This is a genomic window from Brevundimonas sp. FV1ye29L (assembly GCF_058681095.1).
Genome location: NZ_CM178730.1, coordinates 1,232,430 through 1,455,489, shown reverse-complemented (window position 1 = coordinate 1,455,489; position 223,060 = coordinate 1,232,430). Strand labels below are relative to the sequence as shown.

General features: G+C 68.4%; 220 protein-coding genes and 1 tRNA gene (2 of these 221 only partly in view). 100 read left to right on the top strand and 121 right to left on the bottom strand.

Going from position 1 to position 223,060, the window contains the following annotated elements; translation table 11 throughout:
* Positions 1-595, bottom strand: the 5' portion of a protein-coding gene (locus ACW17W_RS07165; RefSeq protein ID WP_492080067.1) for a transglycosylase SLT domain-containing protein. The gene continues 200 nt to the left of window position 1, outside the view; 595 of the gene's 795 nt are visible here — the first part of the coding sequence; the start codon lies at positions 593-595; its stop codon lies beyond the left edge, outside the window.
* 166 nt (positions 596-761) lie between these two features.
* Here ACW17W_RS07165 and ACW17W_RS07160 point away from each other — a divergent pair, with 166 nt between their 5' ends.
* Entirely contained in the window at positions 762-1,490 is a 729-nt protein-coding gene (locus tag ACW17W_RS07160; RefSeq protein WP_492080066.1) for a TonB family protein, read from the top strand.
* Between the two features lie 22 nt (positions 1,491-1,512).
* Here the strand turns inward: ACW17W_RS07160 and ACW17W_RS07155 are convergent, their stop codons facing one another.
* Positions 1,513-2,562, bottom strand: a complete 1,050-nt coding sequence (locus tag ACW17W_RS07155; protein WP_492080065.1) for an NAD(P)/FAD-dependent oxidoreductase — start codon at positions 2,560-2,562, stop codon at positions 1,513-1,515.
* Positions 2,563-2,633: 71 nt separating this feature from the next.
* Positions 2,634-4,481, bottom strand: a complete 1,848-nt coding sequence (locus tag ACW17W_RS07150; RefSeq protein ID WP_492080064.1) for a phosphoenolpyruvate carboxykinase (GTP) — start codon at positions 4,479-4,481, stop codon at positions 2,634-2,636.
* Between the two features lie 220 nt (positions 4,482-4,701).
* On the opposite strand from ACW17W_RS07150, the gene ACW17W_RS07145 reads away from it, so the two are divergent.
* The 7 genes from ACW17W_RS07145 to ACW17W_RS07115 all read left to right on the top strand — a co-directional run bounded on the left by ACW17W_RS07145 (position 4,702) and on the right by ACW17W_RS07115 (position 10,718).
* Positions 4,702-5,316, top strand: coding sequence for a DUF938 domain-containing protein (locus ACW17W_RS07145; RefSeq protein ID WP_492080063.1), 615 nt, complete (start codon positions 4,702-4,704; stop codon positions 5,314-5,316).
* A gap of 130 nt (positions 5,317-5,446) precedes the next feature.
* On the top strand, positions 5,447-5,830 hold the full coding sequence (locus ACW17W_RS07140) for a hypothetical protein (protein ID WP_492080062.1): 384 nt from the start codon (positions 5,447-5,449) through the stop codon (positions 5,828-5,830).
* Between the two features lie 75 nt (positions 5,831-5,905).
* On the top strand, positions 5,906-6,664 hold the full coding sequence (locus ACW17W_RS07135; protein ID WP_492080061.1) for a pseudouridine synthase: 759 nt from the start codon (positions 5,906-5,908) through the stop codon (positions 6,662-6,664).
* Positions 6,665-6,716: 52 nt separating this feature from the next.
* Entirely contained in the window at positions 6,717-8,579 is a 1,863-nt protein-coding gene (gene mutL / locus ACW17W_RS07130) for a DNA mismatch repair endonuclease MutL (RefSeq protein ID WP_492080060.1), read from the top strand.
* Between the two features lie 56 nt (positions 8,580-8,635).
* Entirely contained in the window at positions 8,636-9,445 is an 810-nt protein-coding gene (locus ACW17W_RS07125; RefSeq protein WP_492080059.1) for a glycoside hydrolase family 16 protein, read from the top strand.
* Positions 9,446-9,471: 26 nt separating this feature from the next.
* On the top strand, positions 9,472-9,972 hold the full coding sequence (locus tag ACW17W_RS07120; protein WP_492080058.1) for a low molecular weight protein-tyrosine-phosphatase: 501 nt from the start codon (positions 9,472-9,474) through the stop codon (positions 9,970-9,972).
* A 158-nt stretch (positions 9,973-10,130) separates the two neighbouring features.
* A complete protein-coding gene (locus ACW17W_RS07115) occupies positions 10,131-10,718 on the top strand; it encodes a hypothetical protein (RefSeq protein ID WP_492080057.1) in 588 nt (195 codons plus the stop codon).
* Here ACW17W_RS07115 and ACW17W_RS07110 read toward each other — a convergent pair.
* Together ACW17W_RS07110 and rsmD are read right to left on the bottom strand one after the other, a co-directional pair.
* Entirely contained in the window at positions 10,696-11,310 is a 615-nt protein-coding gene (locus ACW17W_RS07110; protein ID WP_492080056.1) for an SOUL family heme-binding protein, read from the bottom strand. The two genes, ACW17W_RS07115 and ACW17W_RS07110, sit on opposite strands and share 23 nt — an antisense overlap.
* Before the next feature lie 158 nt (positions 11,311-11,468).
* Positions 11,469-12,032, bottom strand: a complete 564-nt coding sequence (gene rsmD / locus ACW17W_RS07105; RefSeq protein WP_492080055.1) for a 16S rRNA (guanine(966)-N(2))-methyltransferase RsmD — start codon at positions 12,030-12,032, stop codon at positions 11,469-11,471.
* Positions 12,033-12,079: 47 nt separating this feature from the next.
* Here rsmD and ACW17W_RS07100 point away from each other — a divergent pair, with 47 nt between their 5' ends.
* Positions 12,080-13,042 carry a CPBP family intramembrane glutamic endopeptidase gene (locus ACW17W_RS07100; protein WP_492080054.1) on the top strand — a complete coding sequence of 321 codons (963 nt, stop codon included), beginning with the start codon at positions 12,080-12,082 and terminating at the stop codon, positions 13,040-13,042.
* A 3-nt stretch (positions 13,043-13,045) separates the two neighbouring features.
* On the opposite strand, the gene ACW17W_RS07095 is transcribed toward ACW17W_RS07100, so the two are convergent.
* Positions 13,046-14,518, bottom strand: coding sequence for a pseudouridine synthase (locus ACW17W_RS07095; RefSeq protein ID WP_492080053.1), 1,473 nt, complete (start codon positions 14,516-14,518; stop codon positions 13,046-13,048).
* 12 nt (positions 14,519-14,530) lie between these two features.
* Here ACW17W_RS07095 and tadA point away from each other — a divergent pair, with 12 nt between their 5' ends.
* Positions 14,531-14,989: a tRNA adenosine(34) deaminase TadA gene (gene tadA / locus ACW17W_RS07090; RefSeq protein WP_492080052.1), complete on the top strand. Its 459-nt coding sequence runs from the start codon at positions 14,531-14,533 to the stop codon at positions 14,987-14,989.
* A gap of 57 nt (positions 14,990-15,046) precedes the next feature.
* Positions 15,047-15,466: an MliC family protein gene (locus tag ACW17W_RS07085; RefSeq protein WP_492080051.1), complete on the top strand. Its 420-nt coding sequence runs from the start codon at positions 15,047-15,049 to the stop codon at positions 15,464-15,466.
* Positions 15,467-15,472: 6 nt separating this feature from the next.
* Here ACW17W_RS07085 and aroB read toward each other — a convergent pair whose 3' ends face one another.
* Both aroB and ACW17W_RS07075 read right to left on the bottom strand, forming a co-directional pair.
* Positions 15,473-16,576: a 3-dehydroquinate synthase gene (gene aroB, locus ACW17W_RS07080; protein WP_492080050.1), complete on the bottom strand. Its 1,104-nt coding sequence runs from the start codon at positions 16,574-16,576 to the stop codon at positions 15,473-15,475.
* Positions 16,573-17,148, bottom strand: a complete 576-nt coding sequence (locus ACW17W_RS07075; protein WP_492080049.1) for a shikimate kinase — start codon at positions 17,146-17,148, stop codon at positions 16,573-16,575. The genes aroB and ACW17W_RS07075 overlap by 4 nt, the downstream gene beginning before the upstream one ends.
* Before the next feature lie 143 nt (positions 17,149-17,291).
* On the opposite strand from ACW17W_RS07075, the gene ACW17W_RS07070 reads away from it, so the two are divergent.
* The 6 genes from ACW17W_RS07070 to ACW17W_RS07045 all read left to right on the top strand — a co-directional run bounded on the left by ACW17W_RS07070 (position 17,292) and on the right by ACW17W_RS07045 (position 20,922).
* Complete coding sequence (locus ACW17W_RS07070) at positions 17,292-18,176, top strand: tyrosine recombinase (RefSeq protein WP_492080281.1); 885 nt, start codon at positions 17,292-17,294, stop codon at positions 18,174-18,176.
* Between the two features lie 17 nt (positions 18,177-18,193).
* Positions 18,194-18,418, top strand: a complete 225-nt coding sequence (locus ACW17W_RS07065) for a DUF1902 domain-containing protein (protein WP_492080048.1) — start codon at positions 18,194-18,196, stop codon at positions 18,416-18,418.
* A gap of 79 nt (positions 18,419-18,497) precedes the next feature.
* A complete protein-coding gene (locus ACW17W_RS07060) occupies positions 18,498-18,692 on the top strand; it encodes a type II toxin-antitoxin system HicA family toxin (RefSeq protein WP_492080047.1) in 195 nt (64 codons plus the stop codon).
* A gap of 85 nt (positions 18,693-18,777) precedes the next feature.
* Entirely contained in the window at positions 18,778-19,728 is a 951-nt protein-coding gene (locus ACW17W_RS07055) for an acetyl-CoA carboxylase carboxyltransferase subunit alpha (protein ID WP_492080046.1), read from the top strand.
* 91 nt (positions 19,729-19,819) lie between these two features.
* Positions 19,820-20,452, top strand: a complete 633-nt coding sequence (locus tag ACW17W_RS07050; RefSeq protein ID WP_492080045.1) for a response regulator — start codon at positions 19,820-19,822, stop codon at positions 20,450-20,452.
* Positions 20,452-20,922 carry a chemotaxis protein CheE gene (locus tag ACW17W_RS07045; protein WP_492080044.1) on the top strand — a complete coding sequence of 157 codons (471 nt, stop codon included), beginning with the start codon at positions 20,452-20,454 and terminating at the stop codon, positions 20,920-20,922. Before ACW17W_RS07050 ends, ACW17W_RS07045 begins: the two co-directional genes overlap by 1 nt.
* Here ACW17W_RS07045 and ACW17W_RS07040 read toward each other — a convergent pair.
* From ACW17W_RS07040 to ACW17W_RS07010, 7 genes are all read right to left on the bottom strand, one after another.
* Positions 20,907-22,751, bottom strand: a complete 1,845-nt coding sequence (locus ACW17W_RS07040; RefSeq protein WP_492080043.1) for an ABCB family ABC transporter ATP-binding protein/permease — start codon at positions 22,749-22,751, stop codon at positions 20,907-20,909. The genes ACW17W_RS07045 and ACW17W_RS07040 overlap by 16 nt on opposite strands.
* Before the next feature lie 80 nt (positions 22,752-22,831).
* Complete coding sequence (locus ACW17W_RS07035; RefSeq protein ID WP_492080042.1) at positions 22,832-23,215, bottom strand: hypothetical protein; 384 nt, start codon at positions 23,213-23,215, stop codon at positions 22,832-22,834.
* Positions 23,216-23,266: 51 nt separating this feature from the next.
* On the bottom strand, positions 23,267-24,283 hold the full coding sequence (locus ACW17W_RS07030; protein WP_492080041.1) for a threonine aldolase family protein: 1,017 nt from the start codon (positions 24,281-24,283) through the stop codon (positions 23,267-23,269).
* 2 nt (positions 24,284-24,285) lie between these two features.
* Complete coding sequence (locus ACW17W_RS07025; RefSeq protein ID WP_492080040.1) at positions 24,286-25,278, bottom strand: mechanosensitive ion channel family protein; 993 nt, start codon at positions 25,276-25,278, stop codon at positions 24,286-24,288.
* Positions 25,279-25,404: 126 nt separating this feature from the next.
* Positions 25,405-27,138 (bottom strand): cisplatin damage response ATP-dependent DNA ligase, encoded by a 1,734-nt coding sequence (locus ACW17W_RS07020; protein WP_492080039.1) that lies wholly within the window; start codon positions 27,136-27,138, stop codon positions 25,405-25,407.
* 91 nt (positions 27,139-27,229) lie between these two features.
* On the bottom strand, positions 27,230-29,044 hold the full coding sequence (locus tag ACW17W_RS07015) for an ATP-binding protein (RefSeq protein ID WP_492080038.1): 1,815 nt from the start codon (positions 29,042-29,044) through the stop codon (positions 27,230-27,232).
* Between the two features lie 73 nt (positions 29,045-29,117).
* Positions 29,118-29,423: a BolA family protein gene (locus ACW17W_RS07010; protein ID WP_492080037.1), complete on the bottom strand. Its 306-nt coding sequence runs from the start codon at positions 29,421-29,423 to the stop codon at positions 29,118-29,120.
* 46 nt (positions 29,424-29,469) lie between these two features.
* On the opposite strand from ACW17W_RS07010, the gene ACW17W_RS07005 reads away from it, so the two are divergent.
* Positions 29,470-30,156: a J domain-containing protein gene (locus ACW17W_RS07005; RefSeq protein WP_492080036.1), complete on the top strand. Its 687-nt coding sequence runs from the start codon at positions 29,470-29,472 to the stop codon at positions 30,154-30,156.
* On the opposite strand, the gene ACW17W_RS07000 is transcribed toward ACW17W_RS07005, so the two are convergent.
* On the bottom strand, positions 30,153-30,617 hold the full coding sequence (locus ACW17W_RS07000) for a MarR family winged helix-turn-helix transcriptional regulator (protein ID WP_492080035.1): 465 nt from the start codon (positions 30,615-30,617) through the stop codon (positions 30,153-30,155). The genes ACW17W_RS07005 and ACW17W_RS07000 overlap by 4 nt on opposite strands.
* A 132-nt stretch (positions 30,618-30,749) precedes the next feature.
* Between ACW17W_RS07000 and ACW17W_RS06995 the strand changes: the two genes are divergently transcribed.
* Both ACW17W_RS06995 and cobS read left to right on the top strand, forming a co-directional pair.
* A complete protein-coding gene (locus tag ACW17W_RS06995; protein WP_492080034.1) occupies positions 30,750-31,175 on the top strand; it encodes an organic hydroperoxide resistance protein in 426 nt (141 codons plus the stop codon).
* 235 nt (positions 31,176-31,410) lie between these two features.
* Positions 31,411-32,415, top strand: coding sequence for a cobaltochelatase subunit CobS (gene cobS / locus ACW17W_RS06990; protein ID WP_492080033.1), 1,005 nt, complete (start codon positions 31,411-31,413; stop codon positions 32,413-32,415).
* Here the strand turns inward: cobS and ACW17W_RS06985 are convergent.
* Both ACW17W_RS06985 and ACW17W_RS06980 read right to left on the bottom strand, forming a co-directional pair.
* Positions 32,412-32,969, bottom strand: a complete 558-nt coding sequence (locus tag ACW17W_RS06985; protein ID WP_492080032.1) for a DUF2239 family protein — start codon at positions 32,967-32,969, stop codon at positions 32,412-32,414. The two genes, cobS and ACW17W_RS06985, sit on opposite strands and share 4 nt — an antisense overlap.
* A 269-nt stretch (positions 32,970-33,238) precedes the next feature.
* Positions 33,239-33,595, bottom strand: a complete 357-nt coding sequence (locus ACW17W_RS06980) for a phage holin family protein (RefSeq protein ID WP_492080031.1) — start codon at positions 33,593-33,595, stop codon at positions 33,239-33,241.
* Between the two features lie 171 nt (positions 33,596-33,766).
* Here ACW17W_RS06980 and ACW17W_RS06975 point away from each other — a divergent pair, with 171 nt between their 5' ends.
* The gene (locus ACW17W_RS06975) at positions 33,767-34,075 is read left to right on the top strand and encodes a CsbD family protein (protein WP_492080030.1); all 309 of its coding nucleotides are present in this window, start codon (positions 33,767-33,769) and stop codon (positions 34,073-34,075) included.
* Between the two features lie 15 nt (positions 34,076-34,090).
* Here the strand turns inward: ACW17W_RS06975 and ACW17W_RS06970 are convergent, their stop codons facing one another.
* The 3 genes from ACW17W_RS06970 to clpS all read right to left on the bottom strand — a co-directional run bounded on the left by ACW17W_RS06970 (position 34,091) and on the right by clpS (position 37,599).
* On the bottom strand, positions 34,091-34,816 hold the full coding sequence (locus tag ACW17W_RS06970; protein ID WP_492080029.1) for a hypothetical protein: 726 nt from the start codon (positions 34,814-34,816) through the stop codon (positions 34,091-34,093).
* Between the two features lie 127 nt (positions 34,817-34,943).
* Positions 34,944-37,256: an ATP-dependent Clp protease ATP-binding subunit ClpA gene (gene clpA, locus ACW17W_RS06965; RefSeq protein ID WP_492080028.1), complete on the bottom strand. Its 2,313-nt coding sequence runs from the start codon at positions 37,254-37,256 to the stop codon at positions 34,944-34,946.
* Between the two features lie 13 nt (positions 37,257-37,269).
* On the bottom strand, positions 37,270-37,599 hold the full coding sequence (clpS, locus tag ACW17W_RS06960) for an ATP-dependent Clp protease adapter ClpS (RefSeq protein WP_492080027.1): 330 nt from the start codon (positions 37,597-37,599) through the stop codon (positions 37,270-37,272).
* A 169-nt stretch (positions 37,600-37,768) separates the two neighbouring features.
* Here clpS and ACW17W_RS06955 point away from each other — a divergent pair, with 169 nt between their 5' ends.
* Positions 37,769-38,140, top strand: coding sequence for a hypothetical protein (locus ACW17W_RS06955; RefSeq protein ID WP_492080026.1), 372 nt, complete (start codon positions 37,769-37,771; stop codon positions 38,138-38,140).
* Positions 38,141-38,211: 71 nt separating this feature from the next.
* Here the strand turns inward: ACW17W_RS06955 and ACW17W_RS06950 are convergent, their stop codons facing one another.
* Positions 38,212-38,682, bottom strand: a complete 471-nt coding sequence (locus ACW17W_RS06950) for a phasin family protein (RefSeq protein ID WP_492080025.1) — start codon at positions 38,680-38,682, stop codon at positions 38,212-38,214.
* A 318-nt stretch (positions 38,683-39,000) separates the two neighbouring features.
* Between ACW17W_RS06950 and ACW17W_RS06945 the strand changes: the two genes are divergently transcribed.
* Positions 39,001-40,443 (top strand): SPOR domain-containing protein, encoded by a 1,443-nt coding sequence (locus ACW17W_RS06945; protein ID WP_492080024.1) that lies wholly within the window; start codon positions 39,001-39,003, stop codon positions 40,441-40,443.
* A gap of 6 nt (positions 40,444-40,449) precedes the next feature.
* Here the strand turns inward: ACW17W_RS06945 and ACW17W_RS06940 are convergent, their stop codons facing one another.
* The 3 genes from ACW17W_RS06940 to ACW17W_RS06930 all read right to left on the bottom strand — a co-directional run bounded on the left by ACW17W_RS06940 (position 40,450) and on the right by ACW17W_RS06930 (position 42,547).
* On the bottom strand, positions 40,450-40,884 hold the full coding sequence (locus tag ACW17W_RS06940) for a DnaJ domain-containing protein (RefSeq protein ID WP_492080023.1): 435 nt from the start codon (positions 40,882-40,884) through the stop codon (positions 40,450-40,452).
* Between the two features lie 25 nt (positions 40,885-40,909).
* Positions 40,910-41,761 carry a division plane positioning ATPase MipZ gene (locus tag ACW17W_RS06935; RefSeq protein ID WP_492080022.1) on the bottom strand — a complete coding sequence of 284 codons (852 nt, stop codon included), beginning with the start codon at positions 41,759-41,761 and terminating at the stop codon, positions 40,910-40,912.
* A gap of 147 nt (positions 41,762-41,908) precedes the next feature.
* Complete coding sequence (locus ACW17W_RS06930) at positions 41,909-42,547, bottom strand: SPOR domain-containing protein (protein ID WP_492080021.1); 639 nt, start codon at positions 42,545-42,547, stop codon at positions 41,909-41,911.
* Between the two features lie 74 nt (positions 42,548-42,621).
* Between ACW17W_RS06930 and panC the strand changes: the two genes are divergently transcribed.
* Positions 42,622-43,512, top strand: coding sequence for a pantoate--beta-alanine ligase (panC, locus tag ACW17W_RS06925; RefSeq protein ID WP_492080020.1), 891 nt, complete (start codon positions 42,622-42,624; stop codon positions 43,510-43,512).
* Between the two features lie 167 nt (positions 43,513-43,679).
* Here the strand turns inward: panC and ACW17W_RS06920 are convergent, their stop codons facing one another.
* Both ACW17W_RS06920 and ACW17W_RS06915 read right to left on the bottom strand, forming a co-directional pair.
* A complete protein-coding gene (locus ACW17W_RS06920; protein WP_492080019.1) occupies positions 43,680-44,468 on the bottom strand; it encodes a chorismate mutase in 789 nt (262 codons plus the stop codon).
* Between the two features lie 290 nt (positions 44,469-44,758).
* Entirely contained in the window at positions 44,759-45,343 is a 585-nt protein-coding gene (locus tag ACW17W_RS06915) for a prephenate dehydratase domain-containing protein (RefSeq protein ID WP_492080018.1), read from the bottom strand.
* Between the two features lie 131 nt (positions 45,344-45,474).
* On the opposite strand from ACW17W_RS06915, the gene ACW17W_RS06910 reads away from it, so the two are divergent.
* Positions 45,475-46,707 (top strand): FAD-dependent oxidoreductase, encoded by a 1,233-nt coding sequence (locus ACW17W_RS06910; protein WP_492080017.1) that lies wholly within the window; start codon positions 45,475-45,477, stop codon positions 46,705-46,707.
* On the opposite strand, the gene ACW17W_RS06905 is transcribed toward ACW17W_RS06910, so the two are convergent.
* The 5 genes from ACW17W_RS06905 to ACW17W_RS06885 form a co-directional block, all read right to left on the bottom strand.
* Positions 46,685-48,055, bottom strand: a complete 1,371-nt coding sequence (locus ACW17W_RS06905; protein ID WP_492080016.1) for a class II 3-deoxy-7-phosphoheptulonate synthase — start codon at positions 48,053-48,055, stop codon at positions 46,685-46,687. The two genes, ACW17W_RS06910 and ACW17W_RS06905, sit on opposite strands and share 23 nt — an antisense overlap.
* 79 nt (positions 48,056-48,134) lie before the next feature.
* The gene (gene gor / locus ACW17W_RS06900) at positions 48,135-49,529 is read right to left on the bottom strand and encodes a glutathione-disulfide reductase (RefSeq protein WP_492080015.1); all 1,395 of its coding nucleotides are present in this window, start codon (positions 49,527-49,529) and stop codon (positions 48,135-48,137) included.
* A 204-nt stretch (positions 49,530-49,733) separates the two neighbouring features.
* Positions 49,734-50,417, bottom strand: coding sequence for a ribose-5-phosphate isomerase RpiA (gene rpiA / locus ACW17W_RS06895; protein ID WP_492080014.1), 684 nt, complete (start codon positions 50,415-50,417; stop codon positions 49,734-49,736).
* Positions 50,414-51,757, bottom strand: a complete 1,344-nt coding sequence (gene glmU / locus ACW17W_RS06890; protein ID WP_492080013.1) for a bifunctional UDP-N-acetylglucosamine diphosphorylase/glucosamine-1-phosphate N-acetyltransferase GlmU — start codon at positions 51,755-51,757, stop codon at positions 50,414-50,416. Before glmU ends, rpiA begins: the two co-directional genes overlap by 4 nt.
* 64 nt (positions 51,758-51,821) lie before the next feature.
* Positions 51,822-52,760, bottom strand: coding sequence for a hypothetical protein (locus ACW17W_RS06885; protein ID WP_492080012.1), 939 nt, complete (start codon positions 52,758-52,760; stop codon positions 51,822-51,824).
* Positions 52,761-52,932: 172 nt separating this feature from the next.
* On the opposite strand from ACW17W_RS06885, the gene ACW17W_RS06880 reads away from it, so the two are divergent.
* Positions 52,933-53,649 (top strand): HAD-IA family hydrolase, encoded by a 717-nt coding sequence (locus tag ACW17W_RS06880; RefSeq protein ID WP_492080011.1) that lies wholly within the window; start codon positions 52,933-52,935, stop codon positions 53,647-53,649.
* Between the two features lie 4 nt (positions 53,650-53,653).
* Here ACW17W_RS06880 and ACW17W_RS06875 read toward each other — a convergent pair whose 3' ends face one another.
* The gene (locus ACW17W_RS06875; protein ID WP_492080010.1) at positions 53,654-54,763 is read right to left on the bottom strand and encodes an oxidoreductase; all 1,110 of its coding nucleotides are present in this window, start codon (positions 54,761-54,763) and stop codon (positions 53,654-53,656) included.
* A gap of 114 nt (positions 54,764-54,877) precedes the next feature.
* Between ACW17W_RS06875 and ACW17W_RS06870 the strand changes: the two genes are divergently transcribed.
* The gene (locus ACW17W_RS06870; protein ID WP_492080009.1) at positions 54,878-55,201 is read left to right on the top strand and encodes a winged helix-turn-helix transcriptional regulator; all 324 of its coding nucleotides are present in this window, start codon (positions 54,878-54,880) and stop codon (positions 55,199-55,201) included.
* A 9-nt stretch (positions 55,202-55,210) separates the two neighbouring features.
* Here the strand turns inward: ACW17W_RS06870 and ACW17W_RS06865 are convergent, their stop codons facing one another.
* Entirely contained in the window at positions 55,211-55,609 is a 399-nt protein-coding gene (locus tag ACW17W_RS06865) for a winged helix-turn-helix transcriptional regulator (RefSeq protein ID WP_492080008.1), read from the bottom strand.
* A 106-nt stretch (positions 55,610-55,715) separates the two neighbouring features.
* On the opposite strand from ACW17W_RS06865, the gene ACW17W_RS06860 reads away from it, so the two are divergent.
* The 3 genes from ACW17W_RS06860 to ACW17W_RS06850 all read left to right on the top strand — a co-directional run bounded on the left by ACW17W_RS06860 (position 55,716) and on the right by ACW17W_RS06850 (position 58,426).
* Complete coding sequence (locus tag ACW17W_RS06860) at positions 55,716-56,462, top strand: SDR family oxidoreductase (RefSeq protein WP_492080007.1); 747 nt, start codon at positions 55,716-55,718, stop codon at positions 56,460-56,462.
* Between the two features lie 228 nt (positions 56,463-56,690).
* Positions 56,691-56,765, top strand: a tRNA-Val gene (locus ACW17W_RS06855).
* A 293-nt stretch (positions 56,766-57,058) separates the two neighbouring features.
* A complete protein-coding gene (locus tag ACW17W_RS06850; protein WP_492080006.1) occupies positions 57,059-58,426 on the top strand; it encodes a hypothetical protein in 1,368 nt (455 codons plus the stop codon).
* Between the two features lie 73 nt (positions 58,427-58,499).
* Here ACW17W_RS06850 and ACW17W_RS06845 read toward each other — a convergent pair whose 3' ends face one another.
* The gene (locus tag ACW17W_RS06845) at positions 58,500-60,893 is read right to left on the bottom strand and encodes a pre-peptidase C-terminal domain-containing protein (RefSeq protein ID WP_492080005.1); all 2,394 of its coding nucleotides are present in this window, start codon (positions 60,891-60,893) and stop codon (positions 58,500-58,502) included.
* 208 nt (positions 60,894-61,101) lie between these two features.
* Between ACW17W_RS06845 and ACW17W_RS06840 the strand changes: the two genes are divergently transcribed.
* Together ACW17W_RS06840 and ACW17W_RS06835 are read left to right on the top strand one after the other, a co-directional pair.
* Positions 61,102-63,240, top strand: a complete 2,139-nt coding sequence (locus ACW17W_RS06840) for a DEAD/DEAH box helicase (protein WP_492080004.1) — start codon at positions 61,102-61,104, stop codon at positions 63,238-63,240.
* 298 nt (positions 63,241-63,538) lie between these two features.
* Complete coding sequence (locus ACW17W_RS06835) at positions 63,539-64,618, top strand: ABC transporter ATP-binding protein (RefSeq protein WP_492080003.1); 1,080 nt, start codon at positions 63,539-63,541, stop codon at positions 64,616-64,618.
* Between the two features lie 188 nt (positions 64,619-64,806).
* Here ACW17W_RS06835 and ACW17W_RS06830 read toward each other — a convergent pair whose 3' ends face one another.
* The 10 genes from ACW17W_RS06830 to ACW17W_RS06785 all read right to left on the bottom strand — a co-directional run bounded on the left by ACW17W_RS06830 (position 64,807) and on the right by ACW17W_RS06785 (position 79,416).
* The gene (locus tag ACW17W_RS06830; RefSeq protein ID WP_492080002.1) at positions 64,807-65,061 is read right to left on the bottom strand and encodes a hypothetical protein; all 255 of its coding nucleotides are present in this window, start codon (positions 65,059-65,061) and stop codon (positions 64,807-64,809) included.
* Between the two features lie 24 nt (positions 65,062-65,085).
* Positions 65,086-65,520 carry a hypothetical protein gene (locus ACW17W_RS06825; protein WP_492080001.1) on the bottom strand — a complete coding sequence of 145 codons (435 nt, stop codon included), beginning with the start codon at positions 65,518-65,520 and terminating at the stop codon, positions 65,086-65,088.
* A gap of 38 nt (positions 65,521-65,558) precedes the next feature.
* Positions 65,559-68,831 carry a discoidin domain-containing protein gene (locus ACW17W_RS06820; RefSeq protein WP_492080000.1) on the bottom strand — a complete coding sequence of 1,091 codons (3,273 nt, stop codon included), beginning with the start codon at positions 68,829-68,831 and terminating at the stop codon, positions 65,559-65,561.
* Between the two features lie 159 nt (positions 68,832-68,990).
* Positions 68,991-69,821 (bottom strand): carbohydrate ABC transporter permease, encoded by an 831-nt coding sequence (locus ACW17W_RS06815; RefSeq protein WP_492079999.1) that lies wholly within the window; start codon positions 69,819-69,821, stop codon positions 68,991-68,993.
* Positions 69,818-70,726: a carbohydrate ABC transporter permease gene (locus ACW17W_RS06810; RefSeq protein ID WP_492079998.1), complete on the bottom strand. Its 909-nt coding sequence runs from the start codon at positions 70,724-70,726 to the stop codon at positions 69,818-69,820. Before ACW17W_RS06810 ends, ACW17W_RS06815 begins: the two co-directional genes overlap by 4 nt.
* Complete coding sequence (locus tag ACW17W_RS06805; RefSeq protein WP_492079997.1) at positions 70,723-71,994, bottom strand: extracellular solute-binding protein; 1,272 nt, start codon at positions 71,992-71,994, stop codon at positions 70,723-70,725. Before ACW17W_RS06805 ends, ACW17W_RS06810 begins: the two co-directional genes overlap by 4 nt.
* Positions 71,991-73,463, bottom strand: a complete 1,473-nt coding sequence (locus ACW17W_RS06800; RefSeq protein WP_492079996.1) for a glucoamylase family protein — start codon at positions 73,461-73,463, stop codon at positions 71,991-71,993. Before ACW17W_RS06800 ends, ACW17W_RS06805 begins: the two co-directional genes overlap by 4 nt.
* Positions 73,464-73,553: 90 nt before the next feature.
* Entirely contained in the window at positions 73,554-76,571 is a 3,018-nt protein-coding gene (locus tag ACW17W_RS06795) for a TonB-dependent receptor (protein ID WP_492079995.1), read from the bottom strand.
* A 12-nt stretch (positions 76,572-76,583) separates the two neighbouring features.
* A complete protein-coding gene (locus ACW17W_RS06790) occupies positions 76,584-77,645 on the bottom strand; it encodes a LacI family DNA-binding transcriptional regulator (protein WP_492079994.1) in 1,062 nt (353 codons plus the stop codon).
* Between the two features lie 226 nt (positions 77,646-77,871).
* Positions 77,872-79,416 carry a carboxylesterase/lipase family protein gene (locus ACW17W_RS06785; RefSeq protein ID WP_492079993.1) on the bottom strand — a complete coding sequence of 515 codons (1,545 nt, stop codon included), beginning with the start codon at positions 79,414-79,416 and terminating at the stop codon, positions 77,872-77,874.
* A gap of 29 nt (positions 79,417-79,445) precedes the next feature.
* On the opposite strand from ACW17W_RS06785, the gene ACW17W_RS06780 reads away from it, so the two are divergent.
* The gene (locus ACW17W_RS06780; protein WP_492079992.1) at positions 79,446-81,101 is read left to right on the top strand and encodes an HWE histidine kinase domain-containing protein; all 1,656 of its coding nucleotides are present in this window, start codon (positions 79,446-79,448) and stop codon (positions 81,099-81,101) included.
* A 1-nt stretch (position 81,102) separates the two neighbouring features.
* Positions 81,103-81,468 (top strand): response regulator, encoded by a 366-nt coding sequence (locus ACW17W_RS06775; protein ID WP_492080280.1) that lies wholly within the window; start codon positions 81,103-81,105, stop codon positions 81,466-81,468.
* Between the two features lie 6 nt (positions 81,469-81,474).
* Here the strand turns inward: ACW17W_RS06775 and ACW17W_RS06770 are convergent, their stop codons facing one another.
* From ACW17W_RS06770 to ACW17W_RS06750, 5 genes are all read right to left on the bottom strand, one after another.
* Positions 81,475-83,073, bottom strand: a complete 1,599-nt coding sequence (locus ACW17W_RS06770; protein ID WP_492079991.1) for a phytoene desaturase family protein — start codon at positions 83,071-83,073, stop codon at positions 81,475-81,477.
* A 61-nt stretch (positions 83,074-83,134) separates the two neighbouring features.
* Positions 83,135-83,302: a hypothetical protein gene (locus ACW17W_RS06765; RefSeq protein WP_492079990.1), complete on the bottom strand. Its 168-nt coding sequence runs from the start codon at positions 83,300-83,302 to the stop codon at positions 83,135-83,137.
* A gap of 48 nt (positions 83,303-83,350) precedes the next feature.
* On the bottom strand, positions 83,351-84,571 hold the full coding sequence (hutI, locus tag ACW17W_RS06760; protein ID WP_492079989.1) for an imidazolonepropionase: 1,221 nt from the start codon (positions 84,569-84,571) through the stop codon (positions 83,351-83,353).
* Positions 84,568-85,287, bottom strand: a complete 720-nt coding sequence (gene hutC, locus ACW17W_RS06755) for a histidine utilization transcriptional repressor HutC (protein ID WP_492079988.1) — start codon at positions 85,285-85,287, stop codon at positions 84,568-84,570. Before hutC ends, hutI begins: the two co-directional genes overlap by 4 nt.
* A complete protein-coding gene (locus ACW17W_RS06750; RefSeq protein ID WP_492079987.1) occupies positions 85,284-86,678 on the bottom strand; it encodes a formimidoylglutamate deiminase in 1,395 nt (464 codons plus the stop codon). The genes hutC and ACW17W_RS06750 overlap by 4 nt, the downstream gene beginning before the upstream one ends.
* Before the next feature lie 52 nt (positions 86,679-86,730).
* Between ACW17W_RS06750 and hutG the strand changes: the two genes are divergently transcribed.
* The 3 genes from hutG (at position 86,731) to hutH (ending at position 90,996) form a co-directional block, all read left to right on the top strand.
* A complete protein-coding gene (hutG, locus tag ACW17W_RS06745) occupies positions 86,731-87,600 on the top strand; it encodes an N-formylglutamate deformylase (RefSeq protein ID WP_492079986.1) in 870 nt (289 codons plus the stop codon).
* Complete coding sequence (hutU, locus tag ACW17W_RS06740; protein WP_492079985.1) at positions 87,597-89,264, top strand: urocanate hydratase; 1,668 nt, start codon at positions 87,597-87,599, stop codon at positions 89,262-89,264. Before hutG ends, hutU begins: the two co-directional genes overlap by 4 nt.
* A gap of 202 nt (positions 89,265-89,466) precedes the next feature.
* Entirely contained in the window at positions 89,467-90,996 is a 1,530-nt protein-coding gene (gene hutH / locus ACW17W_RS06735) for a histidine ammonia-lyase (protein WP_492079984.1), read from the top strand.
* 37 nt (positions 90,997-91,033) lie between these two features.
* Here hutH and ACW17W_RS06730 read toward each other — a convergent pair whose 3' ends face one another.
* Entirely contained in the window at positions 91,034-92,899 is a 1,866-nt protein-coding gene (locus ACW17W_RS06730) for a PPC domain-containing protein (protein WP_492079983.1), read from the bottom strand.
* Positions 92,900-93,010: 111 nt separating this feature from the next.
* Between ACW17W_RS06730 and folD the strand changes: the two genes are divergently transcribed.
* The 5 genes from folD (at position 93,011) to ACW17W_RS06705 (ending at position 97,054) form a co-directional block, all read left to right on the top strand.
* The gene (gene folD / locus ACW17W_RS06725; RefSeq protein ID WP_492079982.1) at positions 93,011-93,934 is read left to right on the top strand and encodes a bifunctional methylenetetrahydrofolate dehydrogenase/methenyltetrahydrofolate cyclohydrolase FolD; all 924 of its coding nucleotides are present in this window, start codon (positions 93,011-93,013) and stop codon (positions 93,932-93,934) included.
* 91 nt (positions 93,935-94,025) lie between these two features.
* Positions 94,026-94,700, top strand: a complete 675-nt coding sequence (locus ACW17W_RS06720; RefSeq protein ID WP_492079981.1) for a LemA family protein — start codon at positions 94,026-94,028, stop codon at positions 94,698-94,700.
* Positions 94,697-95,539 carry a TPM domain-containing protein gene (locus ACW17W_RS06715; protein WP_492079980.1) on the top strand — a complete coding sequence of 281 codons (843 nt, stop codon included), beginning with the start codon at positions 94,697-94,699 and terminating at the stop codon, positions 95,537-95,539. The genes ACW17W_RS06720 and ACW17W_RS06715 overlap by 4 nt, the downstream gene beginning before the upstream one ends.
* The gene (locus ACW17W_RS06710) at positions 95,533-96,243 is read left to right on the top strand and encodes a TPM domain-containing protein (RefSeq protein ID WP_492079979.1); all 711 of its coding nucleotides are present in this window, start codon (positions 95,533-95,535) and stop codon (positions 96,241-96,243) included. Before ACW17W_RS06715 ends, ACW17W_RS06710 begins: the two co-directional genes overlap by 7 nt.
* 76 nt (positions 96,244-96,319) lie before the next feature.
* Positions 96,320-97,054: an endonuclease/exonuclease/phosphatase family protein gene (locus tag ACW17W_RS06705; protein WP_492079978.1), complete on the top strand. Its 735-nt coding sequence runs from the start codon at positions 96,320-96,322 to the stop codon at positions 97,052-97,054.
* Between the two features lie 24 nt (positions 97,055-97,078).
* Here the strand turns inward: ACW17W_RS06705 and ACW17W_RS06700 are convergent, their stop codons facing one another.
* Positions 97,079-98,569: a phospholipase D-like domain-containing protein gene (locus tag ACW17W_RS06700; protein WP_492079977.1), complete on the bottom strand. Its 1,491-nt coding sequence runs from the start codon at positions 98,567-98,569 to the stop codon at positions 97,079-97,081.
* 163 nt (positions 98,570-98,732) lie between these two features.
* Here ACW17W_RS06700 and ACW17W_RS06695 point away from each other — a divergent pair, with 163 nt between their 5' ends.
* From ACW17W_RS06695 to ACW17W_RS06685, 3 genes are all read left to right on the top strand, one after another.
* The gene (locus ACW17W_RS06695) at positions 98,733-98,915 is read left to right on the top strand and encodes a hypothetical protein (protein ID WP_492079976.1); all 183 of its coding nucleotides are present in this window, start codon (positions 98,733-98,735) and stop codon (positions 98,913-98,915) included.
* 145 nt (positions 98,916-99,060) lie between these two features.
* On the top strand, positions 99,061-101,670 hold the full coding sequence (locus ACW17W_RS06690; RefSeq protein ID WP_492079975.1) for a tipN: 2,610 nt from the start codon (positions 99,061-99,063) through the stop codon (positions 101,668-101,670).
* 107 nt (positions 101,671-101,777) lie between these two features.
* Entirely contained in the window at positions 101,778-102,374 is a 597-nt protein-coding gene (locus tag ACW17W_RS06685; protein WP_492079974.1) for a hypothetical protein, read from the top strand.
* Here ACW17W_RS06685 and ACW17W_RS06680 read toward each other — a convergent pair.
* Positions 102,361-103,512: an MFS transporter gene (locus tag ACW17W_RS06680; RefSeq protein WP_492079973.1), complete on the bottom strand. Its 1,152-nt coding sequence runs from the start codon at positions 103,510-103,512 to the stop codon at positions 102,361-102,363. The genes ACW17W_RS06685 and ACW17W_RS06680 overlap by 14 nt on opposite strands.
* 65 nt (positions 103,513-103,577) lie before the next feature.
* Between ACW17W_RS06680 and ACW17W_RS06675 the strand changes: the two genes are divergently transcribed.
* Together ACW17W_RS06675 and pip are read left to right on the top strand one after the other, a co-directional pair.
* On the top strand, positions 103,578-103,949 hold the full coding sequence (locus ACW17W_RS06675; protein ID WP_492080279.1) for a DUF423 domain-containing protein: 372 nt from the start codon (positions 103,578-103,580) through the stop codon (positions 103,947-103,949).
* Positions 103,950-103,977: 28 nt separating this feature from the next.
* A complete protein-coding gene (pip, locus tag ACW17W_RS06670; protein ID WP_492079972.1) occupies positions 103,978-104,961 on the top strand; it encodes a prolyl aminopeptidase in 984 nt (327 codons plus the stop codon).
* A 290-nt stretch (positions 104,962-105,251) separates the two neighbouring features.
* On the opposite strand, the gene rodA is transcribed toward pip, so the two are convergent.
* The 7 genes from rodA to ACW17W_RS06635 all read right to left on the bottom strand — a co-directional run bounded on the left by rodA (position 105,252) and on the right by ACW17W_RS06635 (position 113,135).
* Positions 105,252-106,415, bottom strand: coding sequence for a rod shape-determining protein RodA (gene rodA / locus ACW17W_RS06665; protein ID WP_492079971.1), 1,164 nt, complete (start codon positions 106,413-106,415; stop codon positions 105,252-105,254).
* Positions 106,412-108,409, bottom strand: coding sequence for a penicillin-binding protein 2 (gene mrdA, locus ACW17W_RS06660; RefSeq protein WP_492079970.1), 1,998 nt, complete (start codon positions 108,407-108,409; stop codon positions 106,412-106,414). Before mrdA ends, rodA begins: the two co-directional genes overlap by 4 nt.
* Entirely contained in the window at positions 108,406-108,924 is a 519-nt protein-coding gene (locus ACW17W_RS06655; protein ID WP_492079969.1) for a hypothetical protein, read from the bottom strand. The genes mrdA and ACW17W_RS06655 overlap by 4 nt, the downstream gene beginning before the upstream one ends.
* Positions 108,921-109,970, bottom strand: a complete 1,050-nt coding sequence (gene mreC / locus ACW17W_RS06650; protein WP_492079968.1) for a rod shape-determining protein MreC — start codon at positions 109,968-109,970, stop codon at positions 108,921-108,923. The genes ACW17W_RS06655 and mreC overlap by 4 nt, the downstream gene beginning before the upstream one ends.
* Before the next feature lie 146 nt (positions 109,971-110,116).
* Complete coding sequence (locus ACW17W_RS06645) at positions 110,117-111,157, bottom strand: rod shape-determining protein (protein WP_492079967.1); 1,041 nt, start codon at positions 111,155-111,157, stop codon at positions 110,117-110,119.
* Positions 111,158-111,368: 211 nt separating this feature from the next.
* Positions 111,369-112,085, bottom strand: coding sequence for a TVP38/TMEM64 family protein (locus tag ACW17W_RS06640; RefSeq protein ID WP_492079966.1), 717 nt, complete (start codon positions 112,083-112,085; stop codon positions 111,369-111,371).
* Between the two features lie 3 nt (positions 112,086-112,088).
* Complete coding sequence (locus ACW17W_RS06635; RefSeq protein WP_492079965.1) at positions 112,089-113,135, bottom strand: hypothetical protein; 1,047 nt, start codon at positions 113,133-113,135, stop codon at positions 112,089-112,091.
* Between the two features lie 86 nt (positions 113,136-113,221).
* Between ACW17W_RS06635 and ACW17W_RS06630 the strand changes: the two genes are divergently transcribed.
* From ACW17W_RS06630 to ACW17W_RS06620, 3 genes are all read left to right on the top strand, one after another.
* Positions 113,222-114,424 (top strand): pyridoxal phosphate-dependent aminotransferase, encoded by a 1,203-nt coding sequence (locus tag ACW17W_RS06630; RefSeq protein WP_492079964.1) that lies wholly within the window; start codon positions 113,222-113,224, stop codon positions 114,422-114,424.
* Between the two features lie 89 nt (positions 114,425-114,513).
* Complete coding sequence (locus tag ACW17W_RS06625; RefSeq protein ID WP_492079963.1) at positions 114,514-114,930, top strand: DUF7662 domain-containing protein; 417 nt, start codon at positions 114,514-114,516, stop codon at positions 114,928-114,930.
* Entirely contained in the window at positions 114,930-115,343 is a 414-nt protein-coding gene (locus ACW17W_RS06620; protein WP_492079962.1) for a type II toxin-antitoxin system VapC family toxin, read from the top strand. The genes ACW17W_RS06625 and ACW17W_RS06620 overlap by 1 nt, the downstream gene beginning before the upstream one ends.
* Here the strand turns inward: ACW17W_RS06620 and ACW17W_RS06615 are convergent, their stop codons facing one another.
* Positions 115,344-116,354, bottom strand: a complete 1,011-nt coding sequence (locus ACW17W_RS06615) for a polyprenyl synthetase family protein (RefSeq protein WP_492079961.1) — start codon at positions 116,352-116,354, stop codon at positions 115,344-115,346.
* Positions 116,355-116,470: 116 nt separating this feature from the next.
* On the opposite strand from ACW17W_RS06615, the gene ACW17W_RS06610 reads away from it, so the two are divergent.
* Positions 116,471-117,238, top strand: coding sequence for a tRNA1(Val) (adenine(37)-N6)-methyltransferase (locus tag ACW17W_RS06610; protein WP_492079960.1), 768 nt, complete (start codon positions 116,471-116,473; stop codon positions 117,236-117,238).
* A 227-nt stretch (positions 117,239-117,465) separates the two neighbouring features.
* Here the strand turns inward: ACW17W_RS06610 and ACW17W_RS06605 are convergent, their stop codons facing one another.
* Together ACW17W_RS06605 and ACW17W_RS06600 are read right to left on the bottom strand one after the other, a co-directional pair.
* Positions 117,466-117,864, bottom strand: a complete 399-nt coding sequence (locus ACW17W_RS06605; RefSeq protein WP_492079959.1) for a DUF1489 family protein — start codon at positions 117,862-117,864, stop codon at positions 117,466-117,468.
* A gap of 10 nt (positions 117,865-117,874) precedes the next feature.
* On the bottom strand, positions 117,875-118,744 hold the full coding sequence (locus ACW17W_RS06600; protein WP_492079958.1) for a 50S ribosomal protein L11 methyltransferase: 870 nt from the start codon (positions 118,742-118,744) through the stop codon (positions 117,875-117,877).
* A gap of 85 nt (positions 118,745-118,829) precedes the next feature.
* On the opposite strand from ACW17W_RS06600, the gene ACW17W_RS06595 reads away from it, so the two are divergent.
* Positions 118,830-119,498, top strand: a complete 669-nt coding sequence (locus tag ACW17W_RS06595; RefSeq protein ID WP_492079957.1) for a hypothetical protein — start codon at positions 118,830-118,832, stop codon at positions 119,496-119,498.
* An 81-nt stretch (positions 119,499-119,579) separates the two neighbouring features.
* Here ACW17W_RS06595 and ACW17W_RS06590 read toward each other — a convergent pair whose 3' ends face one another.
* The 3 genes from ACW17W_RS06590 to ACW17W_RS06580 form a co-directional block, all read right to left on the bottom strand.
* Positions 119,580-119,792 carry a DUF3126 family protein gene (locus ACW17W_RS06590; protein WP_492079956.1) on the bottom strand — a complete coding sequence of 71 codons (213 nt, stop codon included), beginning with the start codon at positions 119,790-119,792 and terminating at the stop codon, positions 119,580-119,582.
* A gap of 235 nt (positions 119,793-120,027) precedes the next feature.
* Entirely contained in the window at positions 120,028-120,885 is an 858-nt protein-coding gene (cysE, locus tag ACW17W_RS06585; RefSeq protein ID WP_492079955.1) for a serine O-acetyltransferase, read from the bottom strand.
* 26 nt (positions 120,886-120,911) lie between these two features.
* Complete coding sequence (locus ACW17W_RS06580) at positions 120,912-121,502, bottom strand: NUDIX domain-containing protein (RefSeq protein ID WP_492079954.1); 591 nt, start codon at positions 121,500-121,502, stop codon at positions 120,912-120,914.
* A gap of 138 nt (positions 121,503-121,640) precedes the next feature.
* Between ACW17W_RS06580 and ACW17W_RS06575 the strand changes: the two genes are divergently transcribed.
* Entirely contained in the window at positions 121,641-122,270 is a 630-nt protein-coding gene (locus ACW17W_RS06575) for a nitroreductase family protein (protein WP_492079953.1), read from the top strand.
* Positions 122,271-122,273: 3 nt separating this feature from the next.
* On the opposite strand, the gene ACW17W_RS06570 is transcribed toward ACW17W_RS06575, so the two are convergent.
* The 3 genes from ACW17W_RS06570 to queF all read right to left on the bottom strand — a co-directional run bounded on the left by ACW17W_RS06570 (position 122,274) and on the right by queF (position 124,304).
* A complete protein-coding gene (locus ACW17W_RS06570) occupies positions 122,274-123,101 on the bottom strand; it encodes a DUF817 domain-containing protein (protein WP_492080278.1) in 828 nt (275 codons plus the stop codon).
* Positions 123,102-123,179: 78 nt separating this feature from the next.
* A complete protein-coding gene (locus tag ACW17W_RS06565; protein WP_492079952.1) occupies positions 123,180-123,770 on the bottom strand; it encodes a hypothetical protein in 591 nt (196 codons plus the stop codon).
* A gap of 72 nt (positions 123,771-123,842) precedes the next feature.
* Complete coding sequence (gene queF / locus ACW17W_RS06560) at positions 123,843-124,304, bottom strand: preQ(1) synthase (RefSeq protein ID WP_492079951.1); 462 nt, start codon at positions 124,302-124,304, stop codon at positions 123,843-123,845.
* A gap of 307 nt (positions 124,305-124,611) precedes the next feature.
* Between queF and ACW17W_RS06555 the strand changes: the two genes are divergently transcribed.
* The 3 genes from ACW17W_RS06555 (at position 124,612) to ACW17W_RS06545 (ending at position 128,896) form a co-directional block, all read left to right on the top strand.
* Entirely contained in the window at positions 124,612-125,544 is a 933-nt protein-coding gene (locus ACW17W_RS06555) for an NAD(P)H-dependent flavin oxidoreductase (RefSeq protein WP_492079950.1), read from the top strand.
* Positions 125,545-125,571: 27 nt separating this feature from the next.
* A complete protein-coding gene (locus tag ACW17W_RS06550; RefSeq protein ID WP_492079949.1) occupies positions 125,572-126,279 on the top strand; it encodes a TorF family putative porin in 708 nt (235 codons plus the stop codon).
* 76 nt (positions 126,280-126,355) lie between these two features.
* On the top strand, positions 126,356-128,896 hold the full coding sequence (locus ACW17W_RS06545; RefSeq protein ID WP_492079948.1) for a hybrid sensor histidine kinase/response regulator: 2,541 nt from the start codon (positions 126,356-126,358) through the stop codon (positions 128,894-128,896).
* Positions 128,897-128,919: 23 nt separating this feature from the next.
* On the opposite strand, the gene ACW17W_RS06540 is transcribed toward ACW17W_RS06545, so the two are convergent.
* The 5 genes from ACW17W_RS06540 to ACW17W_RS06520 form a co-directional block, all read right to left on the bottom strand.
* Positions 128,920-130,083, bottom strand: coding sequence for a cystathionine gamma-synthase (locus tag ACW17W_RS06540; RefSeq protein WP_492079947.1), 1,164 nt, complete (start codon positions 130,081-130,083; stop codon positions 128,920-128,922).
* Positions 130,084-130,095: 12 nt separating this feature from the next.
* Positions 130,096-130,830: a dienelactone hydrolase family protein gene (locus ACW17W_RS06535; RefSeq protein ID WP_492079946.1), complete on the bottom strand. Its 735-nt coding sequence runs from the start codon at positions 130,828-130,830 to the stop codon at positions 130,096-130,098.
* Entirely contained in the window at positions 130,827-131,594 is a 768-nt protein-coding gene (locus ACW17W_RS06530; RefSeq protein ID WP_492079945.1) for a dienelactone hydrolase family protein, read from the bottom strand. The genes ACW17W_RS06535 and ACW17W_RS06530 overlap by 4 nt, the downstream gene beginning before the upstream one ends.
* 4 nt (positions 131,595-131,598) lie before the next feature.
* Positions 131,599-133,017, bottom strand: a complete 1,419-nt coding sequence (locus ACW17W_RS06525) for a pyridoxal-phosphate dependent enzyme (protein ID WP_492079944.1) — start codon at positions 133,015-133,017, stop codon at positions 131,599-131,601.
* A gap of 109 nt (positions 133,018-133,126) precedes the next feature.
* Positions 133,127-133,729, bottom strand: a complete 603-nt coding sequence (locus ACW17W_RS06520) for a diguanylate cyclase (RefSeq protein ID WP_492079942.1) — start codon at positions 133,727-133,729, stop codon at positions 133,127-133,129.
* A 134-nt stretch (positions 133,730-133,863) separates the two neighbouring features.
* Between ACW17W_RS06520 and purE the strand changes: the two genes are divergently transcribed.
* The 4 genes from purE (at position 133,864) to ACW17W_RS06500 (ending at position 136,276) form a co-directional block, all read left to right on the top strand.
* Positions 133,864-134,355 (top strand): 5-(carboxyamino)imidazole ribonucleotide mutase, encoded by a 492-nt coding sequence (purE, locus tag ACW17W_RS06515; RefSeq protein WP_492079941.1) that lies wholly within the window; start codon positions 133,864-133,866, stop codon positions 134,353-134,355.
* Between the two features lie 81 nt (positions 134,356-134,436).
* Entirely contained in the window at positions 134,437-135,453 is a 1,017-nt protein-coding gene (locus ACW17W_RS06510; protein ID WP_492080277.1) for a 5-(carboxyamino)imidazole ribonucleotide synthase, read from the top strand.
* 32 nt (positions 135,454-135,485) lie between these two features.
* On the top strand, positions 135,486-135,779 hold the full coding sequence (locus ACW17W_RS06505; RefSeq protein WP_492079939.1) for a hypothetical protein: 294 nt from the start codon (positions 135,486-135,488) through the stop codon (positions 135,777-135,779).
* Positions 135,779-136,276 (top strand): hypothetical protein, encoded by a 498-nt coding sequence (locus tag ACW17W_RS06500; RefSeq protein ID WP_492079938.1) that lies wholly within the window; start codon positions 135,779-135,781, stop codon positions 136,274-136,276. Before ACW17W_RS06505 ends, ACW17W_RS06500 begins: the two co-directional genes overlap by 1 nt.
* A 1-nt stretch (position 136,277) precedes the next feature.
* Here ACW17W_RS06500 and ACW17W_RS06495 read toward each other — a convergent pair whose 3' ends face one another.
* Complete coding sequence (locus ACW17W_RS06495; protein ID WP_492079936.1) at positions 136,278-136,946, bottom strand: COQ9 family protein; 669 nt, start codon at positions 136,944-136,946, stop codon at positions 136,278-136,280.
* Between the two features lie 186 nt (positions 136,947-137,132).
* Between ACW17W_RS06495 and rpsU the strand changes: the two genes are divergently transcribed.
* Positions 137,133-137,387, top strand: coding sequence for a 30S ribosomal protein S21 (gene rpsU, locus ACW17W_RS06490; protein WP_492080276.1), 255 nt, complete (start codon positions 137,133-137,135; stop codon positions 137,385-137,387).
* Positions 137,388-137,543: 156 nt separating this feature from the next.
* On the opposite strand, the gene ACW17W_RS06485 is transcribed toward rpsU, so the two are convergent.
* The 6 genes from ACW17W_RS06485 to ACW17W_RS06460 all read right to left on the bottom strand — a co-directional run bounded on the left by ACW17W_RS06485 (position 137,544) and on the right by ACW17W_RS06460 (position 145,173).
* On the bottom strand, positions 137,544-138,929 hold the full coding sequence (locus ACW17W_RS06485; RefSeq protein WP_492079935.1) for an ABC transporter permease: 1,386 nt from the start codon (positions 138,927-138,929) through the stop codon (positions 137,544-137,546).
* Entirely contained in the window at positions 138,926-139,897 is a 972-nt protein-coding gene (locus ACW17W_RS06480) for an ABC transporter ATP-binding protein (protein ID WP_492079933.1), read from the bottom strand. The genes ACW17W_RS06485 and ACW17W_RS06480 overlap by 4 nt, the downstream gene beginning before the upstream one ends.
* A gap of 60 nt (positions 139,898-139,957) precedes the next feature.
* Complete coding sequence (locus ACW17W_RS06475; RefSeq protein ID WP_492079932.1) at positions 139,958-140,581, bottom strand: M23 family metallopeptidase; 624 nt, start codon at positions 140,579-140,581, stop codon at positions 139,958-139,960.
* A 191-nt stretch (positions 140,582-140,772) separates the two neighbouring features.
* Positions 140,773-142,584 carry an autotransporter domain-containing protein gene (locus tag ACW17W_RS06470; RefSeq protein WP_492079930.1) on the bottom strand — a complete coding sequence of 604 codons (1,812 nt, stop codon included), beginning with the start codon at positions 142,582-142,584 and terminating at the stop codon, positions 140,773-140,775.
* A gap of 97 nt (positions 142,585-142,681) precedes the next feature.
* Positions 142,682-144,574, bottom strand: coding sequence for a phosphoglycerate dehydrogenase (gene serA / locus ACW17W_RS06465; protein WP_492079928.1), 1,893 nt, complete (start codon positions 144,572-144,574; stop codon positions 142,682-142,684).
* Positions 144,575-144,627: 53 nt separating this feature from the next.
* Positions 144,628-145,173 (bottom strand): hypothetical protein, encoded by a 546-nt coding sequence (locus tag ACW17W_RS06460; protein ID WP_492079927.1) that lies wholly within the window; start codon positions 145,171-145,173, stop codon positions 144,628-144,630.
* A 259-nt stretch (positions 145,174-145,432) separates the two neighbouring features.
* Between ACW17W_RS06460 and ACW17W_RS06455 the strand changes: the two genes are divergently transcribed.
* On the top strand, positions 145,433-146,323 hold the full coding sequence (locus tag ACW17W_RS06455; RefSeq protein ID WP_492080275.1) for an Hsp33 family molecular chaperone: 891 nt from the start codon (positions 145,433-145,435) through the stop codon (positions 146,321-146,323).
* A gap of 76 nt (positions 146,324-146,399) precedes the next feature.
* A complete protein-coding gene (locus tag ACW17W_RS06450; RefSeq protein WP_492079925.1) occupies positions 146,400-147,413 on the top strand; it encodes a hypothetical protein in 1,014 nt (337 codons plus the stop codon).
* Here the strand turns inward: ACW17W_RS06450 and ACW17W_RS06445 are convergent.
* From ACW17W_RS06445 to ACW17W_RS06410, 8 genes are all read right to left on the bottom strand, one after another.
* Positions 147,407-149,251 carry a gamma-glutamyltransferase family protein gene (locus tag ACW17W_RS06445; protein WP_492079924.1) on the bottom strand — a complete coding sequence of 615 codons (1,845 nt, stop codon included), beginning with the start codon at positions 149,249-149,251 and terminating at the stop codon, positions 147,407-147,409. The two genes, ACW17W_RS06450 and ACW17W_RS06445, sit on opposite strands and share 7 nt — an antisense overlap.
* A gap of 110 nt (positions 149,252-149,361) precedes the next feature.
* The gene (gene phoB / locus ACW17W_RS06440; RefSeq protein ID WP_492079923.1) at positions 149,362-150,051 is read right to left on the bottom strand and encodes a phosphate regulon transcriptional regulator PhoB; all 690 of its coding nucleotides are present in this window, start codon (positions 150,049-150,051) and stop codon (positions 149,362-149,364) included.
* A 26-nt stretch (positions 150,052-150,077) separates the two neighbouring features.
* Entirely contained in the window at positions 150,078-150,809 is a 732-nt protein-coding gene (phoU, locus tag ACW17W_RS06435) for a phosphate signaling complex protein PhoU (protein ID WP_492079922.1), read from the bottom strand.
* A complete protein-coding gene (gene pstB, locus ACW17W_RS06430; protein WP_492080274.1) occupies positions 150,806-151,603 on the bottom strand; it encodes a phosphate ABC transporter ATP-binding protein PstB in 798 nt (265 codons plus the stop codon). The genes phoU and pstB overlap by 4 nt, the downstream gene beginning before the upstream one ends.
* A 167-nt stretch (positions 151,604-151,770) precedes the next feature.
* Positions 151,771-153,096: a phosphate ABC transporter permease PstA gene (pstA, locus tag ACW17W_RS06425; protein ID WP_492079921.1), complete on the bottom strand. Its 1,326-nt coding sequence runs from the start codon at positions 153,094-153,096 to the stop codon at positions 151,771-151,773.
* Positions 153,089-154,525, bottom strand: a complete 1,437-nt coding sequence (gene pstC / locus ACW17W_RS06420) for a phosphate ABC transporter permease subunit PstC (protein ID WP_492079920.1) — start codon at positions 154,523-154,525, stop codon at positions 153,089-153,091. Before pstC ends, pstA begins: the two co-directional genes overlap by 8 nt.
* 139 nt (positions 154,526-154,664) lie before the next feature.
* Positions 154,665-156,077, bottom strand: coding sequence for an ATP-binding protein (locus tag ACW17W_RS06415; protein ID WP_492079919.1), 1,413 nt, complete (start codon positions 156,075-156,077; stop codon positions 154,665-154,667).
* A gap of 101 nt (positions 156,078-156,178) precedes the next feature.
* A complete protein-coding gene (locus ACW17W_RS06410) occupies positions 156,179-156,388 on the bottom strand; it encodes a hypothetical protein (protein WP_492079918.1) in 210 nt (69 codons plus the stop codon).
* A gap of 155 nt (positions 156,389-156,543) precedes the next feature.
* Here ACW17W_RS06410 and ACW17W_RS06405 point away from each other — a divergent pair, with 155 nt between their 5' ends.
* Positions 156,544-158,004: a helix-turn-helix domain-containing protein gene (locus ACW17W_RS06405; RefSeq protein WP_492079917.1), complete on the top strand. Its 1,461-nt coding sequence runs from the start codon at positions 156,544-156,546 to the stop codon at positions 158,002-158,004.
* A 129-nt stretch (positions 158,005-158,133) separates the two neighbouring features.
* Here ACW17W_RS06405 and ACW17W_RS06400 read toward each other — a convergent pair whose 3' ends face one another.
* Together ACW17W_RS06400 and ACW17W_RS06395 are read right to left on the bottom strand one after the other, a co-directional pair.
* Positions 158,134-158,967, bottom strand: coding sequence for a universal stress protein (locus ACW17W_RS06400; RefSeq protein WP_492079916.1), 834 nt, complete (start codon positions 158,965-158,967; stop codon positions 158,134-158,136).
* Between the two features lie 65 nt (positions 158,968-159,032).
* Positions 159,033-160,475, bottom strand: coding sequence for a hypothetical protein (locus ACW17W_RS06395; RefSeq protein ID WP_492079915.1), 1,443 nt, complete (start codon positions 160,473-160,475; stop codon positions 159,033-159,035).
* 209 nt (positions 160,476-160,684) lie between these two features.
* Between ACW17W_RS06395 and ACW17W_RS06390 the strand changes: the two genes are divergently transcribed.
* Together ACW17W_RS06390 and ACW17W_RS06385 are read left to right on the top strand one after the other, a co-directional pair.
* Positions 160,685-160,978, top strand: a complete 294-nt coding sequence (locus tag ACW17W_RS06390) for a hypothetical protein (protein ID WP_492079914.1) — start codon at positions 160,685-160,687, stop codon at positions 160,976-160,978.
* Positions 160,975-161,271, top strand: coding sequence for a type II toxin-antitoxin system RelE/ParE family toxin (locus tag ACW17W_RS06385; protein WP_492079913.1), 297 nt, complete (start codon positions 160,975-160,977; stop codon positions 161,269-161,271). Before ACW17W_RS06390 ends, ACW17W_RS06385 begins: the two co-directional genes overlap by 4 nt.
* Here ACW17W_RS06385 and ACW17W_RS06380 read toward each other — a convergent pair whose 3' ends face one another.
* The gene (locus tag ACW17W_RS06380) at positions 161,272-162,258 is read right to left on the bottom strand and encodes a helix-turn-helix transcriptional regulator (RefSeq protein ID WP_492079911.1); all 987 of its coding nucleotides are present in this window, start codon (positions 162,256-162,258) and stop codon (positions 161,272-161,274) included.
* 120 nt (positions 162,259-162,378) lie between these two features.
* Here ACW17W_RS06380 and ACW17W_RS06375 point away from each other — a divergent pair, with 120 nt between their 5' ends.
* Positions 162,379-162,621 carry a hypothetical protein gene (locus tag ACW17W_RS06375; protein WP_492079910.1) on the top strand — a complete coding sequence of 81 codons (243 nt, stop codon included), beginning with the start codon at positions 162,379-162,381 and terminating at the stop codon, positions 162,619-162,621.
* Positions 162,622-162,737: 116 nt separating this feature from the next.
* Here the strand turns inward: ACW17W_RS06375 and ACW17W_RS06370 are convergent, their stop codons facing one another.
* From ACW17W_RS06370 to ACW17W_RS06355, 4 genes are all read right to left on the bottom strand, one after another.
* The gene (locus tag ACW17W_RS06370) at positions 162,738-163,850 is read right to left on the bottom strand and encodes an acyltransferase family protein (RefSeq protein WP_492079909.1); all 1,113 of its coding nucleotides are present in this window, start codon (positions 163,848-163,850) and stop codon (positions 162,738-162,740) included.
* A gap of 41 nt (positions 163,851-163,891) precedes the next feature.
* Complete coding sequence (locus ACW17W_RS06365) at positions 163,892-164,320, bottom strand: DUF1801 domain-containing protein (RefSeq protein ID WP_492079908.1); 429 nt, start codon at positions 164,318-164,320, stop codon at positions 163,892-163,894.
* A 12-nt stretch (positions 164,321-164,332) separates the two neighbouring features.
* Complete coding sequence (locus tag ACW17W_RS06360) at positions 164,333-165,058, bottom strand: alternative oxidase (RefSeq protein WP_492079907.1); 726 nt, start codon at positions 165,056-165,058, stop codon at positions 164,333-164,335.
* 125 nt (positions 165,059-165,183) lie between these two features.
* Positions 165,184-165,609 (bottom strand): cupin domain-containing protein, encoded by a 426-nt coding sequence (locus ACW17W_RS06355; protein ID WP_492079906.1) that lies wholly within the window; start codon positions 165,607-165,609, stop codon positions 165,184-165,186.
* 49 nt (positions 165,610-165,658) lie between these two features.
* On the opposite strand from ACW17W_RS06355, the gene ACW17W_RS06350 reads away from it, so the two are divergent.
* Both ACW17W_RS06350 and ACW17W_RS06345 read left to right on the top strand, forming a co-directional pair.
* Positions 165,659-165,919 (top strand): DUF4160 domain-containing protein, encoded by a 261-nt coding sequence (locus ACW17W_RS06350; RefSeq protein WP_492079905.1) that lies wholly within the window; start codon positions 165,659-165,661, stop codon positions 165,917-165,919.
* The gene (locus ACW17W_RS06345; protein WP_492079904.1) at positions 165,916-166,194 is read left to right on the top strand and encodes a DUF2442 domain-containing protein; all 279 of its coding nucleotides are present in this window, start codon (positions 165,916-165,918) and stop codon (positions 166,192-166,194) included. The genes ACW17W_RS06350 and ACW17W_RS06345 overlap by 4 nt, the downstream gene beginning before the upstream one ends.
* Here the strand turns inward: ACW17W_RS06345 and ACW17W_RS06340 are convergent.
* From ACW17W_RS06340 to ACW17W_RS06295, 10 genes are all read right to left on the bottom strand, one after another.
* Entirely contained in the window at positions 166,191-166,679 is a 489-nt protein-coding gene (locus ACW17W_RS06340) for a hypothetical protein (protein ID WP_492079903.1), read from the bottom strand. The genes ACW17W_RS06345 and ACW17W_RS06340 overlap by 4 nt on opposite strands.
* A gap of 170 nt (positions 166,680-166,849) precedes the next feature.
* Positions 166,850-168,265, bottom strand: coding sequence for an NAD(P)(+) transhydrogenase (Re/Si-specific) subunit beta (locus tag ACW17W_RS06335; protein ID WP_492079902.1), 1,416 nt, complete (start codon positions 168,263-168,265; stop codon positions 166,850-166,852).
* A gap of 22 nt (positions 168,266-168,287) precedes the next feature.
* The gene (locus tag ACW17W_RS06330; RefSeq protein WP_492079901.1) at positions 168,288-168,581 is read right to left on the bottom strand and encodes a hypothetical protein; all 294 of its coding nucleotides are present in this window, start codon (positions 168,579-168,581) and stop codon (positions 168,288-168,290) included.
* Positions 168,578-168,880 (bottom strand): hypothetical protein, encoded by a 303-nt coding sequence (locus ACW17W_RS06325; protein WP_492079899.1) that lies wholly within the window; start codon positions 168,878-168,880, stop codon positions 168,578-168,580. The genes ACW17W_RS06330 and ACW17W_RS06325 overlap by 4 nt, the downstream gene beginning before the upstream one ends.
* Entirely contained in the window at positions 168,877-169,200 is a 324-nt protein-coding gene (locus ACW17W_RS06320; RefSeq protein ID WP_492079898.1) for an NAD(P) transhydrogenase subunit alpha part 2, read from the bottom strand. The genes ACW17W_RS06325 and ACW17W_RS06320 overlap by 4 nt, the downstream gene beginning before the upstream one ends.
* A gap of 3 nt (positions 169,201-169,203) precedes the next feature.
* On the bottom strand, positions 169,204-169,401 hold the full coding sequence (locus tag ACW17W_RS06315; protein WP_492079897.1) for a hypothetical protein: 198 nt from the start codon (positions 169,399-169,401) through the stop codon (positions 169,204-169,206).
* Positions 169,401-170,525, bottom strand: coding sequence for a Re/Si-specific NAD(P)(+) transhydrogenase subunit alpha (locus tag ACW17W_RS06310; RefSeq protein ID WP_492080273.1), 1,125 nt, complete (start codon positions 170,523-170,525; stop codon positions 169,401-169,403). Before ACW17W_RS06310 ends, ACW17W_RS06315 begins: the two co-directional genes overlap by 1 nt.
* A 162-nt stretch (positions 170,526-170,687) precedes the next feature.
* The gene (locus tag ACW17W_RS06305; RefSeq protein ID WP_492079896.1) at positions 170,688-170,933 is read right to left on the bottom strand and encodes an aa3-type cytochrome c oxidase subunit IV; all 246 of its coding nucleotides are present in this window, start codon (positions 170,931-170,933) and stop codon (positions 170,688-170,690) included.
* A gap of 86 nt (positions 170,934-171,019) precedes the next feature.
* Positions 171,020-172,378, bottom strand: coding sequence for a serine hydrolase domain-containing protein (locus tag ACW17W_RS06300; protein WP_492079895.1), 1,359 nt, complete (start codon positions 172,376-172,378; stop codon positions 171,020-171,022).
* A 57-nt stretch (positions 172,379-172,435) separates the two neighbouring features.
* On the bottom strand, positions 172,436-174,241 hold the full coding sequence (locus ACW17W_RS06295; RefSeq protein ID WP_492079893.1) for a M3 family oligoendopeptidase: 1,806 nt from the start codon (positions 174,239-174,241) through the stop codon (positions 172,436-172,438).
* Between the two features lie 105 nt (positions 174,242-174,346).
* Here ACW17W_RS06295 and ACW17W_RS06290 point away from each other — a divergent pair, with 105 nt between their 5' ends.
* The 4 genes from ACW17W_RS06290 to ACW17W_RS06275 all read left to right on the top strand — a co-directional run bounded on the left by ACW17W_RS06290 (position 174,347) and on the right by ACW17W_RS06275 (position 181,303).
* The gene (locus ACW17W_RS06290) at positions 174,347-174,820 is read left to right on the top strand and encodes a DUF1203 domain-containing protein (RefSeq protein WP_492079891.1); all 474 of its coding nucleotides are present in this window, start codon (positions 174,347-174,349) and stop codon (positions 174,818-174,820) included.
* A gap of 68 nt (positions 174,821-174,888) precedes the next feature.
* Positions 174,889-176,742: a DUF4153 domain-containing protein gene (locus ACW17W_RS06285; RefSeq protein ID WP_492079890.1), complete on the top strand. Its 1,854-nt coding sequence runs from the start codon at positions 174,889-174,891 to the stop codon at positions 176,740-176,742.
* Positions 176,743-176,865: 123 nt separating this feature from the next.
* The gene (locus ACW17W_RS06280; protein WP_492079889.1) at positions 176,866-178,329 is read left to right on the top strand and encodes a sigma-54-dependent transcriptional regulator; all 1,464 of its coding nucleotides are present in this window, start codon (positions 176,866-176,868) and stop codon (positions 178,327-178,329) included.
* A 199-nt stretch (positions 178,330-178,528) separates the two neighbouring features.
* Complete coding sequence (locus ACW17W_RS06275) at positions 178,529-181,303, top strand: TonB-dependent receptor (protein ID WP_492079888.1); 2,775 nt, start codon at positions 178,529-178,531, stop codon at positions 181,301-181,303.
* A 13-nt stretch (positions 181,304-181,316) separates the two neighbouring features.
* Here ACW17W_RS06275 and ACW17W_RS06270 read toward each other — a convergent pair whose 3' ends face one another.
* From ACW17W_RS06270 to ykgO, 3 genes are all read right to left on the bottom strand, one after another.
* Positions 181,317-181,661 (bottom strand): hypothetical protein, encoded by a 345-nt coding sequence (locus tag ACW17W_RS06270; protein WP_492079887.1) that lies wholly within the window; start codon positions 181,659-181,661, stop codon positions 181,317-181,319.
* Between the two features lie 49 nt (positions 181,662-181,710).
* On the bottom strand, positions 181,711-181,986 hold the full coding sequence (gene gapR / locus ACW17W_RS06265; RefSeq protein WP_492079886.1) for a nucleoid-associated protein GapR: 276 nt from the start codon (positions 181,984-181,986) through the stop codon (positions 181,711-181,713).
* Between the two features lie 159 nt (positions 181,987-182,145).
* Entirely contained in the window at positions 182,146-182,271 is a 126-nt protein-coding gene (gene ykgO, locus ACW17W_RS06260; protein ID WP_008263184.1) for a type B 50S ribosomal protein L36, read from the bottom strand.
* A 311-nt stretch (positions 182,272-182,582) separates the two neighbouring features.
* Between ykgO and ACW17W_RS06255 the strand changes: the two genes are divergently transcribed.
* The 3 genes from ACW17W_RS06255 to ACW17W_RS06245 all read left to right on the top strand — a co-directional run bounded on the left by ACW17W_RS06255 (position 182,583) and on the right by ACW17W_RS06245 (position 185,150).
* Positions 182,583-183,875, top strand: coding sequence for a lytic murein transglycosylase (locus ACW17W_RS06255; protein WP_492079885.1), 1,293 nt, complete (start codon positions 182,583-182,585; stop codon positions 183,873-183,875).
* 15 nt (positions 183,876-183,890) lie between these two features.
* A complete protein-coding gene (locus ACW17W_RS06250) occupies positions 183,891-184,133 on the top strand; it encodes a hypothetical protein (RefSeq protein ID WP_492079884.1) in 243 nt (80 codons plus the stop codon).
* Between the two features lie 78 nt (positions 184,134-184,211).
* On the top strand, positions 184,212-185,150 hold the full coding sequence (locus ACW17W_RS06245) for an SPFH domain-containing protein (protein WP_492079882.1): 939 nt from the start codon (positions 184,212-184,214) through the stop codon (positions 185,148-185,150).
* A 24-nt stretch (positions 185,151-185,174) separates the two neighbouring features.
* Here the strand turns inward: ACW17W_RS06245 and cysS are convergent, their stop codons facing one another.
* Positions 185,175-186,656, bottom strand: a complete 1,482-nt coding sequence (gene cysS / locus ACW17W_RS06240; RefSeq protein ID WP_492079881.1) for a cysteine--tRNA ligase — start codon at positions 186,654-186,656, stop codon at positions 185,175-185,177.
* A 146-nt stretch (positions 186,657-186,802) separates the two neighbouring features.
* On the opposite strand from cysS, the gene folE reads away from it, so the two are divergent.
* The 6 genes from folE to ACW17W_RS06210 all read left to right on the top strand — a co-directional run bounded on the left by folE (position 186,803) and on the right by ACW17W_RS06210 (position 191,320).
* Positions 186,803-187,411, top strand: coding sequence for a GTP cyclohydrolase I FolE (folE, locus tag ACW17W_RS06235; protein ID WP_492079880.1), 609 nt, complete (start codon positions 186,803-186,805; stop codon positions 187,409-187,411).
* Between the two features lie 182 nt (positions 187,412-187,593).
* Complete coding sequence (locus tag ACW17W_RS06230; protein ID WP_492079879.1) at positions 187,594-188,037, top strand: biopolymer transporter ExbD; 444 nt, start codon at positions 187,594-187,596, stop codon at positions 188,035-188,037.
* An 84-nt stretch (positions 188,038-188,121) separates the two neighbouring features.
* Positions 188,122-188,472 carry an MmcQ/YjbR family DNA-binding protein gene (locus ACW17W_RS06225; RefSeq protein WP_492079878.1) on the top strand — a complete coding sequence of 117 codons (351 nt, stop codon included), beginning with the start codon at positions 188,122-188,124 and terminating at the stop codon, positions 188,470-188,472.
* A 70-nt stretch (positions 188,473-188,542) separates the two neighbouring features.
* Positions 188,543-189,394, top strand: a complete 852-nt coding sequence (locus ACW17W_RS06220) for an aldo/keto reductase (protein ID WP_492079877.1) — start codon at positions 188,543-188,545, stop codon at positions 189,392-189,394.
* Positions 189,395-189,469: 75 nt separating this feature from the next.
* Positions 189,470-189,718 (top strand): helix-turn-helix domain-containing protein, encoded by a 249-nt coding sequence (locus ACW17W_RS06215; RefSeq protein WP_492079876.1) that lies wholly within the window; start codon positions 189,470-189,472, stop codon positions 189,716-189,718.
* Between the two features lie 72 nt (positions 189,719-189,790).
* A complete protein-coding gene (locus ACW17W_RS06210) occupies positions 189,791-191,320 on the top strand; it encodes a UbiD family decarboxylase (RefSeq protein WP_492079875.1) in 1,530 nt (509 codons plus the stop codon).
* Between the two features lie 373 nt (positions 191,321-191,693).
* On the opposite strand, the gene ACW17W_RS06205 is transcribed toward ACW17W_RS06210, so the two are convergent.
* A complete protein-coding gene (locus ACW17W_RS06205) occupies positions 191,694-192,905 on the bottom strand; it encodes a helix-turn-helix transcriptional regulator (protein ID WP_492079874.1) in 1,212 nt (403 codons plus the stop codon).
* An 86-nt stretch (positions 192,906-192,991) separates the two neighbouring features.
* On the opposite strand from ACW17W_RS06205, the gene ACW17W_RS06200 reads away from it, so the two are divergent.
* From ACW17W_RS06200 to ACW17W_RS06155, 10 genes are all read left to right on the top strand, one after another.
* Entirely contained in the window at positions 192,992-193,135 is a 144-nt protein-coding gene (locus ACW17W_RS06200; RefSeq protein ID WP_492079873.1) for a hypothetical protein, read from the top strand.
* 9 nt (positions 193,136-193,144) lie between these two features.
* Positions 193,145-193,486, top strand: coding sequence for a hypothetical protein (locus tag ACW17W_RS06195; protein ID WP_492079872.1), 342 nt, complete (start codon positions 193,145-193,147; stop codon positions 193,484-193,486).
* A 51-nt stretch (positions 193,487-193,537) separates the two neighbouring features.
* Positions 193,538-194,179 carry a hypothetical protein gene (locus ACW17W_RS06190; RefSeq protein ID WP_492079871.1) on the top strand — a complete coding sequence of 214 codons (642 nt, stop codon included), beginning with the start codon at positions 193,538-193,540 and terminating at the stop codon, positions 194,177-194,179.
* Positions 194,180-194,255: 76 nt separating this feature from the next.
* Positions 194,256-196,103, top strand: a complete 1,848-nt coding sequence (locus ACW17W_RS06185) for a M14 family metallopeptidase (protein ID WP_492079870.1) — start codon at positions 194,256-194,258, stop codon at positions 196,101-196,103.
* Entirely contained in the window at positions 196,100-196,522 is a 423-nt protein-coding gene (locus ACW17W_RS06180; RefSeq protein WP_492079869.1) for an MAPEG family protein, read from the top strand. The genes ACW17W_RS06185 and ACW17W_RS06180 overlap by 4 nt, the downstream gene beginning before the upstream one ends.
* A gap of 45 nt (positions 196,523-196,567) precedes the next feature.
* Positions 196,568-197,917, top strand: a complete 1,350-nt coding sequence (locus ACW17W_RS06175; protein WP_492079868.1) for a TldD/PmbA family protein — start codon at positions 196,568-196,570, stop codon at positions 197,915-197,917.
* Positions 197,914-198,714 carry a 3'(2'),5'-bisphosphate nucleotidase CysQ gene (locus ACW17W_RS06170; protein ID WP_492079866.1) on the top strand — a complete coding sequence of 267 codons (801 nt, stop codon included), beginning with the start codon at positions 197,914-197,916 and terminating at the stop codon, positions 198,712-198,714. Before ACW17W_RS06175 ends, ACW17W_RS06170 begins: the two co-directional genes overlap by 4 nt.
* Positions 198,715-198,798: 84 nt before the next feature.
* Positions 198,799-199,050 carry a DUF4170 domain-containing protein gene (locus tag ACW17W_RS06165; protein WP_492079865.1) on the top strand — a complete coding sequence of 84 codons (252 nt, stop codon included), beginning with the start codon at positions 198,799-198,801 and terminating at the stop codon, positions 199,048-199,050.
* 43 nt (positions 199,051-199,093) lie between these two features.
* Entirely contained in the window at positions 199,094-199,336 is a 243-nt protein-coding gene (locus tag ACW17W_RS06160; RefSeq protein WP_492079863.1) for a hypothetical protein, read from the top strand.
* Positions 199,333-199,554, top strand: a complete 222-nt coding sequence (locus ACW17W_RS06155; RefSeq protein WP_492079862.1) for a hypothetical protein — start codon at positions 199,333-199,335, stop codon at positions 199,552-199,554. Before ACW17W_RS06160 ends, ACW17W_RS06155 begins: the two co-directional genes overlap by 4 nt.
* A gap of 45 nt (positions 199,555-199,599) precedes the next feature.
* Here ACW17W_RS06155 and ACW17W_RS06150 read toward each other — a convergent pair whose 3' ends face one another.
* From ACW17W_RS06150 to cysG, 4 genes are read right to left on the bottom strand one after another with little or no spacing between them, the layout of a single operon-like run.
* Complete coding sequence (locus ACW17W_RS06150) at positions 199,600-200,688, bottom strand: phosphoadenylyl-sulfate reductase (protein WP_492079861.1); 1,089 nt, start codon at positions 200,686-200,688, stop codon at positions 199,600-199,602.
* Entirely contained in the window at positions 200,675-202,342 is a 1,668-nt protein-coding gene (locus ACW17W_RS06145) for a nitrite/sulfite reductase (RefSeq protein WP_492079860.1), read from the bottom strand. Before ACW17W_RS06145 ends, ACW17W_RS06150 begins: the two co-directional genes overlap by 14 nt.
* Complete coding sequence (locus tag ACW17W_RS06140) at positions 202,342-202,632, bottom strand: DUF2849 domain-containing protein (protein WP_492079859.1); 291 nt, start codon at positions 202,630-202,632, stop codon at positions 202,342-202,344. The genes ACW17W_RS06145 and ACW17W_RS06140 overlap by 1 nt, the downstream gene beginning before the upstream one ends.
* Positions 202,629-204,014: a siroheme synthase CysG gene (cysG, locus tag ACW17W_RS06135; RefSeq protein ID WP_492079858.1), complete on the bottom strand. Its 1,386-nt coding sequence runs from the start codon at positions 204,012-204,014 to the stop codon at positions 202,629-202,631. Before cysG ends, ACW17W_RS06140 begins: the two co-directional genes overlap by 4 nt.
* Positions 204,015-204,230: 216 nt before the next feature.
* Between cysG and ACW17W_RS06130 the strand changes: the two genes are divergently transcribed.
* The 3 genes from ACW17W_RS06130 to cysC all read left to right on the top strand — a co-directional run bounded on the left by ACW17W_RS06130 (position 204,231) and on the right by cysC (position 208,002).
* Positions 204,231-205,076, top strand: a complete 846-nt coding sequence (locus tag ACW17W_RS06130; protein WP_492079857.1) for a ferredoxin--NADP reductase — start codon at positions 204,231-204,233, stop codon at positions 205,074-205,076.
* Between the two features lie 89 nt (positions 205,077-205,165).
* Complete coding sequence (gene cysD, locus ACW17W_RS06125; RefSeq protein ID WP_492079856.1) at positions 205,166-206,131, top strand: sulfate adenylyltransferase subunit CysD; 966 nt, start codon at positions 205,166-205,168, stop codon at positions 206,129-206,131.
* On the top strand, positions 206,131-208,002 hold the full coding sequence (gene cysC, locus ACW17W_RS06120; protein ID WP_492079855.1) for an adenylyl-sulfate kinase: 1,872 nt from the start codon (positions 206,131-206,133) through the stop codon (positions 208,000-208,002). The genes cysD and cysC overlap by 1 nt, the downstream gene beginning before the upstream one ends.
* Before the next feature lie 12 nt (positions 208,003-208,014).
* Here cysC and ACW17W_RS06115 read toward each other — a convergent pair whose 3' ends face one another.
* The gene (locus tag ACW17W_RS06115; RefSeq protein ID WP_492079854.1) at positions 208,015-209,118 is read right to left on the bottom strand and encodes a DUF2855 family protein; all 1,104 of its coding nucleotides are present in this window, start codon (positions 209,116-209,118) and stop codon (positions 208,015-208,017) included.
* A 206-nt stretch (positions 209,119-209,324) separates the two neighbouring features.
* Here ACW17W_RS06115 and leuA point away from each other — a divergent pair, with 206 nt between their 5' ends.
* Entirely contained in the window at positions 209,325-210,992 is a 1,668-nt protein-coding gene (leuA, locus tag ACW17W_RS06110; protein ID WP_492079853.1) for a 2-isopropylmalate synthase, read from the top strand.
* 52 nt (positions 210,993-211,044) lie between these two features.
* Here the strand turns inward: leuA and ACW17W_RS06105 are convergent, their stop codons facing one another.
* From ACW17W_RS06105 to ACW17W_RS06095, 3 genes are all read right to left on the bottom strand, one after another.
* Entirely contained in the window at positions 211,045-212,436 is a 1,392-nt protein-coding gene (locus tag ACW17W_RS06105; RefSeq protein WP_492079852.1) for a hypothetical protein, read from the bottom strand.
* A gap of 11 nt (positions 212,437-212,447) precedes the next feature.
* Complete coding sequence (locus ACW17W_RS06100) at positions 212,448-215,531, bottom strand: TonB-dependent receptor plug domain-containing protein (RefSeq protein ID WP_492079851.1); 3,084 nt, start codon at positions 215,529-215,531, stop codon at positions 212,448-212,450.
* A gap of 65 nt (positions 215,532-215,596) precedes the next feature.
* On the bottom strand, positions 215,597-216,961 hold the full coding sequence (locus ACW17W_RS06095; RefSeq protein ID WP_492080272.1) for a dicarboxylate/amino acid:cation symporter: 1,365 nt from the start codon (positions 216,959-216,961) through the stop codon (positions 215,597-215,599).
* A gap of 227 nt (positions 216,962-217,188) precedes the next feature.
* On the opposite strand from ACW17W_RS06095, the gene ACW17W_RS06090 reads away from it, so the two are divergent.
* From ACW17W_RS06090 to ACW17W_RS06075, 4 genes are all read left to right on the top strand, one after another.
* Positions 217,189-219,033, top strand: a complete 1,845-nt coding sequence (locus ACW17W_RS06090) for a sensor histidine kinase (RefSeq protein WP_492079850.1) — start codon at positions 217,189-217,191, stop codon at positions 219,031-219,033.
* Entirely contained in the window at positions 219,033-220,382 is a 1,350-nt protein-coding gene (locus tag ACW17W_RS06085) for a sigma-54-dependent transcriptional regulator (protein WP_492079849.1), read from the top strand. Before ACW17W_RS06090 ends, ACW17W_RS06085 begins: the two co-directional genes overlap by 1 nt.
* Before the next feature lie 107 nt (positions 220,383-220,489).
* Positions 220,490-220,879: a BlaI/MecI/CopY family transcriptional regulator gene (locus tag ACW17W_RS06080; protein ID WP_492079848.1), complete on the top strand. Its 390-nt coding sequence runs from the start codon at positions 220,490-220,492 to the stop codon at positions 220,877-220,879.
* Positions 220,876-222,672: a M56 family metallopeptidase gene (locus ACW17W_RS06075; protein ID WP_492079847.1), complete on the top strand. Its 1,797-nt coding sequence runs from the start codon at positions 220,876-220,878 to the stop codon at positions 222,670-222,672. Before ACW17W_RS06080 ends, ACW17W_RS06075 begins: the two co-directional genes overlap by 4 nt.
* A 58-nt stretch (positions 222,673-222,730) precedes the next feature.
* On the opposite strand, the gene ACW17W_RS06070 is transcribed toward ACW17W_RS06075, so the two are convergent.
* Together ACW17W_RS06070 and ACW17W_RS06065 are read right to left on the bottom strand one after the other, a co-directional pair.
* The gene (locus tag ACW17W_RS06070; RefSeq protein WP_492079846.1) at positions 222,731-222,913 is read right to left on the bottom strand and encodes a DUF3606 domain-containing protein; all 183 of its coding nucleotides are present in this window, start codon (positions 222,911-222,913) and stop codon (positions 222,731-222,733) included.
* An 87-nt stretch (positions 222,914-223,000) separates the two neighbouring features.
* Positions 223,001-223,060, bottom strand: partial view of a peptidase S1 gene (locus tag ACW17W_RS06065; RefSeq protein WP_492079845.1) — the final stretch only. It continues 399 nt past the right edge of the window; the window shows 60 of its 459 coding nt (coding positions 400-459); its start codon lies off the right edge, out of view; it ends in the stop codon at positions 223,001-223,003.

Sequence of the window (223,060 nt, the reverse complement as noted above, 5' to 3'; positions counted from 1 at the left end):
CCGAGCGCTGCAGATTGGCGTGAACCTCTGCGACAGTGGCGGGACGCCCGCCGCGATAGAAGATCGAACGATTGGCCGAGGCCGCCTCGGGAAACAGGCCCGGGGCGCTGGCGCCGGGCCGGGCCTGCATCGCCTCCATCAGCTTGGCGGCCCCCGCCGGGCCCAGGAAATGGGCGGCGTAAAGATCACCGGCGCCCGGCTCCCGACCGGTCCGGCCACGCAGATAGGCGGCGTTCGAGGCGGTCAGTTCCGCCGCCATGGTCGAGGCGGCCTGGGGGTCGAATCTCAGGTCCATGACCACATTGCGGGCCGATCCCTCGACACGCCAGCGTCCGTCCCCGCCCCGGTGAATCAGATCGGCGTACTGGCCGTAGCCATGTTTGTGGCCGGCCTGTTTGACCGTGGCGAGCCAGGTCTGTTCAATAAACTGGAACAGCCCCGCCGCAGACGAGGTTCGCGCCTGGGCCGAGGGGTTCATCGCGCTTTCGCGGCGCGCGGTCTTCATCAGGAATTCAAAATCCACGCCGGTCGCCCGCGAGGCGCGCCGAATGGCCGCCTCCACGCCGCCGACAGGGGGAATCGCTCCAGTGGTCATAATGCGTGAACGCTGTGCGATCATGGTTAACAGAACGTAAATCCTGACGCCCGCAATGGGCGAGCTGGTGATCAACGATAAGCTTCACGGCGCCCAAATCCCGCCACAGGCGGCGCGCGCACTGGCGCCCGGGGCGGCTGGGGAGCGGTCACGAGGCAAGACGATCATGATGATACGCACCGCCGGCGGCCCCGGCCTGGTCAGCCCCCTGGACTATGGAGAGCGAAAACGACCCCTGCCCCGCGCGACCTGGATCGCCATCGGGGTGGTGGGCCTGGCCCACATCGGGGTGGGAGCGGCCCTCTACTACCAGCGTTTTGAGATGGACGAACCCGTGGTCGACCTGCCGCCGTCCGTCACCGTGACGATGGAGACGCCCGAGCCGCGGCCCGTGATCCAGCCGGACGTCAAACCACCGGCGCCCAATCCGCCGATCCACAAGCCGGTTCCCAGTCCCTATACGCCGCCCGATCCCCTGATCGCGACCGTGACCGACAATCCCAGGCCCGACCCCGGCCCGGCGATCACCATCGCCAACCCGGTTCCGCCCGAGGCCCCGGTCGGGACAACCCCCACGCCCGCGCCGAACCCTCCCTCGGTCATCACCCGGCCGGACTGGCTCAGCCGGCCCAGCGCGTCCCAGATGTCGCGCGCCTTCCCGGAACGGGCCCTGGCGGATGGCATCGGCGGCGCCGCGATCCTGCGCTGTCAGGTGCAGGCCGGAGGCGGCCTGACCGGATGTGCGGTGACCGGCGAAACCCCCGGCGGCAAGGGCTTCGGCCGCGCCGCCCTCGGCCTGACCCGCTTCTTCCGCATGAGCCCGCGGACGGTGGACGGACAGGCGGTCGACGGCGCTGCGGTGGTGTTCACCGTCCGGTTCGGGGTGACCGACTGAAGCCCGGCCGGTCCGGATTGTTTCAGTCCGGACCGGATTGCGCCTGAAAGACGCGCAGGGGATCGAGGGCGGCGGCGTCGGCCTGCGGCGAGCCCGCCTCTATCGCATCGGCGACGATCCGGGCCACCAGAGGCGCCAGCAGCCAGCCGTTGCGACGCGGGCCAAGAGCCAGAAACAGGCCGGGCGCCTCTGACGCGCCCGCGAGAGGCAGTCCGTCCGGCGTGGCGCCCCTAACGCCGACGCGCCAGTCGACATCGTCCGCCTCGACGGGACGCCCGATAATCCGTCCAAGCGCCGCTGCGAGGGCGCGGCCCGCCCCGGCGTCAGGCGCCAGATCCCGCCGTCCCGCCTCCATGGTCGCGCCGATCAGGCTGTGATGCGGCCCGGTCGCCGCATAGGCGCCGCGCCCGCGCACGACGCCCGGCGGCAGCAGGGCGGCGGTCCGGCCGATCTGGCCGCGGATCGGGGTGATGGCGTTGATCCGGGCCGCCACCGTCTCCGGCAGGCCGGCCGGGGGCGGCGCCGCGCCGGTCGCCAGCACCACATGCCGCGCCGACACCGTTCCCCCGTCGTGAACAACGCGCCAGCGGTCATCCCCGGCTTCGATTCGCAGGGCTCGTCCGGTGATCACCGGTCGCGACAGACGCGCGGTCAGGGCGGCCAGGGCAGGCCCGGCCTCGAGGCGCAGATCCTCCGAGACATGCAGCCGGTCCCCCTCGATCCGGCCCGAAAAGCCCAGGGCGGTCAGGCGGGCCGCCAGGTCATCGACGCCCTCGCCCCGCCACTCGGCGCCGTCCGCAATCAGGGTGATGCCGTTCGCGGCGGCGAATTCCGGCCACATCCCGGCCCCGCGACGCAGCAGGGCGGCGCGATCCGGCGTCACATTGTCGATGGCCGATTCCAGCGCCGGCGCGATCATCCCGGCGGCGACCGAGGACGCATTGGCCTCGCCGGGATCCAGCACAGCCAGATCATGGCCGCGCTGCGTCAATTCCGCCGCCGTGCACAGCCCCAGGGCCCCGGCCCCGACGATCAGGATTTCGACAGACAGGGCGGCGGGGGGAGACGACACGGGCCGCTGTTTCCACCCGTGCGTCACCGATTTCAAGTGCCGGTTTTCAGGCGCCGGTTCTCCGGGGCCGGTCAGTCGGCGGCGGCCTCAAGCCGTTCGACCAGGGCCGCATGTTGACGCCACAGGGCGGGCGGCAGGCGGTCGCCGAACCGGGAATAGAAGGCCGGGATCAGGGCGGCCTCTTCCGCCCAGACGGCCGGGTCGACATCCAGCAGGATCGACAGGTCGGCCTCGCTCAGGTCCAGCCCGTCCAGATCCAGGGCTTCGCGCGTCGGGACGCGCCCCACCGGCGTATCCCGGGCCTCCGCCGCCCCGTCCAGCCGCTCCGAGATCCACTTCAGCACCCGGGCGTTGTCGCCGAAGCCCGGCCAGACGAACCGGCCGTCAGCGCCCTTTCTGAACCAGTTGACGAAGAAGATGCGCGGCAGTTTCGCGGCATCCGCCTTTTCGCCCAGGGCCAGCCAGTGGGCGAAATAGTCGCCCATATTGTAGCCGCAGAAGGGCAGCATGGCGAAGGGGTCGCGGCGCAGTTCCCCGACCGCATTCTCGGCCGCCGCCGTGCCCTCAGACGCCACGGTGGAGCCCATGAACACCCCGTGCTCCCAGTCCAGGGCCTCGGTCACCAGAGGCACGGCCGAGGCGCGGCGGCCGCCGAACAGGATGGCGTCGATCGGCACGCCCTGCGGGTCTTCCCACTCGTCCGCGATGGTCGGGCATTGGGAGGCGGGCGAGGCGAAACGGGCATTGGGATGGGCGGCGGGCTCGCCAGAGGCCGGGTCGTGGGGCTGACCCTTCCAGTTGGTCAGGCCGGCCGGCGCCTCTTTCGTCAGACCCTCCCACCAGACGTCGCCGTCGTCCGTCAGGGCGACATTGGTGAAGACGGTGTTGGTCGCCAGGGTCTCGATGGCGTTGCGGTTGGTGTTGCGGCTCGTGCCGGGGGCGACGCCAAAGAAGCCGGCCTCCGGATTGACGGCATACAGCCGGCCGTCGTCGCCGAACCGCATCCAGGCGATGTCGTCGCCGACCGTCTCGGCCTTCCAGCCCGGCAGGCTGGGCTGGAGCATGGCCAGATTGGTCTTGCCGCAGGCCGAGGGGAAGGCGGCGGCGATATATTTGACCGACCCTTCCGGGCTGGTCAGCTTCAGGATCAGCATGTGCTCGGCCAGCCAGCCCTCGTCGCGGGCCATCACCGAGGCGATGCGCAGGGCGTAGCATTTCTTGCCCAGCAGGGCGTTGCCGCCATAGCCCGAGCCATAGGACCAGATCTCCCGCGTCTCGGGGAAATGCACGATCCATTTCTCGGGGTTGCAGGGCCAGGCCACATCCGACTGGCCCGGATGCAGGGGCGCGCCGAGGGTATGGACGGCCGGCACGAAGGCGCCGTGGTCGCCCAGTTGCTCCAGGGCCGGACGGCCGATCCGCGTCATGATCCCCATCGACACGGCGACATAGCCGCTGTCGGTGATCTCGACGCCCAGGGCGCTGATTCTGGACCCCAGAGGCCCCATGCAGAAGGGCACGACATACATCGTCCGGCCGACCATGCAGCCGTCGAACAGGCCCTCCAGCCGGTCGCGCATCTCGACCGGATCGGCCCAGTTGTTGGTCGGGCCTGCGTCGGCCTCGTCATCAGAACAGATGAAGGTGCGGCTCTCGACGCGGGCCACATCCCGCGGGTCGGAGGCGGCGTAGTAGCTGCCCGGCCGTTTGACCGGATCCAGCGCCTTCAGCGTGCCCTTGTCGATCAGGTCCGCGACAATCCGGGCCTTCTCGGCCTCCGACCCGTCGCACCAATGCACCCGGTCGGGGCGGGTCAGGGCGGCGATCTGCCCGACCCAGGCGATCAGGCCGGCGTGGCGGGTCGGCGCGGGAAAAAGGCCGGGCACGGCGGGGCCGGCCTCGATTTCGACTGCGGACAAGGGAAGACTCCTGAATCGGGACCGGACGATCTGCGTCGCCTTGATCTGCAAGAAACATGACGTGATGTTTCAGTAACAAAAAACATCGCCTGCAGGCCCAGGTCAACTGGCGCACGATTTCACCCGGGCCTGTGTGGCATGCTGCGGGCGGCCTGCGTATTCCGGTCGCGTGACACCGCTGTCAGAGGTATCTCTGCCTCCTGTCTCTTCAGGATTTCCAATGAACCTCTCCTCCCGCCTGGCAGAATCCCCCGCCGCCGAGCGCAATGCCGCGCCGATCCTGACGGTGCTGCGCGTCCACCTCGGGGTGCAGGCCCGGATTCTGGAAATTGCGGCGGGAACGGGTCAGCACGCGACCGCCTTCGCCCGGGCCCTGCCTGAGGTGTCCTGGACGCCGACCGATCCCGGCCCGGAGGCGCTCGCCAGCATCGCGGCCCGCCGGGACGAGGCCGCCCTGCCGAACCTGATGCCGCCGCTGCGTCTCGATGCGGCAGACCCTGCGACATGGCCCGGCGACCGGTTCGACGCGGTGATCTGTATCAACATGGTCCACATCAGCCCCTGGGCCGCGACTGAAGGGCTGATGCAAGGCGCCGCCTCGGTCCTGACGGCCCCCGGCGGATTGCTGGCGCTCTACGGCCCCTATCTGGAGGATGAGGTTCCGCTGGCGCCGTCCAATGCAGCCTTCGACTCTGACCTGAAGGCCCGCAATCCGGCATGGGGTCTGCGCGGCCGGGATGCAGTCGTCGCCGAGGCCCGAACCCATGGGCTGGTCCTGACGCGACGGGTCGAGATGCCCGCCAACAATCTGATGCTGCTGTTCCGACGCGCCTGAAAACAGGCGGCCCCGGATCAGGACATCGCCCTCCATGCCCTGGCCCGCCCCTGAGCGCCGTCAGACTTCGTCACTGGGCGCGCGATCGATCCGGCCCGACACCGTTATCCTGAAAGAGGGAGCGGACGGGATGCGCACGGTTACCGGATGGATGCTGGCGGCGACGCTCGTCAGCACAGGATTCGCAGGGCCGGCGACGGCCCAGTCGATCTTCGACGCCCAGGTCGCAGCCAGTCGCAGCGAGTGTCGGTCCGATGACCTCGTGTGCAGGATCGACGCCCTGGAACGCCGTCTGGCGGCGATGGAGCAGAGAGGCGAAGGCGGCGGCGGAGACGGCCGGGGCCGTCGTGGGCGTTCCGTCAACATGACCGTCGAACAGGACTGCATCTTCGACAGCTGCACAGGCATCGCCACCAAACTCTGCACCAGCGCGGGCTTTGCCCGCGGCGTGCCGATCGAGATGCGCCAGAACGGGGCCTGGCAACGGATCGTGCGGGCGACCTGTCTCGACTGATGGCCGGGACGGAATCGGCGAAGGCCTGTTCCGCTGCGTATTGACGAAGACGGTCGACGCCTGTCACGGACCGCCATGGCCTGGTCGCGAACCTATGACGGCGCAGAGCCGATCCGTCTGAACAAATGGCTGGGGCAGTCCGGCGTCTGTTCCCGGCGCGAGGCGGACGCCCTGATCGCCTCCGGCCTGGTCGCCATCGACGGCGCCGTGGTCACCGATGCCGGCCGCAAGGTCGAGGCCGGCCAGACCGTCGCCCTGACCGAACAGGCCGAGGCCGCCCTGGCCGAGGGCGTCACCATCGTGATGCACAAGCCGATGGGATACGTCTCCGGCCAGCCCGAGCCCGACAAGATCCCGGCTGTCCGCCTGCTGACCGCCGACCGTCTGGTCGGCCCCGGCGAGCCGCCGCCGCGCGACGCCTCCCTGCCCCCCATCGGCCGGCTCGACGAGGACTCGCGCGGCCTGCTGCTGCTGTCGTCGGACGGCGTCGTGGCCAAGGCGGTCATCGGCCCCGACTCCGACCTCGACAAGGAATATCTGGTCCGGGTCACCGGCGACATCACCGAGAAGAAGCTGAAGATCCTGCGCCACGGCCTGATGCTGGACGGCCGCCAGTTGAGGCCGGCCTATGTCAGCCGGATGGAGTCCTTCCGCCTCAAATTCATCCTGCGCGAGGGCCGCAACCGCCAGATCCGCCGGATGTGCGAGATGGTCGATCTGGAGGTCATCGACCTGATCCGCGTCCGCATCGGGCCGCTGAAACTCGACAACCTGCCCGAGGGCCATTGGCGCCTGCTGACGGCCGAGGAACGCACGGCCCTGGTCGGGGCCTGATCCGGTTCGGTCGTGGCGCGACCCGGTCGTTCGCCCTATCTTCCCGACTCAGATGCCCATCCGCCGCCTCCCCCCCGAGACCGTCAATCGCATCGCCGCCGGCGAGGTGGTCGAGCGGCCGTCCAGCGCCATCAAGGAACTGGTCGAGAACGCCCTGGACGCCGGGGCGCGTCGCATCGAGATCCAGGCGGACGGCGGGGGGCTGTCGCGCATCCTGATCGCCGATGACGGCCACGGCATGGCCCCGGACCAGCTGGCCCTGGCCATCGAACGCCACGCGACATCAAAGCTGGAGCCCGACGACGCCGGCGACGTCGACCTGCTTCGCATCTCGACCCTCGGCTTCCGGGGCGAGGCCCTGCCGTCCATCGGCTCGGTCGCCCGCCTGACCATCACCAGCCGGGCCCGCGATGCGTCCGACGCCTGGTCCATCACCGTCGAGGGCGGCGACCAGAAGCCGACCGCCCCCGCCGCCTTCCCCGGCCCGCACGGCGCCCGGGTCGAGGTCCGCGACCTGTTCTACGCCACCCCGGCCCGGCTCAAATTCATGAAGTCCGAGCGGTCCGAGGCCATGGCCATCTCCGAGGAGATCAAGCGTCAGGCCATGGCCCATGAGGGCGTCGCCTTCACCCTCGACCTCGACGGCCGGACCACCCTGCGCCTGCCGGCCGAACACCCCGGCGATGCAGGCCGGCTGAAGCGGCTGTCGGCCCTGCTCGGCCGCGACTTCGAGGCCAATGCCCTGCTGATCGACCAGTCGCGCGACGGCATCCGCCTGTCGGGCTATGCCGCCTTGCCGACCTGGTCGCGCGGCAACGCCCAGCACCAGTATCTGTTCGTCAACGGCCGCCCGGTGCGCGACCGGCTGTTGCAAGGGGCCCTGCGCGGCGCCTATGCCGACTTCCTGGCCCGCGACCGGCATCCGGCGGCGGCCCTGTTCATCGACATCGACCCGCTGTTCGTGGACGTCAACGTCCACCCCGCCAAGGCCGAGGTCCGCTTCCGCGACCCGGCCATGGTGCGCGGCCTGATCGTCGGCGCCCTGCGCCACGCCCTGGCCGCCGCCGGCCACCGCGCCTCGACCACCGTCGCCGCCGATGCCCTCAGCGGCTTCCGCGCCCATGAGGGCGTGGCTGCGCCGGGTGTGGGGAATGGGGTGTGGGGTGTGGGGGCCGGCAGCGCCCAAGGCTACAGCGGCTGGCAGCAATGGGCCGCCCCGGCGACCCAGACCGCACAGTTCATCCCCGGCCTCAACGAGCGCTCCGCCCGTGTGGAGCCGGACTACGCCACCCCCCACACCCCACACCCCATACCCCACACCCCGACCGACATCGACCGCCCCCTCGGCGCCGCCCGGGCCCAGCTGCACGGGACCTATATCGTCGCCCAGACCCGCGACGGCCTGGTCGTCGTCGACCAGCACGCCGCCCACGAACGGCTGGTCTATGAGCGGATGAAGGAACAGATGGCCAAAGGGTCAGTCACCCGTCAGGCCCTGCTGACGCCCGAGGTGGTCGAGCTGGACCCCGCCGAGGCCGAGCGCGTCGTCGCCCGCATCGACGAACTGGCCGAACTGGGCCTGATCGTCGAACCGTTCGGCGGCGGGGCCGTGCTGGTGCGCGAGACCCCCGCCCTGCTGGGCGACACCGATGTTCAGGGCCTGGTCCGCGACATCGCCGACGACCTGGCCGAACACGGCGCGGCCCTGGCCCTGTCCGAACGCCTCGGCGAGGTCTGCGGGACCATGGCCTGCCACGGCAGCGTCCGCGCCGGCCGCGTCCTGTCGGCCCCCGAAATGAACGCCCTGCTGCGCCAGATGGAGGCCACCCCCCACTCCGGCCAGTGCAACCACGGCCGCCCGACCTATGTGGAGCTGAAACTGCACGATCTGGAGAAGCTGTTCGGAAGGCGGTGAGGGGCCGGACCGGCCGCAGGATTCGCATCCCCCGGCCGTTTTGCTATCGTCCCCCGATGCGCGCCCTGCTGATCCCGCTCGTCCTCGCCGCCTTCGCCGCGCCCGCCGCCGCGCAGGACGCCCCCGCCGGCTATCGTCTGGTCTGGGCCGACGAGTTCTCGACCCCCGGCCTGCCCGACCCCGCCAACTGGACCTACGACACCCACGCCAATCGCACCGGCTGGTACAATAATGAGCGCCAGTACTATTCCGCCGACCGGCTGGAGAACGCCCGCGTCGAGGACGGCCGGCTGGTCATCGAGGCCCGGCGCGAAACCCCCGACGCCCCCGACAGCGGCGGTCAGGCCTATACCTCCGCCCGTCTCCTGTCCCGGCAGGGCTGGACCTACGGGATCTACGAGATCCGGGCCAGAATCCCCTGCGCCCGCGGCACCTGGCCCGCCATCTGGATGCTGCCCGTGGCGCTGAAAAGCTGGCCCGAGGACGGCGAGATTGACATCATGGAGCATGTCGGCCACCGCCCCGGCATCGTGCATGGCACCGTCCACACCGGGGCCTACAACCACGTCGCGGGCACCCAGCGCGGTGCCGAGATCGCGGTCCCCGACGCCTGCGACGCCTTCCACCGCTATCAGACCCGCTGGACGCCCGAGGCGGTCGTCTTCGCCATCGACGGCGACGAATTCTACCGGTTCGAAAACGACGGCACCCGGACCAAGGCCACCTGGCCTTTCGACGTGCCCTTCCGGCTGATCCTCAACGTCGCCGTCGGCGGTGACTGGGGCGGTGCCGAGGGCGTGGACGACACCGCCTTCCCGCAGGCGATGGAGATCGACTACGTCCGGGTGTGGCAGCCGCTGCCATGAGCGCCCGCGCGGCCGGACCAATGCCCATGCCCTCCATCCTCTTCGTCTGCCTCGGCAACATCTGTCGCTCACCCCTCGCCGAGGCCGCCCTCCGCGCCGAGGCGGAGCGGCTGCGCCTCGACCTGATCGTCGATTCCGCCGGCACCGGGAACTGGCATGCGGGCGAGCCGCCGGACCTGCGGGCCCAGGCGGCCGCCCGGCGGCAGGGGGTCGATATTTCGGGGCTCCGGGCGCGGCAGGTGACGCCCGCCGACTTCCGCCGCTTCACCCACGTCGTCGCGCTGGACCACGACAATCTGGCGGATCTGCGCCGCCTTCGGCCCGCCGACGCCACCGCCGAACTCAGCCTGCTGCTCGACCACGTGCCGGGCCGCGAGGGCGGATCGGTCGCCGATCCGTATTTCGGCGACGACGACGGCTTCGACGTCACCTGGGCCGAGGTCGCCGCCGCCGCCGCCGGCCTGGTTCAGGCGCTGCGGACCCGCTCGCTCCAGGTCTTCAACCTTGATCCGTCATTCAGGGGCTGAGCGCAGCGAAGAACCCGGAACCCAGGACCACAGCGCGGATGCTTCGCGCCGTCGAGATCGGGATCGCACCCCTGGGTTCCGGGTTCCGCTTCGCGGCCCCGGAACTCCGATCCGGCCGCACGACCCATTCTGACGCAGGCGCGTGCCAGGCTGCGCCCATGACCGACCCCTATCGCATCCGCCCCGCCGAGGTCTGGGTCCAGGCCCGCGACGACTACCTGTCCGGCCTCAGCGCCGAGACGGTCTGTCGCCGCCATGATCTGGGCCTGTCCGCCTTCCGCCGCCGCGCCCGCAAGTTCGGCTGGCGGCGCAGCGACCAGGTCGTCCCCCCGCCCGGCGAGACCGACCTGTCCCTCTATGACGACATCGATCTGGATGAACAGGTCGAGACGGCCCGGCTGCGGTTCGTCCAGGCGCTGGAGATCGGCAAGGCGACCGAGGCCAGCCGGTGGCGACGTCTGTGGCTGGAACTGCGCGACACCGCCGATATTCTGTATACAGAGTTCTATGCTGGCATGAGCCCCTCGGAGATCGCCGACAGTCGGGGCCCCGATACCTCTGACGAAACGGAGGACGAGGCGATGCTGCTGGGCCCGCCCGCGTCCTCGACCGCCCTGCCGTCGGCTCTCCCGCTTCCGGCCTTCCAGGCCGCCGAAATGTGCACCAATGTGCACCCTGAAAAATTACCGGCGCCCGATCCGGCCGGAACCGACCCCTCCGCGATCAGCGCGCCACCGGGGCCATGACCTCATTGCGGCGCATGAACCACAGGGTCCAGGGCGGATCATACTGGGCCAGGGTGATCGGGCCGGTGCGGCGGAGGCCCCGCGTCCGCAACTGGTCCTCAAGTTCTTCCTGCCGGCGGGCGACGTTCCGGCTGTCGGCGATGCCGGAGAAGCGCAGCACCGCCATCCGCTGGGCCGGCTCCCGACGCAGGGTGATGCGCCGGTCATCGGGCACAGGCAGGGTCTCCATCGTATATTCAGACGGCATGGTGAACCGCACCGACCAGGCGCCGCCGGTGGCGGTCTGGCTCACCGGGGCCGTCATGGCGATGGTCTCGCTGCTGCGGTTCTGCGCCACAGGGGCGGTCATGGCGATCGACTGGCGCCGGGTATTGCCGCCGAAAATATAGCCGGCCAGGATCCGGAAGCCCTGACTGGAGGCCCGGTCCTGACTTCCGGACACCGTGACCTCGGCCACCACATTCGGCAGATAGTCGCGAACCTCGAAGGCGCCGTCCTTCAGCACCAGGGTGAATTTGGGTTCCTCGGTAGCCATGGCGGGCGTTCCAACTGCGCAGAGCATCAGTAACAGGGTGAGGATCAGGCGTTTCATCGGCGATTCCATCAGATCTTCATGACCGACCCTCGTCCCGGGGGACACAGCGGGCCCGTGCAATCGCCGTTATGCGATCCTGACAGATACGCCAGCGCCCGGGACCGGATCGGGTTCCGCATCATTTTCCCCGATACCGGCCGGACGAGGCCGGCTCTTCAGGCGATCCTGAGAAACAGCACCCGCGCCGCCCCATAGTCCCGCGCATCCAGCCGCTCATAACCCGGCGTCTCGATCTCCGGCTCGTCGGACCCGCGCTCGAACACCACCAGGGCGCCGGGCTTGAGCCAATTTCCCTCCAGCAGCCGCAGCAGGGCCTGCTCGCCCAGGGCCTTGCCATAGGGGGGATCGAGGAAGGCGATGTCGAACGCCTCCCCGTCCGATCCCGGCCGGACGCCCAGGTCGATGGCGCTGCGGCGATGCACCCGGGTCGCCCCCATGATCCCGTAGGCGTCGGCGTTCTCGCGGATCACGCCGCGCGCCGCCTCGTCGGTCTCGACGAACAGGGCGAAGGCCGCGCCCCGGCTCATGGCCTCGAACCCCAGGGCGCCGGATCCGGCGAACAGGTCCATGACCCGGGCGCCCGGCAAAGGCCTGGCCCAGGCGGCGTGTTCCAGCACATTGAACAGGGCCTGTCGGGCGCGGTCCGAGGTCGGGCGGGTGCCCTGCCCTTCCGGCGCGACGATAGGACGGCCCCTGAGGCTTCCGGCGACGATTCTCATGGCGGATGCTCTGGACCGGAACGCCGCCGTGTTGCAACGGTCCGGATATGGATTCCCCGCCCGAGACCTCGTCCCTCCGCCGCGCCGTGACGCTCGCTGTCGCCGGGGCCGGACGCAGCCCGTTCCTGCGGCACAACCCGACTACCCGGCCCTGGCTGCGACTGGCGGGGACGGTGGCGTTGTCGGCGCTCCTGATGATCGGACTGGTTTCCGCCCTCGGCGCCGTCATCGCCCTGATCGCCGCCGCGGCGCCGGGTCTGGTCTCGGTCGATCTGCTGAGCGAGCCGATTCCCGACACGGCCGACCGCCTTTATCGCGAAAGCGCCTTCCTCATCGTCCTGGCCGCGACCCTGATGATGATGGCCCTGGCGATCCTGGCCGCCGCCGCCATCGTCCATCAGCGGCCGATCGCCGATTTCCAATGGCCGGGCCGAAAGCCCTCATGGCGACTTCTGGCCGGCGGGTTTGTGATCATGGCCCTGGCCAGTCTGGCGCTGTGGCCGGTGGGGTGGCTGATCGAGGGCCGGATCGATCCGGCCCCGGTGCTCAATCCCGGCTATCTGGCCGACAGCCGCCTGATCTATGCGGCCGTGGCCTCGGTCATGATCCTGATTGCGGCGGCGGCCGAGGAGATCGTGTTTCGCGGCGTCCTGCTGCGGATGCTGGGCGGACTGACACGGCGCGTCTGGCTGTTGGTCCTGCTGAACGGCGTGCTGTTTTCGGCGATTCATCTGGACCCCGACCCGGCCGCCTTCGTGGCGCGCGCCCTGTCCGGCGCGGTCTGGAGCTGGGCGGCTCTGCGGCTTGGCGGCATCGAGTTCGCCGTCGGCGCCCACTGGGCCAACAACCTGCTGATCGCCCTGCTGGCCGAGCCGATGTCAGAGGCCGCCTCGGTCGATCAGGCGATCCCGGCGATCTATCTCGTGCCGGAGGTCGTGATCGCGGTAGTCATCGTCGTGGCCGCCGAATGGCTGGCGCGGCGACAGCCCCCGGCGACCGTCGCCGCCTGACGGTCAGCGCCCCCTCGGCGGGCCTTTCGGACCTGAACGCGGGGGCCCCGAACGGGGGCCGTCAGACCGGGGCGGTCCCGACCGGGCCGGGCCGGAGCGCGGTCCCGCCGACCGGGCGGAGCCCCCGCCCGCACCGCCCTTGCGGTCGCCGTCGCGCGCCCAGGTGGGCGACTTCGGCCCGATGATCTTGTCCTCTCGCGGCTTGAAGGCCCGGCGCGGACGGTCGTCGCCCTCCCGCTCCGGAGCCGCGCCTTCCGGCCGGGCGCGGGGTTTGAAATCACGCTTCGGATGCTCAAATTTCGGCTTGGCCTTGGCCCAGCCCGCCGCCTTTTTCGGCGGATTGGCGGCGCGGGCCGTGCCGGCCTCGGCGGCGGCGTCCGCTGCCCGCACCCGGCTGGGCTTGCGCGACGGATCCGACAGGGCAGAGCCGGACTTGCCCTTGAGGATGGCCGGACCGTTCCGCCGGCCGGGAACCGGCGCCGGCGTCTGGACCGTATTGCCCTCGGGCAGGTTCTCCGGACGGATATGTTCGCCCAGCAGTTCGCGGATCACGCGCGGCCCGACCTCTTCCACCGCGCCGAGCGGCAGGGTGCCCAGCTGGAACGGCCCATAGGCCAGCCGGATCAGGCGATTGACGGTCAGGCCGACCGATTCCAGCACCTTGCGGACCTCGCGGTTCTTGCCCTCGGCGATCTGGACGCTGAGCCACAGGTTGGCCGAGCTCTGGTCGCCGGCCTCCCTGGCCTTTTCGATGGTTGCCTCGACCGGACCATAGCGGACTCCGTCGACGGTGCAGCCGTCCTTCAGCACATCCAGCTGGGCCTGGGTGATGCGGCCGCGCGCCCGCGCCCGGTACTGGCGCAGCAGGGCGGTGTTCGGCAGCTCCAGCGCCCGGCTCAGCTCGCCGTCATTGGTCAGCAGCAACAGGCCCTCGGTATTGATGTCCAGACGCCCGACCGAGATGACCCGCGGCAGGCCGTTGGGCAGGTTGTCGAACACCGTCGGACGCCCGCCCGGGTCGTTGTGCGAGGTCAACAGGCCGACCGGCTTGTTATAGCGCCAGACGCGCGTCGCCTGGGCCGCCGCGATCGGCTTGCCGTCCACGGTGATCTTGTCGTCGCGGCTGACCAGGGTCGCCGGGGTGTCGAGGATACGGCCGTTGACCGCCACCTTGCCCAGACCGATCAGCCGCTCGACCTCGCGGCGCGAGGCGATGCCGGCGCGGGCCATGGCCTTGGCGATTCGCTCCATCCGCTTGGGCTCGGCGGGCGTCTTGTCGCCCCCCTTCTTGCCGCCTTGGCCGCCGGGCTTGCCGCCGGGTTTCCCGGCGAACTTCGGCTTGCTGTCGCCATCGGCGGAATAGCGCTTGCCGCTGATGCCGCCCTCAGGTCTCGGACCGCGATCCATGGGTTTACGGGCGCCGGCGTCTTGACGCGGGCGGGGCTTCTTGTCGTTGTCGTCTGTATGGCGGACCATGATGAGCGGTTCATGCGCATGGCATTGGCCCTGGCGCAAGCGGCGGCGCACGAAGGCGAGGTTCCTGTCGGGGCTGTTATCGTCGACGAAACGACCGGCGAGGTGGTGGCGAAGGGGTCGAATCGACCCGTCGCGGGCCATGATCCGACGGCCCATGCCGAGATCGCGGCCCTGCGCGCGGCCGGGCTGGTGCGGGGCAACTACCGGCTGACGGGCCTGACCCTCTATGTGACGCTGGAGCCCTGCGCCATGTGCGCCGGGGCCATCAGCCACGCCCGGATCGGCCGTGTGGTCTGGGGCGCCGACGACGCCAAGGGCGGCGCCGTCATCCACGGGCCACGCCTGTTCGACCAGCCCACCCTGCACTGGAAGCCCCTGACGCAGGGCGGGGTGCTGGCCGAAGACGCCGCCGGCCTTCTGCGCGGCTTCTTTCGCGCGCGGCGTGGCGGCGGCGCCACGGAACCGGGTTGAGCGTGCGGCGTTAGGCTGACCGGGCCCACCGCCCCGCTTGTCCTGAAAGGTCCCTGATTGTCCCGCACCCGCGTTCAGGCCGCCGTCGTCTTCCTCTGCGTGGCGTCTGCGCTTGCCGGCTGCGGGCAGGAACCGCGGGAAGCGCCCACCGACGGCGAATCGGTCAAGCAACGCGCCATTGACGCCCAGACATCACGGCGACGCACCGGAGCCGAGCTTCAGGACCGCGCCCTGAACCGCGTCGTCCGCACGGTCTATCTGTGCCAGAACGGCGAGGGCCTGACCGTGGACTTCGACAATCCCCGCAGCATGGCGACGGCCCGCACCTCCAGCGGCCTGGCCATCGACCTGTATCAAACGCGGGCGGCGGACGGCATCTGGTATCGGGCCGAGGGATATGACCTGCGGGGCAAGGGCATCATCGCGACCTGGACGGCGAAGGACCGACCCCCGACCGAATGCCGCGCCATCGACTGACAGCCTTCAGAGCGCGCCCTGTTCGAACAGGAAGGCCCGCACGTCGGACGCGTCGACAGACTTTTCTACAAAGGCTTCGCCGATGGCATCGGCCAGAACGAGAGTCAGCCGACCGCCCTCGGCCTTCTTGTCTCCCCGCATCCGCGCGATCAGGGCCTCGGCGCTGAACGCGCCGGCCTCAACCAGCCGCGTCGGCAGACCGGCGGCGGCCAGGGTCGCCTCCACCCGGTCTGCATCGGCCCCGGCGCATCGCCCCCGTCGCTCGGAATAGCGGAAGGCCAGGACGCACCCCAGGGCCACGGCCTCGCCATGGGCCAGGGCCGCCTCGTCAAAACCCAGTTCGGCCTCGACCGCATGGCCGAAGGTGTGGCCGAGATTGAGCAGGGCGCGGCGCCCGGCCTCCTTCTCGTCCTCGCCGACGATGGCCGACTTGATCTCGACGGACCGGATCACGGCCCGCTCCAGCGCCGCCGGATCTCCGGCCGCGCCCGCCGCGCCTTCATCCGCCAGCCAGTCAAAGAAGGCGGCGTCACAGATCAGGCCGTGTTTCAGAACCTCGGCCCAGCCGGATCGCAACTGCACGGCCGGCAGGGTCGCCAGCACGTCGATATCCGCCAGCACCAGTCGCGGCTGATGGAAGGCGCCGACCAGATTCTTGCCGCGCGGCGTATCGATCGCCGTCTTCCCGCCCACGGACGAATCGACCTGGGCCAGAAGCGTGGTCGGGATCTGGATGAAGTCGATGCCCCGCATATACAACGCCGCCGCCAGACCGGCGAGGTCGCCGACGACGCCCCCGCCCAGGGCGATGACCACGTCCCTGCGGTCCAGACCCGCCTCAAGAAGCCGGTCCAGCACCCGCTCCAGCTCGGCGAAGGATTTGGAGCCCTCGCCCGGCGGCACGGTCACCATCCCCGCCGCGATCCCGGCGGCAGACAGGGAGGCAAGCAGCGCCGGACCATGCAGGGCGGCCACCGTCTCGTCGCTGATGACGACCGTGCGCCCCTTGACCAGGGGCGCCGCCAGCCCCCCGGCCCGCGCCAGCAGGTTCCGTTCGACCACGACGTCATAGGCCGCAAAGGCGCCGCCGCTCACCGGGATGACGGTCATGTTTCAGGCTCTCCTGCCGGGGATGTGTGGGCTCTCAGGGCCGCAAGGATGGCGTCGACGGCCTGGCCGTGGGCGCCGCCGCCGACGTCCACAACGACATCCGCCTCGCCATAGAGTGGATAGCGGACCTCGGCCATGGCGCTCAGGGTCTGATAGGCGTCCTTGCCGCGCAGAAGCGGTCGGGTGTCGCGCCGCTGGACCCGGGCGGCGATCACCCGGATGTCGGCGCGCAGCCAGACGGTGAGAGCATGACGTTTCAACAGGCCCCGCGTTTCGGCGTTCATCATCGCCCCGCCGCCCGTGGCCAGAACGATCGGCGGCCCCTCCAGCAGGCGCCGCATGACGCGCGCCTCGCCCTCTCGAAAGGCCGCCTCGCCAAAGGCGGCGAAGATATCCGACACGCTCATGCCCGCCGCCTGTTCCACCTCATCGTCGCCATCGGCGAACGGAAGCCCCAGCCGGTTGGCCAGCCGGCGGCCGACGGTCGATTTTCCGGCCCCCATCAGCCCGACCAGGGCTATGGTGCGGCCGACCGGCGCCGGCGAGTCGCGACGGGATGCGGGCCGGCTCATGCGGCGATCAGGGAACGGAGGACGAAAGAGACGATCATGACCGTTTCGTCCTCTACACCATGGGCGGGCGCTGGCCACAGCTTCTGCGGATCGATCCGGTGACGGTCGAGGCCGCCTCGCCCCGGATCGAGGCGTTTCTGGAGATGATGGCCGTCGAACGCGACGCCTCTCCGCATACATTGTCGGCCTATGCGCGCGATCTGTCCGACGCGGAGGCCGCCGTCGGGCCGGGCGGGCTGATGGCGGCAGACGAGACTGCGGTCGAGGCCTGGTTTTCGGGTCTGGCGGCGCGCGGCCTGTCAGCAGCGACGGCGGCGAGGCGGCGTTCGTCGATTCGCCAGTTCTACCGTTTCGCCCTCGGCGAGGGCTGGCGCGCCGACGACCCCTCGCGCCGGCTGGACGCGCCGAAACAGGGGCGCAGCCTGCCAAGGGTGCTGAGTCGCGCCGAGGTCGAGGCCCTGCTGGCCGCCGTGGCCGCGCGCGATACATTCGGCGCGGTGCGAATGCTGGCCCTGGTCGAAATGGCCTATGCCTCCGGCCTGCGGGTGTCCGAACTGCTGGGTCTCAGGCTCGAGGCCGTGCGGCGTGATCCGGCCTGGCTGGTGGTGCGGGGCAAGGGCGGCAAGGAGCGACTGGCGCCCCTGAACGACGCCGCGCGAACCGCGATCAAGGCCTGGCTGGATGTCCGGGAAGCCCGGCGCAAGCCCCTGCCCTCCGGCGCCCTGCCCCCCGACAGCCCGTGGCTGTTCCCGTCGAACGGCGCGACCGGCCATCTGACCCCGCGCCGCTTCGCCCAGGTTCTCGATCAGGCGGCGACGGAGGCGGGCATCGACCCGGCGCGGGTCAGCCCCCACGTCCTGCGCCACGCCTTCGCCACCCATCTGCTGGAGGGCGGCGCTGACCTGCGGGTCGTCCAGACCCTGCTGGGCCACGCCGACATCGCCACCACCCAGATCTACACCCACGTCGCCACCGACCGCCTGACCCAGGTGGTCACTCGGCATCACCCGTTGGCAAAAGGCGAGTAGCGGCGCATATTCCAGCGATGACCGAACCCTTTTACGTCAAGGCGATCTGGGACCCGGAAGCGGGGGTCTGGACCAGCGAATCCAACATCCAGGGTCTGGTTCTGGAGACCGCGACACTGGCCGAGTTCGAGTCCCTGGCCAGGCATTTCGCACCCCAGCTTCTCGCCGAAAATCTCGGGATCGCGGGCGAGGTGCCCGTACGATTTGAAGCTGTCGGCGGTTTCGACGTGATCGCGGCCTGACCGTCGTTGAACCCGACCGTGCGTTGAGTGCGATCTCTGCTTCTTTCAATCGATAGAGACCCGATCAACGGAACTGTCGATGCCCAACGACTTCTACCCCGACCTGACCGCCCTTCTCTTCGCCGCCGGCTGGCGGCGCGCGGAGAACGCCAGGGGCAGTCATGAGAAATGGCGGCATCCCGACAGGTCCTTTGCCATCATCGTCCCTCGTTCCAAAAGCCGGCACACCGCCAACGCCATCCTGAAACAGGCCGGTCTGCCCAAGGCCTTCTGAACCCCCGCTTGCCCGCGCGCGTTGACGGCTCTAGGTTCCGCCGCCTCGCCGGGCGGCTCTCCTCGCCCGTCAATCCGGATGCCCGATGGCCACGCACTATCTCGAATTCGAAAAGCCGATCGCCGAGCTCGAGCACAAGATCGACGAGCTGAGCCAGCTGTCGGCCACTTCCGGCTCGTTCGAGGCCGAGATCGCGGGCCTGCGCAAGAAGGCGGCCCAGCTGCGCAAGAAGACCTATGCCGACCTCGACCCGTGGATGAAGACCCAGGTCGCCCGGCATCCCGAACGCCCCCATCTGACCGACTATCTGGCCGGGCTGTTCACCGATTTCGTCGAGCTGAAGGGCGACCGTCAGTTCGGCGACGACCAGGCCATCATGGGCGGTCTGGCCCGTTTTCGCGGCCAGGCGGTCGTCGTCATGGGCCATGAAAAGGGCAATGACACCGCCAGCCGCCTGACCCACAATTTCGGCATGGCCCTGCCCGAGGGCTATCGCAAGGCCGTCCGGCTGATGGACCTGGCCGAGCGGTTCGGCCTGCCGGTCCTGACCTTTGTCGACACCGCCGGCGCCTATCCGGGGCTCGGCGCCGAGGAGCGCGGCCAGGCCGAGGCCATCGCCCGCTCGACCGAGCGCGGCCTGACCCTGGGCACGCCGATGATCGCCACCGTCACCGGTGAAGGCGGGTCCGGCGGGGCCATCGCCCTGGCCGCCGCCAACCGCGTGCTGATGCTGGAGCATTCGATCTACTCCGTCATCTCGCCCGAGGGGGCGGCCGGCATCCTGTGGCGTGACGGCGCCCGCGCGCGCGACGCCGCCATGGCCATGAAGATCACCGGGCCGGACCTTTTGCAGCTCAAGATCGTCGACCGGGTGATCCCCGAGCCGATGGGCGGCGCCCATGCCGATCCGTTGGCCACCATCGCCGCCGTCGGCGACGTCATCGCCGAGGAACTGAAGGCTCTGGTCCCCCTCTCGGCCGATGCCCTGCGACGACAGCGCGCCGACCGGTTCTACGCCATCGGCCGAGCCGGCTGACCCACCTCGCGCCCGGGACCTGGCCGGCGTTAACCGCTTGTCCACGGCCCCGTGACAACTGTCCGGGAGCAGGATTCACAGCGGCGCGGTCATGACCGGATTCGGCGAGAAGCTTCGCGATAGCGCCGTCGTCAACTTCAGCAGCGCTGTGACCATGGTGGTCGACGATTCGGCCTTCAGCCGCGAACTGACCGCAGAAGCCCTGCGCGGCTTCGGCATCCAGGTCCGCTACGCCTGTTCCAGCGCCGAAGAGGCCATGGCGATCATCCGCGACCATACGATCGATCTGCTGCTGGTCGACTGCGACATGCCCGGCATGGACGGCTGCGAGCTGGTGCGCTGGATTCGGCATTCGGGACATGAGCCCAATGCCTTCGTGCCCACGATCATGACCGCCGGACACGTGCGGCGCGGCAAGGTCGCGGCCGTGCGGGATTGCGGGGCCAATTTCCTCATCACCAAACCCTTCAACGCGGCCGGTCTGCTGGAGCGCCTGGTCTGGGTGGCCCGCGACAACCGTCCCTTTCTCGAGGCCGGAGACTATATGGGCCCGGATCGAAGGCGCGGCCGTTCGAAGCCGCGCAAGGACGGGGAGCGCCGCGCCGACATGGTGGCCCGCGCCAAACGCGAAGCCAGGTTGGGCCTGTCAGGGGACGAAGCCGAGCTGCACGCCCTCACGGCCGAACTGGAGGCTGAGGCGGCGAGAATGGGAGGGGGCGCCTGATGGCCTTCATCAGCCAGCAGAGGACGTCCCGCCTGTCCGCCATGGTGGACACCGCCGGCGGCGTCAGCGTGGGTGTCGCGATGGCCCGGGCGTCAGCGAACCTGGAGGCGATGCAGCCCCGCGGTATGGACATCATCACGACCCGGATCCGCAACCTGGCCGCCATACCGGCCCCGACCGGCCCGGACGAGACCGCCAAGGCGCGCGCCTATGGCCTGTCCGCAGGCATACTGGACGCTGCGGGTCTGTTTCAGATGGCGGATCTCTGCGCAGCGGCTTCGGGGCTCTGTGACCTTCTGGACGCCTCGCCCGAGGGTGAGGCCTTCGACTGGCGCATCGTCACGGTGCACGTCCAGTCGATGCAGTTGATGCAGACGCTGGCGCCGGGCGAAGCGGGCGAGGCGGCCCGGCATCGCGTGCTGGAAGGCCTGCGCGACATTGTCCGCGCCAGACTTCACCCCGGGGGCTGAGCCGCGCCTCGGGTCTGTTTGCGCCACAGGGCGGCATATTCGCCGCCCACATGGGCGACCAGTTCATGGTGCGCTCCGCGCTCGACGATCCGTCCGGCCTTGAGCACCAGAATCTGGTCGGCATCGGCGATGGTCGACAGCCTGTGGGCCACCACCAGGGTTGTACGGCCGGAGCGGGCGCGGCGCAGGGTCTTCTGGATCGCCGCCTCGGTGCGGCTGTCCAGGGCGCTGGTCGCCTCGTCGAGAATCAGGACCGAAGGATCGGCCAGGAGTGCGCGGGCAAGGCCGACCCTCTGGCGCTCCCCGCCCGACAGTTTCAATCCGCGCTCGCCGACCCGCGTCTCAAGACCTTCGGGCAGTCCGCGGATGAAATCCGCCAGCTCCGCCGCCTCGGCGGCGGCCCAGATCGCCGCCTCATCGGCCTCGGGCCGGGCAAAGGCGATATTGACCCCGATGGTGTCGTTGAACAGGGCCACGTCCTGGGGCACCAGGGCGACGACCTGCCGGATCGAGGCCTGGCTCACCGACCGCATGTCGTCGCCATCGATCGTAACCCGCCCGCCCTGGGGGTCGAGCAGGCGCAGCGCCAGTTTGACGATGGTGGACTTGCCCGCGCCTGAGGGTCCGACAATGGCTGTGGTCTTGCCGGGCGCCGCGACGAAGCTGACGTCTTCCAGCCCGGCGGCGCGGGCGTCGTGCCGGAAGGTCACCTGGTCGAAAACGATCTCGCTGCCCCGCACGTCGACCCGGCGCGTCAGGGCATGGGCGTCCGGCGCATCGGCGACCAGCGGGCGCAGCCGCGTCACCTTGAGCATCTCCTCCATATCGATGAAGGACTGGCGAATCTCGCGGTAGGCGAAGCCCAGGATATTGAGCGGGCCGTAAAGGGAAACCAGGATCAGAACCGCCGCCGTGACATCGCCCGGCCCCATCCGGCCGGCGGCCGCCTCGAACCCGGCCATGACCGCCATGACGCCGAGGCCGAGGTTCATCACCAGGGCCTGGACGACATTCAGCATGGCCAGAGAGGCATTGGCCTTGAGCGCCGCGTCATTGTAGACGCCCAGCGCCCGGTCATAGCCTGCGGCCGCCCGTGCCTCGGCCCCGAAAGACTTGACTGTTTCGTAGTTCAGCAGGGCGTCGACGGCCAGACCCGCCGCCTCGCTGTCCGCCGCGTTCATGGCGCGACGCTGCTCGATCCGCCAGTTGGAGATGCCGAAGGTCAGGGCGGTGTAGATGACGACCACCACCACGGCGACAGCGGCGAAACGCCAGTCATACTTGCCGCCCAGCACCCCGGCCGCCAGCACCAGTTCCAGCCCGGTCGGGACAAGGTTGAAGGCCAGCACGCGCAGCAGAAAGTCTACGGCCCGGGAGCCCCGGTCCACGGTTCGGGACAGGGAGCCGGACCGTTTGGTCTGGTGGAAATCGAGCGACAGATTCAGGGCGTGGGCGAAGGTCTCGGCCGCTGTGGTCCGCTGGGCAGCGGCGCGAACGGGCGCGAACACGACATCCGACAACTGGGGCGCAGCGGACGACAGAAAGCGGACGAGGGCCCACCCCACCGCGAACCCGGCAAAGCCCAGACCGATGGCGACGCCGGTGGGCTGGTCACGCGCCAGATGGTTGACCGCCGCCCCCAGCACCAGCGGCGCCAGCACGCCCAGACCCTTTCCCACCAACGTCAGGCCGATGGCCAGCGCCAGTCGCAGGCGCAGGTGCGGCGCCTTTGACCGGCCCACAAGCCGCGCCAGCTCCAGCAGCGCCGTCAGGGTTCCAGGCTCTTCTCCCGCGGCGGCGGGCGCCCCGCCCTGGGCGCGGGTTTCCATCGATCCCCCGCCTCGTCCGCCGCCCCGCTCGCCTCTCGCCATGAGGGGGATATGGACGTCTGCTGGCCGGGTGGGAAGGGTCAGTCTTCAGGACAGCGGTTATGTTGAAGCGACTGGCCCCAATCAGGCGCGTCATCGGTTGTGACGGCCATCTGGAAGCCGCCGTCCTTGACATGACGGACGCGGTATCCGCCCGTGCCGGGAAGCAGGTCGAAGACGACGCCGTCGCCAGCCGTCCTCACCTGAAATTCCACCGTTCGACCCCGGCTGATGCGACGGACACGGCCCGTGCCGGCCCTTTCGATGACGACCAGGGACCGGCCTTCGCAAACAGGGAGATCGGGCACGATCGTGATGAAGTCCTCAATATCGGCAGGGCCGACGGCCCACCGCCCCAAAAAGGGTGTTGCTGGATCTGGCGACGGGGCGGCCTCCAGGGCCAGCAAGGCGAGAAGAGCGATCATGGGCCCTGACTGCCGGCCCGCCGGGTGTAGAGCGACTGATGATTTCTGACCTCAATCCATGCCGGTGATCGTCTCGATCAGTTCATCGACGGCCTCGATCCGCGTCGCCCAGGAACAGACGAACCGCACCGAGCCGTCGTCGAACCGGTAGCAGGCCCAGCCCAGGGCGTTCAGCCGCGCATGGGCCGTCGCAGGCATCCGCACGAAAACAGCATTGGCCTCGACCGGATGGGCCAGGACGAACGGCGAGCCGAGCGCAATCCCCGCCGCCAGTCTTTGCGCCATCCGATTGGCGTGGGCGGCCCCCGCCTCCCAGTCGCCGCTTTCCAGAAGTCCGAGAAACGGCGCCGACAGGAACCGGCCCTTGGACGCCGTCTGGCCGGCCTGTTTCAGCCGGTTGTCGAGACGCCGCGCCAGGGACGTGTCGAACAGAACCAGCGCCTCGGTCGAGGCCAGCCCCGCCTTGGCACCGCCGAACACCAGCACATCGACGCCGAGACGGGCGATCTGCGTCAGGTCGAACCCCGCCGCCGCCGCATTGGCCAGCCGGGCGCCATCCAGATGCACCCCGTATCCGCGGGCCTTCACAGGCTCGATCAGATGCCGCATCTCCTCGGTGGTATAGACTGTGCCGTATTCCGTGGACTGGGTCAGGGACAGGGCCGCGGGCGGCTGGCGATGCCCCACCTCGGGCTCTTCGAGGATCGCCGTCAGCGCCCGGGCATCGATCTTTCCGGACACGCCGGGCAGGCCGATCAGGCCCACGCCCTGACCGAAGAAGCCCGGGGCGCCGGTCTCGTCGGTGCAGACATGGGCGGCGTGATGGGCCAGCACGGCCTCATGCGGAAAAGCCAGCATCGACAGGGCGATGGCGTTGGCCGCCGTGCCGGAGAAGACGAAACGGATCTCGGCGTCGGCGTCGAGCCGGCGGCGGATTTCATCGGCGGCGCGCGCGGTGACATCGTCGGAGCCATAGGCCCGCGCATAGTCGGCATTGGCGTCGGTCAGCGCCGTCAGGGCCGAGGGCGTCATCCCGGCGGTGTTGTCGGAGGCGAAATCATAACGCATCGTCAGCCTCTCCTGTGGGGCTTGACGGACAATGCCTCGGGGCGGCCTTCGCCCGCTCCGGCGTCAGCTCCAGGACTCGCTGTGGTGCGCACCCGCACCACAGGCATGACATCCTCGTCGCCATAGGGGACGGCGACCTGATGCGGGAACGGGATCTCGATGCCGGCCTCGTCCAGCGCCTCCTTGCCGGCCTGCATCAGGTCGGCCTGGGTCTGCCACCAGTCGCCCGGAATGACCCAGGCGTGAAGCGTGACCTGGACCGCGCTGTCCAGAAGGTCGGTCACCCCGGCCCAGGGCGGCGGCTCTTTCAGAACCTTGTCATGCAGGGTCGCTACAGCCAGCAGAACCCGCCGCGCCTCAGCCAGGTTCTCGCCATAGCCGACCGTGAAGAGGATCTCGACCCGGCGGGTCTTCTGCCCCGAAAGATTGATGATGACGTCGCCCAGCACCTTGGAATTGGGCACGACGATCTTGTGGTTGTTGGCGTTGGACATCTGGGTGGTGAACAGGTCCAGCCTCTGGACCGCCCCCGTCGCCCCGCCGATATCGACCACATCCCCGACGCGATAGGGACGCAGCACCAGCAGCATCACCCCGGCCGCCACATTCGACAGCGTCCCCTGCAGGGCGAGACCCACGGCCAGGGAGGCCGCGCCAAGCACAGCGATAATCGAGGTCGTCTGCACCCCCAGTCTCTGCAGGACCGCGATCAGGCCGATGATGATGATCACCACCCTGACCAGCTGAACGGCGAAGGCGACGACGGTCTGGTCGTGACGGAAGGCCCGGGTTCGTCCCAGCATCCGCTTGACGACGGCGGCTCCCCATTTGGCGGCAAACAGGGTGGCCGCAAAGATCAGCACGGCGATGGTCAGGTTGACCGCGAAGGCGCCGGCCATGTCGATCAGCCGGACCGTCAGGGCCTGGTCGAACGCCAGGGCCTGACGACCCGCGTCGACGGCTTGCGAGATCTGGTCGGAAACAGGGACAGTCATCGCGCGGGGTCTAGACCATTATCGGTCGGGATTGAATCGACCCGGACCGGAAAATGAACCTGGCGGCCGGGATTGAACGGAATGTGAGGACAGGGCCATCGTCCGGGGGCGGTCTTGCCCGACCGTTCACCCGGCCCCGGGCGTCCCGCCGGGCTGCGGGTCCCGGGCTGTCGCCGCCACGGTGATCCGGCCGCCGCCGGCCTCGATCGCCGCCAACAACTCCATGACATGGGCCAGGGTGTCGGCTTCGCGCGCAGGCTTGTCCCAGCGGATGCGGGAGATGCGCGGAAACCGCATCGCCACGCCCGACTTGTGCCGGCTCGACCGGTTCAGGCCCTCGAAGGCGATCTCCAGCACCAGGCCGAAATCCCGCGTCGCGGTCACCGACCGCACAGGGCCGAACCGCTCAACCGTGTGGTCGCGCACAAACCTGTCCAGCTGTTTCAGCTCCTCGTCGGTAAAGCCGAAATAGGCCTTGCCCACAGGGCTCAGCGCCCCCGCCTCGTCCCAGACGCCGAAGGTGAAGTCGGAATAGAAGCTGGACCGCTTTCCGTGGCCGCGCTGGGCGTACATCAGCACGGCGTCGATCAGATGCGGGTCGCGCTTCCACTTGAACCAGGGCCCTCTGGGGCGGCCGGCGACATAGACCGAGTCGCGTCGTTTCAGCATCAGCCCCTCGGCGGCGGCCCCCACGGGTGGATGGGCGCGCAGGGCCGCCAGCGCGTCCCATCCGTCATGGTCGACCACCGGTGAAAGCTGCAGCCGGTCGCCTGGATGCGCCGCAACCAGCCGCTCCAGGGCCGCGCGCCGCTCGATCAGGGACAGGGATCGCAGATCCCGCCCCTGCTCCGCCAGCAGGTCATAGGCGATGATGGCCGCCGGATGGGTCGCCAACAGCCGGGCATCGGCCGTCTTGCGATTGAGCCGCTGCTGCAGGTCGCCGAACGGGGCGATCTCGCCGTCCCGCCACACCACCAGTTCGCCGTCCACCGCCCCCTCGAACGCCAGCCCGTCCATCACGTCGGGAAAGGCCGCAGAGATATCGTCCCCGGTGCGCGAGTAGAGGCGCGCCGCATCGCCCTCCCGGACGGCCTGGACCCGGATCCCGTCCCACTTCCATTCCGCCACATAGGCGTCCGGATCCAGCCGCTCGAAGTCCGTCGTTTCGTCCAGCGCCACGGCCAGCATGACCGGCCGGAACCGGCCCGGTGCGTCCCCGCCCGGTCGCTCCTGCCGGCCCTCCAGCCAGGCGAACAGGTCGGCATAGGGCGGCGTCAGGCCGTGCCAGATCTCCTCGATCTCCGCCACATCGACCGGCAAGAGCGGCTCCGCCGGGGGGCCTCCATCCGGGGCCGGCGATGTCTGCGCCGCCCCGGGCCGCATCATCGCCGCAGCCGTGCGCGCCAGCCGCGCAGAGAGGCCCACTCGCAGGCCGCCGGTCACAAGCTTCAGCATCGCCCAGCGACCCTTGGGCGCCAGATCGTCCAGCCAGCCCTCGATCAGCGCCGCCACCTCGGTCCGCTTCGCCACGGTCAGGGCGTCGACGATCTCGGCCAGGGACGGTTCCCGATTTGGCCGGCGCAAGGGGTCGCCCGGCCAGGCCAGGGCGGCCGTCTCGGCCAGGTCGCCGACATAGTCATAGGACCATCCGAACAGGACGGGATCCAGACGGGCCTCTACCACGCGCCGGATCATGGCCGGCTTGGCGGCGCCGAAGCTCAGATCGCCGGTCAGGGCGGCAAGGGCCCAGCCGCGATCCGGATCGGGCGTGACCCTGAGATAGTCGCGAAGGATCACCAGCCGGCTATTGCGTGACCGCGTCAGCGACAGTCTGTCAAGAAGTTCGGCGAAGGCGCGCATGAGACAGGACCGGTGACGCCGCCGTCCGGCGCCGGCGCTCTAACGGATGAGGCCGGTCAGGTTTCCCTCATCCCCGGGCCGTTGCAACCCTTCAGGCGGCCGTCGGCTCGCCGATGGCCTCTTCCAGAATGGTCCTCATGGCGGACCTGCCGCCGGGGGCCAGCACAATCAGCTCGGCCAGGTCGGCGAAATTGATCGGCTTGGTCAGATAGGCGTCGGCCCCGGCCGCCAGACCGGCGCGACAGTCCTCGGAACGGGCCGAGGCCGACAGGACGACGATCGGCGTATCCCTGTTGATGCCGGATTGCCGGATCAGCTGGGTCGCCGTCAGACCGTCCATGACCGGCATGTTCACATCCATCACGATCAGATCGAAGGCCTGTGCCGCCCCCAGATCGACAGCGATCTGACCGTTCTCGGCCGAGACCGTGCAATGTCCGGCCGAGGTCAGCCAGGTGTCCAGGATCATGCGGTTGATCGGGTGGTCCTCCACGATCAGCACATCCAGACTGCGCGCCTGACCGGCATGAAGGACCGGTTCAGCCCGGGCGCCCGTGGAGGTCCACTCCACCACCTCGGCCTCGACGGTGAAGGTGAAGGTCGAGCCCCGGCCCGGCGTTGATGTCACGGTGATATCGCCGTGCATGATGTGGGCCATGCGGCGCGCGATGGTCAGGCCGAGGCCGGTGCCGCCAAAGCGGCGCGTGGACGAGGCATCCAGCTGGGTGAAGGGCTGGAACAGCCGCCCGACATCTTCATCGGAAATACCAGGCCCGCTGTCGCTGACGATGAAGTTGAAGCGCACTCGCCGGTCTGACAGGCGCAGGCTGTGAACCTCATAGTCGATCTGGCCGCGATCGGTGAATTTCACAGCGTTGGACAGCAGGTTCTGCAGCACCTGACCGACCCGCAGCGGGTCGCCGCGGACAACGGACGGAACGTCTCCGGTGAACCGGCAATTCAGGGCAACCCCCTTGGCCTCGGCCAGGGCGATGAAGGGCGAACTGACGCGGTGGTGCAGATCTTCCAGCGAGATGTCGACGGTCTCGAACGTCATCCGGCCGGCCTCGATCTTGGTCATGTCGAGGATGTCGTTCAGCAGCGAAAGCAGGCTGTCGCCCGAGTTGCGGATGATCGACAGATACTCCCGCTGGGTGACGTCCAGACCCGTCGAGCCCAGCAGCTGGGCGGCCCCCAGCACGCCGTTCATCGGGGTGCGCAGTTCATGGGACACGACCCCGAGGAAACTGGACTTGGCCTCGCTGGCGGCGTTGGCCTTGTCGCGGGCGGTCTCCAGCTCGGCGATGAGTCTGGCCTGATCCTCCTGGAAGGCGCGGATGCGCTGGTCCCGCAACATGTTCATCATCACCATGACGAACAGACCGGCCGCCGTGAACGGCAGAACGGCGAGGAAAGACCAGAACAGCGGCGTTCCCCACAGATTGGCCGCGATGACCGCAGCCACGATGCCATAGGGCGAGGAAATCACCAGGGCCTGCCGCGGCGAGCTCCGCAACTGGGCGAAGACCAGCATATAGCCGGAGATCAGCAGGGCGACGGCAAGGGCGCCGCCGAAGGCATTGCCCCAGAACCAGGCCATGACGGGCGCAGCGGCCCAGGCGGCGGTGGTCACTGTGGCGACGGCCGGAAAGACCAGTCCCCATCCCGCACCGACCTTGCCGGCGATGCGTTTCTCGAAATATCCCCTGACGGCGCCGGCGACCACGGTGACGCCGAACCAGACGAGCGCCGAGCGCCAGCCGACAACGCCCAGCAGGCCCACGGCCCAGCTGGCGATAATCAGATAGCGCAGGTACTGGGTCTGCAGCATCGCCGCGAGGGCCTGAGCGGCCTCCCCGGCGTTGAGCGCCTCCAGCCCCTTGCCCATTCCGTCGGATCCGACCACCCGCTGTTCCGGTTTGCAATTTGCCCCGGGGCGACGTTAGGTTGAAGGTTCTAAGACGACATGAACGGCATGATCAGCCCCTCCCAGCATGCTCCAGCGGCGTCAGGGCGCGGATGGACAGGGCATGGACCGGTCCGGCCAGTTCCTCGGCCAGCGCGGCATTGACAGCCCGCTGCCGCGCCAGACGACCCTGGCCCTCGAACGCTGCGGAAACGATCGTCAGGTTGAAATGGCTTTCGCCGCCCGGGCGGGCGTCCATGCCGCCTTCATGATGGTGGCCGGCGTGTCTGGCGCTGTCGTCCTCGACGATCAGAACCTCGGGGGAGAGGCTTGATGTCAGTTTCTCCCGGATAATCGTCGTAATCGGGCCGTCTGACATCGATGCTTCCTTGATGAGGTCCAAATCCCCCTTACAGTTGGAATCGATGGCTGCCGAATTCCAGTACAAACCCCGTTTCAAGGATATGCGGATCAAACCGCCCCGCCCGGAAGAGGAGGCGGCGGCCGCTGACGTCCTGCATCTGAAGCCCGGCGAGAAGCCGTGCGAATGGCCCGACTGCCGTCAGGCCGCGACAGCGCGCGCGCCCAAGTCGCGCGAGCGGCTGAACGACTTCTATGAATTCTGCCAGCGCCACGCCGGCGAGTACAACAAGGGCTGGAACTTCTACGCCGGCATGAACGAGGCCCAGATCCGCGCGGCCAAGGAAAACGAGGCCATGACCGGCGGCCGCCCGACCTGGGAGATGAAGGCCGGCAAGAACAGCCGCGAGGCCGCCGCCTTCGCCGCCAAGATGGGCACGGCCAGGAACCAGGGCCCAAACGCCGAGGCCGGCAACTGGCGCGACAGCTTCGGCCTGTTCGGCCGCCGCACCCAGGAGCAGGCCGGCCCCAACGGCGAGGCCGAACTGCGCATCGGCAAGCTGGAGCGCGCCGCCCTTTCGGATCTCGACCTCGACCTGCGCACTGACAAGACGGCGGTCAAGGCCCGCTATCACGAGTTGCTGAAACGCTTCCACCCCGACCTGAACCAGGGCGACCGGGGCGCCGAGGCCAAGCTCCAGCGCGTCATCAAGGCCTACAAAACGCTGAAAAAGGCCGGGCTGGCGGCCTAGGCGTTCGGGACAGCGCCCGCGATACGAGCGCTGAAGGCCTTCACGCTGGCGTTGAAAGCCTTCACCTCGTCGATGCTCATGCCCGAACGCGCCAGCATGGCCTGGGCCAGACAGGGCGTCTTCGCCATCACCCCCTGCCCCGCCTCGGTCAGGGCGACCTGCACCTGACGCTCATCGGCCTGACCACGTCTGCGCGTCACCAGCCCCGCGACCTCCAGCCGCTTGACCAGAGGCGTGATCGTGCTCGGCTCCAGCGACAGCCGCCCCGCCAGACCGCCGACCGTCAGCGTCCCCGCCTCGCTTAACGCGCTGAGCACGAGGAACTGCGGATAGGTGATGCCCATTTCATCCAGCAGCGGCTTGTACAGCCGCCCCACCGCCATCGAGGCGGAATAAAGGGCGAAACACAGCTGGTCGTCGAGCGTCAGGGGCGCCGGGATCGTGGATGCGGATGGGGTCATGCCCGTTAGATATCACAATAATGAATGCTGCGCCAATATTTCTCTGGACGGCTGGAACCAACCGGCGTAGAGATTGTTTATCGCAATAATTAACCGGCCGTCACGGCGGCCCTCATCCCAAGGAGCCACACCATGGAAGTCCTCTACACCGCCCACGCCACCGCCTCGGGCGGCGGCCGCGACGGCCGCTCGGCCACCGACGACGGCAAGATCGACGTCAGCCTGTCTGTCCCTGCGGCCATGGGCGGCGACGACGGCCCGGGCACCAACCCCGAGCAACTCTTCGCCACCGGATACGCCGCCTGCTACCTCGGCGCCCTGCGTCTGGTCTCGGGCAAGGCCGGCACGCCCGTCGGGCCGAACACAAAAGTCGCCGCCGGCGTCGGCTTCGGCAAGAATACCCGTGGCGAGGGCTTCAACCTCGACGTCTCCCTGACCATCACCGACCACGGTCTGGACCAGGCCGTGATCGACGATCTGATCGAGAAGGCCCACCAGGTCTGCCCCTATTCCAACGCCACGCGCGGCAATGTCGATGTGGCCCTGAAGGCGGAATAGCGCGCCTTCGCTCATCCCGGCGCACGCCGGGAACCGGCATCCGGACGGGGAACGGATTGTAGCGTTCATCACGACGGGCACGACGGGATTCACAACGAACACGACGGCAGCGCAGCCAGCGTCGTCGTGTCCGTCGTGACGCGCCGTGTTCGCTTTGATGAACTCTTGCCAACTTCCGGCTTTCGCGGGGATGAGCGGGGTTTAACAGTCCACGAACGTGCGCTAATCGCAGGCCATGTCCTCTCCCCTCGACGCCTCCCCCGATCCCCTCCTGACGTTCGAACCGCACCGCAAGGCGACTGTGCGCGAGATCTTCGGCGTCGACAGCGACATGCTGGTCCCGGTGTTCGAGCCGGGCGACAGCCATGTGCCGGAAATCGATCCCGCCTACCGCTTTGATCCCCAGACGACCCTGGCCATCTGCGCCGGCTTCGCCTTTGACCGCCGCGTCATGGTCCAGGGCTATCACGGCACCGGAAAGTCGACCCATATCGAACAGGTCGCCGCCCGGCTGAACTGGCCGACCGTGCGGGTGAACCTCGACGCCCACGTCAGCCGCATCGATCTGGTCGGCAAGGACGCCATCGTCCTGAAGGACGGCAAACAGGTCACCGAATTCCGCGAGGGCATGCTCCCCTGGGCCCTGCAACGCCCCATCGCCCTGGTGTTCGACGAATACGACGCCGGCCGCCCCGATGTGATGTTCGTCATCCAGCGCGTGCTGGAGGCCCAGGGCCGCCTGACCCTGCTGGACCAGAACCGCGTCATCCGCCCCAACAAGCATTTCCGCCTGTTCGCCACGACCAACACCATCGGTCTGGGCGACACCTCGGGCCTGTATCACGGCACCCAGCAGATCAATCAGGGCCAGATGGACCGCTGGTCGATCGTCACCACCCTCAACTACCTCGACCACGACGTGGAGGCCGAGATCGTCGCCGCCAAGGTTCCCGAGTGGCAGGACGCGGACGGGCGCCGCAAGATCGCCGCCATGGTCCGCGTCGCCGACATGACCCGCAACGCCTTCATGAACGGCGACATCTCCACCGTCATGTCCCCCCGCACCGTTATCACCTGGGCCCAGAACGCCATCATCTTCGGCGGCGACCTGGCGCTCAGCTTCCGCCTGACCTTCCTCAACAAATGCGACGAACTGGAACGCCCGACCATCGCGGAGTTCTATCAGCGGGCGTTCGGGGAGGACTTGCCGGAGGCGGCGACGCGGGTGAAGGTGGGTTAGGCAGCGGCCAGTTCCACCGCTGTAACCCTCACCCCCTCCGGCCACGCCTCCACCGCCGCCTCCAGCCCCGCCGCAGACCCCGCGAACAGCGCCCGGACGGCGTCCTCATAGCCCGGCCGGTCGCCCGCCATCGTGGTCATGAAGGCGTAGGCGGCGTCGCGGGCCTTGCGGGCGCGGTCGGGGCCCTCGGCGTCGCGCAGGGCGGTCTCGACCAGCTTCCTCAGGGCCACCGACGCCCCGCCGGGCTGGCCGGCCAGCCAGTCCCAGTGGCGCGGCAGAAGCGTGACCTCCCGCGCCGTCACCCCCAACTTCGGCCGCCCCGGTCCCCGTTTCTCCTCCACCGGCGTCGGCGTCAGCCGCGCCAGGACGGCCTCGACATCGCCCCTCAGGTCCAGATCGACGACCCGGCCCGTGGCGGCGTCGAAGGCCAGCACGCCCTCTCCCCCCCCATCCACGGCCGCCTTCACCGCCGCGACCACCTCGGCCGCCGGCCCGTACGCGATCCGTCGGTCGCCCTCGAAGGCGAACATGGGCAGGTCGGCAGGGACGGACATGGCGGGCTCCTCGATGGAGGTCGAGGATTTACCCGGGTGAATTCTGGACGTCAATATCGCCCGGATAATATGATTCCTTCTCCCATTGGGAGAAGGTGGCTCGCGAAGCGAGACGGATGAGGGTCGGGTCTCGCCATCGGCGCAAGCCGTCGCACAAACGGAGACGCGGCTGGCGCCGACTTCCGACGCCAGCCCCTCACCCTTTCGCGCCAGAACGACGGCAACGCCGCCGTGCGCTCAAGCCCTCTCCCGCCGGGAGAGGGTACGCCCTACTCCCGCCCCTTCCCGTCGCCGATGAAGGCGCCCGCCACCCAGCTGACCACGCCGGTGATGATCGCCGCCCCGATGCCCGCCCACAGGCCGTCGACGACGAAACCGTCCAGCAGCACTGCCACCAGACCGATGGTCGCGGCGTTCACCACCAGCAGGAACAGGCCGAAGGTCACCACCGTCAGGGGGAAGGTCAGGAAGACCAGCACGGGCCGCACCAGGGCGTTGACCACCCCCAGCAACAGCGCCGCCCACAGCAGGGAACTCGTCGCCGTGAACCCGACCCCCGGCACGACCTGGGCGGCCAGCCACAGGCCGGCGGCGGTGACAAAAAACTGCAGAATGGCGCGCAACATGGCCGTCTCCCTTTGCCGTGAATCTAGGCCTCCGCGCACCCCGCCGCAATCGGGCCGCGACCTGTTGACAGGGGTGGGAACCGTCGCCGTTCGGGCGCACTATCAGGGGCAGGCGGCCGCCCCCTCCCCCATTTTCCCACACCGGCCGCGTCATCGAGACAGGAACACCCCATGACCGATCAACGCATCGAAGGCGCCGCATCCACCCTGACCGGCAAGACCCAGGAAGGCTTCGGCAAACTGACCGGCGACAGCAAGCTGCAGATGGACGGCAAGCTGAACGAGGTGAAGGGCAAGGCGCTGGACGCCTATGGCCGCGTCATCGACGGCCTGGACGGCATCGCCGACAAGGCCCCCGCCGACATCCGCGAGCCCGCCAAACGCGGTCTGGAGTTCGCCCGCAACAAGCCGCTCCTGACCACCGGCATCCTCGCCGGCGCCGCCATCCTGCTGTCCAGCCTGGGCCGTCGCCGCGGCTAAAATCAGGACGCCCGGTCAGTCGTCTTCGCGAGGGAGGCTGGCCGGGCTTTTATCCCCGACCTCGATCATACGGCGCGTCATGGCGATCCGCGCGGCGAAGTCGTTGCCCTCGCCATCCGGTAGGACGGTCGGCAGGGCGTCCAGCCGGGCGGTCGCGGCGGTGAAATCCCCGGACTGGCGCTGGACATTGGCAAGAATGAGCTGATGGCCCCACCATTCCGTAGGGTCTTCTGCCTTGAGTGAATCGATCGCGACATCCATCGTCGGAACCAGCTCGGCGGCGTAGCGGCCATACTGCTCCGCCGCCTCCCGCACCTGCCAACTGGCCTTTAGCAACAGCCAGGCGGCATCCAGCGGCTTGATGTCCTTCTCCAGACGCGCCGCGACGAAGCCGAACACATAGTAGGACGCCTCGTCCTTGATGGCCGCGTATTCCGGCGTGAGGACGAGCGCCTGGATCGCCACGATCTCTTCCGGCGTAAAGTCGCGATAGACAGGGAATTTGCTGTCAGGGCATTGCGGCAACGGCATCGGGAAGGTCCACGATCCGATCGGCTTGCCGTCCAGCTCCATCCCCCACGTCGAATAGGACGCTGTGCTGGTCCATCTGAACTTCTTGCCGTCCACCGGACAGGTCGCCTCGGCCTGATACGGTGTTCCGGCCGTCGCCGCAGCCGGCAGCACCAGTCCCGTCATTATTCCTGCGGCCATCGCCCAGGCGGCAAGTTCAAAACGGCGCATCGGATTCTCCCTCTCGACGGGTAGAGGCTCATCCGCCTTCATGGCGCATTCGTGGCCGACGTTCGTCGAACAAAAAAGGCCCGGATCCTGCGATCCGGGCCTCTGTTGTTTCAGCCTGCGAACTGGATCACTCGACGATCTCGTCCGCCTTCTGGGCCGCCTTGACCGCCGGTCCGGTCGCCTCGGTGATGTCGAAGGCGATCTTGCCGTCCTTCAGCTCCACCTTGACGTGACCGCCCCTGGTCAGCCGGCCGAACAGGATGTCGTCGGCCAGCGGCTTCTTGATGTTTTCCTGAATGACGCGGCCCAGGGGACGGGCGCCGTACAGTTCGTCGAAGCCGTTCTTGGCCAGCCAGTCGGCGGCGTCGTCGCTCAGTTCGATGGTGATGTTGCGGTCCGCCAGCTGGGCTTCCAGCTGAAGGATGAACTTGGTCACCACCGAGCGGATCGTACCGGCGTCCAGCGACTTGAAGCTGACCACCGCATCCAGACGGTTGCGGAACTCCGGGGCGAACAGGCGCTGGATGGCCTTTTCGTCCTCGCCCTCGACCTTGCCGCGACCGAAGCCGATCGAGGCCCGGGCGTTGTCGGCGGCCCCGGCGTTGGTCGTCATGATCAGGACCACATTGCGGAAGTCGACCTTCTTGCCGATGGCGTCGGTCAGCATGCCGTTGTCCATCACCTGCAGCAGGATGTTGTAGACGTCCGGGTGGGCCTTCTCGATCTCGTCCAGCAGGACCACGGCGTGGGGATGCTGGTCGACGGCGTCGGTCAGCAGGCCGCCCTGGTCATGGCCGACATAGCCCGGAGGGGCGCCGATCAGCCGGCTGACCGTGTGCCGCTCCATATATTCCGACATATCGAAGCGCAGCATCTCGATGCCCAGGGTGGCGGCCAGTTGCTTGGCCACCTCGGTCTTGCCGACCCCGGTCGGGCCGGCGAACAGGAAGGAGCCGATCGGCTTCTGCGGATCGCGCAGACCCGCCCGGGCCAGTTTCATGGCCGAGGCCACCTGTTCGATAGCCGCGTCCTGACCGAAGACGGCCCGGTTCAGGTCGGACTTCAGCTCGCGCAGACCCTCGACGTCGGACTTGGACACCGACTTCGGCGGGATCCGGGCCATCTTGGCGATCACGGCCTCGACCTCCTTCTGGCCGATGACCTTCTTGCGCTTCGATTCCGGCAGCAGCATCTGCGACGCCCCCGCCTCGTCGATCACATCGATCGCCTTGTCCGGCAGTTTGCGGTCGGTCATGTAGCGGGCCGACAGTTCGACCGCCGACCGGATGGCGGCCTCGGTGTAGCGCAGCTTGTGGTGGCCTTCGTAGGCGGTCTTCAGCCCGCGCAGGATCTTGACCGTGTCCTCGACCGTCGGCTCGTTGACGTCGATCTTCTGGAAGCGACGGACCAGGGCCCGGTCCTTCTCGAAATGCTGTCGGTATTCCTTGTAGGTCGTCGATCCCATGCAGCGCAGACTGCCGGAGGCCAGGGCGGGTTTCAGCAGGTTGGAGGCGTCCATGGCGCCGCCCGAGGTGGCGCCCGCCCCGATCACCGTGTGGATCTCGTCGATGAACAGGATGGCGTTCTCGTGGTTCTCCAGCTCCTTGACGACCTGTTTCAGCCGCTCCTCAAAATCGCCGCGATAGCGGGTGCCGGCCAGCAGCGCCCCCATGTCGAGGCTGTAGATGGTCGCGCCTTCCAGCACGGCCGGGACCTCGTGGTTGACGATCTTGCGGGCCAGACCCTCGGCGATCGCCGTCTTGCCGACGCCGGGTTCGCCGACCAGCAGCGGATTGTTCTTGGTCCGGCGGCACAGGATCTGGATGGCCCGCTCGACCTCGGCGTGGCGGCCGATCAGGGGATCGATCTTGCCGTTGCGCGACTTCTCGTTGAGGTCGACGCAATAGGCCTCCAGCGCCTCCCCGCCCGATTTCACGGCCGCCGCATCCTCGGCCTCTTCGGGCGAGGCCCCGCGGGCGGGGCGGTTTTCCGTGGCGCCGGCCTTCTTGGCGATGCCGTGGGCGATGAAGTTGACCGCGTCATACCGCGTCATGTCCTGCTCCTGCAGGAAATAGGCGGCATGGCTCTCGCGCTCCGAGAATATGGCGACCAGAACGTTTGCGCCGGACACCTCCTCGCGACCGGAGGACTGGACGTGGATCACCGCGCGCTGGATCACGCGCTGGAAGCCGGCGGTGGGCTTGGCGTCCTCGCCGTCGCTGGTGGCGAGCGCGGCCAGGTCGGTGTCGACATAGCTGGTCAGGGCCGTCTTCAGCGCGGCCAGGTCGACATTGCAGGCCTTCATGACGCCGGTCGCATCCGGATCGTCGATCAGGGCCAGCAGCAGGTGTTCAAGCGTGGCGTATTCGTGCCGACGCTCATTGGCGTAGTGGACCGCGCGATGCAGGGTCTCTTCGAGAGGACGCGAAAACGAGGGCATGGGGAGGTTCCTCTCAGTCCTTTTCCATCGTGCATTGGAGGGGATGTTGGTGTCGGCGGGCGGTTTCCACCACCTGGGCGACCTTGGTTTCGGCCACCTCATAGGTGAAGACGCCGCAGACGCCGACGCCATGCTGGTGCACATGCAGCATGATGCGGGTCGCGGCCTCGCGGTCCTTCTGGAAGAACCGCTCCAGCACATAGACGACGAATTCCATCGGCGTGTAGTCGTCGTTCAGGATCAGCACCCGATACAGCGAGGGCTTCTGAAGCCTGGGTTTTGTTTCGGTGATGGTGGCCGAGCCTGAGCCCTGCCCCTGTTCACCTGGCCGACGGATGGGCATTCGGTGTCCGGTATTTCGGGGAGTCGAAACGCTAGATAGGGAATGATGGCCTGAATTGAAGCGACGGCAAGTCACAGCTTTCGTGACGGCCGGCCGTGGCCCCCCTTCGACACCTGACGGTGCAGGCCGGACTCGTTGCGGAACGGCGCGAATGCGGGCTTGTAGACCCATGAGCGAGTGGAAGATGTTTCTTCAGGCCTATGTCGGGGCCAAAGACTATGCCGCAGGCTTTCGCGTCGCCGGGCGGCTGATTGACCTGACGACGCCGCTGGCCGCGACCGCTGACTGCCACGTGTCGCCCTACTACAAGTTCGACGACCAATACGGGGTCTGGCTGCTGCTGGAGGCGCGGGACAAGCCCGCGGCCTGGCTGGCCCTGCAAGCGACGCTGGCTGTCGGCTGGCATGTCGGCGGCGACGAGACCGATCGCCACGCCATCTGGGACGTTCGCAATGACGGCCCCTGCCCGATCGCCGAGGTGCGGTGGCTGAACCTCGAACTCTATGCGACGGGCGAACCCGCCACGGATCAGGCAGACTGACTGGCAAACGAAAGGCCCCCCGGATCGCTCCGGGGGGCCTGGCGGTACGCCACTGAAAGGTCAGATCGCTTTTAGCGGGCGGCCTGGAACTTTTCGACGGTCGCGGTGACGCGCTCGTTGATAGGCTTGAAGCTGTCCTTGACCGAGGCGGTCAGGGTCTCGGTCGCCTTGGTCATCTCGGCCATGTAAACTTCCATGGCGGACTTGGTGTAGCTGGTCTGCAGCTCGATCAGTTCCTGGATCGAACGGGCCTTGGCGAGCGACTGGGCGGCGGCGACGCCGGTTTCCCAGCTGGTCTTGCCGTACGACAGGGCCTGGGCCGACAGGGCCTCGGCGCCCTTCTGAGCGGCGGCGGCGGCGGCGGTCATGGCTTCGAGGTTATGCTTGCTCTCTGCGCTCAGCTCGGAGAGCGAGGCGTTAGTGCGGTCCAGACCTTCACGAAAGGCCTGGGCGCCGGCGGCCTGGACTTTTTCAGCCTGGGCGGTGGCGGCGGCAGCGGTCTTTTCAACGGTCTTTTTGACGGTTTCGGCGGTGTCGGCCATGGGTTTCTCTCCTGAAGCGGGATGCGCGGAGGCCCCCGCGCCGGATATTTCTCGCGACGGGCGATTCCGTCTCGACACCGGGTATATGGTGCAGGTGCGAAGAGGGGTCAAGGATTTTGTGCAGTGCAACATATGGACACTGAAAAGGTTCATGATACAGTCATACGGCCGATCAAATCTCTGTTGAGACCTCATTAACCACCGCGAAACCCGGCGCCTGCATGCTAGGACCGATAATGCCGGGCGGGGGGCCGCAACCGGGCCTCGTCCGGACCTCCACCGGGCTGACCCTTTAAATGTGAGGCTATCGCTTTGCCGATGACCGCTCGATTCCGTCGTTTCGCCACCGGCCTTCTGGCCTTGCTGGCCGTCGGCGGCCTGCTGGCGGCGCCGGCGTCCTCGCCGGTCGTGGCCCAGTCCGGCGACAACGCCCGCTACGCGGCGATCGTGGTTGACGCGACCACGGGCGAGACCCTGTTCACCCGCCACGCCGAGGTGACCCGCTACCCTGCGTCCCTGACCAAGATGATGACCCTGTACATGACCTTCGAGGCCCTGGCCGAAGGCCGGGTCAATCTGGGCGACGAGGTCGTGGTCTCTCCCCTCGCCGCGTCCCAGCCGCCGTCCAAGCTCGGTCTCGCTGCGGGTCAACGGATCAGTCTCGATGACGCGATGCGCGCCACGGCCGTCCGTTCGGCCAATGACATGGCCATGGCCATCGCCGAGCATGTGGGGGGGTCACAGGCCCGTTTCGGTTCGATGATGACGCTCAAGGCCCAGCAGCTGGGCATGTCGCGCACCCGCTATGTCAACCCCAATGGCCTGCCGGACAGCCGGCAGGTGACGACCGCCCGCGATCTGGCGATTCTGGCGCGGGCCCTGATGCGGGACTACCCGCAATACTACAGCTATTTCGGCCAGCACGACTGGGCCTACCAGGGGCGCGGCTACCGGAACACCAATGGGCTGCTGTCCTCGGGCATGGGTTATGACGGCATCAAGACCGGCTTCACCAATGCCTCGGGTTACAATCTCGCCGCCTCGGCGGTGCGTGACGGACGTCGTCTGATCGTGGTGGTTCTGGGCGGCCGCTCCAGCGCATCGCGTAACGGCCATGTCGCCGAACTGATGAATACCGGCTTTGAACTGGAAAGCCGGCGAGCGCTGGGCGAACCCCTTCAGGTCGCCCAGGCCTTCTTTGAACAGCGCGGCTTCGGTCTCAGCGCCAGCCCGGCGAATGACGGCGCCGTCGCCTATGCCTCGCTCTCTCGTGAGGACGCCGAGGAAACAGGTCTGGGCTCTCCCGGACCGGCCCCCACGGCTGTCGCCTATACCGCCCTGCCTCCGACCCCTCGCGTCCCCTCACCCATCCATGTGGCGGGGACCGACATGCCGGTCCGGACAGCCCCGGCGAGAACCTCTCCCGGCTTGACGGCCTCGCTGAACGGCGCGGCAACCGCCAGCGCCGCCCGAACCCCGGCGCGGCCCACGCCCGCCCGGCCCACGCCCGCCCGCACCGCTCCGGCCGGACGCTGGTCGGTTCAGGTCGGCGCCTTCAAGGACGAGCGGGTCGCCCGGAACTGGCTGGGCGAGGTCAACCGCCGCTTCCGCAGCCAGTTCGCCAATGCCGAACGCACCGTCCAGACGGCCGGCGAATGGTATCGCTCGCGCTTCACCGGCCTGACCGAAGACGCCGCCCGCAGCGCCTGTTCGGCCCTGTCGGAACGTCGCGTCACCTGCGCCGTGATCCGGCCCGAATAGGGGTCTTCAGCGCTTCAGCAGGCGGTCGCGCGCGGCGTTCAGATGCGCCGCGAGGCCTTCGGCCCCGCCCTGGTCCGGATGCACCCGCGCCATCAGCCGACGCCAGGCCGTCTGGATTTCATCGCTTGAGGCCCCGGCCGGAACACCGAGGATCGACCGGGCCTCGGCCTCGCTGAGACGGGCGGGACCGACGACGCCGCCTTGGCGCGACGGCAGGCGGATCCGCGAACTCAGGATCAGATACAGGCCGGCGGCCGCGACGACCCCGGCCCCCAGCCAGGACCCGTGAGAGGCCGCGACCACGGCCGCCGCCATCAGCACCGCGCCCAGAACCGTCGCTGCAATCCGCCAGTGGCCGCGTCCGGCCCGCTCGCCCAGCCGCCCCAGCCGCACGAGCGCCCACAGGGCGATCGCCGCCAGTATCGGCCAGATCAGACCCATGACGGCGTCCGGCGGCAGGCGGCGGTCAGGCCGCCACGTCCAGACCGCCCACGGCCGTATCCAGGGCGCTGCTTTCCAGCCCCATGGCCTGCATCAGATTGCGCATTTCCTGCCGCGCGGCGACATGGGCCAGCGACACCGCCACCGGCCGGATATCGGCCGACAGGTCCGCGACGGTCAGGCCGAACGGAAACAGCTCGCGATAGATCACCCGATCCCGCAGGCCCGGCCCGACCCGGAAGCCGACGCGTTTGGCCAGGGTGTTCATCCGCTCTTCCAGACGACGCCGGTTGCGCGCCTCGGCCACGGCCAGACGATTGGTGACCACCAGCCAGTCGATGGTCGCCTGACGGCCCTGGGTGATCGCCCTCTGCTTTCTCGCCTCCCAGACGCTTTCGGAATAGATCGAGGGCTTGATCAGATCCAGGGTCACCGGATCGACCTGACCCAGCAGGTCGAAGTCGACGAAACTGTCGTTCATCGGGGTGACGATCTGGTCAGCGCGGGCATGGGCCAGTCGCGACAGGGCCGTATCGCCGCCCGGGGTGTCGATGAGGATCGCCTCGACGCCCTGGGCCTTCGCTTCGGCGAACGCGGCCTCGAAACGGGCGATCTGTTCGCTCTCGTCGGCCCGCGCCAGAGCCTTGCCGTCGCCCAGATCGGGTTCGACCGGCATGGGCAGGCTGTGTCCGTTCGCCGCCGTCCAGGCCGCGCGATTGGAGAAGAAATGCGACATCGAGCGCTGGCGCAGGTCCAGATCGATGACGGCGGCCCGGTGCCCGGCATGCATCAGCCCGACGGCGATATGGATGGCCAGGGTGGACTTGCCGGCCCCGCCCTTTTCATTGCCGACGACGATGACGAGAGGTTGCGTCATGATGCGTGATCCAGTGCAGACGACGGCGCGACTCACCGCGCACGTCATGGCGGCCCAGAATCGGGCGCATCGCCGGCCAGGTCAATGAAAGGTTAAGGCCGGCCGATGTGCGGGTGTGGACAGGCTGCGGTTCTCAGGCCCCGGTTCTCAGGCCCCGCGCAGACACCAGGGGTCCGACACCTCGACCGCGCGACAGAGGGCGGCGGCCCGATCCGCCGGCGCCGGGACGCGCAGCCGGACAAAGGTCTTGCCCTTGAGCCGGACCGTCTCGAATTCCGGATGAAGCCCCCGCAGGGCCGTCCGCGCCGGCCCGGCGCTGGCCTCGCGCCAGGCGGCCTGCGCCGCCTCCGCGCTGGAATAGGCGCCCAGCTGGATGACGGCCTGAGGCGTTTTCGACGGCGTACGGACGGGGCGGTCGACCGGCCGGTCCGCCCGGCCCGCCGCAGCCTCGCGCACCGCGCCCTCGAGGACGGGCGCAGCCGCCGCCAACGGACGGCGCAGTCCGTCGCGGGCGTCCCACAGGTCATGCGGGTCCATCACCTCGACGGTCAGGGCGCCCGGGCGAGAGGGATCGACGGCGAAGGCGGGACGCAGGCCCCTGCGGGCGGAAGAGGCGATCTCGACAGGCGCGGGTGCCGCAGACGGCGTCCCGTCCACCGGAATATCGGCGACCCGGCGAGCCATATCCTCGAACCGTCGCCCGTCCCCCTCGACCACGCTGCAAGACGTGGTCAGGCTGGCGGCGAGAAGGGCGAAGACTGGACGAAGCGTTCTGCTGAGCGTCATAAGCCCTTTATGGCGATCAGGCTTTGAAGTCGCGTTCACGAACACCGTTAAGTCGCGAGGTTAATGCGATAACCATGAGCATCCCCGGTACCGCCCCCTCCCCGCCCTTTGGCGTCGTCCGCAGCGTCGCGGACCTGCGCGCCGCCGTCCGCGGCTGGCGCACCGAGGGTCTCTGCGTGGCTCTTGTCCCGACCATGGGCGCCCTGCATGAGGGCCATCTGGATCTGGTGCGCGAGGCCCTGCGCCGGGCCGACCGCGTGGTGACGAGCGTCTTCGTCAACCCGACCCAGTTCGCCGCCCACGAGGATCTTGGCTCATATCCGCGTCAGCAGGAGCGCGACGCCGAACTGCTGGAACAGGCCGGCTGCGCCCTGATGTTCGCCCCGACGGCGGACGAGATGTACGCCCCCGGCGCCGTCACCCGCATCACCGTCGGCGACGCGGCGACCGGCGGCCCGTCACAGGGGCTGGAGGGCGATTTCCGGCCCCAGATGTTCGGCGGCGTCGCCCTGGTCGTCGCCAAACTGCTCAACCAGGCCCAGGCGGATGTCGCCGTGTTCGGCGAGAAGGACTGGCAACAGCTGATGGTCGTGCGCCGCATGGTGCGCGATCTCGACATTCCGACCGACATCATCGGCCTGCCGACCGTCCGCGACGCCCACGGACTGGCCCTGTCGTCGCGCAACGCCTACCTTTCGCCCGCCGAACTCGAGGTCGCGCGAAAACTCAACGTCTTGCTGGGCGAGGCCGCCGCCCTCGCCGCCGCCGGTCGACCGCTGGCGGGGGTGGAGCGCGACGCCTATGTCGCCATCCTCAGGGCCGGGTTCGATACGGTCGACTATGTCGCCGTGCGCCGGGCCGAGGACCTCGCCGTCTTCCCCGACGGCGTCGCCAACGCCCCCGCCCGCATCCTCACCGCCGTCCGCATCGGCAAGACCCGGCTGATCGACAATATGGCGGTCTGAGGCGGCGTCGATGCCGGGATTAGGGACCAGGGATCAGGGCGAGAATGGCGGTGAAGTCAGGGGCCCTGTTTTCATGTCGTTGTGCCGGACACCAGCTGTTCCGCAGCCAGCAACGACCCTAGTCCCTAATCCCAAGTCCCTAAACCCTGGTCCCTGCTCCCTCTGCTTCAGCCTATCGCGCCGACACAGCCCTCGGCGTCGCCGGGCGACAGATGGTCGGCGTCCGTGAGGGCCAGGGTCCAGCCGTGGTGGGTCGACAGGCCCCAGCGGCGCGCGCCGCCGCCGTCGCCCGCATCGCCGCCGGCGCTGACCACCACCCGGCGGCCCTTCGGCAGGGCCGGGGGATCGATCTTGCCTACAGCGAGTGCGGTCGGCTGACCCCCGCCGAGGCCGAAGCCGTCGAACACCGACAGGCTGGACCAGTCGCGGCGCAGGCCGACCCACCAGTCGTCGTCGTTGTTGATGGCCAGGACGGCCACCCCATGGCCCTCGGCCGCGAAGGCCAGCGCCGCCTGCGGGTCGCGAACCATGCGGATGTCGGCGGCCATGCCGAAGCGCCGGCGGGCGCCGTCGAAGGCCCGGGTCGGGTCTTTGGGCGACCAGACCTGCACCTGAAGCTGGCCCTGACGCGCCAGACCCCAGCCGACGATTTCGCGCCACAGACCGGCGACGGCCTCGGCGTTCTGCGGCTCGGCCTGTTCGAGCATACGGCCCAGAACGGTCTGCTCGCGGTCGGGGCGCAATTTGGTGTGGGGTCCGCTCGGCGCATCCTTGGCCTTGCCGACGGTCGCAGCGATGGCCAGACGGCGCTCGAACAGTTCCAGAAGCTGGTCGTCGATCAGGTCGATCTCGTGACGCAGGGCGGCAAGCGCGGTCTGTTCGGGCGTCATGTCGGCGGGATTCATGTCAGGCCAGACGGAATTGTGGGCGGACTTGAGGGAGGTGGAGACGGTCATGATGGAGCTCTGATGTCAAAGATTTCGATAAGGGGTGCAGGGGTGCGCCGCCGCCCTGGTCCAGAGCGGTCGCCGGCGAGGCTGTCAGGAGCGAAGAGCGCTCGAGGCCTCAGCCGGCGTATCGAAAGCCGAAATAGAGCGAGCCAAAATAAAAGCCGGCAACCGCGCGCGAACGGGTCGAAAGGGTCGAAATCTCAGCGCGCGAGGCAGTCATGGCTTGAACGGTTCTGGCCGGTGAGCGGATCAGGGGCGATCCACGCGCCCTCTAGAGCCGCAAGGATCGTGCGCCGTCAACCCTTGGACGGCGCCAGAAGGACAAATCGTGTCCGGTTATTGGCTGAATCCTGAAGATCGTGGCGCAGGATCGACAATCCATAGACCTCCGCCGCCGCAACGGGGCCCAGGGCCGCCCGCGTCGGATCTCCGGCCTCGGCCACGGCGCAGGCGGCGCCGGCCGTGTCGAAGGCCACGACGGGGCTGAGCCCCATACGCGCCAGGGTCTGTTCACACTGGGCCAGGGCGATCGGGTGGCTCTCCACCGTGCGGATGTCCGACAGCCGCGCGCCGTCGACCGCCATCAGGGCGTGACGGATCGGCCGCCACACATCGATGACGGGCGTCAGTCCGGTCGCCCGCACCAGGGTCGCCGCCGGCTCCACCGGACCGATGGACGAGTTCTCGACCGGGATCAGGGCTCCCTCGCAATCACCCGACTGGATCGCCTCGATCACCTGTTCGAACGTCTCGAACGGCACCGGCTCGTCCCAGGGACGCAAGGCCGTACAGGCCTCGTGGCTGAACGCCCCGGGGGCGCCCTGAAAGGCCAGACGCCCCGGGCGGTCGTCGTTTTCCGGTCTTCCGATATCTTCTGGCATGAGGTTCCTCGGCGTCTGCGCGCATTTGAGGCGCCGGCGTCATGATCACAAGCCGTCCCGACCGGCAATTGCTGGCGACGCCTCCACAGTCAGGCTAGGCTGAAGCGGTCCGATCCGATCTGGAGCCGTCCATGCGCCCCGTTCAGACCCCCAGCCGCCGCGCCCTGCTGACGGGGCTCGGCGGGCTCGGCGCCTCCGGTCTGGTGTCCGCCTGCGCCACGACGGCCGCGCCGGTCGCGGTTCGCCCCGGCTTCGCGCCCCGCCGTATTGCGCCGATCCTGATGCGGCCCGAGCGGATCATTCGCATCACGGTCTGCACCCGCCCCTTCCGCGCTGCCGGGCCGCGCCTGGACATCGAGCGGGTCGCTGACGCCATGGTGGTGCACAACTACGGCCACGGCGGCAGCGGCTGGTCCCTGTCCTGGGGGTCCAGCGGCATCGCGGCGCGCAAGGCCATGGCGCTCGCCGGGTCCACAGCGGGATCGGCCGGTGGCCCGCCGACGATCGCCGTCATCGGTTGCGGCGCCCTTGGCCTGACCTCGGCGCTTCAGTTGCAGCGTCTCGGCGCCCGCGTGGTCGTCTACGCCCGCGAGCGGACGCCCTTCACCCGTTCGATGCGGGCGACCGGGACATGGACTCCGGACAGTCGCATCGCCGATGCGGACAAGGTTGGCGTCGGCTTTCCAGACCTTTGGGAGCGGATGGCGCGCGAGAGCTTCGCCACCCACCAGACCTATCTCGGCACGGAAGGCGATCCGGTCGTCTTCCGCAACCGTTACATCCTGGCCGGGCGGGCGGCGCCGGCGAAGCCCCGCGAGGACAACGCCAGCCCGGAAATCCGCTTCGCCGAATACGGCGAGCGCATCCGCGATATCGTTCCACGCAGCATGGCGATCCCGGTTGAGACGACGCCCTTCCCGGTCGTCTCGGCCCGCTTCGGGTCAGGCCTGCAGTTCAATGTGACCGAACTGGCTCACCGGCTCCTGACCGAGTTCCTGATGCAGGGCGGGCGGATCGAGACGCGAGAATTCCATACGCCCGCGGAAATCGGCGCCCTGCCCGAAAAGGTGGTCGTCAACTGCACCGGCTATGGCGCCCGCGCCCTGTGGAACGACCAGACCATCACCCCGGTGCGCGGCCAGATCGCCTGGCTCGCGCCCCAGCCCGAGGTCGATTACACCCTCTTCTACGGCGGGGTCGCCGTGGTCCCGCGCCCCGACGGCATCGTCATCCAGAGCACGAGGGGCGGCGACATGGTCGGCTACGGGATCGAGGACGAGACCCCCGACCGGGCGGAGGCCGAGGCTGCGATCGCCCGAGTCGCCCCCCTGTTCCCGCCGGCTACGCCGCCTGCGACCGCTTGATCCGTCCGACCTTCAGTCGTTCGGCCACGAGGAAGGCCAGCTCCAGCGCCTGATCGGCGTTCAGGCGCGGGTCGCAATGGGTGTGATAGCGGCTCGACAGGTCGTCCACGGTCACAGCGGTGGCGCCGCCGAGGCACTCGGTCACATTCTGGCCCGTCATCTCCAGATGCACGCCCCCGGGGTGGACCCCCTCGGCCTCGGCCACATCGATGAAGCTGCGGACCTCGCCCATGATCCGGTCGAACGGCCGCGTCTTGTAGCCATTGTCGGCCGTCAGAGTGTTGCCATGCATCGGGTCGATCGACCAGACGACCCGCCTGCCCGCCGCCTTCACGGCCCGCATCAGGCCCGGCAGTCGCTTGCCCACCTTGTCGTGGCCGAAGCGGCCGATCAGCGTCAGGCGACCGGGAATATTCTCGGGGTTCAGCGCGTCGATCAGGGGCAGCAGGTCGTCGGCCTCCATGGTCGGGCCGCACTTGACCCCGATCGGGTTCCTGATTCCGCGCATGAATTCGATGTGGGCGCCGTCCAGCTGACGCGTCCGCTCGCCGATCCACAGCATGTGGGCCGAGGTGTCGAACCACTCGCCCGAGCCGCTGTCGATCCGCGTCAGGGCGGTCTCGACGTTCAGCAAAAGGGCCTCGTGCGAGGTAAAGACCTCGACGCGGGCCAGGTCGGGGTGGGTCGCGGGCGTGACGCCCACGGCCTCCATGAAGGCGAGGGACTCGGTGATCTTCTCGGCCAGTTCGCGATACTGGGTCCCGGCCGAATTGTCGGCGAAGCTCAGGGTCCAGCGATGGATGTTCTGCAGGTCGGCATAGCCCCCGCTGGCGAAGGCGCGCAGCAGGTTCAGGGTGGAGGCCGACTGGTTATAGGCCTTGATCAACCGCTGCGGGTCAGGCGCGCGCTCCTCGGCTGTGAAGCCCATGCCGTTGATGTTGTCGCCGCGATAGGACGGCAGGGCGACCCCGTCGATGGTCTCGACCGGCGAGGAGCGCGGCTTGGCGAACTGGCCCGCGATCCGGCCGACCTTCACCACCGGTTTGCGGCCCTCGAAGGTCAGGACGACCGCCATCTGCAGCAGCAGGCGGAAGGTGTCGCGGATGTTGTCGGCCGAGAACTCGCGGAAGCTCTCCGCGCAGTCCCCGCCCTGCAGCAGGAAGGCCTCGCCCGCCTCGACCTGGGCCAGTTTGGACGTCAGGGCCCGCGCCTCGCCCGCGAAGACCAGCGGCGGCAGGGCGCGCAATTCGTCCTCGGCGGCCTGCAGCGCGCGCAAATCCGGATAGTCGGCCGGCATGTGCAGGCCGGGTTTCGTCTTCCACGATGTGGGGGTCCAACGCGTATTCATGGCGCGCTCCATACTCCGAAGGCCCGCTCAGGACAATGAACGTGCGAACCCCAGGACGATGTCGCGGTCGGCCCCATCCCTAAACCGCCCCGCTCGATGCCGACTGCTTCTCCTTCAACGTCACCAGTTCCTCGGCCATGGTCGGGTGAACCGCACAGGTGGCGTCCCACTGGGCCTTGGTCAGGCCGGCCTTCACGGCGATGGCGGCCAGCTGGATCATCTCCGGGCTCTCCGGCCCGACGATATGGACCCCGACCACGCGCTGGCTCTCTGCATCGACCACCAGCTTCATCAGGACCCGCTCGTCCGAGCCGGTGAAGGCGTATTTCATCGGCCGGAAGCGGGCCACATAGACGTCCACGCCGTTGGAACAGCTGTGTCGCGCCTCCGCCTCGGTCAGGCCGACGATGCCGACGGGCGGCTGGCTGAACACCGCCGTCGCCACGGCCTCATAGTCGAAATGCTGGGGGTTGTTGCGATAGACGGTCTCGTGGAAGGCGACGGCCTCGCGGATGGCGACGGGGGTCAGGTTCATCCGGTCGGTCACGTCGCCGATGGCCCAGATATTGTCCGCCGTCGTCTTTGAATACGGATCGACCTTGATCGCCCCCTCGTCGTTCAGCTCGACGCCCGCGTTCGACAGGCCCAGGTCGGCGACATAGGGAATCCGGCCCGTGGCGAACATCACCACGTCGGTCTCCAGCGTCATGCCGTTTTCGAGATGGTTGACGATGCCGGTGTCCGTCTTCTCCAGTGACCTGTGCTGGCAGCCCAGGATGACCTTGATGCCCCGCTTCTCGATCTCGCCGGCCAGATGCGCCCGCACATCGTCGTCGAAGCCGCGCAGGATGTTGGGCCCGCGATAGATCAGGGTCGTCTCGACCCCCAGCCCGGCGAAGATGCCCGCGAACTCCACCGCAATATAGCCGCCGCCCGCGATCAGGATGCGTTTCGGCAGTTCCGGCAGGTGGAAGGCCTCTTCCGAGGTGATCGCATGCTCGATCCCCGGCAGACTTTCGGGCTTCCATGGACGGCCGCCCGTGGCGATCAGGATCTTTTCGGCGGTGATCTTGCGGCTCTCGGCGCCAGACTTGTCGAGGATGGCGACTGTATGGGCGTCCTTCAGGATCGCCCGTCCGTGCACCAGATCGACCCCGGCCTTGCCGAGATTGGCGGCATAGATGCCCGACAGCCGGGCGATCTCGACATCCTTGGACTCCAGGAATTTCGGCCAGTCGAACTTCGCATTGTCGAACAACCAGCCATAGCCCTCGGCGATCTCCAGCGCGTGGCTGACCTCCGAGGCCATGACCATGAACTTCTTGGGCACGCAGCCGCGAATGACACAGGTGCCCCCGACCCGGAACTCCTCGGCGATCGCCACCCGCTTGCCGCCCAGCGCCGTCAGCCGCGCCGCCCTCACCCCGCCCGAACCGGCGCCGATGACGAAGAGGTCGTAGTCGTAGGTCGTCATGATCGTGCGCTTTCTATTTTTTCTTTCGTCATCCTCCGGCAAGCCGCCACCCGGCGGCGCAGACCGGGGGACCCGGCGGCGCGCGAGAGCGCGAACCTGTCGCGAACACGGGCTGTTCCGCATCGGAAGTGGTCGCCTTCGGCGCCGCTGGGTCCCCCGGTCTCGCTACGCTCGCCGGGGGATGACGAAAGCGGAGGGGTCGAACTACGGAAGTAGGACATCCACGCCGGAATCCAAGCCGATGATCGCCTCGTCCGCCAGATCGAGGAACAATCCGTGCTCGACCACGCCGGTGATCAGCTTCAGGTCGTCGGCCAGCCGCGCCGGGTCGTGGATGGCGAAACAGCGGGCGTCATAGATGACATTGCCGCCGTCGGTGCGGACGATGCCCCGGTCTGCCTGACGCACCCGGGCCGGCATGGCGATGTCGTGGTCCAGCAGGACGTCGGCGATCCGGTTGCCCGTCGTCTTGTGCCCGAAGGCCACGACCTCGATCGGCAGGGGGAAGGCGCCCAGCACCGGCACCACCTTGGCGGCGTCGGCGATGCAGATGCAGCGGGTCGAGGCCTCCCACACCAGTTTCTCGCGCAGCAGGGCGGCCCCGCCGCCCTTGATCAGGGCCAGGCCGGGGCCGATCTCGTCGGCGCCGTCGACGGTCAGATCGAGGCGCGGCGTATCGTCCAGCGTCGACAGGGTCAGGCCCAGTTCGCGCGCCAGATCCGCCGTCTTCTCCGAGGTCGGCACGCAGCGCAGCCCCGGCAGGTTCCGCGCCGCCAGCGCCTTGACGAACCAGGCCGCCGTCGAGCCGGTCCCCAGCCCCACGACCATCCCGGCCTCGACCCGCAGGGCGGCGGCCTCTCCGGCGCGTTGTTTCTGTGCGTCGCTCATTTCGATTTCGCCGCCTTCTTCGCCCGCATGGTCTCCATGAAGCGCGCCGCCCAGCCAGGCTTCGCTGTCTGCACCCCGCGCCCCAGGGCCAGGTCGCCCGGCGCCACATCGCGGGTGATCACCGATCCCGATCCCACCATGGCCCCCGCCCCGATGGTCACCGGCGCCACCAGGGCGCTGTTGGACCCCACGAAGGCCCCCTCGCCCACCGTCGTCCGGTGTTTGAAGAAACCGTCGTAGTTACAGAAGATCGTCCCCGCCCCGATGTTGGCGCCCGCGCCCACCGTGCCGTCGCCCAGATAGGACAGGTGGTTGGCCTTGGCGCCGGCCTCCATCCGGACATTCTTGACCTCGACGAAATTGCCGACCCTGACCCCCTCGCCCAGATCGGCGCCGGGCCTCAGCCGGGCATAGGGACCGACCTCGGCGCCCGAGGCCACCACCGCCCCCTCGATATGGGAAAAGCTGCGGATGCGGGCGCCGCCCGCCACCTTGGCCCCCGGCCCGAAGACCACAAAGGGCTCCACTGTCGCGCCCGCCCCGATCTCGGTGTCCCAGGCGAAATGGACGGTCTCGGGCGCCGGCATGGTCACCCCGACAGCCAGGAAGGCCTCGCGCTGGACCTTCTGGAACAGGGCCTCGGCCTCAGCCAATTCCGCCTGCGCATTGACCCCCATCACCGAGTCCTCCGACGCGAACACCGCCCGGGTCGGCGCCCCGGCCCTGCGCGCCAGTTCGACCACATCGGTCAGATAGTATTCGCCCTTCGCATTCCCGTTCGTCACCTGCGCCAGCAACCCGAACAGCAATCCCGCCGGGGCGGCCATGACGCCGGAGTTGCAGGCGGTGATCGCCAGAACCTCGGCCGAGGCCTCCTTCGCCTCGGTGATAGCGGCCAGGACCTCTCCGTCCATCACCAGCCGGCCATAGGCGCCGGGATCGCGCGCCTCGAAACCGATCACGGTCACACCATCGGTCGCGGCAAACACCGGCTCGATGTCTGCGGCCTTCAACAGGGGCACGTCGCCATAGGTGACCACCACCTGACCGTCGAAGTTCGCCAGAAGCGCCTCGGCCGCCCGCACGGCATGGCCGGTGCCCAGCGGCGGGTCCTGCACGGCGATCGCGTCCTCGCCGAGCCGTTTGACGACATGGGCCCGGACCTCCGGCGAATGGCTTCCCACCACCACCACGATCCGCTCGCAGCCCAGGGCCTCGGCGGCATCAATGGCGTGGTCCAGCATGGCGCGATGGCCGACCCGGTGCAGCACCTTGGGCAACGGCGACTTCATCCGCGTCCCCTGTCCGGCGGCGAGGATGATGGCGGCTCTTCTGGTCATGGCAATCCCGGCGCGGTGGCGATCCCTGCCGATACCGCATGGCCGGACGCCGCGAAAGCCGGCTCTACCTCAGTTCCGGGATCCGGCGGCGGAAGGACTGGACCAGACGCTCCAGCCGGACGACGAACGGACGCCCCGGCGCCTGGCGACGGGTCGGCAGGTCCGGGGACCAGCGCCGCCGCACATGCTCATGCAGATGCTCATGCCGGTCGTACTGATGAACAATCGGGCTGACCCCTCCGTCGGGGTTGAGGATCCGGCCGCTGTGCAGCCTCAACAGCCGCCCGTCGACCAGCCCCACGGTCGCCACCCGCGAGAAGTTCGACCGTCGCACAATGGGCGCCAGATCCAGATGCGCCGCCACATTGAAAGTGGCCTGATCGGCTCCGAAGGCCCCGCCGAGGGCCGACCGGGGGCGTCCCGACAGCATCAGCATGGTACGGCACAACCGGGCCAGATCCCGCACCGGCCCCACCACCGTCCCGACGCACAGGGCGGGCCGGTCCCGGATCAGCTCCGCCATGCCCGGCCCCGCCAGGGCGGTGATATATTTCATGTTGAAGCGGTGGTCGCCACAGGCGCCCGCCTCCTCGAACGCCTCGATCACCGTCGGCGCCGGCGTCAGCGGATCGCCCTGGAACAGCACGTCGCGCACATCGGTCAGCAGGGCGACGGCATCACCGGGCAGGCGTTGCAGCACGGCCTCGAACGCCGCCAGACGCTCTACCGCCGCATGCGGTCGCCAGCCGGGCCGCTTCGGCGGATGCAGGGCCTGGACGTCGTGGGCCGCGAGGAAGGCCAGCATCTCCGCCTCTGGATCGACCACCAGAAAGACCCCGCCGTCGAAATGGGTCCGCAGCGACAGGACGAAAGGCGCGATCTGGGCCACCCCGTATCCGGTCGCATAGCCCAGCACATGGCGCGTCGCCCCTGTCGCGAGGGTCGGTCCATCGCCGGCCTGGGTGCGGAAATGGTCCGCCAGCCATTCGATATAGGCAGTCACGACAGGTCCGGCTCAAGAATTGGCAGGCCTTCCTGGCCCCCGCGGCAGGCTGGATTTACGGCGGCTTTCTGACGGACCTGTGATCAAGACGGCGAAAATACGGCCGCCGCGTCCCGGCTGGACGTCCGCCCGGCCCCGGTCCATAGGTCCGCCCGATGTTCCGGGGACCCGTATGACCGATCGCGACCTTGAGGGCTGGACCCTCGCCTTCGATCTGGACGGCACCCTCGTCCAGACCCATGGCGATCTGGTCGGGACCCTGAACCGGATGCTGGTGAACCACGGCCTGCCCGAGGTTCCGATGGAGGGGGCGTCGGCCCTGATCGGCGGCGGAGCCCGGGCCCTTCTGCAGCATGGCTTCGAACAGGCGGGCGCGCCGGCCGAGGACGCGCGCGACCCCGCCCTGTTTGACGCCTTTATCGCCGACTATATCGATCATATCGCCGACCATTCCCGGCCCTATGAGGGGGTGGTGGAGACGCTGGAGCGGCTGGCCGCGCGCGGCGCCCTGCTGGTCGTGGCCACCAACAAACGCACCGACCTGTCCGAACTCCTGCTGACGAAGATCGATCTCGCCCGCCATTTCGCCGCCATCGTCGGCCCCGACCGGGTCAGCGCCCGCAAGCCCTCGGGCGCCCATCTGAAAGAGGCCGTGCTCAAGGCGGGCGGAGATCCCGCCCGGGCCATTATGGTCGGCGACGCCGCCCCCGACACCGGGGCCGCCCGCGACGCGGGCATGCCCTGTGTCGTCGTCACATACGGCTATACGCCGATCCCGCCCGAGGACCTGGGCGGCGACGTCCTCATCGACCATTTCGAGGATCTGGAAGAGGCGCTCGACGGCCTGCTGTCGGACTTCTACGTCATGCGGGCCCTCGCCGGGCTCTGAGACCCTAGACCGTCGGAACGCTGCCGCCGTCGATCGTATATTCCACGCCGTGGATGGCGGAGGCCCGGTCGCTGGTCAGGAAGGCGACCAGGTCGGCGACCTCCTCGGGGCGGTTCGGCCGACCGATGGGGATGCCGCCCAGCGACTGCATCAGCACCTGGCGCGCCGTGTCGAAATCGGTCCCCTCGGCGGCCGCCAGCCGTTCAATCAGCCGCGTGGCCGAATCGGTCTGGGTAAAGCCCGGCGACACCCGCACCACCCGCACGCCCTGCGGCCCGACCTCGTTGGACAGGGCCTTGCTGTAGGCGCCGAGGGCGGCCTTGGCGGCGGCGTAGGCGGTGGTCGATTCATACAGCGGCAGCAGGCGCTGGATCGAGGTGATATGGACCACCACCCCATAGCCCTGGGACAGCATCGACGGCAGCAGCGCGCGGTCCAGCCGGACCGCCGACATCAGATTGGTCTCCAGAGCCTCGGACCAGGCCGCATCGTCCAGCGCCGCGTGGCCGCCGCCGGGCGCGGTGGAGCCGCCGACATTGTGGATCACCGCATCGACGCCGCCCAGCCGGGCCAGGGCCGCCGCAGCCGCCTTCGCCGCGCCATCCGGCGTCGCAGTGTCGGCGGCGACGAACAGGTCGGGATGCTCCAGCCCGTCAGGCATCGAACGGGCCGTGGTGAAGACCACCGCCCCGGCCTGGCGCAGGCGTTGGACGATGGCGGCGCCGATGCCCTGGCTGCCGCCGGTGACGAGGATCCGCCGACCCAGCAACTCGGCCGAGGCCGGGCGCACCGTGATTTCCAGCGCCGCGATCAGATCCCCCTCAAGGGTGAAGCGGTAGCGCAGATCGGCGGGCGCGCCGGGAAAGTCGCCGGTCAGATGGGCGGTGACGACGCCGCCCGTCGCAGTCGGCTCGAAACTGCGGGGTTCGGCGACGAAGCGGTATTTCACGCGCGCGGCGGCGGCCCAGGCCGCCACGGCGTCGCGGCCGTGGTGGTCGGCGTTCTCGTCCCGCACCGAGGCGTCTGCTGTGAAGCCGGCGGCCACGGCGGACGGGTCGGCGGCATTCGCGGCCTGAAAATAGCGGTCGATCGGGGCGGGCAGTCTGACGGTCATCTCGCATCTCCACTGGCGTGACATCGGAAATGCGCGTAGCCTCCGAACATGGCAAGTACTGACCAAAAAGTAGGGTACTCACCCACAGGTGACCTCGCGGACGTCACCCCCGACATGGCGGCGTCGGGCGTCGAGGCCGCCTTCCGCATGCTGGAGGGGCGCTGGAAGATGGTCATCATCTTCCATCTGTTCGACAAACAGGTGCTGCGCTTCTCGGAACTTGAGCGGGCCATCCCGGGCGTGTCCCAGAAGATGCTGATCCAGCAGCTTCGCGACCTGGAGACCGACGGCATCGTCCAGCGCACCGTCTGGCCCCAGGTGCCGCCCCGGGTGGACTACGCCCTCACCCCCTGGGGCCAGGCCATGTGTCCGGCCCTGGACAAGCTGCTGGAATGGGCGTCGAAAAGGCCAGGTCAGAGGACGCCGTCGGGAACGTGAGGGCGCTCCCTACCCCGCCTTCGCGGCATCAAACCTCGCCCGGGCCGTCTCTATCCGTTCCAGATGCGCCTCGGCCCAGGTCCAGACGCCGCAGAAGGCCTCGGCCAGGCTGAAGCCCATGTCGGTCAGGCGGTATTCGACCCTGGGCGGCACCACCGGGTGCACCGTCCGGATCACCAGCCCGTCGCGCTCCATCTGACGCAGGGTCTGGGTCAGCATCTTCTGGCTGATCCCGCCCGCCAGTTCCCCGACGCGGGTGAAACGCAGCTCGCCGTTCTCGGCCAGCACGTCCAGCACGATCATGGTCCATTTGTCGGCCACCCGGCCGATGACCTCATTGACCAGGGCCTCCACGCGCGGATCGACGGGTGGATAGTCGTGCGGGGGAATGGGCGCAGGCGCGGACATCAGTTTCCTTTCGGTGCGTATGGCACATTCCGGTGCCTACTTTCCATTGGAGAGTGTCGGTTCTAGATCACCCTCCATCGGTTTCCAACACCTGAGGAGAAGACCCATGGACACCCGCAACGACACCATCCTGATCACCGGCGGCGGCTCCGGCATCGGCAAGGCCATGGCCGAGGCCCTGCACGCGCGCGGCGCCCGGGTGATCATCGCCGGCCGGCGTCCGTCGGCGCTCGAGGCCGTCGCCGCCGCCAACCCCGGCATGGCCACCGCCGTTCTGGACGTGGAGAAGGCCGACGACATCACGGCCTTCGCCGCCCGCATCGTCGCCGACCACCCGGACCTGAACGTCGTGATCAACAATGCCGGGATCATGGTTCCGGAGGACCTGACGGCCGACCCCGTCGACCTGTCGATCGCCGAACAGATCATCGCCATCAACCTGCTGGGCCCGATCCGGCTGACGGCGGCCCTGCTGCCGCATCTGAGGTCGAAAGCGTCGGCCACCGTGGTGACCGTGTCGTCGGGCCTGGCCTTCGTGCCCCTGGCCGCCACCCCGACCTACAACGCCACCAAGGCGGCCATCCATTCCTGGAGCCAGTCCCTGCGCCACCAGCTGAAGGACACGTCGGTCCGCGTCATCGAATGGGCGCCCCCCGCCGTCGCCACCGACCTGATGCCCGGTCACGCCGAAAACCCGAACTCCATGCCCCTGGCCGACTTTACCGCAGAGAGCCTCGCCCTGTTCGAGGCGGGACATGACGAGGTGCTGGTCGAACGGGTCAAATTCCTGTCCGGCGCCGAGGCGCGCGGCGAATACGCCCAGGTGTTCGCGGCCCTGAACGGGGAGCACTGACTCCGCCGTCCCATCCTGCGTCAGCGCGGGCGGGCCCGCCCCTGGCCGGCCGGTGTCCCGAATCGGGACATCCGGGCCGGTCGGATCGCGCGGTGTCCCGGGCTCGCAAGCGGGGCCGTGCCGAAAGGGTCCGTGCAACCGGCATCTGACGCTTGCCCTTTGGCGGGCGGCAAGCTATGTCCGCGCCTCCCCGGTCGCTGCCTGAATCAGGTGCGACACGTCTGGTCCGGATGCTTAGCTCAGCGGGAGAGCACCTCGTTCACACCGAGGGGGTCGCAGGTTCAATCCCTGCAGCATCCACCATTTCCCCATCGCCGATATCCCGCAAAGTCCCGCTGCGACTGGACCTGGAGCGGTCGACAGTGGTTCCCATCCGGGTTCAGCAACGCGAGGTTATGGTTAAGTCCCGTGGCGCGCGCGTGGAGCTCGGAACCTTCGCCATAAAGGTTATGTTTGACGCCCCTGCCGGGATTGGGGGTCGAATTCGCTCGCCCCACAGGTGCATCGATATGGTTACTAACCGCGTCCCGGGTGCAAGTGGCACAACCGGTCCGCGTCTTGCTCTACGTCGCTTCACATAGATTGGAGTGGTCGTTGTGAACCGGATCATCATCATTGCTGCGGGCCTGACCCTGGCGGCCGCGGCAGCGGGAAGCGCCCATGCGGGCAACTATGGCGGGAGCGCAGGCGGAGGCTCTCGTGGCGGCTCCGGAGGCGGCGGCTCGACCTGTGGCGGCGGCTGCGGCGGCTCGGGCGGCGGCGGTCATACCGGCGGCGGCGGATGGTCGGGCGGTGGCGGCCATAGCGGCGGCGGATGGTCGGGCGGCGGCGGCCACAGTGGCGGCGGAGGCTGGTCTGGCGGCGGCGGCCACAGCGGCGGCGGTCGGCCGGGTGGCGGCGGCTGGAACAGCAACGTCAACGTCAACGTCAATAACAACGTGAACACCAACTCGAACGCCAACTCCAGCAGCTACGGCGGCGGCGGATACGGCGGCGGGTCGTATTTCAACGCCCGATCCTACAGTGGCTACGGGGCCCAGCGCTTCGGCGGAGGCTCCGGCTATGTCGGCGGCGGCGACTACTATTCGCCCATGGGTCCTGACGGCAACGCCGGGATCCAGCTCTCGGGCGTCGCCGGACCCAGCGCGCCCTTCGGCTATGCCGTCGGCGGCTTCGGCCGCACCTACGGCAATCGCTATTCGACCCGCGTGGTCGACTATTGCGCCACGTCCGGCGGCTATTCGCAAGGCGGCTATTACCAGAGCGGCTACGCCAGCGGCGGCCATGCCCAGGGCGGCTACGTCCAGAACGGCCACGGCTACGGCCAGGGCGGCTATGCCCAGGGCGGATATTCACAGGGTGGCTACGGCCAGGGCGGCTACGGCCAGGGCGGCCATGCGCCATCGGCCTGCGCGCCCGTGGCGCCGCCCGCTCCGGCTCCCTATTACCCGCCGGCGCCTGCCCCCTACTATCCGCCGGCCCCCAAGCCCTATCCGTCCGGCTGCCTGCCCTGCTCGGCCCCGGTCGTCCAGGCGCCCTTCTATTCGGTCAGGCCGTCCGCACCCGTTCACATGCAGGCCCAGGGCGTGCGGATCGTGTCCCCGCCGGTGAATGTGCCGCCGCAGCGCGTCTACATCCAGGGGCCGCCTGTCATCGTCGACGCGCCGCCGGTCAATGTCGCGCCCGCCCAGATCTATCTGGAAGCGCCCAATGTCCGGGTGCGGCCGTCCGAGGTCACGGTGGCCGAGCCGGAGATCCACTTCGTCGAGCCCGATCCCAACCGTCCGCCGCCCGAAGACTGCTGCGACGTGACGAACGGCCCCGCCGCGCCGATCAGCCTGCCGTCAGGCGGCGGTCACGGCGGTCAGGTCCAGGGGGGGTACGCTCAGGGGGGCCGCTCCTATGAACAGGGCGGCACGCGGATCACCTACGGCCAGCCGACCGACGACACCCGGTTCCAGTAGAACAGAAGCCCGAAGGGTCGGCCCTGCCGGCCCCGACAGGGGGCGCCGCATGATGATGCGGCGCCCCCTTTTTCTATGGCCGGCCGGCGGCGGCGGCGTCGAGGGCCGCCAGGCGCAGCACCACGTCGTCCACCTGTACGCCGCCGCGGTCGACCACCAGGTTCTGGTAGCTGCGCTGGCCGTCCACAGTTTCGGACTCCACCCCGTCGACGTCGCGGTTGAACTGGCGGCGCAGATAGGTCGACAGCTCGCCTGCGGTGACCATCCGGTCGCCGTCGCCGTCGGCCTCGCCGCCGAGGCCGGTCCGCAGGAAATGCGCCAGATAGCCGCCCGCCGAGAACTTGTCGGCCACAGCGCTGGTCAGGTCCTCCTCGGAGCTGAACAGGCCCATGACACCCGGCCGGTCGACCACATTGCGGGCGAAACCGCCCGAGAAACAGCTGTCCAGCACCAGCATCGACAACCGGGTCCGCAGGCCGCCGAACAGGGCCGCCATCTCCGTGTCGGATATCTCGCCATCCCGCAGGCTGATGGACTCGCTCCGTCCGTCAGGCTCCGCGGCGCTGGGCGCCCCCGGATCAGACTGGCCGCCGTGGCCCGAGAAGAAGAAGATGAACAGGTCGTCCGGCCCGGCCCGGGCGGCGACCTGCCGGAAGGCGTTGCGGACGCCGTCGACCGTCGCCTCGGCATTGGTCAGGGTGACGCTGGCCGGGTTCAGCACGCCTTCGCGACGCAGGGACTCGGCCAGTTTCAGCGCGTCCTCGTCAGTATAGTCCAGGTTGCTGGCCTGTCCGGCATAGTCGGAAATCCCCACCATCACGGCGAAGACCCGGGGGCCGCCCTGGACCGAGGCCTGACGCGCCGATCCCTGGCTCGGCTGGACGCTGAGACGATAGGAACCGGTCTCGCCGGGCGCAAACGACGTCACCGAGACCGTGTACTCGCCCGCCTCCGACAACACGGTGTCGAGCCGGCTGTCGGTCCCCCCCTCGCCGCCATCGTCGTTGTTGATCGTCTGGCCCGACGGCGAGCGCAGGATCGTATAGGCGTCAAAGGCGGACGAGGTCAGTTCGACCGACACGCGTTGACCCCGCCGACCGGTGAACCGCAGCCGGTCGACGTATTCGCCGGACGTCAGGGTGTCGTCGCCGGCCTGCAGCACCCCGCTGACGGTCTGGCCGATGGACAGGTCCCCCGTAGTCGAGACCGGCTGGACCCCGGGGGTCGGCGCCCCGGGCCGGTAGGCCGCACCGTCCGCCACAGTCAGGCGATAGGCGCCCCGCTCGCCGCCCTCGAAACTGGTCGCCGAGATGGTGTAGCGTCCGTCCGCCGGCAGGGTGACCAGAAGACGGCTGTCGCGACCTCCATCCTCTGAATCATCGTTAAAGCGCGAGAACCCGTCCGGTCCGCTGATCTGGACATAGGGGTCGAACTCGGTCGAGACGAGACGCAGATCCAGCTGCTGCCCCTGACGGCCCTGGAAGATAAAGTCATTGACGTATTCGCCGGAGGTCAGGGTCCGCGCCCCGGGCGCCAGCCGGCCCTCCCGGGTCTCGCCCAGCCTCAGGGCCGGACCGCTGCCGGCCGAAACGGTCGGCGCCGGGCCGGCTTCATCCTCATCCGCCTGCACGGCCAGTTGATAGCCGCCGGTCTCCCCGGAGCGATAGCTGGTGGCCGAGACCGTCACCGGGCCGTCGGCGGCGGCGGTAAAGGTGATCCGGCTGGCGTTCGAGCCGCGCCTCGCGGCGTCATCGTCATTGTCCTCGCTGAGGCCGCCCGGCCCGCGCACCATCAGATAGGGGTCGAAGTCGTCCGAGTTCAGCCGCACCGTCAGGGTCTGGCCGCGCCGGGCGTCCAGCGTCCAGCTGTCGATGAACTCCCCTGTCCCCAGCGTCTCGTCGCCTCGCGTCAGCCGGCCCGAGGCCGTAGCCCCGGGCTGAAGATCGCCGTTGGACGCCGCCCGCCGCGCGCCCGTGTTGGCGGTGCGGCCATTCAGATTGCCGAACTGCCCTCCCTGCGACCGCGCCGGCGGCGTGGCGGCCTCCCCGCGCGGGCGCGCCGGACGGGTGGTCGCACCGCCCGCATTGAAGCTCAGGACATAGTCGCCGGTTTCGCCGGGGGCATAGCTGGTCGCTGAAATCGTGTACTCGCCGGCGGCCGGCAGGCGGACGTCGATCCCGGCGCTGCGGTCCCCGTCCGCCGCATCGTCATTCTCCTCCGAAAATTCGTTAGGACCCTTCAGGATCAGATAGGAATCAAGGTCCGCCGAGGTCATCCGCAGACGGACCTGATCCCCCGCCTGACCCCGGAACCGGTAGGCGTCGCGGAACTCCCCGCTGTTCAGCGTGCCGTCGCCGCGCCGCAACGATCCGGAGACCGTGGAGCCCGGTGAAATGCTCTGCTGGGCCAGCGCCGGCTGGGCCAGAAGGGTCAGGGCCGTGGTGGCGGACAAGAGCGTCTTGAACATGTATGGTCCCCGCGAAGCGCCCGACTCTGGCGCATTCGTCGATTCCTGTCATCTCACCCCTGCCGCCGCGCCTGTCGGTTCCTGATCACCCGGTCACACCCCCGGTTCGTCAAACACCATTCGGCCACGTTCCCGGTGCATGGGGCGCGCCCTCCCTTTCTGACCCAAGCCCAGCGCGCTGACGCACTGCGCGCCATACGGATTCCCGATGCCCTTCCCCGCCAGCCATCCCGCGCTCGACCGCGCCCTCGCCGACCGCGGCTATGCCGAACCGACTCCGGTCCAGTCCGCCGTGCTGGAGGCCGAGCCCGGCCGCGACCTGCTGGTCTCGGCCCAGACCGGTTCGGGCAAGACGGTGGCCTTCGGCCTGGCCCTGGCCGACACCCTGCTGGGCGATCTCGATCGCGTCGAGGACAACGCCGCCCCGATGGCCCTGGTCATCGCCCCGACCCGCGAACTGGCCATGCAGGTGTCGAAGGAGCTGGAGTGGCTCTACGCCTCGGCCGGCGGCCGCATCGCCACCTGCGTCGGCGGCATGGACCCGCGCGCCGAGCGCCGGGTGCTGGAGCGCGGCGCGGCCATCGTCGTCGGCACCCCCGGCCGTCTGAAGGACCATCTGGAGCGCGGCGCCCTGGACCTGTCGGCCTTGCGCGCCGTGGTGCTGGATGAAGCCGACGAGATGCTCGACATGGGCTTCGCCGAGGACCTGACCGTCATTCTCGACGCCGCCCCGGCCGAACGCCGCACCCTGATGTTCTCGGCCACCCTGGCCAAGGACATCGTCGCCCTGGCCCGGACCTACCAGAACGACGCCATCCGCATCGACACCACCTCGAAGAACGCTCCCCACGGCGACATCGAATACAAGGCCATCCGCGTCCATCCGAACGAGATCGAGAACGGCGTCGTCAACGTCCTGCGCTATTTCGAGGCCCCCGGCGCCCTGGTCTTCGCCAATACGCGCGAGCGGGTGAAACACCTGACCGCCTCCCTGCGCGAGCGCGGCTTCTCCGTCGTCGGCCTGTCGGGCGAACTGACCCAGAACCTGCGGTCAGAGGCCCTGGCCGCCCTTCGCAACGGCCACGCCCGCGTCTGCGTCGCCACCGACGTCGCCGCCCGCGGCATCGACCTGCCCGATCTGGGCCTGGTGATTCACGCCGAGGTTCCGGTCAACAAGGCCGGCCTGCTGCACCGGTCTGGCCGTACCGGCCGCGCCGGCAAGAAGGGGGTCTCGGTCCTGATGGTCAGCTATGCCCGTCGCCGCAAGGCCGAGCTGATGCTGCAATCGGCCGGCATCGTCGCCGAATGGTCCGGCCCGCCGACCGCCGAGATGATCGAGGCCAAGGATCATGAGCGGATGATGTCCGACCCGGTCCTGACCGCCCCTGCGGATGAGGAAAACCTGGCCCTCGGCAAGCTGCTGCTGGAACGCTCGTCGCCGGAACAGGTCGCCGCCGCCCTGATCCGCCTCTATCGCCAGAAGCTGCCCGCCCCCGAGGACGTCCGCGATGACGAGCGCATGGCCCGCGCCCAGTCGACCGGCAAGAACGATCGCGGCCAGAAGGACGGCCCCCTGACCGACTTCGCCCGCGATGGCGAGATGACCTGGTTCCGCATCAACATCGGGCGCGACAAGAACGCCGATCCGAAATGGCTGATGCCGACCATCTGCCGTCTGGGCGACGTGTCCAAACCCGACATCGGCGCCATCCGCATCTTCGACCGCGAGACCAAGTTCGAGATCACCAAGGGCGCCGAGGACCGGTTCCTGAAGGGGATCGCCCGCGGCATGGAGGACGGCGTCACCATCGAGACCGCCGTCGCTCCGGGCCCCAAGGACAAGCCCGTCAGCCGCTGGGACAAGTCTCCCCGCACGGACTCGCCGCGTCCCGCACGCGCCGAGGGCGGCAAGTTCGAAAAGGGCGGCCGGTTCGACAAGGCCGAGGGCGGCGAGAAGAAGCCGTGGAAGGCCCGCGAGGAGCGTCCCTTCACCGAACGCCCCGCCGCTGCCGCCCGTGCCGAACGCCCGGACCGGACAGAGTCCGACGTCAAACCCTGGCAGAAGGCCGAGACCGACGCCGGCGCGCCGGCGAAGAAACCCTGGGTCAAACGCACCCCGTCCGACCCGACCCCCGAAGGCAAGAAGCCCTGGGTGAAGAAGGCCCCGACCGGCAAGACGCCCTGGACTCCGCGCGATGCCGCGCCCGCCCCTGCCGGCGACCAGCCGTGGAAGGGCAAACCCAAGGGCAAGCCGGCCGGCGGCGACCGTCCCTGGGCCGCCAGGGACGCGCGCGGCAAACCCGCCGCCGCCAAACCCTTCAAGGCGAAGAAGCCGCCCCGGAGCTGAGTGGCCGTCCGCCGCACACGATCATCGGTCCCTGTATCAATTTCCGTCATCCTCGCCCTTGTGGCGAGGATCCAGACTCCCGATGGCCGACAGTACCCTCTGTCGCAGAGGCAGGCGGTGATCGCATACGACGGCGTTTCTGGATCCTCGCCACACGGGCGAGGATGACGGCTTCTGGCCAGTCGAGCTCGCTCTCGCCGGGCTGATCGCACGGGACGATCGCCTCCAATCCCGCTTCACCCGCCCGATGTAACCGTTTACGGTGCAGACAAAACAAGCGGTAGCGGGTGGAATACGTATGGCCGGAGTTCGGCTTGAGGGCGTGAAGAAGCGGTTCGGCGCCGTGGAGGTGCTGAAGGGGGTGGATCTGGACATCGCCGACGGCGAGTTCGTGGTGTTCGTGGGCCCGTCAGGCTGCGGCAAGTCCACCCTTTTGCGCACGATCGCCGGTCTGGAAGAGCTGTCGGGCGGCGTCGTCTCGATCGGCGACCGGGTGGTCAACGACCTGTCCCCCTCCGACCGGGGCATCGCCATGGTCTTCCAGTCCTACGCCCTCTATCCGCATATGACGGTGCGCCAGAACATGGCCTTCGCCCTGACCCTGGCGAAGACGGACAAGGCCGAGATCGATCGTCGGGTCAACGCCGCCGCCGAGACGCTGAACATCACCGACTATCTGGACCGCAAGCCCAAGGCCCTGTCCGGGGGCCAGCGCCAGCGGGTCGCTATCGGCCGCGCCATCGTGCGCGAGCCGCAGGTCTTCATGTTCGACGAACCCCTGTCCAACCTCGACGCCGCCCTGCGGGTGCGGATGCGTTACGAGTTCGCCAGTCTGCACGAGCGGCTGAAGACCACGATGATCTATGTCACCCACGACCAGGTCGAGGCCATGACCCTGGCCGACCGGATCGTGGTTCTGAACGCCGGGAGGATCGAACAGGTCGGCCGGCCGATGGAGCTGTACGATCACCCCGCCAATCTGTTCGTCGCCGGCTTCATCGGCAGCCCGAAGATGAACCTGATCCCGGCCGAGGTCGTGACGGCCTCCGCGACAGGTGCGACGGTGAAGACGGCCTCCGGCGACACGGTCGATGTCGCCGTCGACGCCGGCCGCGCCACGCCGGGCGACAGGGTCACGCTGGGCGTCCGTCCCGAACATCTGGAGATCGCGACCGAAACGGGCGTCGACACCACGGTCACCTTCGTCGAGACCCTCGGCCACGCCACCTATGCCTATCTGGCCTATGGTCAGGAGGCCCTGACCCTCCTCGCCCCCGGCGACGCCCGCCTCGCCGCCGGCCAGACGGTCTCGCTGTCGATCCCGAAGGCACAGGCGCATCTGTTCGATGCCGGGGGTCAGGCGTTCCGGCGGGTTTGAATCCTGTCCTCCCCGTTCGCCGCTTGGCGAATGGGGAGGTGGATCCGAGCATCGCGAGGAGACGGAGGGGGCGACTCCGCCGATGAAGCAGCCGATGCGTCGGACACCGCCGCGCCACCTCCGTCACGGCGCAAGCGCGCCGCGCCACCTCCCCACGCCTGCGGCGCAGGGAGGACAAGCTTCTAATCCTACCGCTTCCTGATCCGCGCCTCGCCAAGAGCCCAGACCGACCCAACAATCGACATCGCCACGAAGCACCAGAATGCCATTACCCACGCCATGGCAAAGGTCTGGCTAAAGGCGATTGCCAGGAACAACGCCGGATAGAGCAGGAGGATCAGGAACTGAACCGCGACGAGTGCAAGCCCAGTCAGGACGAGGGTGAATGGTAACCAGCGGCGCATTGGCCCCTCCGATATGAACAGGACGGAACTGTCGTTCACGAACTCGTGATCGTCAAGAGTCCCCTACCGCTTCCGGAACCGCGCCGCCTCGGCCGCGAGGTCAGACCCCCAGTCGCTCTTCTCCTCGGCGGGTTCTGGCGTGAACGGCGCCTCGGGCAGCGTCCCCGCCACGCCCCGGATCGCCAGCCACAGGGGTTCGCTGAACACCGTCAGCATCCGCAGCGGTTTGCGTTTCCCGTCGGTGACGTCCCAGCCGGCATCCTCGAAGGCCGCGATCTGTTCGACGGGCGGCCGGCGCTCGACCCGGTCCCAGTCGCCGGGCCGGGCCGCATCCTCGGCCTGTTCCGCCGTCAGGCCGAAATTCTCGACCAGACAGGCATCCACCTCGGGAAACTCGTCCCGTCGCGCCGGGTCGGCATAGCCGGGCTTCATCAGCGCCTTGGTCTCCAGATCGGAGACGCCGGGCAGGTCGATCAGGCGGCGGAGCGGCTGGGTCATGAGTGGGGCTTAGACCCGCCTCGCCGGCCCACGCAAGCCTAGCGGATCTCCACCCGCCGGGCGCCGGCCGGGATTTTCAGCTCGCCCAGATCCCATTTGGCGTTGCGGCCGTCGATCCGCGTCCGGGTCGGCAGGGCCAGACCCTGGGGCCAGCGCACGACATAGCCGCCCGGCGCCTCGACGCCCCGTGAGATGTCCAGAACGATCACCCCGTTGTTGCGCACCATCAGATACGACAGCGGCCCGTAGGGAGTGCGGACATCGCGAACGCCGACGCCGGTCGCCGTGTCCAGCCAGTCGTGGGGAATGCCGTCGGCGAGCACCAGGGCGTGGTCGCTGTCCCGCTCATAGACGAACAGGTCCAGCGCCGAGCGGATATAGTCCGAGCTGATCCAGGCGTGGGGCATGTCGCCGATGAAGCGCGGCTCGCGCAGGTCGCGTCCCACCACCTCGGCCCAGCCGTTCCACGCCGCAGGCCGGCGGTCGGCGAAGAAGAAGTCCAGCGCCTGCATCGCCCGGTCGCGCCGCCCCAGCCGCATCAGGGCCCCCACATTGCGCAGTTCATAGGGGGTATAGTCCCTCCAGCCGGCGGCGTTGGTCTGGCGGGCGACGAAATTCTCCCAGTATTTCTCGAACGTCCGCTTCAGCAGGCCCTGCGGCAGGTTGGCCTGTTCGCCGCCCGGCGACAGGGCGATGGTGGTCGAGGTGGCGTCGAAATCACCCCGGTCGGCCGCCCCCGCGATCCAGTCGATGCGGTGCCGCACCGCCGTGCCGCTGATCGAGGCGCGCAGGTCGCGGGAAAACTGGTCGCGGCTGGCGGCGATCCGCGTGGCCGCCGTCCGGTCGCCCAGGATCCCGGCGATGAAGACCGCGTCCTTGTAGCCCAGCAGGCCCCAGAAATCGTCCCAGTAGGACCAGGCCGCCTTGTCCGAATAGCCCTCGTGGCTGATCGTCGGCGGCAGCAGGCCGAACAGGTGGCGGTTCTCGCGCGTCCGGTTCTCCGGGGTCCGGGTCGAGGCGCGCAGCCCGTCCATATAGGTGATCGCCCCCTGCACCTGGGGCCAGACGCTTTCCAGCAAGGCCCGGTCGCCGGTGTAGCGCCAGGTCTCGGCGGCGAGGAAGACGAACTCCCCGTGGCTGTCGTTCTCGGGCACCGGATCGGCGCCGCGCTGATCGACGCAGCAGGGCACCTTGCCATTGGCGAACACATAGGGGGCGTACCAGCGCAGATAGGCCGCCGACAGGTCGGCGTGGCCCAGCCGGTTCAGCCCCTCGGCCATCATCGCCCCGTCGCGGATCCACGAGCGATTGTAGCTGCGCGTCCCGGGCTGAAGGATCGGCCCCTGACGCGACATCAGCATGTGCGCCAGCGAGGTCTTCATCGTGTCCTCGATCCGCTGCCCCTGGGGCGGCACGATCAGGTCGAACCGGTCCAGCTTGCGCCGCCATTGCGATTCCACCCGCTGCTGCACCGCGTCGAAATCCGTTGTCAGGGCCTCGGCGTGGTCGCCCGCCAGCGGGGTGACGAAGCCGTACGTGCGCGTCTCGCCGGGCTGCAGGGTGACGTCATAGAGGGCCGCCGCCGCCGCCAGACCCGCCGGATCGCGCACTGACAGGGCGCCGTCGGCCCCGGCCCTGCCGGAAGCGATCAGGGCCTGCGGATCCGCGCCCGCCTCGAAGGCCGCGCCGACCATTCGATCCGCGTCGCCGGCGAACCGCACGGTCGTCTGATCGCCCAGCCGCAATTGGGGGCCGTCGCCTTCGATCCGCATCAGCGGACTGGCCCCGCCCGGCACAGCCAGGAACTGGACCGGCCCATTGACCTGCATCGGCCGCCCGACCAGGGCCAGGGTCAGGGTCTTCGCCCGTCGCGAGGTATTGGTCAGGTCGTAGCGGCCATAGAGGCGGGCGTTCGCCGGTTCGCCCTCGGCCATGGCCGTGACCTTCAGCGTCCAGCCCTCGTGCGTCCAGGTCACGGTCGGGATCGGCAGGTCGTCCTCGACCAGGGCTTGGCTGGTCGCCACATCGGCCCAGGTCACCAGACGGCCGTTGTCCAGCACGAAGGGCTCGATCGAGGGCCCGCCGCGCCGCAGCTCGATGGCGCCGTCCTCGGAGATCAGGCCGCTCTCGCCGCCGCCGTCGACCCCGACCAGGGTCCAGTAGGGCTGTTCGCCCCGGAAGCCGCGCGGATACAGGCCCCGCCGCGACTGGGCCGCGACGGCCATCAGGAATTTCGTTTCGTTCTCGCCAAAGGCGAGAGGCTGGATTGTCAGCTCGGACAGGCCGTAGGCGGTCTGGGCCCGGTCATTGGTCTGGCCGGCCCCCATCTGGCCCGCCGTACCGGCTTGCCGCGCCGGCGGCGCCATCAGGTCCAGCTTCAGCCACCGCGCAGAGGCCTCCGGCGTCCGCAGCCAGTCCGTCCCGCCGTCACCCTCGGTCACCTCCACAAGAGTCCGCCAGACGAGACCGTCTGACGAGGCCGACAGTCGATAGGCCGTCGCCGAAAGGCCGTCGGCCCATTTCAGGGTCAGGCCGCCGAACTCCCGCTCAAAGCCGAGATCGAGGGTAAAGCTCTGCGCGCCCGCCGCCGTCGTGCGCCAGACGGTCGCCGGATCACCGTCCACAGCCAGAACCGCGACGCCCGGCCCGTCCTCGCTGGATGCCGTCGCCAGCGGCTGCGGCGGCACGGCCGGCTCCGGCGGCAGTTCGCGCAGGATCAGGTCATCGACCTCGATCCAGCCCTTGCCGCCCTGTCCGGCCGTGACGACGAACTCGATCCGCTCGGCGCCGCGGAAGGTCCTGTCCGGGTTCGGGCCCCAGGCCCAGATCACCTGACGCTTCTTGATGACGAACTCGGTCCAGCCGTCGGGGAAGTCATAGCGCGCCACCTGGTGCCAGTGGACGTTCTCGCCCGACGCATCGGTGAACTTGACCTCGAAGGTGTTGGGCAGGCCCTCGCCCCGGACGCGGAACCGAATCTCGTAGTTCTCGGGCACGGACAGCGGCAGGGCGCGGGCGGCGAAGGCGTAGCCGGACTTGCCGTTGAAGTCATAGCTCAACCGCATCGCCGGCGAGCCATCCGGGCCGGTCACGGCGCCGATCGCCGACGACACGTCGGTGGAGGCGTCGGCGCTCCAGGGCGTCAGGTCCGAGAAGTCGTCCAGCGCCGTGACGGGCAGCGGCGCGGTCTCGACCGGCGGCTGGAGGTTCAGGGCGGCCGTGGGATCGATGGATGCAGCCGGCGACGCCTCCTGCGCGACCGCCGGAGAGGCCCCAAGCGAAAGCATCGCCGCAACCACAATCATCCGCATCCGCAATAACTCCTCCGTCATCCTCGGGCTTGACCCGAGGATCGGGCGCGCCGCGCATTCCGCCTTGCCGGCCGAACACCGTGTCTCAGCATCCGTATCGGCTCGCATGTTCCGCCGATCCTCGGGTCAAGCCCGAGGATGACGAACGCCTTGAGGGATCTACCCCTTCACGCTCCCCGCCAGCATGCCGCGGATGTAGAACCGCTGCAGGGCGAGGAACAGGATCAGCACCGGGGCCACCGTGATAACGGCGCCCGCCATCATCAGCTCGATATCCTGCACATGCTCGCGCGACAGGGCCGCCAGAGCCACCGGCAGGGTGTAGTTGCTCTGGTCCGTCAGGATAATCAACGGCCAGAGGAAGTCGTTCCAGCTGCCCAGGAAGACGAACAGGGCCAGGGTCACCAGAATGGGCGTCAGGGTCGGCAGGACCACCCGACGGAAGATCTGGCCCTCGCTCGCGCCGTCGATCCGCGCGGCCTCCAGCATCTCGTCGGGGATCGACAGGGCGTACTGCCGCACCAGAAAGATGCCGAAGATCGAGGCCAGCCAGGGCACCAGCGCCCCGGGCCAGGTATTCACCAGCCCGACCGACTTCAGCATCAGGAACAGAGGCAGGGTCCCGATCTGGGCCGGAATCACCAGGGCCCCGATCAACAGCTGGAACACCCGGTCCCGCCCCTTGAAGCTCAGCTTGGCGAAGGCATAGCCGGCCGGGACGGTGAACAGCAGGGCCAGCACCGTCGCCAGCGTCGCCAGCCCCAGACTGTTCAGCATGTACCGCCCCATGCCCTGGCTGACGAACAGGTCGCGATAGTGCTCCAGCGTCCAGACCCTGGGCAGCAGCGGCGGCGGGAAATTGGCCGCCTCCCCCGTCGCCATGAAGCTGACCGACAGCATCCAGACCAGCGGGAAGACCACGATCAGGCCCAGGGCCGCGACCGCGAGGTTCAGCAGGACGACGCGGATTTTAAGCGGCGAACCCCTCATGTGTGCGCTCCGCCGAGACGACGCGACACCCACAGCTGCACCAAGGTGACGGCGAAGATGCACAGGAACAGGATGAAGGCCACAGCCGAGGCGGACCCCAGGTTCCACCATTTGAAGCCCTCTTCATACATGAAGTAGAGCACCGTCACCGTCGACTGGGCCGGTCCGCCCTGGGTCATCACATAGGGTTCGGCGAACAGCTGGAAGAAGCTGGCCACCGAGATGATCGACACCAGCAACAGGGTCGGGGCGATGGCCGGCAGGGTGACGTTGGTGAACTGTTTCCATGGCCCGGCGCCGTCGATGCGCGCGGCCTCATACAGGTCGTCCGGCACGGTCTGCAGGACCGCCAGGAAGATCAGCATATTGTAGCCGAAGATCTTCCACACCACGAACATCAGGATGGCCGGGACCGAGGTCGAGGGCTGGCCCAGCCAGTCCACGGGCGGAATGCCGAACGCCCCGATGGCCCAGTTGATGACGCCGTACCGGGTGTGCAGCAGATAGTTCCATAGCACGGCCGTGGCCACCAGGGTGGTCACGAACGGGGCGAAGAACACCACCCGCCAGACCGGCCGCCACTTCACCGTCCGGGCGTTCAGGATGACGGCGGCGCCCAGGGACGCGGCGATGGACAGGGGCACGCCCAGAACCGCGAACCACAGGGTGTTCTTCATCGCCCCCCAGAACAGCGGATTGGTCAGAAGCCGCTCATAGTTCTGCAAGCCGACGAACCTCAGGTTCTTCAGATCGGCCAGGGCATAGATGTCGAAATCGGTCAGGCTGAGGAACAGGGCCGAGACGACCGGAATCACAAAGAAGACGGCGATGGCGATCAGGGCCGGGGCGACGAACCCCCAGGCCGCGCGTTCGCGGGCGGCGGCGGTTCCGGTGTTGCGCCTCATACGCCCCTCCCCTGATCCAGCATCCAGCGGCGCTTTTCCAGAATGCGGTCGACGCGGCGATCGATCTCGCGGCCGGCGGCCTCGGTCGTGTATTCGCCCCGCACCATCCGTTCGGCCACGATCTGCATCTCGGCCGAGACCCGTTCCCACTCGGGCGCCTTGGGCAGGGCCTTCGCGCGGCTGAGCTGGCCCTTGAAGGCGGCGATATAGGGGTCTGACGCCACGGCGGGCGCGGCCCAGGCCGAGGGTCGCGACGGCAGGTCGCCGGTCAGGACGTTGAACCGCGCCTGCACGGCCGGATCCGACAGATAGCGAATCAGCTTCCAGGCCGCTTCGGGGTTGCGGCTCGATTTGAACACCGCCAGCGCCGACCCGCCCGGCGCCGAGGCCCCTGGTCCGTTCGGCCCGGGCACGCCCGCCGTGGTCCAGTGCGGCTGGATCGCCGGATCCAGCCGGGTCTTCATGTCGCCGATCGTCCAGGGACCGGAGAAATAGTAGCTGAAATAGCCGCGTCCGAACTCGGTCCAGACGTTCGAGATCTGGGTCGAGGACGCCAGCGGGGCCAGCCCTTCGTCGAACAGGCTCCTGTAGAAGGCCAGGGCCGCCACGAACGACGGGCTGGAGAAATTGCCCCGGCTGTCGTTGTCGCGCAGCAGCGGCTCGTCGCCCTGGAGGCCGAAGGTCAGCAGCTGTTCGAACTCATTGACCGGCAACAGGATGGCGTAGTTCCCCGACCCCGCCGCCCGCTTGATCGCATGCATCGACCGCTTCCACTCGGCCCAGGTCGTCGGCATGGCGTCATAGCCGGCGCGGGCCATGATGTCGGTGCGGCAGAAGATCAGCCGGGTGTCGACATACCAGGGCGTGGCCATCGGGACCCCGCCGATGGTGGCCGTATCCAGCACGGCCGGGAACTGGTCGGTCAACAGGTCGGCGGCCTGGCGCGGCGTCGGCGACAGGGCGCCGATGGCCGTCAGCTCTGAAATCCAGGTCGCCCCCACCTGGCTGACGTCGGGCAGGGAGTCGCCGGCATAGGCGGTCAGCAGCTTCTGGTGGGCCGAGCTCCACGGCTGGGGCTGGACCACGACGCGGATGCCGGTCTGAGCCTCGAACTCGGGCAGGATTTCGGGAACCGCCGCCCCCTCATTGCCCATGGCCCAGAACTGCAGGGCCGGTCGGCCGTCGCGCGGGGCGCAGCCGCTCAAGGCCGCCGCCCCCCCTGCGATCAGGCCCAGCGCGGTCCTGCGATCCGGGCCGGGTCCCGTCATGCGTCCAGCCAGCCGCCGGTAAAGCCCGCGCGTTGCAGACCACGCTTCAGGTTCGGCTCGCCATGCATGGTGCGCCACAACAGGCCCGAGCGGTGGTTCTCGGTCATGATGACGATCGGCCCCTGATCGATGCCCAGATAGTCGCCGTCGACCCAGCCCACGCCGGGCGCGATCCGGCCGTGCAGCAGCGGACCCTCGCGCTCGGTCAGGGTCGGGTTGAACGAGTCGAGGAAGCCATACTCCGTGTACAGAGCATTACCCCCGAACGCCTTCATCGCCTTGACGCAGGGCACGACGATCTCGGGGGCAAAGGCGATCGAGGCCGCCGCCGCCGTGGGCGCGATTGTGCCGTCGTCCCGGTCGCCCGGGCCGCGCGCCGAATAGGAGAAGAACTCCCGCTCGCGCCCGTCGATGACCTGTTTGAAGTCGCCCGGCCCGTCGCAGGCCGTCAACCCCCACATCGCGGCCGAATAGCCGGCCCAGCCGCCCGGATTGTCGTGAGCGTATTTCTGCTGGGCATAGACGGCGCGGCGGCTGTTTTCGAAATAGTCCAGGGTCTGGTCGGTCATGGCCGACTTGCCGCGCATCCAGGCGTCCTGGATGCCGCGGAAATCGACGAACATATGGCTGTACTGGTGGCCGAAGATCGGCGCGAACTGCAGATGCCAGTCGCCCCAGCGGTCGGTCCAGCTCTGCTCATAGGCATAGACCCACTCGTCCCAGACGCCGTTCGAAACCGGATGCGTCGGGCTGCCGATGGCCAGCAGCAGGACCAGCATGCCCTCGTTGTAGATCCACCAGTCGTGCGGAATATGGCCCGTCTCCGGGTGCCAGCCCATCGAGATGCGGTTGCTGCGCACGACGGCCCAGTCCCATTCGACCCGTTCGTACAGGGTCTGGGCGATCTGCCGGATCTCGACCTCTTCGGCATGACGGCCGTCGAAGAACTGCGCCGAGAACAGCATGCCGCCCAGCAACAGGGCCGTGTCGACGGTCGACAGCTCGGTCCGGCCATAGCGGTGGCCGGTCTCCATATCGAGGAAGTGGTAGAAAAATCCCTTGTGGCCGCCCACGCCCGTCGCCTCGGGCCCCTGCGGCAGGGCCGCGAAGAAGCGCAGGGTGATCAGGGTCCGCTCGCGCGCCTCGGCCCTCGTCATCCAGCCCCGCTCGACCCCGACCGGCCAGCAGCCCAGGGCGAAGCCGACGGCGGCGACGGAGGCGAAGGATTTCGACGGCCAGCGATCGGGCGTCAGCCCGGTCCGCCGGTCGGTGACCTTGACGAACCAGTCAAAGGTCCGGCGCTGAAGTTCGTCGATCTCGGGGTCCAGTCGATTGATCCCTGTCCTTCGGCCCGAACCGCGCTGCCCCCGGGACGTCCGGGCCAGGGAGGCCTGGGCAAGCACCGGAGACGCTGCCCCGGCGACCACACCGGCCAGGGTCGAGCCCAACAGAAAGCGGCGACGATCCATGGACGAACCTCTTAAAGCCAAACCGGTCATACTCAAAAAAGAAAGGCCGCTCCCCGGGATCGGGGAGCGGCCAGGTCTCAGGGGATCAGATCAGAACGCGTAGCGCAGACCGACCTGGAAGCTGCGGGTCGGCAGGAACTGCGAGGTCGGAAGACCGAAGGTGCCGTTCAGGGCCGCGGCCGGGGTGCCGTTGTTGACCCGGTAGGTCTGGTTGAAGCCGTTGTAGTTGCGGAAGTTGAAGATGTTGATCGCGTCGATCGTCATCTCGACCCGTTGCCCGGCCCAGGTGTCGAACGACTTGGCGAGGCGCAGGTCGACCTGACGGAAGGCGAAGGCGTTGGGCAGGATGAAGCTGTACTTCTTGGGATAGTAGGCGAACCAGTCCGGCTTGGCGCCGTTGCCGGGGTTGAAGGCGGTGAACGGACGCCCCGATCCCAGGGTGATGATCGACGACAGACGGAAGTCCCACGGCAGCTGCACCGTACCCGAGGCCACGATGCGGTGTTTCTCGACGCCCGGGGTGTTGAAGAATGGCGTGGAGGCGATGTTCGGATAGTCGAAGTCGAAGGCCGCCAGCCCCTGGTCGCGGCTGCCGTTCTGTTCCGCCTCGGCCAGGGTGTAGGCGATGTTGTAGCCATAGCCGGAGTCGCTGGTGAACGGCTTGTCGATGGTCACATACATCGCCTTGTATTCGCGCTCGCGGTCATGGTCCGAATAGAAGACGCTGTCGTTGAAGGCGAAGGGCTGGCTGGTCGCCGGATTGGTGAACTGCGACGGACGCACGGTGATCGCGTTCGAGCTGTTGACGTTGAGGCGGTACCAGCCGAACTCGTTCTCGGTCTTGGAGTAGGTCAGGGTGACGGCCGTCTGGATGTCGCCGAACTTCTGACGAACGCCGAAGTTGAACTGGTCCGTGTGGGGGACCGGGGCGTCATTCTTGACGAGGAAGATCTCCCCGCGGCCCTGGGTTCCGGCCAGCAGGGTGTCGAGGCCCGCCGCCGTGGCATAGACGGGGTTCCAGGCGACCGTATTGGTCTGACCGCCATAGGCGCCGCCGGACGGCGAGAAGAAGATCGTCTTGGACAGGTTGAACGGCGAGAAGCGCTCGGAGAACGAGAAGTTGAACCCGATCCGGTCGTAGTAGCGGCCTGCGCCGCCGAACACGACCGTCTTCTCGTCGCCGAACACGTCATAGCTGAAGCCGATCCGCGGCTGGAACGCACCCGTAAAGGCCTCCCGGTCGCCGTCGGAGACGTAGTCCGCGATATTGACGGGCGAGGTGAAGGCCGCGCTGCCCTGGAAGGCGGCGAGGACATTGCGAACCACCTGGGGCGTCGAATAGTCGTTGTTGACGGCGTTGTCCTCGTAGTCCCAGCGGATGCCGAGGTTCAGCTCCAGCCGGTCACTGACCTGCCAGTCGTCCTGCAGGTACAGGCCGATGGTGTTGTTATCGACGTCGGCGGCATCGGTCGGCAGGTTCAGCGTCACCCGGGTCGGGATGGTGCTGGAGTTCAGGACCTCCGGCCGGCCAGTGATGTCATAGTCGAACTGCGGGTTCCGGTTGAACATCTTGGCGACGTAGTAGTTCCGCATCGAGTAACGGGCGCCGACCTTGATCGTATGGCGGCCCATCCATTCGACCTCGTTGAAAGTCAGGTCGTTACGCAGGGTGACGGACTCGTCGCGGATGTCCTGGTTGTTGTTGCCGCCGCCCAGATTGATGACGGTCGCCTCGACGTTGTTGTACGAGAAGTCGAAGGCCGGGGTTGCGGCCACGTTGTCGCGGTAGACGACATAGCGCTGGCCCGGCTGGTCGAAGTTGACGGCGCGCGGGTTATAGTTCGAGCGGAAGAAATCGATCGAGAAGTCGTTGACGAAGAACGAGCCCTGATACTGGTGCTTCAGCACAACGCTGGTGGTGTCGAGATTGACGCCATTGGCGCGCGTCGCCGCGTTCTGGCCGCCGAAGTCACGGATATCCTGTTCGGTGCGATAGGTCGCCGACAGGTCGACCCGGTTCTCCTCGTTCGGCTGCCAGGACAGCTTGCCGAAGAACAGATCCTGCTCGAAGGGCGCCTCGAAGGTGCCGATCTGATCCTGGAAGCGCGAGGTGTATTCGGTGCGGTTCAGGAAGACCGAGTTGGAGCGGGTCTCATCCTTGCGCTCATACGAACCGAAGAAATGCAGCCGGTCCTGGATGATCGGGCCGCCGATCGATCCGCCGTATTGCAGACGATCCAGACGCGTCGGCGCCTGGCCGCGACGCTTGGCGAAGACGTTCTGGGCGATCCAGTCGGTGTCCTGGTACTGGACATACAGGTCGCCATGGAATTCGTTGGTGCCGGAGCGGGTCACCGAGGTGATGATGGCCGACGAGGCCTGCTCATACTCGGCCTTGAAGTTCTGCGTCAGGACGCGGAATTCCTGGATGGCGGCCTGCGGGAAGGGGTTGCCCCGGCTGTCGTCCTGACCGGCGATGCCGCCGTCCAGAATGTTGGACTTCTGGCTCTGGCCGTCGATGAACACGTTGATGGCGTTGGCCGACTGGGCGCCGGCCGAGATGGTGCGTTCCGCCGGATCCTCCTGCACCACCACGCCGGGCGCGAGGGCGGCGAAGTTCAGGAAGTTGCGGCTGATCTGCGGCAGGTCGTTGATCTGCCGCTGTGTGACGTTGGTCGCGACTTCCGACGTGCGGACCTCGACCAGACGACGTCCGGTGACAACGACGTCGGCCACGGAAACGGCGTCGTCGGACACGGAGGCCGTGGCGGCGCCCGGCTCCAGGTTCAACGTGGCCGTCTGGCCGAGGCCGAGGTTGACGACCTCGCTATCGGTCTGGCCGCCGGCCGTGGTGACCTCGATCCGGTAGGTGCCGGGGCGCAGGCCGGGCAGGACATAGCCGCCATCGGCAGCCACGCGGGCGCGGGACACAAAGCCGGTGGACACTTCGGTCGCCGTCACGGTGGCGCCGGATGTCGAGGCGGCGCTCGTCACCGTGCCGCGCAGGGTCGAGGTCGAGGATTGAGCCGAAGCGGCGCCGGCGGTTGCCAGCAAGGTCGCCATGGCGAGCGCGGAGACCGCGCCGAGGGTGCGAATACGGGTTTTCATCCTGAAGGTTCCTTAGGTTTTCCCAAGTGTGATTCCGCCGGTCAGGATGTGTCCTGAAACGGTCGGGGGTGAGAGATCAGGGGCCGGCTGGGTAGAGCCCCTGACGATGAGAGTGGGACGCACGGTCTCGTGGACGGCCTCGCTCGGCTCGGCGTCCTTGCCGCGGATCAGACCGACCAGCCGGTCCAGCGCCCGCCGCCCGATGCCGACGATGTCGACGCGCAGGGTGGTGAGGGCGGGTCTGACAAGCGAGGCGATCGGCACATCGTCGAAACCGACGACCGCGACATCCTCGGGACAGCGCAGGCCGTGCTCCTGCAGCGCCAGAAGGGCGCCGATGGCCATGGTGTCATTGGCGACAAACAGGGCGTCAGGCCGATCCGGGCCCGCGATCAGGCCGCTCATCGCCTGATGGCCGGACGTCTGGGTGAAGTCGCCGTCGACGACCCACGGGGCAAGGCCGACCCCGGCGACCGCCTCGGCATAGCCCGCCAGACGCGCCTCGGCCTCCAGGTTGCCGGCCGGTCCCGAAATATGGGCGATGCGCCGACGTCCGGTCTCGTACAGATGCTGGACCGCCGCCATGGCGCCGCCGCGATTATCCACGGCGATCGAGGCCAGATCGCCGACCGCGCCCCCGTTCATCAGGATCACCGGCAGCCGGCCGGCCGTCGCCGACAGGCCGAAATCGTCCAGATGCGGCGACAGGACGATCAGCCCGTCGACCCGGCCCCGCATGGAGCGGATCGCGGCCGAGGCCTCGTCGGCGTCGCCATGCGAGCTGGACACGATCAGATGCAGGCCGTGGGCCCGGGCCGCCAGATCCATGCCCCGGATCATTTCGGAAAAGAACTCGCCGAACAGGTCCGGCAGAATGACCCCGACCGTATCGGTACGGCTGGTCGACAGGCTGCGCGCGCCGCTGTGCGGCACATAGCCGAGGGTCGCAATCGATTCGAGAATGCGCTGACGGGTGGTCTCGGTCACCGGGCCGGCGCCGTTCAGCACACGCGAGACCGTGGCGACGGACACCGAGGCGTGTGACGCGACATCGCGAATGGTGGCGGCCTTCATGACCGCCTTCCCGCCGTCGGATGGTGATGGCTGTGAGAGCCCAATAGACGTCAACCCCTGTCGTACCGCCGTCCCGGCCCCCTTGGCGAAGGTCCGTCAGCGCCGAATGTAATCGGTTACCTGTAAGCGGTTACATGCCACAGCACCGGGGGGCCCCGCAAGGGCCTCAGTTCAGCCACAACCGCAACAGGCGGGTAATAGTCAGGGCCCGGATGAGGCGGGCTGCTCAGTCCGTCGGGACGGCGACGGCGTACAGCGCCTCGATCAGGTTCAACCGCTCCGCGAACGGAACCGGCTTGACCGCCGGTCCGTCATTGCCGAATTCCAGCAGCTGATCCGGCGCTGCGGCCATGTCCGGCCAGGCCGGCCGCCCGCCGCCATTGGGGTCGCCCGTCCGCGCAAAACCGGTCCAGTAGCCCGCCATCAGGTCCGCCGCCCTCTGATCCCTCTCTTCGGTCGGCCATGACGACTGCGTCAGATTGTCGAACACATAGGGCCGCTCGGAGGCGTGGGTCGCCCCGGTGTGGGGTTCGGGCATGGCGGCGGAAACGACGTCAAACCGGTAGAGCCATGTCGGATGGCCGGCCGCCGCATGCAGGCGCGCGAGATGGCGCGCCGGCTCATTGAAGACGATGTCGCTGACCAGATGGGCGTCATAGCCCGCCTGACCGCCATAGGCCTGGACCAGGGCCGCCCGGCTCTCGTCCGACATCCGGTCATCAAGCGCGCCATAGGGCGTCGGATCCGAAGGCTTCATCCACCAGAATTCGGCGCTGTTGGTGCCGATAATCAGGGGGACCGGCGCCTGACTCCCCGCCGCAAAAACGGCCTCCACGTCGCGCGTCAGCACCTGGCCGTCATTCAGAATCAGGTCGCCGCCAAAGAAGTTCGGCGCGGGGCTCAACAGCTGCTCTGCGGGAATCGCCCTCAGGGCGTCAGCGGTCGGGGCCACCCCCCGGGCCCCGGCCCAGGCCGCACCGCGCGCCTGGCTGGAGGGGAAGCTGTCCGTGCCGGTCGACGGCGCCGCCCCCTTCTGGCGCCCCAGACCCGACTGGATGACGGCCCGGGCGAACAGCCCTCGCGCCGCGGGGGCGATCATCAACTGGCTGACGGCCACCCCACCGGCCGATTCGCCGAAGATCGTCACCTGATGCGGATCCCCGCCAAAGGCCGCGACATGATCGCGCACCCACTCCAGGGCGGCGATCATATCCATGACGCCATAGTTGCCGCCCGCCTCACCGGCCGGCCGTTCCGCCGTCAGGGCCGGATGGTCGAAAAAGCCCAGCCGGCCGAGCCGGTAGTTGATCGTCACCACCACCGCGCCGCGCCGCGCCAGGGCGGAACCGTCATACAAATCCGCTGTGCCGGAGCCGTTGTTGTAGCCTCCGCCGTGGATCCACACCATCACCGGCAGGGCGCCGTCCCTTGCCTCCGGCGCCCAGACATTCAGGGTCAGACAGTCCTCGCTCATCGGCAGGGGTCCGACGCCCGGATCGCCATTGGCGGGCGGCTGGATGCAGATCGCCCCGACGTGGCCCGCATCGCGCGGCCCGCGCCAGCCGGGAGCCGGTTGCGGCGGACGCCAGCGCAGCGCCCCGACGGGCGGACGCGCATAGGCCACGCCCTTGAAACTGGCGACGCCGGCGGCGGAGCGCCCCACCAGCACCCCCTCGCCGATCCGGGCCGTGGGCGGGTCCGCCGGCGCCGGCGGCTGGACGGTGGACTGGGTCATGATCAGGGCGGCGCCGAGAAGAGAAACGAATGACATGGGCTCAACCTAGGCAATGCGTCCGGAAGATGAAATCGCTGGATGCGGTCAGGCGTGTGGATCACGGCCCCGTACATCCGAAAATTCGGATCAAGGCGTTGAACCGGTTCGTTTCAGGTGCGTTCGAGACGGGTACGGCGGGGGAAAAATTGAAGGATCTGGTGATTTCGGGCGACTTGGCGGTCGATCTTGCGGCCGTGTTCGACGCGTCGCCGAATCCCTATGTCCTGCTCACTCCGGATCTGACCATCGCCGGCGTCAATGAAGCCTATCTCGCGGTGACGTCCAGCCGCCGGGCCGAGATCATCGGCCAGCCGATCTTCGGCGCCTTTACCGGCGGGAGCGGCGAGGACGCGCCGGAGAACGTGCGCCAGGTGCGCGCCTCGATCGAGCGGGCCATCCGGACCCGCAGTCCCGAGCATCTGGCTCTCGTCAACTTCGCCATGGCGCGGCCCCAGGCCGACGGCTCGACCGCATTCGAGGAGAGGATGTGGAGCGCCACCCATACGCCGATCCTCGATCGCGACGGCGCGGTGACCTATGTGCTTCAACACACCACGGACATCACGGAACTGGAGCAACTGCGTCGCATCCGGGCCGAGGCCAGCGGACCGCGTACGGCCCTGGACGTCATCGTCGGCGGCGATGTGTTGCGCCGCGCCCAGCAGGTGCAGAAGGCCAATCTGAAGCTTGAGGCCGAGCGCAATCGTCTGATCGAGATGTTCATGCAGGCGCCCGGCTTCGTCGCCGTCCTTACCGGGCCGGAACATGTCTTCCAGATGCACAACCCCGCCTATTCCCAGTTGATCGGTCATCGGGACATCGCGGGCAAGCGCGTCCTGGACGCCCTGCCCGAGGTGGCGAGCCAGGGCTATGTCGACCTTCTGGACCACGTCTACCAGACCGGAGAGGCCTTCGAGGGTCGTCAGAGCCGCCTGCAGCTTCAGCGCGTTCCCGGCGCCTCCCTCGAGAACGTCTATCTGAACTTCATCTATCAGCCGATCCGTGACGAGGACGGACGTGTCCTCGGCATCTTCGTCCAGGGGCACGACGTGACCAATGACGTCATCGCCACCGAGCGCCAGAAGCTGATGATCGATGAGCTCAACCACCGGGTGAAGAACACCCTCGCCACGGTCCAGTCCATCGCCATGCAGACCGCCCGGTCGCATCAGGACACGCACAGCTTCGCCCGGAGCTTTCAGGCCCGGTTGATGGCCTTGTCACACACCCACGACCTTCTGACGCGAAGTCACTGGGAGGGCGCAGACCTCCGCGACGTCCTGTGCCACGAGACCGAGGCCCACGGCGCCCACCGCGTCAGCATGGACGGGCCTGCCGTGGCGCTCAGCCCGGCGTCGGCCCTGTCGCTGGGCATGATCTTCCACGAACTGGCCACCAACGCCGCCAAATACGGCGCCCTGTCGACAGTGGACGGTCGTGTGAAGGTTGAATGGACCGTCAGGGATCAGCGTGACCGGACGGTTGATCTGACCTGGTGCGAGGTTGGAGGACCGCCGACGACGCCGCCGGTCCGACGCGGCTTCGGGGCCCGTCTGATCGAGCGCAATATCCGCCACGATCTGGCGGGAACGATTGAACTCGACTACGCAACCACCGGACTCATTGTGAAAATGTCCTTCTCACTGGACAGAAGTTCGCTCGACGGGGGCAGGTTTGACTGAAGTGTTGAAGGGGAGCCGTATTCTGGTGGTCGAGGATGAATCCCTCGTCGCCATGCTGCTTGAGACCATTCTGGATGATATGGGCTGCGAAACCGTCGGCCCGATCTCGACCGTTGCCGAAGCGTTGGACCTGATCGCGAGCGGAGAACCGCTGCACGGCGCCCTGCTGGACGTCAATGTGGCGGGGATTGAGGTGTTTCCGGCCGCCGCAGCGCTGGAAGCCCGTGGCGTGCCCCTGATCTTCTCGACGGGCTATGGGGAAGGCGGTCTTCCGGACGAATGGAAGGGACGGATCACCCTTCAGAAGCCCTTCACCGAGGCGGCTGTCGAGGACGCCCTGATCCGGGCGCTGCGCCCCGCAGGCTGAGTCCGCTCACCGGGGCGCACGCTTGCGACCGAGGTCTTTCAGCACCGACCGGGCGGCGTTGCGGCCCGGCGCCCCGGTGACGCCGCCGCCGGGGTGGGCCCCTGATCCGCACAGATACAGACCCGGAACCGGCATCCGGTAGTCGGCATGACCCGGGACCGGCCGCGCGCTGAACAGCTGGTCCAGCGTCAGCCGTCCGTGGAAGATATCGCCGCCGATCAGGCCGAAGCGCCGCTCCAGATCACGCGGCCCCAGCGCCAGTCGCCCGAGGACCGAGGCCTTGAACCCCGGGGCATGGCGGTCGACCGTCTCGATCATCACGTCCGCCACGGCGTCGCGGTGTTCATCGGCCAGATCCGGCGCGACATGCTGGCAGAACAGGCTCGCGACATGCTGACCCGGGGGCGCCAGACTGTCGTCGAGGGTGGAGGGGATGAGCATTTCCACGATCGGCTCGCGCGACCAGCCGTGCAGCCGCGCCTCGGCATGGGCCCGGTCCATATAGGCCAGGGTGGGGGCGATGATGATGCCGGCGGTGTGGTGATCGCCGGGCGCCGGCAGGGCGGTGAACCTCGGAAGTTCGCTCAGCGCCACATTCATGCGGAAGGTGCCCGACCCCGAGGCGTAGCGGCCCATCCGTTCGGTGAAGTCGGCCGGCACGACCGCCGGATCGACCAGCCGGTCGAACAGCAGGCGGGGATGCAGGTTGGAGATCACCGCCCGGCCCCGGACGACGTCGCCCGCCTCTGTCACTGCCCCGACGGCCCGGCCCTTCTCGGTCAAGACCTGAGCGACCGGCGTTTCCAGCCGGATATCGACGCCCTGTTCAACGCAGGCCGCCGCCATCGCCCGGGTGATCGCGCCCATCCCGCCGATGGCGTGACCCCAGACGCCCTTCCTGCCGTTCACCTCGCCGAAGACGTGGTGCAGCAGAACATAGGCCGTGCCCGGCGTATAGGGGCTGGCATAGGCGCCCACGACGCCGTCGAAGCCGAACAGCGCCTTGATCGGATCGCTTTCGAACCAGCCGTCCAGCCAGTCGCCCGCCGATTTGGCGAACAGGTCCAGCACATCGCGCCGGCCGGTCAGGTCCAGTCGCCCGATGCGGCGCGCCACCGAGGCCGAACGCAGCAGTTCCGGTACGGCCTCCCGCCACCCCCCGTCCGTCAGGTTGGGCGGGGTCTCCAGCACCAGGGCCCGCAGCACATCGGCCACGGCCTCCAGCCGTCGTTCGTATTCGGGCAGGCGTTCCGCATCGCGTGCGGAGAATTTCGCGACCTCTGCGGCCGTCCGCCCCTCCCCCGCCGCCAGATAGCGGCCGTCCGGCAGGGGCAGGAAATTCGACATCCGCCGCTCGACGACGCGCAGGCCGTGACGCGCCAGCTGCATGTCGGCGATGACCGTCGGGTTCAGCAGGCTGACGGTATAGCTGGCGGTGGAGTTGCGGAATCCGGGATGAAATTCCTCGGTCACGGCCGCCCCGCCGACCACGCCGCGCCGCTCCAGCACGGTGACCTTCAGCCCTGTTCGCGCCAGATAGAAGGCGCAAACCAGTCCGTTGTGACCGCCGCCCAGGATGACGACATCGGTGTTGCTGATCGCCATGCCGTCCCCGCGTTCGCCCGGCTGTGACGGGCACGGCTGGCGCCGCGCCCAACCGGGCATGTCAGTCCCGCCGCTGATTCGCCGCCTGATAGTCCCGGACCGCGTCTGCAATGGTCACGGCGACAAGCGAGGTCTGGGCGACGAACAGGGCGACCAGAACGGCGATCAGCCGCCGTTCCGCTCGGTCGCCCCGTCGACCCGGGTCAGACTTGAAACGCGTATCGGACATGGCTCGGCCTCTGGCTACAGCCTAGTCCGATTCGCCCAGCCAACCATTTCAGCCCGCCTCGCCGGCGACGTACCGTCGGTGCAGCAGCGGGGCGCCCAGCCAGTAGCAGAGCTCCGCAGGTCGACGGATATCCCACACCGCCAGATCGGCCGCCTTGCCCGCCGAGATCAGGCCGACGGTCCCTGAAAGACCCAGGGCCCGGGCGGCATGGCGCGTCGCTCCGGCCAGGGCTTCCTCAGGCGTAAGCCGGAATTGCACACAGGCGAGAGTAAGCGCCGCCGTCATGGAGGCCAGCGGCGAGGTGCCGGGGTTGCAGTCGGTCGCCACCGCCATCGCCACGCCATGCGCCCGCAGCAGGCCCACCGGAGGCGGCGTCGTCTCCCGCAGCATCAGATAGGCCCCGGGCAGCAGGACCGCCACGACTCCCGCCCCCGCCATGGCCCTGACCCCCGCCTCGCTCGTGTGTTCGATATGGTCGGCCGACAGGGCGCCGTAGCGCGCCGCCAGAGCCGCCCCGCCCCCGTCCGAAAGCTGGTCCGCATGCAGCTTGACCGGCAGGCCCAGCGACTTCGCCTTGTCGAACAGGCGCGCTGCCTCCTCGACCGAAAAGGCGATGGGCTCGCAATAGGCGTCAACGGCGTCCACCAGACCTTCGGCATGGGCCGTCGGCAGGATGGCGTCGATGGCCAGGTCGACATAGGCGGTGCGATCGGCCTCGCTCCCGCGAAACTCGGGCGGCACGGCGTGCAGTCCCAGATAGGAGGTCCGCACCCGCACCCCGGCCTCCCGGCCCAGCCGCCGCGCCACGCGCAGCATCTTCAGCTCGCTGTCGAGATCGAGGCCGTAGCCCGACTTGATCTCCACCGTGGTGACCCCGGTCGCCTTCAGCCCCTCCAGCCGCATCAGGGCCGAGGCATGGAGCTCGTCCTCCGACGCCGCCCGGGTCGCCGTCACCGACGAGACGATGCCGCCGCCCGCTCGCGCGATCTCCTCATAGGTCGCGCCGTTCAGCCTCTGCTCGAACTCGCCCGACCGGTCGCCGCCGAACACGAGGTGGGTGTGGCAGTCGATCAGTCCGGGCGTGACCCAGCGGCCATCCAGACGATCGGTCTCGCGGGCCTCTGTGGTCGGCAAGTCCGCGCGGGGCCCGACCCAGTCGATCCGGCCGTCAGTGATCAGGATCGCCGCATCCTCGACGGCGCCATAGGCCGCGCCGCCGGCCTCCATCGTCGCGACATGGCAGTCGAGCAGCAGCCGGTCCGCCGTCATCGCCCCTCCCCCCGCGACGGCGAGAACCGCGCCACCAGATCGTAACGGTCGCCGGGAAACAGCAGCGAGACCCGGGTCACCGGCCGACCATCCCGCCAGGTCTGCCGCTCGACCGACAAACAGGGCGCTCCGGGCTTGAGCCGCAGATCCCGCGCGTCCGGCGCGTCGCAGGCGACAGCGCTGATCCGATGCTCGGCCTCGGTCCAGGGGGCGACCTCAAGCAGCCATCCACCCGGCGGCTGGGTCTCGAAATCCGCCGCCCCGGCTTGCGGCGTGACGGCCAGCGAAATGATCCGGCGCTCCAGCGCCAGCGGCGAGGCGTCGGCGCTGTGCAGGCATTTCAGGTCGATCAGCGGCTGGCCCGACGCCAGCTCGTATTCCTCGTCGCTGGCGGGCTGGCGCACCCGGCGCGCCAGCAGCGCATAGCCATAGGCCTGTCCCCGCGCCTCGACCTCGGCCTTCAGGTCGGGGATGGCCAGCACGGCCGACTGGGCGCGCGGCTGGGCGACGAAGGTCCCGGCCCGTCGGCGGCGGGTCACCAGACCCCGCTCGGCCAGTTCCGAGATCGCCTTGTTCACCGTCATCCGCGAACAGTCGTAGCGGAGGGTCAGTTCATGTTCGAACGGGATGCGCTCCCCCGGCGCCCAGTCGCCGGACAGGATGCGCGCCTCCAGATCGGCGTAGATCCGCCGGTGCAGGGTGAAGGGGGCGTTCATGCGGCCAGAACCGTCGCCAGCGCCCGCCGGAACCGCATCTCCAGCGCCTCGCGCGCCACATGGCGACCGTCCGCCACGACCCGGCGCCCCCGTCGCCAGACCGAGCGCAGCGCCGACCGGTCGCCGCCGAAGATCCAGCTGTCCAGCACCGCATCCCCGCTGCGCCCCACAAAGCCGATCCGGTCCGTGTCCAGGGCCAGGATATCGGCCGGCGCGCCGACCTCGATCCCGCCCGCCGCCACGCCGCACGCCTGGGCCCCGCCCGCGAGCGCCCGGTCGAACAGGGCGCGGCCAGTGGAGCGGTCCGCGTCCGCCATGACGGCGCGGCCCCTCAGGGCCAGGCGCTGGCTGTATTCGAGCATCCGCAGTTCCTCGGACAGGCCGATCTGGACATTGGAATCCGTGCCTATGCCGAACCGTCCGCCCGCCTCGGCATAGGCGGCGGCCGGAAACACGCCATCGCCCAGATTGGCCTCGGTCACCGGACACAGGCCGACGACCGCGCCGCGATCGACAACGCCCCGCCATTCGGCCTCCGTCACATGGGTCGCATGGATCAGGCACCAGCGCGGATCGACCGGCGCATGGTCCAGCAGCCATTCAACCGGCCGCGCCCCGGACCAGGCCAGACAGTCCTCGACCTCCTTCGTCTGTTCGGCGACGTGGATATGCACCGGCCCGCCGCGGGCCAGACCGGGCATGGCCGCCAGTTCGTCCGGCGTCACGGCGCGCAGACTGTGCGGGGCGACCCCGACGACGGCGTCCGGCAGGGCGGCCGTCAGCCCCCTGGCCCGCTCCACCAGACCGGCGAACCGGTCCAGATCGGTGACGAACCGACGCTGGCCATGGGTCGGCTCGGCGCCGCCGAACGTCGCATGGGCATAGAAGACCGGCATCAGGGTCAGGCCGATCCCCGTCGCCTCTGCCGCCGCTGTGACCCGCGCCGACAGCTCGGCAGGGTCGGCGTAACTGCGGCCATTCGGGTCATTGTGCAGATAGTGGAACTCGGCGATCCGGGTGAAGCCGCCCTCCAGCATCTCCATGAAGGCGTATGCGGTGATCGCCTCGATCTCCTCCGGCCCGCCGCGATCCAGAAACTGGTACATCAGGGCGCGCCAGGACCAGAAGTCGTCGCGTTCGCCGCCCGCGCCCCCGGGACCGCGCCCCTCGGTCAGCCCCGCCATGGCCCGCTGAAACGCATGGCTGTGGACATCGGCGATCCCCGGCAGGGCCGCTCCGTGATCGACCTCATGCGCCGCGCGCACCGCCCCCGACTCGACGCCGGCAATACAGCCGTCCGCCAGCGTCAGCCTGACCGACCGGGCCCAGCCCGACGGCAGCAGGGCCTGATCGAACCACAGCTTCCGGGTCTCGGAGGGCGAAGGCGGCACTGGACAATCCCACAGGGTTGCGATCAATATGTCTATACATACCAGAGGCGATTTGACCACAGTCGATCAGGACGGCGAGGAGGCGGACATGGCGGATCAGGACTGGCTCACCGTCCGCGAGGGCCGGGCGCCGCTGGTGATCGGCCTGCCCCATACCGGAACCGACATCCCCGACGACATCGCCGCCACGATGGTCTCGCTGTGGCGGTCGCGCAAGGACGCCGACTGGTGGGTGGACCGGCTGTATGCCTTCGCCGAAGATCTGGACGCCACCCTTGTGCGCACCGGAATCAGCCGCAGCGTCATCGACGTCAACCGCGACCCGTCCGGCGCCTCCCTCTATCCGGGCATGACCACCACCGGCCTGTGTCCCACCGAGACCTTTGACGGCGAGCCCCTGTACCGGCCGGGTCAGGCGCCGGATCAGGCCGAAATCGACCGCCGCCGCGCCCTGTTCTTCGATCCCTATCATGCCGCCCTGGGGCGCCAGCTGGACCGGCTGGGCGCGACCGGGCCGGTCGTCCTCTATGACGCCCATTCGATCCGCTCGGTCGTGCCGCGCCTGTTCGAGGGCGAACTGCCGCAGTTCAACATCGGCGACAACGACGGCCGGACCTGCGATCCGGCCCTGACCACGAGGGTCGAGGCGGCCTGCGCCGTCACCGGCCTCAGCCATGTCGTCAACGGCCGCTTCAAGGGCGGCTGGACCACCCGCGCCTACGGACAGCCCTCGCTGGGCCGACATGCGATCCAGATGGAGCTCGCCGATCGCGGCTACATGCTCGACCCGTCCGGCCCCCTGGATGAGGCAAGTTGGCCCTCGCCCTGGGACGCCGGATACGCCGCCGAAATGCAAGCCCATCTGGGCGACGTCCTGACCGCCTGCCTCGACTTCGCCCACGCCCAGCGGACCGCCCCATGACCGAGACGACCCCCAACACCCGCGTCATCCGCAGCCCCCGCGGTCTCGAGATGACGGCGAAGAACTGGGCTGCCGAGGCCGCCCTGCGGATGCTGATGAACAACCTCGATCCCGAGGTGGCCGAACGGCCCGAGGATCTCGTCGTCTACGGCGGCATCGGCAAGGCCGCGCGCGACTGGCCGTCGTTCGACCGCATCGTCCACGAACTGCGCAATCTCGAATCCGACCAGACCCTGCTGGTGCAGTCCGGCAAGCCCGTCGGCGTCTTCCGCACCCACGCCGACGCCCCGCGCGTCCTGATCGCCAACTCCAACCTGGTGCCCAAATGGGCGACCTGGGCGCATTTCAACGCGCTCGATCGCAAGGGTCTGATGATGTACGGCCAGATGACGGCCGGCTCGTGGATCTACATCGGCACCCAGGGCATCGTTCAGGGGACGTACGAGACCTTCATGGAGGCCGGGCGCCAGCACTATGGCGGCGACTGGTCGGGCCGCTGGATTCTGACCGCCGGCCTCGGCGGCATGGGCGGGGCCCAGCCGCTGGCCGCCACCATGGCCGGCGCCTCCTGCCTCGCCGTCGAATGCCAGCGCAGCCGGATCGAGATGCGCCTGAAGACTCGCTACCTCGACGTCATGGCCGAGACGCTGGATGAGGCTTTGGCGCTTCTGGACAAGGCGAAGTCGGACGGAAAAGCCATATCCGTGGGCCTGTTGGGCAATGCAGCGGATGTTCTGCCTGAACTGGTCCGGCGCGGCGTGCGCCCCGATCTGGTCACCGACCAGACCAGCGCCCACGACCTCGTCAACGGCTATCTGCCGCAAGGCTGGACCGTCGCCGAATGGGAGGACAAACGCGTCTCCGACCCCGCCGCCGTCGAGGCCGCGGCCCGCGCCTCCTGCGCCGTCCATGTGCAGGCCATGCTGGACTTCCAGTCCGCTGGCGTCGCCGTCGTCGACTACGGCAACAACATCCGCCAGGTCGCCTTCGACGCGGGCGTGAAGAACGCCTTCGACTTCCCCGGCTTTGTCCCCGCCTATATCCGCCCCCTGTTCTGCCGCGGCATCGGCCCCTTCCGCTGGGCCGCCCTGACCGGCGATCCGAAGGACATCCGCAAGACCGACGCGGCGATGAAGACCCTGTTCCCGGACAACGCCGGCCTGCACCGCTGGCTCGACATGGCTGGCGAGCGGATCGCCTTCCAGGGCCTGCCCGCCCGCATCTGCTGGATCGGCCTCGGCGACCGCCATCGCGCCGGCCTGATGTTCAACGCGATGGTGGCGTCCGGAGAATTGTCCGGCCCCATCGTCATCGGCCGCGACCACCTCGACTCCGGCTCGGTCGCGAGCCCCAACCGCGAGACGGAATCCATGATGGACGGCTCGGACGCCGTCTCCGACTGGCCGCTGCTGAACGCCCTGTTGAACACGGCTTCAGGGGCCAGCTGGGTGTCGCTTCACCATGGCGGCGGGGTCGGCATGGGCTACAGCCAGCACTCCGGAGTGGTCATCGTCGCCGACGGCACGCCCGAGGCGGCGAAACGGCTGGAACGGGTGCTGTGGAACGATCCCGCCACCGGCGTCATGCGCCACGCTGACGCGGGGTATGAGATCGCGAAGGAGGCCGCGCGCGAACACGGGCTCAACCTGCCGGGCATCACGTGACCCTCTCCCGGCGGGAGAGGGAGACCGCGCACGGCGTCCCGGACTTGATCCGGGGCGTCGTCCTGGCGCGGTCGGGTGAGGGGTCACGGCGCCCCTCATCTCGCACCTCAGCCCCTCCCCCTTTCGCGCCAGAACGACCGCTTCGCGCTCGTGCGCTCAAGCCCTCTCCCGCCGGGAGAGGGATCTGATTTTGGACCACCCCATGACCCTCACCCTCGGCCAGTCCCCCCTCACCCTCGCCCAGCTCCGGGCCGTCCTCGAAGCGCCCGCCACCGTCGCCCTCGCCCCCGACGCCTGGACCGCCGTCGAGCGCGGTGCGGCTGTCGTGGCGGCCATCGTGGCCGAGGGCCGCACCGTCTATGGCGTCAACACCGGCTTCGGCCTGCTGGCCAACACCAGTATCGCCACTGAAGATCTTGAAACCCTTCAGAAGAACCTCGTGCTCAGCCACGCCTGCGGCGTCGGCGCCCTGCTGCCCGACGACGTCGTCCGCCTGCTGATGGTGCTGAAGATCGCCTCCCTTTCGAAAGGCGCCTCGGGCATCCGGCGCGAGACGCTCGAGGCCCTGATCGCCCTGGTCAACGCGGACGTCCTGCCCTGTATCCCGTCCAAGGGCTCGGTCGGCGCCTCGGGCGACCTCGCCCCCCTGGCCCATATGTCCTGCGTCCTGATCGGCGTCGGCGAGGCCCGCCATAGCGGCGAGACCCTGCCCGCCGAGGCCGCCCTCGCCCGCGTCGGCCTGACGCCCCTGACCCTCGGCCCCAAGGAGGGCCTCGCCCTCCTCAACGGCACCCAGTGCTCGACCGCCCTCGCCCTCGCCGGCCTGTTCGCCGCCGAGGCCGCCTTCGCCGCCGGGATCGCCGCCGGGGCCCTGTCGGTGGACGCGCTCAAGGGGTCCGACGCCCCGTTCGACGCCCGCATCCAGCTCTTGCGCGGCCAGCCCGGCCAGATCGCCGTCGCCGCCCGCCTGCGCGAGCTGATGGCCGGCTCGGCTATCCGCGACAGCCACCGCCACGACTGCGCCAAGGTGCAGGACCCCTATTCCCTGCGCTGCCAGCCCCAGGTCATGGGCGCCGTGCTCGACGTGCTGACACAGGCCGCCGCCACGCTGGAGCGCGAGGCCAATGCCGTCACCGACAATCCCCTGGTCTTCATCGAGGACGGGGACGTCATCTCCGGCGGAAACTTCCACGCGGAACCCGTCGCCTTTGCGGCCGATATGATCGCCATGGCCCTGTGCGAAATCGGCAATATCTCCGAGCGCCGCACCGCCATCCTGGTCGATCCGAAGATGAGCGATCTGCCCGCCTTCCTCGTCCGGGCATCGGGCCTGAACTCCGGCTTCATGATCGCCCAGGTCACCGCCGCCGCCCTCGTCGCCGAGAACCGGATGGTGGCCCACCCCTGCAGCATCGACACAGTGCCGACCTCCGCCAATCAGGAGGACCATGTCTCCATGGCCACCCACGGCGCGCGGCGACTGCTGGACATGGCCGGGAACACGGCGACCGTGGTCGGCATCGAATTGCTGGCCGCCGCCCAGGGCATCGAATTCCATCGCCCCCTGACCAGTTCGCCGGCTCTGGAACAGGTGCTGGCGATCGTGCGCGAGGCCGCCGCCGCCTATGCCGAGGATCACTATTTCGCCCCCGACATCGCCCGCGCCACCGCCGGGGTCAGCGCGGGCCGCTATCGGGCCTTCGCCGGCCCGTTGCTGCCCTCCGGGGTCTGAACCCGAACGACAGACGGGCCGGCCCGGCAGCCGGCGATCAGGGCTTGCGTTCGACCGTCAGCGTATAGGCGCCGGTCTGGCTGGCGTCGAAGCTGCGGGCGCGGATCACATAGGTCCCGGCCCGCTCCACCGTCCAGTCGACCTTGGCATGGGTGTCCGACAGACTGTCGTCGTCGGTGGCGAGGCTCTCGAATGAGCCATCCGTCTTCTCGCGCCCGATATCCAGAAACGCGTCGAAGTCGTTGGATACAAGAGTGACATTCAGCTTTTCACCCGCCGCCGCCTGAACCCGGTAGGCGTCATAGAACATGCCCTCGTCCGTCAGGGCGTCATTGTCCGTCAGGGCCCCGCGCGCGGTCGCGCCGACCAGTATGCTGCCCGGCAGGGGCTGGGGGCCCTTGTCCAGAAGCTCGATCGAGAACAGGCCCTTCTCCTCATTGCCCAGCGGCGAGGCGCGGAGTTCATAGGCGCCGGTTTCCGGCAGTTTAAACGTCAGCCGCGAATCGGTGCCCTCGCCCAGGCCGTCGTCGTCGCTGGCGAGGACTTCCCAGTCGCCGCCGGGCCGACCCAGTTGCACGAAGGCGTCGAAATCGCCCGACCGCACAATGGCCTGGACGCGCGCGCCCTCGACGCCCTCGAACCGATAGGCGACATAGCTGCGGCCCTCATTGTCGCGCGGCCCGTCGGTCTTGATCTCGCCTTGCAGCGTCTGGCCGAAGGCGATGTCCGTCGGATCCGGGATCGGCGCCGCCTCAACGATCTTCAGCGTATAGGGGCCGCGCCCCTCCTCGCCGCCCAGGGACCGGGCCTGCACCGTATAGGTCCCGGCCTCCGCCAGGGTGCGGACCAGACGCGAATTCGTGCCCTCGTCGCCGCTGTCGTCGTCCTCGCCGAGGCTTCGGCCGTCGGGCGCGAAGAGTTCGAGGTAGGCGTCGAAGTCGGTGGCGTTGAGGGTGATCTCGACCCGCTGGCCGGCCGTGGCGGTGAAGCTGAAGGCGTCGGCGCGCTGGCCGGCGTCATTCAGTCCGTCTTCAGACGTCAGTTCGCCTTCGGCCTCGCCGCCCATTTCGATGGGCTTGGCGGCGAGCGCCGGCGGCCCGTCCGTGAATTTCAGCGTATAGGCGCCCTCCGAACTCTCGGCGAGCCCTGTGGCGCGGATGACGTATTCGCCGGCCGACGGCGCGGTGAACACCAGCCACGAGCCGAGACCTCCGCTTGGCCTGTCGTCGTTCTCGGCCAGCTGGATGAAGGAACCGCGCATCATTCGGCCGATGCGAACCACGGGATCGAACGCCTCGGAATCCAGCGACACCGCCACCCGCTCTCCCTCGCCCAGACGAACCGCATAGGCGTCGTATCGCGCGCCCTCATCGGACTCGGGGTCCCGCGCGCCAAGGGCGCCGCTGGCCGGGACATCCTTGCGCAGGGCCGTGGGACGCGGAGCCCGGGGCGCCGGCGGGCGGGCGTTCAGCGACAGGGTATAGGCGCCGCCCTCCGTTCCGCCCAGGGTCCGGGCCCGAAGCACATAGTCGCCGGCCTCGGGGGTGACGAACCGCAGGCGCGAATGGGTGCCTTCGCCCAGACCGTCATCATCGGCGGCCACGGCGCTTTCCATGTCCGAGGCCTTGAACACCTCCAGATAGGCGTCGAACTCATCGGCGCGCAGCACCGCTTCAAGTCGTTCGCCGGCGGGGGATGCAAAGCTGTAGTCCTCGTAGCGGTAGGGGCCGTCTTCAGGGCCGCCTGTCGGATCGGAGTCATCCAGAGCTGCCGACACCTGACCGCCGATACGCAGCGGCGCGGCCGCCGGCGATGAGGTCAACGTCGAGTCCTGGGCCCAGGCGGTCCCCCCGGCCATGAGGGCCAGGGCGCTGATCGAGGCGGCGAGAAGAGAGCGGTTCATCGAGGTTTCCTGAAAGGTCGTCCGCCAACATAGACGCCGATCCGTGACGTCTGTAAATCGCCCCGGACCGCACGAAACCTGACTGAACCAGACCCGACGGAAGGCCCCGCCATGTCCGAAACGCCCCTCCAGGCGCGCCCCATCGACGGCAAGGCCTTCGCCGCCGCCCTGGTGGACCGCATATCCGCCGCCGTGGCCAGGCTGAAGGCCCGTCATGACCTCGTCCCGGGACTGGCCGTGGTCATCGTCGGCGAGGATCCGGCCAGCCAGGTCTATGTCCGCAACAAGGGCGAGCGCACCCTGGCCGCCGGCATGCGCTCGGACACCCACCGTCTGCCCGGGACCACGACCCAGGACGAACTTCTGGCCCTGATCGGCGAACTGAACGCGGATACCGGCATCCATGGCGTTCTGGTGCAGCTGCCCCTGCCCGCCGCCATCGATTCCGCCGCCGTTCTCGACGCGATCGATCCGGACAAGGATGTCGACGGCTTCCACGTCGTAAACGCCGGCCGCCTGGCCGTCGGCCAGCCCGGCCTCGTGCCCTGCACCCCGTTGGGGTCGGTCATGCTGCTGAAGGATGCGCTGGGCGACCTGTCCGGGCTGAACGCCGTCATCGTCGGCCGCTCGAACATCGTCGGCAAGCCGATGGCCCAGCTGCTTCTGGCCGAGAACTGCACCGTCACCGTGGCGCATTCGCGCAGCCGCGACCTGCCCGCCCTGTGCCGCGCCGCCGACATCCTCGTCGCCGCCGTCGGTCGCCCGGAGATGATTCGCGGCGACTGGATCAAGCCCGGCGCGACCGTCATCGACGTCGGCATCAACCGCGTCCCCTCGGCCGATCCGGTCAAGGCCGCCGAGGGCCGAACCCGGCTTGTGGGGGACGTCGCCTTCGCCGAGGCCGCCGCTGTGGCCGGGGCGATCACCCCGGTGCCCGGCGGCGTCGGTCCGATGACCATCGCCTGTCTGCTGGCCAACACCTACATGGCCGCCTGCCGGGCCCGGGGCGTGGAGGCAGAGACGCTCGCGGCCTGAACGACGCCGCACTGAAGGCTTGCCGCATCGCCGCCGGCGTCTGATAGTCCTGCCGGTCGCCCCATCCGGGCGCTTCATCAGGAAGACGACCATGGTCCGGATCTCGCCTCGCACAACGGCTTTCGTCGCCCTCATCGCCGTCGCCCCCGCCGTCGCCGGCTGCGGCTACAACACCATCCCGACCAAGCGCGAACGGGCCGAGGCCGCCTGGGCCGACGTCCAGAGCCAGTACCAGCGCCGCGCCGACCTGATTCCCAATCTGGTCGCCACGGTGCAGGGCGCCGCCATCGCCGAACGCGCCACCCTCACCGAGGTCATAGAGGCGCGGTCGAAGGCCACCTCCGTGCAGATCAGCCCCGACACCCTCAGCGACCCGGGCGCCTTCCAGGCCTATCAGGCCGCCCAGGGCCAGTTGACCGGCGCCCTGTCGCGCCTGCTGGCCACGGTCGAGGCCTATCCGCAGATCCAGTCCAACCAGAATTTCCTGAACCTGCAGTCGCAGCTGGAAGGCACCGAAAACCGCATCACCATCTCGCGGCGCGACTACAACGAGGCCGTCCGCGACTACAACACCACCCTGCACACCTTCCCCTCGATCGTCTGGGCCAAGACCTTCCAGTCGGGCAATAAGGACATGCAGCTGTTCACCGCCTCGGCCGAGGCCCAGACGGCGCCGACCGTGACCTTCAATGTCGGCCCCGCCCCGGCCGCCGCGCCCGGCGGCGGCGCCCCGGCCGTGACGCCCGGTTCTGCGCCCTCGCAGTGACCCAGGCGCTCCGGCATCCGGCGGCCACGCTGAGGACGACGGCCCGGCCTGTGCTGCTCTTGCTGGGACTGTGGCTGGGTCTGGCGGTTCCGGCCTGGTCGCAATCGACGCCGGACTTCCCGGCCCTGACGGGGCGGGTGGTGGATCAGGCCCATCTTCTGTCCGCGCCGGCCGAAGCGGCTCTTGACGACAAACTCGAGGCGCTTGAACGCCAGACCGGGGATCAACTGGTCGTCGTCACCCTGACCAGCCTGCAGGATCGCGAGATCGAGGACTATGGCTATCAGCTGGGCCGGGCCTGGGGCATCGGCCAGTCCGAAAACGACAGCGGCGCCCTGCTGATCGTCGCCCCCAATGAGCGCAAGGTCCGGATCGAGGTCGGCTACGGCCTGGAGCCCGTCCTGACCGACGCCATGTCCAGCCATATCATCCAGACCCGGATCCTTCCCGCCTTCAAGGTCGGGGGCTTCGAGCGCGGCATCAGCGACGGGGTCGACGCCATCATCACCCAGCTGACCCTTGATCCGGCCGAGGCGGCGTCGCGGGCCGCCCGCATCGAGCCGGAACCGGCTGAATTTCCCGTCGGCCCGATCCTTCTGGTGCTTCTGGTCTTCGTCTTCATCGTCATCGGCCTGATGCGTTCGGCCTCGGGCGGAGGGCGCAGACGGCGCGGCGATCTGGGTTCGATCCTCGTCTGGACCGCGGCCGAGGCCCTGCGCCAGGGCGCCCGGTCGGGCGGCGGGGGGGGCTTCAGAAGCAGCGGGGGCGGTTTCGGAGGCGGCGGCTTTTCCGGGGGCGGCGGCAGTTTCGGCGGCGGAGGCGCATCGGGCGGATGGTGATTTCGACGGTGTCCCAGGGCGTGCTGTCTCCAGAGGACAGCGCCCGCGTCTCCCACGCCATCCTCGTGGCCGAACAGGCGACGTCGGGAGAGATTTTCTGCGTCCTGGCCCGCGAGGTGTCCGCCTATCGCGACGTGTCGCTGGGCTGGGCGGCGGCCGCGTCGCTGACGGCCCCCATGCTGCTGATCCCCCTGGGGTTCGACCCCGCCTGGGTGCCCGGCGTGGCCGACAGCTGGGAGGCCGTCCAGCTGGCGGCGCGTGATGCGGTTCTGGCGAAAGCCCTGACGGCCTATGCCCTGCTTCAGGCGCTGGTCTTCATCATCGTCTTCCTGATCGCCTGCTGGCCGCCCGTCCGCCGGCTGCTGACGCCGCCCGCCCTGCGTCGGTTCCGTGTGCGCAAGGCCGCCCTGCGCCAATTCATGGCTCACGGCCTGCATATGACCCGGGACCGCACGGGGGTGATGATCTTCGCCGCCCTGTCCGAGCGACAGGTCGAGGTCGTCGCCGACAAGGGCATTCACGATCAGGTCGACAGCGATGTCTGGGCGGGGGCCGTCGAGGACCTGACCGCCGCCATGCGCCGGGGCGACCCCGCCGCCGGATTTGAGGCAGCCGTCTTCCGGGTCGGCGCGGTCCTCGCACAGCATTTTCCGCCGCGCCCGCGCAACCCGGACGAACTGCCCAACCGACTGGTCGAGATGTGATCGACCGCCGCAAGGTCTTTCACCTGTCGCAATCGCGGCGCATGAAGCGGGCCATCGTCCGCCGCTCCCGGATCCCATGCCCCGTCTTCTGACCTACAACGTCCACCGCTGCCTTGGCGTCGACAAACGCCTGGACGTGGCGCGGATCGCGGCGGTGATCGCCGACCAGGAACCCGACATCGTCTGCCTTCAGGAACTGGACGTCGGTCGCGCCCGCACGGACCATGTCGACCAGGCGTTCGAGATCGCTGACCGGCTGTCGATGTCCGTGCATTTCAACGCCGCCATGACGGTCGAGGCCGAACAGTATGGCGACGCCCTGCTGACCGCTCTTCCCGAGCGTCTGGTGCGCAAGGGCGCCCTGCCGACGGTGCGGGGCATCCCGGGGCTGGAGCCGCGCGGCGCCATCTGGGCGGCCATCGAGATAGACGGCGTCACCCTGAACGTCTTCAACACCCACCTCGGTCTGGTTCCGCATGAGCAACGGCTGCAGGCCGAGGCGCTCGTCGGTCCGGACTGGATCGGCCATCCCGACTGTGTCGGCCCCGTCCTGCTGACCGGCGACTTCAACTCCACCTCGATCACCCGACCCTATCAGGTGCTCGCCGCGAAACTGGACGACGCCCAGCGCCGTCTGGGCCTGAAGCCCAGTCTGAAGACCTTCCCCTCGTCCTTCGCCGCCATCCGCATCGACCACGTCTTCGTCAGTCCGCATATCCGCATCACCGGCGCCTCGGTTCCGAATGCCCCGATCGCGCGGGCGGCGTCGGACCACCTGCCGCTGGTGGTGGATTTCGAAATCCTGCCCTGAGCCGCCGGCCCCGGTCGTTCGGGCCTATCGCTCGCGCAGCCGGCTGAACTCACCGCCGGCCTGGCGCTGGGACGGATTACGCCGCTTCCACGGCCGCCAGGCGTTGTCCGCCGATGACGGGTCGCCCAGTTGCCACTCGGCGATGAACCGTTCGACGCTGGACGGCGGCACGGCGCCCAGGGTCTCCATCCGCCCGGTATCGAAACTGGTGATGGCCTTGCCGACCGAACCCAGCGACGCCTCGGCCGCGGCGAACGCCGCCGAATCCACGCCGATGAAATGTCCGATGCTGTGATGCCGGAAGTCGCGGATGACGGCGCGCCCGGCCTCGGTTCCCGGTTCGACGGCCAGGTCGCACTCGGTGTCCAGACCCATCGAACGATTGTTCAGATTGGTTGATCCGATCCGCAGCAACTGGTCATCGATGACCGACACCTTGGCGTGGATGATGATCCGCTGGCCCCGGGCCGTGCGCGGGGCGAAGGCCGAGAAGCGGTGGTGGCGGTCGGCGGCCTCCAGCCGGAACAACACCTCGGACCGGGCCGTGTCCATGGTCATCTTGTCGAACCAGCTGGGACTGTTGCCGGTCGACACCAGGACGACCTCCGGGCCGTCCGGCTCCTCCAGCCGCGCGGCCAGGGCGGCGGCGATGGCGGGCGAGGTGAAATACTGGTTCTCGAGATAGATCAGCCGGCGGGCCCGGCGAATGGACTCCAGATGAAGCCGTTCGTTCTCGCGCACCTCGGCCCGCCCCCTTGTGTGGGGCTCGGTGCGGGCCAGTCCGACAGGCGTGTCCCGCATCTGCACGTCGACCCCGTCAGGCCAGGGGTCGGTGCGGACCTCGTCCGGCACAGTCCGCTCCCATGTGGCGCGGAACCATCGCTCGCGCGCCAGATCGCCCAGGGCGCGTGCGGCGGGCCCCGACAGGACGGCCATGGTCTCGTGGCGTGGCGCGCTTATGACGCCTGAAGGCATACAGCGTCGCGGATCGCCGTCCTGATGCTGTTCTGTATCCCACCGGTCGGTCGAGATGTCTCCGCCGCCGCAGAACGCCACCGCATCGTCGATGATGACGACTTTCTGATGGTGACAGGCGCCGATCGGCCCGGGCTGATCCAGCCGGAACTCCACCATCCGCTTGCGGAACCACCTCTGGGCCTTGTGGGGGTAGAAGCCCTGGGACGCCGCGATCAGCAGGGGCGAGTGCCAGATCAGCAGCCGCACATCCAGTTCCGGCCGGGTCCGCACCAGCATTCTCAGCTTGTGGCCGATCTCGGTGGAGCGGTCGTCCATCCCGGTCTCGGGATTCAGGCGGGTGCGCGGATCGAACTGCCAGCCCAGCACGACGATGGATCGCTGCGCCTTGTCCAGCGACGACGACAGGGCGTCAAAATAGGCCTTGTTCTCCATCAGCACCGACAGCCGGTCAGCCGTCTCGGTCCGCCACACGGTCTCTCCGGGCGCAAGCAGGCTGCCGGCATAGCCGGCGATGGCGGGGGTGGCTGGGTCGGACATGCGCGCGCTTTTGATCCAGAAGCATGACAATGGTGCACGGCCGGCGGCCCGCCGCAAAGCGACATTCGCCCGCCCCCGGACCCCGGATTGAAAGCGAAGCGATTTTCCGGCATCATGAGGCCGGTCGCCGTGGGACGAGCGGGAAATCAGGGAGGGGTTCCAGATGCAGGGGTTGTTCGAACTGCTCGCCGGTTTCATCGCCCTGCTGGTCGCCGCCTGCCTGTCCCAGTTCGGTGTAAACCTTGAGGCCTCGCCCAAGGCCGAGCGGGAGGTGCATCGCATCTCCGACTGCGCGGTGGCGAACGACAAGATCCAGGTCGTCGAACGGCCCGCCCCGCGCTGCTGAGCGAGGACGCCTCCGGTCTCCCTGCCGGCCCCCGAATTCATTTGATCCGGCCCCGGCGTCTTTGCGGACGCGACCGGAGGGGTTAGGGTCAATCGCCCGCCGCGCCTTTCGGCCGCCGGCTCCCGAATGTTCGAGACGACGCCTGATGAAATCCCGCCAGCGGCCGCCCCTCAATCTGTCCGATCCGGAGCCCGTGGAGGTCGTGACGGACGCTGGCCCCGCCACGCCGGCCGACGAGACCGGGGCCGCGCCTGACGCCGCAGATCCGGCGATGTCCTCCCCGCCCGAACGCCTGATGTCCGAACGGCGGCGGCGTCGCCTGCAGGAGGAACAACGTCAGGCCGAACAGCGCGCGACACTCGAGATCGTCGAGCCCCCGCAAGACGCGCCCGTGACGACCCCCGATTTCGGGGCCGCGATCGAGTTCGCGCAGAGCGCCGAGGCGCCGCCCGCCCCCTATGTCGCGCCAGCGCCGCCGGCGACCGTCTCGCCGCCGGCGGCGGGGCAAACCCTCAAGGCGGCCGAGGTCACCGGCGCCGCCCGCCATGCCTATGCCCTCGCCGGCCTCGCCTCGGCCCTGTGGGTCGGCGGCGTCGCCGCCCTGGCCGCCTATGAGTTCGGCGCCGCAGGGAGCACTCTCGACCCGTTGCGGATGGCCATCTACGCCCTGCTGGCCCTGGCGCCGGTCGGGCTGGCCATCCTTCTGGCCCATGCGGTCAGACAGGGCGCCGGACTGGCGGCGGAAACCCGCCGGGCCCGTGGCCTGGCCGAGGCCCTGGTCGCCCCCACCGCCCTGGCGGCCCAGCAAACCGGCGAGGTGCTGCAGACCCTGCGCCACGACATCGACCAGGCCAGTCTCGCCGCCGAGCGCGCCCGCCACGACATGACCCTTCTGCGGGCCGCCCTCGCCGAGGAAACCGCCCGGCTCAACGACGCCGCCGCCGCCGCCGGCGTGATGGCCCGCAAGCTGACGGACCAGCTGGGTCATGAACGGGAAGAGATGCTGGCCCTGGGTCTGCATCTGGATACCCAGTCCGGCAATGTGCTCGATTCGGTCGAGCGCCAGTCCCGCATGATCGTCGACGCCTCGGACCTGGCCCAGACCCAGCTTCGCGAGGCCGAGGCTGCCCTGGCCGCCCGGGCCGCCGATCTGGCGGCCGCCGCCGGAGAGGCGCAGGACGCCGCACGCATGGCCGCCGACGATCTGGCGCGCCAGACCCTGCGGCTCGAGAACGCGGGCTCGGGCGTGACGGAGCAGATTCAGTCGGTCGAGGAGGGTCTGGGTCAGCAACGCGCCGCCCTGGTCACCGCCGCCTATGCCCTGCGCACCGAACAGGAGGATTTCTCGGCCCAGGTCGAGAGCCAGCGCGCCCAGTTGATCGCCCAGCTCGACGCCACACGCAGCGCGGCCGGGGCCCTGGACGAGACCTCCAGCCGCTCGGCCGAATCGATTCGCGAACTGGTCGAGGCCGCCACGGACCAGTTCCGGGCCCTGGTGGAGATGTCCCAGCGCGAGGCCGACGGCTTTGACTCCGCGACCCGCGTCGCTCTTGACCGGTTCGAGGCCCTGGCTGCCGAAGCCCGCGACACCCTGGTCGAGGAAACGCGACGCGCCCTGGCCGCCATGCAGGCCACCGCCGAACAGGCGCGGCTCGAGTCCATGGAAGCCTCCAGCGAGGCCCAGTTGCGGGTCGATCGACTGGGAGAAGCCCTGTTCGACGCCGCCCAGAAGGCGGATCAGGCCGCCGATGAGCGTATCGCCGGCGCCCGGCGGATCATCACCCAGACGGCCGACCTGGTCGACGTGGCCGGCGAAAGCGCGGTCGAGCGACTGGAACGCACCATGGACCGGATGACCCGCGCCCTGGCCGAGATCGAAACCGCCGTCACCGAGATGGATGAGCGTTCGGCGCGCCTGCCTGACGAGGCCCGTCGCCGCGCCGGCGAGGTCCAGGCCACTGTCGAAAACGGCCTGGCCGCCCTGGCTGCGGCGTCCCGGAAGGCCGCCGAGGACACCGAGGCCCTCGACATCGCCTTCCAGGAACGCGTGCGCCGCAACTACGACATGCTGACCGAGGCTGTCCGTCTGATGGGCGTGGTGTCCGGCGATTCCGCCGCCTCGCGCCGCCGGGACGCCTCCCCGCCGCCGCCGGCGGACGAGGATCGTCCGGTACGATCCACCCGGGGCGGCGATGCCGCCGAACCGGGCCTGCGCGGGCGACTGCGGCTGGAGCCGACCGGCGACGAGTTCAGCATCCGGCCGGCGCCCCGCGCCCCGGCCGGCGGCAACGCCGGCCCCATGGGCTGGAGCGATCTGGTCGGGGACGAGCCGCCGCCACGCCCCGCCGCATCCGGCCGGGAGGCTCGCGGCGCAGCCCCTGCCCCCGCCCCGTCGCCCGCCGAGGCGGAGGCCATGGCGGATCGGATCACGGCCGCGATCCGCCGCATGGGGGTCGATCCCAACGCCCTTCTTCCACGGTCCCGCGTCGAGGAAGCCGCCGGGGCCTTCGCCGCCCGAGACCCGGAGCGCGCCCGTCAGATCGTGCGTCGCATCGCCCCGGCCGCCGTCCGCAGCGTTTCGCGACGGGTCATCAGCGACACGGATCTGCGCGCTGACTCAGAGCTTTACGTCCGCTCATATGCGCGGCTTCTGGAAGGCCACGGGCGTGACGGGGCGGCGGTTCTGGCCGCTCTGGGATCCGATGCCGGCCGGGCCTTCCTGTTGCTGGATGCCGCGATCGGCGACCTGGGGTGAAGCGCACGGCTCGGCGCAACCCCTGATTTCAGACTTGACGGACCGGGGGTGTTCCGGACACGGTGCCGCGTCCGTCACAACATCGTCACACGCGACCAGCAGGGTTCATGCTTGCCTCTCCAGAGATCAGGCCCGACCGCAGGCCGTCGATCATCATCTGCGCCTATGACGTGAATGACGCCGGCTGGGATGCGGTCGAGGACCTGTCCGGCGCCGTCTGGAGCCCGGCGGGGGCGCGTACGGTGCCGGTCGCCGGCGACGCGCCGGACCGTCTGGCCCGCCGACTGCAGGACCATTTGATGGACACGGGGTGTCGGGCGGTGCTGCTCGTCGGCCGGACGACGCTGGCGGACCGGTTCCGCGTCCAGATGCGGGCGGCGAACCGGACCCTTGATGGCGCGGCGCGCCTGACCCGCACCGGACCCGCCATGGCGCGGGCCACGGCCCCGGTCGCCGAAATGGTCCGCGCCCTCAAGGACGCCGGGCTTTCGGTCGACGCCAGTTCGGAAGACGAGGACGACGCCGGCAACTTCCTCCTCTACAGCCTGCTCGCCAGCCTTGCCGATGATGCGGACGTGCCCGCCGTCGGCCTGCTGCGCGCGCCGGCCGGGGCCGATCCGGTCCTTCTGGACCGGGGCATCAGGGCCGCCGCCGCCGCCATCGCCCGCCATCTGTCGCCCCTGCCCCGCGTCAGGCCTGACTGATCGCGGCCCGCGTCCGGCGAAGCGCCAGAACCCCGAGGCCGCCGCAGGCGCCGAGGACGGCCATCGCCGCATAGCCGTGCAGGCCGATAGCGTCGTACAGCGGCCCGGACACCAGGGTCGCCAGACCGATCAGCACCCCGGCCGACAGGATCGACAACAGGGTCTGGGCCGCCGTCTGGCTGTCCGGCGGCGCCAGTCGCGAAGCCAGTTGCACCCCTGCCAGGAAGGTCGCGGCGAAGGTCAGGGCGTGCAGGGTCTGCAGCGGCCACAGCAGCCATAGCGGCGGGGCGAGGGACAGGGCCGTCCAGCGCACGACAGCGGCGACCGATCCGACGGCCAGCAAGGTCAGCGGCCCGATCCCCCGCGCCCGCCGCCAGGGCTCGCCCCACCACATCAGGCCGATCTCGACCACGACCGAAAAGGCCCACAACAGTCCGGTCTGGATCTCGGCTATCCCCTGGGCCTTCCACGAGAGGGCCGAGAACCCGTAGTAGAAGGCGTGGCTGGACTGGACGCAGCCGACCGCCAGCATGGCGCCCATGAAGACGGGATCACGCGCCAGCCGCCCCAGACCCCTGAACCGGTCCCGTTTGCGCGTCGGCGCGCCGTCGGTGACGGGTTCGGGCGGCAGGATCCGCAGGGCGGTGACGGCCATGGCGACGCCTGCCGCGACGATCCAGATCAGCACGGCATCGACCCCGGTCCGCGTCAGCAAGGCGCCCATGATGACATTGGCCCCCACAAAGGCGGCCGAGCCGCAGCCGCGGGGAAAGGCGAAGGAGAAGCCCTGTTTCTGCGCCAGTCGCACGGTCATCGCATCGGTCAGCGGGATCATGGCGGCCGAGGCCGTCGCCGCGACGAACCACAGCGGGGCCCACAGCCAGAAGCCCTCGGCCAGGGCCGTCAGGGCATAGGCGGCGGCGCTGGTCAGGGCCAGAAACGCCAGGGCGGTGCGCCGATAGCGAAACCCGTCCGCCCAGACCGCGATCAGGGGGCCGGTGACCAGACGCCCCAGCATGGGCGCGGCCAGCAGGACGCCGATCTGCGCCCCGTCCAGCCCCCGGGCATGGAACCACAGTCCGGCGAACGGCAGGGCCACCCCGTTGGCCCCGAACAGCAACATGAATTGCAGCGCCATGCGCCGTGACGAATCCATCAGCCTGGATAGCAGACGCCGCGCTTCGCGTGGGCTAGTTTGACGTGATGATCCTGAACCGCCCCCTCGTCGTCGCCGCCGGCCTCAGCGGCGCCCTGTCGATCGCCCTCGGCGCCTTCGCCGCCCATGGCGCCGGGCCCGCCATCAAGACCCTGCTGACCACGGGCAGCCACTATCTGATCGTCCATGCCGTCCTGGCCGTGATCTGCGCCATCTGGCCCTTCCGGGATCGTCGGGTCGGACTGGCCGGCTGGCTCGCTCTGGCGGGCGGTCTGGTCTTCTGCCTGTCCCTGGCCGCCCTGGCCTGGACCGGAGTGACATGGCTCGGCGCCATCACCCCCGTCGGAGGCCTGCTGATGATTGTCGCTTGGCTTTTGCTCGCCTTTGCCGCATTCCGGAACGGCCTGACATCCGACTGATCACATCGCCAGAGACCCTTGAACCCGCATGGCTTTTACGGCTCCAGAGGCGCCCCGGCGCGAACTCTATCCCGAGATCGAACCCTTTGCCTCCGGCTGGATGGAGACCGGCGACGGCAACCGGATCTACTATGAGGAATGCGGCAACCCACAGGGCCGGCCGGTCGTGGTCCTGCACGGCGGCCCCGGCGGCGCGGTGAATCCGGGCATGCGCCGCTATTTCGACCCGGCGAAATACCGCATCGTCCTGTTCGACCAGCGCGGCTGCGGCCAGTCCACGCCCAATGCGTCGGAAACCGATCTGTCCGACAACACCACCTGGACCCTGATCGAGGACATCGATCGGCTGCGCGAGCGCTGCGGCGTCGACAAATGGGCGGTGTTCGGCGGCTCCTGGGGCTCCACCCTGTCCCTCGCCTATGCGATCACCCATCCGGAGCGCTGCGCCGCGCTGCTGCTTCGCGGCATCTTCCTGCTGCGCAAGCCCGAGCTGCGCTGGTTCTATCAGGAAGGCGCCTCGATGCTCTATCCCGACGCCTGGGAACGGTTCGTCGAACCCATCCCCGAGGCGGAGCGCGGCGACCTGATAGCCGCCTACTACCGCCGCCTGACCGGTCCGGACCGGGCCGTGCGCGAACGCTGCGCCATCGCCTGGTCCAGCTGGGAGGGCGAGACCGTCAGTGTCGAGGGCCCCGGCGCCCGGCCTGACAAGTTCGCCGATCCCGCCTTCGCTGTCGCCTTCGCCCGCATCGAATGCTGGTATTTCGTCAACGGCGGCTTCTTCCCGGAAGAGAACTGGATCCTCAACAACATCCGCCGTATCCGCCACATCCCCGGCTGGATCGCCCAGGGCCGGTTTGACGTGGTGACCCCCATGACCAGCGCCTGGGACCTGCACCGCGCCTGGCCCGAGGCGAGGCTGGACGTCATCCCCGACGCCGGCCACGCCTCGTCCGAGCCCGGCATCATCGACAGCCTGGTCCGCGCCACCGACTGGGCTGCGGGGCTGTAGGCGCGTCATACGCAGACCAGGCGGACAGCAAGCCGTGGGTTGAAGGGTTCATCACGACGGCCACAACGTGGGCACGACGAGCACAACGCGGCCCCGGAGCTTCGATAAATCTGCACCGCAGATCCAACCCAGCCGGATGGCGGCGAAGCCGCCGATTGTCTTGATCTGGACGGGAGCCGGCGGCGCCGCAGAGTCACCGATCCCGTCGTGCCCGACGTGAACTCGTCGTGCCCGCTGTCATGAACCAGACCAGCCGATCACAAACGACGAGCGGCGCGGGCCCCGGACGTCTAGAACAGCCCCTGCCCTCTGGGCAGTTCGGTGTAGCGGTGGACGCGCATCGACAGGATGAAGCCGAAACCGATCATCACCGTCATCATCGACGAGCCGCCATACGACAGCAGCGGCATGGGCACGCCCACGACGGGCGCAAGGCCCATGACCATGGCCCCGTTGATCAGCACGAACAGGGCGAAGAAGGAGGTCATCCCCGCGGCCCCGATCCGGCCGAAATGGCTGTGGGCCAGGGAGGCGATCCTGAGCGAGATCAGGATCACGCCCGCATAGCAGGCCAGCACGAAACAGGATCCGACAAAGCCGAACTCCTCCGCCACCGTCGAGAAGATAAAGTCCGTGTGACGTTCGGGCAGGAACTCCAGCTGGCTCTGGCTGCCCAGACCATAGCCCTTGCCCAGCAGGCCGCCCGAGCCCACGGCGATCTTGGACTGGATGATGTTGTAGCCGGTGCCGGACGGATCGCTTTCAGGGCTGAGGAAGGTCAGCACCCGGTTGCGCTGGTAGTCATGCATTCCGAACATCACGAACGGCGGAATGATCGCCATCGCGGCGATGGACAGGGCTGTGATGATGCGCCAGCTCAGCCCGGCCATGAACATGACCGCCGCCCCGGTCAGGCCGACGATCATGGCGGATCCCAGATCCGGCTGTTTGGCGATCAGGATAAAGGGCACGCCGATCATCGCCGCCGGAACGATCAGCTTCCAGTGCCAGCGCGCCTCCTCGGCCGAATGGGTATGGTACCAGCGGGCCAGGGCCAGGACGAGACCCAGCTTGATGAACTCGGCGGGCTGGATGCGGATGAAGCCGAGGTTGAGCCAGTTCTTGGCCCCTGCCCCGGCCGGCTCATAGCCCAGCGGGGTGAACTCGATCAGCAGAACCAGGAACAGCAGCACCGCATACAGCGGATAGGCCGCCCGGAACCACCAGCGCGGATGGACCAGGGCCAGGGTCAGCATGACGAACAGCATGCCGGTGAACCGGATCAGCTGATTGATCGCCCATGGACGCCACTCGCTCCCGGCGATCGAATACAGCATGGCGATGCCGGAGCCGGCGATCAGGCAAATCAGGCCCACCAGCCGCCAGTCGATCTCGGCGATCTTGGTCGTCAGGCGGTCGCGCTCTCCGGGCCGCGTCAGGGCGGAAGATGTCATTGCGGCGGCTCGGGCAGAGGGGTCGGCGGCGGTCCGGTGGGTCTTGCGGCGGCTTCAGGCGCGGCGCCGAATTCCGCGTCTTCAGCCGTCGCCGGCCCGGCGGCTTCCGGGGGCGGCGGACGGGTGATCCGCTCGCGCATCTCCGGATCCTTGAGCAGGACCGTGCGCATGACCTCGCGGGCGCGGGGCGCGCCTGCGGTCGCTCCGCCCCGGCCGCCGTGTTCGATGATCACCGCCACGGCATAGCGGGGCGCATCCACCGGCGCGAAGGCGACGAACAGATTGTGGTCCTTCAGGGCCCAGACGTCGGACTTGCGTGATCCCGAGCCATAGTCCCGCGACTGGGCCGTCCCGGTCTTTCCGGCCATCTGGATATCGCCCAGCCCCAGCTGGCTCTGGCGATAGGCCGTCCCGGACCGGTCGTTGGCGACGGCGATCATGCCCTGCCGGACGATTTCGATATGGTCGCGCCTGAACGGCAGGTCGGGGGCCTCGGCGCCGCTGGGACGCTCGACGCCGCCGACCGACTTGATCAGTCGCGGCAGCAGGGCCTTGCGGCCGTTCGCCAGACGCGCCGTCATGACCGCGAGCTGCAGGGCATTGACGGTGATCGCCCCCTGGCCGATGGCGACCGAGGTCGTCTCGCCCGGATGCCAGACGGGGTCCTTGGGAAAGGTCCTGCGCTTCCACTCCGTCGACGGCAGCAGGCCCTTGCGCTGATTGCCGACCCCGATGTCGAACGTGTGCTCGAACCCCATGGCGAGGGCCGCATTGCGAATGCCGTCGACCCCGGCCCGATTGCACATGGCGTAGAAATAGACGTCGCACGAGTTCTTGATCGCATCGTGCATGTCCTGGGAGCCGTGCACCCCCCAGCAGCGCTGGGTGCGGTTTCCGGTCCGCCACGACCCGGTGCAGACCACGCGTTGGGCCGGATCGACGCCCGCCACCAGCAGCGCCAGCGCCGTGGTGGGCTTGAAGGTCGAGCCGGGCGGGAAGGTGCCGTTGATCGCCTTGTCCAGCAGGGGCTTGCGCTCATAGTCGGCCAGGGCGCGATAGATGCTGGTCGGGACGCCGCTCACGAACAGGTTCGGATCAAACGACGGCGATGACGTCATGCACAGGATGTCGCCGTTGCGCACATCCATGACGACGCAGGACCCGCTCTCGTCACCGAACACTTCAAGCGCCCGGTTCTGCACATCGACATCCAGCGTCAGGACGACGTCGTCGCCAGGCACGGCGGGACGCGACCCCTCAAGGTCCTCGGCCACGACCCGCCCGCGGGCGTCGACCTCGACCCGCAGACCGCCGGCCTTGCCCTGGAGGGGCTTCTCCAGGGATTTTTCGAGGCCCGCGCGCCCGATCCGGTAGCCCGGGTTGAACAGGATCGGCTGCGGCTCCTCGCCCGCATCGCGAATCGCCTTGATATCCCGGTCGGCGACCTTGGCCACATAGCCGATGACATGGGCGAACGCCCCGCCATACGGATAGTAGCGGGCCTGGTTCATGTCGGCCATCACGCCGGGAAGTTCGTTGGCGTACAGATTGACCTTGGCGAACTCCTCCCAGTTCAGGTCGGTCTTGACCGGGACGGGAGAGAACCGGGGGGCCGCATTGACCTCGCGGATGATGGCGCGCCGGCGATCCAGGGTGTCCGGCAGCAGCTGCCCCAGCAGGTCCAGGGTCTGGTCCAGGTCCTTGGTCTCGTCCCGCACCACCAGAACGCGGAAACTGGGCCGGTTGCCGGCGATGACGACGCCGTTCCGGTCGAGGATCCGGCCCCGCGGGGGCGGGGTCAGGCGGAAGTTGAACTGGTTGTTGATCGCCTGGGTCGCATATTTTCCGGCCTGGACGACCTGCAGCTGTCCCAGCCGGATCGACAGGGCCGTAATGCCCAGGGCCGCCGCGCCGCCCAGCACAAAGGTCCGACGCAGGAAGGATCCCTGGCGCTCATTGACGTCTGCGAAGAAGATGGACGGTTCGTTGCTCATCGAAACCGCACGTCCCCGTCGTCGAACCGCTGCAGCATCCAGTGCGCGGCCGGCCACAGGATCAGGGTCGGGACGATCTGACCCAGCAGGCCCAGAACGCTGGGCGCATTGCCCGCATCCAGGGCCACGACCAGATAGCTGATGAGAAAGGCCAGCACCGTGCAGCAGCCGTACCAGACCATCAGGATCTGGTCCTCCTGCCCGGCCAGCAGATTGCGCGACAACAGGACCAGCACATAGACAGCCAGCAACGACAGCGGCCAGACGCCCAGCATTCCGCCCCACAGGAGGTCCAGAAACAGACCCAGGCCGAACAGGACGATGGGACCGATCATCGAGGGGCGGATCAGGGGCCAGGCGAAGGCCAGAACGAGCGGAGCGACCGGCTCCGGAAGATTGAAACCGAACAGCCGGAACGGCGTGGCCAGCAACAGGGACACCGCCATCGCAACCAGGCTGGGGATGATGATCCAGTGCAACGGTCCGACGACGCGGACGGCGACGGGCCGTTTCATCCCGGGGCTCCCGGAGTGGTCCGGGCCGGCGCCGGGGGGGTGGCGGCGCTGGCGGCGGCGGTCCGGGCCCGTTCCGCCGTCGCAGCGGCATTCCGGCGGGCGGCGGCGTCGGCGATCGTGGCGGCCTGGGCCTGGTCAGGCGCCGGGGCGGTGCGCAGGCCGGCCAGGGGCGGGGCGTTCAGGCTTTCCGGGTCGACCAGCTGGGCGAAATCCTGAAACAGCAGCACCCTGACATAGTCGATGGCGCCCCGGTCGCTGAACAGTTTCACGCGCCAGGTGCCGTCGATTCCCTTGGCGGCCACCCCGATCGGCACGCCGCGCGGCAGGCCCCCGCCATCGCCGGAGGTCAGTACGCGGTCGCCCGCCTGGATCGCGCCCGCGCCCTGGATACTGTATTCCAGACGGGGATTGCCGCTGCCATCCCCGGTCAGGACGGCGCGGGCGTCGCTGCGATCAATCAGCACCGGTATCCGGCTGGCGACATCGGTGACCAGCAGCATGCGGCTGATGCCCGCGCTCGTGCCTGCAATCCGGCCGACCAGCCCGTGCTCGTTGATGACCGGATTGCCGACCTGGATGCCCTTCGACGTCCCGGCGTCGACCAGGCGCGCATTGACGAAAGGACCGCGGGAGTCCGAAATTGACCGCGCCGTCACCATCGCCACGGGCGGCTCGGTCCGCAGGCCCAGCATGACCTCATAACGGGCGTTGACGTTCTTGAGGGCGATCGCCTGGTCGCGCCACGGCTCCAGTTCGGCCACCCGGGCTCTCAGGCGCCGGTTCTCGGAGACCGCGAAGAAATAGCCCTTGATGCCATCGGTCACCGAGCCGGCGAACCTCACCGGCGCCGACAGGGCCCCCGCCACCGGGCCTGCGGCGGTGTTGAAGCCCGAGCGGACCGGGGCATAGGCGTCATCGGTCCGGCCCTCGCGCCGGTCGCTGAAAATCAGCAGCAGGGCGGCCACCAGGCCGACGACCGCCATGACCGCGGCGGTCCACACCAGCGGCACCTTGATGTTTTCGAACGGTCCGTCGCGAAACGCCACGCCGGTTCTTTCCGGGATTGAGGAACTGGAGCGGCCAGAGCGCCGCTTGACGGAAAGCCTATCGCAAAATCACGGCGGGAATGAAACCGGCGTCTACGTTGCGATCACAAGGATTTGCCCCGCTGGTCGAGGGGCGGCCGCCCGACTCAGAGCGACGAGTCGAGGACGCCCTTCATCCAGCGCGGATGCTCCAGCACCCGGCCGCAGCCGATGGCGACGCAGGAAAGGGGATCGTCGGCCACCGACACCGGCAGACCGGTGTGATCGCGGATCTCGGCGTCCAGGCCGCGCAGCAGGGCGCCGCCGCCCGTCAGCATGATGCCCTTGTCGGCAATGTCGGCCGCCAGTTCCGGCGGGGTGGCTTCCAGGGCCACCTTGACGGCGTCGACGATCTGGCTGACCGGCTCGGCCAGGGCCTCGGCGGCCTGGCGTTCCGAGATACGCACCTCGCGCGGCACGCCCTGCATCAGGTCGCGGCCCTTGACCTCGATGAACAGGCCCTCGCCGTCGGCCGGCATGCGGGCCGTGCCGATATCCTTCTTGATCCGCTCGGCCGTGGTCTCGCCGATCAGCAGGTTATGGTTGCGACGCATGTAGCTGATGATGCTGTCGTCCATCTTGTCGCCGCCCACGCGAACACTGCGGGAATACACGATCCCGCTGAGCGACAGGACAGCCACTTCCGTCGTGCCGCCGCCGATATCGACGACCATCGAGCCGGTCGGCTCATGGATCGGCAGGCCGGCGCCGATCGCGGCGGCCATCGGCTCGTCGATCAGGCCCACGCGGCGGGCCGAGGCGTTCAGGCAGGAGTCGTTGATGGCGCGCCGCTCGACCGCCGTGGCGCCCGACGGCACGCAGACGATGATCTTGGGGTTCACGAAGCCCTTGCGGTTATGCACCTTGCGGATGAAGTGTTTGATCATCTCCTCGGCGACCTCGAAGTCGGCGATGACCCCGTCGCGCATCGGGCGGATGGCTTCCATATGGCCCGGGGTGCGACCCAGCATCTGTTTGGCCTCGATGCCCACGGCGTGCACGATCTTGCGGCCGCCGACATTGCGCAGGGCCACAACCGAAGGTTCGTTCAGGACGATGCCCTTGCCCTTCATATAGATAAGGGTGTTCGCAGTCCCCAGATCCATCGCGATGTCGTTGGAAATGGCGCCGAAGAGGGAGAAGCTCATGGGGGTGTGGTACCGTCTGTCTTGTGGGCCGAGGGCGTCGATTGTCCGTGGTCTGACTGGCGACGCCCCAACGCGCGCATCCCCTACGCACCGTTTCCTGATCGTCCGCGCCTGACTGGGCGAGGCCCGTTTGCCCGCAAGATGAGGCGATTACAAGCCCTGATCCGGGCGCGGTCGACGGGGGCGATCACGAGGCGGTGACGGCTCCGCTTCAGGCCTCGTCGCGACGGCCCTCACGCCGCTTCACCATCTCGCGCACCGCGAGCATCAGTCCCAGCCAGGCCAGGGCCACGGCGGCCAGGATGAGCGAGGTCCAGACCCCGTCGCCCGCCACCGCCGCCATGACCGATCCGCCGAAAAAGGCCACCAGCGCTGTCTTGGGCAGCACCCCCAGGGCGCATCCCGTCAGATAGCCGACGAAATTCGCCCGCGCCGCGCCAAACGCCATATTGACCACGATGAACGGGGCGGACGGCACATTGCGGATGATGAAACTGGCGGAAAAGGCGTTGCGCCCCACGAACCGTTTCAGCCTTTCGGTCGTCCGGCCGCCAAACCGTTCCAGCGTCCGCGCCGTCGGGCCCCGACCCAGCCAGTAGGTCACGCCGGCCGAGACCACGGTCGCGATCCAGCTGTACAGAAACCCCCACCACGGCCCGAACGCCACGACACAGGCGGCGATCAGGATGAACTGCGGCACCCCGAGAAAGGCCGAGACCGTGAACACCGCCACCGCCGCCGCCAGCCCCCATGGCCCCACCTGGAACCCGCGCAGCCAGGCCTCCAGCCGCGCCTCTGCCCCGAGGGCCAGATGCGACTTGCCGAGGGCGAACACGGCGATCACCCCCGCCAGCAACAGCACGGTCGCCAGCAAGGCCCGCCACCGCGCGGCCTCCATATTCAGGATGAAGTCGATCAGGCGACGCATGGGTCAGTTCGTCGGCTTGAAAGGCTGGACGATCCAGCTTTCCAGCATCCACTCCGAAAGGTTTGGATCCCAGATCCATGTCTGAACATAGTTGGCGGTGCGGGACGACAGATCTCCAGACTCGCGCACAACACCCTCGATCTGCGCGCTGCGAGATGTGAGACCACGAAACCTCATCGGCTCAAACCGCAAGGCGGGCGACGCCTTGAGAAGGTTCACCACAAATTCAGCGACGCGATTGTCCCTGCCCCTCTCAGTCGAGACGTGTTCGCCCATCCAGTCCAGCCGGGGAGACCCGTTCGTACCCAGATAGGCGCGCCAGACATATGGATCCTTTCGATCCAGCCCCTCTCGCGGCCCTCCAGTCGATCGGGTGTTCCAGAGGTTGGCGGCTGAAAACCGATCACCGTCGAAGGCGACGCAGGTCTGTAGCACCGTCACGTGGTTACGCTGGCGTTGCTGATCGATGATCCGGCATGGCGCGATGGATTTCGCGGCTTCTTCCGCCAGAAGGAACGCGTAGCGCGTCGTGAGCGCACCCTGGCACGTGCTTTCCGTTCTGGTTCGGACAGGCTCGATCGTCCGGCCGTCGGGCATGGTATTGGCCATCTCCACCGCTACGACCCAGGCATGCAGGCAGATCGCCGGAAATTCGGGTCGACCATCCGGCCGAAGGCGCGCAGCGGGCGCCTCCAGCAGACGATCCGCGAACCGGGCCTCGGACTGCACCCGATTCCAGACGTCTGACGACACCGGCGCTTTAAGTGTCAGGCCGTCACGACCCTTGACCACGACAACAGGATCCGAACCGGCTCGTCGCTCGAAGCTGATCGCAGGCATGTCCCGGCCATAGCCATCGACGAAACGCGCCCGATAGACTTCTGCACCGGTGTCAGCCTCTGTGGCGATGGATGCCAATCCGAGCAACGTCTCGACACGGGCGACCTCGGCCTCGGCGCAGATGTCGCGCCCATTGTCGTCGCGACATGCCCGATCCTGCGTCGGCGACTGCATGATCGCCAGGGCGGCCAGAAATACAGCGGTCAGCATTTTTGATCTCCGAAACGCCTGTTCAATTGCACGCAATGCCCCTGCACCGTAAACAGCGCCCGCCTCCCGAGAACGAGAATTTCAAAATGTCGCTCCAATCTTCCGCCCTCGCCCGCGTCAAGCCGTCCGCCACCATTGCGGTCAGCGCCAAAGCCCGCGCCCTGGCGGCCCAGGGTCGCGACATCATCGGCCTGGGCGCCGGAGAGCCGGACTTCGACACCCCGGACAACATCAAGGCCGCCGCCATCGAGGCCATCCAGCGCGGCGAGACCAAATACACCGACGCCGACGGCATGCCGATCCTCAAGAAGGCCATCGTGGCCAAGTTCGCGCGCGAGAACGGCCTGACCTATGAGGTCAGCCAGATCCACGTCGCCCCGGGCGGCAAACCTGTCATCTACAACGCCCTGGTCGCCACCCTGAACCCCGGTGACGAGGTCATCATCCCGGCCCCCTACTGGGTCTCCTATCCCGACATGACCCTGCTGGCCGGCGGCGAGCCGGTCTTCGTCACGGGCGAGGAAGTCGACGGCTTCAAACTGCGCCCCGAGGTGCTGGAGGCCGCGATCACGCCCCGCACCAAATGGCTGATCCTCAACTCCCCGTCGAACCCGACCGGCGCCGCCTATACCCGGGCCGAGCTGGAGGCCCTTGCGGACATCCTGCGTCGTCACCCCCAGGTCTGGATCCTGACCGACGACATGTATGAGCATCTGACGTTCGACGACTTCGAATACACCACCATCGCCCAGGTCGCGCCCGACCTCTATGACCGCACCCTGACGGTCAACGGGGTGTCCAAGGCCTATGCCATGACCGGCTGGCGCATCGGCTATGCGGGCGGCCCCAAGGCCCTGATCGACCTGATGCGCAAGGTGGCCAGCCAGACCACCTCCAACCCGACCTCCGTCAGCCAGTGGGCCGCGGTCGAGGCCCTGAACGGCGCCCAGGAATTTCTCAAGCCCCGCAATGACGCCTTCCAGACCCGCCGCGATCTGGTCGTCTCGATGCTGAACCAGGCCCCGGGCATCCGCTGCCCCAACCCCGAGGGCGCCTTCTATGTCTATCCCTCGATCGAGGGGCTGATCGGTAAGACCACGCCGTCCGGCGTCGTCATCGACGGCGACGATGCGTTCACGACGGAACTGCTCGAGGCTGAAGGCGTCGCCGTGGTCCAGGGCTCGGCCTTCGGCCTGTCGCCCTATTTCCGCATCAGCTACGCCACCTCGGAAGCGATCCTCGAGGAAGCCTGCGCCCGCATCCAGCGGTTCTGCGCCAGCCTGAAATAGGCCAATCGCGGTTTGTCGCGAGATAGTCTCCTTGACTGAAAAAACACAGTGTGTTTTTTAAGTGTGTATTGAGGGCTTGGGAGCGATCAATGTCGAAATATGATCCGTTGACCCGGTTCCTCGATGCGAGCCGAACGGAAGAAATCCCGATGACATTCGCGGAGATCGAAAAGGTCGTTGGTTTTCGCCTCCCGGAGAAAGCCAGCGGCATTCGCGCCTGGTGGAGCAACAATCCGTCGAACAACGTAATGACAAAGGCCTGGCTCGCAGCCGGATATGTTACCGAACGGGTGGATATGGGCTCACGTCGTCTGGTTTTTCGGCGCAACGCGGACAAGTCGTCATCTCTCTTTCTGACGTCGTCCAGGGCCGCCGGGACTCCGGCGTCCATTCGTAGCATTGGCCTTCTGGACCGCGTTCGCGCCCGATTGGCCGGGACGGTCACGATCCCGGATGGCGTGGACATCATGGAACCGACGGGGGAAATATGGGACGCTGAACGCTGATGGCGCGCCCTATCCTGCTGGACACGTGCGCGGCCATCTGGCTTGGGGGCGGCTCACCGTTTTCCAGAGACGGCGAAGCCGCGCTGCAGGAAGCGCAGACGATCGGAATTCCCTTGCTGCTATCCCCCATCACGGCCTGGGAAATCGGCATGCTGGTGTCCAAGGGCCGACTGATCCTGACCCTGCCACCCTTGAGATGGTTCGAATCCCTGTTGGACACAGGGATCGATCTGGCGGAGATGACACCCGAAATTCTCGTTGCGTCATCGAGTCTTCCCGGGCCTGTTCTCAGAGATCCATCAGACAGGATCATCGCCGCGACAGCCCGCGCCTATGGCTATCGCCTGATGACTCGCGACCGCCCGCTGCTCAACTTCGCAGCCAGCGGCCAGGTCACCGCCATTCCCTGCTGATCACGCCGCCCGGCTCACCGCGAAATCCGCCAGACCTTCCAGCGCCTCCCGCCACTCGCCGGCCGGCAATTCGGCCAGGGCCGCCCGCGCCCGGTCGGCATAGTCATAGGCGGTGTCGATGGTGGCCGAGACCGACCCCGTGCCGATGATCAGTTCACGCGCCCGGCGGAAATCGTCCTCCGCCCGCTGCCCCTTGTTGATCGTGCGATCCCAGAAGGCGTCCTCCTTGCCCCGCGTCCGCTGTACGGCCAGCAGCAGCGGCAGGGTGACCTTGCCCTCGTTGAAGTCGTCGCCGGCGTTCTTGCCCAGGGTCTCGGATGCGCCGCCATAGTCCAGCGCATCGTCGGCCAGCTGGAAGGCGAGGCCGAGGTTCAGCCCATAGGCGCGCAGGGCCCGGGACGCCGCCTCGTCCGCGCCCGCCCCGACCGCCCCCGCCTCGGCGGCGGCGGCGAACAACTCAGCCGTCTTGGCCGAGATGATCTTCATATAGGTGTCCTGATCCAGGTTCAGGTCGTGGGCGCGCGTCAGTTGCAGCACCTCGCCCTCGGCGATCACCGCCGAGGCGTTGGCCAGGATGCCCAGCGCCTTCATCTGGCCGGTCTCGACCATCAGTTCGAAGGCCCGGGCGAACAGGAAGTCCCCGACCAGAACGCTGGACGGCGCGCCCCAGATCAGATGGGCCGCCACCTTGCCCCGGCGCAGGTCAGAGACGTCGACGATATCGTCATGCAACAGGGTAGCGGTATGGATGAACTCGACCGCAGCGGCGAGCTTGACCGGATTGTCGATCGATCCGCCCGCCACACGCGCCGCCGCCACGGTCAGCAACGGCCTGAGACGCTTGCCGCCGGCCGCCACGATATGGTCGGCCAGAAGCGGAATGACCGGCACGTCCGACTGCATGCGGGCGACGATCAGGGCGTCGACCAGTCGCATGTCGACGGCCGCAAGACGCACCAGGGCCTCGACGTCGCCTTTCGACCGGGCGGGAATGAGGGGGGCGGCGTCCAATTAACTCTCTGATCTCTGGCGCCTTCCGCGCCCGGACGGGGCGAAATGCGCTGTGGCGGCTTGCTGCGGTGCGGCGAGGCGGACAATGGTGATCGGACCATGACCGGTCAAGCCGAATGACGAGCCCCGATGCCGCGCCCCCGCCCGACCCCGGCGTGGAGGAATGCCGTCTGCTGGGCGGCCGGGTCCGGCTGCTCCAGCGCACGGATGGCTATCGCGCCGGAATGGACGCCGCCCTGCTCGCCGCCGCCGTCGCCGCAAAGCCGGGCCAGCGCCTCATCGAGGCCGGCTGCGGCGCCGGGGCCGTCGTGATGCAGATCGCCGCCCGCCGGCCGGGCGTCTCGTTGGTGGGCGTCGAGCGCGATGCCGCCGCCGCCGAACTGGCCCGACGAAACGCCGCCCTGAACGACGCCGCCGACCGCACGACGATCGTCACCGGCGACATCGCCGCCGGTCCCGGCCCCCTCGCAATCCCGCCCTTCGACTGGGCGATCAGCAATCCCCCCTTCTTCGACGACCCCGACGCCCTGCGCGCCCCCTCTCCCGGCAAGCGCGGGGCCTGGATGGCGGACGACGGCCTCGCCGCCTGGACCGGCTTCCTGCTGAAATCGGTGAAGGACGGCGGCCGCATCCTGATGATCCACCGCGCCGACCGGCTGGCCGACCTCCTGTCGCTGCTCGGCGAGAAGTCCGGCTCCTTCTCGATCCTCCCGATCCAGCCCTTCGCCGACGCCCCCGCCAAACGCGTCATCGTCCAGGCCATCCGCTCCGGCCGCGCGCCGTTGCGTTTGCTGCCGCCCCTGGTCCTGCACGACCGATCCGGCGCGAAGCACACGCCCGAGGCCGAGGCGATCCTGAGGGGAGAGGCTGGGCTGGAGCTGTAGCTGGAGGGCTTGATCCACTCCGATGCAGGGAGTCACGCGGAGATCATCTCCTCCCTGTCGGCGAAGCCGATGGGGAGGTGGACCGGCGCGCTTGCGCCGGGACGGAGGGGTTCTTCACGGCGGACCGGGTGCGCGCTTGAATAGCCCCTCCACCGCTTCGCGGTCCCCCTCCCCATTCGCAAAGCGGCGAACAGGGAGGAGACGCAGTCACCCAATCCCCGGCGCCCCTACCACGCCCCCAGTTCCCTGAGCTGTTTCGCCAGATCGTCCGGCAAATCCCCCGCGTCCATCGACGACAGATCCGGCGGGGCGTCCTTCGGTTCCAGATAGCGCCAGCCCTGAAACGGTCGCCGGCCCTGCGGCGCGGTGCGCACCACTTCACTGGCCAGTTTGATATAGCACCGGCTGGCCTTGCCCTCGCCCTCGGTGGTGATGTCCAGGATGGTCTGGCGGGCCACGACCGTGCCCTTCATCACCCAGTACAGCGACCCGCCGTCCTCCAGCTCGGCCGCCCGTTTCGGCGTCATCCGGGTGTTGACGATCAGGTGCGGCAGTTTCGCCGCACGCCGTTCCAGCGTCTCGACCTTCGCAATCCCGACGCAGAGTTTGATCAGGTGAACCGTCACGATCCCGCGGTCAGCCCATCCGCCGCAGCACCAGCGCCGACCAGGCGTCGCGGTGGATGCGCCGCTCCAGCCGGAAGCCGCGCGACAGATAGGCGGCGGTCACCCGCCGTTCCTGGGTCCGCAACAGGCCCGACAGCACCGCCACCCCGCCGATCCGCAAGGCGCCCTTGATGTCCTGCGACAGGGAGACCAGCGGCGGGGCCAGAATGTTGGCGAAGACCAGATCATAGGGGCCGTGCCGGCGAACCCTCTGGTCGTTCAGGCCCGAGGCGTGGACGAAGCTGGCCTTCGCCTGGTTCAGATGGGCGTTCTCATTGGCGATCCGCACCGACGGGCCGTCGATATCGGTGCCCAGGGCCACCCGGCTGCCGGTCTTGGCCGCCGCAATGGCCAGCACTCCGGTGCCGCAACCCACATCCAGCACCCGCTCGAACCGTTCGCGCTTCAGCAGTTCGTCATAGGCGAACAGACACCCCACCGTAGTGCCGTGGTGGCCGGTGCCGAAGGCCGCGCCCGCGTCGATCTTCAGCGCCACGGCGTTGGGCGGCACCTGGCCCTGGTCATGGGCGCCGTAAACAAAGAACCGCCCGGCCTTGACCGGCGGCAGGCCCGACAGGGACATGGCCAGCCAGTCGGCGTCAGCCAGGGGCTCGACCTTGACCTTCACCCCGGGATGACCGGCCAGCACGGCCTGCAGACCCTCTGACTCCTCCTGCGTGGTCGGGAAGGCGTCGATCCGCCACAGACCGCGATCCTCGTCCTCTTCCAGGATGGAATAGGTGGCGCCTTCCAGCATCGGATCGGCGTCCATCGCCCCGGCCGCAGCCTCGGTTTCGGCGCGCGCGCCGCGCGCGATGATCTGAACGGGGCTATATGACATTGGACAAACGCCGCTATTATAACGAATCGAAAATTCTGCGGCCTGCGCTCCCCGGGGCCGCGCAAACCGAGGGGTCGGGTATCTCATGGCTAAGTCACCGTCTACGTCCAAACCGGCTGCGGCCAAAGCCGCTGCGCCGAAGACCGCCGCCGTCGCCCGGCCGAAGCCTGCCGCTGCCGCCGCAAAGGCCGCCGCTCCGAAGGCCGCGACGCCCGCGCCTGCGGTCGCCAAAGCCGCCGTGAAGCCCGCCGCCAAGGCGGCTCCGAAGGCCGCGCCCGCCAAGGCGCCCGCGACCAGGGCCCCGGCGGCGAAGACGGCTGCCAAGGCTCCTGCGGCGAAGGCCGCCGCGCCCAAGGCGGCAACCCCGAAACCCGCTGTAAAGGCGGCTTCCCCGAAGCCCGCCGCCAGGGCTCCGGCCAAGCCCGCTCCGGCCAAACCGGCCGCCACCTCGGTCAAGGCCCGTGTGGCCGGGGCGGCGACCAGCGCCAGGAAGACCGCCGTCAAGGTCGCCGCCACTGCCCGTGAAACGGCGGAGGACGCCATGGAGGCGGTCAAGGACGCCGCCGCCGAGGCTGTCGAGACCACCCAGGAGGTCGCCGCCAAGGCCGCTGACGTCGCCGAGGACACGGCCCGGGCTGTCGCGGCCAAGGCCGCCGATGTGGCTGAAGACGTCGCCGAAGGCGCAGCAAAGGCCGCCGAGGGACCGAAGGGCTTCTTCGCCCGACTGGGCGACATCATCTTCGGCAAGCGCTGAACCGCGACGTCAGACCGTTGAAAACGAAAACCCCGGGTGGCGAACCACCCGGGGTTTTTGTTGTCCGGCGATGCCGCGCGATCAGGCCGCCGACAGATCCTCGGCCAGGATCGCCATTTCAAACATGAAGCTGCCGTCCTCATCCTCGTCCTCGAAGACGACGCCGATGAATTCGTCGCCGACATAGACCTCGGCCGAGTCGTTCACCTTGGGGCGGGGCTTCACGATGATGCCGCCGGTGTTGAAGGTGCGCTTCAGATGCGTCTCGATGCGCTTCATGTCGGACTCGTTCATCGGGGCGGTCTTTCGTCAGGAGGGAAGGCTTTGGCGGCGGAAACTAGAGAACCGCCCGGCCGATGGAAACCCCTGCCGGTCGTCTCCTCCCCGTCGGCGCAGCCGATGGGGAGGTGGCGCGGCGCGCTTGCGCCGTGACGGAGGGGTTCTGGCCGCATCAGCCGGCCCAGGGGTCGCCTCAGCTGCCCCTCCACCGCTTGGCGGTCTCCCTCCCCATCTGCGGTGGGGAGGACAATCAGATCACGAAGTCATAGACCACGTCCGCCAGGGTATGATCCATGGTCCGGGCCGGCTCGGCCCCGGTCGGACAGTTGACCAGCCGCGCCGGCACCCCGGCGACGGTGCAGCCCGACGGCACCGGCTTCAGCACCACCGATCCCGAGGCCACCTTGGCGTAGTCGCCGATCTCGATATTGCCCAGCACCTTGGCGCCGGCGCCCAGCAGCACGCCCTTGCCGATCTTGGGATGGCGATCGCCGCGCTCGGCGCCCGTCCCGCCCAGGGTGACGTTGTGAAGCATCGAGACCTCGTCCCCGACCACCGCCGTCTCGCCGATGACGATGCCGGTCCCGTGGTCGAGGAACAGGCCCTTGCCCAGTTTCGCGCCGGGATGGATGTCGATCTGGAACAGTTCCGAAATGCGACTCTGGAAATGGAAGGCCAGGGTCTCGCGCCCCTGGGTCCAGAGCCAGTGGGCCACCCGCGACGCCTGCAGCGCCTGATAGCCCTTGAAATAGAGGAAGGGCTGCAACAGCGTCTTGATGGCCGGATCGCGTTCGGCCACGGCCTGCAGATCCGCCTCGGCCGCCGCCACAATCCCGGCGTCGGACCAGAAGGCGAAGGCGCAGACCTCGCGCACGCTCATCGCCGCCAGTTCGTTGTCGCCCAGTTTGCGGGCGATCTGGAAGCTGAGGGCATTGGCCAGGTCGAGGTGCGACAGGATGGTCGCATTCATCACCGACCCGAGATGCGGCTCGCTGCGCGCCGCCTCCTCGGCCGAGGCGCGCAAACTGCCCCAAATCGACGGGCCCGTGGTCTCAGGGGCCGTCGTCTGCTGACCGGCGATGACCTCAAGCTTGGGGGGACTGGACATGGCGACGGGCTCCGGACGTCGGGATCCTATACCCGGGTCAGCATGGCGTGCGCCAGCCAGCCGGGCAAAAGCCCCTCTCGCGCCATATGGTAGGCCCGGTAGGCCGTCGCCACCGTGAAGGAATCCCGGATCGCCCCCCGCTCGATCTCGTGCAACAGGGTGGTGAACGGCACCCGCACGACGGTGATCGCCTCGGTGGGATCGGGATTGACCGGCGCGGGGCTCAGGTCCCAGGCGATCCAGGTCAGGCCGATCTCGTCCGTGATGGAATTCGACACCTCGATCTGCAGCGCCAGGGTCCAACTGGCCGCCGCCAGCCCCGCCTCCTCGGCCAGCTCCCGTTTGGCCGCCTCAAACGGATCCTCGCCCAACGGCGCGCCGCCTTCCGGCATTTCCCACGAATAGTTGGCCCGGGCGAAGCGCGCCTGCCCGACCAGGGTCACCGTCCCGTCCGGATGCACCGGCAGCACGCCCGTGGCGATATTCTTGAACCGCAACACCCCGTAGCTGGCCTCATGGCCGGTGGGCGCGACCGCCTTATGCTCGGTCAGCTTCAGCCACGGCGTCTCGTGCACCACCGTATGGCCCATATCGCGCCAGGGGACGGGCGTCGCCATTCCCTCGGCCCAGCCGGGCGCAGGCATTCTGGCGGCGTGGCGTGCGGCCGCGTCCGGCGCGGCAGGATCGGAATTTTCAGGCTGGTCGGTCACCTCCGCTCTATGGCGCACCCCGGGGCGAACGCCTAGCTAGTCCGCATGAGCCCGACCGACGACATCGCGACCCAACCCGCCCATCCCGAACTCGGCGCCCCCCTGCCCCCGCCGACGCCGTCTCCCGACATGCGTCGCCGCCTGGCCGCCCGCCGTTCCGCCCCCGCCCAGGCCCTGACCGCGCCCGGTCCCACGCCGGACCAGATCGCCGAAATCCTGCGTCTGGGCGCCCGCACCCCCGATCACGGCAAGCTGTTCCCCTGGCGGTTCATCGTCATGGGGCCGCACAGCCGCGCGGACATCGCCGAACGGCTGGCCGTGCTGGCCGAGGCCCGGGGCCTCCCGCCCAAGGCCCGGGCGGTGCTGGCCAAGCTGACGGCGGCGCCCCTGACCGTCCTCGTCGTCTCTACCGCCCGCCCCGGTCCCAAGCCGGTGTGGGAACAGGAACTGTCCGCCGGCGCCGTCTGCATGAACCTCGAACACGCCGCCGGCGCCTTCGGATATTCGTCATCCTGGATCACCGACTGGTACAGCTATGAGCCCGAAGCCCTGCCCCTGTTCGGCGTTCGCCCGGACGAAAAGGTCGCCGGCTTCATCCATATCGGAACCCTGTCTGAACCGGCGCTGGAACGCGACCGGCCGGACATGGCGGCGCTGACGACCCTGCTGCCCTGACGGCTAGAGCGGTTCCGCCTCCGGCCTGTGCACCAGCGACACCAGCACCACCGAGATCATCATCAGCAGGAACCAGCTGCCCAGTTTGGCGAAGGACACCATCCCCCATCCGTCGATCTGATCGGGATAGATCCAGGCCCGCGACAGGGTGCCGAGGTTCTCGGCCAGCCAGATGAACACGGCGACGAGGAAGAACCCCAGCAGGAAGGGCATGGACCGCCGTGTCCGGTCCGGGGTGAAATAGAACCAGCCCCGGCCGAACAGCACGAAACTGGCCAGAAAAAGCCCCCACCGCACGTCCGGCAGCCAGTGGTGCGAGAAGAAGTTGATATAGATGGCCGCCGCCAGCGCCCAGGTCGTCCACAGCGGCGGATAGTGGCGGAAGCGGATGTCGAAGATCCGCTGCACCCGGGCGATATAGCTGCCTACCGCCGCATACATGAAGCCCGAGAACAGCGGCACATCGCCGATCCGAAGCAGGCTCGGCTCCGGATAGATCCACGACCCCTGCGCCGTCTTGAACAGCTCCATGACGGTTCCGACGATGTGGAAGACGAAGATGACCCGCGCCTCCTCCCAGCTCTCCAGCTTCAACAGCAGCATCCCCGCCTGGAGGCCCAGCGCGGCGATGACCAGAACATCATAGCGGGCGACCGGCGCGTTCCCCTCCGGCCAGATCTGCGGCCAGACCAGATGCGTCCCCATCAGCAGGGCCAGCATCAGCCCGCCGAACAGACAGGCCCATCCCTGCTTCAGCCCGAACATCAGGAATTCGAAGCCGTACCGCGACCAGGCGGCGCGATCAGCCCGCACCTGCAGCCGGGCCAGCAGGTCGCGGCCCCGGGCTTCGAGGGGAAGGCGGCGGGAATCGGTCACGGGAACAGTCTAGCCCGTCCGCCCTACGCCGCCCTAACCCGCGTGTTCTCCCACGGCGAACCGCCCGCATCGCGGTTTCGGCGCCGGGCGCGCCTGTCCCTCCGCGTCCGGGCCGAGGTCCGGCAACGGCGTCGTGGCCAGGCTCGCCGGAAACCCGGTCGAGGTGGTCTGGTGCGCCAGCACCAGCCAGCGCCCGTCGTCCTGCCGCTCGATCACCAGCAGGGCGTCGGACATCAGTTCATAGGTGGCGTCAGCGGCCGGGGCATGGCGATAGCCCCGCTCGCGCACCTGAACCCGGGCGAACCGGGCGTCGGCTCTCACGCGCGTGATCTCATAGCGGAACAGCGGCATGGTCGCCGCCAGCGACACGAAATATCGCGGCCCCAGCGCCGCCGACCCGGTGTCGCGGTAGCGATAGGCCGGACTGGCGTCGATGCCGCCCGGCGCCATCAACCGATACGGCCGCCCCTCCTCCCCGGCGCACTGCTCGGCGTACCAGTCGTCGACCAGTCGTTCGATCGCGGGGTCGGGTGAATCCTGTGTGACAGCGTGGCTTTCGGCACGGCAAGCAAAGCTCGCGAGGGCGACGAAAAGGACGATGGTGAATGTCGCTGGGTGGAACACGGCTCGATTTCCTCAAGCCACTGTCCCACCTGAGCCGCTTGGGCGCCCCTGTTCAGACCTGACGTCCGAACCCTACCCCCGCCCGCGATAGGTCGGCACGCCCTGATCCGGCAACCACAGCCCCTCGGGCGGGGCGCCGGTCTGCCAGAAGACGTCGATGGGGATGCCGCCGCGCGGATACCAGTAGCCGCCGATCCTCAGCCATTTCGGGGCCAGCAGGTCGGCGATCCGTTTGCCGATGGCCACGGTGCAGTCCTCGTGGAAGGCGCCGTGGTTGCGGAAGGCGGTCAGGTACAGTTTCAGCGACTTGGACTCGACCAGCCAGTCGCCGGGCGCATAGTCGATGACGATATGGGCGAAGTCCGGCTGGGCCGTCACCGGGCACAGGCTGGTGAACTCCGGCGCCGTGAACCGGGCCAGATACAGGGTGTCGGGGTGGGGATTGGGCACCCGTTCCAGCACCGCCGTCTCCGGCGAGGTCGGCTGGACGATATGCTGGCCGAGCTGGCTCAGGCCTGAGGTGTCAGTGGTCATGGGATGGGTGTAGCGCCTGGGCCGCCGCCAAAAAAGATGAATCCGAACTCGCCCTGCGTCCGGATCTGGCGCGGCTGTATGGCAGGCTGTCGGGGGGTCGGGGTTCACAGACCGGGCCTTGGACCCAGCCGGGTCCGGACGCCGGCATGGGCCTGTTTGTTTTCAACATGATGGACGGGACATCCCGACTCTACCGACTCTCCCGACTCGCTTTTTCCGGGTCCGGTTCCGCCCTCGACGACCCGGGCCGTTGCCTTCCCCGACGTTCCCCCGCTAAGCGTAGCCAAAGACAACGGAGGACGACGTCATGGCCATTCCCGCTTCCCTGCAAAAAGGTCTGAAACTGCCGGTCATCGAGGCGCCGATGTTCCTCGTCAGCGGCCCGGATCTGGTCGTCGAATGCTGCAATGCCGGGGTGATCGGCACCTTCCCCTCGCTGAACGCCCGCACCACCGAGGGCTATCGGGACTGGCTGGTCGAGATCAAGTCGCGGCTGAACCCGGATGCAGCCGCCTTTGGCGTCAATCACATCGTCCACCCGACCAATCCGCGCCTGATGGCCGACATGATGGTCTCGGTAGAGCATCAGGTGCCCCTGATCATCACCTCGCTCGGCGCCGTGCGCGACGTGGTCGAGGCGGTGCATGGCTATGGCGGACAGGTCTTCCACGACATCGCCAATGTCCGCCATGCGCGCAAGGCCGCAGAGGCCGGCGTCGACGGCCTGATCCTCGTGGCCAATGGCGCGGGCGGCCACGCCGGGATCATCAACCCCTTTGCCCTGATCAATGAGGTGCGCAGCTTCTTTGACGGAACCCTCATCCTGTCGGGCTGTCTGTCGACGGGTCAGGACGTCGCCGCCGCCCTGATGATGGGCGCCGACTTCGCCTATATGGGCACCCGCTTCATCAATACGACCGAGGCCATGGCCCCCGAGGCCTACAAGGACATGATCATCGAGTCCGGCGCGACCGACATCGTCCACACCCCGGCGGTGTCCGGAATCCCGGCCAACTTCATGACCAAATCGCTGGAGGCCAACGGCATCGACCCCAAACACCTGCCCGAGCACAAGCTGGACATGGGCGACGAGGCCAAGGCCTGGAAGACGGTCTGGTCGGCGGGCCAGGGTGCGGGCGCCATCCACGATGTCGTCCCGGCCGCCGAACTGGTTCAACGGCTCCGCGACGAATATTCGCAGGCTACGGATCAATTCGCGAAGAAGGCCATCGTCAGCTAGAGGCAGGGCAACGTCACCGGAGCCCCCATGCGTCCTGCTGTATTTGTCCTGATTTCATGCGTGGGGGCGGCGACAGCCTCCGTCGCCCAGGACCGGGACAATGTCCGCTTCAGCCAGGACCGGGCGTCGCACTGGTCCTTCGAGTTCGGCGGGGCGACCGACAACCGGTCCAAGGGCGCCTCCAAGAGCGCCGGCGATCCCTACGCCTATGGCGAGGTTCAGTGGAACGCTGCGAACGGCTTCTATGCCGATGTCGAATTCGAGACGATCGACTCGTCCGGCGCCTATGTGGAAACCGAGGCCGAGGCCGGATGGCAGTTTTCCGCTGCGGGCTTCGATTTCGACACCTCGACCTCCCACAAATGGCGGCTCGGAGCCGTGCGCGGCCGTGACGACGCCGCCTGGGAGGTCCAGTTCGACGTCCTGCGCGACCTCGGCCCCGCCGACGCCCGCCTGAGGCTTGAGCATTCGCCCGACGGGCTTGGCTCGACCCGGGCCTGGACATGGGTCGAGGGTCGCGTGCGCTGGCCGTTGACGGACCGGCTCAGGGCGGGCGTCACCGTGGGTCGACGCGAGCAGGACAATGGACCGGACTATACCGGCTGGAACGCGGGTGTGTCCTTCGCCGCCACGCGGACGATGGATCTGGACCTTCGCTGGCACGACACCGACGCCGCCCTGCCGGACGATCAATACGCGGGCGCGCTGGTGGCGGCCGTCAACATCGCCTTCTGACCGGTCGAGTTTTCACGCAGGTAAAGCTTAATCAACGAGTTTCCGTCCATGATCCGGGCGTGGAAACAATATGTTGATGAGCGGAATCGTTCGCCGGCTGGCCATGATCGGCATGGCGCTCCTGGCCGTGTCAGGCGCGGGGGTCGCCACAGCCGAACCCCATGATCCCGAATCTCTGGTTCGCTTTGTCGAGACCCGCGCCTCCCGCACCGATTTCGACCGGCTGGACGCCTTCGGCCGCGAAGCCCTGGCCCGTCATGATCGTGAAGGCCTCAATCGCCTCTATCATGTGACCTGGACGATCCTGAACCAGGGCGACTTCGCCCGGGCGGCGGTCTGGAACAAGCGTCTTGAGGATGCGGCCTTGCGGCTCCGGGATGTCCGCTATCAGAAAATCGCGCAGCTGAACGTTCTGACGCTCCGGTATGACACCGGTGACGCCTCTGCGGCTGTGGAGATGCGCCGGATCGCCGACACCGATCCGGACTGGTTTGTGGGCGCCCATGCGGTGCGGCTGGCCGCGCTTGCGCTGATCGATCAGGACCATATCGGTCAGGGGCTGAACCTGCTCACCGAGTTCGACGCGCGGATTCCGGCCCGCGATGCCTATGCCCCGACGGCCCGCGCCGGCATCTGGGAGGTTGCGGGCGTCGGCCTGATGAAGCTGAATGACCTGGGCGGCGCCCTGGACGCCTTCCATCGGTTCGAGGTCGAGTTCTCAAACCCCGCCTATCCCCGCCCGGATTTCGACAGCGTCTACAACCTGACCCGAATGGCGGTGCAACTGGGTGAACACGACCAGGCGCGGCGCCTGTACGCCGCCCACCGTCGCCTGACGCGCAGGGCCGATCTGGAAAGCCTGACCGCCTATGACGCCAATCTCTGCGTCATGGTGGCAAAAGGGCGAAAGGACTGGTCCGGCGTGCTGGACTGCCTTCAACCTTATGGCGCGGATCTGGGCGCCGCCGCCTTTCTCGCCCCCCAACTGCTGCCCGCCCGGGCCATCGCCCAGGCCCGCACGGGCCGCGTGGCCGGGGCGCGGCGAGACCTTGCCGAGATCCGTCGCCTGATTGCCGCCGGCGAATTCCGTGAGGAAGGGCCGTCCGAGGTGCCGCATGTCGAGGCCGAGTTGCTGTTCGCCGCCGGCAATGCCGCCGAAGCCTTTGATCGGCTCGGAGACTACCATGACGCGCAGACCGTTTACGACGCCCGCAGGTTCAGCGCCGGCATCGGTCAGATCACCGGCGATCTGCAGCAGAAGCTGGATGAGCGCCGGCTCCAGCTTGAGACGGCCCGCTCCAATGCAGGGCTTCAGAAGGTGGTCATCGACAGCCAACGCTGGCTGGTCGGCATCGTCGCCCTGTTCCTGATCACCGCAGTCGGCACTGTCGTCTGGCTGTCGCTTCAGGCCGGTCGCCTGCGCGACGCCAGAAGCCGGGCCGAGACGGCCAGCCGCGCCAAGAGCGAATTCCTGGCCAATATGAGCCATGAAATCCGCACGCCCCTCAATGGCGTCGTGGCCATGGCGGACGCCCTGGGCCATGAAACCCTGCCGCCGCGCCAGCGCGAGATGATCGAGATCATCCGTTCCTCCGGAGAGACCCTGGAACGCCTGCTGTCCGACATCCTCGACACCGCCAAGATCGAGGCCGGGCAACTGTCCCTCGAAAACGCGCCCTTCGCCCTCGGGCAGATGGTGCAGGACATCAGCGCCCTCTGGCGCGCCCGCGCCGAGGACAAGGGGCTGATGTTGCATGTCGACATCGCCCCTGACCTGCCGGCGACGGTTTGCGGCGATATCGTGCGCGTCCGGCAGGTGCTGGGGAATCTTGTGTCGAACGCCGTGAAATTCACCAGCGTCGGCGAGGTGCGTGTGACCGTCGAGGCCGGGGCCGGCGACGACATCCTGTTCACGGTCACCGACAGCGGGGTCGGCTTCGACGACGCCCAGATGGCCCATATCTTCAACCGGTTCCAGCAGGCGGACGGCTCCATCACCCGCCAGTTCGGCGGCACGGGGCTGGGTCTGGCCATCTCGCGCGATCTGGCGCACCGGATGGGCGGCGAGATGGGCTGCACCGGTCGCCCTGGCCAGGGCGCGTCCTTCTGGGTGCGACTGCCGCTGAAGCCGGCCGCCGCCGTAATGACCGTTCCGGCCGAGACGACGGTCATCCCTGCCGAACCCCGGTCCGCACCCCTGCGGATCCTTCTGGCGGACGACCATCCGGCCAACCGCAAGGTGGTCGAGGTCCTGCTGTCCGCCGCCGAGATCGAGATCGTCGAGGTCGAGGACGGGCGAAAAGCGCTTGAGGCCTTCCGGAACGACCGTTTCGACCTGGTCCTCATGGATATGCAGATGCCGGTCATGGACGGCCTGACCGCCACGCGCGGCATTCGTCGGCTGGAACGCGCCATGGGTCTGGACCGGACGCCCCTGCTCATGCTCACCGCCAACGCCATGGCCGAACACGTCGCGGCGGGCATGGCGGCCGGGGCCGACGGTCATCTGGCCAAGCCCGTCACCTCCCAGCGCCTGTTCGAGGCCATCGGGACCGCCCTTGCGGCGGCTGCGCCCGGAGCTGACGTTCCGTCACAGGCCGACGGGCGCAGCGCCTGACACGCTGACAGACGCGGAGGCGGTCAGCCCAGGGCCTGGTCCAGATCGGCGATCAGGTCGTCGATGTCCTCGACCCCGACGGACAGGCGGATCAGGCTGTCGGTGACGCCGCCGGCCTCCCGCACCTCTTTCGGAACGCTGGCGTGGGTCATGATGGCGGGGTGGTTGACCAGGCTCTCCACGCCCCCCAGCGACTCGGCCAGGGTGAAGACCTGCACCCGCTCCAGCACCCGTTTCGTGCGCTCCAGGTCGCCGTCCAGAACCACCGAGACCATCCCGCCATACCGGCCGTTCATCTGACGCGCCGCCAGCTCATGCTGGGGGTGACTGATCAGGCCCGGATAGATCACCCTGGCCACGCCCTTGCGCTCTTCCAGCCAGCGCGCCACCGCCAGGGCGTTCTCATTGTGGGCTTTCATCCGCAGGCCCAGGGTCTTCAACCCCCGGTTGGCGAGGAAGGCGTCGAACGGCCCCATGATGCCGCCGACCGAATTCTGCAGGAACTTCAGCTGGGCCGCCAGCTCGACCGACCCGGCCACCAGCACCCCGCCGACGATGTCGGAATGTCCGTTCAGATATTTGGTCGCCGAATGCATGACGACATCGGCGCCCAGGCCCAGCGGCTGCTGACTCCACGGCGTGGCGAAGGTGTTGTCCACCACCAGCAGCACATCGTGCGCCTTGGCCACCGCCGACAGGGCGGCGATGTCCGCCAGTTTCATCATCGGATTGGTCGGGGTCTCGACCCACAGCATCCGCGTCTTGTCGGTGATCGCCGCCTCGACCGCCGCCACATCGGCCATGTCGACATAGCTGAAGTCCAGCCCCATCGACCGCCGCCGCACCCGCTCGAACAGCCGCCACGATCCGCCGTACAGATCGTCGCCTGTGACGATATGAGACCCGGCGTCCAGCAGCTCCATCGCCGTCGAGGTCGCCGCCATGCCGCTGCCGAAGCCGAAGCCCTGAACCCCGCCTTCAAGGTCGGCGATACAGGCCTCGAACGCCTCACGCGTCGGGTTCTTGCCCCGCGCATACTCATAGCCCTTGTTCACGCCCGGGCTTTCCTGGGCATAGGTCGAGGTCGCGTAGATCGGCGTCATCACGGCGCCCGTCGTCGGGTCCGGCTTCTGCCCGGCATGGATGGCGCGGGTGGAAAAACCCTGGCTGTTCTTGAAGTCGGCCATGTCGGGGTCCTGTCAATCTGGGCGGAGCGTATCGGCGAGAAAATCGGAAGCCTGCCTATAGACTGCATTCCACTGGGCTGCATTCATCAGATGGCCGGCGCCGCGATTGACGCGCTCCCGAACGGGCACATCGGCCTGGAGCAGGAAATGTTTCCATCGGGACGTGCTGTCGGCTGACACGACGCGATCCCGGTCGTTGCGGATCAGCAGAACGGGGACGCGTCGCCGCGGCGGCCGCGGGATATAGACGTCCCACCCGCCGCAGATCGATATCGCCGCCGCCGCCCGGCTGTCGCCCAGAGCCCCGTCGACCGCGATGTAGGAACCCAGCGAATAGCCGATCACTGCCGTCCTGCCCCGCGCGATGCCCTGGTCGATCAGCCAGTCCACGCCGTCCGAGGCGCATTTCCGCCAGGCGTCCATGACCGGCTCGGGCCTTGTGACATTGTCCTCGGCCGCGTCGAGATAGGTCGGCGCCAGGGCCAGATGGCCGGCCTCGGCGAACCGGCGCGCGAAGGCCAGTTGATCGACCCCCATGCCGCCCGATCCATGCAGGAAGACCACGCCTGCGCCGCTGGCGTCTGCATCGGGGCGAAAAGCGGCAGCGCGGATCGTCTTGCCCCGACTTGCGTAGGTCGCCAGTTCCGTGGTCACTGGCCGGGGCTCGGCCCGACCTGACGTCTGGCCAGGGACCGGCGACGCCAGCAGCGCCCCGACTGCGCCCGTGAGCAAATCGCGGCGCTTCACGGTTCCACCGCAAGGGCGCGGCGCAGAAAGCTGTTCGTCCGTTCGAAGATGGCGCGCCATTCAGCCGGCTCGGGCACGTGATGGTCTACATCCAGCACCTCGGTCTCCACAGGGACCCCGGCGCGCCTCAGCGTTCGCTCCCAGTCTAGGACGCGACCGGCCCTCACCAGCGGGTCGCCGTCAGCGTAGATCAGCAGCGTCCGCGGCCTGTGCCGGATTTCCTCAACCTCGCGCACGCCGCCCGATGCGATGGCGACCACGGCGGCGACCCCGGCCTCCGTCACTGCGACATCGGAGGCCGCGAAGCCTCCGCGTGAAAAGCCGACGGTCGCCACCCGCGCTGGATCGACCCCGGGCTGTCGCGCCAGCCAGGCAAGCCCGTCAACTACCGCCTGCCGATGGCGGGCGGCTTCCCCCCGTCCGCCACGTCCGCCCCGGGCCGCGTCTCCGAACCAGGCGGGATAGGCCACCACATAGCCGCGAGCCGCCAGTCGCACGGCATGTTCGTGCCAGCGTTGCAGTTCCAGTCCCGCCCCGCCTCCACCATGCAGCAGCAGTATCGCCGCCCCCGCCATGGGCAGGCCGGGCATCGGCGGGCTGAACACCACCACGGTGATCGACTGATCGCCGCTGGCATAGGCCCCGACCGCCAGCCCCTCTGCCGGCGGCCGGGCGCTGGCGGCCATGGCCGGCGCGGCGGCGATGGCGCCCACCACGCCGCGGCGCGTCAGACAGGTTGAAAAGGCGGGGTCACGGCGCCCCAACCGGTTACCGGTTCAGGCTCAGGTGGTTGATCAGGTCGACGCGGGCGATCAGGCCGACGAATGTCTCTCCGTCCAGCACGATGGCCACCCGGTCGCGGTCGAACAGGGGGATCAGGGCGTCCAGCGACTCATTCACCTGAACCGTGTCCAGATCCCGCGTCATGGCCGAAGACACCGGCTTGGCGAACCGCTCCTTCCGCGTGATCTCGTCGGTGTTCATGATGTGGACGATGTCGCTCTCGTCCAGAATACCGACCAGGCGACCCTCGCTGATCACCGGCAATTGCGAGACGTCGTTGGACCGCATCCGCTTGAAGGCGCTGTCCAGACTGTCGTCCGGCCCGGCCACCACCACCGCGCCATCCTCGTATTTGCGGCTGATCAGGTCCGACAGATTGCCCGCCATCGGGTGATCCCCCAGACCCTGATCCGCCAGCCAGGCGTCGTTATAGACCTTGGACAGATATTTGGCCCCCGTGTCGCAGACAAAGGTCACGCACCGCTTCGGCTCGGTCTGTTCACGGCACCAGCGCAGGGCCGCGGCAATCAGGGTACCGGATGAGGAACCGGCCAGCACGCCCTCCTTCAGCAACAGGTCGCGCACAGTGGCCACGGCCTCCGCGTCCGGGATCGAATAGGCCCGGTCGATCAGGCTCATGTCGGCCGTATCGGGCACGAAATTCTGACCGATGCCCTCGACGGTATAGCTGCCCTCCGGCGAGGGCACGCCGTCATTGACGATTCCGGCCAGGGTCGAGCCGACCGGGTCGGCCAGGATGATCTCGGCCTTCGATCCCACGCTCTTCAGATATTGGGCCACACCCGTGATCGTGCCGCCCGAGCCGATGCCGGCGACATAGGCGTCCACGGCGTGATCCATCTGTTCCCAGATTTCCGGGCCGGTCGTCTTCACATGGGCGGCGGCATTGGCGTCATTGGCGAACTGGTTGACGTAGTAGCCGCCCGGAATCTGCTGGGCGAGGCGCTCGGCCATGTCGGTGTAGTAGTCGGGATGGCCATGCGGAACATCCGACCGCGTCAGCCTGACGTCGGCGCCCATGGCGCGCAGATGCTGGATCTTCTCCTTCGACATCTTGTCCGGAATGACCAGCAGAATGTTGTAACCCTTCTGCTTTCCGACCAGAGTCAGGGCCAGGCCGGTGTTGCCCGCTGTCGCCTCGACAATGGTGCCGCCCGGCTTCAGCCAGCCCTCGCGCTCGGCGACCTCGATCATCTCCAGGGCGATGCGGTCCTTGATCGATCCGCCGGGATTCTGGCTCTCCAGCTTGAGAAACAGCCGGCAGGGGCCCGTGTCGATGCGCGTCACCTCGATCATCGGCGACTTGCCGATCAGGTCCAGCAGGGACCCGGCGGGCTTGCTCAGGGTGGGACCGTTCTCGATCGGCAGGGCGGCGGTGGACATGCAGGGCTCCGGACGGGATCTTCGGACTGGGTCTTTCGGGGAAGCTGGTCGCCCGACCCCACAAGGTCAAGCGACGCACGATCATGCCTTCAACGCACGGGTTGCGCGCTCAGCGCGCCCGCTTTCGGACCCACATGGCGGCGTCGGCCTCGGCCATCCAGGCCTCGGCGTCGGTATGGCCGTTCCAGGCCCGAACCCCGAACGAACCGGCCAGAGGCCTCACCGCGTCGTTCCAGAGGAACCCGTCCGCCGCCAGGGCCCCGGACAGACGCCGCACCTTGTCCCGGCCTTCCTCGACCCCCGCGTTCAGCATCACGAGGGCGAACTCGTCGCCGCCCAGCCGCCCCACGGAATCGGTTTCGCGCACATTGTCCAGCAACAGCCGGGCCACCGCCACCAGGGCGGCATCGCCGGCCGCATGGCCCAGGCTGTCGTTGACCCCCTTGAAGCCGTCCAGATCCAGATAGACCATCACCGCCGGCGACCCGTAGCGCGCGCACCAGGCCATGGCCCGGTTCACCGCCCCGACGAAGCCGCGCCGGTTCAGGGCCGGGGTCAGGACGTCGTGATCCGCCGCCGCCTCGGCCGCCTCGGCGCGGCTGGCCAGGTCGGCGGCGTCCCGACGCAGGGCCTCGACCTCGGCGCGCAGCCGCTCGACCTCGGCCCGCAGGTCGAGATCGTCCGGGGACGGGGCGGTCGCCGCATCGGGCACGAAAAACTCCGGGAATCGCTTCGGGACCGTTCCCGCCGCATGACGCATGCTAACGCCGTCGGTTGCGGGCGCAACGCGCGTGCTGTAACGGGCCGCTTTCCCGTCACGGGGACCCTTGAATCGGGGGCATGGATATGGCGACGACGAGACCGCCGGTAGCGATCATCATGGGCAGCCGTTCTGACTGGCCGACGATGAAACACGCCGCCGACGCCCTGGACGGTCTGGGTGTGGGCTGGGAGGCGAAGGTCGTGTCGGCCCACCGCACGCCACAGCGCCTGTTCGACTTCGCCACCGGGGCCCGGGCCGCCGGGTTCAAGGTGATCATCGCCGGCGCCGGGGGCGCCGCCCACCTGCCGGGCATGGCCGCCTCCATGACCGATCTGCCGGTGCTGGGCGTTCCGGTCCAGTCCCGGGCGCTCAGCGGCCTCGACTCCCTGCTCTCCATCGTCCAGATGCCCGGCGGCGTTCCCGTCGCCACCCTGGCCATCGGCGAGGCGGGCGCAAAGAACGCCGGCCTGCTGGCGGCCCAGATCCTGGCCCTGTCCGATGAGCCGCTGGCGGCCCGTCTGACGGCCTTCAGGGCCGCCCTGACCGCCTCCGTCGCCGAAACCGTCGAGGACTGAGTGTCCGACCTGCCGCCAGACCGCCTGCCGCTCAAGCCCGGTTCCACCCTCGGCATCCTGGGCGGGGGGCAGCTGGGCCGCATGCTCAGCCAGGCCGCGTCCCGGCTCGGCTTCGACGTGGTCATACTGGACCCCGAGCCCGACAGCCCGGCGGGACGCGTCTCCGCCGTCCGGATCGTCGCCGCCTATGACGATCCCGAGGCCCTGACCCGGCTCGGGCGCCTGTGCGACGTGGTCACCTTCGAGTTCGAGAACGTCCCCGCCGCCTCGATCGAGCGTCTGGCCGAGGCCGGCGCCCTGGTCGCGCCCGGCCCGACCGCGCTTCGCATCGCCCAGGACCGGGTCGATGAAAAAACCTTCCTCAATGCGGTCGGGGCGACGACAGTGGACTTCGCCGTGGTCGATACCCGGTCCGACCTCGCGGACGCAGTGACGGTGATCGGCCTGCCCGCCCTGCTGAAAACCCGGCGTGACGGCTATGACGGCAAGGGTCAGGCCTGGATCCGGTCGGCGGACGAGGCGGCGGCCGCCTTCGTCTCGATCGGCGAACGCCCCGCCATACTCGAGGCCGCCGCCGACTTCACCCGCGAACTGTCCGTCATCGCCGCCCGGGGTCGCGACGGCGCCGTGGCCGTCTATCCGCTGGGTGAAAACCGTCATGCCGGCGGCGTCCTGCGCATGACCCTTGCCCCCGCCGCCGTCGATCCCGCGATCCAGGCCCGCGCCCAGGAGATCGCCGAAGCCATTCTGGACGGCCTCGACTATGTCGGCGTCATCGGCGTCGAGCTGTTCGAGCTGGCCGACGGGACCCTGTTGGTCAACGAAATCGCGCCGCGCGTCCACAACACCGGCCACTGGACCCAGGACGGCTGCGTTTGCGACCAGTTCGAACAGCACGTTCGCGCCGTGGTCGGCTGGCCGCTCGGCCCCACCGCCGCCCACGCCCGGATCGAGATGACCAACCTGCTGGGCGACGAGATCGACGCCTGGCCGACCCTGGCCGGCGAACCCGACGCCCGCCTCCACCTCTACGGCAAGGCCGAGGCCCGCCCCGGCCGCAAGATGGCCCACGTGAACCGGGTGCGGCCGCGTCGGTAGGCTTGAAAGCCGGTTCATGCTAAGCAATCTGAATGGAACAGATCAGCAGTACGCTTGACTTGGATGCCGTCAAATCAATCGTCGAGACTATCCTCGCTGATCGTCTCGGCGCCTGGGGATTCTCTCACGCCGACGTCGAAGAGAAGTTCGACGAAGAAGGGCGCAGCACACTCCATATTCGTTCGGTCTTCGAACCTAACTCCGCATCCTTCACCGGCGAGCAATCTGTCAGGGCAATCCACGATCTGCGAATGGCGCTCCTGCGGCAGGGTGAGGATCGCTTTCCCTATCTCGTACATACTTTTCCGCACGGCCGCGCGGCCTGATGAGCCTGTACGATACCGCAACGCGATTGCTGAGCGGCCAGAACGGTCAAGAGCCCAGCGAAAGCGATCTGCGAAGAGCCGTCAGCACCGCCTACTACGCGCTCTTTCACGATCTGGCAGAGCTTTGCGCCGATCAGGTCGCTGGCGATTCAGAAGACAAGCGAACACGATCCGATTGGCTGAGAATCTATCGCGCCCTTGAGCATGGTCGGATGGAAACCGTCATGAACGAGATCGACCCCGAGAGAAAGGCCAAGGCAAAACGAGGTGTGGCCTCCTATGTGGATCAGCACATCGAGTTCTTCGGCGAAACCTTGGAGCGGCTGAAGACCTTTCGTCACACGGCTGACTACGATCCATCCCCGTTCAAGCTCACGTCAATCGAGGTAGAAGGCCTGATCGACGATGCCTTGGCGGCGACACTCTTGATGGCTCTGGCCACCGCCGAGGCCAAACGCGAATTGGCGTTTGCATGCATCGTCAACAAGCGGCGCTAGGTTAGACCCCGTACCGCATCCGCCCGAGCGCATCGGTGAGCCGCCTCAGCGGCCCCTCGAAATCCTTCCCCGCCTTCCACTTCTCGAAGGTCATGACATTGTCGATCCGCCGGTCGACGAAGGCGTCCGCCGCATCCTTCCCGTCGAACAGCCGCATGGTCAGGGCCGGGATCAATATGCCCGACAGGATCGTCCGTTTCGAATAGTGGTTCCAGTCGGTCGCCGTGTCTCCGGACCAGCGCCACAGCAGATCGGGCGTCTCCCAGGCCAGCGACAGCCCGAGATCGGCATTGGTCGGCAGGGCCAGGAAGCCGGCGCAGCGCTTGGCCGCCTCCGCATCCCCCGCCGCCGCCTCCAGCCGGGCCGAGACCGATCGGGCGATTCGCTCCCGGATCTTCATCGTCCCCGGATCCAGCGCCGACAGCGCCGCCATCGCCTGATCGTCATGCCGCCGCGACAGCAGGGCGGCCAGGTCCCTTGCGCCATTGGGGAACAGCAGCTCGATATCGCCGGGCGACAGGCCAGCGGCGGCGCCCGCCTCGCGCACCAGCCGCCCGTTCCAGCCGAAACGCGGCGCACGCTGGATGGCGGCGTCCAGAACCGCCTGTTCGGTCTGGTCGGCCCAGTCCGGTTCGGGGGTGGCGTTCGACAGGTGTGGCGCATCGGTCATGGCCTTATGATACGCCTGTGGAGCGGGCGTTTCGACCCTTCACATCCGCTTGCGACAACTGGACAGCGCAGGGCCCTTCGTGTATCAGCCCGCCTTCATCCGCAGACCGCGTCTGTCGGACGTCTATTTTATTTGTCTGCCCGTCTCCCTTACAGGACGCGGCGGGCGGCCAAAGGAGAGTTCAACCTGGTACAGATTTTCGTTCGCGATAATAACGTCGATCAAGCGCTCAAAGCCCTGAAGAAGAAGATGCAACGCGAAGGCAGCTTCCGTGAAATGAAGCGCCACGTGCATTACGAAAAGCCTTCGGAAAAGCGCGCCCGTCAAAAGGCTGAAGCTATCCGTCGCGCCCGCAAGCTGGCCCGCAAGCGCATGCAGCGCGAAGGCCTTCTGCCTGCACCCAAGCCCCGCGTCCCGGGCGCCGGTCCCGCCCGCGGCTGATACGGCCCTTCAGGCCACAGAATTTGAAAAGGCCGCCCCACCGGGCGGCCTTTTTGTTTGTCCGATCGCCTTCCCTCTCCCCTTGCGGGAGAGGGCTTGAGCGCACGGCGGCGCAGCCGTCGTTCTTGCGCGAAAGGGTGAGGGGTCAAACCGCCCCTACCGCCCCCCGCCCTTCACCGCCGCCGCAAAGCTCTTCCAGCTCAACTTGACGTCCGACAACGCCCCTGCCCGGAACGCCCGTCCCGCCACCCAGACCATCAGCAGGGCGAAGGCGAACATGGCCAGTATGGCGCCGACGGATTCGATCAACGGCGGATCGCTGGGCATCCGCGCCATCATCAGGAACGGTGTGAACAGCGGGATCCACGACAGGATCTTGACCACCGGCGCGTCCGGCGACTGCAGGGCCATCTGCATGGTGATCATCGGCACCACCAGGATCATCATGATCGGCCCCATCAGCGTCTGGGCGTCGCGCGGCGTCTCGCAGAAGGCGCCGATGGCTGCGAACAGCACGGCGTACATCATGTATCCGCCGACCATGAAGGCCACGAACCAGGCCAGCATGCCGCCCTGCCACATCACCCCGGCCACATTGGCCGCCTGATCCGGCGCGAAACTGGCCAGGGCGCCCATGCCGATCGTTCCCCAGGCCGCCAGCACCGTCAGGGTCAGCAGCGCCACCCCCAGCACCTTGCCCGTCAGGATTTCGGTGGCCGAGGCCGAGGACAGCAGCACCTCGAGGATCTTGTTCGACTTCTCCTCCATCACGCTGTTCAGCAGGATGGAGGCCCCCGTCAGGATCAGCGACCACAGCAGGAACCCCGCCGCCAGCCCCATGATGCCGGGCAGCTTGTCGCGGAAAGACACCTCGCCGGACCCCTGGGATCGCGGCGAGAAGGCCGTCACGTCGGCGCGGAAGGCCTCCGTGCGATCAACGATGGCGGGGTTGATGCCGGCCTCGGCGAAGACGGCCTTGCGATTGATCCCCTTCAGGGCGTCGCGGACGAAGTCCTCGACCGTGTCGTCGGTCGTGCCCTCGGTCCAGACCCGGGCGACGGGCCGGCCGTCCTTGCGGTCCAGCAGGACGACAGCGTCCAGCGCCTGACCCTCCGGCGCCTCATCGCCCAGATAGCGGCGCGCGATCGCATCGCGTGCCTCCGGGGTCGCCGCCGCCGCCAGATCCGCCGGCGTCCCGACGATCCGCATGCGCGGCTTCGACAGGGCCGACAGCGGATTCTGACGGGCTGCCGGCGGCGCGCCGGCGGCTTTCATGGCCTTTTCGGCCTCCTCACGCTGGCGGGCCAGACGCCGGTCGGCATCGGCCTGCAGGGACTGGCGCACGGCGGCGGCCAGGCCCGCAGCGGCGGGGGTCTCCTCGACCAGCACCACGGCGCGCACCGGCTCGGACGACTTGATCATCACCGGAATGGCGCCCCCGATCACCGCGAACAGGGGAAAGGCCAGCAGCGACAGCCAGAAGCCCACGGTCTTGGCATAGGCGGCGTATTCGCGGCGGGCGATCAGAAGGGTGCGGTTCATCGCGCGGTCTCCGCATTCTGGTCGGAAGCCCGCGGCTTCACCGACTGGTCGACGTCCGGCCGGTCGCCGGTCAGGGTGATAAAGGCGTCATGCAGGGTCGGCTCGCGCAGTTCGAAGCGCCGCACATCCAGCCCGCCGAGGAAGGCCGCCTTCAGCGCCGCCTGTCCCCCCGCCCCGGCCGCCAGCCCCACCTTCAGCACCCGAAGGCCGCCGAAATCGCTGACCACCTCCACGCCGTCCACGCCGGGCAGGGCCGCGGCCGCCTCCGGCGCGATCTCGCCTTCCAGTTCCAGGAACCGGCGCGAGGTCGTGCGCGCCTCGTCCACTGTGCCCTCGAACGCCTTGCGCCCCCGCGCCATCAGCACGACCTTGTCGCACAGCCGTTCGGCGTGCTGCATCACATGGGTCGAGAACAGCACCGTCGCGCCGTCCGCCGCCAGCCCCCGGATCATCGCCTCCAGCCCCTGCTGGTTGACAGGGTCCAGACCCGAAAACGGCTCGTCGAGGATCACGAATTCGGGCCGATGGACCACCGAGGCGATCAGCTGGACCTTCTGGGCCATGCCCTTGGACAGGGCCTTCATCTTCTTGTTCTGCGCCTCGCCCAGCCCCTGCTGCTCCAGCAACTCCCGCGCCCGGCGCTTGCCCTCGGCCATTGGCAGGCCCTTCAGGGCGCCGAAGAAGGCGATGGCCTCGACCGGGGTCATCTTCTTGTAGAGGCCGCGTTCCTCAGGAAGGAAGCCTATGCGGTCGCGCACCTGCCGCCCGTCCGTCGCGCCGAGGATTTCGATCCGGCCCGAGGTCGCCGACTGCAGGCCCAGGATCATCCGCAGGGTCGAGGTCTTGCCTGCCCCGTTGGGTCCCAGAAAGCCGCAGATGGCCCCCTTCCCGACCTTGAAACTGAGATCGTTCACGGCCTGAAAGTCGCCGTATCGCTTGCTCACCCCGTCCAGCGTCAAGGCCGACATTCAATCCACTCCCTGCTCAATGTCTTCAGTAGCAGGGAAATCGACGGCGGGGCTAGACGATCAACCCTGGCCGAGCGGCGGCTTGACCCGGATCTGGAAGCTGCGGCCGATCACCCGGACCGGATTGACCTGGGCGCCCGCGCGTCGCACCTCGAAATGCAGGTGGGGGCCTGTCGAATAGCCGGTCGAACCGACCAGGCCGATGCGCGATCCCGCCGCCACGGCGTCCCCGCTCGCCACATCGATACGGCTCAGATGGGCGTAGAAGCTGGTCATGCCGTTGGGGTGGGACAGTTCGACAAAGGCGCCATAGCCCCGGGGGTCGTGGCCGATCCGGAGCACCCGCGCCTCGGCCGTGGCCAGCACCGCCGTGCCCCGCGGCGCGGCGATATCGACGCCCTTGTGAAGACGGACGCCCGGCTCCCCGCCCAGACGGCGCAGGCCATAGGGCGAGTTGATCCCGTGTCCGGGGACGGGTTCGGCGAAGGCCAGGGCGCGGGTCACCGGCCCGGCCGGCTCGGCCACGGCCGTGACCGGAGGCGGAACCGGCAGGACAGGGGCGCGGCCGTCTTCCGGCGTGTCCACCGGGGCGGCGGCCATGGCGATGACCGCCACCGTCAGGAGGGCGGCCGTATGGCCGGATTGAATCAACAGGGACCGCACGTGCGGTAACAGTCGGCGCATGGGGTCGTCGGCTCCGGCGTCGCTTCATCGAGCGGGGAAACCGCCCGACCGCGACCGCATCGAGCGGGATCAGGCGGCGCCGGGCGGGCCTCGGACTTGTGACTCGCCCATGGGGCGACTTTGGGGCGACGGGTGAGGACAGCCTGTCGCAGACCCCTCCGGCGCGCGAGCCGGAGGGGTCTGCGCCCCGTCTATTGCAGCGGCAGCGTCAGGGTGATCCCGCCCATATGGCTGTCGGCATGGTCGCCAAAGCGGCCGCGATAGCCGACGTCGACCTTCAGGGGACCGAAGTCGCCGCTGACGCCGGCCGAGGCCAGGATCTGGCCGCCGAAGGGCTCCTCGACCTCCCGGCCGAGGGCCTTGGCGGTATTGCCCAGAATCGCCGTGTGGACCTCGTCTGAGCTGTCGTCCAGCGCATCGCGATAGCCGCCCTCGGCGAACAGGCCGAACCCGCCGAAGCGGGCCTCGGCGCGCAGGGCGACCTCGGCGGCCATCACGGTGACCTCACGGTCGCTGTACTGATACTGGGCGGCCGCCCCCTGTTCGGCGAACCCGTCGACGCTGCTGGAGACCCAGCTGACGGCGACGCGAGGCGAAAGGGCCAGACCCTCCCCGCCCAGCCACAGGCCGCCTTGCAGACGGGCGCCCTTGCTGACCGCCGTCGTCGTCGCCGTCATCACGATCGGGTCCAGAGCCGACAGCCGGTCCGTATCGATGTTGTCATAGCCGGCGCCCGCCGAGGCGTTGACGAACAGATGGCCCGATCGCCAGCCGCCATAGATGTCGAAGGACAGGGTCTCGAACGCAGCGTCGAACCTGGCGGACTCGACATCCGTCTGGCGATAGCCGCCGGCCAGCCCGACCTTCCAGGTGTTGGACCAGCTGTGTTCGATGCCGACACGTCCGCCCTGGCTGGTGGAGTCGAAGCTGTTGATCGTCCCCCGTGCATCGGTCTCGGTGCTGTCATAGGCGGCGGCGCCGACCAGGGTCGTCCCGTCTTCCCAGGCCTCATGCGACGACAGCCGCTCTCCGCCGAAGTCGAGGTCGACCTCGCGCTGGCGGAAGGTGGTTTCGCCCAGCACCGCCGAGTCCGCGCCGCGGTCGCCGTAGTACAGATAGTCGTTGGCCAGTCTGGCGATGATCCGGTGGCCCAGGGCGGTCGGGTGCACCCCGTCCAGATAGAAATAGCCGCTGGAGTTGGCGCACAGGGTCACGCCGTTGAAACAGGCGTCTGTGACATTGGTGATGCCGAACCGGTCCGGGCTGTTGGCGATCACATCCCCGACCTTGAACAGGTCCATATAGATGATGTTAGCGTTCGGGTTGGCGGCGGCGGTCGCCGTCAGCCCCGTGAACAGGGCCCCATTGAACGTCGTCACGGCGAAATCCGCCAGGGGCGCCGCCGCAGTGTTCCTGAACTGCGGCGTCAGGCTGAGTTTGGGCAGGTTGGTGACCAGCACGGTCCCCGCCCCCGCCGAAGCCACGCTGTTGACCAGGAAGTTGATATCGGTCGCTGCACTGTTGGCGACCGGGGCGATCGCTCCGGTCGGATTGGCGCTGGCGCCAGCGGCCGGCAGGCCCTGGAAGATGTTGTTGGCCCCGCCCAGGATGCTGACGAGATCGCCGGAGCCGAACCGTCCGCCGGCGCCGACATAGGCGGCCAGCTGGTTACGCATCCCCGGAGGCGAGGCCTGGCTGTCGGTGCGGGCGCCGCCGAAGGCGTAGTTGATGCTTCCGGTCACCGGCGAACCGGCGGTGAACTTGCCAAGGTTGAAGCCCAGCAGTTCGACAAAGGTCGGGCCGGTGGAGAACCGGCCCTGCCAGTAGACGGCCGCCGGGGGCTGGGTTCCGGCTGTCACGGCGAACAGGTTGCCGTTGTCGCTCAGGCTGTCGCCGAAGACGACCAGCCGGTTGTAGGTCTGGGCCGGGGCGACGGTTGCGGCCGACATGGCGGCGGCCACGGTCAACGCGGCCAGCGCCGCGGTGCGATGAAATCTGGACATATAACCTCCCATCGGCCGTCAAAACGCGGCCGTTGGCGTCAGTTTGCGCCCGTTTCATCCGGAAGCAAGACGCCGTAGGGGAAGCCTGGAACGAAATTTAGTGCAGTAGACGGAACTTCAGCGTGCCCGACAGGGTCTTGAGCGCCATCAGGGCCTCGGGATCATAGTCGCGGTCCACGTCGGTGATGACATAGCCGACCGCCTCGTCCGTCTTCAGATACTGGCCCAGGATGTTCAGCCCGGCGGCGGCCAGTTCGCGGTTCAGCTCGAACATCACCCCGGGCTGGTTCCTGTGGATGTGCAGGATGCGGTGGCCGCCCGAGACCTCCGGCAGTTGCACATTCGGCAGGTTGACGCAGAAGGTGGTGTCGCCCCGGTTCATGAAGTTCAGCAGCCGCTCGGCCGCGAACTCGCCGATCGCCTCCTGGGCCTCTTCGGTCGATCCGCCGATATGCGGCGTCAGGATCACGTTCTTCAGGCCGCGCAGGGGGCTGTCGAACGGATCGGCATTGGTGCGCGGCTCCTCAGGGAAAACATCCAGGGCGGCGCCGCCGACCCGGCCTGAGCCGATCGCCTGGGCCAGGGCGCCGATGTCGACCACATGACCGCGAGACAGGTTCAGGAACAGGGCCCCTGGCTTCAGCTTCTGGAACTGGGCCGCCCCGATCAGATTGGCGTTCTCGCGCCGTCCGTCGACATGCAGGCTGACCACATCGCTCTCGGCCAGCAGCAGGTCCAGCGACCGCACCCTTCGCGCATTGCCCAGCGCCAGTCGCTCGGACAGGTCGTGGAACAGGACGCGCATCCCCAGCGCCTCGGCGATCACCGACAGCTGTGAGCCGATGGCGCCATAGCCGACGATGCCCAGGGTTTTGCCGCGCAGCTCGCGCGAACCGTCGGCCGACTTGTTCCATCTGCCCTCATGCATGGCCGCCGACTTGTCGGCCACGTCGCGCATCAGGGTGATGGTCAGGCCGATGGCCAGTTCCACCACCGAACGGGTGTTGGAATAGGGGGCGTTGAACACCGCCACGCCCCGGGCGGCGGCCGCCTCCAGATCGATCTGGTTGGTGCCGATGCAGAAGGCGCCGATGGCCAGCAGCCGGTCGGCCGCCTCCAGCACGCGCGGTGTGACATTGGTCTTGGAACGGATGCCCAGCACGTGCACGCCCCTGATCCGCTCGATCAGCTCGTCCTCGTCCAGGGCGCCCTTCATCGTCTCGACCGAATAGCCTTCGTCGGTCAGCCGTTCGACCGCCGCCGGATGGATGTTCTCCAGCAACAGCATTCGGATCCGGCTGCGCGGATAGGACCAGCGACCGGCCAGACCCTCGGCGAACAGCAGTTCGTCGATCGAGGCGGCCTCGGCGTCGGCGACCCCGACCACCCGCTCGCGGCGCACGATCTCGGTAAAGGCATAGAACCGGTCGGCCGCGCCGTCCAGCTTGACCTCGGCGTCGGTCCATCCATCGCCGACCATGACGACCGGCCCGTCCAGACCCAGGGCCCGGATGACCGTGGGCTTGCCGTCGGCCTGCGACAGGGGATTGGCGTCGTCCACGCCCGTCACCCGGCCGTCGGCGTCATAGATCAGGTCGTTGCACAGCACGTGCTCCGGCGCCACGCCCAGCCGTTCGGCGACCGGCGCAATGATCTCGCGAAAGCCGCCCGACAGGATCCGGATGCAACCGGCGTTTTCCTGGAAGAACCGGAGGTTCCGACGCACCGAGGGCGTACCCTCGTCCAGAATACGCGCCGCAAGGGCGTCGACATGGCTCCGGGTCAACGGCAGCAGGCCGAGGCGGCGCCTCAGCGCCTCCCCGAACGGCAGGGCCCCGGCCATGGCCTGATCCGTCAGATCGGCGACCTTTTCGCGGATCGCCGCAGCATCGGGATGACCCTCCAGCGCCAGATCTGCGAGCGCCTCCAGCGTCTCGACGCGGACGAGGGTCGAATCAAAATCGAAGATCAGGGTCGGGCGCGCGCTCATGCGCGGTTCTTTCGCCGAACTCGCCCTTCGCCGCAACGTTTATGCGCGAAACCTCAAAATTTGCCGAGGCGGCGCACTCGGCTGTCCGGTCGACGGCTTTCCAGCGCCGCCGCGCCGATCACGGCGGCGATGGTGGCGATAGCCAGCAGGGCGCCGCCCTCGCGCGCATGATCCTTCGCGTACTGGCCGGCCTCTCCGGCGTAGCGACGGGCGTTGCGGCCCGTGTCCTCGGCATAGCCGCGCGCGGTGCGCGCATAGCGTTTCCGGCTGGACGGCGACAATGCCTTCTGGCCGCGACGAAGCAGCTTGCGCGCCCCGTGGCGGGTGTCGTCGGTGAACTCGCCGGCCCTGTGGGTGAGATCTTCCGCGCCTTCGGTCAGGCCACGCGAAATGTCCTCGAACCGGTGACGCAGGGCCTCGGCGTCGACCCAGCCGCGCGGGTCCAGACGCTCGCGGATCCATTCATAGCGACGCGGACCCGTCCGCTGCGTCAGCAGGACCGTGGCGATTGCAGCCCCGGCCACCAGGGCCAGGGTTCCGGCGGTGATGCCGGGATGTTTGCGCGCCTCGGCGACGACGTCATCGAAATCACGGATCATGGGAACACCTTCGGTTTTTCGCCGCTGCACACGCATCGTGGGGCGCTTCGGTAGAGAAAGCGAACTGCGGCGGGATCGGTTCCGCCAAGCTTCGCCTGCGCGGGGATTTCAGGCCGCCATTCCGTCGCCGCGCCCGCCCCTTACCATCGGGCCACAGGGCGCCTATCTTGACGCGTTCGCCACACCCGCCATTCCGGACCCCGCCGTGCCCCTGAACGCGCCCCCCGAAGCCTTTCCTGACGCCTCTCCCGCCGCCCCGCTGAGCGACGACCTCGCCGCCGCCTTCCAGATCGAGGGCTGGCCCGTGCGCGGCCGTCTGGTGCGGCTGGGCCAGACCATCGACGCCATCCTGTCGGCCCATGCCTATCCGGAACCGGTCGCCGCCCTGCTGGGCGAGGCCTGCGCCCTGGCCGCCCTGGTCGGTTCCAGCCTGAAGTTCGAGGGCCGTTTGATCGTCCAGGCCCAGGGCGACGGCCCGGTCCGCTATGTCGTGGCCGACTATGACACCGCCGGGACCCTGCGCGGCTACTGCCGCTTTGATGAAGAAGAGGTCGCCGCCGCCTCGACCGGTTTCGCTCGCCCGGGCGCCCGGACCCTGCTGGGCAAGGGCGTCTTCATCATGACCCTGGACCAGGGCCCCGACTTCGACCGTCACCAGGGCATCACCCCGATCGAGGGCGAGAGCCTGTCCCTGTGCGCCGAACACTATTTCGCCCAGTCCGAACAGGTTCCGACCAGGGTTCGCCTCGCCGTGGGTCAGGCCCTGTCCGGCGACGGGATGACCTGGCGCGCCGGGGGCGCCATGATCCAGATGGTCGCCGGCGACCAGGCCCGCGGCTCGACCGAGGACGTCTGGGACCGCAGCCGCGCCCTGTTCGCCACCCTCGGCGACGACGAACTGATCGACCCGACCGTGATCCCCGAGACCCTGCTGTTCCGCCTGTTCCATGAGGACGGCGTCCGGCTGGAGGAACCCCGTCCCCTCGCCGCTCTCTGCCGTTGCTCGAAAGACCGCATCGCCTCGGTCCTCGGCTCCTTCTCCGAACAGGAACGCGCCGACATGGTCGAGGACGACGGCCAGATCCGCGTCACCTGCGAATACTGCGCCTCGGTCTATGAGATCGCGCCGGACGAGGTGACGACGGGCTAGATTCCGCCGCGTCTCCGCCTCAGCCCTGTCCACGACTTCATTTGAAACCGCGCCGGGTCCCGGCCATTGAGACCGGATGATCGCCGCCGTCCTGACCGCCCTCGCTCTCGGCGCCGCCTCACCCGCCGCTCCGGCCCCCGTTCCTGCGGCGCCCGCCTGCCGGTTCCAGGGCGAGCCGCGCGACTGGACGGCGCAGGCCCTGACCGCCTGGGACCGGCTGGACGCCGGCCGTCTGCGGATCGCCCGGCCGGTCACCCCCTCCATCACCCTGTTCGACCAGAGGTGCGCCTACAGACTGACGCCCGACCGGCGCGGCGATTTCCGCGTCGGCGCCCGTCGCTATCGCACCACGGGCTCGCCCCACGCGGGCCAGATCGCCCTGCCGGACGGCAGCACCGTCCCCGCGCGCCGGCTGGCCTTCGCCTCGCCCACCTCGGACGGCGGCATGTTCTTCATCATGGCCCTGCCAGCCCTCTGGCGCGCCGATGCGGCCGAGACCCGCGATCCGCGCCGCCTGTCCATGGTCGTCTTCATGCATGAGTTCGCCCACACCCAGCAGGCCGAGGGTCTGGGCCAGCGCGTCGACGCCATGCTGGCCAGAGGCCTGCCGGAGGACGCCAACGATGACGTTGTCCAGGACCGGTTCGGCGCCCGGCCCGGCTACGCCGCCGCCTGGGCCGCCGAGCGCGACCAGTTCTATCAGGCCGCCGACGCCCCCGACGCCGCGACCGCCCGCAGCCGCCTCGCTGCCGCCGCCCGCGCCATGAAGACCCGCCGCGAACGCTGGTTCACCGGCCCCGACGCCGTCTATGCCGAGGCCGACGACGTCTTCCTGACGATGGAGGGCGCCGGCAACTGGGCCGCCTGGGCCTGGCTGACCGATCCGCGCGGCGGGAACATGAGCCCCGCAACAGCCTCCGCCTTCATACGCGGCGGTGGGACCCACTGGAGCCAGGATCAGGGTCTGGGCGTCATCCTGGCGATCAGCCGCCTGATCCCCGACTGGCCCCGCCTCGCCTTCGGCCCCGACGGCGTCACCGCCGACATGCTGATCGCCTGGGCGCTGCAGGCGCAACAGGCGGATCAGTAGGCCAGGGCGATCCCGTCCTTGCGCATCTCGGTCGCTGCGCCATAGGTCCAGGGCCCGCGCCCGTTCACCTGCCGCACCACATTCTGATAGCCGCCGAAGCCGCCGTTCGGGCCGCCCAGAACCCAGCCCATGGCCGCCAGCTCCGCCCTGGCCGCCGCCGGCACCCCGGTCTCGAGGAACAGGGTCCCCACCCCCTCTGACGGCTCGCCGGTCGGCTCTGACGACCCCTCATGCTGCCAGCGCGGCGCATCGCCCGCCTCCTGCGGATCGAGTCCGTAGTCGACCATATTGACGATGATCTGCGCCTGTCCCTGCGGCTGCATGCCGCCGCCCATGACGCCATAGGCCATCCAGGGCTCTCCGCCCTTGCAGGCGAAGCCGGGGATGATGGTCTGGAACGGCCGCTTGCCCGGGGCATAGATATTCGGGTGCCCGTCCTTCAGGGCGAACAGTTCGCCGCGATCCTGGAACATGAAGCCCAGCGGCGACCCGTGGCCGTCGTCGGGAACCAGACCCGAGCCCATGCCGCGATAGTTGGACTGGATCCAGCTGACCATCATCCCGTCGCTGTCGGCGACGCTGAAATAGGTCGTGTCGCCCTGCGTCGGCGCATCGCCGGGGAAGACCCGGTCCATCACCCGGTCCGGGCGGATCAACCGCGACCGCTCGACCGCATAGGCCTTGGAATTCAGCCACTCCAGCGGGATGTCGGCAAAGCGGGGATCGGCGAAATACCGGGCCCGGTCCTCGAACGCCAGCCGCTTGGCCTCGGCCTGGTGGTGGATCGAGGCGGCCGACTGGAAGCCCATTCCCTTGAGGTCGAACTGTTCGCAGACGTTCAGAATCTGGTTGGTCGACAGCCCCTGGGAGTTCGGCGGCAGGCTGTAGACGTCGACGCCGCGATAGTCGGTCCGCAGAGGCTCGACCCAGTCGGTGTGATGGGCGGCCAGATCGGCCCGCGTCAGCCAGCCGCCGATCCGCCGGAAATAGGCCTCCATCTGGTCGGCCAGCGGCCCGTCATAGAAGGCGTCGCGCCCGCCCTCGGCAATGGCCCGCAGCGTCTTGCCGAGGAAGGGATTGGCGAACACCTCCCCTGTCTTCGGCGTCGCCCCGCCCGGCGCATAGACCTGTTTACGATTGTCGTTCTCCTCGATCTGCGCCGCCGACCGGTCGAAGCCCGCCATATTCCTCTGCAGATACCAGGCGATGACCTGCGGCATCGGCACGCCCTGTTCGCACATCTCCGCGACCGGCAGCAGCACGTCCTTCCAGGGCAGTTTTCCATACCGCTGGTGCGCGCTCCACCAGGCGTCGACCGTGCCCGGCGCATTGACCGTCACCGCCCCGTAGGACGGCAGATAGCCGCGCGCATTGGCCCTGCCCCGCGCGGTTTCCAGCGACAGGCCGCGCGGACTGTTTCCCGAGCCGTTGAAGCCGACGACCTTCCTCTGTTTCGGGTCCCACAGCATGCAGAAGGCGTCGCCGCCGATGCCGTTGGCGGTGGGCTCCAGAAAGCCCAGGGCCGCATTGATGGCGATGGCCGCATCGATGGCTGAACCGCCGCGCCTCAGGGTGTCGATACCGATCAGGGTCGCCGCCGGATGCGCCGTCGCCGCCGCGCCCTTCGCGCCCCAGACCGTCGACCGCCCCGCAAAGGGCGCCGCCGTGACCCGGTCGCCGGGGCCGATGCCGGCATAGGGACTGGCGGGTCGTGCCGGCGCCGCCTGTGCGGCTGGGGCCGCCGGGACCGCGGGGGTCGCCGACGGCGTCTGCGCCTTCGCCGCCCCCGCGATCAGGGCGCCGGCAGGCAGGGCCGAAAGGAAGGTGCGACGACGCATGGCGAGCTCCTGAACAAGGAAAGCCCGACCCTAGCCCCTGAACAGCGGCTGTGAAGACAAAACCTCCGTCATCCCCGGCTTGACCCGAGGTCGGCGGACAGTCGCAGGTCCTAGTTTTCCAGATCCAGCGAATAGCCCGCCGAACGGACCGTCCGGATCGGGTTGGCGCTCGAGCCGACGTCCAGCGCCTTGCGCAGCCGGCCGACGTGCACGTCCACCGTCCGCGCCTCGACATAGACGTCCGAGCCCCAGACGGCGTCCAGCAGCTGTTCCCGGCTGAACACCCGGCCGGGGTGGCGCATGAAGTGATCCAGCAGGCGGAACTCGGTCGGGCCCAGATGGACCTCCGTCCCGTTGCGGCGGACCCGGTGGGCGACGCGGTCGATGATGATGTCGCCGTGGCCGACCCGGTCGTCGGCCAGACCCGGGCGGATGCGGCGCAGCACGGCGCGGATGCGGGCGATCAGTTCGACCATCGAGAAGGGCTTGGTCAGATAGTCGTCGGCGCCGGTGTCCAGACCGCGCACCCGGTCCGTCTCCTCGCCGCGCGCCGTCAGCATGATGATCGGCAGGTTGCGCGTCTCGGCCCGGCCGCGCAGCCGACGGCAGACCTCGATCCCCGACACCTTGGGCAGCATCCAGTCCAGCAGCACGAGATCCGGTTGCCGTTCGTCGACCTGAACCAGCCCCTCCTCTCCGTCGGAGGCGATGACGACGTCATAGCCCTCCTTTTCGAGGTTGTACTGGAGCAGGGTCGCCAGGGCGTCCTCGTCTTCCATCACCAGAATATAGGGCTGCACGCTCGTCTCTCCGTCGCGTCGTCTGGTCAGGCTTCAGGCAGGGTGTGGGTTTGGCCCAGGCCCGTGTCTGCGCTCGTCGGCGTCCAGCGCGGGCGTTCGCCCACCATCTCGTCGCCGGTGATCTCGTAGTGGATGGTCTCGGCGATGTTCGTTGCGTGATCGCCGATCCGTTCAAGGTTCTTGGCCATGAACAGCAGATGGGTGCAGGCGCTGATCGTGCGCGGATCGCCCATCATATAGGTCAGCAGTTCGCGGAACAGCGCATTGTAATGCTCATCCACCTCGTCGTCGGTGTTCCAGACGGCCAGGGCCCCATCGATCTCGCCGGCCGTATAGGCGTCCAGAACGTCGCGCAGACGCACCGAAACCAGTCGGCCCATCCGCTCGATCGACCGGGTCAGGGGCTGCATCGGCTCGGTCTCGGCCACGGCCAGGGCGCGTTTGGCGATGTTCTTGGCCAGGTCGCCGGTCCGCTCCAGATCGCTCGCCAGCTTCATCGCCGCCAGGGTCTTGCGCAGATCCGAGGCCACGGGCTGACGCAGGGCGATCAGCCGGATGGCCTTTTTCTCGATGTCGCGATGCATGGCGTCCAGCTTCACGTCACGATCGACCACCGCCCGCGCCAGGGCGACATCCCGGCGGGCGACGGAATCAACGGCGTCAGCCACCTGCGCCTCGGCGAGACCGCCCATTCGGGCGACCTCGGCGGTCAGCTGGTTCAGTTCGTCGCCATAAGCCTTGACTGTGTGCTGGTTCAACCGAAGCGTCCCGTGATGTAGTCCAGCGTGCGCCGCTCGCGGGGATTGGTGAAAATCTCTTCGGTATCGCCGTGCTCGACCAGCCGCCCCATATGGAAGAAGGCCGTCCGCTGCGACACCCGGGCCGCCTGGGCCATGGAGTGGGTGACGATGACGATGCAATAGCGCTCGCGCAGCTCGTCGATCAGTTCCTCGATCCGGGCCGTGGCGATCGGGTCCAGGGCCGAACAGGGTTCGTCCATCAGGATGACTTCGGGCTCGACGGCAATGGCGCGGGCGATGACCAGGCGCTGCTGCTGACCGCCCGACAGGCCCGAACCCGAGGAGTGCAGCCGGTCGGCGACTTCGTCCCACAGGCCGGCGCGCTTCAGCGAGGCCTCGACCACCCCGTCCAGCTCGGCCTTGGAGGTCGTCAGCCCGTGGATGCGCGGGCCATAGGCGACGTTCTCATAGATCGACTTGGGAAAGGGATTCGGCTTCTGGAACACCATTCCGACCTGGGCGCGCAGCAGCACAGGATCGATGGATCTCGCATTGATGTCCTGACCGTCCATATCGATCCGGCCGGTGACCCGGGCGCCGGCGATCGTGTCGTTCATGCGGTTCATGGTCCGCAGGAAGGTCGACTTGCCGCAACCGGACGGGCCGATAAAGGCGGTGACCGTCTTGTCCAGGATATCAAGGCTGACGTCGTACAGCGCCTGTTTGTCGCCATAGAAGACCGACACGTCGCGCGCGGTGATCTTGACCGGCTGGTTGGCGCTCACCGAGGGCTTGGTGGCAGGCGCGGCCATGCCGCCCGGTCCGGGGGCGACATCGCCGGTGGGCGCGGTCGTCCCGGCCGGTCCGACCACCCCGGCGCCGGCGCCGGGGGTCTGCACGATCGGCGGAACGTCGCTCGAAGGCGCCGAACCGCCGTTACGGTCGTCAGGCGCGCGGAAGAAGGGGAACTTCATCGATTTTACCACCGGCGTTCGAAGCGCCGGCGCAGCACGATCGCGGCGGCGTTCATGAGGATCATGAAGGCGAGGAGCACCATGATGGCGGCGGCTGTCCGCTCATGGAATGCGCGCTCCGACGCATTTTCCCAGATATAGACCAGCGACGGCAGGGCGCCCGCCGGCTCGTTGATCAGATGCGGCACGCCCGGCACAAAGCTGACCATGCCGATCAGCAGCAGGGGCGCGGTCTCGCCAAGGGCGTGGGCCATGGAGATGATGGTGCCCGTCATCACCCCGGGCATGGCCAGGGGCAGGACGTGCTGGAACACCGTCTGGGTCCGGCTGGCGCCCATGGCCAGGGCGGCTTCGCGGATCGACGGCGGCACGGCCTTGAGCGACGAGCGGGTGGCGATGATGATGGTCGGCAGGGCCATCAGCCCCAGCACCAGCCCGCCGACCAGCGGCGACGATCGCGGCAGATGCAGCCAGTTGATGAACAGGGCCACGCCCAGCAGCCCGTAGACGATCGACGGCACGGCCGCGAGATTGTTGATATTGACCTCGATCAGGTCGGTGATCCGGTTCCGCGGAGAGAACTCTTCCAGATAGACCGCTGCTCCGATGCCGATCGGAATGGCGATCAGGGCCGTGACCAGCAGCATCAGGGCCGATCCCACCACGGCGCCCAGAACCCCGGCCAGTTCCGGCTCGGTCGAGTCGCCATTGGTGAACAGGGCGAAGTTGAAGTGGGTGCGCACCGCGCCGTCCGCCTTCATCCGGTCCAGCCAGTCGATCTGCTCATCGGACAGGCGCCGCTGGTCGGCGGGCGTCGAGCGCGAGATCTCGCCCTTGTAGTACAGGTCCGCGTCGTCCGAGGCCGGCGCCGAGATGGCCACGGTCTGACCGATCAGGCCCAGGTTCTCGCGCACCTGTTGCGCCGCCCGGAACTTCAGCTCCGACGAGAACAACGACCGCATCGCCAGCGCCTTTGAGCCCCGCTCGTCGTCAGCCACACCCAGACGGCGCAGTTCCTGCTCGGCGGTCATCAGCTGGAAATTGGCGCCCTGCGGATAGGCGCGGTCGATCCGGGCCGGGTCCATATAGACCGGCAGGGTGATCTCATGGGCGTAGAAGGCGGTATAGCCCTGGGTCACGATACGGCCGAGCAGCAGGGCCAGGAAGCCGATCGCCAGCGCCACGGCCAGAATGCCGTACAGCCGGAACCGACGCTCGCGGCCATAGCGCGCCTTCAGGCCGTTCTGCAGGCGATCGCGGCGTGTCTCGCCCGTCCCGCCCGTCGTCTCGTTCAGGCCCGTCCGGCTCATCTCGGGGGTCACGTCAGTCATACTGTTCCCGATAGGTCTGGACGATGCGCTGGGCGACGATGTTCAGGCACAGGGTCACCAGGAACAGGGTCAGGCCGAGGCCGAACGCCGCCAGGGTCTTGGGACTGTCGAACTCCTGGTCGCCGGTCAGCAGGGTCACGATCTGCACCGTCACCGTCGTCACCGTATCCAGTGGATTGAGCGTCAGGTTCGCCGCCAGCCCGGCCGCCATGGTCACGATCATGGTCTCGCCGATGGCCCGCGACATGGCCAGCAACAGGGCCCCGGCGACCCCCGGCAGGGCGGCGGGCATCAGCACCCGCTTCACCGTCTCGGACTTGGTCGCCCCCATCGCGTAGGAGCCGTCGCGCAGGCTCTGCGGCACGGCGTTCAGGATATCGTCCGACAGGGAGGAAACGAAGGGGATCAGCATGATCCCCATGACCGCGCCCGCGACCAGCGCCATCTGGTTCTGCACCAGCATCAGATACTGGCCGACCCCATCCAGCGGCCCGCCCGCCAGCCATGCGCCGAGGGTGTTGAAGAAGACCCGGAAGGCCGGGCCCACGGTCAGGGCGGCGAAGAAGCCATAGACCACCGTCGGCACGCCGGCGAGGATCTCCAGCACCGGCTTGACGATCGCCCGCGACGTCCGGCTGGCGTATTCCGACAGATAGATGGCCGAGAACAGACCCACCGGCGCGGCGACGCACATGGCGATCAGCATGATCAGGAAGGTGCCGGCGAACAGGGGCACGGCGCCGAAGGCCCCGGTCGAGCCGACCTGGTCGGCCCGGATGGCGATCTGGGGCGACCATTTGGTCCCGAACAGGAACTCGAACACCGGCACGGTCTCGAAGAAGCGCAGGGCGTCCCACAGCAGGGAGGCGACGATGCCCAGGGTGGTCAGGATGGCGACGACCGAACAGGCGAACAGGGTGACCGTGACCCAGGCCTCGACGGCGTTGCGCGCCCTCAGGTCCGGGCGGATGCGCAGGAAGACGAACAGGCCGCCGAGGATCGAGGCGAGCAGGGCCGCCACGCCGCCGCCGAAACTCAGCATGCGGTTGATCTCGACCGCCCGCCGCGACTCCTGGGCCAGCCGTTCGGTCAGGGGCGCTTCCCAGATGATCAGGGGCGCGGCGCCGACCCCGACCCTCTGGGCGTCGGAGAAGAAGGCCGCCCGGCGCATCGGCTCAAGCGCCGCGACCTCGGCGGGCGCCCCGGCCGCAAGGGTCCGGTTGGCGATCGGCGTGGCGAAGATCGAGGCGGCCAGAAGGATCGCCATCGACGGAACGGCGATCCAGATCAGGGCGTACAGACCGTGCTGGGTGGGGCGGGAATGGCCGCGAACCCCGGCCGCTCGCGCGCGCCGCTGCGACAGGGCGCGAGCGCCGACAAAGCCCAGCGCCGCCAGCGCGGTCAGGATCAGCAGGAAAAGCCAGAACATCAGGTCAGGTGCGGGGCCGGATTCCGGGGCCGGAGATGCCCGGCGCCTTGCGGGGCGGAAACTGCCTTGAGTTGGCAAGCGGATTAAGACGGCTGGATGACACTTCTGTTACGGCGCAGGTCCAACCGGGGCCCAGGTGTCACACAGAAGTCTCGGAAGCCCCGCCAGCCCGGGCCTTGAGCGGGAAATAGGCGCTGAACAGGGCCCCGTCGCCCGGCGCGCTTTCGACCGTCAGCCCGCCCCTGTGGCGATTGACGATGTGTTTGACGATGGCCAGACCCAGTCCGGTGCCCGGCCGGTCCCCGCCGCTCTTCTGACCCTCGACCCGATAGAATCGCTCGGTCAGCCGCGGCAGGTGCTCGCGCGCCATGCCCGGCCCGTGGTCGCGCACCGAGATCACCGCATACCGCAGGCCGGCCTCGCGGTCCGGGCTGACGAGGGACAGCCGCGTCGCCCCCTCGCGCCTCGGCCCGGGCGCGGCGTCGAGCGTCAGGTCCGTGGCCACGCCGATCTCCACCGTCTGGCCGGTCGTCGAATATTTGATGGCGTTGTCGACGAGGTTCTGGATCACCTGGATGATCTCGTCCCGGTCCCCGTCGATCGAGGTCGCCCCCTCCGCCACCTCCAGCCGGATGGCCACCCCCTTGTCGCCCGACAGCACGCTGACGGCGTCAACGACGTCCGCCGCCGCGCGCGCCACATCCACCCGGCCCGACGGCGGGATATGCTCATTCAGCTCGATGCGGCTCAGCGACAGCAGGTCGGCGACCAGCCGGCTCATCCGGTCGGCCTGGGCCGACATGATGTCGAGGAACTTGTCCCGGGCGACCGGGTCATCCTTGGCATGGCCCTTCAGCGTCTCGATGAAGCCGGTCAGGGAGGCCAGGGGGGTTCTCAGCTCATGGCTGGCATTGGCCAGAAAATCGACCCGCATCAGCTCCATGCGCCGGACGTCGGTTTCGTCCCGAAGCCCCAGCAGGGCCATCGGCGTCGGCCCGCCGGTGGCCAGCGGCCGGACCCAGGCGCGCCAGTGCCGGCCCCGCGCGCCGCCCGCCGCATAGTCTGTGGTGCTCGCCACCCCGCCGAACAGGGCCTCGTCCACGGCCTCCAGCACGCCGGGATCGCGCACATGGGTGACCAGCAGACCGCCCTCGCGCGGCGTCTTCAACAGCTCCCGCGCCGCCTGGTTGGCCCGGACGATCCGCCGACCGACCAGATCGTCGGCCTCGCCGCCCGAGACAATCAGCACCGGGTCGTTCAGGGCCTCGAATACACTGTCCAGAAGCCCGGCCTCAACGCCCTGGGACAGGGCCGCATCGGCCGCCAGGGTCGGGGCATAGGCGGGATGGATGGGCGCCGGCGGGCTGCGTCCGCCGACCCAGGTCGCCATCGCCACCACCGACGCTCCGCTCAGCAGCCACACCGCCATGTCGGGCCGGACGGCGGCCAGGATCACCATGATGATGACCGCCAGCACGCCTGCCGCGCCGGTGGTCCACAGCCGCGACGACGCCAGGGGCGCCACCGGCGAGGGCGACTGGTCGAGCGGCATGGGGGGGGGCGCGTCCTCGGTCACAACGGCATGGAGCGCCGATTCGCGTCCAGTAGCACTGCCATGACCACGGGATGATGACGGCGCCCCCGTCAAACCCCCTATTCGTAGCCGTGGGCCGCCTCATTGATGACCTGCGACGGCATGGCCGAGAAGTCGACGCTGATGGGTTTGGCGGATTTCAGCTGCAGGGTCTTGATGACGTGCTCCAGCCGGCGGCGAACCTCCGCCTCGCCCTCGGCGCCGGCCGGCAGGTTCAGCGGGGCCAGACAGAAGTCGATGATCGCCTGTGGGCGGGTCAGGGGTTCCATGGGTCGTCTCCTCTCGAAGGTCAGCGACCGGTCAGCCGCCTCAGACCAGTGAAACACGCATCGGTCATTTCCGACACAGACCGGGCCTGTCAGTAGTTGTCACAATGTCGGATCATGACTCTTGCCTTTCGGTCATATTGTGACATTCTCTCGCCATGGCCCCGGCTGCGGATCGCAAACTCTTTCTCGGCGGCCGGGTCAAACGGCTGCGGCGAGAGCTGGGCCTGACCCAGACGGCGATGGCCGCCGATCTCGGCGTCTCCCCCTCCTATCTGAACCATATCGAGCGCAACCAGCGTCCCGTCTCGGCCCAGCTGCTGTTGCGCCTCGCCGACACCTATGACGTCGACCTGCGCGCCCTGAACCAGGCCGGCGCCGCGGGCGAGGCCGAGTTGACGGAACTGTTCGCTGATCCCCTGTTCAACGGCCTGTCCGTCCCCCGCCACGAGGTGCTGCAACTGGTCGACGACGCCCCGGCCGCCGCCGACGCCCTGTTGCGCCTTTACCGCGCCTTCGCCGACCGCCGCAGCCGCGATCGCGCCGATCTGGACAGGGGCGGCGCCGAGTCCGACGACAGCCCCGCCGATCGCGTCCGCAACTTCATCCAGTCACGCCACAACCACTTCCCCGACCTGGACCTGTGGGGCGAGGCCCTGTATGCCGACCTGCTGGCCGAGGCGCCGCCGGGCCAGAGCGAGTCGCTCGAGGCCCTGATCCGCCACAGGCTGCGCACGCGACACGGCCTCAATGTTCGCATCATGCCGGCCGAGGTCATGGTCGAATGGACCCGTCGCTTCGATCCGCACCGGGGCCGGCTGCTGCTGTCCGAAACCCTGGGCCCCTCCTCCCGCGCCTTCGCCGTCGCGCATCAGCTGGCCCTGGCCGAACACGGGGCGGCCCTCACGACCATCGCCCTGGCCGCCGACATGCCCGACGAGACCAGCCGCGCCCTTCTGAAGGTCTCCCTGACCAACAGTCTGGCCGCGGCCATCCTGATGCCCTACGCCGCCTTCCATCGCGCGGCGGAAGAGACCGGCTATGACCTCGCCCGGCTGCAGGCCCGGTTCGGCGTCGGCTTCGAACAGGCGGCGCATCGGCTCACCACCCTGTCGCGGCCGACGGCGCGGGGCGTGCCCTTCTTCCTCATGCGGGTGGATCAGGCGGGCAATGTCTCCAAACGCTATGCGTCTGAATCCTTCCCCTTCTCGCGGTTCGGCGGCGCCTGCCCGCGCTGGCGGCTGCATTCGGCCTTCCGCACCCCGGGCCGGATCATCACCCAGATCGTCGAGACCCCGTCACAGGACGGCCCGTTCGCAGACGCACGGCGTCCCGCCCGCTGGTTCACCCTGGCGCGCACCGTCAGCCGTCAGGGCGACAACGCCGCCGGCGAGGGTCACGACCTGGCTATCGGCATCGGCTGCGAACTGCGCCACGCCCACCGGCTGACCTATGCGCGCGGTCTGGACCTGACGAACCCCGAGGTCACCCCGATCGGCCCGGCCTGCCGCCTTTGCCACCGCCACCCCTGCGCCGAACGCGCCGCCCCGCCCATGGACCGCCCCCTGACCGTCGACGACTGGTCCAAATCGGTCAGCCCCTGGCCGTTCGGCGCATAGGGCGAAACCGGTTCAGAGGCGATCGCATCGGAACCCGGATGTCACTCAACGCCTTCATTCTGGACCCGTATCCGGGTCCGGATTGATCCAATCCGAACCGACAAGGGTCTGGCCGGCGGGGCGACGGCCTCAGTGGCTCATCAGCAGCCAGGCCTTGCTTTCGGCCAGCAGGGTGCGGGTGACGCCGCCCATGACCCATTCGCGGACCCGGGCATGGCCCCAGGCGCCGCAGACGATCATCTCCGCCCCCAGGTCCTCCGCCCAGGCCAGCAGATGGGTTCCGGTCGCCCGGTCGTCCTCGATGCGCACCCCGGTTTCGACGGCGATCCCGTGACGCATCAGCCAGGCCGCCACCTCGGCCAGACGGCTGCGCGCCGCCTCCGCCTCGGACGCCTCGCACAGTTCGACCACATGCACGACCTCGGCGCAGCGCAACAGCGGCAGGGCCGCCAGCACGGCTCTCTGGGCCTCGCGCCCGTCGCGCCAGGCCACCATGACCGGGCCGCCGATCGGGGCCCGTTCCGGCTCCGGCGGGGCGACCAGCACCGGCCGGCCGCAGCTCATCAGCAGGTCGCCGGCCACGGGGGCGCGATAGGGGGTCCGGCCCGAATCCCGACCGACCACCACCATGTCCGCCCCGCGGGCATGGCGCGCGACCCAGGCGGTGGGATAGCCCGTTTCCGCCCGCCATTCGACCGGGGTGTCCGCATGGGCGTCACAGGCGGACTGGAAGCGCAGCCGGGCGGCGGTCAGTTCGCTCTCGGCCAGATCGCGACGCAGGCTCAGGGTCTCCCCCGCCATGGCGCCCAGGGCATAGCCGTCCGGGATCGGCGGCTCGGCCTCTGAGACCGACACGCCCAGCACAACGGCGTCGAGCGCCGCCGCCAGATCGAACACACAGCCCAGACGACGGTCGGCGTCCGCCTCGTCATCGACATAGGCCATCAGGGTGGGGTGGGTCATCGGAACGCTCCGGTCTGGGTTCGCCCCGCGATGCGCCCCTCCCCGCCCCTCCGCCTTGATCCCGATCAATCCGTCAGGATGACCTTGCCGTCCGAAAGCCGGAACGCGACGCCCGTCTTGCGGAACAGTCCGGCCACGGCCGCTGACGGATCGGCGACGCCGTCGTCCAGCATCGCCTCGACATCGGTTTTCACCGACGGGTCCCTGGCGGTGCGCGCGAAGGCCGTCAGCCACTCCTCGCGGGTCAGGACGTCGTCCGCGCGATTGGCCCCGACCAGGTTCCTGAGGAAATCAAACCAGTCGCCGCCCGTTGCTCGAACCTGAGCGCCTTCCGCCGCAAGGGCGAACACTGCGCCGCATGCATAGTAGGCCCGGTGTTCGCCGCGAGACGCGGCGGAGCCGACGGCGCCGGATGACATCAGGGCGATACAGTCATCAACCTCTTCCTGTCGCGCGGCACGGTCGTCATAGGCCGGATCCAGCGCCTTGACGGCCCGGATCGCCATGAGATCAGCCCCGCCCTCGGTGATCCACATGTCACGCGCAAACTCATAGCGGACGGTCTGCCCCAGCCAGAAATGGGCGCTCTCATGACCGATGAACCAACGCACCGTCGCGTGGAGCGGGTCGGTTCGCTCGACAACATGTTCACCTTCGAAAGACGCCACGATCAGCCCCGGCAGGACGCTGCCGCCCATGCTGGTCATTCCGGCGGTGGGTCCGTTCCAGCTGGCCATGATCGTGGGTCGCTGCGCCGGACCTCCGCCCAGGCGACGGGCGTAATAGGCCGTGACCTGCGGCGCATAGCCGGTCAACGTCTCGCTGATCCACCGGGGGATGTCCGGGTCGACGACGGTGGACAGGGTCGGATGGGTGATCAGTCCGGCGTCGCCAAACAGAACATAGGTGTCGGCATCGGACGCCGTCACCTCGGCGACCCGGTTGCCCTTGAAAAGGATGGGGCCGGCGGCGTCGCGCCATGTCACCCGCGCAGGCGCCGCGCCCACGTCCACGCCGTTCAGGTCATCCGGCAGGCGCCGGGCCGCGTCGGCGGACGCGACCGGGAACAGGTCAAATTGACCGCTGAACAACGCGACAGACCCGTCCGAAAACACCAATGCCGGATTGTAGGACGCCGCCACATTTGCCGATGCCGGCGACAGGCTCAGACGCACGTTCCGGGGCGCCGCGCTTCCGTCGCCGGTGCGCAGGACGTCATAGGCGCCCAGACGATCAAGAATGACGCCGGGCGTGTCTACGCGCCACTGCTGCGGTCGCCACTGCGGCGCGCCCTCACGCATCTGCGCCGAGTGGCTGAATACCCAGACCGGGGCGTCGGCGTTCAGCCGGTACTCCAGCGTCCAGCGATCCCCGTGGCGTCGCACCTCCGCCGTGACAGGCGTTTGCGCCGCAATCTCCGCCTCAGGTGAGCCCGTGGCCGTCGCTGCGCAGCCCGTCAGGGTGGCGACCACACTGGCGAAGATCGCCGCAATGACAGCCTGACGCATGACACCTCCACAATCAGAAAACCAAGCCTAGATCGTCCGTCCGCCCGGGGTCAGCTTAAGCTTTGGTAAGACGTAGGACGTGGGTCCGATCGGGAACGCTTCAGCCATCGCCACCGACCCAATGAATGGAGATCGAGTCCGGTCGCGGGGAATGAACTGCCGCCCCTGCCTGGTGGATCGACTTGGATGCCTCTGTTAGTATGGCGCCCATGTCTGGCCCGTCCCTCACCATCGATTTTGACGAGCCGACGCTGGCGCGTTTGCGAATGGCCGCGTCCGCAGCAGACCTGTCGGTCGAGGCCTATATTCTGGACAGGGTGACGGCCGCCCTCCCTGCGGCCGGGGTTGCCGAAGCCGTGACCGCCTTTGACAGTCCGCATGACTGGAAAGAGGCCAATCGCCGACTGGCCGAATACGATCGCACCGGCGTTTCGATACCGCTTGAGGAGGTCTTGCGGGATGTCCGCGCTGATCTTGAGACCCGGCTGGCCGCGAAGGCGTGAACTATCGGGTCACAGTCGCGCCGGAAGCCAGGGCGGACCTTCTTCGACTCAATGCCTTTCTCGCCACCCGGAACGCTAGCGCTGCCCGCCGGGCGATGGACGCCATCGAGACCGGTCTTAAGTCCCTGGGCGGGATGCCTGACCGCGCGCCCGAAAGGCCGCACGGCTTACGGGAACTGATGATCCCTTTCGGTGTCTCCGGCTATGTCGTTCAGTTTCGTGTAGACCCTGAGACCGTCATCATCGCCCGCATCTTTCACATGCGCGAGGACAGGCGGGATCCGGACGACTGATCAGTTCGCCTGCTCCAGCCCGCGCTGGGCCGCCGCCAGTTCGTCCGCCATCGCCGCCTTCAACCGCTCGGGCGCCACGATGGTCACCTGATCGCCCCAGGTGAACAGGTGCCAGGCCAGTTCGCGCATGCCCGAGGCGGTGAACCGCACCGTCACCCCGCCGTCGGGCCGGTCTTCCAGCGTCTGGGTCGGGTGCCAGCGCCAGCCGCGGGCCTCGGCCGCGCCGGCCGGCGAGACGGCCAGGACGACGTCCTCGATCTGGTCCTGATAGATGCCGAACGACTGGCTGGCGAAGGCGCCCAGGTCGAAACCGGCGGGCGGGGCGGCCACGCCATCCTGAACCTCCACCGCGCTCATCCGGTCCAGCCGGAAGGTCTGGATGCGGCCGCTCTCCCGGTCCGCCGCCACCAGATAGTTGGCCCGGCCGAACATCAGGCCACAGGCCGCCACGCTGCGCCGGCGCGCCTCGGCCCCCGGCCGTGAATAGGTGAAGCCCAGCGGCGACTGGGCCAGCACCGCCCGCCGGACCGCCGCCAGCACCGCCTCGTCGGCCGACGGTCGGGGCCCGGCCTGGACCGCGATGGTCTCGGCCCGCACCAGGGCCTCCAGATCGGGGGCCAGACGGTTCAGGGTCGTGGACCGCATGGCCGATTTCAACTTGCGCTCCAGCCCCTCCAGCGCCGCCGCCCGCGCATGTTCGCCCGTCCGCCTCAACCCCTGGGCCGCCTTGGACAGTTCGACCAGTTCGGTCGTCGTCGGCGCCTGTTCAAAGCCCGACAGTCCGCCGCGGATGCGCCAGCGTTTGGTCGGCGGGTCCGACACCTCCTCCGTCGCCGGGAACAGGGTCAGGACCGCGTCGCGCAGCCGCTCGGCCGTGCGCCGTCCGACGGCCAGCTCCTCAGCCATCTCGTTCAGCGTCAGCCCCTCGGCCGAGGCGGCCAGCCGCCGGGCCAGATCGATGACCATGACCGCCTTGTCGTGCCGCATGCGGGGGCTCCAGAGATCGCCCGGATGGGTACGACCGATAATGGCGCATTACTGTCCTATCTCTTGACCATCGGCAAGACGCCCCGCCGAAACCGACGCCGCATCCGACAGGAGACACCCATGGCCCGCTCGACGATCGCTTCCCGCTTCGCCCCCTCCGCTGCGGTTTCCGACAGCCGCTACCTGATCGTGCCGTGCGAGGCCGACGGCTGCAGCGACCTGGCCATCATCTGGGACCGGCTGGAGGAACAGGTGGTGGACGTCATCTCGGCCGCCGCCAGCGCCCACTATTCCGATGAGGACATGCTGTGGGACGAAGGCCGCGCGGCGGCGCTGAATGACGATTTCCGCATGGCCGCCTGACGCCGTTTCGCCGGCCCGGGGGCGCCTGGTAGAGGTTCTCCAGACGATGCGCGCACATCTCGCCCGTTTCGTCGCCAGAATCCGGTTTTCATATCGACAACCGATATGTGCCGATCTCAGGCCTTCGCCGGCTTCGTCCAGCGATCGATCAGCCTCTGCGCCGGCCCCTCGACGAACCGGTGCGCCAGCACCGCCAGCCCGGTGATCCCGACGAACAGCCCGATCGCGAACAGGTCGTTCAGCCAGACCGAGCCGAAGTCGATCCGCCGCCCGCCCGGCATCCACCCCGCCTTTCGCGCCACGATCAGCATCACCACCAGCACGAACATGTGGACCATGTAGATCGCGAAAGACCACCGCCCCAGGGTCACCAGAGCCTTGTGGACCAGCAGCCTCGACACGGCCCCGTTCTCGCCGGCGAACACCCAGACCACTGCGACGAAGATGAGGGTCACCAGCACCGTCACAGGCCCCTCGGCCCAGGCCACGAACAGGCAGGTCCCGACCACGGCCGCCAGCTCCAGCCCCGTGGCCGCGCCCGCCTTCAGCCGCGGGATCCGCGTCCACAGACCCTGCAGCAGACAGCCCAGGAAGAAGCCATACACCGCCCTCGGCACAGCGAAATCGAACGTCGTATTCATCCACCGCCGGGCATAGAGCGCCACCGTCACCCCGCCGATGATCGCCAGCACCGCCCCGATCCACCGGAACCGCTTCGGCGCCGCCAGCACCAGTCCGGCGAAGATCAGATAGCAGGCCACCTCGGCGCTCAGGGTCCAGGCCGGACCATTCCACGTCAGGGACGAATGCACGTTCCAGGCCTGGACCAGCAGCAGGTTGGTGAAGATCGCCTCCACCGACCGGTCCCGCGTGAACGGCGTGGCGGCGTCGAACGGCGCCCACAGCCTCACCAGCTCCAGCCCGACAAAGGCCGCCAGCATCAGCGCATGCAGCGGCCAGACCCGCCCCAGCCGCCGCACCATGAACCGCCCCGCATCGCGCGGCGTCTTCAGCCGCTCCGCATAGGCATGGGCGATGACGAAGCCCGACAGGACGAAAAAATAGTCCACGAACAGATACGAGTGCTGGATCAGCGGCCAGTCCCGCCAGTGGCTCGCCACCGGCATGTGGAACATGACCACCAGCACCGCGCAGACCCCGCGCAGGGAATCCAGCGCCTCGAAACGGGCGTGGGCGGACGGCTTTGACGGCGCAGCGACAGTGTTCACGCCCGCGTGATAGCGCCGCCCGTCACGGCGCGATAGGGGCTTCAGGCGCCGTCCGGATAGCGTTCTTGCATCCAGGCCAGCGACCGGGTCGCCATTTCCCTCAACACCTTGAGATCGATATCCGCCAACCGGTTTACATACAGGCAGGACACGCTGGTCCTGTGCTTGCCCAGCCGCGCCAGCAGGTCGGCGTAGTCGTCAAAGCCCGCCTGGACGTAAACCACCATATTCGCCTTGCGCGGCGAGAACCCCAGCCGCGCCGCATCGCCCTGGCGGCCGCTGTCATAGCGGTAGTGATACCGCCCGAAGCCGACGATCGACGGCCCCCACATCATCGGGGGCTCGCCGCTGACCTCTTCGAACAGGGCGCACAGGGTCTGGGCGTCGGCCCGCCGTTGAGGGCTTTCGACAGCGGCGATGAAGTCGGCGACGGACACCTCCGTCGCCCCTGTCTTGACCTCATTCGCCATCGCCGCCCTCCCTCAGGCCGCGCCCCTCAGCTCCGTCGCGTGGGGCGGATAGGGAGCGGAGGGTACCGGACTGGGCGGCAGTCTGGCCAGAGTGCTGGCGAAATCGTGGTTGACGTCGCGGTGATGCGCCTCGTCCGCCCGGACCACCAAAACGACGTCGCGCAGCGTCGCATCGGCTGGCAGCTTCCAGTAGTGGATGGCAATGGCCGGGGCCGGAACGTTGGGCGACCGCCCCTCGTCGATCTCCTTCAGATACAGTGTGTAGCTGATGACGGCCTCTTCCTCGAAATAGCCGACCACCCGGTGCGCCGTGCGCGACGAGATCAGATAGAGCAGGAAGAAACCGATGTAGAAGATCGCCTGGGCCAGCTGAACCACCAGCCGTTCGAAATACGTCGGCTTGGCCACCTCGATGAAGGTCATCAGGTGCATGCGCTCGTTCTCGGCCTCCTCCATCAGGGTGCGGATCCAGCCCTGGTCGTCCCGCATCTCCCGCAGGCAGCGCAGGTGCTGCAGCGTCGCCCCGACCATGCCGGGCACCGCCGCAACGGTCTCCAGCACGATGGCCCGGTGGCCGTATTTCTTGGCAAAGAAGGTGTCAGCGCACACGCGCAGCAGTCTGGTGAAGCCGAGGGCGAACTTGTCGGAAAATCCCCTCGGCTCGTGGTGAATAGCCGGGTCTGCGTGCCGCTCCTCATTGAGGGCGCGGGCGTCGGGGGCGAGGATCGTATTGACCATGGGGGGAGGCTTTCAGGCGCTTCGGTCGCAATGGGCCGGCGCGGAACACCCATAGCGCGTCCGGGCCTCGAACGGTCACACGCTTTGTTGCAGGGGGCGGACAGGCTGACGCGGTTTCAGGCCGTCTATGCCCCGGGCGACCATCCCGGAGGGGCCATTTCGAACGCCGCAAAGTCAAAACCCGGGGCGACGGTGCAGCCCGTCAGCGCCCAGGCCCCCAGCGGCCGCGCCGCCTGCCAGGCCCCCGGCGGCACGACGGCCTGTTTCACCTGTCCGGCCTTCAGATCGTCGCCCAGAACCAGCGTCCGCACCCCGGTCTCGTCTGCGATCCTCAGCTCCAGCGGGTCGCCCATATAGTGGTGCCACACCTCTGCCGCGTCGATCAGATGCCAGTGCGACGCCTCCCCCTCCGCCAGCAGATAATAGATCGCCGTCGACACCGCCCGCCCCTCGACCGTGCGCGGGTCTCGAAACGTCTCCCGATAATGCCCGCCCTCCGGATGGGGGGTGAGGTCGAGCCATTCGATCACTTCCGCGGCGGTGAAGGTCATGGAGGGTTTGGAATATCCATGTTAGGCGTAACTGTATGCCGACGATCTCATGGTTCTACGGGATATCGATACGGATGTTCGTCAGCGACCATCCGCCGCCGCATTCCACGCCTACTATGAGTCGAGCGTCGCCGTTGTGCTGATCGAGACGGGCGAAATCACGGTGGGCCGATTGCCTCCCCGCATAGCCCGCTTTGTCGAACAGTGGCGAAAGCAGTATAGTGGCGAACTTATGAGGTTCTGGGACATCGCGGAACGCGGCGAGACGGGCTCGCTGGGCCGGATTCCCGGTCTGGATGAAAAGGCATGAGAGAAGTCGTTCACGTTCGCCGGTTCCGTGTCACAGCGCCCTATCGGCTGTGGCTTCAGTTCACCGACGGCCTGGCCGGCGAGTGGGACTTCTCGGCTCTGGCGACCAGCGAAAAGCCGGTTACGATGCCGTTCCGCGACCCTGAGTTCTTCGCCGAGGTCTTCCTCGACTTCGGCGCCCTGACCTGGCCCAACGGTTACGACTGGAGTCCGGAAGCGTTGCATGCCGATATGAAAGCGGCCGGGGTGCTGAAGTTCGAGAGCGCGGCGGCCTAAGCCGGTGAGTTCAGGTTTAGCCAACGATGCGCAGCGTCGAAAAATGTCGAACCCTGCAAATCTACATTGGTGAAGCCGCCGGACTCGCCCGCGCGCTGCTGAGCCTCGCAAAAAGTCCGCGCCTCATCGATCCGATGCTGCAAGATCAGAAGGCAGGAATAGGTTGCGAGATACCGGCCTTTCAATTGTTCTGACTCCAATCTGTCCATGAGCAGGGCGAGAGCAACTGCCGGATCAAACGTCTGAACAGTCAGTCTTGCCCACTGGATTGCGGATTCTGCGATCTCAGCTGCGTCTTCGCCATTGGCCAAGTCGGCTTCGCGATGGGCCGGGGTCCAGCAGGTAAACGCGCCCCACTTGCGAAAGGACAAGGGCTGCCGGTTATTCTCTGTCAGCCCTGTGATTTCCCAAAACAGCGGATCAATCCCCATCGGTTTGGCACCCAAAGTCGCCACGATCCGGGGTTCATTCACATGAACTGCCACACCGATATCCAGAAACCAGCCGTCCAGTTCGCGGAACAGGTTGCCCTTGGCTACCGACCACCCACTCCCCCTCGCTGCCTTGCGAATGACGGGAGGGAGGGCGCGCCAGAGACCTTCACGAGCACGTCTGCGCTCACGCTCGTGTCGTTCCGCAAGAGACCGTGAAGAGCTCACAGCCCCTTCACAATCCCCTCGACCATCTTCTTGGCGTCGGCGAACAGCATCATCGTGTTGTCGCGGAAGAACAGCTCGTTCTCGACGCCCGCATAGCCCGCCGCCATGCCGCGCTTGATGAACAGCACCGTCCCGGCCTTCTCCACATCCAGCACCGGCATGCCGTAGATCGGCGATTGCGGGTCGGTCTTGGCGGCCGGGTTGGTGACGTCATTGGCGCCGATGACGAAGGCCACGTCGGCGGACGAGAATTCCGAGTTGATGTCCTCCAGCTCGAACACTTCGTCATAGGGGACGTTGGCCTCGGCCAGCAGGACGTTCATGTGGCCGGGCATGCGGCCGGCGACGGGGTGGATGGCGTATTTCACCTCGACGCCCTCCTCCTTCAGCTTGTCGGCCATCTCGCGCAGGGCGTGCTGGGCCTGGGCCACCGCCATGCCGTAGCCGGGCACGATGATGACCTTGGAGGCGTTCTTCATGATGAAGGCGGCGTCCTCGGCCGATCCCTGTTTGACGGGCCGGGTCTCCTTCGCGCCTGCCGCCCCGGTCGCCGCATTCCCGCCGCCGAAGCCGCCCAGGATGACGCTGATGAAGCTGCGGTTCATGCCCTTGCACATAATGTAGCTGAGGATGGCGCCGGACGATCCGACCAGGGCGCCAGTGATGATCAGGGCGATGTTTTCCAGCGTGAAACCGAGCGCCGCCGCCGCCCAGCCGGAATAGGAGTTCAGCATCGACACCACCACGGGCATGTCAGCCCCGCCGATCGGAATAATCAGGGTCGCGCCGAGGATCAGGGCGATGATGAATACGCCCCAGAAGGCCCAGATCGCGGTCCCGCCCGAGCCGATCATCACCCCGATCAACAGCACCAGCCCCAGGGCCAGGCCGATGTTGATCAGGTGACGCGCGGGCAGGATGATCGGCGCCCCCGACATCCGTCCGTCCAGCTTGGCGAAGGCGATGACCGAACCGGTGAAGGTGATGGCGCCGATGGCGACGCCGAGGCTCAGCTCGATGATCGAGACGGTCTTGATCCCTGCACCGTCCGAGATGCCGAAGGCTGCGGGCGCATAGACCGCGCCCACCGCCACCAGACAGGCGGCCAGACCGACCAGACTGTGGAAGGCGGCGACCAGCTGCGGCATGTCGGTCATGGCGACCTTCCTGGCGATCAGGGCCCCGGCCCCGCCGCCGACCACCACGCCGGCGCCCAGCAGGGCCAGGGTCACCCAGTCCAGGGCGCCGGATGTTCCCAGCGTCAGCAGGGTCACGCCGACGGCGATCCCCATGCCAATCATGCCGAGCGTATTGCCCTGACGGCTGGTCTCCGGGCTGGAAAGCCCGCGCAGCGACAGGATGAACAGGACGCCGGAAACCAGATAGGCCAGCGCGGCCAGCGATGCGTTCATTATTCGGTTCCCCGCAAGATCGTCATCTGTTCGGCCCGTCCGGCCGGCAGGTTGTGCGTGTCAGCCGCCACAGGGCGGCGGCGATGAAGAGCGGCGACAGAAAGGTCAGGGCCCAGTCGACCGGCGTCATAGGCCGCGACTGGATCACAATCCTGAGCAGGGTCGCCGAAAAGACCAGAACCACGCCGCAGTCCATGAAGCGCAGCTTCTGGATCGCATCCCGCTCGCGCAGCCAGCTCCACAGCCACAGGCCGACGCCGAGACCGGTGGCGACCCAGGAGGCGATCAGGGACAGGGCGACGGGGTCCGTAGTCATGTCGCGTTCGAACCGCGCCGCTCGACCCCGGACCAGCTGGGACGGGTGCGCAAGACTGCCGCGATCTGCACGCCGACCGCAAGGATCAGGGAGATGACGGCGAGCCTGGGGCTGATCTCACCCTCGGTCCGCGCCAGAAGGTTCGGCCCCTGAAACAGGGCCAGACCGGTCAGGAACAGGCCCAGACTGGTCAGCAGCCGGATCATCCGCGCCCGGGTGACGACCAGCCAGACATAGACGCCGACCGCCGCCATGGCGGCGGCCAGACAGAGCCAGCCCAGAACCGTATCCGCCGTCATTTCGCGGGCCGTTCCTTCTTGCGGTACATGGCCAGCATCCGCCGGGTGACCATGAAGCCGCCGAAGATGTTGACGCTGGCCAGGGTCACGGCCGCCACGCCCGCCCCCTTGGCGATCCAGGCCGCCGCCCCGGTCTGGGGCCCCGACACGGCCGCCGCCGCAATCAGGCCGCCGACGATGATGACGCTGGAGATGGCGTTGGTCACGGCCATCAGAGGCGTGTGCAACGCCGGCGTCACCGACCAGACGACATAATAGCCGACGAAGATCGCCAGCACGAAAATCGCCAGACGAAAGACGGTGGGGTCAACGTGTTCCATAATTCAATCCTGTGGATCGGACGGATAGCTGTGGTCGTGCGGATCGCGAAATGCCCGCCGGGCCAGCGACACGGCTATGGGCACTATGAGAAGGCCCGGAACGATAGCCCATGGCGGCGCGCGCCACAGCAGAAGCAGGGCCGCTGCGATGACCATGGTCAAGGCCGTCAGGTGGGCCGGATGATCCAGCAGGGCGACCATTACCCCCGCACCCCATCATGCACCACGGTCCCGCTGTGGGTGACGACGGCCGCCTTCAGGATCTCGTCCTCCAGATTGACCGCTGCCGCGCCGTCCTTGAGGATCAGGTCGAGGAAGGCGACCAGATTGCGGGCATAGAGGCTCGATGCATCCGCCGCGATCCGGCCCGGCAGATTGGCGATGCCGACGATGGAGACGCCGTTCGAAGTCACCACCGTCTCCCCGACCTTCGCCCCCTGCACATTGCCGCCCGCCTCGACCGCCAGATCGATCAGCACCGAACCCGGCTTCATCGTCGCCACCTGTTCGGCCGTGACCAGCACCGGCGCCGCGCGCCCGGGGATCAGGGCGGTGGTGATGACGATGTCCTGCTTCCTGATGTGCTCGCCGGTCAGGACCGCCTGTTTGGCCTGGTACTCGGGCGACATCGGCTTGGCGTAGCCGCCGGCGGTCTGGGCGTTCCTGAACTCCTCGTCCTCGACGGCGAGGAATTTGGCGCCCAGAGATTCGACCTGTTCCTTGGTCGCGGGCCGCACGTCGGTGGCGGTGACAACCGCGCCCAGACGCCGGGCCGTGGCGATGGCCTGCAGGCCCGCGACGCCGACGCCCATGATGAAGACCTTGGCCGGGGCCACCGTGCCCGCCGCCGTCATCATCATCGGGAAGCCGCGTCCATAGGCGTGGGCCGCCTCGATCACGGCGCGATAGCCGGCCAGATTGGCCTGTGACGACAGGGCGTCCATCACCTGGGCGCGCGAGATCCGGGGCACGAACTCCATGGCGAAGGCCGTGGCGTTGGCCGCCGCCAGCGCCGCGACCGTGTCCTTTTCCTTGTAGGCGTCCAGCAGGGCGATCACGATCGCGCCGGGCTTCAGGGCGCTGATCTCCTGCGCCGTCGGGCCGCGCACCTTCAGCACGATGTCGGCGCCCTCCAGCACCGCCCGGGTGTCCGGCTTCACCACCGCGCCCGCCGCGACATAGTCGGCGTCGGGGAAGGACGAACCCGTCCCGGTCCCGGCCTCCACCGTCACGGTGCAGCCGAGGCCGACGAGCTTCTTCGCCATATCGGGGGTCAGGGCGCAGCGCGTCTCGCCTTCACGGCGCTCACGCGTCACGGCGATCATGACGGCCAATCGAGTCTCCCCTGAGATCATTCTTCTTGGGGAGAGGTTAGGCTGGAAATCTTTCGCGCGCAAAGGCCGAAACCGCGCAACGCGGACAAATCACGTGCGCAAAGGCCGGAATGTTCGCAACGGCCGTGCGTGCAACGGCCGCTATCGCAGGGTTTAGTGCGACGAACCGGATTTCAGGAACAGGAAGCCGGCGCCGAACACCACGGCGCCCGCGATGGCGCCCGGCAGGAAGCCGGCGGCGGTGCAGAACCAGATCACCAAGGGCGTCAGGATGGCGGCCAGCGCCAGCGAGCCCCATTTGGCCAGACCCATGAACAGGGCCCAGGTCGAGGTCTGTTCGCCGATCTCCATCGTGCCGCGCTGATAGTCGTCGTGATCGGCGTGGTGCGGGTCGGCCATGGTCGGAAGTCCGGGTCGGAGGATTCTGGATGTGCCGTCTTATAGCCGCCGGGACGGTTCGCTCAAGAGGGCGTCGGCTATCAGGCTCAGTTCAAGGTCGCCAGCACATCGCGGGTAAAGGCAGCGATGTTGAACCCCCGCCCGGCCGGGTCCTCGCCGCGTCGGACGATGACGACCTTTCGGCTGGGCACGATCACCACATACTGGCCCCGGTTGCCGTTGGCGGAGAAGGCGTCGGCCGGAACGCCGTCTTCCCTGTTCATCAGCCAGAATGCAGCCCCATAGCCGAACGTTCCGGTCGGCGGCTGCGGCCCCGACGGGGTGGTCACCCGCGTTCTCCAGCCCTGGGGCAGGATGCGCTCGCCCTCCCAGACCCCGTCCTGGACATACAGCTGGCCGAACCGCGCCAGATCGCGCGCCGTGGTCCAGACCTGGCTCGACAGGACATAGTTTCCGCGCCAGTCGGTCTCGGCGAAGGTGTGGGTCATCCCCAGTCGGTCGAACAGCGCATGCGGCGGATGGGCGGCGAAGGTCGGGGCGACGGCCAGGACCGCCAGAAGCGTGTCGTTGTTGGCATAGCGGAACTGCGACCCGACCGGGGCGATCAGCGGCCATCCGGGCGCCTGTTCATCGACCGCCGTGCCGCCGAAATAGAGGGCGTCGGTCCGGTTGCCCGCCGTGTCGCTGGTCAGGCCCGAGGCCATCCGCATCAGGGCGTCCAGGGTGATGGCGCGGCGCGGGTCATTTGCCGTCTGCCAGCTGGGGATGGCGGCGGGGGCGTCCGGGTCAACCTCGCCCCGCTGCACCGCCGCCCCGATCACCGTCCCGGCCAGACTCTTGGCCACCGACCATGTACGCTGGGGAACATCGGGGCCGAAGTCGGGCGCATAGCGTTCGGCGACGACCCGGCCGTCCTGAAGGATCACCACCCCGGTTGTGACCGAGCCGGTACCGAGGTCTCCGCCGAAGGCCCGCGCGACAACCGCTTCCAGCGCCGCTGCATCGCCGCTCGTCGTTCCGGCCGGCAGGGGCGGCGCCGAGCTCCGCCGGTTCACCGTCTTCATTTCTCGCATGCCGCCGACGAAGCCGGTCGGCATGAGGGTGCAGCCCCGGCCCGGCGTGAGTTGCGCCACCCTCGGCGGCGCGGCCTCGTCCCAGGTGACCGCGATCTCGGCCTCGAAGGTTTCGACCGGCATGTCGGCGATCAGGGGCTGGAGTTCGGGATAGATGCCGACGAACTCGTGCGCCTCGACACTGGCCTGGGTCCGCGTCCCGCCAGCCTCTCGCGCCGTGAACACCGCGCTGCACAGGGTCAGGGCCTTGTAACCCGCCGCCAGCGCCCGCTGGTTCGGCGTCGGCTGAGGCGCAGGCGTCTGGGCGAGCGCCGGTGCGGCGACAAGCGCCAGACCGGCGAGAAGGGCGGCGATCGTCAGTGACGGTTTCATCCGGCCACAGTCGGGGCGACCGCCGTAGCCGTCAACCGACGACCATCACTTCCGGAATCAACCCAGCGCCTCGAACCGGTCGATCAGCCCTTCCAGCCGTTTCGTGCCGATGGTCCAGAAGGCCGGGTCGCGCGGGTTGAGCCCGAACGGCGCGAGCGCCTCGACATAGGTCCGTGTCCCGCCGGCCGCGAGCAGGTCGCGATACAGGGGCGTAAAGCCCTGGGGATCCCGGGCCCGCGTCTCCATCAGGGCCGCGACCAGCAGGTCCCCGAAGGCATAGGCGTAGACGTAGAAAGGCGAGTGGACGAAGTGGCTGACGTAGCTCCACCAGTGCTCATAGCCGGGGTTCAGCGTCACCGCCGGACCCAGGCTGGCGCCCATCTCCTCCAGCCAGATCTGGCCAATCCGTTCGGCCGGAACCTCGCCCTTCAGCCGCTCGTCATGGAACCGCGTCTCGAACCGGTGGAAGGCGATCTGGCGCACCACGGTGTTCAGCCCGTCCTCGATCCGCCCGGCCAGCAGACCCTTCTGCTCGGCCTTCGGCGCCGTCGCCAGCAGCCGGTCGAAGGTCAGCCCCTCGGCGAAGATCGACGCCGTCTCGGCGAGGGTCAGGGGCGTATCGGCCAGCAGGGTCCCTCGATCCGCCGCCAAGGTCTGGTGCACCCCGTGGCCCAGCTCGTGCGCCAGCGTCAGCACGTCCCGCCGTTCGCCCATCCAGTTCAGGAAGACATAGGGATGCCGGTTCGCCGTCACCGGGTGGGCGTAGGCGCCCGACTGTTTGCCCGGCCCGGCCCGGCCGTCGATCCACGGGTTGTCAAAGAACCGCCCGGCCCAATCCGCGAACTCCCCGCCGAGATCGGAAAAGCTCTCCAGCACGATTTCGCGACCCTGTTTCCAGTCAAAGGCGCGCGGCGGGGCGGTGTTCAACGGCGCATTGCGGTCCCACTGGTTCAGGGTCGTCATCCCCATCGCCCGGGCCTTCAGCGCATAGTAGCGGTGCGACAGGCGCGGATAGGCGGCGGCGACCGACTCGGCCATGGCGTCCACCGACTCGCCGTCGACCTCATTGCCCAGATGGCGGCTGTCGGCCGGACGTTTGAACCCCCGCCAGCGATCCTCCAGCGCCTTGTCGGCCGCGACGGTGTTCAGGACCAGCGACAGGGTCGAGGCCCGTTCGCCCAGCGCCGCCGACAGTCCCTCGGCCGCCGCCTTGCGCTGGCCCGCCTTCGGGTCCGACAGCCGGTTCAGGGCCTCGGCCAGGGTCAGGCTGTCCTTGCCCGCCTTGACCCGCAGGGCCGCCAGGGTCTCGTCGAACAGGCGCGGCCATTGCGCCGCGATCGGCCCATGCTCGGCCAGGAAGGTCTCCAGCTGTTCCGACAGCTCGTGCGGCTTCATGGCCCGCACCCGCCGCAGCCAGGGCGTCCATTTCGCTGCGCCTGCATGGGCCGCCAGCGCCGCCTCGATTTCGGCCTCGTCCAGCTGGTTGATTTCCAGCGTCAGCCAGACCGTCGGGGTCGAAACCGCCGTCAACTGTTCGCGGATATCGGCCTCGAAGCCATTGGCCGCCGCATCGTCGCGGGCCGTGGACGCCGCCAGAAACGCATAGGCCCCCAGTCCGCCCAGAACCTCGCTGGCCTGCTCGTACAGGGTGATGGCCCGGTCCAGCCGCTGGCCCAGCAGGACCGCATCGCCCCGCGCCTCGACCAGTAGGCCCTGCAGCGACCCCAGTTCGGCCACCACCGCCCGGCCGCGCGCCAGATCGGCGGCGATCCGCTCATCCTCTCGCGAGGCATAGAGATCCGACAGGTCCCACAGGGGCGGTTCGGTGGAAACGGCGGGCGGGGCTTTGAAGGGCGCGTTCATCCCCTGTTTGTGGGGACGCCGGGGCCGCGACGCAACGGCCGATTGCCGCCAGACGCGCGGGAACGGCTGCGTCATCCTGCCTCGAAACCCGCTCCGAGGACCTTCATGACCTATCAGATCCAGCCCCTTCCGCTCGCCCCGTTCGCGCCCCTGTTCGCTCTCGATGACGACGAACTCGCCGCCGTCGGCGCCCGCCGCTGGGTCGCTGACGCGCCCGGTCGCGCCCCCTGCCGCGTCAGCCTGATGGACGCAGAGGCCGGCGACCGGCTGATCCTGCTGCACCACGCCCACCTCACCGATCCCTCCTCTCCCTATCGCGCCGGCGGACCGATCTTCGTGCGCGAGACGGCGGCGGAGGCCGCGACCGCCGTGGGCGAGGTTCCGCCCATGCTGTCGCGTCGCCCCCTGTCGATCCGCGTCTATGACGCCCGGAACATGATGATCGAGGGCGAGGTCATCGACGGCGCCGATCTGGACGCCCGGCTGACCCACTGGTTCGCCCTTCGCCATACCGCCCAGATCCACATCCACTTCGCGCCGCGCGGCTGCTACCTCGCCCGGGCAGTCCGACCGGCCTGAATCCAGACCGCCGACGCTTCCCCCCGCGAACCAGATGCGCTCTGATGCCGAACAGGGTGGAGCGCGGCATGACCGGGGATGTAATGGACAGGGCGAGCGACGACGACGGTCACGGCCGGACCGGCCTGGCGCGGAATCAGGCGCGATGGCTTGGACCGGGCCGTCTGGCGATTGGCCTGATCTGGGGCGTGGCCCTGTGGGCCCTGTACCGGTCGGCCGACGGCTTCGGACCTGAGCGGACATGGCCCGCCACAGAGCCGCAGATCTTTGGTCCCCTGCTTCTGGTCTGCGCCTATGCGCCCGTCGTCGCCCTCGCCTCCATCGGTCGGCTGCGCGCCCGCACAGGGATCGTCTGGCTCACTGTTGTGTGCGTGCTCCTGGCCCTTCTGGGCCTGCATGACGTTGCGCGACAGGCTGCCGAGAGCCTGACCTCACCGCCCTATCTGTCCGCTCCGATGCTGGGCTTCGTGGCCGTCGCCCTGTTTATCGCCCACCATCTGGTCGCGCCCGCCGACGCCGAGCGGCGCTGGATCGCCAGCTTCCCCGCCTATTTCGACCAGGCCTGGAAGGCGGGGGTGCAACTGGCCCTGTCGCTGGGCTTCACCGGCGCCTTCTGGATCCTGCTCCACCTCGGCGCAGCCCTGTTCCGGATCATCGGCCTGCCGCTGTTGCAGGAGTTGATTATGCGGGACTGGTTCGCCCTCCCGGTCTCCGGCCTCGTCTTCGCCCTCGCCGTGCATCTGGCGGATGTCCGCGACGGACTGATCCGGGGCGTGCGGACCGTCGGCCTGATGCTGCTGTCGTGGCTGCTGCTGGTCATGACGGTGCTGGTCGCGGCCTTCCTCATGGCCTTGCCCTTCACCGGCCTGAAGGGTCTGTGGGAGACCGGCAGCGCCACGGCCCTGGTCCTTGCCTCGGCCGCCGCCCTGATCGTGCTGATCAACACCGCCTATCAGGACGGACGCCCGGACAACCTGCCGCCCGCCATCCTGCGCGTCACGGTGCGGATCGCCGCCGTCCTGACCACGCCTCTGATCCTGATCGCCTTCTGGGGTCTGGGCCTGCGGATCGGCCAGCACGGCCTGACGCCCGACCGGATCATCGCCCTCGCATGCGCCCTGATCGGCGCCGCCTATGCGATCGGCTACGGCCTCGCCGCCGTCGTCCCCCTGTTCCGGCGGGGCTCGCCCTGGATGCAGGCGCTGGAGACGACCAACATCGCCACCGCCGTACTGGAGGTCGCCGTCATCCTCGCCCTGTTCAGCCCCGTGGCGGATCCGGCGAGGCTGTCGGTCAACAATCAGATGGCCCGGCTCGCCGCCGGAAAGGTCGCCCCGGACCGTTTCGACTATCGCTTCCTGCGCTTCGAAAGCGGAAAGTCGGGTCAGGCCGCCCTCGCCGAACTGGCCCGGTCGCCCGTTGCAGCGATCGCCGGCCCCGCCCGCGCCGCCGTGGCGGCGAGCGACCGCTATGAGATGGACGACCCCGAGGTGGCCCCCCGCGCCTTCACCCCCGTCGTGGAGACCTGGCCAAAAGACCGGCCCCTCCCCGTCGACTTCCTTGCGCCCATGCAGGGTCTAGGCATGCTGCGCGGCTGCAACGGCCGTGGCGATTGCGTGGCGACCGAGGTCGATCTCAACGGCGACGACAGGACGGAGATCCTCATGGCCACGGCCTACGCCATCACCCTATACACCCGTTCGCCGCAGGGCGGCTGGGGTGAGGAAGGCAGCTATCCGGTTCTCCGCTGCGCCGGCGAGCCTCGGGCCGACGGTCGCGACCTGATGCGATCCGGCGCAATCCGTCCCAGTCCCGCCGAATGGCCCGACCTGGCCACCGGAGGGCGTTTCGTGTCACGCCTGAATGTCAGCGGCCCGTGCCGAAACGACGGCGCGCCGGTCGTTGATCAGATCTCCCGTTAACCCCCCGCACACCACGCCCTCCAACCCGATCTTCACCCCCTTCACCCTAAAACCGTCCCGAAACGAGCCAGTCGCGCGTCAAGGACGGCGGCCGTTGCACGGTGAAGATAAAGGGTGTTCCACATGGCCAAGACCGTTCTGGTCGTCGATGACGATCCGACCCAGCGCCGCCTGGTCCAGGCGGTGCTGGAGCGCGAGGGCTTCGCCGTGGTCCATGCGGAGTCGGGCGACGAGGCCCTGAAGCGGATGCAGGGCGGCGGCGGCGCCGACCTGGTCCTGCTCGACATGGTCATGCCAGGCCTGACCGGCATGGAGACCCTGACGGAACTCCGCGCGGGCGGAGACATGACCCCGGTCATCGTCCTGACCGCCAACGGCGGCATCGAGACGGTGGTCAAGGCCATGCAGGCCGGCGCCCAGGACTTCTTCATCAAGCCGGTCGGCCCCGAACGCCTCGCCATCGGCGTCAACAACGCCCTGCAGATGACCCGTCTGACGGCCGAGGTCGGACGGTTGAAGAAACACGTCGCGGGCCGCACCACCTTCGACGACCTGATCGGCGACAGCCCGGCCATGCGGATGGTCAAGAGCTTCGGCGCCCGTGCGGCGAAGTCGAACATCCCCGTCCTGATCACCGGCGAGAGCGGCGTCGGCAAGGAGGTCATCGCCCGCGCCCTGCACGGCGTTTCGGACCGGACCGGCAAGCCCTTCGTCGCCGTCAACTGCGGCGCCCTGCCCGCCAACCTGGTGGAGTCCATCCTGTTCGGCCACGAGAAGGGCGCCTTTACGGGCGCCGTCGACAGGACCCTGGGCAAGTTCCGCGAAGCCGAGGGCGGCACCCTGTTCCTCGACGAGATCGGCGAACTGCCGCTCGACATGCAGGTCAAGCTGCTGCGCGCCCTGCAGGAGAGCGAGATCGATCCGGTCGGCGCCAAACGCCCGGTCAAGGTTGATGTCCGCATCGTCTCGGCCACCAACCGCGACCCTGCGCTACAGGTCAGGGAGGGCGCCTTCCGCGAGGACCTCTACTACCGGCTCAACGTCTTCCCGATCGAGGCCCCGGCCCTGCGCGAGCGGCGCGAGGACATTCCGGCCCTGGTCGATCATTTCATCACCCGCTTCAACGCCGAGGAGGGCCGCCGTGTCGTGGGGGCCTCGCCAGAGACCCTGGCGTTGCTCAGCGCCTTCGACTGGCCCGGCAATGTCCGCCAGCTGGAAAACGCCGTCTATCGCGCCCTGATCCTCGCCGATTCACCCTGGCTGCAACCCCACGACTTCCCGGCCATCTCGGGCGTTTCGGCGCCCATGCCCGACCATCCGTCCGATGTTGCGGCCCCGGCGACCGCCAGCGGGGTTGAACTGCCGCCCGCCCCCGAGACCCCGGTTCGCATTCTGGATGAGCGCGGTCATCTGCGGACGCTGGAAGATATCGAGCGCGACCTGATCCAGCACGCCATCGAGGTCTATGCCGGACATATGTCCGAGATCGCCCGCCGCCTCGGCATCGGCCGCTCGACCCTGTATCGCAAGGTCCGCGAACAGGGGCTGGAAGGCGCCCTGCCCGACGAGGTCCGGGCCGCTGGCTGATCGCGTGCCTTTCAGGCAACAACCTGCGGCCTGAACATCAATATGTCTGAAATGTAACCTCTTTGCCCGACGGAGGACGCGCGGCCGTGCGTTGAAGAGGCTGGTGTGTGGACTCATCGAGTTCGGGAGGGCGCTGCCTTGCCGGTCGAGCCTCCACCGCGAATCCATTTCCAGTGACGAACCCCAGGGCGACCCCAGTATGACGATAGCCGCCGCGATCCTGTATGCGCTCGCGTCCAGCGCAGCGCCGGCCGCCGCACCGGTCGAGGCTGCGCCGATATCCTCGGCGGCGACGTCTGCTCCTCCTCAAACCACCCAGACCCAGACGCCGACGACGCCCCGGACGCAGCCGGATCCGGACGAGGATGTCCCGACGGGAGTCGCGTCCGCCGACGCCTATGATCTGGGCACCGTCACCGTCAACGCCAGCAAGCCGCGCGGCAGCGTCCAGGGCGATATCGCCCCGGATATCGTTCTCGACGCCGAACAGCTGAAGGCCTATGGGGCCTCCAACATCGCCGAATTGCTGACGGCTCTTGAGCCTCTGACCCGATCCAGCCGGGGCCGCTCGGACGCCGGCCCGGTCGTTCTGCTGAACGGCCGCCGCACCACAGGCTTCCAGGAAATCCGGGGCATTCCGTTCGAGGCCATCGAACGCACGGAAATTCTCCCGGAGGAGGTCGCCCTCACCTATGGCTACAGCGCCGACCAGCGGGTGGTGAACATCGTCCTGCGCGACAATTTCCGTCAGGGCTCGGTCTCGCTCCAGACCCGCGGCCCGTCGCAGGGCGGCCGTCTGACCAACGAGGTCGACGGCAATTTCTTCAACATCCAGGGCAACAACCGCTGGAACCTCGATCTGGAATACGAGCGCGCCTCGGCGCTGTTCGAGTCCGAGCGCGACATCGTCCGGGAACCGGGCAGCCAGCCGTTTGATCTGACCGGCAACCTGCGGGGCGTCCCGAACGGCGCCGGGATCGATCCGGCCCTGTCGGCGCTCGTCGGATCCAGCGTCACCGCAGTGGCCCTGCCGACGGGCGACGCCAGCCTGACCCTCGCCGATCTGGCTGCGGGCGCCGGACGGACGAACAGCAGCAACCTCGGCGACTACCGCACCCTGCTGCCGCGGACGGAGAGCTCCCAGCTGCGCGGGTCGGTGGCCCGCGACCTGAACGACACCACCCAGGGCACCCTGAGCCTCAGCCTTGAGGACAGTTCCAGCCAGAGCCTGCTTGGCCTGCCCGGCCTGACCCTGACCGTGCCCGGGGCCAATCCGTTCTCGCCCCTGACCAATGACGCCCTGCTGTATCGCTATGTCGACGCTCCGGACGTCATGACCCGCGACAGCGACACCCTGACGGCCAACCTCGGACTGATGTTGAACGGGTTCCTCGGCGACTGGCGCTGGACCTTCAACGGCTCCTACGACCGGACCGAGACCGACTCGACCACAGGCCGGGGCTTCAACGCCGCCGGTTGGCAGTCCGACATCAATGCGGGCGCCAATCCGTTCGGGGATATTCCGCTGGACCGGCTGACGGCGCTTCAGGACACCTCCAGGTCCGTCGCCAGCGGGGGTATGGCCGAGGTCGTCTTCAGCGGGCGCGCCTGGCAGGCGCCGGCCGGCGGACTTCAGACCACCCTGAAGGCCGGGCTCGATACGCGCAGTCTGGAGTCCGAAAGCGTACGTTCGGGCCTCTTCAACTCGGGGTCCCTGTCGCGGGACCGGGGCTACGCCACCGTCAGCCTGTCGCTTCCGATCGCCAGTCGCAGCCGCGAGGTGCTCGAGGCCCTCGGCGACCTGTCGGTCAACGTCAATGCGGGCTACGACGAACTGTCCGACTTCGGCGGATTGTCGACCTTCGGGGCGGGGGTGAACTGGACCCCGATCGAAATGCTGTCCCTGTCGGCCAACTACACCAACGAACAGGGCGCCCCGACAATCCAGCAGTTGAACGACCCGGTCGTGACCACGCCCAACGTCGCCGTCTATGACTTTGTCACCGGCCAGACGGTCAATGTCACCCGGGTCGCCGGCGGCAACCGGGGTTTGATCTCGGACAATCGCGAGGTCGTGAAACTGGGCTTCAACCTGCGCCCTCTGAGCAGCCAGGACCTGCAGTTCAGCTCCAACTACACCTGGAGCCGGACGGACGGAGAGATCGTCGGCTTCCCGACGATCACCCCGGATCTGGAGGCCGCCCTGCCGGAACGGTTTACCCGTGACGCGGCCGGCAACCTGACCGCCATCGACGCCCGCCCGCTGAACTACGAGGCGTCCGAGCGCCAGGACATCCGCACCGGCTTCAACTTCTCCATGCCCTGGGGCAAGCCGAACGCCCAGGCGGCGGCCAACATGCAGCGCATGATGGCGGGGGGACCGCCCCCCCGCGCCGGCGCCGGCGGTCCCCCGCCCGGAGGCGGCGGCCAGTTCCGCATGGGCGGGGGCGGACCCGGAGGCGGCGGTCGCAACCGCGGCCCGCAGATGCAACCGGGGCAAGGCCGGTTCAACCTGTCGATCTACCATACCTATCGACTTCAGGATGAAATCGTCATCCGCGACGGCCTGCCGATCATCGATCAACTGGACGGCGGCTCGACCAGTGCGCGCGGCGTCTCGCGTCAGGAGGTCCAGCTTCAGGCCGGGGTGTTCCGCAACGGCTTCGGCGGCTTCGTCAACGCCAACTGGCGCGATGGCACGCGGATCAACGGCGCCACCGACGCCCAGGACATCAGCTTCGGCGGCCAGACCACCGTCAACCTGAATGTCTTCGCCGACCTGAATTCGCGCACCTCATGGGTCGAGAGGTTCCCGATCCTGAAGGGCGCCCGCGTCAGCCTCGGCGTGGAGAATCTGTTCGACAGCCGCGTCAATGTCCGCAGTTCAGGCGACCTGCCGCTGAACTACCAGCCGGACTTCCTCGATCCCCAGGGCCGGGTCATCCGGATCAACCTGCGCAAGGTGCTGTTCTAGCGAGGGCGGGCGTTCAGTCGGGCGTAGACTTGCGGCCCCGCGGCCGTCCGGTCGCTTCGCCCTTGGCCTTTCTGGCGATCTCCCTGAGCTTTCGGCCCTGCATGGCCGAAAGCGCCTGACCCGGTGCGCCCAGCTCCGGGTCGCCGAAGGCGCGACCGTGGGTCTTCACCCGCTCGCTGACCGAATCGAGAAATTCGCCCTCCCATTCGGACAAGGAAACGCCCGCCTGCTCTGCCGAGCGGCGGGCGCGTTTCAGGGCGTTCAGGGCGGCGCGCTGGTTGGCTTTTCGTTCGGCCTCGAACGGACTGGCGGGGGACCGTTTGATGCCCGCCCCCGGTTTCAGGGTCCCGGACCCCATCGGCGCCTTTCGCTTCAGGTCGGATCTCCCCCCGGACAGACTCTACCCGTCAGACTTCGCCCAGCGCCGACAGATAGAGGTCGAGGATCGCCTCCTCTTCCTGACGCTTGGCCTTGTCCTGTTTGCGGATGCGCAGCACCTTGCGCAGCACCTTCACATCATAGCCTTCGCCCTTGGCTTCGAGGAAGACCTCCTTCATGTCGGCCATGATGGCCTGCTTGTCTTCCTCCAGACGCTCCAGCCGCTCGATGATGGTGCGCAGACGACCCTGGGCCGTAGCGTTCAGAACGTCGGGCGAGGCGTCAAAGGCGGCGTCGTCAGCCATAAGGAGTACTCCAGAATCAAGGGGCGGACGCTAACCATACGCAGCGTCTCGCCTCAACCACGAACACGAAAAAGGCCGCGGACAAAGCCCGCAGCCTGTGGACGTTTCGCTTGCGCCAACGCGCGCCACAAGGTGGCGCGCCGCTTCAGCGCGGACGGATCAGCCCTGTTTCGCCTTGAAGCGCGGGTCGGTCTTGTTGATCACGAAGACCACGCCCTTGCGACGCACGACCTTGCAGTCGCGGTGGCGGGTTTTCAGCGACTTGAGCGAGCTACGGACCTTCATGGTCGTCGTCCTGAGGCAAAATCAAAATAAAAGAGCCGCGGGCGGACCTGCGGCGGAGCGGTGCCTATAGAGAGTCGGCTCGGGATCGTCAACCGGTCAGTGGCCTGTGAGGCGGGGCCGGAAGCGTGCGGAGACGGATATCCCCCGGAGGCACGGTCTATCGCCGCATCATCATCCGACAAATCCCGAGCCCTGCCAAACGGGGACTGCCGGCGGCGACATCGCCCTTCGCAGGCGAGAGCGGAAACTCATTTCCCGCTTCGCGCGGTTGTGATTGCCCCTCCCCCGCGGCCGCCCCTAAAGACGACCTCATGCGCCTCGACTATCGCCTCCTCCTGATCGCCTGCGTCGCTGCCTGCGCGCCCATGCTGCCGGAAGCCCCTCCTGTACAGACGCAACCAGACCCGACCGCCGACAGGCCGCAGCCGACGTCGCCGGGCGTGGGCCCCACCCCCTATGCGCCGCCCGCGCAACCGACCCAGGCCTGGCCTGACCAGCCGGGGTTCGAGGGCTGGAAACAGGGCTTCCTCGCCCGCCACGGGGGCGCCCGTCGCGCCGAATACGAACAGCAGCTGGCCGGCCTCAGCCCCGATCCCGATGTCGTGCGCCTCGACGGCGCCCAGCCCGAGTTCAGCCGTCCGGCCGGCGCCTATGTGCAGAACGCGGTCAGCGCCGGCCGGGTGGCCGAGGCGCGTCGTCGATCCGACGTGGTGCCCTGGGCTGTCACCCAGCGCTACGGGGTTCCCGCCGAGATCCTCGTCGCCATCTGGGCCCAGGAATCCAGCTTCGGACAGGTCCAGGGCTCCAAGGATGTGATCCGGTCCCTGGCCACCCTCGCCTATGACGGACGAAGGCGCGACTGGGCCGAGGGCCAGTTGAAGCATGCGCTGGACATTGTCATCGACGGCCGTCGCGACCGCGCCGGACTGAAGGGCAGCTGGGCCGGGGCCATGGGCCAGACCCAGTTCATGCCCGACAACTACCTGCGGCTCGGCGTCGACCAGAACGGCGACGGCAAGGTCGATATCTGGGGTTCTGATGTCGACGCCCTGGCCTCCGCCGCCAATCTGCTGGCCCAGGCGGGCTGGAAGCGCGGCCAGCGCTGGGGCTATGAGGTCGTGCTGCCGCGCAACTTCGACTATTCGGAAGCCGAGGGTCCCCGCCACCCATGGTCGCACTGGGCGCAGCGCGGCGTCGCCCTCGCCGGCGGCGGCGCGCCGACCCAGGCCGAGGCTGCCGAACAGGCCGTCATCCTGCTGCCGCAGGGAGCGCGCGGCCCGGCCTTCCTGGCCCTGCCCAACCACTATGTGATCCGGCGCTACAACAACTCGGTCAGCTATGCCCTGGCCATCGGGCTGACGGCCGACGGGGTCGAGGGCCGGCCGGGGCTGGTCGGGTCCTGGCCCGCCGACGCTCCCCTGTCGCGCGAGCAGCGTATCGGCGCCCAGGCCGCCCTGACCCGGATGGGTTATGACACCGGCGGGGTCGACGGCGTGGTCGGCACCAATACCCGCAATGCCCTGCGCCGCTGGCAACAGGCCAATGGCCGGCTGGCGGACGGCTATCTGACCGCCGCCCTGGCCGATGAGTTGATGCGGCGCTGATATCGGGAGTTTGCAATGACGAAGCCCGCTGATGAAGGAGGCCGCGCCATTCTGGCCGGCTTCTTCGCATTCCTGGCGATCGGCGTCGTGCTTATGGCGACTTTCGTCCTGTTCCGGGTCGTTGTGCCCTTGATCCTTGAGGCTCACTTCTTTGGATCAGTTTTTGCGGCCTCGGTCACCGGCCTGTTCGGAACGCTCGGGCTGGGCCTTCTGGTTGTTTTCCTGTTTAAACGCATCGCCCGGATGATCCGGGACTAGGCTGCGGCGGGGGCGGACATGAGTTTTCCAGGAACCACGGGCTCGTCTCGCCCCAGACTGCCTCAGGGCGCGTCGCGCGTGCTCAAACTCACCGCGACCGCAACCCTGCTGCTTGCGGTCCTCGCGGGCGGCAGCTGCGCGGTCTCCTCATGCAGCGTGACCGTCGAAAGCGGCGAAGCCGGGATCAAGACCACCAAGTTCGGCCCCAACCCCGGCGTTCAGCCGACCGAGCTTCGTCCCGGCTGGCATTGGGAAGGTCTGGGCGAGAAAATCATCAAATACCCGACGCGTCAGCGCGTCTATTCCTACACCCGCGAAGGCAACGCCGACGGTCAGGAGAATGAGGAGATCGGCTTTGCCGACCAGACCGGCCTGCCCATGACGGCCGACGTCAATATGACGGTCAAGGTATCGGACACCAAGGCCGCCGACCTGTTCGCCAAATACCGGCTGAGTTTCGACGACCTGCTGGACAATCCCATCCGTAATGACGTCCGCTCCTTCATCGCCCAGGAGGCGGAAAAGGTGCCGGTGTCCTGCAACCTGACCAGTCAGCCGTCGATCGCTCCCGGCGCCCAGCAGGCTGCTCCGGTCTGCACAGGCAGTCTGATGGGTGCGGGCCGTCAGGTCGTGATCCAGCGCGCCTATGCCAACCTGCAGCGCAAATGGGCCGCAGAGGGTGTCGAGATCAGCAATCTCCAGTGGGTGGGCACGATCCGCTATCCGGAGAGCATCACGACCGCGATCCAGGCCCGCACCGCTACCGAACAACGCACCCTCGCCGCCCAGCAGAAGGAGGCAGAGGCCCGGGCCAATGCCAATGCCCAGATCGAGACGGCGCGCGGCGAGGCCGAGTCCATCCGTCTGCGCGGTGAGGCCTTGCGGGCCAATCCCCAGCTGATCGACCAGATCTATGCCCAGCGGTCACAGGGTCTGTGCCCGCCGCGCGCCTCGACCTGCATCATCGGCCAGGGGGCCTGGGGTCTGACCAACCAGCAGGCGCCCGCGACAGACTGACCTGTTCCGGCGCGGACTGGCGGGTCAGTCTTTCAATCGCCAGGTCGCGCCCGTCGGCCCGTCCATAACCACGACGTTCAGTTCCGTCAGCCGGTCCCGGATCCGGTCGGCGGAGCCCCAGTCCTTGGCCGCTCTGGCCGTGATGCGTTCGGCCAGCAGGGCCTCGACCTCGGCCTTGAAGGCCGGATCCCCGCCTTCGAACCAGTCGGCCGGCGCGGTCTGAAGCACGCCCAGCAGGCCTGCGGCCTCAAGCAGCGTCCAGCGCGCCAGAGCCACATCGCCCAGGTCGACGTCCGGATCGGACAGGGCATCCCGCAGGGCGTTCCCCAGGGCGAACAGCCGCGCCACGGCTTCGGGCGTATTCAGGTCGTCTTCCAGCGCATCCAGCACCGGCCCCAGCTCGGCCTCGGCCAGCTCCAGCTCAGCGTCCCGCAGTTCGCCGTCGCCGAACTCCTCGTCGCCCATCGCTTCAGCCTCGAACCCGGCCAGGGCGACGTCCGCATCGCGGAGGACGCCGTAGAGCCGATCCAGGTTCTTTCTCGACTGTTCCAGCAGGCTCTGGTTCCAGTCCAGCGGCTGGCGATAGTGGGCGCTCAACAGGGCCCAGCGCACCACCTCCCCCGGGAAATGCTGCACCAGATCGTGCAGCAACAGGACATTGCCGACCGACTTGGACATCTTCTCGGCGTCCACAGTCAGGAAGCCGTTGTGCATCCAGTAGCGGCTGTATTCCTCGGGGGCCGTATCGCTGTGCGCATGGCCATGGGCGCAGACGCCCTGGGCGATCTCGTTCTCATGATGCGGAAACACCAGATCGATGCCGCCGCCGTGGATGTCGATTGGCAGACCCAGCGTCTGTTCGATCATGGCCGAGCATTCAATATGCCAGCCCGGCCGCCCCTCGCCCCACGGGCTGGGCCAGGACGGCTCGCCCTCCCTGGACGGCTTCCACAGGACGAAGTCGTGGGCGTTCTTCTTGTAGGGCGCGACCTCGACCCGGGCGCCGGCGATCATGTCATCCAGATTGCGCCCAGAGAGCGCGCCGTATTTCGGATAGGACGACACATCGAACAGGACGTGGCCTTCCGCCGCATAGGCGCAGCCGGCGTCGACGATCTGCCGGATCTGGCCGACAATCGCTTCGATGTGGTCGGTGACGTGCGGGGCGATGTCCGGCGGCGAAACGTTCAGCGCCTTCATATCGGCCAGATAGGCCGCCTCGAACCGGGCCGTGATCTCGCCAATAACGACGCCTTCCTTCGCCGCCTTCTGGTTGATCTTGTCGTCCACGTCGGTGACGTTGCGGGCATAGATCACGCTGTCGGCGCCATACCGCCGGCGCAGCAGCCGGACCAGGACGTCGAACACCACCGGCGGGCGTGCATTGCCGATATGGGCGAAGTCATAGACCGTCGGGCCGCAGACATAGAGGGTCACCCGGTTCGGATCGCGCGGCGTAAAGGTCCGCTTCTGGCGATGCAGGGTGTCGTACAGGGACAGGGTCATGGGTCGGCGGGGTTCGATTCTTGGCGGAGGCCGTCCGCTTGCAGGACGTCGGGGAAGTCCCATATAGCCGCGCAAGCTGATAAAGCCTCGTTTCCGACTTTCAAGCGAAAGCACGTTCGCCCGTGTTCGCCCCCGAGACCTCCAGTATGACCGCCAGCCCCGCCAAGCCCACGCTCGTCGCCGCCCCGACCCGTCCCAGCCGGGAACAGGCGCTGGAGGCCGTGCGCACCCTGATTGCCTGGGCCGGCGACGACCCGACCCGTGCGGGTCTGATCGACACCCCGAAACGGGTGGTGGACGCCTATGGGGAATGGTTCGATGGTTATGAGGCCGACGCCGCCGCCGAACTGTCGCGCACATTCGAGGACGTGACCGGCTATGACGACATGGTCATCCTGCGTGAGATCGAGGTCGAAAGCCACTGCGAACACCACCTCGCCCCGTTCCTCGGCAAGGCCTGCGTCGCCTATATCCCGGGCGCAAAGGTCGTCGGCATCTCCAAACTGGCCCGGGTGGTCGAGATCTTCGCCCGCCGTCTCCAGAACCAGGAAACCCTGACCAACGACATCATCGAGGCGATCGAATCGCATCTGGCGCCGCTCGGGGTCGCCGTGCTGATCGATGCGACCCACCAGTGTATGACGACGCGGGGCGTCCACCATCGCCATGTCTCGACCCTGACCACCCGATTCACCGGCGCCTTCAAGTCTGATCCGGCCCTCGCCGACCGCTTCCTCAAGCTCGCGCGGGGCTGATCACGCCACCTCGTTTCAGCCGGCGGCGGCGGTGCGGGGCATGATCGTGCGTCAGGCCTGTGAAAATCCCCGCCCGACGCCGAGAGTGCTTTACAAGCCGCGCCCGGGACGCCAAGACGATGTCCGAACCTTGAACGCAGGCCCGATCCCAGAGACGGGCTATCGACGGAGTATTCCAGGACATGGGCGGTAAACTTTCAGGACCCGGAGGCCAGGGCGGCAAGACGATCGAGCAAAACTCGGACATCAACGTCACCCCCTTCGTCGACATCATGCTGGTGCTGCTGATCATCTTCATGGTCTCGGCCCCTCTGGCCACCGTGTCGATCAACCTCGACCTGCCGCCGGCGACCCCGCCGCCGCCTTCGGCTGAAAAGCCGAAGGATCCGGTCTACATCACCATCCAGGACTCGGGCTCGATCTTCATCGCCGAGAACCAGACCACCATCGAGACCCTGGCGGCTGACGTTTGCGGCGCCCTCCAGCCGACCCCGAACTGCAAGGACGAACGGGTCTTCGTCCGCGCCCAGCCGGACGTGACCTACAACCAGTTCATGGAGGTCATGAACGACCTGCAGAAGAACGGCTACTTCAAGGTCGGCCTGCTCAACGAAGACATCGAATAGGCTTCGCGCCCATTCCATACGATCAAGGCCGCGCCCTCCGGGACGCGGCCTTTTTTCTTGCCCGATCTGCGCTAGTCTCGCGCCATGACCCGTGACGACGTCGAGGCCCTGATCCTGTCCTTCCCGGAGGTCGAACGATCGACCTCCTATGGCGAGCCGTCGTTCAAGGTGGCGGGCAAGTTCTTCACCTGGCTGCGGCCGCATCTCGACGACAGCATCGTGGTCCATCTCGACAGCCTCGACGAGCGCGACCTGCTGATCGAGATGGACCCCGAAACCTTCCACTTCACCGATCACTACCGCAACCACCCCATCGTCCTCGCCCGCGTGGCCGCGGTGGATGCCGGCTGGCTGCGCGTGATGCTCGCCCGGCGATGGAGGAAGGCGGCGCCGACCCGGGTGTCCCGGGCTCACCTTCAGGTCCCGGGCGAGTAAATCCGGCCCGGCGGGTTGCGCCCTGACCAGGGCGGCATAGGTAAACGGCTCCCTGCCGCCGGAGCCTTCCATGACCGACCAGCCCGTGATCACCGTCGATGGCCACGCCATTCCCCTCCTCGGCTTCGGCACCTGGCAGCTGGAGGGGGATGACGGCCGGCGGATGACGCGCGAGGCGCTGCGCATCGGCTATCGCCACATCGACACCGCCTGGATCTACAAGAACGAGGCCCAGGTCGGCGCGGGTATCCGCGACGCCATCGAGGCCGGACACGTCACCCGGGACGAGGTCTGGTTGACGACCAAGATCTGGGTCGAGCATTTTGACCGCGACGGCCTGCTGAAACAGGCGAAACAGTCCGCCGACAGCCTCGGCTTCACCCCCGACCTTCTGCTGCTCCACTGGCCCAAACGGCAGCCGTCCTTCGCCGAGACCCTCGGCGCCCTTAACGAGGCCAGAAATCAGGGCCTGACCCGGACCATCGGCCTGTCGAACTTCCCGTCCGCTGAGTTCCGGGAGGCGCAGACGCTGTCCAAGGCGCCGCTGGTGACCAATCAGGTCGAATACCACCCCTATCTCAAACTGACGAAGCTGCTGCAGACGGCCCGCGACCTGGGCTCCTCGATCACGGCCTGGTCGCCCCTGGCCCAGGGCAAGATCGCCGACGATCCCACGATCAACGAGATCGCCCGCACCCACGGCAAGTCCGCCGGTCAGGTCACGCTGCGCTGGCTGATCCAGCAGGAGGTCATCGCCATCCCGCGCACCACAAAGGTCAGCCGCGCCGAGGAGAGCTTCGACATCTTCGACTTCGCCCTGACCGAAGAGGAGATGGACCGGATCCACGCCCTGGCCCGTCCCGACGGTCGTCTCGGCGACTGGCTGGACGACGCCTTCAAATGGGACGAAGAATGGGCCTGACGCGCCGCGCCAGATCGGCGCGCGAGGAAGCGGCGCTTCAACCGGCCAGAGCCGGTTAGCGCACCGGAGGACGGCATGGGCTCTGTGCTGAGGTTTCCCGGCGTCGATCCGCTCGATGCAGCGGTCGGCGCCAGACTGAAACGGTGGCGCGAAACGCGCGGCATGACGATCGACGATCTGGCCGACGCCCTGCACATACCGGTCGAGGAAGCCCGCCGCGCCGAGGCGGGCCGCGCCCATCTGACCTCCGCCCAGATCGGGGCCGCCACCGGCGCCCTGCACCTGCCGGTATGGGCGCTGGTTTCGGATACCCGGGCGTACTGAAAGGTCGCATCCGCCATGGCGTGACAGGACAGCCGCGTCCGCCTAATCCATGAGGCTCTCACGGAGCTTCCCTTGGCCTACAAATCCCTGCGCGACTTCATGGCCATGCTGGAGGCCGAGGGCGAACTGGTTCGCGTGTCCGAGCCGGTCTCCACCCATCTGGAGATGACCGAGATCCAGACCCGGCTGCTGCGCAACGGCGGCCCGGCGGTGCTGTTCGAAAAGCCGGTCATGCCCGATGGCTCGATCAGCCCCATCCCCTGCCTCGCCAATCTGTTCGGCACGGTGAAGCGCGTGGCCATGGGCGTGACCATGGAGAAGAAGCCCCGCACCACCGCCGCCGAGCTGCGCGAGGTCGGCGAACTGCTGGCCTTCCTGCGCAATCCGACCCCGCCGCGGGGCCTGTCGGACGCCATGGAGATGCTGCCTCTGGCCCAGACGGTCATGTCGATGCGGCCCAAGGTGGTGAAGTCCGCCCCAGTGCAGCAGGTGGTGCTGAAGGGCGACCAGATCGATCTGACCAGCCTCCCGGTGCAGGGGTGCTGGCCCGGCGAACCCGCCCCCCTGATCACCTGGGGCCTGGTCGTCACCAGGGGACCGTCCGAGGACCGCGAGGACGACTTCAACCTGGGCATCTACCGCATGCAGGTGCTGGGCAAGGACCGCGCCATCATGCGCTGGCTGGCCCACCGCGGCGGGGCCCAGCACTATGCGCGGCACAAGAAGGCCGGGAAGAAGGGCCCCCTGCCCTGCGCCGTCGTCCTCGGCGCCGACCCGGGCACCATACTCGCCGCCGTGACGCCGGTGCCGGACACCCTGTCGGAGTATCAGTTCGCCGGCCTGCTGCGCGGCGCCAAGGCCGAGCTGGTCCCGTGCAAGACTGTGCCGCTGATGGTCCCCGCCAACGCCGAGATCGTGCTGGAGGGCCACGTCCTGTTCGACGAGCACGCCCCCGAGGGCCCCTACGGTGACCACACCGGCTATTATAATTCGGTCGAGACCTTCCCGGTCTTCCAGGTCACGGCCATCACCATGCGCCGCGACCCCATCTATCTGACCACCTTCACCGGCCGGCCGCCGGACGAGCCCTCGGTGCTGGGGGAGGCGCTGAACGAGGTCTTCATTCCCCTGCTGCGCGCCCAGTTCCCCGAGATCACCGACTTCTGGCTGCCGCCCGAGGGCTGTTCCTACCGCATCGCCGTGGTGTCGATGAAGAAAGCCTATCCCGGCCACGCCAAGCGGGTGATGCTGGGCGTCTGGAGCTATCTGCGCCAGTTCATGTACACGAAGTGGGTCATCGTCGTGGACGACGACATCAACGCCCGCGACTGGAAACAGGTCATGTGGGCCATCTCGACCAAGATGGACCCGGCGCGCGACATCACCGTCATCGAGAACACCCCGATCGACTACCTCGACTTCGCCAGCCCCGAGAGCGGGCTGGGCTCCAAGATCGGCCTCGACGCCACCGACAAATGGCCGCCCGAGACGAAGCGCGAATGGGGCGAGGAAATCCGCATGGACGAAACCGTCGTCGACCGGGTGTCGGAGATGTGGGACACGCTCGGCTTGCCCGGCGACAAGACGCCCATCTGGAAATAGGCCCCAAACCGTCCGTGCGCCGAACCCCGATATCAGGCGTAACATTGCGGACACAAATCTGCCTGTTTGTGCAGTGCGGCGCCCAATTCCTGAATGACGGATTTACAATGGCGGGCTAGCGTCAGGACTTCTGATTTGTGGAGTCCCGCCGTGAAGTCTGCGCTCGTTATCGCCCTCTCCCTCATGATGGCCGCACCCGCGGCCGTCGCCGTTTATCCGACTGCGGCGGACGCCCAGGTTCTGGCGGGGGGGAATGCAGCGCGCCGTCGCCCGCCGCGCCAGGTCGGCCTGTCCGAGCGGGATCGCGAACGCCTCTATGAAGCCCAAGATGAAATCATCGAGCACGAGACTGCGATCGGCGAACTGACGGCGATCACGGAGAACGGCGGGGTCCTGACCCCCGTTCAGATTCGCCAGCTGGAAGGCCGCCAACGTCGTCTGCAAAGCGCCCAGCAGACGGTTGACCGTCTGGAAGCCAAGCGCGAACGTCTCGGCGGCTGACCGGCGTTTCGGGCTCGACGCCGGGCTGACCTGCCCGCAGCTTCTCCTGATCTACGCAACCGGGCCTGTCTTGCCCCTCCCCGATCGGCTGCATGGCGTGCTGAACTGCGAGGGGATCGATCCCGTAGAGCTGCGACAGCTGGCCGGCGACGGTCGCCATGGCCTCTCTGAGAGCTGCAGGGGCAAGGACCTCGGCCTCTGCGCCGAGCCGCAAGAATTCCGTTGCGGCATGGTCGACAGACTCGATCGGCACGACGACGTCGACCCAGCCATCGACGCAGGCGCCGGCGCCGGCGGCAACCCGCGCCTGCTCGGCTCCCAGCTGCGCCAGCCATTTCAACCCCGTTTTGGACAACCGGAGGGTGGCGATCCCGGTGAAAATGTCTCCCTCAAACCGTCGCGATGTCTCTGCCCACCAGAGTGAAAGGTCAAAGCCGGGGGGCCGCTCGAACGTCGCCTCACTGACGGTCAGATCAAGAATGTTCGAGACGCGGTAGGTGCGCGGCTCGCGCCGCCCCTCAACCGCCCGCGCCGCCAGATACCACAGCCCGGCCTTCAGGATCAGCCCGAGCGGCTCCAGCTCGCGCGCCACCTCGCCCTTCCAGCTTTCATAGCGCACCGAAATGCGGCGGCTGTTCCAGACTGCCCCGGCGATAGCGGGCAGGCGCCCCGCCTCGTCCGGATCCTGACGCCAGCCGACCGGGTCGAGGTGAAACCGTCCCGCCAGGCGCCCGGCCGCCGCCTGCCGCTCGGGCGGCAGCGCGGCCAGCAGCTTCAACTGCATGGTCGTCACCGCGTCCGAAAAGCCCATCTGAGCCGCCGGCCCCGACAGGCCGCCGAGGAAAAGGGTCTCGGCCTCGGCCTCGGTCAGGCCGGTCAGTCGCGTGCGATAGCCGTCCATCAGCTGGAAGCCGCCCGACCGGCCGCGATCCGCGTAGACAGGCGCACCGGCGGCGCTCAGCTGGTCGATGTCGCGATAAATGGTCCGCACCGAGACCTCGAACTCGGCCGCAAGCGTCTCGGCCGTCATGCGCCCCCGCGTCTGGAGCAGCAGCAGGATCGAGAGCAGTCGGCTGGCGCGCATTTTTCCACACTGCCCGATAAATCCTGACAACAGGTGTCAGCTTATGGACCCCAAGGCTATGCGGCGTTCAGCAAAAGGAACCCTTCATGTCCGTCCAGTCCCTCGCTCCCCTGCCCGAACTCCACGACTTTGACTTCATCCACGGCCGCTGGACCATCGCCAACCGGCGACTTCTGACGCTCGGGGTCGCCGCCGACGACTGGGGTGAATTTCCGTCAACGGGCTGGTGAGAGCAGCGGTTGGGTGGACTGGCGAATGTCGAACAGATCGACTGCCCCGCGCGCGGCTGGACCGGCATGGCGGTCCGATCCTTCGACATCCCCGCCCGGCAATGGGTCATCCACTGGATCAGCAGCCTGAACGGCGTGCTCCAGCCGCCTGTGCGCGGCCGGTTCGATGCGGGCGGTTGTACGCTCAAGGGCGCGGACCAGTGCAACGGCTGCCCCGTCATCGCGCGCTACGTCTGGTCGGACATCACGCCCGGCAGCGCCCGCTGGACCCAGGCCTTCTCGTTCGACGACGCCGCGACATGGGAAACCAACTGGGTCATGGACTTCAAGCGGACCGCCGATTCGGGGTGACGTCGGTTCAGTTCCCGCCCTAGTGTCTCATCACGCAATGGGGGGGCCCGCTTGAGCGCATTCGAGTTCTTCTTCAGCTTCTACGGCCTGTTGCTCGGCCTGTCGGTGGCCGAACTGGTGGCCGGCTTTGCGCGGGTGCTCCACAGCCGCCGCGCCATGCGGTTCGGCTGGCTGACGCCGCTCCTGGCGGTGTTTGTCGCCGTCGATATCGCGACTTTCTGGAACCAGGCCTGGAGCATGTTCCGCTTCGCTCCGTTCAGTATGGCGCTGCTTGTCGTCGGTCTGGCCGTCGCCGCCGTCTTCTATGTGGCGGCCAGCGTGACCTTCCCGGGTCGCGAGACGGCAGAGGCCGGATCCGCCGACCTGGACGACCACTTCTGGGCCCATCGCCGCACCGTCTTCCTGTGCGTACTGATCGCCAACCTGATCATCGTGGTGGTCTATTTCGCCAATGCGAGCCTGACGGGCGAGATCACCCGGTCCATGCGATCACCCGTCTTCTGGATCGGACTGACGATCTTCATCGGCGGCACGTCGATCGGCGCCTTCTCCCGGGCACGCAAGCTGGTCATCGCCGCCCTGATCGTACTGGTGGCCTATCATGGGTTCAATGTCACCCGCTCGGCCCATGCCCTGATCCAGGCCGGCGGCTGGTCATTCAATGCGCCTCCAGCAGGCGAAGCGGTCGACTGAGCCGATCTCACGGCATCCGCCGATGGGCTGACACACCCGCTTGCCAACCCGGAAGGATCGGACGAGGACTACCGCCATGAGAACCGCCTTCGTCCTCGCCGCTGTTGCGGCCCTGTTCCCGAGTATCGCCATGGCCCAAGACCGTTCACCGGCGTCCGCCCTTCCCAACACCGCCGCCTGGGACCAGCCCTTCCTGCCGCCGGCGCCCGAGTGGGATGGCGCCTCGAAGGCCCTGTTGCGCGACGCCTCGGACCCCTGGGTGACGCCGTTCGAGGCCGATCCGGGCCATGACTTCAGCCCGACCTACGCCGACACCCGCGCCTGGTTCGACCGGCTGGACGCGGCCTCGGACCTGATCCGCCTCGAACAATTTGGAACCTCGCCCGAGGGCCGGCCGATCTACGCCGTCATCGCCTCGAGGGACGGCGCGACCCTCGATCCGTCCAAACCCGTCCTTCTGGCCCAGGCCGGCATCCACCCCGGAGAGATCGACGGCAAGGACGCGGGCATGATGCTGCTCCGCGACATCGCCTTCTATGGCAAGGACAATCTGCTGGACCGGGTCAACCTGATCCTCATTCCGATCCTCAGCGTTGACGGCCATGAGCGGTCGAGCGCGTGGAGCCGCCCCAACCAGCGCGGGCCCCGCATCCAGGGCTGGCGCAACACCGGGACAAACCAGAACCTCAACCGCGACTTCCTCAAGCTGGACCAGCCCGAGATGCGCGCCCTGATGGGGCTGGTCCACAAATACAATCCCGACCTCTACATCGACATCCACGTCACCGACGGCATCGACTATCAATACGACGTCACCTACGGCTTCAACGGCGAGGATGGCGCCTATTCCCGCTCTCCAGCGGTCTCGGCCTGGCTGAACGACGCCTACAAGCCGACCCTCAACGCCGCCCTGGAGGCCCGGGGCCATGTCCCCGGCGAACTGGTCTTCGCCATCGACGACCGCGATCCGAAAAAGGGCCTGTCGGACGGCGGCCTGGGCGAACGCTTTTCCAACGGCTGGGGCTCAGCCGCCCACATCCCGACCGTCCTGATCGAGAACCATAGCCTGAAGCCGCATGAGCAGCGGGTTCTGGGGACCTATGTCCTGCTGGAGCACGCCCTGACCCTGCTGGCGACCGAGGGCGACGCCGTCCGCGCCGCCATCACCGCCGACCGCGCCCTGCGTCCCGCCGAACTGCCCGCCAATTTCCAGAGCGACGACCAGCCCGCCTCGACCCGGCCGTTCAAGGGCATCCTGTACGACACGTTCGACAGTCCCGCGTCCGGCCGCACCGAACTGCGCTGGCTCGGCAAGGCCGATCCGGAACTGTGGCAGATGCCCTTCTACGGCTCCCACCCGACCCTGACGCTGAAACGGCCCGAGGCCTACTGGGTGCCTGCCTATCGCACCGACATCATCGAACGGCTTCGGATTCACAACGTCGCCATGGAGCCCCTCGACGCCCCACGCACCGTCGCGGTGGAGATGCTGCGGTTGAACGATCCGAAGCCTGCCGCCCGTCCCAACGAAGGCCATGTCGGTTTCACCCTGTCCGGCGTCACCGCCGAGACCCGCGACTGGACCTTCGCCCCCGGCTCGGTCCGGGTCCCAACCGACCAGCCGATGGGCGACATCGTCATGCTGCTGCTGGAGCCCCAGTCGTCCGAGAGTTTCTTCGCCTGGGGCCTGTTCCCCGAGGTGCTCAGCCGCGTCGAATATATCGAGGCCTATGCCATCGCTTCCCTCGCCGAGCGGATGCTGGCCGCCGACCCGGCGCTGAAGGCCGAGTTCGAGGCGAAACTGGCGGCCGACCCCGCCTTCGCCGCAGACGGGGACGCCCGTCTGGGCTGGTTCTATGAACGCACGCCGTTCTATGATCAGCGCTACCGCCTCTATCCCGTGGCCCGTGAGACCGTCCGATGATCCCGATTGACGCGACCGCCTTCCATCACGAAGCCATCAGCGCCGTCGCCCTGTGGACCGGGCTCAGCCTGATCCTGCTTCTGGTGCTCACGGCCCGCGTGTCCGTGCACCGCCGCGCGCTGAAGGTCTCGCTTGGCGACGGCGGCCACCCGGCGCTCAACCTGGCCGGCCGCACCTTCGGCAATGCGATCGAATACCTGCCCACCGGCCTGATCGCGATCACCCTGGTCGCCCTGCTGGGCTACAGCGCCGCGATCGTCCACGCCCTCGGCGCCGCCCTGTTCCTCGGCCGTGTCGCCCACGCCATCGGCATGAACAGCGCGAAACAGCCGGCCCTCGGCCGGATGCTGGGCATGGTTCTGACCTATCTGGCCTTCCTCGGGTCCGCCGTCCTGCTGATCGTAGGGGTCTTCCTGTAGGCCCGTCCGCATTGCAGTTGCGAAGGGGGTCGGCCATATCAGGTCATGGCCTTCGACACCCCCTCCGCCGCTGAACTCCTCCATGATCTCGTCGCCGCCGCGCTGAAGGCCGGCGCCGACGCCGCAGAGGCGGTCTCATCCGAACGCCGCTCCGCCTCCATCGGGGTCAGGAACGGCGCGCTGGAAGATGTCGAACGCGAGGAATCGCGCGACCTTGGCCTGCGCGTCTTCGTCGGCCAGCGTCAGGCCTCCGTCTCCGCCTCCGACCTGTCGCCGGAAACCCGGGCCCGGCTGGTCGAGCGGGTGGTGGCCATGGCGCGTCTGGCGCCGGAAGACCCCTGGGCCGGCCTCGCGCCCCGCGATCGCCTCACCCCGGGCCCGCACCGGGATCTGGACCTGTTCGATGGCGCCGAACGCAGCGCGGCCGAGCTGGAGGCCGCCGCCGCCGGGGCCGAGGCCGCCGCCCTGGCCATCCCCGGGGTGGCCCGGTCAGAGGGCGGCTATGCCTCTTCCAGCTCCAGTGAATGGCGACTGGTGACTTCGGACGGTTTCGACGGCGCCCATCGCGGCTCGGCCTTCTCGGTCGGCGTCGGCGTCATCGCCGAAAAGGACGGCGCCATGGAGCGCGGGGGCGACAGCCGGACGACCCGCCACCTGTCCGACCTGCCCGATCCGGCGTCGATCGGCGAGGAGGCCGGCCGTCGCGCCGTGGCCCGTGTCGGCCCGCGCAAGATCGCCTCCACCACCGCCCCGGTCATCTTCGAGAACCGTATCGCCACCCAGATCCTGTCGCCCCTGCTGGGGGCCATTTCCGGTCCGTCCATCGCGCGGGGATCGTCTTTCCTGAAGGACGACCTCGGCAAGGCCATCCTGCCGCCCGGCCTGAACCTGATCGACGATCCCTTCCGTCTCAGGGGCCTGTCGTCCGCCCCGTTTGACGACGAGGGGGTTGAGGTTGAACGCCGCGCCCTCATCGACAGCGGCGTCCTGACCACCTGGCTGCTGAACTCGGCCTCGGCCGCCCAGCTGGGCCTCCAGTCCACCGGCCACGCCTCGCGCGGTCTGGCCGGTCCGCCCGGGGTCTCGACCCACAACCTGCATCTGGAGCCGGGCGAGCTCGACTCCGTGGCCCTGCGACGTCAGGCCGGCACGGGTCTTCTTGTCACCTCCATGTTCGGCCCCTCGCTGAACGGCAATACCGGCGACTGGTCGGCCGGGGTCTCCGGCTTCTGGTTCGAGAACGGCGAGATCGCCTGGCCGGTCAGCGAGGTCACCGTCGCCGGAAACCTCAAGGCCCTGTGGATGCGGATGACGCCGGGTTCGGATCTGGAGTTCCGCGGCGGCTTTAACAGCCCGTCCCTGCTCGTCGACGCCGTGGCCATCGCCGGGAAATGAACGTGTTCGGCCCTGATCTCGACCTGATCCGGGCCGCGGCCATCGAGGCCGGCGCCCTGGCCCTGGCCGAGCGGGCCAGGGGCGTCTCCGTTCGGTCCAAACCCGGCGGCTCGCCGGTGACCAGCGCCGACTACGCCGTCGACGCCATGCTGAAAGACGCCCTGCTCTCCGCCCGCCCGGACTATGGCTGGCTGTCGGAAGAAACCGAGGACACGCCCGACCGGCTGGGCCGACGCCGCATCTTCATCGTCGACCCCATCGACGGCACCGTCGCCTTCATGAAGGACCGGCCCTGGTGGTGCATCCCCATCGCCGTGGTCGAGGACGGCCAGGTGGTCGCCGCCGCCATCCACGCCCCCATGCTGGGCGAGACCTATACGGCGAGCCTGGCCGGCGGCGCCTTCCTGAACGGTCAGCCGGTTTCAGCGTCTGCGACCGATGCCCTGGAAGACGCCGGCATCCTGGCCAGCGCCCGGATGTTCACCGATCTGCACTGGCCGGAGCCCTGGCCGCCGATGCGATTCGAGAACCGCAACGCCCTGGCCTACCGGATGTCGCTGGTTGCCGCCGGGATGTTCGACGCCGCCGTCGCCTTCACCCCCCGCTGGGACTGGGATGTGGCGGCGGGCGCCCTGGTGGCGGCGGAAGCGGGGGCGATCGTCACGGATCATCAGGGCGGCGGCTGGAGATTCAACCGCCCGGACCCGCGTCAACCCGGCATGGTCTGTGCGGCTGCCGCGCTCCATCCGTTGATCATTGCGCGCACTCGGCATATTCCGCTGGCAGAACAGGACTGAGGTCGGGGTTGGCGAACGCCCGTCTTTCCGCCCAGATGTCGGTCCATACGCCCTCGCGCCTCCCCGCCCACGAGATCTGACCCCATGCCCGACACCTCCGCTACCGATACGCCCCAGCTGCTTCACCTCGTCATCGGCGGCGAGTTGCGCCACCTGGACGCGCCAGTTTTCCGCGATCTGACCAAGGTCGAGTTCGTCGGCGCCTTCGGCAGCTACGCCGAGGCCAGGGCGGCGTGGAAGGCCCGGGCCCAGGCCACGGTCGACAACGCCCATATGCGCTACTTCATCCTGCACGCCCACAAGATGATCGACCCGCGCGGCGACGCCGCCCACTAGGGTCGATGGAACCCGGCCGGCTGTCCGTCGTTAGGAAGGCCCCATGACCGCCATCCTGCTTGTTCTTGCCCTGCTGATCTTTGGCGCAGGGGTCGTCGCCTGGGGCGTCCATATGCACGCTGTCTGGACGCGAGACGCGGCCCGGGCGAAACTGCGGGGACTGCCGCCCTCCAGCCGCCCCCCGGCGCCGCGCCTCGTGCCGGGTCAGGTCGCCATGCCTGACCGGGCGGGCGTTGATCCTTTCGCCCACGTCGCCGACACACCGCTAGAGGATGTCCGCTCATGACCTTGTTCGGCACGACCCTCGACCCCGCCGCCATCGCCAGTCTCGCCGGTCTGCTGGCGACGCTGGCCCTGTGGATCTTCGTCCTGGGGGGCGAACGCCGCCGGGTGCGCTGGTTCCGCGATTGGGAAGCCGCCCGAAAGGCCCGGCGCGATGCGGAACTCGCCGCCGAACAGGCTAAAACTCCAGGCGGCGGCGCCAGGCGCGGCCCCTGGGGCTGATCCTCGGCGCACGGCGAAGGCGGGGCCAAGCCAGGGGCCGCGTCCCTAGCCGCCCGCCGTCGCCCGACGGCCGAGGTGGATGCCGCATTCGGTCTTGTCGACGCCCGCCCAGCGACCGCCGCGCGCATCTTCCCCCTGCTCCACCGGCCGCGTGCAGGGCCAGCAGCCGATAGAAGGATAGCCCTGATCGACCAGCGGGTGACGGGGCAAATCCTCGCCCTGAAGCCAGGTCGACAACCGTTCCGCCGTCCAGTCGTAGAGGGGATTGACCCGGATACGGCCCTCGAACGCCTCGAACGGGGCCAGTTCGGCCCGGTCGACGGTCTGGTGTCGCTTGCGTCCGGTGACCAGGGCGTCCGCGCCCTGCAAGGCCCGCTCCAGCGGCCGGACCTTGCGCAGGTCGCAGCAGGCGTCGGGGTCGGTGCGCCAGAGGTCGTCTTTCGGATCGCGGCGCGCCCGGTCCAGGGGATCGGGCGTCACCAGCCGCACATCCGTCAGCCCCAGCCGATCCGACAGGGCCTTGCGATAGGCCAGGGTCTGCAGGAAATGCATTCCGGTGTCGAGAAACACCACTGGCGTCGACGGGTCGACGCGGGCGACCAGCGCCAGCAGCACGACCGACTCGGCGCCGAACGACGACGTCACAACGGGGTTCAGACCCACGGCCGGGTCCAGGGCGATCCTGAGGATGTCCTCGGCGTCCGCCCCGCGCGCCCGAAGGTTCAACGCCTCGACCTGCTGCTCGAGCGACGACGTCGCGCCGCCATCGCCGCTTCTGCGCCGCCAGACCGGGAGTTCGGCATCCGCAGCCGGCTGAAAGGCTGCACTGAACACAGTGTCCATCCGCTCCCAGACCGCCACATCTGCATCCGCCCCCAGCACCACGCCGTCGAAACCCGACCGGCGCAGATGCCGGACCTGATCCGGAAGCAGGGCGCCGGCCGCGATCAACCGGCCGTCGTAACCGCGCTCACGCAGCACCGCCGCCAGCGAAAAACCCCGCCCGTCACGAAAGGCCGGAAAGTCGAGCACCAGAGTATCCACGCCCACGGCCACCACAGCCTCGACCTCTTCCAGCGGCGTCGTGACCGACAGACGGGCGGCGCCTTCCGGCGCGGCTTCAAGCCACTGCATCGAACGTCTCATAGATGGCCTCGCGGAACGGGTCGGCGCCGAGGCGTCGGACGGTGTCGATGAACCGCTCGCCCTCGGCGCGCACCTCCAGATAGCGATCCAGGGCCCGGGCAATGGCGGGCGCCACCTCGTCCGCCGGCAGGCTGCGGCCGACGATCTCGCCCAGGGCCGCCCGTTCGTCCGGAGAGCCGCCGACGGTGATCTGGTAGTATTCCTCGCCCTTCCGGTCGACGCCCAGAACGCCGATGTGGCCGACGTGGTGGTGGCCGCAGGCGTTGATGCAGCCGCTCATATTGATCCGCAGCGGCCCGACCCGCTCCTGATAGTCCAGATCCGCCAGCTGTTTCGACAGGGCCTGGGCGACCGGGATCGAGCGGGCATTGGCCAGCGAGCAATAGTCCAGCCCCGGGCAGGCGATGATGTCGGTGGCGAGGTCGGCGTTGGGCGTGGCCAGACCTGCGGCCAGAAGTTCGCGCCAGAGGGCGGGCGTGTCATCCAGCCGGACGTGCGGCAGGACCAGGTTCTGCTCATAGGCAGCGCGAACCTCGTCGAACGAATACCGCCCGGCCAGATCGGCCACGACGTCCATCTGGGCGTCGGTGATATCGCCCGGGACGCCGTCCAGCGGCTTCAGTGAAATGACCACAGAGGCATAGCCGGCCTGTTTGTGGCGGCGGACGTTGTTGCGGCTGAACCGGGCGAAGTCGGGGTCGGCCAGAACGGCGCGGTCGAAGGCCCCGGACGTCTTCGGCAGGTCCGCGAACGGCGGCGCGGCGAAATAGGCCTGGATCCGCGCCAGTTCGGCGTCGGGAACCCGCAGGTCCTCACGCCTCAGGGTGGCGAAATGAGCGTCGACCTTCTCGCGGAAGGCGTCGATGCCCAGCGAGGCGACGAGGATCTTGATCCGCGCCTTGTGGATGTTGTCGCGACGCCCCTCCAGATTCCAGGCCCGGATGATGGCGGTCAGATAGGCCAGCAGATCCCGCCCGGGCACGGCCGGGGCGATCTCCTGACCGATATGCGGCAACCGGCCCTGTCCGCCGCCGACGAAGACCCGGAAGGCGGTGTCGCCGTCATCTCCCCTCACGATCTGCAGACCCACGTCGTGGGTGCGGATGGCGGCGCGGTCGGTCCCGGCCCCGATGACGGCGATCTTGAACTTGCGTGGCAGGAAGCTGAATTCCGGGTGGATCGTCGACCACTGGCGGATGATCTCGCACCACGGCCGCGGATCCTCGATCTCGTCGGCGGCGGCTCCGGCGAAGACGTCCGTGGTGGTGTTGCGCACGCAGTTGCCGCTGGTCTGGATGGCATGCATCTCGACGTCGGCCAGATCGCTGAGGATCGCCGGCAGATCGGTCAGGGCCGGCCAGTTGAACTGGATGTTGGACCGGGTGGTGAAGTGGCCATAGCTCTTGTCGTAAGTGCGGGCGATGTGCGCCAGCCGCCGCATCTGGGCGCCGTTCATGACGCCATAGGGCACGGCGACGCGCAGCATATAGGCGTGCAGCTGCAGATAGACGCCGTTCATCAGCCGAAGCGGCTTGAATTCGTCCTCGGTCAGGGCGCCGGACGCACGGCGCCCGACCTGGTCCCGGAACTCCTCGACCCGTTCGCGGACAAGGGCGGCGTCGAACTCGTCGTAGCGATACATCAGGCGGGCCCCGCAGCTTGGGAAGGTTTCTTCAGGCTGTTGCCGACGGTCGGCCCGGCCGAACGGATGGTCTCTTTCAGCCGATCGCGGCCGGAGGGGGTGTGGCCCACGACCTCGACCAGATACGGATTGACGAAGACCGCCGGATTGCCCGCCGCTCCGGCCAGGACGACCTCGGCCGCCTCGGGCTCGAACACGCCCGCAAGCGACAGGCTTTCGACCGGCGCCCCGCCGGCGTCGGCATAGATGACGCGACCGTCGGACAGGCGGTTGGCGGTGATGATCTTCATGCGACCATCTCCGCGCGAACGTCGAGCTGGGCGGCGCTGAACGCCGCACATTCGCCCACGAACAACAGGGCCGGACCCGTCAGGTTCGCGCGTGCGACCATGTCGCCGAGGTCCGCCAGGGCGCCGTTGATGACCCTCTCGTCCGGGCGGCTGCCGTTCTCGACGACGGCGACAGGCGTCTGCGGATCGCGCCCCGCCCCGATCAGGGCGGCGGCGGTCCCGGCCGCACGGCCGGCGCCCATATAGACGGCCAGGGTCTGGTTCGGTCCGGCAAGCCTCTTCCAGTCGGGAGCGACGCCGCCGGGCTTTTCCTGTGCCGTGACGAAGGTCACCGACTGGGCGTGGTCGCGGTGGGTCAGGGGAATGCCGGCCGAGGCGGCGCAGCCCAGGGCCGCCGTAATGCCGGGTACGACGAAGACGGGGACGCCGGCCCGACGCATGGCCTCCAGCTCCTCGCCGCCGCGTCCGAAGATGAAGGGATCGCCGCCTTTCAACCGGACCACGCGCTGACCCTTGCGCGCCTCCTCGATCATCAGCTGTTCGATCTGGTCCTGCGGCACCGAATGATCGCTGCGGCTCTTGCCGACATAGAGCCTGTGCGCATCGCGGCGGGCGCGGTCGAGGATGGCCTCGGGCACCAGCCGGTCGTGGATGATGACATCCGCGTCCTGAAGCACGCGCAGGGCCTTGAGCGTGAGCAATTCGGGATCGCCGGGACCGGCCCCGACGATATGGACCACGCCCTGTTCGGGAGCGGCGACATTCAGCAGGCGCAGCATCTCGCGACGCGCCTCGGCCGTGCGTCCGGCGGCGGCGAGATCGGCGGCGGGGCCGCGGAAGGCCTTCTCCCAGAACCGCCGCCGCGCCATGAAGTCGGGAATGGAGGCGATGACGGTGTCGCGCAGCTCGCGCGCCAGCTTCGCCACCTGGGTCAGGCCGGCCGGCAGGACCGCCTCGATCCGGCTGCGTATGTCGCGGGCCAGGATGGGCGCCGAGCCGCCGGTGGCGATGCCGATCACCACCTCGTCGCGGTCGATCAGGGCCGGGGTGTGGAAGTCGCTGAGTGCGGGCCTGTCGACGACATTGACCTGGGCGCCGGCGGCGCGCCCCAGCCGCGCCAGATCGAGGGCGACGGCGTCATCCTCGATGGCGATGAAGACCAGACGGGCCCCCGCAAGGTCGGATGCAAAGGGTAGACGTTCGATAGGGTCCGGCCCGTCCTGCAGGGCGCCGGGACCGACGGGCGCGCCCGTCGGGGCGAACCAGACCAGGTCGGCCGGCGTCTTGCAGAACAGCCGCAGCTTGGCCAGGGCGGGCTCGCCATCGCCGATGATGACGACGCGGGCGCCGTCCATGGGAATAGAGGCGAGGAAGACGCGCATGGAACTCTTTCCGGCAAAGGGGCCAGGACAAGGGTCCGGGGTAGCGGCGCGCCTGCCCCTGCGACAAACGAGTTTGTCTCCACGGACTGACAGCATTTCTATCGCTTTGGCCGACACCGCCCTGACGAACAGATTTTCTGAAGACGCCGCCCAGAAGAAGTCGTTGGCGAACCGCCTCTCGCCTCGCCTAAGCCGACGGCCCGTCCCGGAGGCCTGATGTCCGATATCCTCGCAATCGATCGCCCCGCCCCGGCCGCCGCCGTCGGCCAGTCGGCCTTCCACGCGCCGCGCATCCTCTGGACCCGGCGCTGGACAGACCGGCTGTTCAGCTTTGCCGTGGAGCGACCGGAGGACTTCCGTTTCCGTTCGGGCGAGTTCGTCATGATCGGCCTGCCCGACCCCGACGGCGGCAAGCCCGTCCTGCGCGCCTATTCCATCGCCAGCCCGGCCTGGTCGGACGAGATCGAATTCTATTCCATCCGGGTTCCGGACGGCCCCCTCACCTCACGCCTGTCCCGGCTTGAGGCGGGGGACGCCATACTGCTGGGCCGGAAACCTACAGGGACCCTGGTGCTGGATGCGCTCACAGGCGGCGAACGCCTGTTCCTGATCGCCAGCGGCACGGGCCTTGCGCCATGGCTGAGCGTGATCCGGGACCCTGAAACCTGGGACCGGTTCCAGACCGTCATCGTCACCCATACGGTGCGGGAGGCGGCGGACCTCGCCTATCGCGACGTCCTGACCCGGGGCCTTCTTGACGATCCGCTGGTGGGCGAAGCCGCAGCGGGCAGGCTGCACTACTATCCCACCGTGACGCGCCAGCCCCTGGAGACGCCCGGTCCGATAAACGAGGGCCGCATCACCGAACGCATCGACAGCGGGGCCCTGTTCGCCGACCTCAATCTGGCGCCTGGCTTCGATCCCGGCCGCGACCGCGTGATGCTGTGCGGCTCGACCGCCATGATCCGCGACGTGGCCGCCCGGCTGGAGGCGGCGGGCCTGACCGAAGGCTCCAACGCCGCCCCAGGACAATATGTGCTAGAACGCGCCTTTGTCGGCTGAACCATAAGCAAATCTATCGCGCCCGCCAGTTTTGATCCCTCGACCCGCAGTGTGGAACGGGGTTTGAGTGGCGGTTCACGAGGCTACCCATGACGCTCGCCCCCTCCCTGACCGACCAGACCGGACGCACAAGAACGGCGTCACAGGGTCGTTTCCGCCTCTCGCCGCATCTGCGCCGTCTGGAGGCCGAGGCCATCGAGATCTTCCGGGAGGTCGCCGCCACGGCGCGCAATCCGGTGATGCTCTATTCCATCGGCAAGGACTCCGGCGTCCTTCTGCATCTGGCGGCCAAGGCCTTCTACCCCGCCCCGCCGCCCTTCCCCCTGTTGCACGTCGATACGACCTGGAAGTTCCGCGACATGATCCGGCACCGGGACGCCGTCGCCGAGACCTATGGCGCGCGGCTGATCGTCCACGTCAATCAGGATGGGCTGGATCGCGGCGTCAGCCCTGTGGCCTCGGGCTCCTCCCTGCACACCCAGGTAATGAAGACCGACGCGCTGAAACAGGCGCTGGATCTGCATGACTTCGACGTGGCCTTCGGAGGCGCGCGCCGCGACGAGGAGGCCAGCCGTGCGAAAGAACGCATCTTCTCCTTCCGCAGTCCTGGCCACGTCTGGGACCCGCGGCGTCAGAAGCCGGAGCTGTGGCGATTGTGGAACTCGGCCCTCGCGCCCGGCGAAAGCCTGCGCGTCTTCCCCCTGTCCAACTGGACCGAGCTGGACGTCTGGACCTACACCCGGGCCGAGGGCATTCCGGTCGTACCGCTCTATTTCTCGGCCCCCCGCCCTGTGGTGGTGCGCGACGGGGCCCTGATCGTGCGCGACGACGAGCGGCTGCCTCTGCTGCCCGGAGAAACACCGCAACTGCGTCAGGTCCGGTTCCGATCGCTTGGCTGCTATCCCCTGTCGGCGGCGGTCGAGTCCGACGCGGCCGATATCGACGCTGTCATCGACGAACTGCTCACCACCCGCTCTTCGGAACGCAGCGGTCGACTGATCGACGCCGACGAGACCGCCTCCATGGAGCGCAAGAAGCGCGAGGGCTATTTCTGATGGACGGAGAAGCCCTGACCATGCGGTCCCATCGCAGTTTTGACGACCACGCAGCGCAGGACCACCTGCGTTTCCTGACCTGCGGCTCGGTGGATGACGGCAAGTCCACCCTGATCGGCCGCCTGCTGTATGACACCGGCCAGATCCCCGACGACCAGCTGGTGAAACTGGGGCGAGACAGCCGCCGGTTCGGCACGAACGGAGAGGAACTCGACTTCGCCCTGTTGCTGGACGGGCTGGAGGCCGAGCGCGAACAGGGCATCACCATCGATGTGGCCTGGCGCTATTTCTCAACCCCGCGCCGCAACTTCATTGTCGCCGATACGCCCGGCCACGCCCAGTACACCCGCAACATGGCCACCGGCGCCTCAGGCTGCGACGCCGCCGTCATCCTGATCGACGCCACGCGCGGACTGACCGACCAGACCCGGCGGCACAGCCGGATCGTCTCCCTGTTCGGGATCCGGCACGTCATCCTGGCCGTGAACAAGATCGATCTTGTCGGCCATGACCCGGCGGTGTTCGAGGCCATCGCCGCCGACTATGCCGCCTTCGCCGCCGACCTCGGCTTCCGGACCGCCCTCCCCGTGCCGATCAGCGCCCGCCATGGCGACAATGTCGCGGCGCGGTCTCCGGCCCTGGCCTGGTATGACGGCCCGACGCTGATCGAGGCCCTGGAACAGGTTCCGGTCGAGGACGGGCGGCTGGATCGGCCGTTCCGTTTCCCGGTCCAGTACGTCAACCGGCCGGCACAGGACTTCCGGGGCTATGCCGGCACCGTGGCGTCGGGCCGCATCCACGCCGGCGACCGGATCGTGGTCAATCCCTCCGGCCAGTCCGCCAGCGTCGCCCGCATCGTCACATGGGAGGGCGACCGCGCCGAGGCCGTGGCGGGGGACGCCGTCACCCTGGTGCTGGACGAACATCTGGACGTCTCGCGCGGCGACGTCCTGTCTCTGCCTGCCGACCGGCCCGCCTCGGTTGACCGGTTCTCGGCCACCCTCCTGTGGATGGACGAGCGGCCCCTGTCGCCCGACGGCGCCTATCGCCTGCGCATCGGCGCCCGGACCACCCCCGCCCGCGTCAGCCTGTCCAAAGACCACGAAGCCGGACTGGTGCTGAACGGGATCGCCGAGGCCGTCGTCGCGGTAACCTCTCCCATCGCCTTCGACGCCTTCTCCGATGATCCGGCCCTGGGGGGCTTCGTGCTTCTGGATCGTGAGACCGGAGCCGTTGCCGCGGCCGGCATCGCCCTGGCGCCGTTGAACCAGGCCCGCAACATCTACACGACGGCCGGCTCGGTTCAGCCGGCAGACCGGGCGCGGCTGAACGGCCATTCCGGCGGCGCGGTCTGGCTGACGGGCCTGTCGGGCTCCGGCAAATCGACCATCGCCACCGCCCTGGAACTGCAGTTGCATGCGCGCCGGGTCAGGACCGTCCTGCTCGACGGCGACAATCTGCGCCACGGGCTAAACCGAGACCTCGGCTTTTCGACCGCCGATCGCGAGGAGAACGTCCGTCGCACCGGCGAGGTCGCACGACTGTTCTCCGACGCCGGGGTGATCGCCCTGTGCGCCCTGATCTCGCCCCGTGCCGCCGGGCGTCAGGCCGTCAGGGAACGGCTGACCCCCGATCGCTTCCTTGAGGTCTTCGTCGACACCCCGATCGACACGTGCCGCGCGCGCGACCCCAAGGGTCTGTACGCCCGGGCGGACGCCGGACAGATCGCCGACCTGACCGGCGTCGGCTCGGCCTATGAGGCGCCACTGTCGCCCGATCTGGTCCTCGACACCACCGCCACTTCGCCCGAGGTCGCCGCCGACCGGATTCTGTCGCTTCTGGAAGCCCGGGGCTGGATCCCGGCAGACTGACGACCGGAGGCGTCAGCGCGCGATGCGGACGATGGCGCCTTCGGCCGGGTCAGAGACGCCGTCAGCCAATTTGCGGACCACGGCGGCTGCGGCCTCCAGACCGTGGTGTTCGACGATCCGGATCCAGGGCGAGGCGGGATCGACAACCCGCGTGAAAAAGGCCTTCTGGTCCTCCAGAAACTGCTCATAGAAGGCGTGCAGCGTGCCCCGCGCCCGGTGCGCGTCCAGACAGGTCGCGGCGAAGAAGAACTCGGGCTTCGGCCCGATCAGATCCGGATCGTCCTTCGGAAATTCGTCGCCCTGGGTCGAGCCGACCAGACAGTCGTATTTCAGCGCCTCGCCGAACCGGGCATGAATCCGCCGCCTGAGGCCCGGATCGCCCGCCAGATCGAGATAGAGGGTCGGAACGTCCTTCGGCAGGGCCTCGACGTCGTCGTAGCCGGACACGGCGTCATAGGCGCCCAGCCCCTCGACGAAGTCCCGGTTCCGGCCGCCGGTCAGGCCGACCAGCCGCACATCGTCCTGCGCCAGACAGTGGGCCGCCCCATAGGCCGTCTTGCTGGAGGCGCTGGACACCACAATCTGGCGCGCGCCGAAAAAGTCCCGCTCCCTCAGGAAATCGACCGCCGTATAGGAGGTGACGAACAGGGGCCGAAACAGGGCCTCGGCGTTCTCCAGATCGGGCGAATAATGCCGGTCGGCGGCGCACAGGACATAGCGGTTGTAGATGTCCGGCACGGCCTTGCGCCACGGCGAGGCGTCGGCAAATCCGCCCCGGCTGATCTTTTCCGCCTGGACGGTCAGGGTGTCGGACATCGGGAAATAGCCGAAAACCCGCGCCCCGATCTCGACCCCCTCGGCCCGCGACCGCACCACATCGGCGAAGCCCCAGACCGGCATCAGGCCGTAGCCGTCCCGCCCTGTGGGAAACACCCTCCAATAGCCGATCGAGTCGCCATAGGCGGCATAGGTGATGTTGTTCGTCGTGAGGGAAAACCTGTCCAGCGCCAGGACGACCTCGCCCTCCGCGAGGGCGCCGACGCGGGGCGTCGCCTCCAGAAGCGTGTCGCCGAGGTCAGCCTTGCGGGTCATCAATCGGTGGTCGGCATCGGACATGGCGTGTCTCCCTGAAAGTTGGCCGCAGGACCCTAGCGACTCTTTCGCCTTACGCAGGAGAAGCTTTGGCAACCGCCGCGAACTCCACACGGCGATAGCGGACGCTCGACCTTGGCCGCCGCAGGGTCTATGGCCGTCCCGGCCGCGGCGTCCTGTGCGCATGCGGCCGCTCCTGACCTCCCCGCCTGCCCAGAGGAGACGCGGCGATGCTGCGCGACCCGTCCGTCAAATACCGCCCGTTCCCGCAAGTGGACCTGCCCGACCGCCTCTGGCCGTCGCGGACGATCACCCGGGCGCCGCGCTGGCTTTCGACCGACATGCGCGACGGCAACCAGGCCCTGATCGACCCGATGAACGCCGAGAAGAAGCAGCGCTTCTTCGACCTGCTGGTGAAGATCGGCATCAAGGAGATCGAGGTCGGCTTCCCCTCGGCCGGCGCGACCGAGTTCGACTTCATCCGCGGACTGGTCGATCGCGACGCCATCCCCGAAGACGTCATGCCCCAGGTCCTGACCCAGGCCCGGGCCGACCTGATCGAGACCACCTTCAACAGCCTGGACGGGGCGAAGGCCGCCGTCGTCCACGTCTATAACGCCGTCTCCCCGGCCTGGCGCCGGATCGTCTTCGGCATGGACCGGGCCGAGGTGAAGGACATCGCCGTCACCGCCGCCAAACTGCTGCGCGATCAGGCCGCCCGCCGTCCGGCCACCGACTGGCGCTTCGAATACAGCCCAGAGACCTTCTCCACCGCCGAACTCGACTTCTCTATCGAGTGCTGCGAGGCGGTCATGGACATCCTGCAGCCGACCCCGGAACGGCCGTTGATCCTGAACCTGCCGGCCACGGTCGAGGCGGCGACGCCCAACATATACGCCGACCAGATCGAATGGTTCGGCCGCAACATCCCGCGCCGCGACAGTGTCATCATCTCGGTCCATCCGCACAACGACCGGGGCACCGGCGTGGCCGCCGCCGAACTGTCGATCATGGCCGGCGCCGACCGGGTCGAGGGCTGTCTGTTCGGCAACGGCGAGCGCACCGGCAATGTCGACCTGGTCACCCTGGCCCTGAATCTCTACACCCAGGGCGTTGATCCGGAACTGGATTTTTCGGACATCGGCGAGGTCGTCAAGACCGTCGAATACTGCAACCAGCTGCCGGTCCACCCGCGCCATCCCTATGCCGGGGAACTGGTCTTCACCGCCTTCTCGGGCAGTCACCAGGACGCGATCAAGAAGGGCTTCGCCGCCCAGGCCGCGCGCAACGACCAGCTGTGGGACGTCCCCTATCTGCCGATCGACCCGGCCGACATCGGCTGTTCGTATGAGGCGGTGATCCGCGTCAACTCCCAGTCGGGCAAGGGCGGGGTCGCCTGGATTCTGGAGCAGGACAAGGGGCTGAAACTGCCCAAACGGCTCCAGGCGGACTTCAGCCGCCCGGTTCAGGCCCTGGCCGACAGTCTGGGCCGCGAACTGAACGCCGCCGACATCTGGCGGGCCTTCCAACAGACCTATCACCTGAACGGCGACCAGACCCTGAAGCTGATCGACTATCAGGAGGGCGCCGTCGTGGGCGGCGAGCGCGTCTTCTCGGGCCGCATCAGCCTGGACGGGGAGACGCGCCACGTCAGCGGACGCGGCAATGGCCTGATGTCCAGCGTGCTCGACGCCCTGCGCGACGGTCTGGGCGTCGATCTCGACATCGCCGACTATCAGGAACACGCCATCGGCAACGGCGCCGACGCCCAGGCGGCCGCCTATGTCGAATGTCGCACCTCGAAAGGCGCGACCGTCTTCGGCGTCGGCATCGACGCCGACGTCGCCACAGCCTCGGTCAAGGCCCTGCTCAGCGCCGCGACGACCGCGCGGGCCTGACGTCGGGTCGGTTGAGGCGGATTTCGCTTCGGCTTGTCAATGAAGCCGTAAATCACGGCTTCGGCTGGCCTGGGGCCATATCGACTGAGCGCGAGGCGGGGGTCGGTACGAAATCCGGGTCAAACAGACAGGGCTCGCCATAGGCGGGCGCCAGAACCGCACAGCGGGCCGCGATCGAGGCCGGGTCGGGCCTCTCACCCTTTTCGATCCAGGCCATCAGGCTGTGCAGCAGGGCCGCGTATTCCGGCGTGCTCAGCTTCGAATGCTGATCCTCGTCGGTGAAGGTCTGGACCAGCAGGTCTCCTCGCCCGGCCCGGTCCACCGTCTCGCGATACAGGGCCTCGACCCCGACGAAGACGGTCGGATCCTTCTTCGCGTGAATGCTCACCGTCGGCAGGACGATCAGGCCGCTGAGGTCGGCGTCATAGGCCAATTGCGCCACCGCCCCAGGATCGGCCGCAAACCGCTCGACTCCGGCGTTCAGGGCCGCGTCATCGTCCGACCCGGCATAGACGGTGTCGGCGTTGTCGAACGGATTGAGCCCGCCCAGACGCGTATGGACCATGTCCTGGAACAGGTTGGTGGCCCAGGCCAGGTGGGCGACCAGCGCGCCCTCCTCGATGCCGACCACCGTCAGGATGTTGTGCAGCGCCCGGGCCTGTTCCGCCGTGCGTTGCGCGGCGGGCCTGTCCAGGCCCGTGCAGTCATTGACCCGGGCGGTCAGCTCGGCCCGGGTCATGCGCCCCCCCGCCGGCAACCCCTGCCACAGCGGATACTGCGTCTCGGAGGGACGTGGGTGGTTGCGGCAATAGAACTGATAGACGGCCCTCAGGTCGGCGCGGAAGACGTAACCGCGCGTGCCGCCCGCGACGAGGCCGTTCGACAGCATCACCCCGTCGTAGTTGCGGTTGCCGTCGGCGTCGATCGCATAGAGTTCCGCCGCCTTGGCGGCGACATTCCCGCCCCACGACTGGCCGTGCAGGATAGTGTGCTTCGGCTGGCCGAACAGGGCCCAGAAGACGCGCCGGACGATGTCGGTGTCTTCCGCCGCCATCCGAACGCCATAGCCGCCGCGTCGGTAGGTCGAGCCGATCCAGGCATAGCCCTCCCGCACCGTGACGGCGAACCGCTGCAGGTCCTCGACCGGATCGTCGAGCCCCGGCGTTCCGGTGCGGGGACCGCCATGGGCGTGCACGACCAGAGACCCGTTCCACTCGGCCGGGATGGCGATCCAGTAGAAGGCGCCCTGGGCCGTGCCGCCACGCCAGCACCGGACGCCGTCAGGCAGACCGGACGGACAGGGCGCCGCCGACGGCCCGCCCGCCACCGGCGCCGGTGCCGGGGCGTGGACGGGCGTCTGCCCGGCATGGGCGAGCGGGGCGAACCCCGCCCAGACGGCGGCTACCGCCACGAAAGCTGCAATCGAGCGCACCGTCATCGCCATGCCTCTACGCCTCAGAAGGTCTTGCTGACCCGGGCGTACCAGTAGCGGCCATAGGGACGGTGAACCGAACCCAGATAGCCGCCGTCGGCCAGGGGCGGACCCTCATCGGCCGCATCGCGCACCCCCACCCGGACCCGGGCGCCGGCCGCAAAGCCCTCTTCGCCGAACTCGTAGTCGCCATAGAGGTTGACCAGGAACTGGCTGTCCACGATCCAGGGCTGTCCCGTGGAGCTGAGCAGCGACGTCTGCTCGATCTCGCTGACGTACTGGGTCGACAGACCCGCACGCCACGGCCCCTTGCGCCAGCTGACGCTGGCGTTGATCCGCCATTCCGGCCGCCCGCCCTGACCGATCAACTGGCTGGAGTCGGGCAAAGGCGTCAGGGCATTGATCCTTCCATCCGCCCGCGCTGCATACAGGCCATCGACGATTTCGCCCGGATCGCGTGAGAAGGTCAGCAGCTGGGAGGCATTGACCTTGACGCTGAACGTCCCCCAGGCCGTGCGGCGCTTCGTCCAGCTGACGCCATAGTCCAGACCCTCGACGGTCTGCGGCAGCAGATTGATGAACCGGTCCTGGATGCTGAGGATGTCGCCGACCGGCGTCAGGCCCGTACCGGCGAAGAAGGCCACGTCGTCGGCGTTCGGGGCGGCGCGAGTGACCAGGGGGTTTGAACCGCCCTCCATCCGCATCAGATAGTCCAGGGCACGGGCGTTCTGGCCGCCCAGCAGACCGACAATGTCGGTCTGTTCGATCTTCCAGCGATCCACGGTGAAGGTGAAGTCGCCAAGTGCCTCGGGCAGGAAGCGCGGCTGGAAGACCAGCCCCACTGACTGGTTGGTGCTCTCTTCCGGCTTCAGGTCCGGATTGCCCGAGATCAGCAATGAGGCGCTGCCCGAGCGGCTGCAGGCGTTGAAGCCGGCGATCCGGCCCGCGCGCAGGTCGGCTTCGCATTTGTAGTAGTCGTTGCCGCTGTTCAGCCGGGCGTACTGGGTGGCGTTGACCTGTTCCAGGTTGGGGGCGCGGAAGCCTTCGGAATAGGAGGCGCGCACGCGCAGGCCGTCGACGATGTCCCAGGCCATGGCGATCTTCGGCTTGGCCACCGAACCGAAGTCGGAATAGTGCTCGGCCCGGCCGGCGATCTGAAGGTCAAGGCTGTAGACCAGCGGGATGTTCATCTCCGGCGACACGACCGGAACCGCGAACTCGATGAAGGCGCCCGCGACCGTCCGGTCGCCTTCGGTGTCCGGGTTGGGGCTGACGGCGGACACGTTCGAGAGGTTGCGCACGCCCGACACCATGTCGACGAAGGTGAACGTACCGTCCAGGTTCTGGTCGCGATCATCCGACTGGGTCTCGCGACGCACCTCGATCCCGGCGGCCACGCCGACGGGGCCGCCGGGCAGGGTCATGAGGTCGCGACGCGAGATCTTGAAGTCGGCCAGGGCCAGGGTGGTGCGCGACACCCGCTTCATATCGAAGGTGATGGCGTCAATGGCCGCTTGGGACGAGGCCACACAGTCGCGATAGCTGGTGGTGTCGACACAGCCGCCGCCGAACGGATTATAGGCATCCGGCGTGGACAGGGCGAGCTGGGCCTGCAGCTTCGTCATGTTGATGTTGGGCGAGATGTCCTCGGCCTCGGCCTCGGAATAGAGCAGCGCCGTCTCCCAGTCGAAGCCACGCCATTCGCCGCGCAGGCCGCCGAGCGCACGGGCCTGATAGTTCTTGACCGTGACCGCCTGGAAGCCGGCATCCACGAAGCGGTAGTTGGCCAGCCTCACCGGCAGGCCCGCAGACGGCACATTGGTCAGGTTCGGCAGACGGTTGGGATTGGCGGCGCCGTTGGCGAAGGCGACCGGCCCGAACGGGTTGTAGTAGTTGCTGGCGGGGATCCACAGGCCGTTCAGATTGACCACGGGGGGCTGGATCGCCTTGCTCTCGGCGGCATAGAGGCCCAGCTCACCGAAGGCGGTGACGTTCGGCGTCAGCTCATAGCGGCCGGTGGCGAACAGGTTCAGCCGCTCGACCGACGGCCGCACCGTCGTGCCGTAGCGGGTGTCGTAACGCAGGTCGCGATTGGCGCCGGTATAGGCAACCGTGCCGCTGACCAGGCAGGTGTCGCCCAGATCGACACCGACGCAGCCCATGGTCTCCGGCTGATAGTGGAAGGCCCCGGCCGCCGTTGTCAGCACAACCCCGTTTGAGCGCGGCCGCAGGGCATTCGTCGTCGCGGGCACTGCCAGCTGGGCCCAGGGCGAATGCGACGACCGGCCGTCCGGCACATTGCTGGTCTCATAGCCCGCGTACTGCGAGAAGAAGGGCCGCATGTCGTCGCTGCGCGTGAAGTCCTGTTCGTCCGCCATCAGGGCCGAGCGATCCGCATAGCTGGCGAACAGGGAGACATTGCCGCGCTCGAAGTCCTTGCCGGCAAAGACATTGGCCTCGAACTCGCGCAGGCCGGTTCCTTCGGCGCCGCCATACTGCAGATCCATGGTCAGGCCGTCGAAGTCATCCTGCAGCACTGTGTTGACCACACCGGCCACCGCATCGGCGCCGTAGATGGCCGCCGCCCCGTCCAGCAGGACCTCGAGACGCTCCAGCCCGGACACTGGCACGGCGTTGGAGTTGAAGCTCTGGACCGGCACAGTGCCCGTATCGGAGGTGCCCTGGCTGGTCGGGTGCTGGACCAGACGGCGGCCGTTCAGCAGGACCAGGGTGTTGCCGACGCCCAGAGAGCGCAGGTTGACCGAGTTGACGTCCCCACGCGCCGAGTTGGAGGTCTGGGGATTGTTGGCGCTGTCGAACAGGACGTCGCCCATCTGGGGGATGGAGCGGAACAGGTCGTCGCCCGAAACGGCGCCGGTCGCCGCGATCTCTTCCTGGCCGAACACGACCACCGGCAGGGCCGCCGTGGTCGAGGCGCCCCGGATCTGCGAGCCGACGACGACGATGTCCTCGACCTGGGCGGCCTCAGGATCGGCCTCGACCGGCGCCGGTTCTGGCGCGGCCTGGGCCCAGGCGGCGCCCGCCGCCATCGTCAGGACGACCGAGGCCGTGGTGGCCATCAGGACCAGTCTGGATTGCGTCTTCATTCTATCCTCCTCCTTGTGGGTCGCCGTTGTGACCGGCGTTCCCGTTCTCGAATGCGTCCCGGCGGTCAGTCGTCCGCCAGGACCAGATCGTCGCCCGGCCCGGCGGCCGGATCCGGCGCCGCCGCCAGCGGCTGGGGCTGCCCGTTCAGGGCGGCGTGCAGGGCGTCGCGGTCCAGCTCGCCCTCCCAGCGGGCGACCACGAGGGTGGCCACGGCATTGCCGATGAAGTTGGTCAGGGCCCGGCACTCGCTCATGAAGCGGTCCACGCCCAGGATCAGGGCCATGCCCGCGATCGGCACCGAAGGCACCACCGCCAGGGTCGCGGCCAGGGTGATGAACCCGGCCCCGGTGATGCCCGCCGCCCCCTTGGAGCTCAGCATGGCCACCAGCAGCAGCAGCACCTGATCCTGAAGGCTCAGGTCGATGTTCAGGGCCTGGGCGATGAACAGGGCCGCCATGGTCATGTAGATATTGGTGCCGTCCAGGTTGAACGAATAGCCGGTGGGCACGACCAGGCCGACGACCGACTTGGACGCGCCGGCCCGCTCCATCTTCTGCAGCAGACTGGGCAGGGCGGCCTCCGAGCTGGAGGTGCCCAGCACCAGCAGCAACTCTTCCTTCAGGTAGCGGATCAGCTTCAGCACATTAAAGCCGTTGGCGATCCCGACCACGCCCAGCACCCCGACCACGAACAGGGCCGAGGTCAGGTAGAAGGTCGCCACCAGGGCGATCAGGTTGACGATGGTCCCGATGCCATAGGCGCCGATGGTGAAGGCAAAGGCCCCGAACGCCCCGATCGGCGCCGCCTTCATCAGGATGCCGACCAGTTTGAAGAAGGCGGCAGAGACCGATTCGAACAGGGTCAGGACCGGCTTGCCCGCGTCCCCCACCATGGCCAGGGCGATGCCGAACAGGATGGAGACGAACAGGACCTGCAGGATGTTGCCGGTCGAGAAGGCGCTGACCACCGTGTCGGGAATGATGTTGAGCAGGAAGTCCTTGATGTTGGTGTCGTGTGCGGCCGAGGCGTACTGGGCGACCGCGCCCCGGTCGAGCGTCGCAGGGTCGATGTTCAGCCCGCGACCCGGCTGCACGACATTGGCGACGATCAGGCCGATGATCAGAGCCAGGGTCGAGAAGGTCAGGAAATAGGCGAAGGCCTTGGCGGCCACTCGCCCCACCCGGCCGATGTCGCGCATGCCGGCGATGCCGGTCACGATGGTCAGGAAGATCACCGGGGCGATGACCATCTTCACCAGCTTGATGAAGCCGTCGCCCAGCGGTTTCAGGCTCTCGCCGAACGCAGGCCAGAAATGCCCGATGATGGCGCCCAGCACGATCGCCGTCAGCACCTGGAAATACAGGTGCCGATAGAAGGGGCGACGCACGTGAGACGCCGTGATGGCGCTGGAATCAAACTGCACTTCGATGTCCTCTGGGCGGACCGTGTCCGCAACTCCCCCGGCACGCTCTGACGTCGCTTCCGTTGGCCGCAGTTTCGCCCCCTTTGCGCTAGGTGGAATCGCAGATCTCAATCCTGACTTTTGTCCTGTTTTTGTTGGGCTTTTCATCGAGTCCTGATCTCCGGATCGCCGTTTTGTGCGGTTTTTCGCCATAACATCTGGCCAAAAAGTGCGAAATTCCACACAATGGCCGGATGACAGGTCTGTTCCAGTTCATGCGGCGAACAGGCGGCGGGCAAGGCCCGGCGAGACGATGGGTCGTTTTTGTCGCCCTCGCTCTGTTCGTTGCGGCCACGGCGGCGACGGTTGCGGGCGAAGTCGCGCGCCGCCAGGCCGAGGCGACGCTGGCGCGCCAGGCCGAGGCCGGCGCGGCCCTGCACGCCGCCGTCCTGCGCAGCGAACTGGAGAAACACCGCTCCCTGCCCTTCGTGCTCGCAGAGGATCCCGAGGCCATCGCCCTGTTGTCGGGAACCGGAGACGCCGCCGCCGTGAACCGCAAGCTGGAGCGTCTGGCGGCCCAGACGCGGGCCGCCGCCATCTATCTGCTTGACGAGGACGGTACGGCGCGCGCGGCCAGCAACTGGCGATTGCCCACCAGTTTCGTCGGCGAGGACTACAGTTTCCGCCCCTATTTCACCCGGGCCATGGCTGAGGGCGGTTTCGAATTCTTCGCCCTCGGCACCGTCAGCGGCAGGCCCGGGCTCTATCTTGCGCGTCGCATCGTCAGCCCCGCCGGACGCCCCCTGGGGGTCGTGGTGGTCAAGGTGGAGTTCGATGCGCTGGAGAGCGACTGGCGCGGTTCCGGCGAGCCCGCCTATGTCTCCGACGCCAACGGCGTGATCCTGATCACCAGCGTGCCGGCCTGGCGGTTCCGTACGGTCGAGGCCATGACCCCGGCCCAGCGCACCGGCCTGCTCGCCGGCCAGACCCTCGGAGAGGACGCGCTGGGCGCTCTGCCGTTCCGGACCCCGCCCGGCGGGGCGCACGGCCTGGTCCCGGTTTCCATCGACGGCGGTCCGGCCCGGTGGTGGATGAGCGCCGCCACGACCACCAGCACCCCGGGCTGGACCCTGCATCTGCTGACTCCTGCGGGCGACGCCATCCTGACCGCCGTCGCCAACGCCCGCGCCGTCGCGGCCCTCGCCATCGTCCTGCTCGCGGTGGGGATCGGCGTCCTGATGGCGCGGCGCCGCCGCGCCGCCGCCCAGGCCCTGGCCGAGGAACGGGCCCGCGCCGAGTTGGAACACCGTATCGACGAACGCACCGCCGAACTGCGCGAGGCCAATGTGGCCCTCAACGCCCAGATCGAGGAACGCCGCCGGGCCGAAGCCGGACGCGAGATCCTGCGCGACGAACTGGTCCAGGCCAACAAGCTGGCCACCCTTGGCCAGATCGCCGCCGGGGTGGCGCACGAGATCAACCAGCCCGTCGCCGCCATCCGCATGCACGCCGACAGCGCCCTGACGCATATCAACCGGGACGACAACGAGGGCGCCAGAAGGACCCTGGGCCGGATCGCCGACCTGACCGTCCGGATCGGCGCCATCACCGACGAACTGCGCGCCTTCTCCCGCAAGTCGGCCTCGGCCCCGTCGAGCATCAGCCCCGACGCCGCCATCGACGGCGCCCTGCTGCTGCTGACCGGCCGGCTGCGCCAGAGCGGGGTTCAGGTCGTCCGCGCCCCCGCCGATCCGGGCCTGCGCGCCTTCGCCGACCAGGTCCGGCTGGAGCAGGTTATCGTCAACCTCGTCCAGAACGCGGTGGAGGCCATGGAGGGGTTGCCGGCGGGCGAGGCGCGCCTGGACATCTCCGTCGGACGCAGCGGCAAACACGTCCAGATCATCCTCGCCGACACCGGCCCCGGCCTGCCGCTCGAGGTCGCCCAGGCCCTGTTCACCCCCTTCCTGACCACCAAGGAGAAGGGGCTGGGGCTTGGTCTGGTCATCTGTCGTGACATCGTCGCGGCTTTCGGGGGCCAGCTGTCCCTTCTGCCATCGGACCGGGGCGCGGCCTTCATGATCGGGCTGAAGGCGGGCTGATGGACTTCTCCCGCCCCCTCGGCGTCGCCCTTGTCGACGATGACGACGACTTCCGTCTTGCTCTGGCGGAACGACTGTCGCTCGAAGGCTTCGAGGTCTCCTCCTTCTCCTCGGCCGAAGCCCTGCTGAAGGGGCTCGGGCCCGGCTATGCGGGGGTGGTGGTCAGCGACCTGCGCATGCCGCTCATGGACGGCCGCCAGCTTCAGGCCCGGTTGCAGACCGTCGATCCGGACCTGCCGGTTATCATGATCACCGGCCACGGGGACATAGCCGAGGCCGTTGAGGCCATGCGTCAGGGCGCCTATGACTTCGTGGCCAAGCCCTTCCCGTTCGAGCGTCTGCACGACAGCCTGAACCGGGCGCTGGAGAAGCGGGCCCTGGTCCTCGACAACCGACGCCTTGCCGTCGCCGCCGCCGACGCCGGTATCGAACTGCCGTTGCTGGGCGAGGGTGAGACCATGACCCGGCTCCGTGAGGCCATCGTTCAACTGGCCGACGCCCGCCTGGACGTGCTGATCGAGGGCGAGACCGGTGTCGGCAAGGAGGTTGTGGCCCGGGCCCTGCACAACAGCGGCCGGCGCCGCATCCACCCCTTCGTCGCCGTCAACTGCGGCGCCCTGCCCGAGGGCCTGATCGAGAGCGAATTGTTCGGCCATGAGCCGGGCGCCTTCGCCGGGGCGCTCAAGCGGCGCGTTGGCCATATCGAACAAAGCCATCGCGGCACCCTGTTCCTCGACGAGATCGAAAGCATGCCCCTGACCGTCCAGGTCAAGCTGCTGCGCGTCATCGAGGAGCGGGAGGTCCAGCCCGTCGGCGCCTCCCAGCCCCGCGCGCTCGACCTGCGTATTCTCGCCGCGTCCAAGATCGACCTGGCCGGGGCAGTGCGGGACGGGACCTTCCGGGAAGACCTGTTCTACCGGCTGAACGTCATCAAGCTGCGCGTCGCCCCGCTGCGGGAACGGCGCGAGGACATCGCCTTGCTGTTCGCCCACTTCCTGAACCGGGCCGCCCGGCGCGAGCAACGTTCGCCGCCCCCGATGACCGCCGCCGTGCGCCGCCGGCTGCTGGAGCATGACTGGCCCGGCAACGTCCGTGAACTGGCGCACTTCGCCGAGCGCGTGCTGGCCGGGATTGAACTGACCCCCGAGACGGCGGCTGTGGCGGTGTCCGGCGGCCTGGCCGATCGACTGGCACAGTACGAGGCCGAGCTGATCCGGGGCGCGCTGGAGAAGGCCCGCGGCGACATCGCCGTGGTGATGGACGACCTGCGGCTGCCCAGGAAGACCCTCTATGACAAGCTGCGCCGTCACGGGTTGAAGCCCGCCGGGTTCCGTACCAGGCCGGCCTGACGGCCGCACCGGCCGCCCTACGGCGAGTTCATCTCACCGCCTTATTCCGGACGCAATGCGCTACGCATGTAGCGCTACGTATGTAGCGAACTTCCGTGGAGGACGGCGTGATCGAATCCCTGCCCAGACGAGAGCGAGAGGTCTTCGAAACCCTGTGTCGCCTGGAAACCGGTACGGCTGCGGCAGTGCGCGCGTCCCTGTCTGACCCGCTGAGCGACTCGGCGGTGCGCACCATGCTGGCGCGACTGGAGGCCAAGGGCCTGCTGTCGCGCAGCGCCGGTTCGGACGGCTTCATCTACCGGCCCGTCCCGCGCACCGAAGCCGTCGCAGCCGGCGCCCTGCAGCGGATGATCGACACCTTCTTCGCGGGATCAGCCGCCAGTGCGGCGACGGCCCTTCTGGGTCTTGGCCAGCGGCTGTCGCCAGCAGAAGCCGCCGCCCTGGAGCGCGCCATCGGCGAGGCCCGGGAGGGTCGGGCGGAGGACACCGAACGATGATCCAGACCCTGCTCCTGACCCTGCTGGTGAAGTCGGGACTGATCGCGGGCGCCGGCCTTGCCGCCTCCCGCTTCATCGCGCGCCGTCCCACCGACCGTGTCGACATCCTGCGCGCCACCGTCTGCTTGCTTCTGGCCCTGCCGGTCGTCATGGCCATCGCGCCATCGATGGACCTGGCCGTCCTTCCGGCTGCCGGGGCCGCAGCCTCTCCGGCCGCAATGCCGCTGTGGTCGGGCCAGATCGCCGCTCCCGGAGGCGTCGCGGTCTCGGGGACCCTGCCCTGGCCGACGTGGGGCGGACTGCTTCTCGGGGCCTGGGCCGTCGGCGCAGTGGTCCTGGCCGGGCGTCTGGCGCTGGGCCTCCACACCCTCGGGCGCTGGACAGAATGCGGCGAAACTGTTGCCTGTCCCGTCTGGCGCCGCCCCCTCGCCGGCCTCCCCGCCCACCGTCGGCCCCGGTTGATCGCCAGCGACCGCGTTGACGGCCCGCTGAGCTGGGGCGTCGCGCCCGGGATCATCCTGATCGACCCCTCCAGCCTCGCCGCGCGCGAGACCGCCCCCGCCGTCCTCGCCCACGAAATGGGGCACCTCGGTCGTCAGGACTGGGTCTTCCTCATCCTGTCCCGGCTGGCGGTCGCCCTGTTCTGGTTCAACCCCCTGGTCTGGCGGCTGCATGGCGCCCTGGTCGCCCGTTCCGAGGAAACCGCCGATGCCGCCGCGCTCGAGACCATCGATCGCCAGGCCTATGCCCGGACCCTGGTCCGTCTCGCCGCCCACCCGTCCCCCTCCGTCGCGACCGCCATGGCCGCCGACGCCCGTTCCCTGAAGAAAAGGATCGCCTGCATCATGTCCGACCTGCCGCAAAGCCGTCGCCGGCCCCTGACCATCGCCCTGACGCTGGCGGGTCTGGCCGTCGTCGCCACGCCCCTGGCCGCTCTGGAGCTTCACGGACGAGCGGCTGCGGCCGATGCGCCTGCCGTCGCCGGAGCCGCTGTCAGCGCCACAAGCCCGACCGCCGCCGTCGAACCGGTAGCCGCCATGTCTCAGACCACGACCGTCAGAACCGGCGGCGTGACCTATTTCGCGGTTCCGGATTCCGAACCTCTGCCCCCGTCGACGGCGAACCGGATCTATCTGCGCGCTGAAGACATGCCGCCGGCCCCTCCGCCTGCTCCACCGGCGCCGCCGGCCCCGCCTGCGCCCCCCTCATCCTGGATCCCGGCGTTTGCTCCGCCAGCGCCGCCCGCTCCGCCTGCGCCCCCGGCGCCTCCCGCACCCCCGGCTCCCTATTCGGCCGGCTATCAGCGAATCTATGAGATCTATAGTTCGCGGTCGGCCATGACTGAGGAACGCCGGATGGCCGATGCCGCACGCGCCGCCGCTGAGGACGCCCGCCGTCAGGCCGACCAGGCTCGCTTGCAACAGCAGCAACACCGCGTCCATGCCGATGAGGCCCGCGTCCAGGCCCAGGCCGCTCGGGCGGAGGCGGACCAGGCCCGCGCCCAGGCCGGCGTCGCCCGCGCACAGGCCGCTCGCCAAATGGCAGAGGGCCGCGTCCAGATGCAGCGAGGCGCCGTCGAGATGCATCGCGGCGCGGACGAAATGCGCCGCGAGGCCGCGAAGCTGCGCGATCCCGCCTATCGCGCCGAACAGATCGCCCGCAATCGCGCCAATGGCAGCACGGTCACGGACGCCGAGCTGCGCGCCCTGTCGCCCCGCCTCCTGGCCCGGGCCGACGAACTGGACCGGCGCGCTGATGAACTGGCTGAACGGTCACGCCAGTCCTCCCTCTAGGTCGACGTCGGTTTGGCCGGGCGCGCACCCGCCCGGCCCGTCCGTCGGCCGGACGGCCTCAGCGCTTCTTGCCCAGTTCGGCGGCGATATCCTTGACCATCTTCCCGACCTTGCGATGGGCGGCGGTGATCTGGTCGCGGGTCACGCCCCAGCGCTTCATCCAGTATTCCACGGCCTGACGCTCGGACAGGTCCAGCCGGTCCTTGTCGATGAAACCACGCTTGTCCTTCAGTCCGGCCATGAGGCGCTCCGTTTGGAGAGCCCCCTTAGAGCGAAACGGGATTCGATGCGATGGCGGCGCCCCGGGGCGGAGCGCCGCCCGGGACGTTTACGGGGTTTCGGTGATCTGCAGGGTGGCGCTGGCGGTATTGCTGCCGAAGGTGCCGAC

Bases quoted from the DNA above. Each gene is read 5' to 3' on its own strand.
- ACW17W_RS06635 (WP_492079965.1), bottom strand. From the start codon at position 113,135: ATGCTGACCGCTGTATTTCTGGCCGCCCTGGCGATCATGCAGTCGCCG.
- ACW17W_RS06915 (WP_492080018.1), bottom strand. From the start codon at position 45,343: ATGCCAGAAGATATCGGAAGACCGGAAAACGACGACCGCCCGGGGCGT.
- ACW17W_RS06920 (WP_492080019.1), bottom strand. From the start codon at position 44,468: ATGACCGTCTCCACCTCCCTCAAGTCCGCCCACAATTCCGTCTGGCCT.
- ACW17W_RS06165 (WP_492079865.1), top strand. From the start codon at position 198,799: ATGCCCGACACCTCCGCTACCGATACGCCCCAGCTGCTTCACCTCGTC.
- cysS (WP_492079881.1), bottom strand. From the start codon at position 186,656: ATGACCCTGTCCCTGTACGACACCCTGCATCGCCAGAAGCGGACCTTT.
- ACW17W_RS06955 (WP_492080026.1), top strand. From the start codon at position 37,769: ATGAGCGAGTGGAAGATGTTTCTTCAGGCCTATGTCGGGGCCAAAGAC.
- ACW17W_RS06820 (WP_492080000.1), bottom strand. From the start codon at position 68,831: ATGCGGATGATTGTGGTTGCGGCGATGCTTTCGCTTGGGGCCTCTCCG.
- ACW17W_RS06445 (WP_492079924.1), bottom strand. From the start codon at position 149,251: ATGCGTCGTCGCACCTTCCTTTCGGCCCTGCCTGCCGGCGCCCTGATC.
- ACW17W_RS06720 (WP_492079981.1), top strand. From the start codon at position 94,026: ATGGTCCGGATCTCGCCTCGCACAACGGCTTTCGTCGCCCTCATCGCC.
- queF (WP_492079951.1), bottom strand. From the start codon at position 124,304: ATGACCACTGACACCTCAGGCCTGAGCCAGCTCGGCCAGCATATCGTC.
- ACW17W_RS06220 (WP_492079877.1), top strand. From the start codon at position 188,543: ATGACCGACCAGCCCGTGATCACCGTCGATGGCCACGCCATTCCCCTC.
- ACW17W_RS06475 (WP_492079932.1), bottom strand. From the start codon at position 140,581: ATGCGCCGACTGTTACCGCACGTGCGGTCCCTGTTGATTCAATCCGGC.
- mutL (WP_492080060.1), top strand. From the start codon at position 6,717: ATGCCCATCCGCCGCCTCCCCCCCGAGACCGTCAATCGCATCGCCGCC.
- ACW17W_RS06325 (WP_492079899.1), bottom strand. From the start codon at position 168,880: ATGACGGCGGATACGGTTCTGGGCTGGCTCTGTCTGGCCGCCGCCATG.
- ACW17W_RS06695 (WP_492079976.1), top strand. From the start codon at position 98,733: ATGCAGGGGTTGTTCGAACTGCTCGCCGGTTTCATCGCCCTGCTGGTC.
- ACW17W_RS06860 (WP_492080007.1), top strand. From the start codon at position 55,716: ATGGACACCCGCAACGACACCATCCTGATCACCGGCGGCGGCTCCGGC.
- cysE (WP_492079955.1), bottom strand. From the start codon at position 120,885: ATGTCCAGTCCCCCCAAGCTTGAGGTCATCGCCGGTCAGCAGACGACG.
- ACW17W_RS06690 (WP_492079975.1), top strand. From the start codon at position 99,061: ATGAAATCCCGCCAGCGGCCGCCCCTCAATCTGTCCGATCCGGAGCCC.
- leuA (WP_492079853.1), top strand. From the start codon at position 209,325: ATGCTGCGCGACCCGTCCGTCAAATACCGCCCGTTCCCGCAAGTGGAC.
- ACW17W_RS06600 (WP_492079958.1), bottom strand. From the start codon at position 118,744: ATGTCATATAGCCCCGTTCAGATCATCGCGCGCGGCGCGCGCGCCGAA.
- ACW17W_RS07125 (WP_492080059.1), top strand. From the start codon at position 8,636: ATGCGCGCCCTGCTGATCCCGCTCGTCCTCGCCGCCTTCGCCGCGCCC.
- mrdA (WP_492079970.1), bottom strand. From the start codon at position 108,409: ATGAGCAACGAACCGTCCATCTTCTTCGCAGACGTCAATGAGCGCCAG.
- pstC (WP_492079920.1), bottom strand. From the start codon at position 154,525: ATGTTCTGGCTTTTCCTGCTGATCCTGACCGCGCTGGCGGCGCTGGGC.
- ACW17W_RS06160 (WP_492079863.1), top strand. From the start codon at position 199,094: ATGACCGCCATCCTGCTTGTTCTTGCCCTGCTGATCTTTGGCGCAGGG.
- ACW17W_RS06630 (WP_492079964.1), top strand. From the start codon at position 113,222: ATGTCGCTCCAATCTTCCGCCCTCGCCCGCGTCAAGCCGTCCGCCACC.
- ACW17W_RS06840 (WP_492080004.1), top strand. From the start codon at position 61,102: ATGCCCTTCCCCGCCAGCCATCCCGCGCTCGACCGCGCCCTCGCCGAC.
- ACW17W_RS07030 (WP_492080041.1), bottom strand. From the start codon at position 24,283: ATGCGTTATGATTTCGCCTCCGACAACACCGCCGGGATGACGCCCTCG.
- ACW17W_RS06865 (WP_492080008.1), bottom strand. From the start codon at position 55,609: ATGTCCGCGCCTGCGCCCATTCCCCCGCACGACTATCCACCCGTCGAT.
- ACW17W_RS06685 (WP_492079974.1), top strand. From the start codon at position 101,778: ATGCTTGCCTCTCCAGAGATCAGGCCCGACCGCAGGCCGTCGATCATC.
- ACW17W_RS06415 (WP_492079919.1), bottom strand. From the start codon at position 156,077: ATGCCGCTCGACCAGTCGCCCTCGCCGGTGGCGCCCCTGGCGTCGTCG.
- ACW17W_RS06470 (WP_492079930.1), bottom strand. From the start codon at position 142,584: ATGTCCAGATTTCATCGCACCGCGGCGCTGGCCGCGTTGACCGTGGCC.
- tadA (WP_492080052.1), top strand. From the start codon at position 14,531: ATGCGCATGGCATTGGCCCTGGCGCAAGCGGCGGCGCACGAAGGCGAG.
- ACW17W_RS07140 (WP_492080062.1), top strand. From the start codon at position 5,447: ATGCGCACGGTTACCGGATGGATGCTGGCGGCGACGCTCGTCAGCACA.
- ACW17W_RS06765 (WP_492079990.1), bottom strand. From the start codon at position 83,302: ATGTCCGATACGCGTTTCAAGTCTGACCCGGGTCGACGGGGCGACCGA.
- ACW17W_RS06360 (WP_492079907.1), bottom strand. From the start codon at position 165,058: ATGGTCAATACGATCCTCGCCCCCGACGCCCGCGCCCTCAATGAGGAG.
- gor (WP_492080015.1), bottom strand. From the start codon at position 49,529: ATGACGACCTACGACTACGACCTCTTCGTCATCGGCGCCGGTTCGGGC.
- ACW17W_RS06950 (WP_492080025.1), bottom strand. From the start codon at position 38,682: ATGGCCGACACCGCCGAAACCGTCAAAAAGACCGTTGAAAAGACCGCT.
- ACW17W_RS06345 (WP_492079904.1), top strand. From the start codon at position 165,916: ATGAGAGAAGTCGTTCACGTTCGCCGGTTCCGTGTCACAGCGCCCTAT.
- ACW17W_RS07050 (WP_492080045.1), top strand. From the start codon at position 19,820: ATGACCGGATTCGGCGAGAAGCTTCGCGATAGCGCCGTCGTCAACTTC.
- ACW17W_RS06115 (WP_492079854.1), bottom strand. From the start codon at position 209,118: ATGTCCGATGCCGACCACCGATTGATGACCCGCAAGGCTGACCTCGGC.
- ACW17W_RS06280 (WP_492079889.1), top strand. From the start codon at position 176,866: ATGGCCAAGACCGTTCTGGTCGTCGATGACGATCCGACCCAGCGCCGC.
- ACW17W_RS06835 (WP_492080003.1), top strand. From the start codon at position 63,539: ATGGCCGGAGTTCGGCTTGAGGGCGTGAAGAAGCGGTTCGGCGCCGTG.
- ACW17W_RS07160 (WP_492080066.1), top strand. From the start codon at position 762: ATGATGATACGCACCGCCGGCGGCCCCGGCCTGGTCAGCCCCCTGGAC.
- ACW17W_RS06700 (WP_492079977.1), bottom strand. From the start codon at position 98,569: ATGTCCGACCCAGCCACCCCCGCCATCGCCGGCTATGCCGGCAGCCTG.
- ACW17W_RS06875 (WP_492080010.1), bottom strand. From the start codon at position 54,763: ATGACCGTCAGACTGCCCGCCCCGATCGACCGCTATTTTCAGGCCGCG.
- ACW17W_RS06375 (WP_492079910.1), top strand. From the start codon at position 162,379: ATGGCCCGCTCGACGATCGCTTCCCGCTTCGCCCCCTCCGCTGCGGTT.
- ACW17W_RS06540 (WP_492079947.1), bottom strand. From the start codon at position 130,083: ATGGCCGACTTCAAGAACAGCCAGGGTTTTTCCACCCGCGCCATCCAT.
- ACW17W_RS07060 (WP_492080047.1), top strand. From the start codon at position 18,498: ATGCCCAACGACTTCTACCCCGACCTGACCGCCCTTCTCTTCGCCGCC.
- ACW17W_RS07070 (WP_492080281.1), top strand. From the start codon at position 17,292: ATGATGGCCGTCGAACGCGACGCCTCTCCGCATACATTGTCGGCCTAT.
- ACW17W_RS06495 (WP_492079936.1), bottom strand. From the start codon at position 136,946: ATGACCGATGCGCCACACCTGTCGAACGCCACCCCCGAACCGGACTGG.
- ACW17W_RS06795 (WP_492079995.1), bottom strand. From the start codon at position 76,571: ATGAAAACCCGTATTCGCACCCTCGGCGCGGTCTCCGCGCTCGCCATG.
- ACW17W_RS07040 (WP_492080043.1), bottom strand. From the start codon at position 22,751: ATGGAAACCCGCGCCCAGGGCGGGGCGCCCGCCGCCGCGGGAGAAGAG.
- ACW17W_RS06395 (WP_492079915.1), bottom strand. From the start codon at position 160,475: ATGCGTCAGGCTGTCATTGCGGCGATCTTCGCCAGTGTGGTCGCCACC.
- cobS (WP_492080033.1), top strand. From the start codon at position 31,411: ATGTCCTCTCCCCTCGACGCCTCCCCCGATCCCCTCCTGACGTTCGAA.
- folE (WP_492079880.1), top strand. From the start codon at position 186,803: ATGACCGCCAGCCCCGCCAAGCCCACGCTCGTCGCCGCCCCGACCCGT.
- ACW17W_RS06970 (WP_492080029.1), bottom strand. From the start codon at position 34,816: ATGCGCCGTTTTGAACTTGCCGCCTGGGCGATGGCCGCAGGAATAATG.
- gapR (WP_492079886.1), bottom strand. From the start codon at position 181,986: ATGGCTGACGACGCCGCCTTTGACGCCTCGCCCGACGTTCTGAACGCT.
- ACW17W_RS06460 (WP_492079927.1), bottom strand. From the start codon at position 145,173: ATGATCCGTGATTTCGATGACGTCGTCGCCGAGGCGCGCAAACATCCC.
- ACW17W_RS06090 (WP_492079850.1), top strand. From the start codon at position 217,189: ATGACAGGTCTGTTCCAGTTCATGCGGCGAACAGGCGGCGGGCAAGGC.
- clpS (WP_492080027.1), bottom strand. From the start codon at position 37,599: ATGCCCATCCGTCGGCCAGGTGAACAGGGGCAGGGCTCAGGCTCGGCC.
- aroB (WP_492080050.1), bottom strand. From the start codon at position 16,576: ATGACCGTCATCCCGGTGAGCGGCGGCGCCTTTGCGGCCTATGACGTC.
- ACW17W_RS06305 (WP_492079896.1), bottom strand. From the start codon at position 170,933: ATGGCCGACCCGCACCACGCCGATCACGACGACTATCAGCGCGGCACG.
- ACW17W_RS06935 (WP_492080022.1), bottom strand. From the start codon at position 41,761: ATGACGCAACCTCTCGTCATCGTCGTCGGCAATGAAAAGGGCGGGGCC.
- ACW17W_RS07145 (WP_492080063.1), top strand. From the start codon at position 4,702: ATGAACCTCTCCTCCCGCCTGGCAGAATCCCCCGCCGCCGAGCGCAAT.
- ACW17W_RS07025 (WP_492080040.1), bottom strand. From the start codon at position 25,278: ATGACTGTCCCTGTTTCCGACCAGATCTCGCAAGCCGTCGACGCGGGT.
- ACW17W_RS06180 (WP_492079869.1), top strand. From the start codon at position 196,100: ATGATCCCGATTGACGCGACCGCCTTCCATCACGAAGCCATCAGCGCC.
- ACW17W_RS07000 (WP_492080035.1), bottom strand. From the start codon at position 30,617: ATGACCCCATCCGCATCCACGATCCCGGCGCCCCTGACGCTCGACGAC.
- ACW17W_RS06940 (WP_492080023.1), bottom strand. From the start codon at position 40,884: ATGGGTCTGATCTGGCCGATACTGGCGGCGATCGCCCTGTGGGCGCTC.
- ACW17W_RS06905 (WP_492080016.1), bottom strand. From the start codon at position 48,055: ATGAATACGCGTTGGACCCCCACATCGTGGAAGACGAAACCCGGCCTG.
- ACW17W_RS06825 (WP_492080001.1), bottom strand. From the start codon at position 65,520: ATGACCCAGCCGCTCCGCCGCCTGATCGACCTGCCCGGCGTCTCCGAT.
- ACW17W_RS06150 (WP_492079861.1), bottom strand. From the start codon at position 200,688: ATGCAGTGGCTTGAAGCCGCGCCGGAAGGCGCCGCCCGTCTGTCGGTC.
- ACW17W_RS06070 (WP_492079846.1), bottom strand. From the start codon at position 222,913: ATGGCCGGACTGAAGGACAAGCGTGGTTTCATCGACAAGGACCGGCTG.
- ACW17W_RS06640 (WP_492079966.1), bottom strand. From the start codon at position 112,085: ATGCGTCGCCTGATCGACTTCATCCTGAATATGGAGGCCGCGCGGTGG.
- ACW17W_RS06295 (WP_492079893.1), bottom strand. From the start codon at position 174,241: ATGAACGCGCCCTTCAAAGCCCCGCCCGCCGTTTCCACCGAACCGCCC.
- ACW17W_RS06285 (WP_492079890.1), top strand. From the start codon at position 174,889: ATGACCGGGGATGTAATGGACAGGGCGAGCGACGACGACGGTCACGGC.
- ACW17W_RS06945 (WP_492080024.1), top strand. From the start codon at position 39,001: ATGACCGCTCGATTCCGTCGTTTCGCCACCGGCCTTCTGGCCTTGCTG.
- ACW17W_RS06930 (WP_492080021.1), bottom strand. From the start codon at position 42,547: ATGACGCTCAGCAGAACGCTTCGTCCAGTCTTCGCCCTTCTCGCCGCC.
- ACW17W_RS06230 (WP_492079879.1), top strand. From the start codon at position 187,594: ATGGGCGGTAAACTTTCAGGACCCGGAGGCCAGGGCGGCAAGACGATC.
- ACW17W_RS06770 (WP_492079991.1), bottom strand. From the start codon at position 83,073: ATGGCGATCAGCAACACCGATGTCGTCATCCTGGGCGGCGGTCACAAC.
- ACW17W_RS06845 (WP_492080005.1), bottom strand. From the start codon at position 60,893: ATGTTCAAGACGCTCTTGTCCGCCACCACGGCCCTGACCCTTCTGGCC.
- ACW17W_RS06350 (WP_492079905.1), top strand. From the start codon at position 165,659: ATGGTTCTACGGGATATCGATACGGATGTTCGTCAGCGACCATCCGCC.
- ACW17W_RS06510 (WP_492080277.1), top strand. From the start codon at position 134,437: ATGCTCAGCCAGGCCGCGTCCCGGCTCGGCTTCGACGTGGTCATACTG.
- ACW17W_RS06780 (WP_492079992.1), top strand. From the start codon at position 79,446: ATGAAATCGCTGGATGCGGTCAGGCGTGTGGATCACGGCCCCGTACAT.
- ACW17W_RS07035 (WP_492080042.1), bottom strand. From the start codon at position 23,215: ATGATCGCTCTTCTCGCCTTGCTGGCCCTGGAGGCCGCCCCGTCGCCA.
- ACW17W_RS06800 (WP_492079996.1), bottom strand. From the start codon at position 73,463: ATGGATCGTCGCCGCTTTCTGTTGGGCTCGACCCTGGCCGGTGTGGTC.
- ACW17W_RS07115 (WP_492080057.1), top strand. From the start codon at position 10,131: ATGACCGACCCCTATCGCATCCGCCCCGCCGAGGTCTGGGTCCAGGCC.
- ACW17W_RS06545 (WP_492079948.1), top strand. From the start codon at position 126,356: ATGAGCGGAATCGTTCGCCGGCTGGCCATGATCGGCATGGCGCTCCTG.
- ACW17W_RS06205 (WP_492079874.1), bottom strand. From the start codon at position 192,905: ATGCGCGCCAGCCGACTGCTCTCGATCCTGCTGCTGCTCCAGACGCGG.
- ACW17W_RS06790 (WP_492079994.1), bottom strand. From the start codon at position 77,645: ATGAAGGCCGCCACCATTCGCGATGTCGCGTCACACGCCTCGGTGTCC.
- ACW17W_RS06710 (WP_492079979.1), top strand. From the start codon at position 95,533: ATGGTGATTTCGACGGTGTCCCAGGGCGTGCTGTCTCCAGAGGACAGC.
- ACW17W_RS06995 (WP_492080034.1), top strand. From the start codon at position 30,750: ATGGAAGTCCTCTACACCGCCCACGCCACCGCCTCGGGCGGCGGCCGC.
- ACW17W_RS06170 (WP_492079866.1), top strand. From the start codon at position 197,914: ATGAACGTGTTCGGCCCTGATCTCGACCTGATCCGGGCCGCGGCCATC.
- ACW17W_RS06610 (WP_492079960.1), top strand. From the start codon at position 116,471: ATGACGAGCCCCGATGCCGCGCCCCCGCCCGACCCCGGCGTGGAGGAA.
- ACW17W_RS06810 (WP_492079998.1), bottom strand. From the start codon at position 70,726: ATGAGGCGCAACACCGGAACCGCCGCCGCCCGCGAACGCGCGGCCTGG.
- ACW17W_RS06705 (WP_492079978.1), top strand. From the start codon at position 96,320: ATGCCCCGTCTTCTGACCTACAACGTCCACCGCTGCCTTGGCGTCGAC.
- ACW17W_RS06215 (WP_492079876.1), top strand. From the start codon at position 189,470: ATGGGCTCTGTGCTGAGGTTTCCCGGCGTCGATCCGCTCGATGCAGCG.
- ACW17W_RS06975 (WP_492080030.1), top strand. From the start codon at position 33,767: ATGACCGATCAACGCATCGAAGGCGCCGCATCCACCCTGACCGGCAAG.
- ACW17W_RS07020 (WP_492080039.1), bottom strand. From the start codon at position 27,138: ATGCGCGCCTTCGCCGAACTTCTTGACAGACTGTCGCTGACGCGGTCA.
- ACW17W_RS06130 (WP_492079857.1), top strand. From the start codon at position 204,231: ATGTCCGATATCCTCGCAATCGATCGCCCCGCCCCGGCCGCCGCCGTC.
- rodA (WP_492079971.1), bottom strand. From the start codon at position 106,415: ATGACATCTTCCGCCCTGACGCGGCCCGGAGAGCGCGACCGCCTGACG.
- ACW17W_RS07010 (WP_492080037.1), bottom strand. From the start codon at position 29,423: ATGTCAGACGGCCCGATTACGACGATTATCCGGGAGAAACTGACATCA.
- ACW17W_RS06330 (WP_492079901.1), bottom strand. From the start codon at position 168,581: ATGACTACGGACCCCGTCGCCCTGTCCCTGATCGCCTCCTGGGTCGCC.
- ACW17W_RS07065 (WP_492080048.1), top strand. From the start codon at position 18,194: ATGACCGAACCCTTTTACGTCAAGGCGATCTGGGACCCGGAAGCGGGG.
- hutI (WP_492079989.1), bottom strand. From the start codon at position 84,571: ATGACGGCGGACCGGCTGCTGCTCGACTGCCATGTCGCGACGATGGAG.
- ACW17W_RS06225 (WP_492079878.1), top strand. From the start codon at position 188,122: ATGACCCGTGACGACGTCGAGGCCCTGATCCTGTCCTTCCCGGAGGTC.
- ACW17W_RS07095 (WP_492080053.1), bottom strand. From the start codon at position 14,518: ATGGTCCGCCATACAGACGACAACGACAAGAAGCCCCGCCCGCGTCAA.
- cysG (WP_492079858.1), bottom strand. From the start codon at position 204,014: ATGCGCGTCTTCCTCGCCTCTATTCCCATGGACGGCGCCCGCGTCGTC.
- ACW17W_RS06290 (WP_492079891.1), top strand. From the start codon at position 174,347: ATGACCTATCAGATCCAGCCCCTTCCGCTCGCCCCGTTCGCGCCCCTG.
- hutH (WP_492079984.1), top strand. From the start codon at position 89,467: ATGACCCTCACCCTCGGCCAGTCCCCCCTCACCCTCGCCCAGCTCCGG.
- cysD (WP_492079856.1), top strand. From the start codon at position 205,166: ATGACGCTCGCCCCCTCCCTGACCGACCAGACCGGACGCACAAGAACG.
- hutC (WP_492079988.1), bottom strand. From the start codon at position 85,287: ATGAACGCCCCCTTCACCCTGCACCGGCGGATCTACGCCGATCTGGAG.
- ACW17W_RS06185 (WP_492079870.1), top strand. From the start codon at position 194,256: ATGAGAACCGCCTTCGTCCTCGCCGCTGTTGCGGCCCTGTTCCCGAGT.
- ACW17W_RS06085 (WP_492079849.1), top strand. From the start codon at position 219,033: ATGGACTTCTCCCGCCCCCTCGGCGTCGCCCTTGTCGACGATGACGAC.
- rpiA (WP_492080014.1), bottom strand. From the start codon at position 50,417: ATGAGCGACGCACAGAAACAACGCGCCGGAGAGGCCGCCGCCCTGCGG.
- ACW17W_RS06980 (WP_492080031.1), bottom strand. From the start codon at position 33,595: ATGTTGCGCGCCATTCTGCAGTTTTTTGTCACCGCCGCCGGCCTGTGG.
- ACW17W_RS06270 (WP_492079887.1), bottom strand. From the start codon at position 181,661: ATGGGGTCCGGGACCCTGAAACCGGGGGCGGGCATCAAACGGTCCCCC.
- ACW17W_RS07135 (WP_492080061.1), top strand. From the start codon at position 5,906: ATGGCCTGGTCGCGAACCTATGACGGCGCAGAGCCGATCCGTCTGAAC.
- ACW17W_RS06275 (WP_492079888.1), top strand. From the start codon at position 178,529: ATGACGATAGCCGCCGCGATCCTGTATGCGCTCGCGTCCAGCGCAGCG.
- ACW17W_RS07045 (WP_492080044.1), top strand. From the start codon at position 20,452: ATGGCCTTCATCAGCCAGCAGAGGACGTCCCGCCTGTCCGCCATGGTG.
- ACW17W_RS06200 (WP_492079873.1), top strand. From the start codon at position 192,992: ATGTCCGTCCAGTCCCTCGCTCCCCTGCCCGAACTCCACGACTTTGAC.
- glmU (WP_492080013.1), bottom strand. From the start codon at position 51,757: ATGACCAGAAGAGCCGCCATCATCCTCGCCGCCGGACAGGGGACGCGG.
- ACW17W_RS06590 (WP_492079956.1), bottom strand. From the start codon at position 119,792: ATGAACGAGTCCGACATGAAGCGCATCGAGACGCATCTGAAGCGCACC.
- ACW17W_RS06730 (WP_492079983.1), bottom strand. From the start codon at position 92,899: ATGAACCGCTCTCTTCTCGCCGCCTCGATCAGCGCCCTGGCCCTCATG.
- serA (WP_492079928.1), bottom strand. From the start codon at position 144,574: ATGAGCGCGCGCCCGACCCTGATCTTCGATTTTGATTCGACCCTCGTC.
- ACW17W_RS06335 (WP_492079902.1), bottom strand. From the start codon at position 168,265: ATGAACGCATCGCTGGCCGCGCTGGCCTATCTGGTTTCCGGCGTCCTG.
- ACW17W_RS07075 (WP_492080049.1), bottom strand. From the start codon at position 17,148: ATGAGCCGGCCCGCATCCCGTCGCGACTCGCCGGCGCCGGTCGGCCGC.
- ACW17W_RS06870 (WP_492080009.1), top strand. From the start codon at position 54,878: ATGGCGGCGTCGGGCGTCGAGGCCGCCTTCCGCATGCTGGAGGGGCGC.
- ACW17W_RS06145 (WP_492079860.1), bottom strand. From the start codon at position 202,342: ATGTATCGCTACGACGAGTTCGACGCCGCCCTTGTCCGCGAACGGGTC.
- ACW17W_RS06910 (WP_492080017.1), top strand. From the start codon at position 45,475: ATGCGCCCCGTTCAGACCCCCAGCCGCCGCGCCCTGCTGACGGGGCTC.
- ACW17W_RS06580 (WP_492079954.1), bottom strand. From the start codon at position 121,502: ATGGCGACGCCCGTCCCCTGGCGCGATATGGGCCATACGGTGGTGCAC.
- ACW17W_RS06550 (WP_492079949.1), top strand. From the start codon at position 125,572: ATGCGTCCTGCTGTATTTGTCCTGATTTCATGCGTGGGGGCGGCGACA.
- ACW17W_RS06985 (WP_492080032.1), bottom strand. From the start codon at position 32,969: ATGTCCGTCCCTGCCGACCTGCCCATGTTCGCCTTCGAGGGCGACCGA.
- pstA (WP_492079921.1), bottom strand. From the start codon at position 153,096: ATGACTGACGTGACCCCCGAGATGAGCCGGACGGGCCTGAACGAGACG.
- ACW17W_RS06255 (WP_492079885.1), top strand. From the start codon at position 182,583: ATGCGCCTCGACTATCGCCTCCTCCTGATCGCCTGCGTCGCTGCCTGC.
- folD (WP_492079982.1), top strand. From the start codon at position 93,011: ATGTCCGAAACGCCCCTCCAGGCGCGCCCCATCGACGGCAAGGCCTTC.
- ACW17W_RS06405 (WP_492079917.1), top strand. From the start codon at position 156,544: ATGGCCCCGGCTGCGGATCGCAAACTCTTTCTCGGCGGCCGGGTCAAA.
- ACW17W_RS07100 (WP_492080054.1), top strand. From the start codon at position 12,080: ATGGATTCCCCGCCCGAGACCTCGTCCCTCCGCCGCGCCGTGACGCTC.
- ACW17W_RS06620 (WP_492079962.1), top strand. From the start codon at position 114,930: ATGGCGCGCCCTATCCTGCTGGACACGTGCGCGGCCATCTGGCTTGGG.
- ACW17W_RS06785 (WP_492079993.1), bottom strand. From the start codon at position 79,416: ATGTCATTCGTTTCTCTTCTCGGCGCCGCCCTGATCATGACCCAGTCC.
- ACW17W_RS06505 (WP_492079939.1), top strand. From the start codon at position 135,486: ATGGAACAGATCAGCAGTACGCTTGACTTGGATGCCGTCAAATCAATC.
- hutU (WP_492079985.1), top strand. From the start codon at position 87,597: ATGACCGAGACGACCCCCAACACCCGCGTCATCCGCAGCCCCCGCGGT.
- ACW17W_RS06140 (WP_492079859.1), bottom strand. From the start codon at position 202,632: ATGAAGATCATCACCGCCAACCGCCTGTCCGACGGTCGCGTCATCTAT.
- ACW17W_RS06480 (WP_492079933.1), bottom strand. From the start codon at position 139,897: ATGTCGGCCTTGACGCTGGACGGGGTGAGCAAGCGATACGGCGACTTT.
- ACW17W_RS06655 (WP_492079969.1), bottom strand. From the start codon at position 108,924: ATGAAACGGCCCGTCGCCGTCCGCGTCGTCGGACCGTTGCACTGGATC.
- ACW17W_RS06320 (WP_492079898.1), bottom strand. From the start codon at position 169,200: ATGGAACACGTTGACCCCACCGTCTTTCGTCTGGCGATTTTCGTGCTG.
- ACW17W_RS06500 (WP_492079938.1), top strand. From the start codon at position 135,779: ATGAGCCTGTACGATACCGCAACGCGATTGCTGAGCGGCCAGAACGGT.
- ACW17W_RS06625 (WP_492079963.1), top strand. From the start codon at position 114,514: ATGTCGAAATATGATCCGTTGACCCGGTTCCTCGATGCGAGCCGAACG.
- ACW17W_RS06400 (WP_492079916.1), bottom strand. From the start codon at position 158,967: ATGACCCACCCCACCCTGATGGCCTATGTCGATGACGAGGCGGACGCC.
- ACW17W_RS06675 (WP_492080279.1), top strand. From the start codon at position 103,578: ATGATCCTGAACCGCCCCCTCGTCGTCGCCGCCGGCCTCAGCGGCGCC.
- ACW17W_RS06815 (WP_492079999.1), bottom strand. From the start codon at position 69,821: ATGAGGGGTTCGCCGCTTAAAATCCGCGTCGTCCTGCTGAACCTCGCG.
- ACW17W_RS06075 (WP_492079847.1), top strand. From the start codon at position 220,876: ATGATCCAGACCCTGCTCCTGACCCTGCTGGTGAAGTCGGGACTGATC.
- ACW17W_RS06105 (WP_492079852.1), bottom strand. From the start codon at position 212,436: ATGGCGATGACGGTGCGCTCGATTGCAGCTTTCGTGGCGGTAGCCGCC.
- ACW17W_RS06450 (WP_492079925.1), top strand. From the start codon at position 146,400: ATGATCGCCGCCGTCCTGACCGCCCTCGCTCTCGGCGCCGCCTCACCC.
- ACW17W_RS06355 (WP_492079906.1), bottom strand. From the start codon at position 165,609: ATGACCTTCACCGCCGCGGAAGTGATCGAATGGCTCGACCTCACCCCC.
- ACW17W_RS06365 (WP_492079908.1), bottom strand. From the start codon at position 164,320: ATGGCGAATGAGGTCAAGACAGGGGCGACGGAGGTGTCCGTCGCCGAC.
- ACW17W_RS07120 (WP_492080058.1), top strand. From the start codon at position 9,472: ATGCCCTCCATCCTCTTCGTCTGCCTCGGCAACATCTGTCGCTCACCC.
- ykgO (WP_008263184.1), bottom strand. From the start codon at position 182,271: ATGAAGGTCCGTAGCTCGCTCAAGTCGCTGAAAACCCGCCACCGCGAC.
- ACW17W_RS07055 (WP_492080046.1), top strand. From the start codon at position 18,778: ATGGCCACGCACTATCTCGAATTCGAAAAGCCGATCGCCGAGCTCGAG.
- ACW17W_RS06175 (WP_492079868.1), top strand. From the start codon at position 196,568: ATGGCCTTCGACACCCCCTCCGCCGCTGAACTCCTCCATGATCTCGTC.
- ACW17W_RS06485 (WP_492079935.1), bottom strand. From the start codon at position 138,929: ATGAACCGCACCCTTCTGATCGCCCGCCGCGAATACGCCGCCTATGCC.
- cysC (WP_492079855.1), top strand. From the start codon at position 206,131: ATGGACGGAGAAGCCCTGACCATGCGGTCCCATCGCAGTTTTGACGAC.
- ACW17W_RS06380 (WP_492079911.1), bottom strand. From the start codon at position 162,258: ATGCGGCACGACAAGGCGGTCATGGTCATCGATCTGGCCCGGCGGCTG.
- ACW17W_RS06315 (WP_492079897.1), bottom strand. From the start codon at position 169,401: ATGGTCGCCCTGCTGGATCATCCGGCCCACCTGACGGCCTTGACCATG.
- ACW17W_RS06645 (WP_492079967.1), bottom strand. From the start codon at position 111,157: ATGAGCTTCTCCCTCTTCGGCGCCATTTCCAACGACATCGCGATGGAT.
- ACW17W_RS07110 (WP_492080056.1), bottom strand. From the start codon at position 11,310: ATGAAACGCCTGATCCTCACCCTGTTACTGATGCTCTGCGCAGTTGGA.
- ACW17W_RS06410 (WP_492079918.1), bottom strand. From the start codon at position 156,388: ATGGAACCCCTGACCCGCCCACAGGCGATCATCGACTTCTGTCTGGCC.
- ACW17W_RS06250 (WP_492079884.1), top strand. From the start codon at position 183,891: ATGACGAAGCCCGCTGATGAAGGAGGCCGCGCCATTCTGGCCGGCTTC.
- ACW17W_RS06155 (WP_492079862.1), top strand. From the start codon at position 199,333: ATGACCTTGTTCGGCACGACCCTCGACCCCGCCGCCATCGCCAGTCTC.
- ACW17W_RS06880 (WP_492080011.1), top strand. From the start codon at position 52,933: ATGACCGATCGCGACCTTGAGGGCTGGACCCTCGCCTTCGATCTGGAC.
- ACW17W_RS06310 (WP_492080273.1), bottom strand. From the start codon at position 170,525: ATGATCGCCGTGACGCGTGAGCGCCGTGAAGGCGAGACGCGCTGCGCC.
- ACW17W_RS06575 (WP_492079953.1), top strand. From the start codon at position 121,641: ATGAGCCCGACCGACGACATCGCGACCCAACCCGCCCATCCCGAACTC.
- ACW17W_RS06525 (WP_492079944.1), bottom strand. From the start codon at position 133,017: ATGTCCACCGCCGCCCTGCCGATCGAGAACGGTCCCACCCTGAGCAAG.
- ACW17W_RS07005 (WP_492080036.1), top strand. From the start codon at position 29,470: ATGGCTGCCGAATTCCAGTACAAACCCCGTTTCAAGGATATGCGGATC.
- ACW17W_RS06595 (WP_492079957.1), top strand. From the start codon at position 118,830: ATGGCTAAGTCACCGTCTACGTCCAAACCGGCTGCGGCCAAAGCCGCT.
- ACW17W_RS06390 (WP_492079914.1), top strand. From the start codon at position 160,685: ATGTCTGGCCCGTCCCTCACCATCGATTTTGACGAGCCGACGCTGGCG.
- rsmD (WP_492080055.1), bottom strand. From the start codon at position 12,032: ATGAGAATCGTCGCCGGAAGCCTCAGGGGCCGTCCTATCGTCGCGCCG.
- ACW17W_RS06300 (WP_492079895.1), bottom strand. From the start codon at position 172,378: ATGAAACCGTCACTGACGATCGCCGCCCTTCTCGCCGGTCTGGCGCTT.
- purE (WP_492079941.1), top strand. From the start codon at position 133,864: ATGGCGACGACGAGACCGCCGGTAGCGATCATCATGGGCAGCCGTTCT.
- ACW17W_RS06680 (WP_492079973.1), bottom strand. From the start codon at position 103,512: ATGGCGCTGCAATTCATGTTGCTGTTCGGGGCCAACGGGGTGGCCCTG.
- pip (WP_492079972.1), top strand. From the start codon at position 103,978: ATGGCTTTTACGGCTCCAGAGGCGCCCCGGCGCGAACTCTATCCCGAG.
- clpA (WP_492080028.1), bottom strand. From the start codon at position 37,256: ATGCCCTCGTTTTCGCGTCCTCTCGAAGAGACCCTGCATCGCGCGGTC.
- panC (WP_492080020.1), top strand. From the start codon at position 42,622: ATGAGCATCCCCGGTACCGCCCCCTCCCCGCCCTTTGGCGTCGTCCGC.
- pstB (WP_492080274.1), bottom strand. From the start codon at position 151,603: ATGGCCGCGCCTGCCACCAAGCCCTCGGTGAGCGCCAACCAGCCGGTC.
- ACW17W_RS06805 (WP_492079997.1), bottom strand. From the start codon at position 71,994: ATGACGGGACCCGGCCCGGATCGCAGGACCGCGCTGGGCCTGATCGCA.
- ACW17W_RS06555 (WP_492079950.1), top strand. From the start codon at position 124,612: ATGGCCATTCCCGCTTCCCTGCAAAAAGGTCTGAAACTGCCGGTCATC.
- ACW17W_RS06100 (WP_492079851.1), bottom strand. From the start codon at position 215,531: ATGAAGACGCAATCCAGACTGGTCCTGATGGCCACCACGGCCTCGGTC.